This is a genomic window from Arsenicicoccus sp. oral taxon 190, assembly GCF_001189535.1.
Classification (GTDB): domain Bacteria; phylum Actinomycetota; class Actinomycetes; order Actinomycetales; family Dermatophilaceae; genus Arsenicicoccus.
In genome coordinates this window covers 1,911,026-2,137,030 of record NZ_CP012070.1, presented here as the reverse complement: position 1 = coordinate 2,137,030, position 226,005 = coordinate 1,911,026, and the positions used below count along the sequence as shown (strand labels likewise).

The window sequence follows — 226,005 nt, the reverse complement described above, 5'->3', positions numbered from 1 at the left end:
CTCGTGGGTCGCCAGCACGACCGTCGTGCCGTGCGCCTCGAGCCGGGCGAGGGCGCTCAGCATCTCCTCGACCCCGCGGGGGTCGAGGCCGGCCGTCGGCTCGTCCAGCAGCAGCACGTCGGGCCGCATGGCGACCGCACCCGCGGTGGCGGCCCGCTTGCGCTCGCCGAAGGACAGCTGGTGGGTCGGCCGGTCGGCCAGGTGGCTGATGCCGAGCAGCCGCAGCGCCTCCTCCACCCGGTCGCGCACCTCCGCCTCGGGCAGCCCCAGGTTGAGCGGTCCGAAGGACACGTCCTGCGCCACGTCGGCGCTGAAGAGCTGGTCGTCGGGATCCTGCAGCACCAGCTGGACACGCTGTCGGTGGACACGAAGTCCCTTGCGGGAGTGGTCGACCCGCTCGCCATCCACGAAGATCCCGCCCGCCGACGGCCGGTGACCACCGGAGAGGCACCGCAGCAGCGTGGTCTTGCCGGAGCCGTTGGCCCCCAGCAGCGCGACCCGGCGCCCCCCGGCCACCTGCAGGTCGGCTCCCCTGAGCACCTCCTCGCCGCCCGGGTAGCCGGCGCGGACCCCGGAAGCCACGAGCCGGTAGACCCCCGGCGCCAGGTCCCCGTGGTCGCAGCCCGGGCCGCGGTGGGTCACCGGAGCACCCCTGCGGGAGCGTGGGCACCGACCCCCAGGGACGCGACCACGATCGAGGCGAGCAGCACCACGCTCAGACCGACGAAGACCGGCGAGTGGTGCTGGGGCCGCGGCAGGGTCCGCAGCGCGGACTCGTAACCGCGCCCGGCCAGCCCCTCCTCCAGGCGGCGGGCGCGCTCCCAGGAGCGGGTCAGTACGGCCGCGGTGAGCATCCCTGCCGACCGCAGCGACGAGCGCCAGCCCTGGTAGCCCAGCCGCCCGCGCTGGCTCTCCCGGATGGCGTGCACCGCCTCCATCAGCACGAAGAGCAGCCGGTAGGTCAGGGAGGCCACCTCCACGCAGGCGTCCGGCACCCGCAGCCGCCGCATGGCGGTGAGCAGGTCCACCATCGGGGTGGTGCTGGCGAGGACCAGCACGGCCAGGGTCCCGGCGACGGCGTGGGCGGTGAGCCCGAGCGCCGCGGCGGCGCTGTCGGGGGTCACGACGAGCGGACCCAACCGGGCCCAGCCGGCGGTGGGGCCTGCCGAGCCGCCCTCCACCGAGACCGCCACCGACAGCCCGCTGACGACGATGAAGGCGAGCGGTGCCCGCAGCGCCTTGGCCACCAGCGGCGGCGGCACCCGCGCCGGGCCCACCAGCACGGCGACGCTGGCCGCGGCGACCAGCACCGAGGCGGGCCACGGCGGCAGGACCAGCGCGACGAGGACCAGGCCCAGGCTAAGCAGCGCCTTGTCCGCCACGGCGCGGGTGCGCCAGGACCCCGCCCAGGCGGCGTCGTCGATCGCCAGCCCACCGGCCATCTCAGCCGCGGTCCCGGCGGCGCCCGCGGCCACGGTAGTAGCCGATGGCATAGCCGAAGACGCCGGCGCCGAGCGCCGCCTGCATCGCGAAGAGCCCGGACTCGACCTCGCCGCCGGAGGGCGCGAAGAAGCTCGTGAACCACGGCTGGTAGCCCGGGTCGGACTCCCGGATCATCTCGGTGGCCCGCGCATCGGTGCCGCCGAACCGCTCCTCCGGGCCGGAGCGTCGGGCGTCCAGCCACAGCGGCAGCGCGAAGAGCGCCACGAGGGCCAGGACGCACAGCGCGGTGACGAGGCGACCCCGCAGCCGGGAGGTGGGACGTGGGTGGGTCGTGGTCGTCGCCATGGTGCTCACGCCTCCGTCACGATCGTCGACTCGTCCCGGTGGCCGCCGGCGGACGCCGCCGCCGGAGGCTCCGCCTGCGCCGCCGCAGCCGGAGCGCTCGGCGCGCTTGGGGCACTGGGTGCGCTCGGGGCGAGCACCCCCAGACGCTCCAGCTCGGGCCGCGCCACGTCGCTCAGCACCCGGAAGACCAGCACCCCAAGGAAGCCCTCGGCGAGCGCCAGCGGGACCTGGGTCAGGGCGAAGACCCCGAGGAACTTCGCGAGCGCGCCCGGCACCCCGCTCGCCGGGTCCGGGTGGGCCAGGGCCAGCTGCACCGACGTGAGGCAGTAGGTGGACAGGTCGGCCAGCGACATCGCGAGGAACACGCCGACGAGCAGCGGTGCGCCGAGGCGGCGGGCGGCGGCATACGCCGCATATCCGACCCAGGGGCCGACGACGGCCATGCTCATGACGTTGGCGCCCCAGGTCGTCAGGCCCCCGTGGGCCAGCAGCAGCGCCTGGAAGACGAGCACGATCCCGCCGAGGAAGGCCATGACCGGCGGCCGGAAGAGCACCGCCCCGAGGCCGGTGCCGGTCGGGTGGCTGGAGGACCCGGTCACCGACGGCAGCTTGATCGCGGACAGGACGAAGGTGAACGCTCCCGCGGCGCCCAGCAGCAGCCTGCTCTCGGGGTGCTCGCGGACCTCACGGACGACCGCGCGGGCCCCGTGGATGACGAACGGTGCGGCCGCGGCCGTCCAGGCGGCGGCGTGCCAGGGGGGCAGGTAGCCCTCGGCGATGTGCATCGCTGCACTCCTTACTCGGGGATGACGCGTCCCCGTCAAAGCGATCCCCGGGGTGGCAGTTCCTGGCTGACGGACCCTGAAGGATCCGCATCACAGTGGCGCGACCGCGCCGGACTCTCACCGGCTTCCTGCCTGCCCACGGGGTGGGTGCTTGGAGTATGGCACAGCCTCCGTTGTTGCAAGACATGAGCATCAGGGTGCCGGAGCGAGGGCGGCCGCTCCCGTCTCAGGCCCCCGGGACCGCCGCGATCTGGTCGGTGGGAGGGGGCACGACCGGGGGCACCTCGCTCCACTGGCTGAAGGCGATCGTCCCCGTGTCCTGGCCCGCGGAGGCGTCCAGCTGCAGCAGCCGGCCCGAGCCGTCCCCCGCGACGACCAGCCGCGCCGAGCCGGAGGTGAGCTCCGTGGCCTCCTGCCCCTCGTAGGTGACCGGCCGGATCCCGCCGCCGCGCGAGGACGCGACGACCCGGTGGACCGTGCCGACGATCTGGGCGAGGTCCAGCGCCCCCAGCTGGTCGGAGGTGGCGTCGGAGAGGCGGACATATCTGCCCCGCGCGGACCCGGTCGCCCCGGGCGAGCGGACATAGCTGCGCCCGTCGACCCGCACCAGGTCGAAGACCTCGCTCGACCCCACCGACACCTTGCCGCGCGCGTTGAGCCCGTAGAGGGCGCCGGCGAGGTCGAAGGTCATCGGGGTCCCGCCCTGGTTGAGCGTGCCGACGGCCCGGACGCTGGACGCCCGCTCGAGGAAGTCGCGCACCGGCCCCGCCACCCGCTGCCAGCTGGGGTCGCCCTGGCCGGTCGCGTCGCCCTCCCCCGACCCGGTGGGCCACCCGCGGCTCGGGGGGCTCCCCGGCGTGGTCGTCACGGCAGGGGTGGGAGCGCTAGTCGCCTCGGCGGGAGACGCGGACGTCGTGGTGCTCACCACCTCGTATGGCGCCCCCGTGCACCCCGCCAGAAGGCCCGCCGTCGCTACGAGTGGCACCGCGACCCGCGCCACCGCAGCCCGCGCCCCCCGGACCCCCGCGGCCGGCGCCGGGCGGCCGGGCCGGGAGCGGTCAGGCATCGTAGTCGAGGCGCACCGTCTCGGTCAGCGGGTGGGACTGGCAGGCGAGGACGATCCCGTCGGCGACCTCGTCCGGCTCGAGGGCGTAGTTGCGGTCCATCCGCACCTCGCCCTCCACCAGCCGGGCCCGGCAGGTGCCGCAGACGCCGCCGGTGCAGGAGTAGGGGGCGTCCGGGCGGGCCCGCAGCGTGGCGGCCAGGATCGTCTCCGCCGGGTCGGTCATGGCGATCTCGGTGGTGCGGCCGTCGAGGTTGACCGTGACGGTGGCCAGCACCCCGGTCGGCCCCTCGTCGGCCCCCACCCCGGGGTCGTGCACCGCGCGCGGTTCGTCGTCGACGTGGAAGACCTCGAAGTGCACGTGCGCCGGGTCGACGCCCTCCGCCGCGAGGACCTCGCGGGCGTTCTCGACCAGGGAGAAGGGCCCGCAGAGGTACCACTCATCGACGGAGTCCACGGGCACCAGGCCCTCGAAGATCGACCGGAGCCGGTCCTCGTCGAGCCGGCCGCTGAAGAGCTCGACATCGCGGGCCTCCCGCGAGAGCACGTGCATCAGCTGGAAGCGGCCGCGGTAGCGGTTCTTGAGGTCCTCGAGCTCCTCGAGGAACATGATGGAGCTGGTCGAGCGGTTGCCGAACATCAGCGTGACCCGGCTCTGCGGCTCCTCCTCGAGCACCGTCGTGAGCAGCGACAGCACCGGGGTGATGCCGGAACCAGCGACGATGGCGCAGTGGTGGCGGGCCTTCGTGGGGTCGGTGGGCACCACGAACGAGCCGAGCGGCGGCATGACCTCCAGCGTGTCGCCGGGCCGCACCTCGTCCACGAGCCAGGGCGAGACGGCGCCCCCGCGCACCCGCCCGGCGGCCACCCGCAGCACGCCACGCTCGTGGGCTGCGTTGCGGGACAGGCAGATCGAGTAGGAGCGCCGCTGCTCCTGGCCGTCCCGGTCGACCTTCAGCGTGAGGTGCTGGCCGGGGGCGAAGGTGAACTCCTCGCGCAGCGCCTCGGGGACGGTGAAGGTGAGGGCCGCCGCGTCGTCGGTCAGCCGCTCCACGGCGGCCACCGTCAGCGGGTGGAACTGCGGGCGGTGGCGGGTGGGCTTGTTGAGCAGGGCCATCTAGATCACCTTGAACTCGTCGAAGGGCTCGCGGCAGGCGTCGCAGCGGCGCAGCGCCTTGCACGCGGTGGACCCGAACCGGGCCACCTCGGTCGTCTGGTCGCTGCCGCAGTGGGGGCAGCGGACCTGGTGGCGGGTCAGCGGCACGGGCACGGGGCCCGGCGCGCCGGCCGCGCCCGCGGTCGGCGGGGCGATCCCGAACTCCCGGAGCCGCTCGCGGCCGGCCTCGCTCATCCAGTCGGTCGTCCACGCGGGCGACAGCTGGGTCGTGACCTCGGCAGCGAGCCCGGCGCGGGTCGCCTCCCGCCGGACCAGGTCCTCGATGAGGCCCATGGCCGGGCAGCCGCTGTAGGTCGGGCTGATCACGACGCGCGCAATCCCGGCCTCCTCGTCGACCTCGACGGAGCGGACGATCCCGAGGTCGTCGATGCTGATCACCGGGATCTCCGGGTCCGGGATGGCCCGTATGGCGTCCGCCACCGCCTGCGCGCGGGAGGGCTCGCCCGCGGCAGGTCCCGTCGGGGCGGCGGCCACGGCGGTCACCAGGTGGCGCCGGGGTGCGAGCGCGCGATGTGCTGCATCTCGGCGAGCAGGTAGCCCATGGCTTCGGCGTGGACGCCCTCGCGGCCACCGCGGGCGTGCCAGCGCGAGGGCTCGGCCGGCGTCAGCGTGGCCTCGGCGAGCACCTCGGAGACGTATCCGCGGACCTCGTCCTCGACCTCGCTGGGCCGCACCCCGGCGCCGGACTCCGCGGCCGCCTCGGCGGCCACGTCGTCGGTGAAGAGCTCGGCCACGTAGGGCTCGACGGTCGCGAGCGCCTGCTGCATCCGGCGGTGGGACTCCTCGGTGCCGTCCCCGAGCCGCAGCACCCAGTTGCGCGCGTGGTCGCGGTGGTAGGACAGCTCCTTGACCGCCTTCTCCGCGACGCCGCGCAGGGTGTCGTCGTCGGACCGCGTCAGCCGCTGCATGATCGCGAGGCGGGTCGCCGCGAACCACAGCAGCCGCGCCATCTCCACCGCGAAGTCGCCGCGCTCGACCTCCACGAGGTGCACGCTGCGGAACTCCCGCTCGTCGCGCAGGTAGGCGAGGTCGTCCTCGCTGCGCCCGGTGCCGTCGAGGCGGCCGACGTAGGTCAGCAGGCTGCGGGCCTGCCCGAGCAGGTCCAGCGCGATGTTGCCGAAGGCCATGTCCTCCTCGATGGCGGGCGCCTTGGCGACCCACTCCCCGAGGCGCTGGGTGTAGACGAGGGCGTCGTCGGCGAGCCCGAGGACGTAGGCCGACAGGTCGCTCGCGACGGGCTGGGGCGCGGCCCCTGGCCGGGATCCGTTGACGCTCACAGGTACTCCACGTCCTCCGGCACGTCGTAGAAGGTCGGGTGACGGTAGACCTTGTCCGCGCTCGGGTCGAAGAGGGGGCCGCGCTCGTCCGGGCTGGAGGCGGTGATGTGGTCGGCCTCGACCACCCAGATGGAGACCCCCTCCTGCCGGCGGGTGTAGAGGTCGCGGGCGTTGTGCAGCGCCATGGCGGCGTCCGGCGCGTGGATCGAGCCCACGTGCACGTGGGACAGACCCCGCTTGGCGCGGACGAACACCTCGAACAGCGGCCAGCTGGCCTCGGTCATGCGGCACTCTCCTTCGAGCGCGAGGCCTGCTTGGCGGCATACGCGTTGGCGGCCTCACGCACCCACGCACCGTCCTCGTGAGCCTGGATGCGGTTGCTCATGCGCGCGGCGTTGCACGGCCCGTCGCCCTTGAGCACCCGCCAGAACTCCGCCCAGTCGATCGGGCCGAAGTCCCAGTGGCCGCGCTCCTCGTTCCAGCGCAGGTCCGGGTCGGGCAGGGTGATGCCGAGCTTCTGCGCCTGCGGCACCGTCATGTCGACGAACTTCTGCCGCAGGTCGTCGTTGCTGAACCGCTTGATGCCCCACGCCATGTTCTGCGCGGTGTGGCCCTGCTGCGCGGCCTCGCCGGAGTCCTCCGGGCCGAACATCATCAGCGCCGGCCACCACCAGCGGTTGGCGGCGTCCTGGGCCATGGCCTTCTGCTCGTCGGTGCCGCGGGCGAGCACCCACAGGATCTCGAAGCCCTGCCGCTGGTGGAAGGACTCCTCCTTGCAGACGCGCATCATCGCGCGGCTGTAGGGGCCGTAGGAGCAGCGGCACAGCGGCACCTGGTTCATGATCGCGGCGCCGTCGACCAGCCAGCCGATGGCCCCCACGTCCGCCCAGGTCAGCGTCGGGTAGTTGAAGATCGAGGAGTACTTCTGCTTGCCGGCGTGCAGCTTGTCGAGCAGCTCGGCCTTGTCGACGCCGAGCGTCTCGGCGGCGGAGTAGAGGTAGAGCCCGTGGCCCGCCTCGTCCTGCACCTTGGCGATGAGGATCGCCTTGCGCCGCAGGCTGGGCGCCCGGGTGATCCAGTTGCCCTCCGGCTGCATCCCGATGATCTCGGAGTGCGCGTGCTGCGCGATCTGGCGGATCAGCGTCTGGCGGTAGCCCTCGGGCATGTCGTCGCGGGGCTCGATGCGCAGGTCACGGGCGATCAGGTCGTCGAACGACGCGGTGTCGCCCGGCGCGCGATCCGCCCCGGCCGCGAACTCCCGGGCCGTCGCGTAGTCGTCGGTCTCGGCCGCGTTGAGCGGCTCGTCCGGGTCGATGACGTCGTTGCCATACATGCCAGCCAGTATCCCCGCTGCCGACGGGTCCTGCAAAAGGCCCCGGGCCCCGCCCGGCGTGGTCCTGGTCGCGCTACCGACCGGTAGCCGCCGGGCCGGTCTGAGAGGATCGGGCGGTGAGCGAGCATCCCGGCCATCAGCACGCCAGCCACCACGACAGCCAGCACGGCAGCCACGACGGTCATCCGCACCCGCACCCGCACCCGCAGTCCGCCACCACGGGGCCGCAGGCGGACGCCAGCGTGCGGGAGGCCCGCGTCACCGACGCGCCCGCGGTGGGCACGGTGCAGTCGGCCGTATGGCGCGACGCCTTCGCGGGGCTGCTGCCGGCCGACGTGCTGGCCGCCTTCGAACCGCTGCCCTTCGCGCGGGCGTGGCGGGCGTCGCTGCAGCAGCCGCCCTCGCCGCGGCACCGCCTGGTGGTGTCGTGCGCGGGCGCCCAGGTGGTCGGCTACGCCGCGATCGGGCCGTGCGAGGACCCGGACGCCGAGGAGGCGGACGGCGAGATCCTGACGCTCGGCGTCCACCCCGACGGGCGCCACCAGGGGCACGGCTCGCGGCTGCTCAACGCCACCGTCGACCTGCTGCGGGACGCCGGCTTCGGCCAGGTCAGCGCGTGGCTGCCGGCGCAGGACGCCGGGACGCGGGCCTTCCTGGAGGCGGCTGGGTTCCACCCGGACAGCGCGTGGCGCGACCGTGTGGTGAGCGAGACCGCCGACGCCGACCCCGTCCTGCTGCGCGAGATCCGCCTCACCGCCACCCTCTAGCCCCCTCACCCCCCTCTCCCGCTCTCCCCCGATCGTGGTCCCTTTGCGCCACTGGACGACCAAAACCGACCACGATCGCGGGAGAGGATGGACCACGATCGCGGGAGAGTTATCGCAGGGGGAGTGCGGGTCGCGGGGGGAATGCGGGTCAGGTCTGGGGGTCGGCGCCGAGCGTGATCGGCAGGATCGCGTAGGCCGCGCGGATGTGGGCGTCAACGAGGTCCGCGGCCCGCCCCTCGTCCTTCGCCACCACGGCCTCGTAGATCGCCTCGTGGTGCTGCTGCAGCTCGGCCCGGAAGGCCGCCCAGTCCGCCAACGAGCGCTCGGCGTCGAGGATCGGTCGCCGCAGCGACTCGCGCACCGCCACGGTCATGTCGGTCATCAGGTCGTTGCGGCCGACCTCGGCCATCACGACGTGGAAGGCGGTGTCCAGCTCGTTGAACTCGTCCTGGGAGACGGCGGGGTCCGCCATACGGTCCAGGATCTCGCGCAGGCGCGCCTGCTGGTCGGCGTGCAGGTGGCGGGCCGCGAGCACCACGCTGGAGCGCTCGAGGGCGACGCGCGCCTCGACCACCTCGTCGACGGGGTACTTGGCCAGGGCGACGTGCAGCCGCAGCAGCCGGCTGAGCGCCCGGGTGCGGCGGTCGGTGATGCGGGTGCCGGCGTCCTTGCCGGCGCCGACGGCGGACGCGACGACGCCCTGGGCCTCGAGCGCGCGGATGGCCTCGCGGACGGCGGAGCGGCTCACGCCCAGCTGCATCGCCAGGTCGCGCTCCGGCGGGAGGTGGCTCCCGACCTTCAGGGACCCGTCGAGGATGCCGCTCTCGACGTGGTGGATCACCGATTCGTAGGCCTTCATGGGGTCATTCTCGCAGCCACGGGGCACCGCTCCCGGCACGGCCACCCGCCTCACCAGCGGCGCAGTCCCGCTCGAGCTCGCGAGGCCGACCTCTTGCCAAAGCTCCGACCACACCTCATAGTGGGCGCAGTGGTCGGACCAAAGGGCCCGACCGACCCTGAGCCCCCGAGAACGACGGAGTTCCCGATGACCTTCCGCCCCGACCTCGCCCCGCTCGGTGGCAGCCTGGCGCTGTCCTCCGTCGTGGCGATGCTGCCCCTCCTGACGATCTTCGTGACCCTCGGCGCGCTGCGCTGGAAGGCCCACGTCGCCGGCCTGACCGCCCTCGCCGTCGCCGTCCTGGTCGCCGTCCTCGCCTGCCACATGCCGGTGTCGCTGGCGCTGCTGTCGGCCACGCAGGGCGCGGTCTACGGCCTCTTCCCCATCGTCTGGATCGTGTTCACCGCGATCGTGCTCTACCAGGTGACGGTGGCGAGCGGCAGGTTCGAGGACCTGCGGGCCGTCTTCAACCTCATCAGCGACGACCCCCGGGTGCAGGCGATGCTCATCGCGTTCTGCTTCGGCGGCCTGCTCGAGGCGCTCGCCGGCTTCGGCGCCCCGGTCGCGATCACCGGCGTGATGCTCATGGCCGTCGGCTTCTCCGCGCTGCGCGCCGCCACGGTCGTGCTGCTCGCCAACACCGCGCCGGTCGCCTTCGGCGCCATCGCGATCCCGATCATCACCGCCGGCAACCTCACCAAGATCCCCTACACCGAGATCGGGGCGTATGTCGGCCACCAGACGCCCCTCCTGGCGGCCTTCGTCCCGCTCTTCCTGTGCCTGCTCGCCGACGGCCGCCGCGGCGTCCGCCAGCTGTGGCCGGTCGCGCTCGTCACCGGCCTGTCCTTCGCCGTCGCGCAGTGGGTCTCGGCCACCTGGCTGTCCGTGGAGCTGACCGACATCATCGCCTCGCTGGTGGGCCTCGGCGCGGCGGTCCTCATGCTCCGGGTGTGGCGTCCCGTCGGGGGCGCCGAGGCCCTCGCGGACCTGCACGCCGACCGGGACGCGGAGCGGGCGAGCCTGTCCGAGGAGGCCCGGGCCGCCCTGCCGGCGGACAAGGCCGTCGCCTCCCACCTGCCGAGCGGGCGCATCTGGATGGCGCTGTTCCCCTACCTGCTGGTGGTCGTCGTCTTCTCCCTGTCCAAGCTGTGGACCCCGCTGAAGACCTGGCTGGCGGGCACCGACGTCAAGATCCGCTGGCCCGGCCTGGACGGCCACGTCCTGACGGCGGCCGGCAAGCCGTCGACCTCCACGGTCTACACCTTCCAGTGGCTGTCCTCCCCCGGCACCATGCTGCTGATCTGCATGGTGATCGTGGCGCTGGTCTACCGCGTCGCCCCGCGCGACGTGCTGCGCGAGATCACCGGCACCGCCCACAAGCTGCGCTACTCGATGCTCACCATCGCCAGCGTGCTGTCCCTCGCCTACGTCATGAACCAGTCCGGGCAGACGATCACCATCGGCACCTGGATCGCCGGGACCGGCGCGGCGTTCGCCTTCCTCTCCCCCGTCCTCGGGTGGCTCGGCACCGCCGTCACCGGGTCCGACACCAGCGCCAACGCCCTCTTCGCCACGCTGCAGCAGACCGCGGGCAAGCACGCCGGCATCGACCCGACGCTGCTCGTGGCCGCCAACACCTCCGGCGGCGTCGTCGGCAAGATGGTCAGCCCGCAGAACCTCACCATCGCCGCCACGGCCGTCGGTCTGCTCGGGCGCGAGTCCGAGATCCTGCGCCGCGTGATCTGGTGGAGTCTCGGCCTACTCGTCGTGCTCTGCCTGCTCGTCGGCCTGCAGTCCACGCCCGTTCTTGCTTGGATGCTGCCATGAGCCCCGAGCGCCCCGGTGAGGGCAAGACCGTCGCGTTGTTCGCCACCTGCGTCAACGACACCATGTATCCCGGCACCCCCCAGGCCGTCGTGCGGCTCCTGGAGCGGTTGGGCTGTGAGGTCGCGTTCCCGCCCGAGCAGACCTGCTGCGGGCAGATGTTCACCAACACGGGCTACCTCGACGAGGCCCTGCCGACGGTCCGGACCTACCTCGCCGCGTTCGAGCGCTTCGACTACGTGGTGGGACCGTCGGGGTCCTGCATCGGGTCCGTCCGCGAGCAGCACCCGATGCTGGCGGAGCGGTCGGGCAGCACCGAGCTCCAGCGGCGGGTCGCCGACGTCGTGGCCAAGACCTACGACCTGCCCGAGCTGCTCGTGGACGTCCTCGGGGTCACCGACGTGGGGGCCTACTTCCCGCACCGGGTGACCTACCACCCGACCTGCCACTCGCTGCGCATCACCAAGGTCGGGGACCGCCCCTACCAGCTGCTGCGCGCGGTCCGCGGCATCGACCTGGTCGAGCTGCCGGACGCGGACCGCTGCTGCGGCTTCGGCGGGACCTTCGCGCTCAAGAACTCCGACGTCTCGGTCGCCATGACCGCCGACAAGGCCCGCCACATCGCCGACACCGGCGCGGAGTACGTCGTGGCCGGAGACAACAGCTGCCTGATGAGCATCGGCGGCGTGCTCGCCCGCCAGCGCACCGGCATCCGCACCATCCATCTGGCCGAGGTGCTCGCCAGCACCGAGGAGACCTTGGAGGAGCCCGTATGACCCAGCCCGCCCACCGCCTCACCCCCGCGCCGCCCTCGGGGGAGCTCGCCGACTCGCCGCCCTTCCCGGCCGCCGCGCGCCGTGAGCTGGCGAACCCCGTGCAGCGCAAGAACCTCCACCACGCCATGACCACCATCCGCGACAAGCGCGCCCGCGTGGTGGCCGAGCGGCCCGACTGGGAGCAGATGCGGGTGGCCGGCGAGGAGATCAAGGACCGCACCCTGCGGCACCTCGACCACTACCTGCTGCAGCTCGAGGAGTCCCTCACCCGGGCCGGCACGACCGTCCACTGGGCGAGCGACGCCGAGGAGGCCAACCGGATCATCGTGGGCCTGGTGCGGGACGCGCTGCGCGACCAGCCGCGCCAGGTGGATCCCACGGGGCGCGAGGTCCCCCCGGAGGTGGTCAAGGTCAAGTCGATGGCCACCCAGGAGATCGAGATGAACGAGGCCCTCGAGGCCGCGGGCATCGCCGCGTGGGAGACCGACCTGGCCGAGCTCATCGTGCAGCTGGGCCACGACCGCCCCTCGCACTTCCTGGTCCCGGCGATCCACCGCAACCGCGCCGAGGTCCGCGAGATCTTCCTCGACGAGATGGGCGACTACGGCCGCCCCGCGCCGGACGACCTGGACGCCGAGCCCGCGCACCTCGCAGGGGCCGCCCGCCTGCACCTGCGCGAGAAGTTCCTGCGCGCCTCGGTGGCGATCTCGGGGGCGAACTTCGCGGTGGCCGAGACCGGCACGCTGTGCGTCGTCGAGTCCGAGGGCAACGGTCGCATGTGCCTGACCCTTCCCGAGACGCTGATCTCGGTGGTCGGGATCGAGAAGGTCGTGCCGACCTTTGCCGACCTCGAGGTCTTCCTGCAGCTGCTCCCCCGGTCCTCCACCGCCGAGCGGATGAACCCGTACACCTCGTTGTGGACGGGTCCGACGCCGGGTGACGGGCCGCAGCAGATGCACGTGGTCCTGCTCGACAACGGCCGCACCAAGGTGCTCGCCGACGACTTCGGCCGCACCGCGCTGCGCTGCATCCGGTGCTCTGCGTGCCTCAACGTGTGCCCGGTCTACGAGAAGGTCGGGGGCCACGCCTACGGCTCGGTCTACCCCGGGCCGATCGGTGCCGTGCTCACGCCGCAGCTGCGCGGCACCGCCTCCGCGGTCGACCGCTCGCTCCCCTACGCCTCCTCCCTGTGCGGGGCGTGCTTCGACGTGTGCCCGGTGCGCATCGACATCCCCAGGATGCTCGTCCACATGCGCGGCAAGGTCGTCGAGGCCAAGAAGGCCGACCGGATGCCGCACTCCGAGGCGGGGGTGATGCGCGCCACCTCGTGGATGATGGCCGATCACCGGCGCTGGGGTGCCGCCATGAAGGGCTCCGGCCTGGCGGGGCGCCTGCTGGGGTCGCGGTTCGACCACTTCGGGACGCTGCCGTGGCCGGCGTCGAAGTGGACGAACGCGCGCGACGTGCAGATGCTGCCCACGGAGTCCTTCCGCGACTGGTGGGCCCGCGAGCGCGCAGATCGACCCGGCACGCCGGGGCATGGCGGGCCTGCCGGTCCTCGGCACGACGCGTCCACCGAGGCGCACCGGGCGTCCGACCAGCGCGCGCACGGCAGCACCGAGCAGCCCGAGGCAGAGCAGCGATGAGCCGGGAGCAGATCCTCGGACGGGTCCGGGCCGCGCTGGCGGACGTGCCGCGCTCCACGCCCGAGGCGGACGTCCCCGTCGCCTGGGAGTACGCCCGCCCCACGCCGGTGGACGACCTGCTTGGTCGGTTCGTCGAGCGGGTCGAGGACTACCGGGCCGTGGTGGAGCGGTGCGCCCCGGACGACGTCGGGGCCCGCGTGACGGCGGCCCTGCAGAGCCACGGTGTCGACACGGTCGTGCTCCCCGACGGGCTCGACGAGGGGTGGCGCGCCACCATCGCGGCCGCCGGGCTGTCGCTCCTCGAGGACGCGGACCTCACGGCCGCCCAGCTCAACGCGGTCGACGCCGTGGTCACGGGGGCGTCCGTGGGGGTGGCCGAGACGGGCACGATCGTGCTGGACCACGGCCCCGACCAGGGTCGTCGCGCCCTCTCGCTGGTGCCTGACGTGCACGTGTGCGTCGTGCGGGCCGACCAGGTCGTGTCGGACGTCCCCGAGGCGGTGGCCCGGCTCACCGGTGTGGCCCGCACAGGTCGCCCGCTCACCTGGATCAGCGGGCCGAGTGCCACCAGCGATATCGAGCTGTCCCGCGTGGAGGGCGTCCACGGCCCCCGGACCCTCCACGTCATCCTCACCCACTGACCCGCCGCCGGTAGGCGGATCGACCGGCCTTAGCACCCCAGGCTGATCGAGCCGCCGCCGGTAGGCGGATCGACCGGCCTTGGACGGGAGGGGCTCAGAGGCCCAGGTAGTGCTCGAGGCCCACGGTCACGCCGGGGTGCTCGACCACCCGGCGCACCCCCTCGACCACCCCGGGCATGAACGAGATCCGGTCGAAGGAGTCGTGCCGGATCGTCAGCTGCTCGCCCTCCGCCCCGAAGAGCACCTCCTGGTGCGCGACCAGCCCACGCAGCCGGACCGAGTGGACCGGCACACCGTGCACCCGGGCGCCGCGCGCGCCGTCCGGGTCCTGCTCCGTCGCGTCCGGCACGTCGCCCAGCCCGGCCTCAGCGCGCGCCGCCCCGATCAGGTCGGCGGTGCGGGCGGCCGTCCCGGAGGGGGCGTCCACCTTGCGGGGGTGGTGCAGCTCGATCACCTCGACCGACTCGTAGAAGCGGGCGGCCCGCTCGGCGAAGGCCATCATGAGGATCGCGCCGATGGCGAAGTTGGGGGCGATGAGCACACCGGTCCCCTCGGGCGCCGCCGCCACCTGGTCGCGCAGCGTCTCCAGCCGCGACTCGCTCCAGCCCGTGGTCCCGACGACGACGTGCACCCCCTGCGCGACGCAGTGGGCGACGTTGGTCGGCGAGGCGCCCGGCACGGAGAACTCCACGACCACGTCCGCGCCGGCCAGGTCGCCCAGCTCGTCCCCCACGTCGAAGCGCCCGACAAGCTCGAGGCCCTCGGCCGCGTCGACCGCGTCGCAGACGGTGGAGCCCATGCGCCCGGAGGCGCCGATGACAGAGACCTTGATGTTGTCGCTCACGGGTCCACCCTAGGGCCGCGTCGCCGCGCGAGGCAGCCGTCGGGCGGTGCGGCGGGCGTTCGGCATACAGTGGCCAGACCATCTCGTGGAGGAGCTCGTCGATGACCGTCACCACCCTGGACCCCTCGCTGGCCGCCATCACCTCCCGTCGGCTGGTGGACCGGGTCTCCATGGCCCACGACGCGTCCCACTACCTCCTCACCCCCCAGGCGGTCGTGACCGCGCGGACCGTCGACGACGTGGTCCGCACCGTGCGCGCCGCCCACGCGGACGGCCTGCCCGTGACCTTCCGCTCGGGGGGCACCAGCCTGTCGGGGCAGGCGCTGTCCGACGGCATCCTGCTCGACACGCGCACCCACTTCCGCGGCGTGGAGGTGCTCGACGGGGGCGAGCGGGTGCGCTGCCAGCCGGGCGCCACGCTGCGCTCGGTCAACGCCCACCTGGCCCGCTACCGGCGACGTCTGGGGCCGGACCCGGCCAGCGAGATCGCCTGCACCGTGGGCGGGGTCGTGGCCAACAACTCCTCGGGCATGCAGTGCGGCACCGAGCTCAACACCTATCGCACCCTCGACTCCCTGGTCCTGGTCCTGCCGAGCGGCACCGTCGTCGACACCAGCCTCCCGGACGCCGACGAGCTCCTCCGCCGCGCCGAGCCGGAGCTGTGGGAGGGGCTCGCCGGGCTGCGCGACCGGGTGCGCGCCGACCCGGACTCGACGGCGCGCATCGCGCACCAGTACTCGATGAAGAACACCATGGGCTACGGCGTCAACGCGTTCGTCGACTTCGACGAGCCGGTGCGCATCCTCGAGCACCTGGTCGTCGGGTCCGAGGGGACCCTGGGCTGGGTGGCCGAGGTCACCTTCCGCACCGTGCCCATCAGCCCCTATGCCGCCACCGCCCTGCTCGTGGTCGACGAGATCGGCCAGGCCACCGACGCCCTCGGTGATCTCGTCGGGGCCGGCGCCAAGGCCCTCGAGCTGCTCGACGCCGCGTCGCTGCGCGTCGTGCAGCGCTACCGCGAGGCGAGCCCCGAGCTGGCCGGCCTCGACGTCGACCGGCACGCGGCCCTGCTCGTCGAGGCGACCACCGACGACAGCGCGGAGCTCGACCGCCGCATCGGCGTGCTCGACGACGTCGTCGCCTCCCTCGGCCTCCCCCATCGCGCGACCTTCACCCGCGACGCGCGCGAGCGGGCGGACCTGTGGCACCTGCGCAGGGGGCTCTACACCTCGGTGGCCGGGGCCCGGCCGCAGGGCACGACCAACCTGCTCGAGGACATCGCCGTCCCGCTGGCCTCGCTCAGCGCCACGGTCGCGGACCTGACGGAGTCCTTCCGGCGCCACGGCTACGACGACGCCGTCACCTTCGGTCACGCCAAGGACGGCAACCTGCACTTCATGATCAACCCGCGCCTGGACGACCCGGCCGCGCTCGAGACCTACGAGGCGTTCACCGAGGAGATGGTGTCCCTGGTGCTCGGGCACGAGGGCACCCTCAAGGCCGAGCACGGCACCGGGCGGATCATGGCGCCCTACGTGCGCCGGCAGTTCGGGGACGAGCTCTACGCCGTGATGCAGGAGGTCAAGCGCCTCGCCGACCCGTCCGGGGTGCTCAACCCCGGCACCCTGCTCGACGACGACCCCGGCGCTCACCTGCGGCACCTCAAGACGATGCCCGCCGTCGACCCGGCGGTGGACCGCTGCGTGGAGTGCGGCTACTGCGAGCCCGTCTGCCCCTCACGGGATCTCACCACCACGCCGCGGCGCCGCATCACGCTCCTGCGCGACCTCGGCCGGCTCCCCGAGGACCAGGCCGCGGAGCTCCGCGCGGCCTACGACTACGAGGCCGTGGACACCTGCGCGGTGGACTCGCTGTGCGTCAAGGCGTGCCCGGTCGGCATCGACACCGGCCTGTTCATGAAGTCCTTCCGCGCCGACCGTCACTCGGCGAGGGCCCAGCGGGCCGGCATACGGCTGGCCGAGGGCTGGGGCACCACCATGACGATGCTGCGCACGGCCTTGGCGGTCGCCGACACGGTGCCCGGGCCGCTCAAGACCGGCGCAACCAGCGCTCTGCGGCGGGTGATCTCGCCGGACGTGGTGCCGCTGGTCGGCGACGACCTGCCGGGTCGCGGACCGCGCCGCCCAGCCCCCCAGCACCCGACGGGCGCGGCGTTCGTCTACTTCTCCTCCTGCCTCGGCTCGCTCTTCGCCCCCTCCGCGGACTCGACCGGCGCGGGGGTGGTCGACGCGTTCTTCTCCCTGACCCGCCGCGCCGGGCTGGAAGCGGTCGTGCCCGACGAGCTGCAGGGCCTGTGCTGCGGCACCCCCTGGGTCTCCAAGGGCCTCACGCAGGGAGCAGATGCGATGTCCCGCAAGGTCTTCCGGGCGCTGTGGCGCGCCACGGAGCAGGGGCGGCTGCCCGTCGTGTGCGACGCCGCGTCATGCACCCACGGTTTGGCCGACCTCGCGCACCACCTTCCGGACGAGCACGCCGAGCGCTGGAGCCAGGTGCGCGTCATCGACGCGGTCACGTATGTCGCCCAGCAGGTCCTGCCCCACGTCGAGGTCCCCGACCCCCTCGGGACGGTGGCCGTGCACCCGACCTGCTCGACCGTCCACCTCGGGGTCGTGGACGACCTGGTGGCCTGCGCCCGGGCCGCGGCCCGGGAGGTCGTGGTGCCGGTCGACTGGGGCTGCTGCGGTTTCGCCGGGGACCGCGGCATGCTGCACCCCGAGCTGACCGCCTCGGCGACCCGGCTGGAGGCGCGGGAGCTGGAGGCGCGGGAGCTGGCGGACCGCCCGTTCGACGCCTACGTCTCGGCCAACCGTGCGTGCGAGCTCGGGATGTCCCGCGCCACCGGACACCCCTACCGCCACGTCCTGGAGGTGCTCGCCGAGCGCGTCCCTGGCTGCCGCTGACGCGGGGCGACCTGCCCGCCTCGGCGCGCGGCTACTCCGAGCCGTAGTACTCGTCCTGGAGGTCCTTCAGCGAGCGCTCGAAGGACACGTCGACCTGCTGAAAACCCTTGAGACGGTTGGCATTGACCAGACCCTCGTAGTACTTCTTGTCGGCGTCGGTGAGGTCGACGTCGTCGGTGAAGACGGTCAGCAGCGCCCGGGGGTACAACCGCTTGGCGAGCACGACGTTGAGCTCGATGGACATCACGACGCCGCACGCCGCCAGGAAGCCCCAGCCGAGGAGCCCCAGGACGAGCGCGAAGACGCCATACGCATCGCTGGAGCCCTTGACGACGAAGGAGACGTAGGCGGTCCCCACCGACTGCAGCGCCTGCCACCACGCGGCCGCCGCCAGCGCGCCCGGGATGGAGCGGCGCCAGCGCATCGGGTGCGCGGTCGCGATGCGGAAGATCAGCAGGAAGATCCCTGCGTTGAGCACGACGGCCAACCCGGTCAGCAGGTAGGCACCCGCGGCGCCGAGGTCCAGGCCGTATGCCGAGGCCGAGCTGGCGACGCCGGACAGGACGGTCGTGACGATCAGGAACAACCCGGCGGTGACGATCAGCAGCAGCGACCGCCCACGGGACACCAACGGGTTGGGTCGCTGGTTGCGTGGGACCGCCCAGCAGACGTTGAGGGCGTTCTGGAGGGCCTGCCCGACGCCGAGGGCACCGTAGACGGCCACCAGCAGGCCGATCGCGATGGCCTTCCAGTCCCCTTGCAGCCCCTGGGTGCTCAGCTGGGTCCCGATCACCGGGAACTGCCGCAGCGCCGACTCGAGCAGCCGGTGCTCCACCTCGGGGCGACCCTGCAGCACGAACCCCAGCACCGAGGACAGCAGCAGGAGCAGCGGGAAGGAGGACAGGAAGCCGTAGTAGGTGATCAGCGCACCGAGGTAGGGCCCCTGGTCGTCGAAGAACTTGTAGACGACCGCCAGCGGGAAGCCCACGCTGCGGTGGCGTCGCTGGAACCGGTCCACCCTGTCCACGAACGACATCCGCGCTCCCTTCCTCGGGGCCATTGTGCCCCGGGACGCGTGCGTCCTCCTGGCGTGGCGACGGTCGTCTCAGCCCGTGGTGCCCGATGCCCGGGCGCAGGCTGGTCGACCCGGCCGGGAGGGTCGACCCGGCCGGGACTGGCCCACCCGGCCGGGTCTGCCGGTGGTCAGCCCTGCTGGCCCTGCTGGCCCTGCTGGTCGCGGCCGGTGGCCGCCTGCAGGCGGTCGATGTGCTCGGACGCCTCGGCCTTGGTCAGGTCGGCCGGGATCTGCTCCCCCGCCTGCCGCGCCAACGAGTCGAGGTAGAACTTCTGGGCATCCGTGGCCGGCTGGTCACCGGTCACCCAGTCCTCGGGGTCCTTGACCGGGCCGTCCGTCGGGCCGGTGCCGGCGCCCAGCATCTCGGCGTCGCCGGACGCCTGCTGGTTGCCCGCAGCCTGCTGGTTGCCCTGGGCCGCGAAGCCCTCGCGGGCGACCGTGGGGTCCCCGGACGGCCGGGACGGGTCCTGGACACCGGTCTGCTCGGGCCCGGTCTGCTCGGAGCCGGGGCCGCGCTGGCCGCGCTCGGCGTCAGTCGGCACCTCCGCGGCGGGCGGTGCCTCCTCCAGCGGAGGCTCGTCGAGCGGCGGGATCTGGGGGGTGGGGTCCTGTGTCGTCATGGGTACCCCATACCCCGCCAGGCCCCGGTCAAGCGCCGACCGTGCCGCCCACCGCAGCCACGTCGACCCGCGTCGGGCGGAACCGGAGCGCAGGGGCACGGTGCAGGGCATGGCGCAGGGGCACGGCGCAGGGGCACGGCATACGCCGAGGGCCGGCCACCCTGACAGGTGACCGGCCCTCTGAGGTGCGACGAGGCTCAGGCGTCCTCGGACGAGGCCGTGGCCTCGCCGGTGGGCTCGCTGGCCTGCGCGAGCTGGTCGGACTCGGCCGACCCGGCGCCCTCCTCGACCTTGTCGTTGCGACGCCGACGGGTGCGCGACCGGCCACGGCGCTCGCCGTCGCCGTCACCCTCACCCTCGCCCGTGCTGTCGCTGCGCTCACGGCGCGGGCCGCGGTCGTTGTTGCGGTCGCCACGGTCGTTGCTGCGCTCGCCACGGTCGTTGCTGCGCTCGCCACGGTCGCCACGGGACGCCTTGGCCTCCTCGGCAGCGGCCGCGTTAGCGGCCTCCTGCTCCTCGGTGAGGACGGCCGCGAGGGACAGCTTGCCGCGCGGGTCGATCTCCTTGAGCTCGACCTGGACCTTCTGACCGACGCCGAGGACGTCCTCGACCGCATCGATCCGCTTGCCGCCGACGAGCTTGCGCACCTCGGAGATGTGCAGCAGGCCGTCCTTGCCGGGCAGCAGGGAGACGAACGCGCCGAAGGTCGTGGTCTTGACGACCGTCCCGAGGAAACGCTCGCCCACCTCGGGCATCTGCGGGTTGGCGATGGCGTTGACCGCGGCGCGAGCCGCCTCCGCCGACGGGCCGTCGGTGGCGCCGATGTAGACCGTGCCGTCGTCCTCGATGGAGATGTCGGCTCCGGTGTCCTCCTGGATCTGGTTGATCATCTTGCCCTTGGGCCCGATGACCTCACCGATCTTGTCGACCGGGACCTGGACGGCGATGACGCGCGGAGCGTGCGGGCTCATCTCGTCCGGCACGTCGATGGCCTCGGCCATGACGTCCAGGATGTGCAGCCGGGCGTCGCGGGCCTGGGTCAGCGCGCCGGCCAGCACCGAGGCGGGGATGCCGTCGAGCTTGGTGTCGAGCTGGATGGCGGTGACGAACTCCTTGGTCCCGGCGACCTTGAAGTCCATGTCGCCGAAGGCGTCCTCGGCCCCGAGGATGTCGGTGAGCGCGGCGTACTGGGTCTGGCCGTCGATCTCCGCGGAGACCAGGCCCATCGCGATGCCCGCGACCGGGGCGCGCAGCGGCACACCGGCGTTGAGCAGCGACAGGGTGGACGCGCAGACCGAGCCCATCGAGGTCGAGCCGTTGGAGCCCAGCGCCTCGGAGACCTGACGGATCGCGTAGGGGAACTCCTCGCGGGTCGGCAGCACCGGCATGAGCGCGCGCTCCGCGAGCGCCCCGTGGCCGATCTCGCGCCGCTTGGGCGAGCCCACGCGGCCGGTCTCGCCGGTGGAGAACGGCGGGAAGTTGTAGTTGTGCATGTAGCGCTTGCGCGTCACCGGGGACAGCGAGTCGATCTGCTGCTCCATGCGGAGCATGTTGAGCGTGGTGACGCCCATGATCTGGGTCTCGCCGCGCTCGAAGATCGCGGAGCCGTGGACCCGCGGCAGCACCTCGACCTCGGCCGACAGGGCGCGGATGTCCGCCAGGCCACGGCCGTCGATGCGCACCTTGTCGCGCAGGATGCGCTCGCGGACGAGCTTCTTCTGCACGGCGCGGTAGGCGGCGGAGATCTCCTTGTCACGCCCGTGCAGCGGCTGGTGCTCGGCACCCAGCTCGGCCTTGAGGCGCTCCTTGAGCGCGTCGAGCTTGTCCTCGCGCTCCTGCTTGCCGGCGATGGCCAGCAGGTCCTTGAGCTCGCCCTCGGCGGCCTTGGCGACGGCCTCGTAGGCGTCGTCCTCGTAGTCGAGGAAGATCGGGAACTCCTGGACCGGCTTGGCGGCCTGCGCCGCCAGCTCCTCCTGCGCGGTGCACAGGACGGCGATGAACTTCTTGGCGGCCTCGAGGCCCTCGGCGACGACCTCCTCGGTCGGCGCCTGCTTGCCCTCGGACTTCACGAGCTCCCAGGTGGAGTCGGTGGACTCGGCCTCAACCATCATGATGGCGACGTCGTCCTGGCCCTGCTCGTCCTTGACCTTGCGACCGGCGACGACCATGTCGAAGACCGAGCGCTCGATGTCGGAGAAGTTGGGGAACGCGACCCACTGGCCGTCGATCAGGGAGACGCGGACGCCACCGATCGGGCCCGAGAAGGGCAGCCCGGAGATCTGGGTGGACGCGGAGGCGGCGTTGATGGCCAGCACGTCGTACTGGTGGTCCGGGTGGATCGACAGGACGGTGATGACGACCTGGACCTCGTTGCGCAGACCCTTCTTGAAGGTCGGGCGCAGCGGGCGGTCGATCAGCCGGCAGGTCAGGATCGCGTCGGTGCCGGGGCGGCCCTCACGACGGAAGAACGAGCCGGGGATGCGGCCCGCGGCATACATGCGCTCCTCGACGTCGACCGTGAGCGGGAAGAAGTCGAACTGGTCCTTGGGAGACTTGCCGGCGACCGTGGTCGACAGCAGCGTGGTCTCCTCGTCGAGGTAGGCGGTGACGGAGCCGGCGGCCTGCTTGGCCAGCCGCCCGGTCTCGAACCGCACCGTGCGGGTGCCGAAGCTCCCGTTGTCGATGACGGCCTCGGTGAACGTGATATCTGGACCCTCCATGGGCCCTCCATTTCTGTTGCTCTGTGCGCACCACATCGTCGTTGTGCGGTGGCGTACTTTCCTCAGGGCAGCGAGTCAGCTCGCTGCACCAAGCCTAGGGGGTGGATGACGGTCTACTCGCCCTGGCATGCCGAAGGGAGCGGCCTCGTCGAACGAAGCCGCTCCCTCCAGAACGAGCCGATGCTTATCGGCGCAGACCCAGACGCTTGATCAGCGAACGGTAGCGCTCGATGTCCGTGGCCTCGAGGTAGCGCAGCATGCGCTTGCGCCGACCCACGAGGAGCAGCAGACCGCGACGCGAGTGGTGGTCGTGCTTGTGCGCGCGGGCGTGCTCGGTGAGGTCCTTGATGCGCTGCGTCAGCATCGCGATCTGCACCTCGGGCGAGCCGGTGTCACCCTCGTGGGTGGCGTACTCGGTCATGATGTTCTTCTTGACGTCAGCATCCAGCGGCACTGGGCGACTCCTCGTCTCGTTGCAGCGCGGTGCCCTCGGTCGGTGTCCGAGGGCGCTCTCCATCCGCGGCCGGTCCACGGCAAGGATCAAGGTTACCAGCCTGCCTTCAGGGCCCCTAATCGTCGACCGGCTGCCCGCAGGCGCGTCTCACCCACCTGGATCAGCGGAAGATAACCGCATTCGGTACACAAAGCACGCTCGGTGACGCCTATAGTGCATCTTGACACGGAATGTAACCACGGGGCCGCTGACGAGCGTCGGCTCGTTCCCACAAACTCCCAGCAGGCTGACATGAGCCCTTCGGCAGACGACATCGGCAGCGCCGTGCAGCGGCGCGCCGCCGATGCCCGCTCCCCTGGTGGAGCCACCGCCGTCGTGCCGCCGCCCTGGGTCAACACCACTGCCTACCGCGTCTTCGCGTCCCTGGTCGCGGTGGCGGGGGTCGCCTCCCTGGTGGCACTCGTGCTGGACGCCCCCTGGTACATCGCCGTCACCACCTCCCTGCTCTACGTGCTCGGCGTCGGGCTGCTGCTGCTCGGGGTGCCGCTCGTGCACTCGCGCGTCGTGCGCCTCCTCGGGACGCCGGTCGGCGAGATCCCCGAGTCGCTGCTCACGGTGCCCCTGCTGGTCGTGGCACCGCACTGGGCCTACGTCCTCGCGGTCCTGTGGGTGACGCTGTCGGCCTGCCTGCGCCTGCGGGTGCGCTGGCTGGACACCGTCTTCAACCTGGGGGGCGCAGCGGTCAGCTCGGTCGCCGCGTCGGTGGTGCTGCACCTCGTCACCAGCCCGCGCGGCGGCGTCGGCGTGCGCGTCGTCGTGGGCACCGTCGCCGCCGTGCTCCTGTCCTACGCGATCACCGAGTGCCTCGTGTGGCTGGGGTGCGTGCTCGACGGCAAGCGGCAGCACGCCCCGACCCCGGTCAGCTCGCTGGTCCGCCTGGCCCCGCAGCTGACGAGCGTGGGCCTCGCGCTGTGCTCGGTCACCCTCGCCGCCAACGGCTCGGTGCTCGGGGCGCTGCTCGGGCACGCGCTGCTCGTCATCGTCCTCAGCCACGTGACCGCGCAGGGCCGCGCCGCCAACCAGCGCTGGCTCGCCGAGCAGCTCTACATCAGCAGCGAGCGCATCCGCTCCCAGACCCACCCCGACGACGTCCCGACCGCGCTCGGCCAGGAGCTCGCGACGCTGTGGCAGGCCCACCGGTGGACGGTCACCGACCATCCCTCCCGCGGCGACGAGTCCTACTGGCTCGGGCCGGACTGCTACGTCACCGTGGTGCCCGGGCGGGCGGTCGCCACCACCCTCACGCGCCAGGCGGCCACCTCGCTGGTCAACACCGCGGTCCAGGCCAGGCGCGCCCTGGAGTTCGAGGACGAGCTCAAGCAGCGCGCCACCCGGGACGCGCTCACCGGCCTTGGCAACCGGCATCGGTTGTGGGAGACCCTCGACGAGCAGCTCCCCGCCGCCGGCCGCGGCGCCCCCCTCGTGGTCATGTCCCTGGACCTGGACAGCTTCAAGGCGATCAACGACACCTACGGCCACGCGGTGGGCGACCAGCTGCTCGTCGCGGTCGCGGAGCGGCTGCTGGAGCAAACCGGGACCGGCGACGTCGTGTGCCGCATCGCCAGCGACGAGTTCGTGCTGGTGGGACCCGGCGAGCAGGGGGTCGGCGAGGCGCTGCGGCGGGCGCACCGCGTGCAGCAGGCGCTGTCGGTGCCCTTCACCCTGGACCAGAGCGTCATCAACGTGACCTGCTCGGTCGGGGTGCACTTCATCGACCAGGCGACCACCCGCACCACGGCGCTCACCTCCGCGGACGCCGCGCTGATGCGCGCCAAGCGCTCCGGGCGCGGCACCGTCACGCTGGCGACGACGGAGGTCGTGCTGCAGGCCCGGCGGCTGCTGCGGCTGGACGCCGAGCTGCGCGCCGCCATGCACCAGGGCGAGTTCACGCTGCACTACCAGCCGATGGTGGACGCGGTGCGGGGCGAGGCCTTCGCGGTCGAGGCGCTGCTGCGCTGGGAGCGCGACGGGGTCGTGCAGATGGGGCCGGACGACTTCATCCCCTACGCCGAGGAGTCCGGCCTGATCTCGACGATCGGGCTCTGGGTCCTGCGGCGCGCCTGCGAGCAGGTCCACGCGTGGAACCAGCAGCACCGGCTCGACCACCCCCTGCGGGTCAGCGTCAACATCTCCACGGTCCACATCGCGCAGCCCACCTTCGTGGAGGACGTGCAGCAGATCCTGCTCGACACCGGGCTCGCGCCGGAGCTGCTCATCCTCGAGGTCACCGAGACCTTCGCCACCCTGGACCTCGCGGCCTCGGTCGCGACCGGGCGGGCGCTGCGCGAGATCGGGGTGTCGCTCTGGCTCGACGACTTCGGGACCGGCTACTCCTCGCTGGAGTACCTCCGCCAGCTGCCCGTCGAGGTCGTCAAGCTCGACCGGTCCTTCCTGACCGACATCGTCTCCGACGCGTCCGCGCGCGGCTTCATCGAGTCGATCGTGCACCTGTGCCGCTCGATCGGCCGCGAACCCCTGGCCGAGGGCGTCGAGGTGCCCGAGCAGCGGTCGATCCTGGTCGACCTCGGCTGCCCCGCCATGCAGGGCTACCTCTTCGCGCGCCCGCTGCCGCTCGACCAGCTCGCGCCCACGCTGGCCCCCTCCACGGCCGGCCCGCGCGGACCGGTCGCCTGAGCGCGGCCCGCTCGCCCGCCCCGACCCTCACCCGCCACGACCAGCCCGTATGCCGACAGCGGGTCACCGTCTCCCAGTGACCCGCTGTCGCGGCATACGGCTCCCGGCCCGTGCGGGCCGGCCCGTCAGAGGTTGATCATGTGGCCGGCGATGCCGTGCAGGGCCTCCTTGACGGCCTCGCCGAGGGTGGGGTGCGCGAAGACGACGCGCGACACCTCGTCGGCGGTGAGGTCCCAGGTCTGGGCGACGTTGAGCGCGGGGAGCAGCTCGGTGACGTCCGGGCCGATCATGTGCGCGCCGAGGATCTCGTTGTACTTGGCGTCGGCGACGATCTTGACGAAGCCGACACCGTCCCCGAGGCCCATCGCCTTGCCGTTGGCCGAGAACGGGAACGACGCGGTCTTGACCTCGTGGCCGGCGTCCTTGGCCTGCTGCTCGGACAGCCCCATGGACCCGATCTGCGGGTGGCAGTAGGTCGCTCGCGGGATGAAGCGGTAGTCGATCGGCATCGTCTCGGCGCCGGCGATGGTCTCGGCGGCGACGATCCCCTGGGCCTCGGCGACGTGGGCGAGCATCAGCTTGGCGGTGACGTCACCGATGGCGTAGACGCCGTCGACGTTGGTGCGCATGTAGTCGTCGATCTCGATGGCGCCGCGCTCGGTGAGCTGCACCCCGGCGGCCTCCAGGCCGTAGCCCTCGGTGCGGGGGGCGAAGCCGATGGCGGACAGGAGCTTGTCGGCCTCGAGGACCTGCTGGTCGCCACCCTTGGCCGGGGTGACGGTGACCTTGACGCCGGAGCCGGTGTCCTCGACGGCCTCGACCTTGGTGCCGGTCATGACCTTGACGCCGAGCTTCTTGTAGTGCTTGAGGAGCTCCTTGGAGACGTCGGCGTCCTCGGTCGGGACCATGCGGTCCAGGAACTCCACGATGGTCACGTCGACGCCGAAGTTCTTCATGACGTAGGCGAACTCGACGCCGATGGCGCCGGAGCCGGCGATGATGATCGAGCCGGGGAGCTCGTCGTCGAGGATCTGCTCCTCGTAGGTCACGACGTTCTTGGAGACCTCGACGCCGGGCAGCATCCGGGTCACGGCGCCGGCCGCGATGATGAGGTTGTCGAAGGTGATGCTCCTGGTGTCGCCGCCCTCGACCGCCACGTCCATGGACTTCGGGCCGGTGAGGGTGCCCCAGCCGTCGATCTCCGTGATCTTGTTCTTCTTCATCAGGAAGTGGACACCCTTGACGATGCCCGCGGAGACCTGGCGGCTGCGCGCGTGGGTCGGGCCGTAGGACATCGTGGCGTCGCCCTCGATGCCGTACTTCTTCTTGTCGTGGGTGAGGGTGTGCGCCAGCTCGGCGTTCTTCAGCAGCGCCTTGGACGGGATGCACCCGACGTTGAGGCAGACACCGCCCCAGTACTTCTTCTCGACGACCGCGACCTTTTTGCCGAGCTGGGAGGCTCGGATCGCCGCGACATACCCACCCGGGCCGGCGCCCAGGACCACCACATCGAAGTCAGCCATGGCTCCTACCCTACCTGCGCGCGTCCGCACCGCCGCGCGGTGCATAACGATCCATGACCAATCCTAGGGATGCACCTGCGCGGTCCTACCTCCGGCCTCTCGACCAGTCCTACAGTCGCGGCGGGCACACCCGCCCTGCGGCACCTCGTGCCGCCACCGACTCGAGAGTAGGAAACCCCGGATGAGCGTCACCGACGACCGCGTCCGTGTGCTGCGCACGGATCCAGACCTGCCCCCCGTGGCAGTCGAGGAGCCGCCCAGCAGCTCCCCCGTCCGCAAGGGCATCTTCGTGCTCATCGCCCTCGTGGCGGCCGTCGCCTGGGCGATGGTCGCGGTCGTGCGGGGCGAGCACGTCAACGCGGTGTGGCTCGTCCTGGCCGCGGTCGGCAGCTATGTCATCGCCCTGAGCTTCTACGCCCGGCTCATCGAGTACAAGGTGCTCAAGCCCCGCGACACCCGCGCCACCCCCGCCGAGGAGTTCAGCAACGGCAAGGACTTCATGCCGACCGACCGGCGGGTCCTCTTCGGCCACCACTTCGCCGCCATCGCGGGCGCCGGGCCGCTGGTCGGGCCGGTCCTGGCCTCCCAGATGGGCTACCTGCCCGGCACGCTGTGGATCATCCTCGGCGTCGTCTTCGCCGGCGCGGTCCAGGACTACATGGTCCTGCACATCTCCATCCGCCGCCGGGGCCGCTCGCTCGGCCAGATGGCCCGGGACGAGCTGGGCCCGGTCGGTGGCTGGGCGGCGATCCTCGGGGTCCTCTCGATCATGATCATCCTGATCGCGGTGCTCGGCATCGTGGTCATCGGCGCGCTCGCCGAGTCCCCCTGGGGCGTCTTCTCCATCGCGATGACCATCCCGATCGCCCTCTTCATGGGGGTGTACCTGCGCTACCTGCGCCCGGGCAAGGTCAACGAGGTCTCGATCATCGGTGTGGCGCTGCTGCTGCTGGCCGTGATCTCCGGCCGCTGGGTCGCCGAGTCCGGCTGGGGGGCCTCGCTCTTCACGCTGTCCCCGAAGGCCCTGGCGTTGTGGCTGTGCCTCTACGGCCTCGCCGCGTCGGTGCTGCCCGTGTGGCTGCTCCTCGCGCCGCGCGACTACCTCTCCACCTTCATGAAGGTCGGGACCATCGTCGTGCTGGCCCTCGGCATCGTCTTCACCGCCCCGCAGATCCAGATGCCCGCGGTGACCACCTTCGCCCAGACGGGGACCGGGCCGGCCTTCGCCGGCAGCCTCTTCCCCTTCTTGTTCATCACCATCGCGTGCGGCTCCATCTCGGGCTTCCACGCCCTGATCAGCTCGGGCACCACCCCCAAGCTCATCGAGAAGGAGTCGCAGGCCCGCATCATCGGCTACGGCGGCATGCTGACCGAGTCGTTCGTCGCGATCATGGCCCTGATCACGGCCTGCATCCTGGACCAGCACCTCTACTTCGTCATGAACGCCCCCAAGGGCATCACCGGGGGCACCCCCCAGACGGCCGCCACGTGGGTCAACTCGCTGCCGCTGCACTCCCCCGGCGGAGGCACGCTCGAGCCGGCCACCGCCGACAAGATCGCCCAGGCCGCCGCGGACGTCCACGAGAAGACGATCGTGTCCCGCACCGGTGGCGCACCCACCCTGGCCTTCGGGATGTCCCAGGTCATGTCCTTCTTCGGCGGCGCCGGCATGAAGGCCTTCTGGTACCACTTCGCCGTCATGTTCGAGGCGCTCTTCATCCTCACCACCATCGACGCCGGCACCCGGGTCGCCCGCTTCATGTTCTCCGACGCGATCGGCAACATTCCCGGCCTGGGCAAGTTCAAGGACCCCTCCTGGCGCGTCGGCGCCTGGGTGTGCTCCGCGATCGTCGTGCTCGGCTGGGGCTCGATCCTGGTCATGGGCGTCACCGACCCCCTGGGCGGGATCAACACGCTCTTCCCGCTCTTCGGGATCGCCAACCAGCTCCTCGCGTGCATCGCGCTGTGCCTGGTCTTCGGCGTGGTCATGAAGAAGGGGATGTTCCGGTGGGCCTGGATCCCCGGCGTGCCGCTGGTGTGGCTGCTGACCGTGACGCTGACCGCGTCGTGGCAGAAGATCTTCAGCAGCAACCCGGCCATCGGCTACTGGGCCAACCACGACAAGTACGTCAAGGCGCACGCCGCCGGCAAGGTCGTCGCGCCCGCCAAGTCCGGGGCCGACATGGAGGCGGTCATCCGCAACACGGTCGTGCAGGAGGTCCTCTCGGTCCTCTTCGCGGTGCTCGTCGTCGTCGTCGTGCTCGCGACCGTCTGGACCGCGATCAAGGCGCTGCGCGCCGGCGGGCTGCCGACCGCCGAGGAGGAGGACGTCCCGTCCCGGATCTTCGCCCCCAAGGGCTTCCTGCCGACCCGCGCGGAGAAGGAGGTCTACGCTGAGTGGAAGGCCGCCGGCCTGGACCCGTCGCCGCAAGGCGTGCACCACTGAGGGGAGGTCCCAGCATGGAGACCCTCGGCAAGGCACTCAGCACGGCCCGGTGGTACTGGCGGGGCGTGACCGGCGCGGACGCCTACGAGCGCTACGTCGCCCACCTGCAGCGCGTCCACCCCGACGCCCCCGTGCCCACCGAGCGTGACTTCTGGCGGCAGAAGTACGCCGACCAGGAGCGCAACCCCACCACACGCTGCTGTTAGCCGGTCAGGCCCGCAGCCGCGGCGGACGGCCCGCCACCCTCGGGGGTGGCGGGCCGTCCGGCATACGGGGAGGGCTGTGGGAGACTGCCGCCATGCCCGACCCGAGCCGTGCCCCAGCGTCCCGCCGGCGGTCGGAGCAGCGGCGGCGCAAGGTCGCGGAGCAGTATGCCGCCGACGTGGCCGCCTACGTCGCAGCCGGCGGCGACGAGCAGGTGCAGCGCGTGACGACCGCGGTCAACCGGGTGGGGCGTCAGCTGGACCGGTGGTATGCCACCCAGCTCGCCGGCGTCGGGCTCACCGCCGACGAGTGGGCGGTCCTGACCCGGCTCGCCCGGGCCGGCGGGGAGACCCTCACACCCAGCCAGCTGGCCGAGCAGACCAGCGTGGCCCCGTCCTCCATGACGCACCGGCTGGACAAGCTCGTCGACAAGGGACTGGTGAGCCGAGGCCCGGACCCGGACAGCCGGGCGCGCGTCCTGGTGACGCTCTCTCGCGAGGGCTGGGAGAGCTTCCGGGAGGCGATGCACGCCCTGGATCGCGTCGAGCGTGACGTGCTCGCGGTGCTCGACAGCGCCCAGCGCGACCAGCTCGCGGCGCTGCTCGACCTGGTCATCGGCGGGATCGACGACCTGGTCGAGCCCGCGACCCTCCCCCGCTGAGCCGCCCCCCCCTCCTCCCCTCCTCCCCTCTCCCCGCGATCGTGGACCGTCGTGGCGCGTCAGCGACCACGACAGACCACGATCCTGCGTGGAGGGGAGTCGGATCAGGCCTCGGGGAACCAGATGCCGATCTCGCGCTCGGCCGACTCCGGGGAGTCCGAGCCGTGGACGATGTTCTTCTGGACGCCGGGGCCCCAGTCACGGCCGAGGTCGCCGCGGATCGTGCCGGGCGCGGCCTTGGTCGGGTCGGTCGCACCGGCCAGGGAGCGGAAGCCCTCGATGACCCGGTCGCCCTCGACCACGGCGGCGCAGACCGGGCCGGAGGACATGAAGTCGAGCAGCGGCTCGTAGAACGGCTTGCCCTCGTGCTCGGCGTAGTGGCGCTCCAGGCGGGCCCGGTCGGGGGTGAGGATCTGCAGCTGGGCGAGGGTGTAGCCCTTGGCCTCGATCCGGCGCAGCACCTCGCCGGTCAGGCCGCGCCCGAACCCGTCCGGCTTGACGAGGACGAGGGAGCGCTCGGTGGTGGTCTCAGTCATGTGCCTCACCCTATCCACCGGGTCACGGGCCGTATGCCGGAGTCCGGGGCTCAGGCGTTCAGGAACTCCTGCGGCCGTAGCGGCCGCTCGACGATGCGGACGTCACCGATGCCGCCGCGGAAGACCTTGTCCAGGGTGTCGGCGTACTCGTAGCCGCCGAGCAGCCCTCGACGTACATCGTGGTGCGGCGTCCGTCGCCCACCAGCACGACCTGGTCGTACGCCGCCCGGGTGACCGCCTCGGCAGGGTTCCGGTCAGGCACCGTCCGGCACACCGTGCTCGGCGTCGTAGCGGCGCTGCGCCTCGTCGGACAGGTCGTCGATCTTGGCGCCCTGGACCATCGAGACGACCCAGAGCCCACCGAAGATCAGGAAGACCCAGATCATCATCGGCACGACGAGGGCGGCAGCGAGGGTGGCGAGGTGGATGAGCCAGCCGAGCGTGACACCCCACGGGCGCCGCAGCACCCCGGCGGCCACGATGCACAGCACGGCGAGGACCGACCCGGCGATGAGCCAGGTGGTGCCGTTGCCCCCGCCGGACTTGTCCAGCGCCATGGCCACCAGCCCCCCGAAGAGGACGATGCAGGCCTCGGAGCCGATCACCGTCGCCAGCAACCGCCGGGTCAGACGCCGTGGGACGCCGTAGAGGACAAGGGACTTCACGCGGTCGTCACCCCTAGGAGCATGCGGGCGTCAGCGGCGGTGGTCACCGACCCGGTCGCGACGACGCCGGCGCCGGCACCGCCAGCCATCGCGTCGGTCTCCGCGAGCGCCGCAGCCTGCTCGAGCGCGTCGGGCAGGTTGTCCACGACCGTCACGCGGTCCTCGCCGAAGACCTCCCGCGCCAGTCGGCCGAGCGCGCGGGGCGACATGGCGCGCGGCGACGTGGACCGCGTCACCACCACCTCGTCGAAGGCCGGCTCGAGCTCCTCGAGGATGCCGAGCACGTCCTTGTCCTCCAGGATCGCGAGCACCCCGACCAGCCGGGTGAAGGTGAACGAGTCGGACAGCGCCAGCCGCAGCGACCGTGCACCGTCGGGGTTGTGGGCGGCGTCGACGATGACGGTGGGGCTGCGACGCACGATCTCCAGGCGACCGGGCGAGGTCACCCGGGCCAGGCCGGCGCGCAGCACGTCGGCGTCGAGCCGCTGCTCGCCGCCACCCAGGAAGGCCTCGACGGCGGCGATCGCGAGCGCGGCGTTGGCCCCTTGGTGCTCGCCGTGCAGCGGCAGCAGGAGGTCGTCGTATTCACCGGCCAGCCCGCGGACCGCCAGCAGCTGCCCGCCGACCGCCTGGTCCCGCTGGGTCACCTCGAAGCCGGCTCCCGCCCAAGCGATCTGGGCGCCCACCTCCTCCGCCCGATCGGCCAGTATGGCGGCCACCTCCGGCTCCTGGTCGGCGCTGACGACGATGGCGCCGGCCTTGATGATCCCGGCCTTCTCGGCGGCGATCTCCTCGGTCGTGCTGCCGAGGAAGCGCTGGTGGTCCAGGCCGATCGGGGTGATGACGCTGACCTGGGCGTCGATGACGTTGGTGGCGTCCCAGCTGCCGCCGAGCCCGACCTCGACCACGGCGACGTCGACGGGGGCGTCGGCGAAGGCGGCATACGCCACCGCGACGAGGACCTCGAAGTAGCCCATCGGCCGCCCGCCCGCCGCGACGCTGCGCGCGTCCACCATCTGCACGAAGGGCAGCACGTCCTCGTAGGCGGCGACGAACCGCTCCTCGCTGATCGGCTCGCCGCCGATGGCGATGCGCTCCCGGATGTCGTGCAGGTGGGGCGACACGAAACGGCCTGTCGTGAGGCCGTGCTCGCGCAGCAGCGCCTCCACGATGCGGGTCGTGGAGGTCTTGCCGTTGGTGCCGGTCAGGTGGACCGACGGGAAGGTCCGCTGCGGGTCGCCGAGCAGCTCCATGACCGCCTGGATGCGGTCCAGGGAGGGGGTGACGTCGTTCTCCGGGACGCGGGCGAGGATCTCCTGCTCGACCTCCCGCATCCGCCGGGTGGTGGCGAGGCGCTGCTCGGCGTCCCGCTGCGCCGCGTCGGGACGACCGCTGCGTGCGAGCCGGCGACCGTCGCGGCCGGTGTCGTCGTCCTCCCCGGGCGTCCCGAGCCCGAGCAGCCCGTCGAGCTCCTCATGACCGAAGGTGTCGTCGTTCACGCGAGCCTCCGCACCATCACGCGGGCGTGGTAGCCGTCGCCGACCTCGACCTCGGTGACCTCGTCGCCGTCGATCGCGAGCAGGTTGGGCGCCGACCCGAACTGGCTGGCCAGGGTCTCCTCGACGAGGAGGTCCTGGTGGTGGATCGTGGCGTCGTAGACCTCCTGAGCGCCGGTGATGGTCAACGAGATCCGGTCAGAGATGTCGAGCCCGGCGTCGCGCCGGGCCTGCTGCACCGCGCGCACGAGGTCGCGGGCCACGCCCTCGCGGGCCAGCTCCGGGGTGACCTCGGTGTCCAGCACCACGAACCCGCCCCCGGGCAGCATCGCGGTGGCGTGGTGGGTGTCCTGCCCGTCGGCGACGATCGTCTCCAGGGAGTACTCCCCCTCGTGCAGCTCGATGCCGCCGGTGGTGACGACGCCGTCCGGGGACACCGACCAGTCGCCGGACTTCGAGCCCTTGATCGCGGCCTGCACGTCCTTGCCGATGCGGGGTCCGGCGGCGCGGGCGTTGACGGTGAGCCGCTGGCTGATCCCGAAGTCGCTCTCGCTGACGTCCGCCACGTCCCGCAGGGTGACGGTCCGGACGTTGACCTCGTCGCGGACGATGTCGGCGAAGGCCGCCAGGCCCGCGGCGTCGCGGGTGACCACGGTCAGCTCGGACAGCGGCAGCCGGACCCGGAGGTTCTGGGCCTTGCGCAGCGACGACGCGACCGAGCAGATGTCCCGGGCCCGGTCCATCCGCGCCACCAGCTCGTGGTCGCTCGGCAGCGCCTCGACGTCCGGCCAGTCCTCCAGGTGGACCGAGCGGCCGCCCGTCAGGCCGCGCCAGATCTCCTCGGTCACCAGCGGCAACAGCGGGGCGCAGGTGCGGGTGACCACCTCGAGGCAGGTGTAGAGCGTGTCGAACGCCTGGGTGGCGACGCGCTCGTCACCGGACCCGGTGTCCCAGAAGCGCTCTCGCGAGCGCCGGACGTACCAGTTGGTCAGCACGTCGAGGAAGCCGCGCATCGTGTCGCAGGCCCCGGCGACGTCATACGCATCCATCTGGGCCTGCATGGACTCGACGAACTCGCGCAGCTTGGCGAGCAGGTAACGGTCGAGGACGTCCGTCGACTCCGTGGACCAGCGCGCCTCGTAGCCGCGCCCGCCGTCGAAGGCGTTGGCGTAGAGGCTGAAGAAGTACCAGGTGTTCCACAGCGGGATGAGGACCTGGCGCACGCCGTCGCGGATCCCCCGCTCGGTGACGATCAGGTTGCCGCCGCGCAGGATCGGGCTGGACATCAGGAACCAGCGCATCGCGTCGGCGCCGTCGCGGTCGAAGACCTCGGACACGTCGGGGTAGTTGCGCAGCGACTTGCTCATCTTGGCCCCGTCGGAGCCGAGCACGATGCCGTGGGACACGCACGAGGAGAAGGCAGGCCGGTCGAACAGCGCCGTCGCGAGGATGTGCAGCGTGTAGAACCAGCCGCGGGTCTGCCCGATGTACTCCACGATGAAGTCGCCCGGGAAGTGGTGCTCGAACCACTCGGCGTTGTCGAAGGGGTAGTGCACCTGGGCGAAGCTCATCGACCCCGAGTCGAACCACACGTCCAGGACGTCCTCGACGCGGCGCATCGTGCTCTGTCCGGTCGGGTCGTCGGGGTTGGGCCGGGTCAGCTCGTCGACGAACGGACGGTGTAGGTCACGCTCGCCGTCGTGGTTGCGCGGCAGCCGGCCGAAGTCCCGCTCGATCTCCTCCAAGGAGCCGTAGACGTCGATCCGTGGGTACTCCGGGTTGTCGGAGCGCCATACGGGGACCGGGCTGCCCCAGAACCGGTTTCGCGTGATCGACCAGTCGCGGGCGTTCTCCAGCCACTTGCCGAACTGGCCGTGCTTGATGTGCTCGGGGGTCCAGGAGATCTGCTCGTTGAGCTCGAGCATGCGGTCCTTGAACTTCGTCACCTCGACGAACCAGCTGGACACGCCCTTGTAGATCAGGGGCTCCCGGCAGCGCCAGCAGTGGGGGTAGGAGTGGTCGTAGGTCTCGCGGCGCACGAGGACGGTCCCGTCGGTCACCGACCCGGTCTCCCCCTCGCCGCGCGTGGCGGCCTTGAGGTGGTCGATGACGTGCGGGTTGGCGTCGAAGACGAGCATTCCCGCGTAGTCGACGACGGGGTGGGTGAACTGGCCGTCGGCACCGACCGGCATGACCGCCTCGATGCCCTCGCGGTCGGTCACGACCTTGTCGTCCTCGCCGAAGGCTCCGGCGGTGTGCACGAGCCCCGAGCCGTCGGTGGTGGTCACGAACTCCGCCTCGACGATGCGGAAGGCGTTGTCGTGCCCGAGGTAGTAGGAGAACGGCGGCTGGTAGTGGTGGCCGGCGAGCTCGGACCCCTTGAGCCGCTTGACGATCCGCGACTCGACGTCACCCTTGGGGTCGCCGGTCAGCTCGCGGGCGTAGGACCGCGCCCGCGCCTCGGCGAAGACATAGCGCTCGGTCCGCCCGGTCGGCACGTCGGACTCGACGACGACGTAGTCGATGTCGCCGCCGACCATGATCGCGAGGTTGGACGGGAGGGTCCACGGCGTGGTGGTCCAGATGACGGCGAGGGCGCCGTCGAGGTCGTCGTCGGGCCCGTCGCCCACGATCCGCAGGCCCACCGTGACGGCCGGGTCCTGGCGCATCTGGTAGACGTCGTCGTCCATGCGCAGCTCGTGGTTGGACAGCGGGGTCTGGTCGTTCCAGCAGTAGGGCAGCACCCGGAAGCCCTCGTAGATCAACCCCTTGTCGTACAAGGTCTTGAAGGCCCACAGGACGCTCTCCATGTAGTCCGGGTTGAGCGTCTTGTAGTCGTTGTCGAAGTCGACCCAGCGGGCCTGGCGGGTGACGTAGTCCTGCCACTCGTCGGTGAAGGTCAGCACCGACTCGCGGCACTTGGCGTTGAAGGCGTCGATGCCCAGCTCGAGGATCTCGTCCTTGGTCTTGATGCCGAGCTGGCGCATCGCCTCGAGCTCGGCGGGCAGGCCGTGGGTGTCCCAGCCGAAGCGGCGCTCGACGTGCCTGCCGCGCATGGTCTGGTAGCGGGGGACGATGTCCTTGACGTAGCCGGTCAGCAGGTGACCGTAGTGGGGCAGGCCGTTGGCGAAGGGCGGCCCGTCGTAGAAGACGAACTCGTTGGCCCCGTCCTCCCCCGCGGGTCGGTTGGCCACGGACGCCTGGAAGGTGCCGTCCTCGGCCCAGTAGCGCAGGATGCGCTCCTCGATCTCCGGGAAGCGCGGGCTCGCCACGACACCGCTCGGGGCGGCGGGCTGGTGCGGGTCGGTGGAGACCTGGGGATAGGTCATGGGCGGGGCTCCCTGGTGCTGTGGGTGTGCTCGTCTCGGTCGACTCACGAGGACGAGCACGCCGTATGCCGCGCCCGCGGTGCCACCTCGCTTGCCGGTCACCGGGCCCGTGGTCACCGTGGTGCCGGGGTCCTGCGCGACCGACCGCTCTGGTCGAAGGCTGTGACGGGCCCGCCCGTCCGGGTCTACTGGGCCCCCACGGGAGGCTGTTCTTCCGGAGACTCGCCGGTGATAGCGGCTCAGACGTCTGTGCGCCCAGTCTATCCCCTCGCGCCCCATCCCCTCGCGCCGGCGCCGTGGCCCCGGACATGACTCTGGCCGACGCCCTGGTGACGCCCTGGCCGATGCTCAGGGACGCCAGGTCGGGCGCAGCGGGTAGGCGGTGGAGCCGTCCTCGCCGACCTTGGACGCGAGGACCTGGTGCAGCTGCAGCCAGTTGGCCTCGAAGGCCATCCGTGACCCGGCCATGTAGAGCCCCCAGACCCGGGCGGTGGCGAGGCCCGCCTCCCGCACGCAGAGGTCCCAGCTGTCCTCGAGGTTGCGGCACCAGCGGGCGAGCGTGAGGGCGTAGTGCATCCGGAGGTTCTCCTCGTGGTGGACCTCGAAGCCTGCGTCGTGGCACTCGCCGATGATGCGTCCGGGGGGCGCGAGCTCGCCGTCGGGGAAGACGTAGCGGTCGGTGAACGGCTCGGGCCGGAAGCCGGCTCGCCCGTCGGCCCGGGTGATGCAGTGGTTGAGCAGCCGCCCGCCCTCGCGCAGCCGCGCGTGCAGGAAGCGGAAGTAGCTGCCGTAGTTGCGCACCCCGACGTGCTCGGTGAGCCCGATCGAGCTGACCGCGTCGAAGTCGCGCTCGGTGACGTCGCGGTAGTCGCCGTGCCGGATCTCCACGAGGTCGGACAGCCCCGCGCGCGCGGCGGCCTCCCGACCCCACTGGGCCTGCTCGCGCGACAGCGTCACCGCCAGCACGGACACGCCGCGCTCGCGGGCGGCGTGCATCGCCATACCGCCCCAGCCGCACCCGACGTCGAGCAGCCGCTGCCCGGGCTGGAGGTCGAGCTTGTCGGCGACGAGCGCGAACTTGCGCTCCTGGGCCTCCTCCAGCGTCGCGTCGGGAGACTCGAAGACCGCGCACGTGTAGGCCATGGAGGGGCCGAGGACCTTCTCGTAGAAGGCGTTGGAGACGTCGTAGTGCGTGGCGATGGAGTCGGCGGCGCGGCGGCGCGGGTCGACGGACCGGACGGCACGGCGCCAGCGCGGCAACGCCTCCATCGCGGGCGGGGGTGGCGGGACCAGCAGCCGGGGCCCGAATCCCCGCAGCAGCGCGGCCAGCTCGCTCGCGGACGGGCGACGCACCATGACCTCGCGCTTGATCCGGCGGAAGAGCTCGTAGGGGTCGCCCTCGGGGATCCCGCGCAGGGTCAGCCCGCCGGTCAGGTAGGCGCGGGCCAGCCCGAGGTCGCCGGGGGCGGTGGCGATGTAGCGCAGCCCCTCCTCGGAGGCGACGTGCACCTCGATGTCGCTGTCCCGCGGCCCGAGGTCGGTGCCGTCGTAGGCCGTGAGCCGGAACGGCAGCGGCCCGGCCAGCACCGCCTCGACCAGCTCGCCCACCCGGGGAGTCCCTGCAGCCATCAGCATCATCGACCAACCACCTTGTCGTACATCTCGGGGAGCCGACCGCTCGGGTCGTACCGGTCCTTGACCGCGCGATAGACCTGGCCGCCGTAGAGGCGGTCGAAGGTGGGGCGGTCGTAGCAGACGTCGGAGTAGAGGGACTTGTGGCCGTCGAGGGCGCTGACCTGGTCCTCGATCTGCCGGTTGACGTCGCCGTCGCGCCGGCCCGGCTCGATGGGCACGGTCCCCCAGAAGCCCACGTTGACGTAGGTGCGCCCCGGCTGGAGCGGGTAGAGCGGCCAGGACCGGGCGGCGCGGGCGCCCCCGGCGCCGTCGGTCTCGCGAAGACGCAACGGGCACAACCAGATCGGGCGCATCGGCACGTGCTCGAGGAACCAGTCGACGAACTCCTCGAGCCGCTCCAGCGGCACCTCGACGTCCTGTACCACCCGCTCCCGCTCGGGCAGGCCGCGGCGGCGGTCGATCGCCGCGGCGACGCCGAGACGCTGCTCCAGCCCCACGATCCGGTGGTAGACGTCGCTGCGCCGCCAGCGGCGCGGCCACAGCCGGCGCACGGTGGGGTGCTGCACCCCGAAGGCCTGGGAGCACCAGAACCAGTCGGTGTCCCAGCGCCACAGGTAGTCCACCCCGCCGAGCCGGTCGCGGTCGTAGCGCTGCAGCGACCGGTAGTAGATCTCCTGACGCGTGTAATCGCTCGCCGGGCTGACGGTGTCGCTGTCGAAGGTCGCAAGCGTCAGCACCGCCTCACCCGGACCGAAGACGACGCCGTCCATCGCGTCCACGGGTCGCCGCTCGAAGGTCCGCTCCTCGGTCACCTGGGCCACGAGTCGCACCAGCTCGCCGAGGTCGCGCAGGTGCAGGTGCCGCAGCGCGACCTGGCGGCCCAGCGGCTGCAGCTCGATCCGCAGCCGGGTGGCGTACCCGAGGCTGCCGTAGGAGTTGGGGAAGGCGGCGAAGAGGTCGGCGTGGCTGCCCTCGGGGCGAGCCGTCGCCACCTCCCCGGACCCGGTCAGGACGTCGAGCTCCAGGACCGACTCGTGCGGCAGACCGTTGCGGAAGGACGTGGACTCGATGCCGAGGCCGCTGACGGCCCCGCCCAGGGTGATGGTCCGTAGCTGCGGCACCACGAGCGGCATGAGGTCGTGCGCGGCGGTCGCCGCGACGAGGTGCTCGTAGGTGCACATCCCTTGCACCTCAGCGGTCCTCGCGTCGGGATCGACCTCCAGCACGCCGGTGAGGCCGGAGACGTCGAGGCCGTGCGCGGCTCGACCCCGGGGGCGGAAGAGGTTGGAGGTGCGCTTGGCCAGCCGGACCGGGCGGCCGGGCGGGATCGCCGTCCAGGACCGCTGCAGCCTCTCCATGGCTGCTCGGTGCTGGTCGAGGGTGGTCTCCGGCACGAGCGAGGACATGTCTCGACCGTACGCCTCGGCGGCCCGGCCCGACACCCCCCCGCCTCAGGCCAGCCCGAGCCCCCGCGCTCCCTCCCACAGCGACGCCCGCACGTCGGGGTGGGCGGCCTGCTCGATGATGTTGCGGGCCTGCACCTTCTCGGAGTGGCCGAAGACCTCGGCGACCCCCTGCTCGGTGATCACCGCCGAGTGCTGGAAGCTGGTCGTCGGCTCGGTCAGCATCGGCACGATGGTCGACACGTTGGCCTTGGGGTGCCAGGACCGCAGCGCGAGCATCGCCTGCCCGCCGCGCGAGTGCAGCGCGCCCACGATGAAGTCGGTCTGGCCGCCGAATCCCGAGTGGATCCGCGCCCGGATGCGGGAGGCGTTCGCCTGCGAGAGCAGGTCGACCTGCAGCGCCGTGTTGATGGAGGTCATCTGGGGCTGCTTGGCGATCTGGCCGGGGTCGTTGGTGATCTCGGTGCGCCGCATGATGACGCGGCTGTTGAGGTGGCACCAGTCGTAGAGCTCCTGCCCGCCGAACGCGAACGACGCGACGATCGGCCGCATCTCGTCCAGGGCGCCGGCCCGGTCGAGCACCAGGACGCCGTCGGAGAACATCTCGGTCCAGATGCCGAGGTTGTGGCGGCGGGCGAGCCCGGGGAGGGTGGCGTCCGGGACGGCACCGATGCCGAGCTGCAGGGTGGCGCCGTTGCCGACCCGCCCCGAGACGAGCTCGCCGATGTGCGCGGTGGCGTCGTCGGGCTTGGCGGGGCCGTGCTCGGAGGCGATGGACGCGTCGGCCTCGAGGACCGCGTCGAAGAGGTCGACCGGGAACTCGCCGTCCCCGTAGGTGTAGGGCATGTGCCTGTTGACCTGCGCGACCAGGAGCCCGCCGTTCTCCTTGACGGCCTCGATGGCGGCCACCATGACGTTGATCTCCACGCCGAGGGAGACCTTGCCGCCCACGGGCGCCGAGACGTGCACGGCGACGATGTCGGGGCGCTGGGTGGTGCGGTAGAGGGTGGGCACCAACGACAGCCGCGCCGGCGTGTAGTGCAGGGTGGGCAGCTTGCGCATGCCGACCCCGACGAAGCAGGACTCGTGCTCGACGCCCTCCCGCGTCGAGATCCCCGCGGGCGCGTTGAGCATGTTGAGCCGGTAGGTCGGCAGCGCCTCGTCGATGACCTGCAGCAGGGCCCAGGGCGGCACGTGGTTGCCGGTGGCGACGACGCGGGGGTTGGCGGGGGCCTGCTCGAGGAGGGCCTTCATCTGGGAGGCGCTGACGACGTTCATGGCACCAGCCTGCCGGAACCCTCCCGGCGCCTCGGCACCCACCCCCCTCCTTAGGATCATTCGTATGACGACAACAGCCCACCGCCTCGTGCCCCCGCTGCTCGACCCGGTGACCGCCACCGACAGCGCGACGCTGGCGGCGCACGCCCTGGACGCGGCGCTCGGCATCGACGCGCCCGCCGACTTCACGCTGGTGCGGGCGCGGGACGTGGACGACGTGGTGGAGACGCTGCGGTGGGCGGCGGCCGAACGCATCCCGGTGGTGCCCCAGGGTGCTCGCACGGGACTGGCCGGCGGGGCGGTGCCGCTCGAGGGCGGGGTCGCGCTCAACCTCGAGGCGATGCGCGACATCGAGGACGTCGACGAGGTCGAGGGGCTGGCGTGCGTGCAGGCGGGCGTCATCACCGCCGACCTCAAGGAGGCGGCCGCGGCGGTGGGCCTGCACTACGGCCCGGACCCCGCCTCGGTGGCGATCTCCACCGTCGGCGGCAACGTGGCGACCAACGCCGGTGGGCTCTGCTGCCTCAAGTACGGCGCCACGAGCGACGCCATACGGGCCCTGGAGGTGGTGCTCCCCGGGGGTGAGGTGATCCGCACCGGGCACCGGACCGCCAAGGGGGTCGCGGGGTTCGACCTGACCGGGCTCTTCGTGGGCTCGGAGGGCTGCCTGGGCGTCGTGACGCGGGCGTGGGCGCGGCTCGGTCCGCGCCCGGACGAACCCGCGACGGTGCTGGCGACCTTCCCGACGCTGCGGTCGGGGTGCGACGCGATCGTCGCGCTGCGCCGTGAGCGGCACCGGCCCAACCTCGTGGAGATCATGGACGGCCCCACCGTCGAGGCGATCCGGGCGTATGGCGACTACGGCTTCCCGGCCGGGGTGGAGGCGGCGCTGCTGGTGCAGTCCGACCGCCCGGAGCACGCCGCGCAGGACGCCACCCGCTACGCCGAGGTGTGCGCGAGCGCCGGGGCGACCTCGGTGACGGTCTCGGGGTCCCGGGAGGAGTCCACCGCCCTGATGGCGGGGCGCCGGGTCATCTCCCCCGCGCTGGATCGCCTGGGGCACAACCTGACCGAGGACATGTGCGTGCCGGTGCGACACCTGGCCGAGTTCATCGAGCGGGGCTACGCGATCGGCGAGCGTCACGGCACCCGGATCATCACGGCCGGCCACGGCGGCGACGGCAACCTGCACCCCACGGTCTACTTCGACCCCGAGGACCCCGAGCAGGTGCGGCGCGCGCACGAGGCGATCACCGATCTGGTCGACGCGGCGCTGCGCCTCGGGGGCACCATCACCGGCGAGCACGGCGTGGGGATCCTCAAGAGCGAGTGGCTGCCTCGCGAGCTCGGGGCCGCCGAGATCGAGCGGCAGCGCGGCCTCAAGGCCTTCTTCGACCCGCTCGGGATCATGAACCCCGGTCGCGTCCTCTGGCCCCCGACGCGCCCGTAGCGGCGGCGTCCCGTCGGAGCCACCTCGTCACGCGCCGTGGGTCGTGGCGAGGTGGGACCCCGTCCGCCGGGACGGGCACTCGTGGTGGAATGGCGCCATGAACCTCCCCGACGTCGATGCCTCGGCCGCCTGGCTCAGCCACGAGACGCTGGAGCAGGCCCGCGAGCGCTTGCCCATCCTCTACGTCGACATCGTGCCCGTCCGGGCGGACGACCGCGGCGAGGTGACCCACGTCGGGACGCTGCTGCGGGTCACCGGGCAGGGCAAGGTGGCCCGCGAGCTGGTGAGCGGCCGGGTGCTCTACCACGAGCGGTTGCGGGACGCCCTGATCCGCCACCTGGAGAAGGACCTCGGCCCCCTCGCGATGCCGCGGATCCCGTTGAGCCCGCAGCCCTTTGCCGTGTCCGAGTACTTCCCGACGCCGGGCGTGACGCCCTTCCACGATCCCCGGCAGCACGCGGTGGCCCTTGGTTACGTCGTGCCGGTGGTCGGCGACTGCGCGCCCTCGCAGGACGCGCTGGACCTGGCCTGGCTCACCCCGGCCGAGGTCTGCAGCGCTGGCGTCGCCGAGGAGATGGGCCGGGGCCACGGCACCCTGCTCAAGCAGGCGCTGGCCCACCTCGGCTTCCCCGTCTGACCTACCGGCGGTAGGCGGATCGACCGGCCTTCGTTCACCAGGCTGATCGAGCCGCCGCCGGTAGGTCTGCGCTCAGGAGTAGTCCGCGCTCAGGAGTCCGCGCTCAGGAGTAGTCCGCCCAGACGCGCTGCTGCTCCCCGTCCACGGTGACCAGGCCACCGTGCGGCAGGATCCACTGAGGCCTGGTGTGCCCGAAGGGGATCCCTACGCACACCACCGCGTCCGGGTTGTAGCGTCCGATCACCTCCACGGCAGCGTCCCGCTGCTCGGCGCGCAGCCGCGCCCGCTCCTCCGGCCCGGGCCGCCGCTCGAAGCTCGACACCGGCGGCCGGGCCACCAGCACCGCGTCGACCGCCGCGAGCAGGCCCCGCTCCCCCATCGAGCGCAGGATCCACGCCACCTCCCGGGCGGGCGGCAGCTCCTCGGACGTCTCCACCAGCAGCACCCCACCCGCCAGCACCCCCGGGTCCGCAGCGAACCGCCCGGCCGCGAGGATCCACTGCAGCACCTCCAGGCAGCCACCCCACGTGGGGCCGGTGACCACGCGGCGCGGCCCGTGCCAGGTCCACGGCCCGGTCGCCTCCCGCTCGCCAAAGCTGCTGAGCGCCAGGGGGTCTGCCCAGTCCTTGCCGAGGTCCTCCGACTCCCCCGGGTCCGTGATCTCCAGCCGCTCACCGGTCAGCAGCGCGGCCCGCAGCGACGCCGCGTGCACCTCGTCGACGCCCGGGCCCGGGCCGAGGTGCACCTGCGACGACCCGCCATAGAAGCTCGCCACGCCCGCGCCCCACAACCACGCGTGCAGGTTGGTGTTGTCGCTCGTCCCCAGGAACGGCTTCGGGTCGCGCCGCACCACCTCGGGATCCAGGTGCGGGATCACCGTGATCTGGTCCTCGCCGCCCACGACGCTCAGCACCGCCCGCACCGCCGGGTCCGCGAACGCCGCCATCAGGTCCCGCGCCCGGTCCTGCGGCGACGCACCCACCTCGCGCGTCGTGGGGTACTCCACCGGCACCAGACCCGTCACCTCCGCCAGCCGCCGCATGGCCTGCTCGTGCACCTGCGGGAAGGCACCGGCCGCCGCGAACGACGGTGAGACCACGGCGATCTGGTCCCCCGGTGCGGCCTTGGGAGGGTGGGCGAGAGGGGGCGGCATACGGAGAGTGAAGCACGGGTGCGGTATCACTGACGCATGCTTTCCCGCCTGCGCCTCGACCCCTTCCTGCTCGCGATCATCTGCGCGGCCCTGGTCGCGAGCGTCCTGCCCGCGCGGGGCAGCGCCGTGCCCGTCGTGGATGCGGTCGTCGCGGCGGCGATCTTCCTCCTTTTCTTCCTGTATGGCGCCCGCCTGGCTCCCCACGAGGCCGTCGCCGGCCTGAAGCACTGGCGGCTGCACGGGGTGATCCTGGCCTTCACGTTCGTCGTGTTCCCGCTGGTCGGGATGCTCGCGCTGCCGGGTCTGCGCGCCGCCCTGGGGGGCGACCTGGCCTCGGGGCTGCTCTACGTGTGCCTGGTGCCGTCGACGGTGCAGAGCTCGATCGCGTTCACCTCCATCGCGCGGGGCAACGTGGCCGGCGCGATCGTGTCCGCGTCCGTGTCCAACCTGGTGGGCGTGGTCCTCACGCCGCTGCTGGTGGTGGCGCTGATGACCACGACGGGGACGGTCGAGGTGACGGGGTCCGCGTTCGTCGACATCCTGGTGCAGCTGCTGCTGCCCTTCGTGCTCGGCCAGGTGGCGGGGCACTGGATCCGGGGGTGGGTGAAGGCGCACGCCGCGCCGCTCAAGCTCGTCGACCGTGGATCGATCGTGCTGGTCGTCTACTCGGCCTTCTCGGCCGGGATGCGCGAGGGGATCTGGTCGCGGGTGACGCTGCCGCAGCTGGGTGGGGTGCTCGTGGTGTGCCTGCTGCTGCTCGCCGCGCTGCTGTGGCTGACGCGAGCCGTGGCTCAGCGGCTCGGTTTCGGGCGCGGCGACGTGATCGCCATCCAGTTCTGCGGGACCAAGAAGTCGCTGGCGTCCGGCCTGCCGATGGCGATGGTGCTCTTCGCCGGGCAACCGGTGGGGTTGATGGTGCTCCCGCTGATGGTCTTCCACCAGGCGCAGCTGATGGCGTGCTCGGCGCTGGCGGCCCGCTACGGGCGAGAGGCCGACGCGGTGGGCGACGCGGCCGATGGGGTCGGCAGGGTCGCCTGAGGAGGACCGGGTCGCCGCGGCGCCCCGGACCAAGGCCGGCTGATAGAAATACCGGCGGCCGTTCGATCGGCCTGGTGAACGAAGGCCGGTCGATCCGTCTACCCCCGGTAGGGCGTCAGGGGTGGTGGATGCGGCGGCGGGCCTCCAGGACGGCGGCCTCCTCCGGCGTCGGCGCCGTCCCGCCGAGGCGCACCGGCATCAGGTGCCGCTCGGCCTCGGGCACCGGCGGGTAGGCGTCCTGCAGCGCGTGCAGCATCCGCGTGATCGTCTCGCGCACGCGGGCGGTCACCTCGGCGATGTCGTCGTCGGGCCCCACCGGGATCGGCTCGCCCACGGTGATCCCGATCGGCACCCTGGTCCGGCCCAGCCGCTTGGGGTGCCCCTTGGTCCACACCCGCTGCGAGCCCCAGATCGCCACCGGCAGGATCGGCGCGCCCGTCGCCTGCGCCATCCGCACCCCGCCCGTCTTGAACGCCTTGGGCTCGAAGGACATCGAGATGGTCGCCTCCGGGAAGACCCCCACGATCTCCCCCGCGCGCAGCGCCTCCAGGGCGTGCCCGTATGACGCCGCCCCCGCCGCCCGATCCACCGAGATGTGCCGCATGCCGCGCAGGAGCGGCCCGCTCACCGGGTGCCGGAAGACGCTCTCCTTGGCCATGAACCGCACGAGGCGACGCGACGGGAGAGCCGCCAGACCGGCATACGTGAAGTCGAAGTAGCCGGTGTGGTTGATCATCATCACCGCCGGCCCGGACTCGGGCACGTTGTGCTCCCCGGTGATCCTGAAGCGCAGTCCCTGCAGCGCGAAGATCCCCTTGAACGCCTCGACCACGGGGGTGTAGACGGGGTCGTGCCGCAGCATCTGCCAGAAGCTCGCCATGGGGCAGACCCTACCGGCGGGTCACCCTGGTCGGGAGGTGACCCGGGCGACGGCATACGGATTGGCGACGCGGTCTCGCGGTCTGGGAGAATCCGCGCATGACCACTGACACGCCACGCACCCACGTCCCGGACAAGCCGTCGCTCGACGGCCTGGAGGACAAGTGGCTGCAGGTATGGCGTGACCAGGGCACCTACCGCTTCGACCGGGCACGGGCGATGGACCTGCCCCGCGAGCAGGTCTGGGCGATCGACACGCCCCCGCCCACCGCGTCGGGGTCGCTGCACATCGGGCACGTCTTCGGCTACACGCAGGCCGACTGCATCGCGCGCTACAAGCGGATGACGGGGCACGAGGTGTTCTACCCGATCGGGTGGGACGACAACGGCCTGCCGACCGAGCGGCGCGTCCAGAACTACTACGGCGTGCGCGGCGACGCGACCCTGCCCTACGTGGAGGGTTTCCGGCCGCCGCAGGAGGGCGCCGACGGGAAGTCCGTCAAGGCGGCCGACCAGGTGCCGATCAGCCGGCAGAACTTCATCGAGCTGTGCGACATCCTCACCGTCAAGGACGAGGTGACCTTCGAGGACACCTTCCGCTACCTGGGGCTGTCCCTCGACTGGGACGTGCAGTACCGCACCATCGACGACCACTCCCGCGCCACCGCGCAGCAGGCCTTCCTGCGCAACCTGGCCCGCGGCGAGGCCTACCAGGCGGAGGCGCCGGGGCTCTGGGACGTGACCTTCCAGTCCGCGGTCGCGCAGGCCGAGCTGGAGGCGCGCGACTACCCGGGCGCCTACCACCGGGTCGCCTTCCACGCCGGCGAGGAGGGCTCTGGCGAGCCGGTCTACATCGAGACCACCCGTCCCGAGCTGCTCCCCGCGTGCGTCGCGCTGATCGCGCACCCGGACGACGAGCGCTACCAGGGCCTTCTCGGTATGTCGGTCCGGTCGCCGCTCTTCGGGGTCGAGGTGCCCGTGCTCGCCCACCCGGCCGCCGAGATGGACAAGGGTGCCGGTATCGCCATGTGCTGCACCTTCGGCGACCTGACGGACGTGCAGTGGTGGCGCGAGCTGCAGCTGCCGACGCGTTCGATCATCACCCGCAACGGTCGCATCCAGGCCGAGACGCCCGAGTGGATCACGACGGAGGGCGGGCGCAGCATCTTCGCCGAGATGGCGACCAAGACGACGCACTCGGCGCGCGAGGCCGTCGTCGCGGCGCTGCGCGAGTCGGGTGACCTGGACGGCGAGCCGAAGAAGACCCAGCGCAAGGCCAACTTCTTCGAGAAGGGCGACAAGCCGCTGGAGATCGTCACGTCGCGCCAGTGGTACATCCGCAACGGCGGGCGCGACGAGGAGCTGCGCGAGGCGATGCGGGCCCGAGGTCGCGAGCTCGACTTCCACCCGTCCTACATGCGCTCCCGCTACGACAACTGGGTCGGCGGGCTCAACGGCGACTGGCTGATCTCCCGGCAGCGGTTCTTCGGCGTGCCGATCCCCGTGTGGTACCACGTGGACGAGCAGGGCGAGGTCCTCTGGGACGAGCGGATCGTGCCGTCCGAGGACCAGCTGCCGGTGGACCCGGCGTCGCAGGCCGCTCCCGGGTATGACGAGTCCCAGCGCGGGCAGGCCGGGGGCTTCGTCGGCGACGCGGACGTCATGGACACCTGGGCCACGTCCTCCCTGACGCCGCAGATCGCGGCGGGCTGGCGCGCGGGCGGGCAGGGCTCGGACCCCGAGCTCTTCGCCAAGATCTTCCCCTTCGACCAGCGTCCGCAGGGCCACGACATCATCCGCACCTGGCTCTTCGCCACGGTGGTGCGGGCCCACCTGGAGCACGGGTCGCTGCCCTGGACCGACGCCACGATCAACGGCTGGATCCTGGACCCCGACCGCAAGAAGATGTCCAAGTCCAAGGGCAACGCGACCACGCCCAAGGAGATGCTGCAGCAGCACGGCACCGACGCGATCCGCTACTGGGCCGCGGCCGCTCGCCTCGGCACCGACACCGCCCTCGACGAGGCGCAGATGAAGGTCGGGCGTCGCCTCGCGATCAAGCTGCTCAACGCCTCGAAGTTCGCGCTGGGCTTCGGCGAGGTGTCTGGCGACCTCGCGGAGCAGGTGACCGAGCCGCTGGACCGGGCGATGCTCGCGTCCCTCGCCGAGGTCGTCGACGCCGCGGGCAAGGGCTACGAGGCCATGGACTACACCCGCGCCCTCGAGGTCACCGAGACCTTCTTCTGGACCTTCTGCGACGACTACATCGAGCTGGTCAAGGACCGGGCGCACGGCGGGCGCGGCGACGCTGCCGCGGCGTCGGCCCGGGCGGCGCTGCGGATCGCGCTCGACGTGCTGCTGCGGCTCTTCGCCCCGGTGCTGGTCTACGCCACCGAGGAGGTGTGGAGCTGGTTCCGGGAGGGGACGGTACACCGTCAGCCCTGGCCGACCCGCGACGAGCTGGGATTGGTTGCAGCCGAGGGCGACCCGTCCCTGCTCGACACCGTCTCGGCGGCGCTGATCGGGGTGCGCAAGGCCAAGTCCGAGGCCAAGGTCGGCATGCGCAGCGAGATCACCGCGATGACCCTGACGGCGCCTGCCGCCCAGGTCGAGCAGCTGCAGCAGGCCGAGGCCGACCTGCGCGCGACCGGCAACATCAGCGGGCTGACCTATGCCGAGGGCGAGGCTCTGGGCGTCTCCGAGGTCGAGCTGATCCCCGCGGAGAAGCGCGTCAAGGCCTGACCCGGGACCGAGACGTCAGGCCGCCTGGCATTGCGGACAGGTGAGGGCGCGTCGACCACCGACGGGCAGCCGGACCAGCGCCGCGCCGCAGCGCGGGCACACCGGCGCCTCGCTCGCGCGCTGGCTCGCGAGCCACCCTCGGGTGCGCGGGATGTGGCCTGCCCGGACGCTCTTGCGCAGGATCTCGCGCAACCGGTCGCCCAGCTCGGCCACCTCGTCGTCGGTCAGCGTACTGCCGCGCCGCCGGGGGTCCAGGCGGGCGGCCCAGAGCAGCTCGTCGCTGAGCGTGTTGCCGAGCCCGGCGAGCACGGCCTGGTCCACGAGCAGCGTCTTGAGCGGGCGGCGCCCCGAGCGCAGCAGGTCACCCAGCACCGCGTCCCGGATCCCCAGGGCGTCGGGACCGAGCGGCCCGGTGACCTGCTCGGCGTCCTGCCCCGGCACGACCCAGGCACCCCCGAGGCGCCGTCGGTCGTGCAGGGCCACCGTGCCTCCGGGCGCGTGGATCCGCAGCCGCTCGAACCGGACCGGGGCGGCGTCCGCCACCAGCACGAGGCCGCCCGTCATCCCCAGGTGCAGCAGCACCACCTCCGGCCCGGGGAGCCGGATCGTGAGCCACTTGCCGTGCCGGAGCACGTCGGTCACGGTGCGGCCGACAAGTGTGGCGGCGAAATCACCGCCGTGCACCACGCGGGGGTCGGCGACCGTCACCCCGGTCACCGGGCCACCGGTCAGCGTGCGCGCGAGCAGCCGGCGGTACCCCTCGAGGTCGGCAGCTCGGGCATGCGCGCATCCTCCCACCCGCCGACGCCACGCGGGTCACTGCGCAGCGCCCAGCTCCGCCAGCACGTCGGGGTCGTCGGTGCGCCTGAGCGACCGCGCGCCGGCGGCGTCCCGCTCGACCAGCGTGGCCCGGCGCGAGCCGTCCCTGGCGTGGGTGATCGTCCACGTCACCAACCGATCTCGTATGCCGCCGCCCCGGCCCCCGGCCGAGCCACCGCTCCCGGCGGCCACCGGCACGCCGGGCACGGCGTCGAGCCGTCGCTGCACCAGCGCGGACTCCCCCGGGCGCCAGGCGCGGGGCACGGTGGACCACACCCCGACCGAGTACTTCGACAGGACACCGCCGTTGCCGGTCGTCAGCGCGAAGTCGCCGGGGGTGCATCGCAGCCGGCGCACGGCGCTGGCGATCGCGTGCATGGCGTAGTCGTTGCCGGGACCGCCGAAGTAGGGGAGCCCGCCGGTCAGCGTGAGGCCCCGCGGGTCGTCCGGCGCCAGGCCGAGACCGTCGCAGACCGCAGACACCGCGATCGGGAAGCAGGAGTAGAGGTCGAGGTGGCGCACCTCGTCCAGCCCGGCGCCCGCCACCTCCAGGGCGGACCGGGCGGCGGCGACGCCGGCGGGGTAGGCACCGAGGTCGGGGTGCGAGCAGCGCCTTCTCCACGGTGTCGCAATGCCCGTGCAGGAAGACCCAACGATCTTGCGGCACACCGAGACTCATGGCTCGCTCGAGGGAGCACACGACGACCGCGGCGCCCTGGTTGACGAAGTCACGCGCCACGAGCAGCTTCGGATAGGGCTCCGCCACCAGGCGATTGCGCTCCGTGACCGCGAGCAGGTCTGCGGCGGAAAGGATCTCGCGCAGCGCGGCGTGCGGGTTGGCGGCGGCCACCGGCGTGAACGGCGCGAACAGCTCACTCATCGACCGCCGGTAGTCGGCGTCGTCGACGCCCTCGTCGCGCGCGAGACGCTGCTGGCGCGCCCGCTCGAGCAGCGCGTAGGTGGTGGGGGCGTCCAGGTGCCCGGAGGCGTCGACCTCGACCAGCCCCTCCAGCCCGTAGCCACGGAACTCCCGCTGCCCACCGACGGATTCGGACCAGTCGGGCCGCTGCGCGGCCGGCCGGGTCAGCAGGTGCCGGACCGTCGAGAGAGCCTCGGCCCCGCAGGCCACCACGGCGTCCGCGTCACCACGGGCCACGGTGGCGCACAGCTCGGTCACGAGCTGCTGCGGCCCCTGCCCGCCCGCGAGGGCGGTGACCGCCCGGCGGGGCGACAGGCCCGTCCGCGCGGCGACCGAGCGCGGGACGTTGTCCGAGCGTCCCAGCGGGGCAACGGCATCCGGGGTGGACACCTCGAACTGCGGGACGTCGGCCACGACCTGCACCGCGCGGCGCAGCGCCGCGAGCCCGGCGCGGGGCGCGCAGTCCGCCAGCGCCGCCTCCACGGCGCGGGCGGCCAGGCCCACCGGGGACAGCGCGGCGTAGCCCGGCTCCGCGAGCCGCTCGGACCACTCCCCCACGCCGATCACCACCGGCGTGCGCGGGTCCAGCCCGAGACCGGCGCCCGTCACCCGATCACCTCACGCGGGCCGACGACGAGCCACGGCGTGCGCCAGCCACCCAGGTCCACCCGCCCGGCCACCAGCCCGGCCAGGTCCAGCTGCTCGACGACCCCCGCGGACGGCTCGTAGACGTCGAGCCCGTCGCCGTCGGCCGCCGGGAGGAGCAGCGTCACGTGGCGAGGCAGGAGCCGGCTCCCGACATACAGCAGGACCGGGCTCGCGGAGGTGACCTGCGAGGACAAGCGCTCCACGAGCGCGGCACGGGCCGCGCGCGAGGACCAGCGCACCACCCGCCAGCCCACCGACCGGCGCGGCAGCCGCAGCCCCCGCGCCAGCTCCAGGGCGGCTCCCCACGGCGGCGTGCCGAGGGCGCGCGGCCAGGGCAGCTGCAGCCGCAGCGCGGAGGGGTGCAACCGGTTGGTGCGGGCGCGGACCGCGAGCTCCTCGACGCCGAACCCGCGCTCGTGCACCTGCCCGGCGTAGCGCGGGTCCGCGAGCATCCGGGCGACGACCAGGCACGAGGAGCCGCAGGTGGTGGTCGTGGACTGCTGCGGCGCCGGGCCACCACGGCGCAGGACGAAGCGGACCGTCATGGGACCACCTCACCACGGGGCGGCGTCCCCCACCACACCAGAGCCATGACAGGATGCGGCCAGGTCGACGACGTCCGGGGAGGTGGACCATGACCGTGCGCCGCCGCAGCCTCGTGGCCGGGGCCGCCCTCGCGCTGCTGGCCGTGCTGCTGGTGTGGGGTGCCGTGGCGGGTCCCGGATTCGTCGGCAGCCGGCCGACGCGCGCGGGAGACCGAGACATCGTGCCGCCGATGCCCGACCCCCTGGAGTCGATGCGCGGGGCGGCTCACCGCTCCGCTCCCCCGCAGCCGCAGCCCGACCTGTTCTGGCTCACCACCGTGCTCACCTGGGTCGGGACGCTCGCGGCCGTGCTCGTGGCGCTGCTGGTGGGCTGGGCCGTCCTGCGGTGGTGGCGGCAGCGGGAGCCCGCCCCCGGGCCGGCGCCCGAGCTCGGCGTCGAGGTGGGCGCCGCCCCAGTCCTGGACGAGCAGCAGGCCGTCGACCACCGCGCCCTGCTCGGTCAGGGCAGCCCGCGCAACGGCATCGTCGCCTGCTGGGTCGAGCTGGAGCGACTCGTCGCCGCGTCCGGCGTGGCCCGCCGGCCCGCCGAGACACCGGCGGAGCTCGCCCGCCGGGTCCTCACCCAGCTCGCCGTCCCCGCCCCCGCCGTCGACGCCCTCGCCGAGGCCTACCGGGAGGCGAGGTTCTCCCGCCACCCGCTCACCGAGGTTGACCGGGACCGGGCAGCGGCCGCGCTCGACCAGGTCCACGCCGCGCTGCTCTCCCCCCGCCGCGCCGCCGGCTCCTCGCGATCGGCGGAGACCGTATGACGACCAGGACGCTGCTGCGGCCCGTGCTGACCACGGTGCTCGTCGGGGCCCTGGTGCTCGTGGGCGCCGACCTGATCGGGAGGCCGCTGCACCCGGTCCTCGCCCCCGTCGCCATCGCCCTCGTGGCCGTCACCACCTGGCTCGCGCGCCACCGGGTCGTCGTCTCGCCCACGCCGTGGGCCCGCACGACGGGCACCAGCGGACCACTGACCCACGACCGTCGGCTGTCGTCGCTGTCCTGGGCGGTCCACGGCCTCGCGGACGGCCGCACCTGGGAGCGCACGCTGGCGCCGCTGCTGCTCGACCAGGTCCGCCACCGGCTGCGCACCCGTCACGACGTCGACCTCGACACCGAGCCCGAGCTCGCGACCGCCCGGCTGCCCGCCGAGCTGCGGGCCTTCGTCGACGACCCCACCACAGCGCCCCGCAGCCTCTCTGCCCTGCGCACCATCGTCTCGAGGATCGAGGAGATATGAGCGACACCACCTGGAGCCCCACCCAGGTCACCGCCGTCACGGGGCGACTGCTGGACGCCGTCGAGACGGCCGTCGTCGGCAAGCGGGATGCCCTCGAGCTGGTGCTCGCGGGCATCCTCGCCGGCGGTCACGTCCTGCTCGAGGACTACCCCGGGCTCGGCAAGACCCTCGCAGCCCGCTCCTTCGCGCAGGCGCTGGGGCTGCAGTTCACGCGGGCGCAGTTCACCCCGGACCTGCTCCCCTCCGACCTGACCGGGTCCTTCCTCTACAACCAGAGCACGCACGAGTTCGAGTTCCGCGAGGGCCCGCTCTTCACCGGGCTGCTCCTCGCCGACGAGATCAACCGCACCCCGCCGAAGACCCAGGCGGCGCTGCTCGAGGCGATGCAGGAGCGCCAGATCACCGTCGAGGGACGCACCTTCGTGCTGCCGGCGCCGTTCCACGTCCTCGCGACCGCCAACCCGGTCGAGCACGAGGGGACCTACCCGCTCCCGGAGGCCCAGCTGGACCGGTTCCTGCTGCGCGTGTCCTTCGGCTACCCCACGGGCGAGCAGGAGGCCGAGGTCGTCACCCGCCGGCTGCAGCGCCGGCGGGAGGAGCAGGCGGTCGAGCACGTGCTCGGCGACGGCGAGCTGCTCGCCGCCCAGCGGGCCGTGGAGACCGTCGACGTCGACCCCAGCATCGTCGACTACTGCGTCGCGCTGACCGCCGCCACCCGCAGCCACGGGTCCGTGCAGATCGGCAGCTCGCCCCGCGGCTCGCTGGCCCTGGTCACGGTGGCCCGCGCCCACGCCGTCGTGCGGGGCCGCGACTACGTCACCCCCGAGGACGTCAAGGCCGTGGCGGTCGCCGCGCTCGGGCACCGCCTCACGATCCGCCCCGAGCTGTGGATGACCAACGTCTCGGGTGACTCGGTGGTGGCGTCGCTGCTCACGACGGTGCCCGCGCCGGCGGCCCTCGAGCCGTCGGCAGGGGGCGACCGGGGGGCGTGGTGAGCAGCGGTCCACGGCATACGGGCTGGGCCCTCACCCCCACCCAGGTGACGGTCACGACCGTCGGTGTCCTGCTGGCCGGGCTCGCCGTGGTCGCGCACCGGCCGGACCTGCTGGTCGTGGCGCTCCCGCTGCTCGTCGTGGCGACGTGGGCGCGGCTGCGGCGGCCGGCCGCCGACACACGGGTGGTCACCGCGCTCACCACGCCCACGGTGGGCGAGGGCAACGAGACCGCCGTGGTGGTGACGCTGGACCACGACCCGGCCGCCGACGTGTGCGGCCTGGACGTGGACCCCGGCCGACGGGTGGAGGCCGGGGTCCGCCACGGCGCCCTGGTGCGGGCGCTCACCGGCCGCCGCACGACGCTCTCCGTGCCGGTCCGCCCCCTGATCTGGGGACGGCACCAGCTCGGTGGCGGGGAGCTGCGGCTGACGTCCACCTGGGGTGGTTACGTCAGCCGCCTCCTCCCGCTGGGCGAGCACGAGCTCGTGGGGCTGCCGTCGCCGCGTCGCCTGCCGGTGCGGTCGGACGCGCTGCGCCCCGCGCACCTCATCGGCCGACACGTGTCCCGCCGCCCCGGGGAGGGCGCCGAGTTCGCCGAGATCCGGGCCTTCCGGCCCGGCGACCGCATCCGGCGGGTCCACTGGCCCACCTCGGCCCGCACCGGCGCCCTCCACGTCCGGACCACGTATGCCGAGCAGGACAGCCAGGTGGTGCTGCTGCTCGACGTGCTGAGCGACATCCCGCACCGCGACCCGCGTCGGCCGAGCAGCGTGGAGGCCGCCGTGCAGGCGGCGGCGCACGTGGCGGGGCACTTCACCACGGCCGGCGACCGGGTGGGGCTCCGGGTGCTCGGTGACGACTCCCAGCCGGTCCCGGGCGGCTCCGGGCGCCGCCACCTGCAACGCCTGCTCGGGGCGCTGGCCCGGGTCGCGCCGGCGACCGACCGCCAGCCCGACCTGCAGCGGCTGCGCCTGGGGCTGCAACCCGGGTCGCTGCTGCTCGTCCTGACCCCGCTCACGTCCACCGTCGTCGTGGACGCGGTGGCCGCGCTGGCGAGGCAGCGCCTCGACGTCGCCGTCATCGACGTCGCCCCCACCGAGATGCGGTGCCAGGACGACTCCGAGGCGACCGCCTGGCGGCTGCTCACCCTGGAGCGGGACCGCACCCGCGACCTGCTGGAGCGGGCCGGCGTCCCCGTCGTCGGGTGGCAGGACGCGGCCAGCGTGGAGGACCTGCTGCGACGGCTGCAGCGTCGACGGCAGCAGGCGGCCCAGCGATGAATGAGGCGCGTCGCAGCCTGGCGCGGTTGCTCCAGCTCTCCCCCTCCCAGCTGGCGGTCCGGGCCCTCGGCCTCGCGTGCTGCCTGCTGGTCCCCGTGCTCGCCCCCTCCACGCACGAGCTGGCCGGCGCCGCGACGACGCTGCTGGTCGTCGCGGCCGGCTGGAGCGCGCTGCGGCCCGAGCCCGGTGGGGTGGCGTCACTGGTGTCGCTCGGGGTCTACCTGACGCTGGCCCCGATGGGCGCCGGTACGCCGCTGGCGGTCCTCGTCGCCGCGCTGGTGCTGGCGCAGCTGTCCTGCCTCGTGCTCGCCGCGAGCGCACCACCCGAGGCCGACCTCGACCCCGCGATGGTGCGCCGTCAGCTGCGCCGCTGGGCGACGGTGGTCGCGGTGGCGGCCGTCACCTGGCTGCTCGCGCGGGCCGCCGTGGCGCTGGCCGAGCCGGGCGGCACCGACCTGACGCCGCTGGTCGCGGGCGTGGCAGGGCTGGTGGGGGCGATCCTGCTGGCCCTGGCGCTGCTCGGGCCCGACGGGCCCCGCGAGGGCTGACCGCCCACTCGACCGCCGTCACCCCAGCTGGTCAGGCGGACGCCTTGCGACGCTTGTCCGACGCCCGGATGACCTCCGGCTCGGCGCCCGTCTCAACGGTCTCCCGCGTCACCGACACCTCCATGATGGTGTCGTCGGAGGGCACGTCGAACATCACCGGCAGGAGGATCTCCTCCATGATCGCGCGCAGCCCGCGCGCCCCGATGCCGCGCTCGATGGCGCGATCGGCGATCGCGTCGATCGCGTCGTCGGTGAAGGTCAGCGAGACGCCGTCCAGGTCGAACATCTTGGTGTACTGCTTGACCAGGGCGTTGCGGGGCTCGGTGAGGATGCGCACCAGCGCAGCGCGGTCCAGCTCGTCCACGGTCGCGACGACGGGCAGTCGTCCGATGAACTCCGGGATGAGCCCGAACTTCATGAGGTCGTCCGGCTGCAGCTCGGCGAACCGGGGCGCCCCGGCCTCGCGGGTCGCCTGCAGCTCGGCCCCGAAGCCGAGGCCCCGCTTGCCGGCGCGGGCGGAGATGATCTGCTCCAGCCCGGCGAAGGCGCCACCGACGATGAACAGCACGTTGGTGGTGTCGATCTGGATGAACTCCTGGTGGGGGTGCTTGCGGCCCCCCTGCGGCGGCACCGAGGCCGTCGTGCCCTCGAGGATCTTCAGCAGCGCCTGCTGGACCCCCTCGCCGGACACGTCGCGGGTGATCGAGGGGTTCTCGCTCTTGCGGGCGATCTTGTCGATCTCGTCGATGTAGATGATGCCGGTCTCGGCCTTCTTGACATCGTAGTCGGCGGCCTGGATCAGCTTGAGCAGGATGTTCTCGACGTCCTCGCCGACGTATCCCGCCTCCGTCAGGGCGGTGGCGTCGGCGATCGCGAAGGGCACGTTGAGCATCCGGGCCAGGGTCTGCGCGAGATAGGTTTTGCCGCAGCCGGTGGGGCCGATCATCAAGATGTTGGACTTGGCGATGTCGACGTGCTCGTCGCTGCGCTTGGTGGACGCCGGCCCCGTCGAGGCCACGGCCGCGTTGATGCGCTTGTAGTGGTTGTAGACCGCCACGGCGAGGGCCTTCTTGGCGTCGTCCTGGCCGATCACGTAGGACTCGAGGAAGGCGAAGATGTCCCGCGGCTTGGGCAGCTCGTCCAGGCCCGACTCGGGGGCCTCGGACAGCTCCTCCTCGATGATCTCGTTGCACAGGTCGATGCACTCGTCGCAGATGTAGACCCCGGGCCCGGCGATGAGCTTCTTGACCTGCTTCTGCGACTTGCCGCAGAAGGAGCACTTCAGCAGGTCCCCACCGTCTCCGATGCGCGCCATGTGCCACCCTCCTGTTCCTGCGGCGGGCGCGGTGGCCCTGCCGTCCAGGCTTCGTCTGCGTGTGTGTCCCTACCCAGGACGGTACCCGGGCCGACCGGGGCGGACACCTCTTTGCCGATCGCTCCCTGCGGCGTGCCGCGGGAGTTCAGCCGACAGCGGAACGCCGCGGCCATGACGTCGGGGCCCGTCCCCGCAGGGACGGGCCCCGACGCGGGGTCACTCGGCCGACGCCTTGCGGCTGGTCAGGACCTGGTCGATGAGGCCGTACTCCCGCGCGGCCTCCGAGGACAGGATCTTGTCCCGCTCGATGTCCTCGCGGATCTGCTCCGGGGTGCGCCCGGAGTGGTGCGCCAGCGTCTCCTCCAGCCAGGTGCGCATCCGGAAGATCTCGTTGGCCTGGATCTCGATGTCCGACGCCTGACCGCCGCCGCCCTCGACGGCCGGCTGGTGGATCAGGACGCGCGAGTTGGGCAGCGCGAGGCGCTTGCCCGGGGCTCCGGCCGCGAGCAGCACCGCGGCCGCCGAGGCAGCCTGCCCGATGCAGAAGGTCTGCACGTCGGGCCGGATGTACTGCATCGTGTCGTAGATCGCCGTCATGGCGGTGAACGAGCCGCCCGGGCTGTTGATGTACATCAGGATGTCGCGGTCGGGGTCCTGGGACTCCAGGACGATCAGCTGGGCGATGATGTCGTCCGCCGACGCGTCGTCCACCTGCACGCCGAGGAAGATGATGCGGTCCTCGAAGAGCTTGGTGTAGGGGTCGGTGCGCTTCATCCCGTAGGACGTGCGCTCCTCGAACTGCGGCAGGATGTAACGGCTGCTGGGCACGGCGAGGCCGGACGGAGCAGCGGCATACGGGGTCTGGGACTGGGGGTTCATCGGAGTCTCTCCACGAAGGGGTAGGTCGAAACGGCCGCTCAGGCCTCGGTGCCGCCGCTGCCGGGCGTCTGGGTGGCGCGCTCGAAGACGTGGTCGACGAAGCCGTAGTCCTTGGCCTCGGCCGCCGTGAACCAGCGGTCGCGGTCGGAGTCGGCCGTGATCTTCTCCACCGGCTGACCGGTGTGCTCGGCGATCAGCTCGGCCATCTCCTTCTTCATGGCGAGCAGCAGCTCGGCCTGGATCTTGACGTCGGTGGCGGTGCCGCCGATGCCGCCGAGCGGCTGGTGCATCAGGATCCGCGCGTGCGGCGTCGCGTAGCGCTTGCCCTTGGCACCCGCCGACAGCAGGAACTGGCCCATGGAGGCGGCCATGCCCATGGCGACGGTGCAGACGTCGTTGGGGATCCACTGCATCGTGTCGAAGATCGCCATGCCCGCGGTGACCGAGCCGCCGGGGCTGTTGATGTAGAGCCAGATGTCCTTCTGCGGGTCCTCCGCCGACAGCAGCAGCAGCTGCGCGCAGATGGCGTTGGCGTTGTCGTCACGGACGTCGGAGCCGAGGAAGACGATGCGGTCCCGAAGGAGCCGCTGGAAGATGTGGTCGTCGAGACCGCCCTGGGACGCAGCCTCGGCGACCGGGGTCGCGGGGACGTTGCTCTGGCTCACCGTGAGTCTCATCTCTCTCTAGCGCTGGGGTGTGCGTCCCGTCGAGGCGGGACGCCGCGTGCTGATGACACTAACGCCCGGCACGGACACACCCTTCCCGGGTCGGGGGTTGTTCGCCCTGAGCGCACACGGCCCACCCGGGCCCAGGCCGCATGCCGCAGGGCCCGCCGCTCCCACGGGTGGGAGCGGCGGGCCCTGTCACCGTCAGGCGATCTGGCGATCTGGTGATCAGGCCGTGGCGTCGGCGTCGGCGGCGTCGTCCTTCGCGGCCTTCTTGGCCGGAGCCTTCTTGGCCGGGGCCTTCTTGGCGGGCGCCTTCTTCGCGGGCTTGGCCTCGTCGGCGGCGGCGTCGTCAGCGTCAGCAGCCTCGGCGTCGTCCTTCGCGGCCTTCTTGGCCGGGGCCTTCTTGCCGGGCGACTTCTTGGCCGGAGCCTTCTTGGCGGGCTTGGCCTCGTCGGCGTCGTCGGCGGCATCCGTCGCCGCGGTGTCCGACGCGGGCTCCTCGGCGGCACCCTTGGCAGGCGCCTTCTTGGCCGGAGCCTTCTTGGCGGGGGCCTTCTTGGCGGGGGCCTTCGTGGCCGGCGCGGCGTCCGCCTCGTCGGCGTCACCCTCGCCGTCCTCGCCGTCCTCGACCTCGACGTCCAGGTCAGACAGGTTGACGACGTTGCCGGAGGCGTCCTTGATGGTGATCTCCTCGAGGACCGTGGCAAGGCCCTTGCGGCGGGCGACCTCGCCGACCATGGCGCCGACCTGCCCGTTGGAGTCCATGATCTGCGCGAACTGGTTGGGGTCCATGCCGTACTGCTGGGCCTGCATGACGAGGTACTCGATCAGCTCCTGCTGACCGACCTGCACCTCACGGGCCTCGGCGATCGCGTCGAGGAGGAACTGGCCCTTCATCGACTCGCGGACGTTCTTGTCGACCTCGGCGCGGTGCTCGTCGTTGTCGTGCCCCTCCTCGCCGCCCTCGGTGAAGTGGGCCTCGACCTGCTCGGTCACCAGGGACTCCGGCAGCGGGATCTCGACGGTCTCCAGGAGGTGGGCCAGGACCTTGTCGCGGGCCTGCGCGCCCTGCTCGAACTTCTTGGCCCGCTCGGTCTGGGAGGTGACGTCGGCGCGGAGCTCCTCGATGGTGTCGAACTCCGAGGCGAGCTGGGCGAACTCGTCGTCCAGCTCGGGCAGCTGACGCTCCTTGACGGACAGCACGGTAACGGTGATCTCGGCGTCCTGACCGGCGCGGTCGCCACCGGCGAGGGGCGCCGTGAAGGTCTTGGTCTCCTCGGCCTTGGCGCCCTCGAGCTGGGCGTCCATGCCCTCGAGCATGTTGCCCGAGCCGATCTCGTAGGAGACGCCGGAGACCGAGTCGATCTCCTCGCCGTCGATGGCGGCGGTCAGGTCGATGGAGACGAAGTCGCCGGTCCGGGCCGCGCGGTCGACCCCGACGAGGGTGCCGAAGCGCTCCTGCAGCTGGGTGAGGTTGGCCTGGACGTCCTCGTCGGAGACGACGACGTCGTCCACGTCGACCGTGATGGTGGAGAAATCGGGCAGGTCGATGGCGGGCACCACGTCGATCTCGGCGGTGAACGCGAACTGCTGGCCGTCCTCGAGCGGGATGTCGGTGACGTCGACCTCCGGCTGGGAGAGCGGCTTGAGGCCGGCCTCCTCGATGGCGTTGCCGTAGAACTGCGGCAGGGCCTCGTTGACGGCCTCCTGCAGCACGGCGCCCTTGCCGAAGCGCTGGTCGATCAGCCGGGCCGGAACCTTGCCGCGACGGAAGCCGGGGATCTGGACCTGCTGGCCGATCGTCTTGTAGGCCGCGTCGATGCTGGGCTTCAGCTCCTCGAAGGGGACCTCGACGGTCAGCTTGACCCGGGTGGGGCTGAGGTTCTCGACGGCACTCTTCACTGGGGTTGCTCCAAGGGTTGAATAGGTCTGTAGCCCCCGTCGGCGCGGGCCGCCGCACCGTCGAGCACCCGAGGGGCACTCCGGCGGCGGCCGGCGGCATCGACGAGGGGCCTGGTAGTCACCAGGGCTCAGGTCATGCTATCGGCTCGCCTGCGTGATCCCTAACGGTCCGCGTCGGCGCCGACGGCCCGCGGGCCCCCTGCGGGTCGCGGGCCGCCGGTGCCCTCGATGCCTGTCGACGCGCTCAGTGCAGGTCGACGGTGAAGCCGCACCCGGTCTTGGCCCGCAGCTCCTCCTCGGTGACGCCGTCGAACATCTCCCGGAGCACCAGGCCGTCCGGGGTGACGTCGAAGACGCACAGGTCGGTGATGATGCGCTGCACCACGCCCTTGCCGGTGTAGGGCAGGGTGCACTCGGCGAGGATCTTGTGGGCGTCGCCCTTGGCCACGTGCTCCATCAGCACGATGACCTTCTTGGCGCCGTGGACCAGGTCCATGGCGCCACCCATGCCCTTGACCATCTTGCCGGGGATCATCCAGTTGCTGATGTCGCCGCGCTCGGAGACCTGCATGGCGCCGAGGATCGCGGCGTCGACCTTGCCGGAGCGGATCATGCCGAAGGACAGCGCCGAGTCGAAGAAGCTCGCGCCCTTGCGGACGGTCACGGTCTCCTTGCCGGCGTTGATCAGGTCGGGGTCGACCTGGTCCTCGGTGGGGTAGGCGCCGGTGCCGAGGATGCCGTTCTCGGACTGGAGCACCAGCTCGACGTCGTCGGGGACGTAGTTGGGCACCAGCGTCGGCAGCCCGATGCCGAGGTTGACGTAGTCGCCGTCCTGCAGCTCACGGGCTGCGCGCTCGGCCATCTGCTCGCGGGTCAGCGGCATGGCTCAGGCTCCCTTCTCGGTGCTGGTGGTGTCGCCGGCGGTGGTGGGCTCGGCGGCGGGTCGCACGGTCCGGCGCTCGATGCGCTTCTCGGCGGCCTGCTCGGCGGTGAGCCCGACGACGCGCTGGACGAAGATGCCCGGCAGCTGCACGTCGTTGGGGTCGATCTCGCCGGGCTCGACGAGTTCCTCGACCTCGGCGATGGTGACGCGCCCGGCCATCGCGGCGGGCGGGTTGAAGTTGCGGGCCGCCTCGCGGAAGACCAGGTTGCCGTGGCGGTCACCCTTCCAGGCGCGCACGAGCGCGAAGTCGCAGCGGATCGCCTCCTCCAGGACGTAGGTCCGCTCCTCCCCGTCCACGGTGAACACCTTGGTGTCCTTGGGGGCGGAGGTCTTCACGACGTTGCCCTCCGCGTCATACATCAGGGGCAGGCCGCCCTCGGCGACCTGGGTCCCCGAGCCGGTCAGCGTGTAGAACCCGGCGATGCCGGCGCCGCCGCAGCGCATCTTCTCCGCGAGCGTGCCCTGGGGGGTGAGCTCCACCTCGAGCTCGCCGTGGAGGTACTGCCGCTCGAACTCCTTGTTCTCGCCCACGTAGGACGCCTGGATCCGGCGGATCTTCTTGTCCTGCAGCAGGACCCCGAGGCCCCAGTCGTCGACGCCGCAGTTGTTGGACACGACCTCGAGGTCCTTCACCCCGGAGTCGTCGAGCGCGCGGATCAGCACGCTGGGGATGCCGCAGAGCCCGAAGCCACCGACGGCGAGCGATGCCCCGTCGGTGATGTCGGCTATGGCCTCCTGCGCGGAGGACACCACCTTGTCCATGTCTGTCCCTTCCTTCACCTCGTCGTGATCAGTCGTATGCCGTCCGCCGCCGGCCTCGTCGCCGACGGCCGGGCCGGTCAGGGGCGCGAGAGCAGCATCGCGACGCCCTGCCCGACGCCGACGCACATGGTGGCGAGGGCGTGGTCCGCGTCGCGGTCGCGCATGGTCATCGCGGCGGTCAGCGCCAGCCGCGCGCCGCTCATGCCGAGCGGGTGCCCGAGGGCGATGGCGCCGCCGTGGGGGTTGACGTGCTCGGCGTCGTCGGGCAGCCCGAGGTCGCGCAGCACGGCCAGGGACTGCGAGGCGAAGGCCTCGTTGAGCTCGACGACCCCGACGTCGGCGAGCTCGACCCCGCGACGCGCCAGGAGCTTGCGGACCGCGGGGACGGGGCCGTAGCCCATGACCCGCGGCTCGAGTCCCGCGGCGGCCGCCCCGTCGACGCGGGCCAGCGGCTCCAGGCCGAGCTCCTCCAGGGCCTCCCCGCTCACCACCAGCACCGCCGCGGCGCCGTCGTTGACCCCGCTCGCGTTGCCCGCGGTCACCGAGCCCTCGGGGAAGAGAGGCTTGAGCGAGGCGAGCTTGTCCAGGCTGGTCAGGCGCGGGTGCTCGTCCGTGTCGACCACGATCGGCTCCCCCTTGCGCTGCGGGATCGTCACGGGCACGATCTCGCGCGCCAGGCGTCCGCTCGCGATCGCGGCGGCGGCCCGCTCCTGCGAGCGCATCGCGAAGGCGTCCTGGTCCTCGCGGCTGACCTGCCAGTCGTCGGCGACGTTCTGGGCGGTCTCCGGCATGGAGTCGACGCCGTACTCCCCCTTCAGGGCAGGGTTGACGAAGCGCCAGCCGATCGTCGTGTCGTATACCGCGTTGCTGCGGCTGTAGGCGCTCTCGGCCTTGGGCATCACGAACGGCGCCCGGCTCATCGACTCCACGCCCCCCGCCACGTAGACGTCGCCGTCCCCGGCGAGGATCGCGCGCGCGGCCATGGCCACCGCGTCCAGACCGGACGCGCACAGGCGGTTGACGGTGATCCCCGGCACCGTCGGCGGCAACCCCGCGAGCAGGGCCGCCATGCGGGCGACGTTGCGGTTGTCCTCACCGGCCTGGTTGGCGCAGCCGAGGACCACGTCGTCGATGCGCTGAGGGTCCAGGGCGGCGTGCCGCTCCACGAGGGTGCGGATGACGTGGGCCGCGAGGTCGTCGGGCCGGACCGGGGCCAGCGCGCCGCCATACCGTCCGATGGGGGTGCGCACGCCGTCGACGATGTATGCCGTCCTCGCTGCCGCCATGCCCATAGCGTGCCATGCCCCGCCGACAGCCTCGACCGGGGTGCTCGCGAGGTCGGTCACACGCCGACGAACGGCGCCGTGGCACAGGGGCGCTCGGACGCCACGAGGGGCCGCCGACGTCTCGGCGGCCCCTCGTGAGCAACGGTCGGGCTGACAGGATTTGAACCTGCGACATCGTGCTCCCAAAGCACGCGCGCTACCAAGCTGCGCCACAGCCCGTGAAGCCCCCAGCCTATCGGCTCCGCCGCGGTGCGGGCGCCAGCCGCTCGGCGGCGGCTGGGGTGATGGGCGGAGCGGCGGGCGGGGTGGTGGATTTCGTCGAGTCCGGGTCGACCACTACCCTGGACCCTGCACGTCGTGGCCCACGTGGGCCCAGCGGCGGCTGCGGGTGTAGCTCAATGGTAGAGCCCTAGTCTTCCAAACTAGCTACGCGAGTTCGATTCTCGTCACCCGCTCCAGCACGAGGCCCCGTCCGGACGATCCGGGCGGGGCCTTCGTCATGTCCTGGCGGCGGGTGCCGCCCGCGACCTCAGGAGCGGCGGTCCAGGAAGGTCCAGAAGCCGACCACCGAGCCCACGAGTGCCGTGAGCGAGGCGAGGGCGAAGGGCGCCATGTCCATCATCAGGGTGACAACGGCGGCCAGCGCCAGCAGGAGGCACAGCGCCACCAGGGTCGGGGCGACGAGCCACGCGACGACGGCGCCGGGGCCGAGCACGGGGCGACGGACGGAGTGACGGACGGGGTGACCGGTGGGCGCGGCCATGGGTGGGGTTTCCTTCTGCTGGGGCCGGGAGGACGTGCACCTCCACTACAGCACGCGCCCACCACGCTTGGTGGCCGAACCACCCGAACGTGATGCTCCACGCGGATGACCTTCACCCGGACGGACCGGTGCAACCGGGACAGCGGGCACATCGTGGGCACACGCTGCGTGAAATCCCAGGAGTCACAGGAGTCACAGGCGTCTAGCCGGGCCACGGCCGGCGGGCCCAGCGGGGGCTCAGCGGGCCCTGTCCGGCAGCTCGGGCAGCTCTCCGGTCTGCTCGTAGCGCTCCAGCATCGCGATCCGGCGGGCGTGGCGCTCCTCGCCGGTGAACGGCGTCGCGACGAAGGCGTCGGCGATCGTCAGGGACTCCTCCGGGGTGGTGAAGCGGCCGCCGATGGAGCAGACCCGGGCGTCGTTGTGCTCCCGTGCGAGCTGCGCCAGCTCGGGGGTGTAGGCCAGGGCGGCGCGCACGCCCTTGACCTTGTTGGCGGCGATCTGCTCGCCGTTGCCAGACCCGCCGAGGACGAAGCCGAGGGACTCCGGCTCCGCGGCGACCGCCTCGGCGGCCCGCAGGCAGAAGACGGGGTAGTCGTCGACCGGGTCGTAGACGAACGGGCCGTGGTCCACGACGTCGTGGCCCTGCCCGCGCAGGTGCTCGATCATGGCCTGCTTGGCCTCGAGGGCGGCGTGGTCGGCGCCGATGTGGATGCGCATGGTGGGACTTTCTGGTCGATGGTTCGTGCTGGTGAGGGCTGAACGACCGGCGGCCGCGCGATCAGCCTGGTGAAGGAAGGCCGGTCAATCGCGCTACCGCCGGTAGGTCAGTCGAAGATGGGGCCGACGTCGCGGGACCGCTTCAGCTCGAAGAAGCCCGGCGTGCCCGCCACCAGCACGCAGCCGTCGAAGAGGCGGACGGCGTCCTCGCCCTTGGGGGCCGGCGACACGACCGGGCCGAAGAACGCGACGCCGTCGACGCTGACGACCGGGGTGCCGACCTCGTCGCCGACGAGGTCCATGGCGCGCTGGTGCGAGGCCCGCAGCGCCCGGTCCAGGTCGTCGCCGGCCACCGGCTCCGCGGCGTCGGCCAGCTCGGCCGGCAGACCCGCCGCCGCGAGCGCCTCGCGGATCACCACGGGGAAGTCCTTGTTGCCGCCCGGGTGGATGCGGGTGCCCATCTCGTCATACAGCCGCTTGACGGCGTCGGGGCCGTGGTCGCGGGCGGCCGCCATGATGACCCGCACCGGGCCCCACGCGCGGTCCATCAGGTCGCGGTAGTCGTCGGGCAGGTCCCGACCCTCGTTGAGCACGGACAGGCTCATCACCGACCAGGTGACGGCGAGTCCGCGCTCGCGCTCCACCTCCATCAGCCAGCGGGAGGTCATCCAGGCCCAGGGGCAGGCCGGGTCGAAGAACATCTCGACGGACGGGGTGGGGGGATTCGTCTGCTCGCTCACCGGGCCCATCCTGCCAGCATCGGGGCAGCCGCACCCGTCCGCGCCCACGAACCTGCAAGGATGGGCGGGCCATCGGCCCCTCTCCCCCGCGAGGGGCCTGCTCAGCACCACCCGAAAGGCTCCGCCCGTGCCTGGCACCAATCTCACGCGCGACGAGGCGCGTCACCGGTCCCAGGTCGTCTCCGACGTCAGCTACGACGTCGAGCTCGACCTGATGACCGGCCCCACGACCTTCACGACGACCACGACGGCGCGGTTCCGCGCGACGCCGGGCGCCGAGACCTTCCTGGACCTGGTCGGCGACTCCGTGCAGGAGATCGTCCTCAACGGCCGCCACCTCGACCCGGCCGAGGCGTATGCCGACAGCCGCATCCACCTGCCCGACCTCGCCGCCGACAACGAGGTGCTGGTCCGCGCCACCGGCATCTACATGAACACCGGCGAGGGGCTGCACCGGTTCGTCGACCCGGCGGACGGGGAGGTCTACCTCTACACGCAGTTCGAGGTGCCGGACTCCCGGCGGATGTTCGCGGTCTTCGAGCAGCCGGACGTGAAGGCGACGTTCGCGTTCACGGTGACGGCGCCGGCCCACTGGCAGGTCATCAGCGCCTCCCCCACGCCGGAGCCGACCGACGCCGGCGAGCGCGACGGGGTGGCCGCCGGCCGCTGGGAGTTCGCGCCGACGCCGCGGCTGTCGTCATACGTGACCTCGTTGATCGCCGGGCCCTATGACCGGGTGACGAGCTCGGTGAGCACGCGCGCCGGGGAGATCCCGCTCGGCATCTTCAGCCGCCGGTCGCTGACCCCCTTCGTGGACCACGACGAGCTCTTCGACATCACCCGGCGCGGGTTCGGCTTCTTCGAGGAGGAGTTCGACCTGGCGTTCCCCTTCGCGAAGTACGACCAGATCTTCACGCCGGAGTACAACATGGGCGCGATGGAGAACGTCGGCGCCGTCACCTTCCACGAGATGTACGTCTTCCGCGCCAAGGTCTCCGAGGCGACCGTCGAGCGTCGCGCGCTGACGATCCTGCACGAGCTGGCGCACATGTGGTTCGGCAACCTCGTGACGATGACCTGGTGGGACGACCTGTGGCTCAACGAGTCCTTCGCCGAGTGGGCGTCGACCACCGCTCAGGCCGAGGCGACCCGCTGGACGTCGGCGTGGACCACCTTCGGCACCGCCGAGAAGGCCTGGGCCTACCGCCAGGACCAGCTCTCCTCGACCCACCCGATCGCCGCGGACATCCGTGACCTCGCCGACGTGGAGACCAACTTCGACGGGATCACCTACGCCAAGGGCGCGTCGGTGCTCAAGCAGCTCGTGGCCTACGTCGGGCGGGACGCCTTCCGCGACGGGCTGCGCGCCTACTTCGTCAAGCACGCGTGGGGCAACACCGAGATCGGCGACCTGATGCGCGAGCTCGAGGCGACCTCCGGGCGCGACCTCGGCCGGTGGCAGGAGCTGTGGCTGGAGCAGGCGGGGGTCACCACCCTCTCCCCCGAGCTCGAGGTGACGGACGGCGTGATCCGCTCGGCGGCGATCGTCCAGACGGCGCCGAGCGGGTCCCCGGTGCTGCGACCGCACCGCCTCGCCGTGGGCTGCTATGCCCTGCAAGGGGACTCGCTCCACCGCACCGACCGCTACGAGGTCGACGTGGACGGCGCCCGCACCGAGCTGCCGATGCTGGTGGGCCGGCCGGCGCCCGACGTGCTGCTCGTCAACGACGACGACCTCGCCTATGCCAAGCTGCGCCTCGACCCTGCGTCGCTGGCGTGCGTGGTGGCGCAGCCGCGGGCGTTCACGGACTCGCTGCCGCGCTCCCTGGCGCTCGCCGCCGCGTGGGACATGACCCGCGACGCCGAGATGCGCGCGTCGGACTACGTCGCGCTGGCGCTGCGCGCCGTCGACGGCGAGGAGGACGCGACGCTGCTGCGGGTGCTGCTCGCCCAGCTGGCGACGGCGCTCGGTGCCTACGTCGCGCCCGAGCACCGCGACACGCTGCGCGACCAGGTGGCCGCCGAGCTGCGCCGGCTCGCCGAGGCCTCCGCCCCCGGGTCGGACGCCCAGCTGCAGCTGGTGTCGGCGCTGCTCGCCGTCTCCACCCGGGAGACCGACCTGGACCTCGCCCAGGGTCTGCTCGAGGGCTCCCTGGCGCTGGACGGCCTCGCCGTCGACGCCGACATGCGCTGGACCCTGCTGGTGGCCCTGGCCGCCGGGGGCCGCGCGGACGCCGCGACGATCGAGTCGGAGAAGACCCGCGACAACACCGCCTCCGGCCACGAGCGCGCCGCCGTCGCCCTCGCCGCCCGCCCGACCGCCGCGGCCAAGGCCGAGGCCTGGCGCCGCGGCGTGGAGGACGCCAGCGAGTCCAACACCATCGTCGGGTCCACCGCCGCGGGCTTCGGCCGGGTGCACGACCTCGCCCTGCTCGAGCCGTATGTCGACCGCTACTTCGCGATGCTGCTCGGCATGTGGGAGCGGCACTCGTTCGCGCTGGGCGAGGTGGTGGCGCGGTCGTTCTACCCGATGCCGCTGGCCGACGCCCGGCTGCTGGCCGGGACTGAGGCCTGGCTGGAGGCCCACGGCGACGCCCCCGCCGGGCTGGTGCGCGTGGTGCAGGAGCACCGCGACACGGTGGCCCGGGCGCTGCGGGTGCAGGCACGCGACGCCGCCTGACCGGCGAGGGCCGGGCGCCTCGAGGGCGCCGACCCCTCATGGGTCGGGGCGCCTCGCGGGTCGGGGCGCCTCGCGGGTCGGGGCGCCTCGCGGGTCGGGGCGCCCTCAGCCGGACGGATCGGGGAACCTGGCGTGGCCCTGGGGCCATCCAGGTTCCCCGATCACGGCAGCGATGTGGCGGGGGTGGTGCGGGGTTGCGGCATACGGGCGTGTCACAGCACCCGGGAGAGGAACCTCCGCAGCCGGTCCGTCTGCGGCGCACCGAACACCGCCTCGGGCGCGCCGTGCTCGGCCACCACGCCGCCATCCATGAACGCCACCTCGTCGGCGGCCTCGCGCGCGAAGCCCATCTCGTGGGTCACGACGAGCATCGTCATGCCGCTCGCGCCCAGGTCGCGCATGATCGCGAGCACGCCCTTGACGAGCTCCGGGTCGAGCGCGGACGTGGCCTCGTCGAAGAGCATCACCCGGGGCTCCATCGCGAGCGCCCGCGCGATCGCGACCCGCTGCTGCTGGCCGCCGGACAGCGCGGCCGGGCGCACGTCGGCCTTGTGCGCCAGACCCACCGCGTCGAGGTGCTCGATCGCCCGGGCGCGGGCTTCGTCGGCGGACAGGCCGAGCAGCCGGCGTGGCCCGAGCGCGACGTTGTCCGCGACGGTCTTGTGCGGGAAGAGGTTGAAGTGCTGGAAGACCATCCCCACCCGACGGCGCAGCCGGTCCGGGTCCTCCCGGAGCACGGACCGCCCGTCGAGCAGCACGTCCCCGGAGGCGGGCTCGAGGAGCCGGTTGACGACCCGCAGCAGGGTGGACTTGCCCGACCCGGACGGCCCGATCACGCAGGTCGTCGTGCCGGCGGGCACGAGCAGGTCGACGCCGCGCAGGACCCGGTTGCGCCCGAAGGCCAGGTGGACGTCCCGCAGCTCCACGCTCGTCGCGTCGGCGGTCATCAGTGGGCCTCCTGGGTCAGCGCGAGGGCACCCTCGTCGGGGGCGTCGGGCGCGTCGGGGTCCTCGCCGTCCGCGCGGCGGCCATGGCGCAGCCGGTGGTCGATGGCGTTGACCACGTGAGTCAGCGGCACGGTGATCACCAGGTAGAACAGGCCGGCCAGCAGCAGCGCGGACTGGTTGCCGGTGTTGGCGGCGTAGTCCTGACCGATCCGGAAGAGCTCGCGCTGGGAGGCCAGCAGCCCGAGGAAGTAGACGAGCGACGACTCCTTGATCAGCGAGATGAGCTGGTTGACCAGGGCGGGCAGCACGCGACGCACCCCGAGCGGGATGACGACCAGGCGCATCGCGGCGGCGTGCGAGAAGCCCAGCGCGCGGGAGGCCTCCAGCTGGCCGGCCTCGACCGACTGGATGCCGGACCGGAAGATCTCCCCGATGTAGGCCGAGGCGATGAGGGACAGCGCGAGGATGCCGAGCGGATAGGGGTTGGAGCCCCACAGCTGCAGCCCGACCGGCGACAGCCCCACCCCGATCAGCAGGATCGTCACGGCCGCGGGCAGCCCGCGGAAGACGTCGGTCCACACCCGGGCGGGCCACCGCAGCCAGCGGCGGCGGGACAGCCCCGCGACCGCGAGGACCATGCCGACGACCGTCCCGATCAGCCCGGCGGAGATCGCCAGGAGCAGGGTGTTGGGCAGGCCGACGGTCAGCAGGTCCGGGAAGGCCTCCCGCATCGCGTCGAGGTCGAAGAAGGTGTCCCGGATCGTCGAGAGGACGTCCATGGGTCAGCGCGTGATCTGGACCGCACCGCTGCCCGGCGTGAAGCTCGCCGGCGTCTTGCGGCCCGGGTAGTACTGGGCCACGAGGCGGTTCCACGTCCCGTCCTTGATGACCTCGTCGAGCGACTGGTCGAGCTTGGCCTTGAGCGCCGTCTTGTCCTTGGCGACCGCGAACGCCATCGGCGTGGGGCTCAGCTCCTTGGCGGCGAGGACGACCTTGCCGCTGGACTGGCCGGCGAGCTTCTCCCCGATCTCGGCGGGGCTGACCCACGCGTCGACGGTGCCGGCCTTGAGCTGGTTGAGCGCCGAGTTGTAGTCGGGGACGCGGACCGGGTTGAGGCCCTTGCCCGTGGCGTAGTCGTCCTGGACCGTGCCCTGGACCACGACGACGCGCTTGCCGGTGAGCTGGTCGAAGCCCTTGATCGCGGACCCGGCGGGGACGTCCAGCCCGAGGTAGCCGAAGTCGTAGCCGTGGGTGAAGTCCACGGTCTGCTTGCGCTTCTCGGTGATGGTGATCGAGGACGAGCCGACGTCGTACTTGCCGGACTTCACCTGCGCCAGCAGGCCGGAGAAATCGGTGCCCGCGAACTCGACCTTGAGGCCGGCCTTGGCCGCGACGGCCTTGAGCAGGTCGTTGTCGAAGCCGGTGAACTGCCCGTCCTTGAGGAAGACGTTGGGCGGCGCGTCGGTCAGCGTGCCGACGTGCAGCACGCCCGGCTGCTGCAGCCCGAGGGGGTTGTCGGCGGAGGAGCCGCCGGACCCGGACCCGCACGCCGCGAGGCCCAGCATCATGGCCACGCCGGCGGTGGCGAGGACGGTGCGGCGGGCGGGCGGGTAGGCAGGCATGGGTGATCCTTCGGGAGAGGGTGGTGGGTAACCGGCATACGGCTCGGTCGCGTCAGAAACTTATCCAACGCAAAACGTCGCGTTTTGCATGTCCGTATGCCGGACCTCCACCGTCCCACCCACGCACCCCCTCGGGGGCCGAGCCGCGTCAGGCCAGGGTGCGGGCGAGCCGACGCGCCCACGGCGAGCGCATCAGCTCCTCGAGCAGCACCGGCCGGCCGTCGGGCCCGGCGAGCGGCATGCGCCAGTTGGGGTACTCCTCGTCGGTCCCGGGCTGGTTGATGATCCGCACGTCCAGCGCCAGGTCGGACACCGAGATGCCGCGCAGCAGCGCCGGGGTCCAGGACAGCAGCTTGTGCAGCGCCTCGATGGTGTCCTCGTGGGAGGCGCCCTCGCGCAGCAGCCCGCGCGAGCGGAGCAGCGCCATGATCCCCTCCTGCTCGTGGACCTCGCTGGCCCGCTCCTCCTCGATCGGGCGGGTCAGCAGCCCGAGCTCGTGGCGCAGGTCGATGTGCACCTGCTGGAGGTAGCCGGCGGTGGGCGGCAGGTCGTGGGTGGTCACGGTGGCGAGGCACAGCCGGCGGTAGGACTCCGGCTGGATCGGCTCCCCGCCGTGCTCGTAGTCGCGCTCGAACCACAGGATCGAGGTGCCCATGACGCCGCGGTCGGCCAGGTAGTCGCGCACCCACGGCTCGACGGTGCCGAGGTCCTCGCCGATGACGACCGCGCCGGCGCGGTGCGCCTCCAGCGCCAGGATCCCGATCAGCGCGTCGTGGTCGTAGCGCACGTAGGTGCCCTCGAAAGGCTTGCAGCCCTGCGGGATCCACCACAGCCGGAAGAGCCCGATGATGTGGTCGACGCGCAGGCCGCCGGCCGAGCGCAGCACGGTGCGCAGCATGTCGCGGTAGGGCGCGTAGCCCAGCTCGGCGAGCTGGTCGGGGCGCCACGGCGGCTGGCTCCAGTCCTGGCCGAGCTGGTTGTACTGGTCGGCGGGGGCGCCGACGGTGACGCCGCGGGCCAGCGCGTCGCGCAGCCCCCAGGCGTCGGCGCCGCTCGGGTGGACACCCACCGCGAGGTCGTGGATCAGGCCGAGCCGCATGCCGGACTCCAGCGCCACGCGCTGGGCCGTGCCGAGCTGGTCCTCGACGATCCACTGCAGCCAGCAGAAGTAGTCGACCTCGTCGGCGAGCTCCTGCCGCTTGGCCTCGACGGCCTCGCTGGCGGAGTCCTGCAGCTCGGTGGGCCAGGTGTCCTCGTCCTCGCCGTAGGCCACGGACAGCGCGCACCACGTCGCGAAGTCCACCAGCCCCTGGCCCTCACGCTCGCGAAAGGCCGCGAAGTCACGCTCGCGACGGGGTGACCGGGTCACGCGGTGGACCAGCCGCAGCGCGGCGTCCTTGAGGCGCCACGAGGCGTCCCGGTCCACCAGGTCGACCTCGTCGAGGCGCAGCGCGTCGTCGGCGTGCCACTGCAGCAGCGAGCGGTCCTGGCCCGAGAGGTAGCCGGTCTCGGGGATCTCCTCGACCCGGATGTAGAGCGGGCTCACGAAGCGGCGCGTCGTCGGCAGGTAGGGCGACGGCTCGACCGGCGCGACGGGCTCGGCCGCGTGCAGCGGGTTGACCAGCACGAAGTCGGAGCCGAGCTCCGACCCGGCCCAGGCGGCCAGCTCGGCCAGGTCGGCGGCGTCGCCCATCCCCCACGAGCGGGACGACCGGGTGGCGTAGAGCTGGGTCATGACGCCCGAGGCGGGCCGGTCGGCCAGCGACGCCGGCACCTCGAGACGGTCGGGCGTGACCACGAGCGGGCAGGTGACGTCGGTGCCGGCGACGGTGGCGACGACCTCGTGCCACCCGAGCGGCAGCCCGGCGGGCAGGGCGAAGGTCGCCTCCCCCACCTGCTCCCCGTCCACGACGCGCGGGTCCACCCACCGGTCGACCTGGTCCAGGGCCAGCGCCGCGCCGCCCTCCTCCAGCCGCACGGAGACGGCGACCTGGGAGCCGTGGGGGACGTGCACCGCCAGCGACGCCGGCTCGCCGGCCCGCATCACGACCACCGGGGGCAGCGTCCGCCGCCACTCGCGGTCCTGGACCCCGGTCAGAGCGGCTCGCACCGCGTCGTCGGTGCTCGCGTCCTCGCCGAGGGCGGCCAGCACCGCGACGATGGTGCGGACCGGCACGGTGACGTGCTGCCCCTGCCAGTCCCAGTACTCCGTGGCCACGCCGTGGGCGCGGGCGAGCTCGATCAGGTCGGTCGAGGGTGCGTCAGTCACGGGGTGAAGTGTGTCATGTCACTGCCAGCGACGACCAAGGTCGACCCGCCATGATGGGGCCATGAGCTCAGCCGTCACGTCCTCCCTGCTCGAACCCCTCGCCGTCACCTGGGACCAGGCGTGGCACTGGGCGGAGGGGGCGCCGCTGTCGATCGTCGGGATCATCCTCGGGGCGGTCGTGCTGCGCTGGCTGATCCACCGCGCCATCAACGGCTTCGTGCACACCCTGCTGGCCCGCTCCGAGCGGCAGGACACGGCGACGACCACCGGGACCCGGGTCGACACCGCGGAGCTGCCGGTCATCCGCCGGCAGGCGCGGCGGGCGGCCAAGATCTTCGGCGACCCGACGGTGATCAACGCGGCCCGCCAGGAGCAGCGCGTGCGGACCCTCGGGGCGGTGCTGCGCTCCATCACCACCGTGACCGTGGCCTTCATCGCGGTGCTGATGATCTGCGACGAGCTGTCCCTCAACATCGCGCCGCTGCTGGCCTCGGCGTCCGTCGGCGGCGTCGCGCTGGGCTTCGGCGCGCAGAGCCTGGTCAAGGACTACCTGTCCGGGATGTTCATGATCATCGAGGACCAGTACGGCGTCGGCGACGTCGTCGACACCGGCGAGGTCATCGGGACCGTCGAGGACATCTCGTTGCGGCTCACCACGATCCGCGACTTCAACGGGGTCATCTGGTACATCCGCAACGGCGAGATCCTGCGCATCGCCAACCGCTCCCAGGGCTGGTCCACCGCCCTCGTCGACATCCCCGTCCCCGTCACCGAGTCCATGGAGAAGGTCATGCCGATCATCTCCCGCGCGATCCGCGGCATGGACAAGGAGGAGGACTGGGTCGGCAAGGTCATCGAGCAGCCCGAGGTCGGGGGCGTCGAGTCCATCATCGGCGGCGTCGCGACGGTCCGCATCATTGTCAAGTGCGCGCCCAACGAGAACGTCCCCGTCGGCCGCGAGGTGCGCTCCCGCGTCATGGCGGCCCTCGCCGACAAGGGGGTCTCCCTGCCGGTCATGCCCGGGTTCGGGCCGGGGGTGCTGCCGTATGGCGGCACCGGGGCCGCCAAGTAGCGCGGCCGGCGGCCACCCCACCCCTTCGCCATTGGTCACCAATGACGTTCATGATCGTTCAAAACGGGGCGATCTCCGTCATTGGTGACCAATGGTGGCAGCGGGGGCGGGGCGGGCGCGGCATACGCTGGGCGTCCACCAACGGGACCGGGAGACGACGTGACGTTCTACGACGAGGTCGGCGGGGCGCCGACCTTCGAGCGGCTGGTGCGGGAGTTCTACCGCGGGGTGGCCGCGGACCCCGAGCTGCGGGCGATGTACCCCGAGGCGGACCTGGGCCCGGCCGAGGTGCGGCTGCGGATGTTCCTGGAGCAGTACTGGGGCGGCCCGACGACCTACTCCGAGCAGCGCGGCCACCCGCGGCTGCGGATGCGGCACGTGCCCTTCGCGGTGACGCCGACGATGCGGGACCACTGGCTGCAGCACATGATGACGGCCGTCGACACGCTGGGGCTGGACGACGACCACGACCGGATGCTGCGGCTCTACCTGACCAACGCCGCGCACTCGCTGGTCAACACCCCCGAGGCCTGACCCCCTGCAAGACCTTGCAGACCGTGGCAGGGATTTCGTCGGGCGCGCGGGATGCCGCAGCATGGTGGTGTGACCTCCGACACCGCCGTCCTCCTCGCCGACGCAGCCGACCGCACCGAGGCAGCCGATCCAGCAACCGCCGAGGCGTGGTGGCGCCACGCCGTGATCTACCAGGTCTACCCCCGGTCCTTCGCCGACGGCGACGGTGACGGGATGGGCGACCTGCCCGGCGTGATCGGCAAGCTGCCCTACCTGCAGCAGCTGGGTGTCGACGCGGTCTGGCTGTCGCCGTTCTACCCCTCGCCGCAGGCCGACGCCGGCTACGACGTCAGCGACTACCGCGACGTGGACCCCCGCTTCGGCACCCTCGCGGACGCCGAGGAGCTGGTGCGGCGCGCCCACGAGCTGGGGATGCGGGTGCTGGTCGACCTCGTGCCCAACCACACGAGCGACGAGCACGCGTGGTTCCGGGCGGCGCTGGCCGACCCGCAGGCCCCCGAGCGGGACCGCTACATCCTCAAGGCCGGTCGCGGCGTCGACGGCGAGCTCCCGCCCACCGACTGGCGATCCGTCTTCGGCGGCCCGGCCTGGACCCGCGTGACCGAGGCCGACGGCACCCCGGGGCCGTGGTACCTCAACCTCTTCGACTCCAAGCAGCCCGACCTCGACTGGGAGCACCCCGCGGTGCGTGCGGAGTTCGAGGCGATCCTGCGCTTCTGGCTGGACCGGGGCGTCGACGGCTTCCGCGTCGACGTCGCGCACGGCCTGGTCAAGGACCAGTCCTTCCCCGACTGGGACGCGCACACCGACATGATCACGGGCGACGGCGAACGCCGCCCCACCAACGCCAGCCCCTACTGGGACCAGGACGGCGTCCACGAGATCTACCGCTCCTGGCGGCGGGTGCTGGACTCCTACAACCCCGAGGGCGACCCGCAGGCCGACCGGATCCTGTGCGCCGAGGCCTGGGTGACGCCCGTGGACCGCGCCGTGCTCTACACCCGCGATGACGAGATGCACCAGGCGTTCAACTTCGACTTCCTCGAGTCCCCTTGGCGGGCAACGGATCTGCGCGACCGCATCACGCGGTCGCTGGACGCGGCGGCGAGCGTCGGCGCCCCCACCACGTGGGTGCTGTCCAACCACGACGTGGTGCGGCACGCGACGCGCCTCGGCTACCCCGTCGGCTCCGGCCGGCGCCGCGGCATCGACGCGCGGTCGCCGCAGCCCGACGCCGCGCTGGGGCTGCGGCGGGCCCGGGCGGCCACGGCGCTGATGCTGGCGCTGCCCGGGTCGGCATACGTGTATCAGGGCGAGGAGCTGGGCCTGCCCGACCACACCACCCTGCCGGACGAGCTGCGCGAGGACCCGGCCTACCACCGCACCAAGGGCACCCCCGAGGCCGAGATCGGGCGGGACGGCTGCCGGATCCCGCTGCCCTGGGTGGGCGGGGCGCCCGGCAACGGGTTCTCCCCCACCGGCCGCACCTGGCTCCCCCAGCCCGAGGCGTATGCCGACCTGGCCGCCGACCGGCAGGAGGGGCAGCCGGGGTCCACCCTCGAGCTCTACCGCACGCTGCTCGCCGAGCGCCGCCGTCACGGCCTCGGGACCGGGCCGCTCACGTGGTCGACCGAGGCCGGCCCGGACGTCGTGGCGTTCACCCGCCCGGGTCCGCGCGGGGACGTCGTCGTGCTGGCCAACCTCGGCGAGGAGCCGGTCGCGCTGCCCGCGGGCGCCGAGGTCCTGGTGGCGAGCGGTCCGCTCACCCCCGAGGGCCTGGTCCCGACCGACACGACCGTGTGGGCGCGCACGGCCTGACGTCCTTCGCACGCGTCGCAGATCTTCGGGTTCGAACCCAAAGATCTGCGACCTGCGTGAACCGGCACGCCACTGGCCCTAGGTTGGCCTGGTGAAGGCTGCCCAGTTCCCCTACTTCGACGCGCCGCGACCGCTGGCGCTCGCCCACCGCGGCGGCGCGCTCTACGGCCCCAACGTCGGCAAGGAGAACACCCTCGCCGCCTTCCGCGCGGCGCACGACCTCGGCTACCGCTACCTGGAGACCGACGTCCACGCCACCGCGGACGGGCAGGTCGTGGCCTTCCACGACAGCCAGCTGGACCGGGTCACCGACCGGGCGGGCGCCATCGCCGAGCTGCCGTGGGCCGCGGTCCGGGAGGCCCGGGTCGCCGGGGAGCCCGTGCCGCTGCTCGCCGAGCTCCTCGAGGCACTCCCGGACGCCCGCTTCAACATCGACATCAAGGCGCCCTCCGCCGTCGTCCCGACCGCGCAGGCGGTGCTGCAGGCCGGGGCCCTGGACCGGGTCTGCGTGGGCTCGTTCTCGCAGCGGCGGCTGCGGCACGTGCGCGAGCTGCTCGGGCCGCGCCTCGCGACGGCCGCGGGCGGGGCCGGCGTGGCCTCGCTGCGCTTCCTGCCCCGGCTCGTGACGCAGTGGCTGCGGACGCCGGCGCCGGTGCTGCAGATCCCGCGCACCTACACCCTCGCCGGTCGCGTCGTCGAGCTCGTGACGCCGGCGCTGGTCGAGGCGGCCCACCGGCGGGGCAAGCAGATCCACGTGTGGACCATCGACGACGCCGCCGAGATGCACGAGCTGCTCGACCTCGGGGTGGACGGCCTCGTCAGCGACGCCATCGACACGCTGCGCGGCGTCCTGCTCGAGCGCGGCGCGTGGCAGGGGCCACCGCCGGACCCGGCTACCGTGGAGCGGTGAGCCCCGCCGAGACACCCGCCCCGCAGGGACCGATGGGGCCGGCATACCGGCTGGTCACGGTCATGATGCTCGCCCAGGTGACGCTGGTCGCCTTCGAGTCCATGGCGGTCACGACGGCGATGCCGACGGTGGCGCGCGAGCTCGACGCCGTCCGCTCCTACGGGCTCGCCTTCTCGCTCTTCCTGTCCGCGCAGCTGCTCGGGACGGTGCTCGCGGGCTCGTGGTGCGACGCCCGGGGCACCCTGCCACCGCTGCTGACCGGGCAGCTCGGGCTCGCGGCCGGGTCGCTGCTCGCGGGGGCCGCCCCGACCTTCCCGCTGCTGCTGCTGGGGCGGGTCGTGGCCGGGCTCGGCGGTGGCTTGCTGGTGGTGGCGCTCTACGTCATGATCGGCCGCGCCTACCCGGACGCGTTGCGCCCCAAGGTCTTCGGCTGGCTGTCGGCCGCGTGGGTGCTCCCCTCGATCGTGGGCCCGCTGCTCGCCGCCTGGCTGACCGAGGCGTGGTCCTGGCGCGGCGTCTTCCTGGTGTGCGTGGCCCCGATCCTGCTGACCGGGGTCGCCACCTGGGTCAAGCGCGCCACCGTCGACCCGCCCGGCCACGAGTCCTCCGGCCGGGAGCGCCACGAGCACGCGCGGGCCGCCGTCGCCGGCACCGCCGTCGCGCTGGGCGCCGGTGCGCTGCAGTGGGGTTCGCAGTATGTCGAGCCGCCCCGGCCGCTGCCCCTCGTGGTCGCCGGGATCGGGGTCGCCGTGGTCGCCCTGGTGGCGCCGCGGCTCGTGCCGCGCGGCACGGTGCGGATGGGCCGCGGCCTGCCCTCGGTCATGCTCGCGAGGTTCCTGCTCACGGCGAGCTTCAACGGGGCCATCACCTTCGTGCCCCTGATGCTCGTCAACGAACGCTCCCGCTCCAGCACCACCGCCGGCGTGATGCTGACGCTGGGCTCCCTCGGCTGGTCCCTCGGCGCCGCGCTGCAGGGGCGCGAGTCGCTGTCGAGCCGACCGTCGCGGCTGCTGGCGGGCGGCGGCGCGCTGGTCGCGACCGGGATGCTCGCGCTGGTGGCCGTGATGGGGCTCGGGCTGAGCGAGTGGCTGGTGCCGCTCGCGGTGCTGCTGCTCGGGTCCGGGATGGGCCTGGCCATGTCGACGACCTCCGTGCTCGCGCTCGACCTCACGCCCGTCGAGCAGCACGGCCAGGCCTCCTCGTCGCTGCAGCTCGCCGACGCGCTCGGGTCGGCGCTGGGGGTCGCGCTCACCGGCGCGGTCTTCGCCGCGCTGCACCGGGCACCCGGCGAGGACACCGGCGCCTACCTGCTCATCTGGGCCTGCTGCGCGGCCAGCGGGGCGCTCGTGGTGCTGGCCGGACGGCGCTCGCGACCCGTCGGCCCCTGAGCGCGGCGGCGCGTCAGGACGCAAAGGGTTAGGACTCACGGGGTGGGGACCGGGTGAGTGAGGACTCCTGGGTGAGGAATGCGTGGGTGAGGGCTCAGTGGGTGAGGACGTGGCCGCCCCGGGTCGTGAGCCGCAGCCAGCGACCGCAGCGGTAGACCGTGCCCGGGTCCTCCCCCACGAAGCCGAGCACCTGAGCGGCGAACGCCAGCCCCGACGGGACGCCCTCGGCCTCCCTGGCCTCCATCGGCCGGGCCCAGGTGCGCCGCCGCAGCTCGGCGACGGCCAGCGCGCCCGCGCGACCGTCGGTGCCGCGCGCGACCTCGGCGATGCCCTGCTGGGCCGCGGCCCGCAGCTCGTCCGCGCTGACCCGCCCGAACGGCACCCACCCGACGCGCGGCGGGGCCACCCCGGCCCACGACACCGACAGCTCCGTCGGGGGCACCGGGAGCGCCTCCCCCTCGGACCGGGCGAAACGGTCGAGCAGCCCGGAGACGGGGACCGTCACGTCCAGGTCGGCGGGGACGGCCAGGCGCATCGTGCGCAGCCCCAGCACCAGTCCGTCGGCGCTGAGCCCCGCGCCCGGCAGGACGGCGGCATACGCCGCGAGGACGGTCCCCTGCGCCTGCAGGCGCACCGCGCCGTCGCGGTCCACCGAGGCGGCCCGGGAGACGAAGGTGCGCAGGTCGGTCGCCGTCCCGGCGTCCAGGAGCCGCAGCTCGGCGGTCACCGGCGCCTCCGCAGGGGGACCGGCTCGCCCAGGTAGCCGCGCATGACGGCGCGGTGCTCCTCGGCGATGCGGGTGGGGCGGGCCTCCGCGAAGTCGTACATCACCATGGTGGACTCGGCGCGTGCGTAGACCCGGTCGCCGACCCGCTCGGGGTCCCGGATCACGTAGCCGAGGTCGTAGGACGCGCCCGCCAGCCGGCTCACCCACATGTCCACGGCGATCGGGGCGTGGCGGAACTCCAGCGGCAGGAGGTACTCGATCTCGCTGCGGGCGACGAGCACGCCGCGCCCGAGCACCGGGTCGTGCTCGCCGAACCAGTCGCGGAAGCCCTCGACGCGCGCCTCCTCCAGGAGCCGGAGGTACTGCACGTTGTTGACGTGGCCGTAGGCGTCCATGTCGCTCCAGCGGAGCGGCACCTCGACGCTGTAGGCGCTCGTGGCATCGGGCATGGGGCCATCATGGCGCACCGGAGGGTGTGTCGGTGGGGGCGTCTAGCGTGGTGGGCATGACCTTGCCGACCCAGCAGCCCGTGACCGCTCGCGACCCGGTGCCCGACGACGTGCTCGACTACGGGGCCGACGACGTGCCCGACGAGGTGCGCGGGGCGGCGTTGGCCGCGCTGCGACGGCTGGTCGGGCGCGACGACGTCGACTTCCGGGAGGGGCAGCTCGAGGCCGTGTCCGCGCTGGTGTCGGCGCGCCAGCGGGTGCTCGTGGTGCAGCGGACCGGGTGGGGCAAGTCGGCGGTCTACTTCGTGGCGACGGCGCTGCGGCGCGCGGCCGGGGCGGGCCCGACGATCATCGTGTCGCCGCTGCTCGCGCTGATGCGCGACCAGATCGCGGCGGCGCAGCGCGCCGGGGTGCGCGCGGTGACGATGAACTCCGCCAACGCCGACGCGTGGGGCGAGGTCGCCGCGGCTCTTGCGGCCGACGAGGTCGACGTGCTGCTCGTGAGCCCGGAGCGGCTCAACAACCCGCGGTTCCGCGACGAGCAGCTGCCCGGGCTGGCTGCCCGGTGCGGGCTGCTCGTGGTGGACGAGGCGCACTGCGTCAGCGACTGGGGCCACGACTTCCGGCCCGACTACCGCCGGATCAAGGACCTGCTGGGCGAGCTTCCGAGCGACGTGCCGGTGCTCGCGACGACGGCGACCGCTAACGCGCGCGTGGTGTCCGACGTCGCCGAGCAGCTCGAGGTCGGGGGCCACGAGGTCCTCACGGTGCGCGGGTCGCTGGCGCGCGACTCGCTGCGCCTCGGGGTGCTGCGGCTGCGGTCGGCCGAGGAGCAGCTGGGCTGGCTCACGGCCCACCTCGCGGAGCTCCCGGGCAGCGGCATCGTCTACGCCCTGACGGTGTCCGCGGCCGAGGACGTGGCGGAGGCGCTGCGGGCGGCCGGCCACGAGGTGCGCGCCTACACCGGGCGCACCGACCCCGCCGACCGCGAGCAGCTGGAGGGGATGCTGCGGGACAACCAGGTCAAGGCGCTGGTCGCGACCAGCGCGCTCGGGATGGGCTTCGACAAGCCCGACCTGGGCTTCGTGGTGCACCTGGGCTCCCCCAGCTCGCCGGTCGCCTACTACCAGCAGGTCGGCCGCGCCGGTCGAGGGGTCGCACGCGCCGACGTGCTGCTGCTGCCCTCGCCGTCCGACCGCGACATCTGGGCTTACTTCGCGAGCGCCTCGATGCCCCGGCCCGAGCAGGCCGAGGCCGTCATCGCCGCGCTCGGGCAGGCCGAGCGTCCGCTGTCGACCGCCGCGCTGGAGACCGTGGTCGACGTGCGGCGGACCCGCCTGGAGCTGCTGCTCAAGGTCCTCGACGTCGACGGCGCCGTGCGGCGGGTCCAGGGCGGCTGGACCGCGACCGGCCGGCCATGGAGCTACGACGCCGACCGCTACGCCCGGGTCGCCGAGGCCCGGGAGCGCGAGCAGGAGCTCATGCTGACCTACCAGCGCGGGGACGAGTGCCGGATGTCCTTCCTGCAGCGCGTCCTCGACGACCCCACCGCCGCCCCGTGCGGGCGCTGCGACGTCTGCGCGGGAGCGTGGTTCGCGACCGAGGTGCCCCAGGGCGCGGTGGCCCAGGCCCGCACCCGCCTGGACCGGCCCGGCGTGCTCGTGGAGCCCCGCGCCCAGTGGCCGTCCGGCATGCCGCGGCTCGGGGTCGAGGTCAAGGGCCGCATCAGCCCCGGCGAGCAGGTGCTGCCGGGCCGCGCCCTCGCCCGCCTCACCGACCTGGGGTGGGGCCAGCGGGTGCGGGCGCTGCTGGCCGGGCCGGACGCCCCGGTCGACGAGGCGCTGCTGCGGGCGTGCGTGCCGGTGCTGGCCGAGTGGGACTGGGAGCAGCGGCCGTTCGCGGTGAGCTGGGTGCCCTCACGGTCCCGGCCGCAGCTGGTCGAGTCGCTGGCCCGGGGCCTGGCCACGATGGGCCGCATGGTCGACCTCGGTCCGATGGAGCTGCGCGACGGCGGACCGGTCGGCGAGCGCGGCGGCAACAGCGCCTACCGCCTCGCCGGCGTCTGGGACCGGGTGGCCGCCGGACCCCTGGTCCGCGACAACCTCGAGCTGTCCCCGGGGGCCGTGCTCCTCGTCGACGACCTCGTCGACTCCCGCTGGACCATGACCGTCGCGGGCCGGGCGCTGCGCGCCGCCGGAGCGACCCACGTGCTGCCCTTCGCCCTGGGGGCGGCGGGCTGACCGCGGCGCGGCATACGGCTGCGGCCGCCACCCGGGTGAGGTCCCGGGAGGCGGCCGCGGCGGTCGGTCAGGTGCGGTCACCAGCGGTGGGCGACGTCCACGACGATGCGGTTGTGGCTGCCCGGGCCCTTGACGACGAAGATCCGGTAGGGCAGCCGCGCCCGGGTCACGATGCCGACGGCGTCCAGGCCGTCGACCTTGCCGGCGTAGACGACGCCGCGGACGGTCGTGAAGCTCGTCGGGAGGGCCTGGCCGGGCTTGACGCCGACGGGCACCAGGCGGGTGCGCGACCCGACGGCGATGACCTGCGGGCTCTTCGCCGTGCCGACGTAGCCGGCGATGGTGGCGCCGGTGCGGCCGTTGAGCTCGAAGACCACGCGGTCGTAGCACGCGTGGTGGCCCGTGCGCAGCGCGGTGGCCGGGGTGCCGGTGACGGGGCTGGACAGGTTGATGGCCTTCTCCTGCGAGCCCCAGGCCACCCGGCAGCTCGTGGCCGCGCCGGCCGTGGGCAGAGAGGCGAGGGAGACGCCCCCGACGGCGGCCGCGGCGACGGCGGCAGCAGTGAGGCCGCGAGCGAGTGCTGGCATGGAATCCCCTTGTGTGACAACGATGTCGGGTCGGCGAGCAGCCGACGCGGTCACTCTGGCCCCGGGGTGGGCGCGGCGTCTGCGGCGACGGCGCCGACTAGTCACCCAAGTCATCCGGTCGGCCCTGAGGGACTAGTCTTCGAGGCGTGACCCAGACACCCCAGGACCCGTTCGCCGAGCTGCTCGACATCCTCGACCTGCGCCACCTCGGGACCGCGCGCATGACCGTGAGCGCCCGCAAGGACGCCGGGCCGGAGTCCTTCCTGACCGAGCAGATCCTCGGCGACCCCGACCGCGAGATCTTCGAGGGCGGCAGCCAGTGGCAGCCGCACGGTCGCGTCTTCGGGGGGCAGGTGCTGGCGCAGACCATCATCGCGGCGGGCCGCACCGTCACCCCGCCGGACGGGGCGCCCGCGCGCCCGATCCACTCGCTGCACGGCTACTTCGTGCGGCCCGGGGACGTGCGCAAGCCGATCAGGTTCTCGGTCGAGCGGATGCGCGACGGCCGGTCCTTCTCCACGCGGCGGGTCCACGCGATGCAGGACGGCGACGTCATCCTGTCGATGACGGCGTCCTTCCAGGAGCCGGCCGGGGGGCTGGAGCACCAGGACCGTATGCCGCAGGTGCCTGCGCCCGAGACGCTCGCCAGCGTCGCCGAGAAGTACGGCCACGTGGACCATCCCGCCGCGAAGCACCTCGCCTACGGCCGACCCATCGACCTGCGGCACGTCCGCGACGACCTGTGGTCGCAGCCGGCCGAGCAGCGCGAGGTGCGCCAGGAGCTGTGGCTTCGGGCGGTGGGCACCCTGCCCGACGACCCGCTGGTGCACGCCGCGGTGATGGCCTACGCCAGCGACTACGCGCTGCTGGAGCCCGTGATCCGGGCCCACGGCGTCGCGTGGATCGACTCGCGGCTGCGCGCGGCCAGCCTGGACCATGCCATGTGGTTCCACCGGCCGGCGCGGGTCGACGAGTGGATGCTCTACACGCAGTACTCCCCCAGCGCGCAGGGCGGCCGCGGCCTCGGGATGGGCCGGATGTTCACGCGCGACGGCGTGCTCGCGGCGACCGTCGCCCAGGAGGGCATGGTCCGCCTCAAGGGCTGAGCCACGGCGGCTCGGCCCGTCCTGCCGTCGAGCACCCTCCCCGTATGCCGAGCGCCCACCGCCCCGTGGGGCAGCGGGCGCTCGCGCGGCCCACCGTCAGTCGCGGGTGAGCTTGCGGTAGGTGACGCGGTGCGGGCGGGCGGCGTCCTCGCCGAGCCGCTCGATCTTGTTCTTCTCGTAGGCCTCGAAGTTGCCCTCGAACCAGTACCACGCCGCGGGGTCCTCCTCGGTGCCCTCGTAGGCGAGGATGTGCGTGGCGACCCGGTCCAGGAACCACCGGTCGTGGCTGATGACGACGGCGCAGCCGGGGAAGTCCAGCAGGGCGTTCTCCAGCGACCCGAGGGTCTCGACGTCGAGGTCGTTGGTGGGCTCGTCGAGGAGCAGCAGGTTGCCGCCCTGCTTGAGGGTCAGCGCCAGGTTGAGCCGGTTGCGCTCGCCGCCGGAGAGGATGCCGGCCTTCTTCTGCTGGTCCGGGCCCTTGAAGCCGAACTGCGAGACGTAGGCGCGCGAGGGGATCTCGACCTTGCCGACCTGGATGAAGTCCAGGCCGTCGGACACGACCTCCCAGAGGTTCTTCTCGGCGTCGATGCCGGCGCGGGACTGGTCGACGTAGGAGATGTCGACGGTGTCGCCGATCCTGACCGAGCCGGAGTCCGGCTCCTCCAGACCGACGATGGTCTTGAAGAGCGTGGTCTTGCCGACGCCGTTGGGGCCGATGACACCGACGATGCCGTTGCGCGGCAGCGTGAACGACAGTCCGTCGATGAGGACCCGGTCGCCGAAGCCCTTCTTGAGGTCCTTGACCTCGATGACGGTGCTGCCGAGGCGCGGCCCCGGCGGGATCGTGATCTCCTCGAAGTCGAGCTTGCGGGTGCGGTCGGCCTCGGCCGCCATCTCCTCGTAGCGCTGGAGGCGGGCCTTGGACTTGGCCTGGCGACCCTTGGCGTTGGAGCGGACCCACTCCAGCTCGCTCTTGAGCCGCTTCTGGAGCTTCTGGTCCTTCTTGCCCTGGACCTCCAGGCGGGCGGCCTTGGACTCGAGGTACTTCGAGTAGTTGCCCTCGTAGCCGTAGAGCCGCCCCCGGTCGACCTCGCAGATCCACTCGGCGACGTTGTCCAGGAAGTAGCGGTCGTGGGTGACGGCGAGGACGGCGCCGGGGTAGGCGGCCAGGTGCTGCTCGAGCCACAGCACCGACTCGGCGTCGAGGTGGTTGGTGGGCTCGTCGAGCAGGAGGAGGTCGGGCTTGGACAGCAGCAGCTTGCACAGCGCCACCCGGCGGCGCTCACCACCGGACAGGACGGTGACGTCCGCGTCGCCGGGCGGGCAGCGCAGCGCGTCCATGGCCTGCTCCAGCTGGGAGTCCAGGTCCCACGCGTCGGCGTGGTCGATCTCCTCCTGGAGCTTGCCCATCTCCTCCATGAGGGCGTCGAAGTCCGCGCCCTCCTCGGCCATCTCGGCGGAGATCTCGTTGAACCGGTCGACCTTGGCCTTGATCTCGCCGAGGCCCTCCTCGACGTTGCCGAGCACCGTCTTGGCCTCGTTGAGCGGGGGCTCCTGCAGCAGGATCCCGACGCTGTAGCCCGGAGAGAGCCGGGCCTCGCCGTTGGACGGCTGGTCCAGGCCGGCCATGATCTTGAGGATCGTGGACTTGCCGGCGCCGTTGGGGCCGACCACCCCGATCTTGGCACCGGGGAAGAACGACATCGTCACGTCGTCGAGGATGACCTTGTCGCCGACCGCCTTGCGGGCCTTGGACATGGTGTAGATGAACTCCGCCATGCTGCTCAGGCTATCCGGCGGCCGGGGGAGCCACCCAATCCGCGACGCCGGCGCGACACCGACTCGACACCGCCGCGACGACGCCGCCGCCTCGTCCGCTACGCGTAGGCCGACACGCGGCTCTCGCTGTCGGCGTAGTCGGTCCCCTGCGGCTCCTGCGACTGCTCCGACCCCTCCGGCTCCCCGTCGAAGTCGGCAGCCCGGTCCTCGACGTCGGCGAAGGGCGCCTCGTCGGGCTCCGGCAGGCCGGCGTCCTGGGCGTGGACCTGCTGCACGGCGGTGTCCGTCAGCCGGTCCGGCACCGCCGACCAGGTGCCCCGGGTCACGTCGGCGTAGGCGAAGGTCAGGTCCGGGCCCACCGCGTGGGCGTCGATCTCGACGCTGGTGCCGCGGCGCTCGCCCGACTCCCAGTCGGCGACGCGCAGCCGCCCCTGGACGATGCACCGGTTGCCGCGCTTGAGCGTGCCCATGACGTTCTGCGCGAGGGACCGGAAGGTCGTCACGCGCACGAAGTTGGTGTGCCCGTCCGTCCAGACGCCGTTGGCGTCGCGGCGCCGCTCGGTGCACGCGAGCCGGAAGGTGGCGAAGCCCTCCCCCTTGGACGTGATCCGCAGCTCGGGGTCGGCGACAAGGTTGCCGGTGATGGTGACGATGGTCTCGTGCATGACTGGTCCTCCTGGGTCCACGGCCCCGTCCGGGCCTCGTGGTCCCCAGCCTGCGGGCTCCGGCGCAGCCGGCCCAGGGGGTGTTGCCCGGCTGTGGACAGCGTCGCGGAAATCCGCGTCCGCCCCACCGGCCTGTGGACAACGAGCCGGTTGGTGGGCGGTGCGGCCCGGGCACGGTGGTCGAGCGCTCACCGGCCTCTGTGGACGCTCCCCGTCACGCGCAGGCGGCCAGGACCGGTCCTGTGTCGATCGGCCGCTCAGGGGTGGACGCGCCGGCTTCGCAGGGACCGGGCATCTGCGTACCCCACGGCGCGAGCTGCCGCGTCCCACGTCCAGCCCTGTCCATGCAGCAGCGCGGCGTGCTCGCGCCTGACGGCGGTGGCGTAGGCCTGTGGCGTGAGTCCCGTGGCGCGGGTGAAGTGACGGGTCAGGGTGCGTCCGCTGACCTCGAGCCGACCGGCGAGCTGCGCCAAGGACAGGGGTCGTCCGGTCGGGTCGTCGAGGATGTCCTGGGCGCGGTGGACGAGGTCGTCCATGTGGTCGCGGTGGACGAGCAGCACCGAGGCCTGGGTGGCGTTGCCGCTGCGCCATGCGGGGACGACCAGGGTGCGCGCGACACGGGCGGCGAGGGCCGGGCCGTGGTCGTGAGCGACCAGGTGGAGGCAGAGGTCGATGCCGCTGGCGATGCCGGCCGAGGTGTGGAGGCGTTCGGCACAGGTGAACAGGACGTCCTGGGCCACGGTGACACCCGGGCACTGGGCCAGGGTGCTGACGAGGTCGTGGTGGGTCGTCGCGGCCTGCTCGCGCAGGATGCCGGCCTCGGCCAGGGCCAGGGCCCCGGCGCAGATGCTGGCGATCTGGCCGCCTCGCTCCCAGTGGGCGCGGATGCGCTCGAGCAGAGCGCCGTCGAGGCCACCCACGGGGTGCTCCACGGAGTTCTCGGAGTTCTCGGTCTTCCAACCCGGCACGAGCACCAGGTCGCCGGGCTGGAGCTCCGGCCACCGGGTCGGGGCGACCAGTCCCAGCCCTTGGTGCGCCGTGGTGAGCGGTGCCGCGGCGACGTAGCTGATGTCGTAGGAGCTGTCGGTGATCTCGGCGGCGTTGGTGAAGACCTGCGCCGGGCCGGCGACGTCCATCACGTGTGCCCTCTCGGGCAGCACGATCAGGACACGGCGAGCGGCCCGGCGGGTGGTCACCCGCTCACCCTCCCACGACCTGCTCAACCGTGGTGATCGTCGCGAATCGCCCCGCCAGGGCCGCTGCGGTGCGTTCGGTGACCTGCTCGACCGTCAGCACGCCGGAGCCATCGGCCAGTGCGAGAGGGTGCGTGCCGCAGGCATCAATGACCACCTCCACGTCGTAGCCCATGTCTGAGCCGAGGCGGGCCGTGGTCTCGACGCACTGCTCGACGCGGATCCCGCTGATCCGCAGCCGGCGTGTGTCGTGGCGGGTCAGGTGCTGCGTGAGGTTGGTCGTGGTGAACGCGTTGTGGCTGGTCTTGACCACGGTCAGGTCGCCCTGGCGTGCTCGAAGGTCGGGCTGCAGCCGGACCAGCCCGTTGACGGGGTCGAAGGGTCCGCCGGAGCCCGGCGACTCGTGCAGCACCCACACGACCAGGTCCCCTGCCGCGTGCGCGGCGTCGACCAGCCGGTTGGTCCGCTCCACGATGTCGGGTGCGGAGATGTCGGCCCAGGACGCCTGGCGGCGGAAGGACTCCTGGACGTCGATGACGACGAGTGCAGTGGTCATGTCAGCCACGCTGTCACCGACGCGTTGCTCCGGCGAGGTGCAGGGAGGTCCCGGACCGGAACGATCCAGACATGGCCGGGGGTCAGGGCGCGACGCGTGCCTGGTCCAGCAGCTGCCGGGTGCGGGCGTGCCGCTCGAGCACGTCACGCACCTCGGCGACGAGTCGCTCCTGCGCCACGTCGTAGATCGCGGCGTGGAACCGTCGGCCGATCCCGTCACGCCGCCGCCGGGCGCCGGCTCGGGCGATCGGCCGCCCGAGGGCAGCCAGCAGCAGCCCCAGCAGGACGCCTCCCACCAGCATGATCAGCGGGTAGGGCAGGATGCCGAGGCGGGGCGAGTCCGGGACGGGCAGCTGAGCCCAGCCGAGGCCCATCAGCACCAGCAGCCACACCAGGCCGGCCACCGCCGTGATGGCGAGCAGCCACTGCAGCGCGTTGAAGACCGACCACCACATCGGGCGCCGCGCCCGCAGCGGCACGGCGAGCACGGTCTGGTCCAGGGAGTCCACGAGGTCGTTGTCCTCGGGCGCGGCAGCCCGCTGCACGGCCTCCGCCCACGGCGTCGGCAGCCCCTGGGAGGACTCGTCGGCGAGCCGCCGGGTCGCGAGGTCCACCGCCGCGCGGGCCGCCGGCGTGGGCGGCGGCAGCGACGAGCGGCCGATGGTCCGACGCACGTCCGTGGCCTCGATGCCGAGGTCGTTGTCCTCCTTGAGCCGCAGCCGCTTCAGCGGGTCGGGGCGCAGCGCGTGGCCCCAGCGCGTGAACGGCCACCCGGTCATCTGCGCCGCCTCGCGGCGGTAGTCACGCTCCACGGCCTCGAGCACGACCGGCACCCCGGCGGCCCGCCCGAGCGCCGAGACCAGCTCGTCCCCCGGCTCGGCGGGGATCTGCGGGTCGACGGACCCGACCTGCTCACGCAGCGCTTCCGCGGAGGTGCGCAGGTCGCCGGTGAGGCGACGCTCGGCGGCGGTCCGGGAGGCGACGGCCTCGGCGAGCCGCGCCCGCAGCCGGTCGAGCCCGGCGCCGGTCCGGGCGGAGGTGGCGATCACCTGGGTGCGCTCGGGCAGCCCGTCGGCCACGAGCAGCCGGTGCAGGTCGGCGAGGCACTGGTCCACGCCCTCGGGCGTGAGGCGGTCGGCGTGGTTGAGCACGACGACCGTCTCGGCGTCGTGCGCGGCGAGCGCCCGGATGTAGTCGTCGTGCAGCCGGGCGTCGGCATACTTCTGCGGGTCGGTGACCCAGACGAAGACGTCGGCGAGCTGCAGCACCCGGTCGGCCTCCTGCCGGTGGGCCTCGGCGCGGGAGTCGAAGTCGGGCAGGTCGAGCAGCACCAGGCCGTCCAGCGCACCCGGGCCCGCGAGCCCCTCCTCGGTCGCGGCGGCGCCCACCTGCGGCGCCGCCTGCTGCGCCACCTGCCGACCGACCTGGTGGCGGTCGCCGACGCCGAGCCAGTCGAGCAGCGGCGTCGCCGGCTCGTCGCCCCAGACGGCCGCCGTGGCGGTGGCGGTGGTGGGGCGACGCGCCCCGACCCGCGAGACGTCCTCGCCCACCAGGGCGTTGAAGGTGGACGACTTGCCCGACCCGGTCGCGCCGGCGAGGGCGACCACGGTGTGCCCCCCGACGAGGGCGGTGCGCTCGCGGGTCTGGTTGATGGCGCGGCGGGCGTGGGCGACGGCGTCGTCGCTCAGCTCGGCGCCACCGGTCTGCAGGGCCTCGGCGAGGACCCGGGCGCGCTCGGTGGCGGACAGGGCGTGCTGGTCGGCGTGCTTGCGCCGCAGGAGGGTGCTCATCGTGCCGCCTTCACTCGGACCGCCGCCTCGGCCAGCTCGGTCGCCTGGTCCGGCGGCACCGACGCCGCGTCCACGGCCTGCAGGTAGCGGTCGGCCTCGTCGACATACAGCTCACCCACCCGGTCCATGAGGTCGCGGCGGGCGCGGCGGGCCAAGGTGCGCACCGCCTGGTCGCCGAAGATCGCCTCGAGGATCCGCTGCGCGAGGACCGCGGAGCCGGCGGCGATCCCGCCCTCGGCGCCGGTCAGGCCACCGGTCTGGGTGAAGACCACGAGCATCAGGACGACGGCGAGCGCGTTGACGCCGTAGGCGAGCACCCGCGCGGTGGTGCGCTTGTCCTGCCCTTGGCTGCGGATCAGGTCGAGCAGGTCGCCCTGCCAGTCCCGCACGAGCCGGTCCACGCGGTCCGGCAGGTCCGGCGAGGAGGAGCCCAGGCCCGTATGCCGCGCCAGCAGCGCCTCGCCGCCGGGGTCGTGGCGCCACTGGCGGCGCACGTCGGAGGCGGCCCGGTCGGCCTGCGACACCACCAGGGTGGCGACGCCGGACTGCAGCACCTCGCCGAGCTGCTCGGCCGGCTGGGGCGTGCCCTTGATGGCCGCGGTGAGGCGGTCGCGCAGCCGCCCGATGCCGGACTCGATGGTCCGCAGGAACTCTCCGGTCCCGACGAACTCCTGCCACCGGGCCAGCACCTCCCCGCGGAGCAGGGTGCCGTCGCTGACCCCGGCCTCGACGCCGTCACCGGCATCGGCATACGCACTCTCGGCGGCGCGGCGCAGGTCGCGGGCCGCGTCCTGCTGCTCCTCGCTGGCCGTCACGAGCTGCCCGACCCGGTCGCCGAGGGAGTCCAGGGCTCCGGACAGGGTGCGCCGCACCACGGTCTGGCGCGCCACCGCGTCCTGGGCGAGGGTGACCAGCCAGCGGCGCAGCGGCGCGACCTCGTCCTCGGGGAGCAGCCCGTCCTCGCTCAGCCGCACCTCGCGCACCGCGAAGATCGGGGCGCCGGCCAGGCCCTGCTCGGCCAGCATCCGGGTCAGGTCGTCGCGGACCTCGCCCATCGCCTCGTCGGGCACCCGGTCGAGCACGATCGCGACGGAGGTGCCGCGGTCCCCCGCCTGGCGCAGCAGCTCCCACGGCACGGCGTCGGCGTATCGGGCCGCCGTGGTGACGAAGAGCCACAGGTCGGCGGCGTTGAGCAGCTGGCGGGACAGCTCGCGGTTGGCCGCGACGACGGAGTCGATGTCGGGCGCGTCCAGCAGCGCGAGCCCGGCGGGCAGCGTCGCGCTGGTCACCAGCCGCACCGAGCCCATGTCCTCGTCGACCGCGCCCTGGGTGTCGCTGCGCCCCGTCAGCCGCCCGAACCGCGGCAGCACCTTGCGGGTGAACCACTCACGGTCCGCCTCGTGGTGCACCAGGACGGGCGCCCGGGTCGTGGGCCGCAGCACCCCGCTGCGCGAGACCGCCTCCCGCACCACGGAGTTGACCAGGGTGGACTTGCCGGAGCCGGTCGAGCCGCCGACGACCACGAGCAGCGGGGCGTCCAGCGCCGCGAGCCGCGGCAGGATGTAGTCGTCGAGCTGCGCCACCAGCGTGGCGCGGCCCTCGCGGGCGGTGGTGCTGGACGCGAGCTCGATGGGGAAGGTCGCACGCTCCGCGGTCACCTTGAGGTGCTCGACGGCGTCGACGAGCAGGTCGCCTCGCGCCGCCGCTTGCGTGCTCTCCACCATGTGCTCCTCGCGCCCGGGGTCGGTCACGGATCGTCACGCCGACCCGGTGCGGGGCAGTCGACGGCCCGCGGCACATTCTGTCAGGTGGAGCCCAGCCAGGGGGCGCTTCCGCAGCGGCGAGCCGCGGCCGTCGCCACGGCTGCGGCCCCGGTCCCGGGACGGTACGGTCGCCCTCGCTAGACTCCCCCGGACGGTCCTCGTCATGGACGCACCGTGACGGGACGGCAGCCATCGTGCTGCCCATGCAGCCCCCAGGAGACCAGGAGACCCCCTTGGCCACGTCCCGCGCCTCCAAGCAGGCCGCCCGCGAGCGCGCCGCCGCCCTGCGGGCCCAGCAGCAGGCGGCCGAGCGCCGCCGCCGGGTCCTGCTCGCCGCCGTCACCTCCCTGGTGGTCCTCGCGATCGTCGGGGCGGTCGTGGCCGTGGCGCTGCTCAACCGGGGCAAGCCCTCCCCCGCGGCAGCTTCGGCCGCCCGGCTCGACGCCGCCTCGCTGGCGGCTCTCAACGACGTCCCGGAGCAGACCCTGCAGTCGGCGGGCGCGGGTGACACGACCAACGGCCCCACCCGCGCCAAGGACGCGACGGCGGTGACCAAGGATGGCAAGCCGCAGGTGCTCTACGTGGGCGCGGAGTACTGCCCCTACTGCGCCGGCCTGCGCTGGTCGACCGCCGTGGCCCTCGGCCGCTTCGGGCAGTGGACCTCGCTGACCGAGGGCCGGTCCGTCAAGGAGCCCGGCCTCGAGCCGCTCGCCACGGTGTCCTTCAGCCAGCAGAACCACGGCGCCGCCTACACCAGCGACACCGTCGCGTTCACCGGCTACGAGACCACCACCTCGGAGAGCAAGAACGGCCGCTACGTCCCGCTGGACACCCTCGACGGCGCCGACAAGAAGCTCTTCGAGACCTACGACTTCCCGCCCTACACCGACGAGCGCAGCAAGGGTGCGATCCCCTTCGTCTCCATCGGGGGCAAGACCTTCCAGCACGGCGGCCTCATGGACATCAAGCTGCTGGAGGGCAAGTCGGCGCAGCAGATCGCGGGCTCCCTCAAGGCGGGCACCGACCCGGCGGCCAAGGCGATCCTCGAGGGCGCCAACGTGCTGACCGCTGCGATCTGCGAGCAGACCGGCGGCAAGCCGGCCGACGTGTGCTCCAGCAAGGCCGTCAAGGACGCCGCCGGCAAGATCAAGGACAAGTGAGCGGCGCATGACCCGGACCACGCGCAAGGGCGGCGTCCCACGGGACGGCTACGTCCGCCCGCCGGTCGCCCGCCCGGAGCGCCGCGCCCCCGGCTGGCTGGTCGGCAGCAGCCTCGGGCTCTCGGTGGTCGGCCTGCTGACCTCGGCCTACCTCAGCTACGAGCACCGCACCGGGGGGCAGACGCTCGCGTGCCCCGAGGGTCAGGTCGTCAGCTGCGCCACGGTGACCCGGTCGGCATACGCGACGGTGCTGGGGATGCCGGTGGCCTACCTCGGGCTGCTCTACTTCGTCGCCCTGGTCCTCCTGTGCCTGCCCGCCGTATGGCGCCGCCCCCGCCTGGACCTGCCCCGGCTCGCGATGGCCGCCGTCGGCCTCGTGGCGGTCTGCTACCTGGTGTGGGCCGAGGTCCAGCTGGGCGCGATCTGCCTGTGGTGCACGCTGGTGCACGTCGTGACGCTGCTGCTCCTCCTCGTGCTCGTCTTCGGGCGCGCGCTGCTGCCGTCCGAGCCGGCATAGCCGTCGTCGCCGACCCTTCCGACCCTTCCGCCCCTTCCGACCAGGCCGGCCCGCCGGCCCACCGGTAGCGCGCGGCGCCCCCGCCCCGGCAGGTCCGGGTCGGGGGCGCCGTCGGCATACGGCCTGGGCGTCAGCTCACTTGAGCACGATCCGGTCCAGCGGGCCGGGCGTGTAGGGCGAGTGCGCGGACAGGTAGGCGGCGAAGCCGTCGATGTCCAGGCCACCGATCAGCTTGTTGGTGCCCTCCTTGAAGACCGGGAAGCCGTCACCACCGTCGGACAGGAAGTTGTTGGTGACGATCCGGTAGGTCTTGCCGGCGTCGTTGGCGACGGGCTGGCCGTCGATGGTGATGTTGCTGATCGCGCCGGCAGCGGTCCGCTCGTAGCGGAAGCCCTTGCTGACCTGCAGCACCTTGGGGAAGGCCGCGTTGGTGCCGGTGAACTGCTGGCCGAGCAGCGTGTAGAGCTGCGCGCCCGTCAGGTCCATGGACACCAGGTAGTTGTTGAACGGCTGGACCTGGAAGGCCTCCTCGTAGGTGACCACGCCGTCGCCCTCGCTGCCGGACGCCTTGTAGGTGAGGTCGGTGCGGATGCCGCCCGGGTTCATGAACGCCGCGACCGGCTTGACGCCGCCCGACACGACCGAGGGGTCGGCGAGCTGCGCGTCGGCGATCAGGTCACCGAGGGTGGACTCGCCGGCGGGGTTCTGGGTCTTGGTGACGTCCGTCGTGATCTGGCCGAGCACCTTGGTCGCGATCGGCTTGACGAGCTCCTTGTACTTCGCGACCAGCGCGGACACCGCCGGGTCCGGGGTGACGTCCCGCGAGACGATCCGGTTGGTCACCTGCACCGAGCTGCGCACGATGTCCCGCGAGCGGGTGTCGTACTTCATCCGGGCGTCGGTGACGAGCCGGCCGAAGGACAGCGCGGACGTGACGTAACGGGGCTGCCCGTCGGGGTCGGGCACGTCGCAGACATAGCTCTGGTGGGTGTGACCGGTCATCACCAGGTCGAACTTCGGGGACAGGTTGCGCGCGATCGGCAGGATCTCGCTGTTGGGGTCGAGCTCGCCTCCCTTGCCGCACACCGAGTCGTAGGTGGGGTTGACCCCGTAGGTCTTGCCGTCGGGGGCCTGCCACTGCTGCTGCCGCAACGAGCCGCCCTGGTGGACCATCGCGACGATCGCCTTGACCCCCTGGCGCTGCAGCTGGTTGGCGGCGGCGTTCATGGTCGCGACCTCGTCGCGGAAGTCCAGCCCGGCCACCCCGGCCTGCGTGACGATGTTGGGGGTGTCCTTCAGGACCGCGCCGACGAAACCGACCTTGACGCCGCCGACCTCCTTGACGACGTAGGGAGGCAGCACCGTCTTGTTGGTGCCCTTGTAGAACACGTTGGCCGCGACCATGGGGTAGGCCGTGCCCTGGTAGGTGCCGCTCGCGCAGGAGTTCTGGTTGTCCTTGCCGTCGCCGTCGTCGAGGCAGCCGCCCTGCACGATGCGCAGCAGCTCGCGGTAGCCCTCGTCGAACTCGTGGTTGCCGATGGTCCCGACGCCGACACCCATGAGGTTGAGCGCCTCGATGGTGGGCTCGTCGTGGAACGCCGCGGACAGCAGCGGCGAGGCCCCCACCTGGTCACCCATCACCGCGGTGATGGAGCGCGCCTGGCCCTGGCGCAGGGTCTTCAGGTGGGTGGCGAGGTTGGCGGCGCCGCCCGCGTCGACGGTCACGTCGACCGGCTTGCCGGTCGTCGGGTCGAGCCGGTGGTCGACGACGACCCGGCCGCTCGAGCCGGCCGGCGCCTCGAGGTTGCCGTGGAAGTCGTTGAAGCCCAGGATCTGCAGGTCCACGAGCTTGTCGCCCGGCTTGCCAGGCTTGTCGGGCTTGCCAGGCTTGCCGGGGTGACCGGGCTTGTGAGGCTTGGTGTGGCCCTTGCCGCGGCCCTGGTCGCCCTGGTCGGCGGCGAGGGCGGGGGCGGCGGACGCCGTGATCATGACGAGGCCGGCGAGGACGGCGGCCGCGCGCGTGGTGCGCACTCGAGACATGTCTCTCCCTGAGGACGGCACGCCGTCGTCGGCGTGCTGACGGTCCGGGCTCGGGGGCGGGCCCGGAGGCGTCGGCCGCGGCCGGCACGTCGGCGTGCGGGCCGTGGGCGGCGCCTGCTGAACTGGACGTTAACCTGCGCCACGCGCCGAGCGTCAAGGCCACCTGGGAGTGTCCGCGAGGTGTCGGGGGCGGGAAGTTTGTCCGACCCCTCACCCGTATGCCGCACCGGCGCCCCGCCTCAGCGCCGCCGGCGGTGGGCAGGCGGCATACGGGACGTCCCCCCGTCCCAGGCATGGACCCGGCGCCACCGGATCTCACCGAGAGTCACGCTCCCCAGCCGTCCGGGCGGAGTTCGTCGGACAAATCCCCCGGCCTCTCCCAGCCGCCTGAGACGGGCGGGGCAGCCGTTCTACCGTCGTCGTCGGACCGGCCCGCTCACGACGCGCGACCCGAGACGACACGAGACCAGACGACGCCAGACCCGAAGGAGGCGGCATGACCGGCACCCCCGTCAGCGACGGCTACCGCCGTCGGGACGTCCCCCACCCCGACCACGTCGCCGAGCTGAGCTGGATGCGCGAGCACCGCCGCAGCCCCGAGTGGATCGAGACGGCCCTGGACCGCGACCTCGAGCTGCGCGGCCAGGCGGGGGCGGTCCTGTGCCACGTGATCGGCGAGCACCTGGCGCCGGAGCCCGAGAGCCCGCTCGGGGAGTTCGTCGTCTACGACATCCTGCGCCCGGACGCCGTGCTGGACCAGCTCGACGTGCTCGCCGACGACTGCGAGCACCCGCGGTGGGTCCAGGCGCTGCGGGAGTTCTGCGAGGCCGCCCGGCGCGCGGGCTGGACCGGGTGGGGCCGCACCGACGAGCCCCGGCCGATGCTCTACGTCGCCCGGTCCCGCTGCGAGGTCGGCCGCTGGGTCGACATGACCCGCCCGGAGCGCGCCGTCGAGCTGGCCCTGGCGTCGCTGCCCGGCGACCCGCGCGACCTGGAGTGGCAGGTGCACGGGCGGATGGGCTTCTACGAGGTCTACCCCCTCGTGCAGCCCGAGCTGTGGGTGATGCACGCGCTCGGGCAGGGCATCGACCGTCACGGCGAGGCCTACGCCGCCTACGCCGAGCACACCTTCCAGCAGGCGATGTCCGAGCACGACTTCGAGGCCCGCTACCGCGGCCACGTGGCGAGCCTGGAGGAGTTCGTGCACCGGCAGGCCGACGAGCGCGGCTGGTTGCGGGCCCTGACGACCATCAACGCGGTGCCCGGGCTGCGCGGCGCGGTGCTGCTGGACATGGACGCGCTGACCCGTGAGGTCTTCTCCACCGGCTACTCCTACGAGCCGGCCCGGCAGGGCTTCCACGTCTTCGGCCCCCCGGTCCTCTGACCTGGGCGACGGGCCGATGCGATCGGCCCACGCGACCGATGCGATCGGCCGACGCGGCGGGCGCCCGGCCTCGATCGGGTCCCGCGTGGCGCCCACTAGACTGGCGGCCCTTGCCTCCATAGCTCAATGGATAGAGCATCGGCCTTCTAATCCGACGGTTGCAGGTTCGAGTCCTGCTGGAGGCGCCATGATCACCGGGGACGTCGAGGTCCACGTGGCGCGCGTCGTCGACACCCCGGGGCTGCGTGGCCTGCTGGACGACGACGAGCTGCTCCGGCTCGAGGGCCTGCACCGGCCCGCGGACCGCGCCCGCCTCGTCGCCTCCCACGCGTTGCTGCGGCTCGCCCTGGCCGTCCGCTGCGGGGTCGACCCGCACGACGTGGTGCTCGAGCGCCGTTGCCCCACCTGCGGGTCCACCGAGCACGGCCGCCTCGTCGCGCCCGACCTGGACCAGCACCTGAGCCTCGGGCACGCCGGTGGGCTCGCCGTCGTCGCGCTCTCCCCCACCGCTCCCGTCGGGGTGGACGTGGAGGTCGAGTCGGCTTGCGCCTTCGAGGGATTCGACGAGGTGTCGCTGCACCCGGAGGAGATCGCGGAGCTCGCCGAGCTCGACGACCGCGACGCGGCGTGGGCCCGCGCGACGTGGTGGGTGCGCAAGGAGGCGGTGCTCAAGGCCACGGGCCACGGCATGACGCTGGACCCCCCGACGGTGCGCCTCACCGCCCCCACCGAGGCCCCGGCGCTGCTGGCGTGGCCCGAGCCGCCCGCGCCGGTCGTGCACGTCGAGGACCTGCGGGCCCCGCAGGGCTACGTCGCGGCGGTGGCGCTGCACGACCTCGACGACCGGGTCGCGGCCATCGAGGTGGTGCAGCGAGACGGGGACGAGCTGCTCGACCTGCCCTGAGGATCGCCGTGAGCGCCGCGGGCCGGCGGCGGCTCCGCGGGTCAGCGGCGTGCGGGCAGCTTGGGGAGGGTCGGCTGCTCGAGCCACGCCTTGAGGAGGGTGCGGGCGGGCGCACCGCCATACGTCCTCGCGTGCTCGACGAACATCTCCGTCGTCACGACCGACTGCAGGTGCTCGGCCACCCAGGCCTGCACCAGCTCGCCGAAGACCTGGTCCCCCAGCAGCCGGCGCAGCGCGTGCAGGGTGAGCGCGCCACGCTTGTAGACGCGGTCGTCGAACATGTCGGCCGCGCCCGGGTCGGCGATCACCAGGTCCTGCGGCTGGCGCTTGAGGGCGGCGTGCCAGCGGCGAGCGGCGGCGTCGGTGCTCTCGCCACCGCCGTAGGGCGCCCACAGCCACTCCGCGTAGCACGCGAAACCCTCGTTGAGCCAGATGTGCTGCCAGCTCGCGACCCCGACGGCGTTGCCGAACCACTGGTGGGCGAGCTCGTGCGCCACCAGGCGCTCGTCGTGGCGGCGTCCGCCGCAGTGGTTGGCGCCGAAGGTCGAGAAGCCCTGCGACTCCAGCGGGATCTCCAGCGGGTCGTCGGTGACGACGACGTCGTAGCCCGCCGCGAACGGGTAGGGCCCGAACGCCGCGGTGAACAGCTCCATCATCTGGGGCTGCCGCGCGAAGTCGTGCAGCGCGGTGCGCCGCAGCCGGGCGGGCAGGTGGAGCCGCTGCGGCACCGGCCCGGCCGCGAGCTCCTCGGTCACGTAGGCGCCGATCTGCACGCTCGCGAGGTAGGGCGACATCGGCTCGCGCTGCTCGTAGCGCCAGGTGGTGCGCGAGCCCCGCACGGTCCGCCCCACCAGGGCGCCGTTGGTGACCAGCACGTATGGCGAGTCCGTGGTCGCCTCGATCGCGTAGGTCGCCTTGAGCGCCGGGTGGTCGTTGCAGGGGAACCACGTGGGCGCGCCGTCGGGCTGACCGGCGACCAGGACGCCCTCGGTGAGCTCCTCCCAGCCGACCTCGCCCCAGGGGCCGCGGGTGGGGCGGGGGTTGCCCGACCACTGCACCTCGACCGTGACGTCGGCGCCGGTCGGCAGGGGGCGGGCCGGGGTGATCGTGAGGCGGTCACCGCGGTGGGCGTAGCGGACCCGCGCCCCGTCGACCAGGACCTTGCCGACGGACAAGGTCCCGGCCAGGTCCAGGGCGAAGCGGTCCAGCCGCTGCAGCGGGCTGATCGCGATGCGGGCGCGACCGGCGAGACGGTTGCTCGGGACCCGGTAGTCCAGCGCGAGGTCGTAGTGGCGCACGGCATACGTGAGGTCGCCGTGGTGGGGGACGTAGGGGTCCGGGCCGATCACGACGTTGCGGGGCTTGCGGGGCAGGGCCGGGGGCTTCATGCGCCGGCGGTCCACGGCGCGACGGGGTTGCCGATCCAGCGGGTGCCGTCGGGGACCTGCTCGCCGCGCAGCACCAGGGAGGCGGGCCCGACGGTGGTGGCGCGGCCGAGCCCGGCAGCGGGCAGGATCACGCCGTGGGGCCCCATGGTGGAGCCGTGCTCGAGGGTGACGGTGTCCATCTGCATGATCCGATCATGGAAGAGGTGGGTCTGCAGGACGCATCCGCGGTTGACGCTCACCCCGTCTCGCAGGGTGACCAGGTCGGCCTCGGGCAGCCAGTAGCTCTCGCACCACACTCCCCTGCCGATGGTGGCGCCGAGCAGCCGCAGCCACACGTTGAGCACCGGCGTGCCGGTCGCCGCCCACGCGAACCACGGCGCCGCCACCATCTCCACGAAGGTGTCGACGACCTCGTTGCGCCATACGAAGCTGCTCCACAACGGGTGCTCGGTGACCGCGAGGCGTCCGACCAGGGCCCACTTGACCGCGGCCGTCACGAGGCCGGCCACGACACCGGCCACCAGCAGCACGACACCGCCGAGCAGCGCGGCGGCCCACAGCCCGACCTGCGCCCACAGCAGCAGCAGCGTGGCGACGACCAGCAGCGCCAGCGCGACCGTGCACATGACGGGCACGAGGCGGCACAGCTCGACCAGACCCCGGGCCACCTTGAGGCGGCGGCTGGGGTGGTAGGTGCGGGACACGTCGTGGTCGGTGGCCTGCCGCTGCAGCTTGACCGGCGGCGAGCCGAGCCAGGACGAGCCGGACTTGGACTTGGCGGGGGCGGCGGAGAGCACCGCGACCAGGCCGTTCTTGGGGACCGCGCGACCGGGGGCGGCCATCCCCGAGTTGCCGAGGAAGGCCCGCTTGCCGACCTTGGCGCGCTCGATGTGCACCCAGCCGCCGCCCAGCTCGTAGGACGCGATCATCGTGTCGTCCGCGAGGAAGGAGCCCTCCCCGATGCGGGTCATCGCGGGCAGCAGCAGCACCGTCGAGGCCTCCACGTTGCGCCCCACCCGCGCCCCGAGCAGCCTCAGCCACACGGGGGTGAGGAGGCTGGCGTAGAGGGGGAACAGCAGCGTCCGGGCGCTGTCCAGCAGCCGCTCGGTCGCCCAGACCTGCCAGCCGATCCGCGACCGCACCGGGTGGTAGCCCGGCTGCAGCCCGAGCCCGAGCAGGCGGACCGCGACGAGGGTGAGCAGCGCCAGGGTCAGCATCCCGAGGACCGTCGCCGCCGGCGTCCACGCCAGGGCCCGACCGAGGGCCGCGCCGAGGGTGGTGGTGCCCCGGACCGCCCAGAGCAGCAGCGCCACGGCGGGCAGCGCCGCGAGGGTGGGGACGAGGCCGAGCAGCACCGCGCTGGCGGCATACATGATGAGCCACGCGCGGGACTGGACCGGGCGGTCGGCCGGCCACGCGGGCCGCGCCCGACCGACCTTGACCGCGGGAGAGCCGGCCCAGAGCTCGCCGTCCGGGACCTCCCCCGTGACGTAGGAGCCGGCCAGCACCTCGGCGTCGCGCCCGACGACGGTGCCCGGACCGAGCGTGGACCGGCCGCCGACGACCGCGCCGGCGCGCACCGTCACGTGCCCCACGTGCAGCAGGTCCCCGTCGAGCCAGTGCCCGGCGAGGTCGACCTCCGGCTCGACCGAGCAGCCGCGGCCGAGGGTGAGCATGCCGGTGACCGGCGGCAGCGTGTGCAGGTCGGCGTCGCGCCCGACCTTGGCGCCGAGGGCCCTGGCGTAGTAGACGATCCACGGCGCGCCCGCCATGGTGACCGCGCCGACGGCCTCGGCGAGACGCTCGGCGGCCCACAGGCGCAGGTGGACCGACCCGCCGCGCGGGTAGGTGCCGGGCCGGAGCCCGGCGAGCAGGAGGCGGGCCCCGACGACGGTCAGGCTCATCCGGCCGAGCGGCGTCAGCAGCAGGAACCACCCGAGCCCGACCAGCCACCACGGCGTGACCGGCGCCCACGGCAGGTCGATCACCAGGTGGGCGAGGTTGCCGGCCAGCGCGACGCCCACCAGCCACTGCAGCGCCGTGAGCGTCGACAGCGGGACGCCGATCAGCAGCTGCGCCAGCTGGGAGCGTCGCGGGACCGGGGTGATCGTGCGCGGCGGTGCCTGGTCGGTGCGCTGCCGGGCGGCCATGACGTCAAGGAAGGACGCCTGGTCCGCGAGCCGGGAGTGCGCGTATGCCGCCGCCACCGTCATCTCGGGGTGGGTCCGCCGCAGCACCGACACGAGCTGCGCGCTGGTCAGGCTGGAGCCGCCGAGCCCGAAGAAGTCGTCGTCCGGGCTGGTGACCGGCGAGCCCAGCACCGCCGACCACTGCTCGGCGAGCCACGCGCTGGTCCCCGTGAGGGTCGGCCCATCGCCGCCGGCGCTGGGCGCGAGGTCCGGCAGCGGCCAGGGCAGGGCCGCGCGGTCCACCTTGCCGGAGGTCTTGGTGGGCAGGGTGTCCGTGACGGCGATGAGCGGGACCAGCGCGGCGGGCAGCACCGTCGCGAGCTCCTGACGCGCCTGGGCACGGTCGAAGGAGTCGGGGTCCTGCGGCACGACGTAGCCCACGAGGACCTGGCCGCCCGCGTCGGTGGCCTTGACCGCGGCCGCGGCCCCGGCGACCTCGGGCAGCGCCTGCAGCGCGGCGTCGACCTCGCCGAGCTCGATGCGCCGGCCGCCGAGCTTGACCTGCTCGTCCGCCCGGCCCATGAAGATCAGCCCATCCGGCTCGTAGCGCACCAGGTCCCCCGACCGGTAGGCGCGGTCCCAGCCGAGCAGCGGCAGCGGGGCGTACTTCTCGGCGTCCTTCGCGGGGTCGAGGTAGCGGGCCAGCCCGACGCCGCCGATGATCAGCTCCCCCACCTCGCCCTGGCTCACCAGCTGGTCGTCCTTGATGACCGCGAGCTCCCAGCCGTCGAGCGGCAGCCCGATCGAGACGGGACCCTCGCCGGTCATGCGGGCGCCGCAGGCGACGACGGTGGCCTCGGTGGGGCCGTAGGTGTTCCAGACCTCCCGGCCGGGCTGGACCAGCCGCTCCGCGAGCTCGGGCGGGCAGGCCTCGCCGCCGAAGATCAGCAGCCGGACCGCGTCCAGGCTGTCCGGCGGCCACAGGGCGGCGAGCGTCGGGACGGTGGAGACGATGGTGATGCCGCGCTCGACGAGCCACGGGCCGAGGTCCATGCCGGTGCGGACCAGGGCGCGGGGGGCGGGCACGAGGCAGGCTCCGTGGCCCCAGGCCAGCCACATCTCCTCGCAGCTGGCGTCGAAGGCGACCGAGAGGCCGGCGAGGACCCGGTCACCGGGCCCCTGCGGCGCGTCCTGCAGGAACATCCGGGACTCGGCGTCGACGAAGGCCGCCGCGCTGCGGTGCGTCACCGCCACCCCCTTGGGGGTCCCGGTCGAGCCGGAGGTGAAGATCACCCAGGCGTCGTCGTCCGGGGAGGGGCGCCGGTCGAGGTTGCCGGGACGGTCGGCGTCCAGGTCGAGCAGGTGCAGCCGCAGGCCCGCGGTGACGACGAGCACGGCTCCCGCCTCGGAGAAGACCAGCTCGGCGCGCTCGCGGGGGTCGTCGGCGTCGACCGGGACGTAGGCGGCCCCGGCGAGCAGCACCGCCACGATGGCGACGTAGAGGTCGCACGTGCCCGACGGCACCCGGATCCCGACCGTGTCGCCGCGGCGCACGCCCTCGGCGTGGAGCCGGTCGGCGAGCGCACCGGCGCGGGACAGCAGCTCGGTGTAGTCCAGGACCGTGGTGCCGTCGTCGATCGCCGCGGCCGTCGGGTGCCGGCGTGCCACCTCCTCCAGGAGGTCCACCAGGGTGCGGGGCGCCGGGGTCTCGCCACCGATCAGCTGTGCTCGTGCCACGTCGTTCGTCGTCCCTGTCGTCGATGCCTGGAGCAGGTGCCCCGCCGTCGTCGACGCGGGCCCACCTCACGGTGGCAGGCGCAGCCGCCGGGTCCGCCGGTCGCCACGTCGCACGACGGGTTGTTAACCAGCCGTTAACCTTACAGTGCCCGCGACCCCACGAACTGGGCACGACACTCCATCATCGCGGTGAGCAGCCGTCGCTCCTCGGCGAGGACGTGGTCGTCCACGTCGCCCAGCTGCATCCGGTGGCGCAGCATGGCCAGGTCGCTCGCCGCGTCCTGGAAGGTGACCATCGCCGACTGCAGCCGCAGGCCGCCGGCCCCGCGCGCCCACGACCGGGCGGCGCGGCGCGCCGCCACCGACCCCAGCATCGCGACGTCGACGTCGGTGAGCCAGCCCGCCCTGGCGTAGCGCCCCAGCTCGGTGACGACGATGCGCGCCTCCCGGCGACGCGCCCAGGTCGCCAGCCCGACGAAGACGGCGAAGATCGGCACCTGCATGAAGAGGTAGCCGGTGACGAAACCCTCGAGCCCGGCGACGGCCGAGAGGTTCCAGGCGGCGTGGAGGGCCACCGCGACGAGCCAGCCGAGCAGCGGCGCGAGGACCCGCAGGACCCGGCTGCGCGTGAACGCCGCGACCCCGAGCCCGATGCCGGTGCAGCAGGTGAAGATCGGGTGGGCGAACGGCCCGACCACCCCCCGCAGCACCAGCGTCGCGACCAGACCCTCGGCGCCGGCCTCGTTGAAGGCGCGGCCGAGGTAGAGGATGTTCTCCCCGAAGGCGAACCCGGCGGCGCACAGCCCGGCGTAGACCAGCCCGTCGACGACCCCGTCGAACTCGCGCCGGTGCCGCCGCAGGACCAGCAGCACCCCGGTCCCCTTGGCCGTCTCCTCCACGACGGGCGCGACGAGGACGGCCCCGAGCGAGGTGGGGTCGGCCCCGGTGGTGCCCGCGATGATCGCCATGGTGCCGGTGTTGGCGACGAGGGCGACGGCGGTGGCCACCACCGCGCCCCAGACGAAGGCGAGCAGCAGCAGCCGCCGCGGCTCGCTCTCGAGCCGGTCGACCCACAGGAAGGCCGGGACGACGATGCCGAGCGGCAGCACCGCGAAGGCGAGCCCGAGCAGCCCGGCTCCCGGCCCGGTGGACACGCCCACCGCGCCGAGCAGCACCAGGCCGCACAGGCTCAGGCCGAGCAGCGCCAGCCCGCCGGAGACCCACCGCCGCAGCGTCAGCCGGCGCGGCGGCACGGCCGCCCCGGCCAGGCGTGCGGTGACCCCCGGCCCTCGATCCATGGCTGCAGGCTAGCCGCTCGCGCCCGGCCCGGCGGGCCCGGTGACGCCCTCGCCGGCGGCCGACGAGCCCGGACGGCGCGAGGGCGGTGGCTAAGGTGGTGTCCGTGACTGGCGCAACCACCGACCGAGCCCTGACCGACCGCATCGTCTGGATCGACTGCGAGATGACCGGGCTGTCGCTCACCGACGACGCCCTGATCGAGGTCGCCGCGCTGGTCACCGACTTCGAGCTCAACCAGCTCGGGGAGGGCGTGGACGTGGTCATCCGCCCGGAGCAGGCGGCCCTGGACCAGATGAACGACTTCGTGCGCGAGATGCACACCACCAGCGGCCTCCTCGCCGAGCTGGAGTCAGGCCTCTCGCTCGCCGACGCGCAGGCCACGGTGCTGGACTACGTCCGCCAGTGGGTCCCCGAGGCCGGCAAGGCCCCCCTCGGCGGCAACACCGTCGGCACGGACCGCGGCTTCCTGGCCCGGGACATGCCCGAGCTGGAGTCCCACCTGCACTACCGGGTTATCGACGTGTCGTCGGTCAAGGAGCTCTCCCGGCGGTGGTACCCCCGCGCCTACTTCAACTCGCCCAAGAAGTTCGGCGGGCACCGGGCCCTCGCCGACATCACCGAGTCGATCGCCGAGCTGCGCTACTACCGCGAGGCGGTCTTCGTGCCCCAGCCGGGGCCGACCAGCGACCAGGCCAAGGCCATCGCGGCGCGTCACGGGTCGGTGGCTCCCGCCGCCGACTGAGGTGGTCATGAGCACCTCCGATCCGGGGTAATATGGTCCGCGCTGATCGGCACGGCTTCCGTGCCCGGCGCCATGGTGGGTGTAGCTCAGCTGGTAGAGCACCTGGTTGTGGTCCAGGTGGCCGCGGGTTCAAGTCCCGTCACTCACCCCACGTGATCGCCCCCGACCGGTTCGCCGGTCGGGGGCGATCCTCGTCTCCGCCCCCTCTCACCCCCCGGTCCCGGGCGTGAGCCGTATGCCGCCCCGCCCGCCCGCTCCCGGACCCGACTCACGGACCTGGCTCACGGACCCGGCTCACGGACCCGGTCGTGGGCGGGCCCGGCTCACCCGGACGTGCACCACCTCGGCGCGGGACGGCTCGCCCGCCGCGACGATGGCACCGTCCCGCCGCAACGAGGACAGGACGGGCGCCAGCGACGCCTCGCGGTCGCCCTGGTCGTCGACCAGCGCTGCGGCGGCGGCATACGTCTCGAGGTCGTGGTTGACCTCCACCCCGGAGCGGCCGCTGTCGAAGCGGACCGTCACGCGGTGCGCCTGATCGCCGTTGGGGCGGCCGTCGGCCTTGGTCACGAGGTCGCGGTCGCCGTCGAGGGCGAGCGTGGTGACCCCCGCCGGCTGGCGCAGGTTGGCGATGGGGGCGGCGACGGCGACCACGTGGGTGACCCGGTATCCGCGGCGCTGCAGCCGCTCGGCCGCCATCGTCGCCGCCATGCCGCCCTGGGAGTGACCGACGAGCGTGATCGGGACGTCCCGGGGCACGCCGCTCGTCACGACCGCCTCCTCCACCCCACGGGCGTACGCGCTGGCCTCGCCCGCCGACGCGGTGACGTTGCCGGAAAGGTCGCGCACCTGGTCGGTCTGCTCTCCCGGGAGCGACCACGCGTCGGTCCCCGGGACGTCGACGACCACGGCGTGCCGCTCCCGGCCGCCCGCCCCGGAGGTGATGGTCCGCACCGCCACGGTGCCGTCGGGCTCGCGGTTGGTCTCGGCGAGCCCGCGGACCAGGTCCTGCGTCGATCGGGGCGCCGTCGTCGCCACCGGGGGACCGACCGCGGCCACCTCGGGGTCGCCGTCCTGCCAGAGCGGCGCCAGCTCGTGGGCGACGACCGCCACCGGAGCCACCTCGGCGTGCTCCCCCACCACCGCCCGACCGCCGACCGAGGCCGCCAGCGGGAGCACCGAGCCGAGCACGGCCACCCCCTCGACCCGCTGCTCGAGGTCGAGGGCGTGGTCGCTGGCCCACCGGCTGCCCGCCTCCTCGGCACCGAGGGGCCGCCCGGCCTCGACGACCTCGCCGAGGTACGCCTGACCGGCGTCGGTCATCACCCGCTGCGGGCACGCCGCCGCCGTGGCGACGTCCCCGACGACGGCCGCCACCCCCGCCGCCTCCCACAGCGCGGTGTTGGCGACCTCGACCGCGTCGTAGGCGTGCGCCGCGGCCGTCAGCCCGAGCCCCAGCGTCCCGGCGCCCCCGGCGACCACGACGGGCGAGTCCGGGCCGAAGGTGGCTCGCTGCAGCAGCATGCCGGCGTGCGCCGCGGTCACCGGGGACAGCGCGGCCGTGCCCTCGACCAGCAGGGCCGCCCGGGCCAACGACAGGGCCACCGCGCCGTCGTGCACCTCGCTGCCGGCGGCCCGGCACAGTCCCGCGAGCCGGACCACGTCCTCCACCACCACCCGCGTGCCCCCGGCGCCACCGTCGATCCCGGTGATGCGCGGCCCGGTGACGCGCGGCCCGGTGATGCCCGGCCCGGCGCCCGGGCCGGCGTCGGTCATGGCCGACCCGCGGAGACGAGCCCGCCAGGAGACTCCAGCTCCATCGCCCGACGCAGCCCCGCGACCCCTGCCGCCGCGACCGCCCCCACCTCCGCGGACGCCCGCGCGAGCTCTGCCCACGCCGCCGACGCGGCGATCCCGTGGGCGCGCACCGACGCCGCGGCCTCGCGCACCTGCTCGGCGCCCGACCGCAGCCGGTCGGTCAGCAGCGTCACCTGGCGCCGAGCGGCCTCGGCCGCCGGGGACTCCCAGTCCATCGCGGCCGCCGTCGCCTCGATCCGCACGGCCGCCTCCTCCATGTCGCGCGCGTGCCGCTCCAGCTGCGCCGCGCACGCCGCCACCTCACGTCCGTCCACCGTCACCTCCCTGCCCCACCGCCCTCCCATGGGCGATCCTGGGGAGGATGCTAGGAAGGACCGGACCGCACCGGCCCGGGCGACCGCTCGCCTGGGGACGACCCCGACCGGAGCGCGACGGGCTGTGGACAACCACGGCGCCCGACGCGTTCCCGCCCCGAGAGGAACCATGCGCACCCTGCCCGCTCGCCGACCGTCAGCCCGCTCGCTGCCCGACCGCCCCCGCCTGACCGCGCTGCTCACGCTGGCGTTCACCGCCCTGGTCAGCGTTGTGCTGGCGACCGTGGCGACGACCGCGTCCGCCCACTCGACCCTGGTCTCCTCCGACCCCGCCGACGGCAGCACCGTGACGACCGCGCCGCGGGCGGTGACGCTGACCTTCAACGAGGACATCAAGGGTGAGTTCAGCAAGGTGCTGGTGACCGGCCCCGCCGGCGACCAGCTGAGCACGTCCGTCACGGCCGCGGGCCCGACGGTCCGGGCGACCCTGCCGGCGCAGCTGCAGCCGGGCGCCTACCGCGTCGTCTACAGCGTGGTCAGTGCCGACACCCACCGCATCGCGGGCGAGCTCCGCTTCACGCTGACGAGCACGTCCGGCACCTCCAGCACCTCCAGCACCTCCAGCACCTCCAGCACGTCCAGCACGACACCCGGCGCCACCAGCCTCACCTCCGACGCCGCCACGTCCGGCGCGCAGCGCACCTCGGCAGCCACCTCGGGCGCCGCGGCCCCGTCCAGCAGCCAGGGCACCGGCCAGGGCACGAGCGAGCGCACCGGCCAGGAGTCGACCGGTGCTCCGGCCTGGCTGGTCCCGCTCCTGCTGACCGCCGTGGCCGTGCTGGTGCTCGGCCTCCTCGTGCGGGCACGCAACCGGCGCAGCCGCTGACGCAGCGTGCCCCTGGGCACCCGCCCGGGGGGCGATCGGCCTCTGCCTCGTGCCAGGGCCTCCCCCGGGGCCGCGGGTTGGGGGCATGGTCGGTCCAACGCTGCCAGACCGGTCCGACCGGCCCGGTGACGGTGGCGGGACCCGAGGCGGTGAGGCATGTCCGGTCTGGTGCTGGCCGTGCTGGTCGTGGGCGTCACCACGACGGCGTGGTCGCTGGTGGGCCTGTGCCGGCTCGCGGCCGCGGCATACGGCTCGGTGACCCCCGCCCACCCGGGCACCCACCGGCGCACCCCGCACCCGCCGACGCCGGAGCAGGTCGCGATCCTCGTGGCCGCGCACGACGAGGAGCTCGTGGTAGAGCAGACGGTCCGCAGCGCCACCCGGCTCGTGGCCCCCACGCAGGTCTACATCGTCAGCGACGGGTCGCAGGACCGGACCGTCGAGCTCGCCCGCAGGAGCGGCGCGCACGTCCTGGACCTGCAGCCCAACCGCGGCAAGGCGGGCGCCCTCGCCGCCGGCATCGAGCACTTCGGGCTCTGCGACCGTTACGAGGTCGTCATGCTGCTGGACGCCGACACCCAGCCCGCGGACGACTACCTCACGACCGCGCTGCCGCTCTTCGCGGACCCCGAGGTGGTGGCCGTCGCCGGGCGCGCGCGCACCATCTTCGAGCCCGCCTCCCCCACGCTGCTGGGACGCTTCCTCGTCGCCTACCGCGAGCGCCTCTACGTCGTGGTCCAGCTGCTCCTGAAGTACGGCCAGGCCGCCCGGCCCGCCAACGCCGTCCCCATCGTCCCCGGCTTCGCGAGCCTCTACCGCTCCCGGGCGCTGCGCGAGATCGACGTCGCGGCACCCGGGTTGGTCATCGAGGACTTCAACATGACCTTCGAGGTGCACCGCAAGCGCCTCGGCCGCATCGCCTTCCACCCCGCGGCCGCCACCGCCTACACGCAGGACCCGGACCGGTTCCGCGACTACCGCCTCCAGGTGCGGCGGTGGCTGCTGGGCTTCTGGCAGACCGTCCGGCTGCACGGTGTGCACCGGGGGGTGTTCTGGGCGGCCCTGTGGCTCTTCGTCGTCGAGCTGGTCGGCTCGTGCCTGGTGTGGCTGCTGGTGCTGCCCCTCCTCGCCTGCAGCCTGGTGGCCTCGGCCCTGGTCGCCTCGACCGCGGCCGCCCCGGGTTGGCTGGTGTGGCTCGCCGGCCTCCTCTCGGTCCGCGACGTCCTGCTCGGCGTCCTGCTGCCCGACCTCCTCATGACGCTGCTGGCCGCGATCAGCACGCGGCGAGCGGCATACCTGCTGTATGCCGTGGGCTTCCCGGCGCTGCGGGTCGTCGACGCCGCGCTGTGCCTCGCGGCGCTGGCCCGGGCGTGGGCGGGACCGTCCACCGGTCGCTGGGTGAGCCCGGCCCGGCGCCGGGCCACCGTGACCTCCAGCAGCCCCAGCACCCCAGCGCCCCCAGCCGATGGTCTACCGAGCGCGACCGGTGATCATCCGTGAGTCGCCTGGCGGACCCGCAGGAGGGACGGCGACCCCGGATTCGTTGACCGGTTGACGACTCCTTCCTAGCCTGCCTGATGGGGGAATTGTGATGAAGATCACTGTCTTCCATCGTCCTCCCCATGAGGTGATCGAGACGGATCGAGGTGCTCGCCATGAGCCTGGTCGAAGTCAGAAGCGAGACGTCGCCGAGCCTCGCGGTGGAGCCGGCCCCCGTCGCCGTGGCGAGCCCCAGCTCCTCCGTGGCACCGGTGGCGCCGGACCTGGGCGCCGTCGAGCCGCCCGGCACCCATGACGTCGCCCTCGTGGGGCTCGGCTACGTGGGGCTGCCGACGGCGCTCGCCTTCGCGGCGGCCGGCCGGACCGTGCTCGGGCTGGACGCCAGCCGGGCCCGCCTCGCCGCCATCGCCGGCGGCCAGGCGGACCTGCTCGAGCGCGACCGTGGCCGGCTCGCGGACGTCACGCGGCACCCGGCCCGGCTGACCACCACCGACGACCCCACCCTGCTGCGCGAGGCCGAGGCGGTCATCGTCTGCGTGCCCACCCCAATCGACGACCACCTGGTGCCGGACCTGGCGCCGCTGCGGGCGGCGTGCCGGACCGTCGTCGAGCAGGCGCGCCCCGGCCAGCTGCTGGTGCTCACCTCCACCACCTACGTCGGCTGCACCCGCGACCTGCTCGTCGAGCCGCTGCGCGCCCGAGGCCTCGACGTGGGGACGGACGTGTTCGTGGCCTTCAGCCCCGAGCGGATCGACCCGGGCAACGAGGCCCACCTCATCGAGGACGTGCCGCGCGTCGTGGGCGGCGTGACGGCCGAGTGCACCCGTCGCGCCTGCGCCCTGCTCGGCACCTACGGCGCCAGCACCCACGCCGTCGCCTCCCCCGCCGCCGCCGAGATGGTCAAGCTGGTCGAGAACACCTTCCGGGCCGTCAACATCGCCCTGGCCAACGAGTTCGCCGACGCGTGCCGCGTCCTCGGGCTGTCCGTCATGGACGTCATCGCGGGCGCCGCCACCAAGCCCTACGGCTTCATGCCCTTCTACCCCGGCCCCGGCGTCGGCGGCCACTGCATCCCCTGCGACCCCCACTACCTGCTCTGGCAGCTGCGGCGGCACCGGGTGCGGATCCCGGTGACGGAGCAGGCCATGGCGAGCATCGCGGCCCGCCCCCGCGACGTGGTCGACCGGGCGCGCACGGTCCTGTCGGACCACGGCCGCGGCCTGCCGGGCACCCGGGTCCTGGTCAGCGGGGTCGCCTACAAGCCCGACGTCCAGGACGTCCGGGAGTCGCCCGCCCTGGAGATCTACGCCGAGCTGCGCGACCACGGTGCCGACGTGGCCTTCTACGACCCGCTGGTGCCGAGCATCCGGCTGGCGGACGGCACCACGGCATACGGCCTGGACTCGCCGACCGCCCACGACCCCGAGCTGGCCGTCCTCGTGTGCCACCACGCGGGCGAGGACCTGACCTGGGCCACCCACGTCCCGCTCGTGCTCGACGCGACCTTCCGGCTCGCGTCCGAGCACGGCTGGGACACCCTCTGAGCGCACCCGAAGGAGCACCCCACCATGCGCACCGTCGTCACCGGGGGCGCCGGATTCATCGGCAGCCACCTCACCGACCACCTGCTGGCCCGCGGCGACGAGGTGGTCGTGCTCGACGACCTGTCGACCGGGTCCCTCGCCAACCTCGCGGCCGCCACCGCCTCCGACCGGTTCACCTTCCAACCGGGCAGCGTCCTGGACCAGGCCCTGGTGCGCGACACCGTCCGCGGCGCCGACCGCATCTTCCACCTGGCCGCCGCGGTGGGGGTGCACCGCATCGTCGACGACCCGCTGACGAGCCTGCGCACCAACATCCACGGCACGGAGACGGTGCTGGAGGCGGCGCTCGCCGAGGGGGCCGAGGTGCTCATTACCTCCACCAGCGAGATCTACGGCAAGAACACCGCCGACTCGCTCGGTGAGGAGTCCGACATGACGCTCGGTTCCCCGTTGCTGTCGCGGTGGAGCTACGCCGCCGCCAAGGGCCTGGACGAGGCGATGGGGCACGCCTACTGGACCGAGCTCGGCCTGCCGGTGTCGATCGTGCGGCTCTTCAACACCGTCGGGCCGCGCCAGACCGGCCGTTACGGGATGGTCGTGCCCAACCTGGTGGGGCAGGCGCTGCGGGACGAGCCGGTGACGGTCTACGGCGACGGCCGCCAGACACGGTGCTTCTCCTACGTCGGGGACGTGGTGCCCGCCGTGGTGGCGATCCAGGAGGCCCCGGAGTCGCGGTGCGACGCCTTCAACCTCGGTGGGGCCCTGGAGATCTCGATCCTGGACCTGGCGCGACGCATCATCCACCGGCTCGGCAGCCGCAGCGAGGTCGTGCTGATCCCCTACGAGCAGGCCTACGGCCCCGGATACGAGGACATGCGCCGGCGGGTGCCCAACAACGCCAAGTCGAAGGCGCTGGTGGGCTTCGAGGCGAGGACCGGGATCGACGAGATCATCGACCTGGTCGCGGCCGACCTCCGCGCTCGCGCAACGGCAGCGGCGGGGCCGGCACCGACGGCGCCCTCCCCCGCGGCGCACCCCGTCCCGGCGCACCCCGTCCCGGCGCACCCCGTCCCGGCGGGGCACATCCCGGCCGGTCAGGCTGCCCTGGCGGGAGCCGTGGACGCGACCCGGTCGTTCTGAGCCCGGATGGCGGACGGCGGCGAGGGCCGTGGCCCAGGCCGGTCCCGGCGGCGCCCGCGGCTGCCGCTGCCGGCGGCACTGCTGCTCGTCGCGCTGGTCGTCGCCGCCCTGGTCGCGGCCGTGAGGCCGTGGAGCGCCCGGGGGTGGTTCGCGCCGCGGGGTCCCACGGTGCTTGGCGCGATCCCGCACTGGGACCAGGAGGACGCCGTCGCGAGCCTCCGAGCCCACCCCGGGACCGTCACGGTCGCGTCGCCGTGGTCCTACGGCGTGGCCGAGGACGGCAGACCGACCCTGCAGCCCGGCCTCACGACGGAGTCGGAGCGGCGGCTGGTCACGCAGCTGCGTGAGCTGGGGCTGCGCGTCATCCCCACGGTCGCCAGCACCACGGACGGGCTGTGGGACAAGACGACCGTCCCGGCGATCATGGCGGACCCGACCCGCCGTCGCGCCCACGTCGAGGCGCTCGCCCGGCTGGTGCAGGACGAGGGCTACGACGGGTTGCAGCTGGACTACGAGGACGTCCCCCCGCACCGCCGCGACGACTACCTGACGACCGTCCGCGAGCTCGCCGACCAGCTCCACGACCACCGTCACGAGCTGTGGGTGACGGTGCACGCCAAGGAGACCGACGCCGGCTACGACCAGCGCAACGTGGCCCAGGACTACCGCGCGATCGGCGAGTCGGCCGACCAGGTGGTCCTGATGGCCTACGACTGGCACTGGGAGACCGGCCCGGCAGGGCCCATCGGGCCCGCCGACTGGGTCGAGCGGGTCATCCGGTATGCCGTCACCCAGGTCCCGCGGGACAAGCTGGTGCTCGGCGTCGGGTTGTTCGGGTACGACTGGGGCGGCCCCAGGACGCAGGTGCTGACGTGGCGGCAGATCTCCGAGCAGGCGCAGGTGCGGCACAGCGACGAGCTGTGGGACCTGGCGAGCCAGTCCCCGCACCTGACCTACGAGGAGGGCGGCGCGCGGCACGAGGTGTGGTACGAGAACGCCCGCAGCGTCCGGGAGAAGTTGCGCCTCGCCGCCACCCACCGGCTCGGCGGAGTCGCGCTGTGGCGGCTGGGACGGGAGGACCCTGCCATCTGGGACCTGCCGGAGGAGGTGTGGCGGACCACCGACCCACCGTGAGCCGAGCGTCAGTCCGTGGTCACCGGGGTGGTCGTCACGAGCCGGGTCCAGGGGCCGGGCGGCACCTCGGACGCCTCCGCCCACTGCCACCGCACGCGGTCGTCGGACCCGTCCAGGTCGCGAAAGCCCAGGCAGCCGTTGAGCGCCGGCGACACGTCCATCCCCGCCCCGCCGTAGCGGCGGTTGACGGGGCGTTGGTCGGCGTGGCCGAAGACGTAGTCCGCGTTGTGGTACTCCCCCGGCCCGGCGTCCTGCACCTGCCCGTAGCAGGTGGCGCCGTGGGGGCCCACGACGCGCACCCACCGGTTCTTGAGGTAGGAGAACGCACGGTCGGTGCACCGCCCGGCATAGCCCGGGTCCCCGGCCCACGGGACGACCCGGCACCGGGTCGCGAACCCGGTCGGGTCGTTGAGGTCGTCGAACGGCACGTCCAGGTAGAACGGGTTCTCCCGTGGGGTCATGGCGGTGGGGAACCACCCGTTGGCCGCGGTGCGCCGCTCGGTCCGGCAGTCCCCGGCGACGACGACGCCGTCGCAGCCGCCGTAGTGGGCGAGCCAGCGGGCGTCATACGTCGAGATCCGCTGCGACCCGTCGGGCGCGGTGGGGTCGAAGATCTCGCCCACCCAGAAGGTCGTCGCCACCACCCCCGTGTGCCAGGGGTAGCTGCGTCGTGGCCGCGGCGTGACCACGCGGGGCGCGACGGGCCGTGACGAGGGGGCCGTCAGCCGGGGCGAGGGACCTGGCGGCGGCACCCCGGGCAAGCCCGTGGTCGGAGGCCCCGCTGCCGACGTCCCGCGCCCGGTCGAGGTGGCGCTGCCGCCCGGCTGCGGCTGGTCGCAGGCCCCGACCAGGGCCGTGGCGAGCCCCAGGCACAGCGCGCCGGTGAGCAGGGTCGCCCGCGAGGTGGTCGCGCGCCCCGTCATCCGCGCGACGGGCCCATCGACGGCGGCGGCGCGACCCGCACCCCGGCGACCGCGGACGAGCCGCCCGGGACGTATGCCGTGCCCCGCACGCCCTGCCGCCGCGCCGCGCCGTGGCCGGCTGCGCCCTGGCCTGCGCTGGTGCCCGACGAGGTGACCGCCGTGGGCGCGGTGCGCGCGGTGGCTGCGGCCGTCGCGGCTGTCGGGGCCGTCACCTCGGTCACCGCGTAGTCGTCCGTCGTGAGGGTCCCGTCGGCGATGAGCGCGAGTCCGAAGCTGAGGCCCGTCGCGTCGGCCGGTGCGGGCGGGGTCGTCATGACGGCCTGCTGCCACGTGGGGCTCGCGGCGATCCAGGGCCCGGAGGTCCAGTACCGCCAGGCACCGGACGCGTCCCGGTAGTAGAGCGCGAGCTGGGTGACGGCCGTCGACGTGTACCAGGCGCTGACCTGGTAGACGTGCCCGGGCACCACGGTCGGCGAGCAGGTCCCGAGGTCGAGGGTGGGCAGCAGCTTGGCGTCGCCGTCCTGGTAGCCGGTCACCGACAGCCGCTGCGCCGCGGCTCCGGTGTGGCTGGAGCCGACCCGGGCCCAGCTCGGGGTGTTGGTGCCCCAGCCGCCGGGCTGGAAGCAGGCCGGGAACCCGGTCGCGCCGTCGAGGCTCTCCAGCGACGGGTTGAGCACCGCGTTGGTGCCGGCGGGGGCCGGTGGCCTCGGGGGCACCGCCGTCGGCGGCGCGTAGGGCGGGTAGCTGCCGGCCAGGTAGGTCCGCACCTGCTGGTCGATGGTGCGGACGCTGGTGTTGTTGGCGGCCGTGCGGGCGTAGGAGGCGAGCCACGTGACGAAGGCCCGGAAGACCTCCGGCGTCACGGACCGGTCGGCCGGGCAGCTCGCGCTGCCGATCGGGGCGCACACGCGGTGGAAGGTCAGGATCACCCAGCCGCCGGAGCGGGTGCTCGCCGAGGTGACCTGGCTCTTGAGGTTGGCCAGCGTCCACCGGCCGTCGACCTGGTCGGGGGCGCGCAGGTAGAAGGGGTCGGGCGGCGGGGACGTCTCGGCGCGCACGCACGTGAGGCAGCCGAAGGCGCTGCGGACGTCGCCCAGCCCGCGGGCCGTGGTGTAGCCGCAGTCGCGGGCGGCGGTCTCCACGGCGGGGTTGGCGTCGCTGAAGGGGTAGGCGAAGCTCACCGGGCGGAAGCCCCAGCCGTGCAGCGTCGCCCGGTCGTTGCAGATCTGGCGGCGGACCTCGTCAGGAGAGATCTGCACGAGGTCGGGGTGGGTCACCGTGTGGCCCGCGATCTCGTTGCCGTCGGCCGCCATCGCGCTGAGGTCCGAGCGGGTGAGGTATCCGGGCGCCCCCACCCAGCCGGTCACCACGTAGAAGGTGCCGGCGAGGCCGGACGCGCGCATCGTCCCCGCAGCGGCCAGCTGGTCCGCGTCCCCGTCGTCGAAGGTGAGGGAGACGACCGTCGGGGTGGTCGCGGCGGCGGCGGGTGGGGCGGGGGCCTGCACCAGCAGGCAGGCCGCGAGCACGGCGGCGACGAGGGCGGCGCTGAGCGTCGAACCGAGCGTGGTGCGGACCATGGCGGCCTCCCCGCATTCATGTGTGACCTACATCACACAGCAGCATAGGCCGACGGGTCCCGCGACGGAAGGCCCTGCCGCAACGCACCGCGCCGCCGCCGGCGGCGGGTTAGGACAGCGGCCCGACCACGACGAAGCGGCCCGATCCGGATGGATCGGGCCGCTCACGTCACGTCTGGTGCGCCGCCAGGGATTCGAACCCCGAACCCAGTGATTAAGAGTCACTTGCTCTGCCATTGAGCTAGCGGCGCAACGAGTGAAGACTTTACCAGCCGGGGTGCCGATGGCGAAATCGGCGGCGCCGGGCGCTCAGCCGCGGTTGCGGCGGGCCACACCCAGGCTGACCAGGACCGCACCGGCCACGGCGAGCCCGGTGGCGACGCGGTCGGCACGCAGCTCGCCATCCGCGTCGTGGGTGGCCTCGTCGAGCTTGAGTCGGGCCTGGTCGGCCTTGACCTGGGCGCGGGTGCGCAGGTCCGCGAAGGACGTCTGCCCGGTCGTGTCGGCGTGCTGGCCGTGGGACTCGGTGCGCGCCTTCAGCTCGTCGAGCTTGTCCGCAGCGGTCGCCTTGAGCTCCTCCGCCTTGGCCTTGGCCTGGTCCACGGTGGAGGGCTGGCCGTAGGTCGTCGTCCGCTCGCCCCGGTAGATCGTGGTGCTCGGCTCGGTCGTGCTCTCCGAGGAGGTGCCCATGAAGGAGTTGTACTTGGCGCGCAGGGTGTCGCGCAGCTGGCGCTTCTGCGCGGCCACGATGTTCTTGGGCTGGGCGCGGTAGGCGAGCTCGTCGATGGTCGCGGCCAGGCGCTCACGGCTCTTGGCGATGTCGGACTCGAGGTCGGACAGGGACTTCTCCTGCGCGGCCTTCTGCTGCTCGGTCACGGTGATCTCCTCGCTGTCGGGAAGCGCGTTGCACGCTGGACCTGATGCTGACGATAACGCAGACGCCAGCTGCCGCGGAGCAGCTTGCGCTGGTCGTGCTGCGCGACTGAGCAGCGACATACCCCGTAGGCTCCTGGTGCAACCGCCCCTGCCCTGGAAGGACCCCGACATGGCACGCCTCGAGCCCGGCGACCAGGCCCCCGACTTCACCCTCCCGAGCGACACCGGCGAGCAGGTGTCGCTGCGCGACCTCCGCGGCCGCAAGCTCGTGCTGTTCTTCTACCCGGCCGCCATGACCCCGGGCTGCACGACCGAGGCCTGCGACTTCCGCGACTCCCTGGGTGCGCTGCAGGCCGCGGGCTACGAGGTCGTCGGGATCAGCAAGGACGAGCCGGCCAGGCTCGCCCGCTTCCGCGAGAAGGAGGGGCTCACCTACCCGCTGCTCGGCGACCCGAGCCTGGAGGTCCTGAAGGCCTACGGCGCCTACGGCGAGAAGCAGAACTACGGCAAGACCGTGCAGGGGGTCATCCGGTCCACGATCGTCCTCGACGAGGACGGCACGGTCACGCTCGCGAGGTACAACATCAAGGCCAAGGGCCACGTCGCGTCGCTGTCGAAGGCGCTGGGGCTCGGCGCCTGACCGGTAGCCTGGCAGCCCGCCCGGCCGCCTCCTCGGCCGGGCTCGCGCACGTGGTGGAACTGGCAGACACGCAGGATTTAGGTTCCTGTGCCCCGGCGTGCGGGTTCGAGTCCCGCCGTGCGCACCCTCACCGCCCGGCTCACCCTGGTGAGCCGGGCGCCTCTGTCACAGTGGTCGTATGCCGACCGCCGACCTCACCGTCCCGCCGGGACCGGGGATCCCCCGCGGCGTGGTGGTGCCGGCGGCGGAGCTGACCGAGCGCTTCTCGCGCAGCTCCGGCCCGGGGGGTCAGGGCGTCAACACCACCGACTCGCGGGTGCAGCTGTCCTGGGAGCCCGCGGCGTCGGCCGCCCTGACGGAGCAGCAGCGCGACCGGGTGGTGGCGGCGCTCGCCGGCCGCCTGGTCGACGGGGTCGTCACCATCGACGCGTCGCAGCACCGGTCGCAGCGGCACAACAGACGTGCCGCCCGGGAGCGGCTGGCGTCCGTCATCCGCGAGGCCCTCGCTCCCCCGCCGCCGGCGCGACGGGCGACCAGGCCCACCAAGGGATCTCAGCGCCGCCGTCTCGCCGCCAAGGCGCGCCGCTCGGAGCTCAAGTCCACGCGCTCCCGCCCGCCCCGCGACGCCTGAGGACGGGCGCCCCCAGACCACGGCTCTGCGTCACGTGCCGCTAGTGGCCGAGCAGGCGGGCGATCTCGGGGGCGAGCGCGCGAAACGCCTTGCCGCGGTGGGAGATCGCGTTCTTCTCCTCGGGGGTGAGCTCGGCGGCGGTGCGGGCGTCGCCCTCGACCTGCAGGACCGGGTCGTAGCCGAACCCGCCCGTGCCCCGCGGCTCACGCGTCAGGGTCCCCGGGAAGTCGCCCTCCCGGGCCACGGTGGTGCCGTCCGGCAGCGCCAGCACCGCCGCGCACCGGAACCGCGCCGCCCGGTGCTCGTCCGGCACGTCGGCGAGCTGGTCCAGCAGGAGCCGCAGGTTGGCCGCGTCGTCGCCGTGCCGCCCGGACCAGCGGGCGGAGAAGACCCCGGGAGCGCCGCCCAGGACGTCCACCGACAGGCCCGAGTCGTCCGCCACGGCGGGGAGATTCGTCATACGGGCCGCGTAGGTGGCCTTGAGGGTGGCGTTGTCGATGAAGGTGACCCCGGACTCCACGACGTCCTCGAGCTCGGGGAACGCGCCGAGCCCCACGACCTCGACGTCGGGCAGGGTCTCGCGCAGGATCGTCTCGAGCTCGCGGATCTTGCCGGCGTTGCGGGTGGCGAGGACGACGCGGGTCACCGGACCCGCTCCCGCGGCGTCTCGGCGAGCGCGGCCTGCTGCAGGCGCGTCAGCTCGGCGCAGCCTCTCTCGGCGAGCTCGAGCAGGGAGTTGAGCAGCGCCCGGTCGAAGGGCTCCGCCTCGGCCGTGCCCTGCACCTCGACGTAGCGGCCGTCGCCGGTCATGACGACGTTCATGTCGGTGTCGGCGGTCGAGTCCTCCGGGTAGTCCAGGTCGAGCACCGGGACTCCCCTGACGATGCCGACCGACACGGCCGCGACCGACCCGGTCAGGGGGGTCGCGGTCCGGGCGATGGCGCCGCTCGCGACACCCCCGGCGACGGCGTCGGCCAGGGCGACATAGGCCCCCGTGATCGCGGCGGTCCGCGTGCCGCCGTCGGCCTGCAGGACGTCGCAGTCGAGGACGATGGTGTTCTCCCCCAGCTGCCTGGTGTCGACGACCGCGCGCAGCGACCGCCCCACCAGGCGGGAGATCTCGTGGGTGCGACCGCCGATCCTGCCCTTGACGGACTCCCGGTCCGAGCGGGTGTTGGTGGAGCGGGGCAGCATGGCGTACTCCGCCGTCACCCACCCCGTGCCCTGCCCCTTGAGCCAGCGCGGCACGCCCTCGGTGAAGCTCGCGGCGCACAGCACCCGGGTCCGCCCGAACTCCACGAGCACCGACCCCTCGGCGTGGTCCAGCCAGTTGCGGGTGATGCGGATGTCGCGGAGCTGGTCGGGGGCGCGGCCGTCGTGTCGAGCAGTCATGCCCGTCACCCTATCCAGCCCGTATGACGAACCCCCCGCCGCGCCGGACGCGCGCAGCCGCTGCGCCGTGTCTCACGTGCTTTGTTTCAATGGTGGAATGAACCAGCAGGGAGCCCCCGGTCGACACCGCCCCGACGAGTCGGGCGACGGGCCGACGGGCCGCCGACCCTGGCGCCGTCTGCTGGTGGCCCTGCTGGTGCTCGTGGCGTGGCTCGCCGTGGGCGGCGTCGGCGGGCCCCGGATCGGGTCGCTGTCCAGCGTCCAGAAGAACGACCAGGCGTCCTTCCTGCCCGAGAGCGCCGAGTCCACCCGGGCGCGGGAGGTGGCGGCGAGGTTCAGCGACCAGGCGACCCTGCCCTACTTCGTGGTGGTCACGCGGGACTCCGGTCTCACGCCGGGCGACCTCGCCGCGGTCAAGACGTATGCCGAAGCCGTGCCGGGGCTGCGGGTCCCCGGCACCCGGGACGTGACGGTGGGTTCGCTGCTGGCGGCGCCCCCCGTCGTGATCCCCTCCCCCGACCGCAAGGCGGTGCTGGTCCCCGTCACCGTGGACACGACGAAGACCGATCACGAGATCGAAGGGGTCAAGCCCGTCGGCGCCGTCGCCGACGCGCTGCGCAGCCAGCGGGACGCCGCGCTGGCGAGCGCCGGGCTGACGGCCTACGTCGCGGGGCCCGGGGGCTTCACGGCCGACCTGGTCAAGGCCTTCGGCGGCATCGACGGCATCCTCCTGCTGGTCGCGCTCGGGGTGGTGCTCGTCATCCTGCTGATCGTCTACCGCAGCCCCGTGCTGCCCTTCGCCGTGCTCGCCACGGCGATCTTCGGCCTCGCCGCCGCCGGCCTCGTCATCTACCCCCTCGCCCAGGGCGGCCACCTCACCCTGTCGGGGCAGAGCCAGGGCATCCTGTCCATCCTCGTCGTCGGCGCCGCCACCGACTACGCGCTGCTGCTCGTCGCCCGCTACAAGGAGGAGCTGCACGACCACCCGAGCCACTGGACCGCGATGGCGCGGGCCTGGCGCGGCTCGGTCGAGCCGATCCTCGCCTCCGGCGGCACCGTGATCCTCGGGCTGCTGTGCCTGCTGCTGTCCGACCTCGGCAACAACCGCAGCCTCGGCCCGATCGGGGCGCTCGGGATCGCCGGCGCCATGCTCGCCGCCCTCACCTTCCTGCCCGCGGTGCTCCTCCTCGCCGGACGACGCATCTTCTGGCCGGCCATCCCCCGCGTGGACCACGTGCACGCCCAGGACAAGATCGGCGGCCGCGGGGTCTGGGGCCGCGTCGCCCGCCTGGTCGGGCAGCACCCCCGCCGCGCCTGGGTGCTGTCCACCCTGGCCCTCGCGGCCTGCGCCGCCTTCGTGCCCGTGCTCAACGCCGACGGCGCCCCGCAGTCCTCCTACTTCACGACCGAGGTCGAGTCGGTGACCGGGGGCAAGGCCCTCGCCCAGCACTTCCCCGGCGGCTCGGGGTCGCCGGTGCAGGTCATCGTCGACCAGGCCAGGGCCGGGCAGGTCACCAGCGCGCTGCAGGGCGTCGACGGGGTGGCCTCGGTGGTCCCGCTGACCGACCAGGCGGGCAGCGCGGGCGGCGGCCGGCCGGACCCCGCGACGCCACCCAAGGTCGTGGACGGACGCGTGCTGCTCCAGGCCACGACGACACCACCGGCGGACACCCCGGCCGCGCAGGCGCTCGTCCGCGGCATACGGGCTGCGGTGCACCCCATCGACCAGGGTGCGCTGGTGGGAGGGGTGGCCGCGCAGGGGCTCGACGCCCGCGACGCCGGCGTCCACGACCTCAAGGTGGTCGCTCCCGCCATCCTCGCCGTCGTCTTCGTCGTGCTCGTGCTGCTGCTGCGCTCGCTCGTCGCCCCGATCGTGCTGACGCTGGCCAACGTGCTGTCCTTCGCGGCGACCATGGGGGTCTTCGCGGCGCTCTTCACGTGGGGGCTGGACTACCCGGGCGTGGACCCGACCGTGCCGCTCTACGGGTTCGTCTTCCTCGTGGCGCTCGGGATCGACTACTCGATCTTCCTGATGACGCGGGTGCGCGAGGAGTCGCAGCGGCGGGGCACCCGCGAGGGCGTCCTGGTGGGGCTGGCGGTGACCGGAGGCGTGATCACCAGCGCGGGGATCGTGCTGGCCGCGACGTTCTCGGCGCTGGGGGTGCTGCCGCTGAGCTTCCTGGTGCAGATCGCGTTCATCGTGGCCTTCGGCGTGCTGCTCGACACGTTCGTGGTGCGGTCGCTGCTGGTGCCGGCGGTGGTGCGCGAGCTCGGCGACCGCACCTGGTGGCCGTCGCCCCTGTCGCGCCGCTGAGGGAGGTCAGCCGCCGTTCGCGGTGGCATACATCGCCGCCACCCGGTCCTGGAAGGCCGCGAGCCGCGCCGCGAGAGCGGCACTGTCCCACTGGATCTCGGGGTCCGGCTCAAGGTGGGCCAGCACCATCCCGACGAGGTGCCGCTCCGGCTCCGACCAGCTCGCCGCGGCAGCGTCGAAGAGGCTCTCCCGGGCGCGCCGGTCCAGCCACCCGGGGTCGACGGTCGCGCGCAGCACGATGCCCGTCATGAGGGCGCCGGTGGCGCTGGCGAGCGTCGCGAAGCTCCCGGCCCCCGTCAGCCGATAGCCGATCAGCTCCGCCAGCCCGGCGTAGACCTCCGAGCGGCGCCGCACGAACTCGTCCTCGGTCTGCCGCAGCGCCTGCGCCACCGCGTCGCGCACCTCCCCCTCGGGCAGCCCGGGCAGGGTCGCCGACAGGGACAGGAAGGTCCGCCACCGGGGGCTCGCGACCAGACGCCGCACGTCGAGGTCGGTGGCCAGCCGCAGCGCCTCGACGACCAGCCCGCGGCGCCCCCGGTCGGTGGCCAGCTCGTCCCACCGGTCGGCGACGAGGGCCGAGATCTGGGCGACGTCGCGCTCGGTCTCCGGGATGAGGGAGGTATGCCGCACCGTGGTCACCAGCACGTCCCGAAGGAATGCCTCGCGCGTCGGCCACCTGCGGTAAGCACTGGCCCGCGAGACGCCCGCGGTCTTGATGACCTGCTCCATCCGGATCTGGTCGAGGCCGACGGCCATGCCCTCGCGCTCGATCTGCGCCACCGCGGCCGCGAGGACTCGGTCGGCGGCTCCGGGCTGACTCAGGGACCCCCCTGATGCCGCGTCTCCACTCATGCGACATAGTGTCTCACATCGGAATGAGACATGGTGTCTCAGCGAGAGGGAGTGATGAAGACCTGGATGTGGATCGCCGTCGCCGTCATCGTCGTGATCGCGGCCGTGTCGGCGTACTACCTGCTCACGCCCGACCCGAATGCCGGTGACCGCACCAAGCTGGAGCGGACCTTCAGCACGCAGGAGCAGCACCGGCTGGACACGGTCACCATCTCGGGCGACCAGCTCGCCGCGGCCACGTGTCGCGACGGGGCTGCGTGCTACGTCGCGGTGAGCGGCGTGGTCTACGACATGACCGGCTTCCCGACGTGGGTGCAGCGCGGGGCGCACCACGGGGTCAGGGCCGGCAGCGACGCGACCGAGGCCTTCGTCAGGAGCAGCCACGCCCGCGACAAGCTCCAGTCGATGCCGGTGGTGGGCCGCCTCGCCCCCTGACCCCGCCGACCCGACAGACCTACCGGCGGCGGCGCGATCAGCCTGGGCAAGCAAGGCCGGTCGATCCGCCTACCGGCGGCAGGTCAGAGCGGGTAGGTGCGGTCGGGCTCGGCCAGCTCGACCTCGCCGGGCCACACCTCGGCGGCCTGCGCCCGGCACACCTGGGGGTCGTTCCAGGCCGGGATGTGGGTCAGCATCAGCCGCTGCACCCCCGCCGCGACCGCGGCCTGCGCACACCGCCGCCCCGTCATGTGGATCCCCCGCAGCGGGTCCCGACCCTCGACGAACGCCGAGTCGGCCAGCAGCAGCGTCGCCCCCTGCGCCAGCCCCACCAGCCCGTCGCACAGGTCGGTGTCACCGCTGTAGACCAGCGCCGCCCCATCAGCCTCGACACGGATCGCGTAGGCCTGCACCGGGTGCCACACCTCGGCCACGGTGACCGTGAACGGTCCGACCTGCACCCGCTCGGCGTCGGACCAGTCGTGGAAGTCGAAGGCGGAGTACATGCCGTCGCCCTCGCCGCCGCCGTAGGCCATGGCCAGCCGCTCCCCGGTCCCCGTCGGCCCCCACACCGGGATGCGGTCGGTGGTCCCGCCCGGGCGGTACTTCTGGGTGACGTAGAGCCCGCACATGTCCAGGCAGTGGTCGGGGTGCAGGTGCGAGAGCAGCACCGCGTCGAGCGCCCCGAGCGGCAGGTGCCGCTGCAGCGCCCCCAGCGCGCCGTTGCCGAGGTCGAGGGCCACCGACCAGGTGCGACCGTCGGCGTCGTCGGCCTGCACGAGGTAGCAGGACGCCGGCGACTGCGGCCCGGGGAAGGACCCTGAGCACCCGATCACGGTGAGTCTCACGGAGCACCCCTGTCGTCGGCGAACACGGTGTCCACCTCGGGCCCCAGGAAGCGCCGGGCCAGCCGCCGGAACTCCGCCGGGTCACCCGTCGTCGTGAAGGAGTGCGACGGCGCGCCCTCGAGGGGCGGTCGCAGCGCGTCGCTGTCGGCGAGCACTCGGTAGACGTCCTTGGCAGTCTCCTCGGCCGACGACACCAGTGTCACCGTGTCTCCCATCACATAGGAGATGACGCCGGTGAGCAGCGGGTAGTGCGTGCACCCGAGGATCAGCGTGTCGACGCCCTGCGCGATCACGGGGTCGAGGTACTCGTGCGCGACCGCCACGACCTCCTTGCCGCCGGTCACCCCCGACTCCACGAACTCCACGAACCGCGGGCACGGCTGGCTCACGACCCGGATCTGCGGCGCGGCGGCGAAGGCGTCGGGGTAGGCCCGCGACTGGTGGGTGCCCCGCGTCGAGATCACCCCGACCACGTCGTTGCGGGTGGCGGCGGCGGCGCGGCGCACGGCCGGCCGGATCACCTCCACGACGGGCACGGCATACCGCTCCCGCGCGTCGTGCAGGACGGCCGCGCTGGCGGTGTTGCAGGCGATGACCAGGCACTTGACGCCGTGGTCGACGAGCCGGTCGAGGCACTCGAGCGCGAACCGGCGGGTCTCCGCGATCGGCCGCGGGCCGTACGGCGCCCGCGCGGTGTCACCCAGGTAGGCGATGGACTCCCCGGGCAGCTGGTCGAGCACGGCCCGGGCCACGGTGAGGCCGCCGTAGCCGGAGTCGAAGATGCCGATGGGTGCGTCACTCACCCGTCGAGGATAGAGGCCGTATGCCGCCTCCCCGGTCACCTCGGCGCCGCCGCGCCCGGCCCGCGACCGGTCGCCTCGGCGGCCCCCCGCCCGATCCCCTCAGCGGCCCCCGCCCGATCGCCTCAGCGGCCGCCCGCCTGGACGTACGCGGCGGCCGCGAGGGGCAGCCGGCGCACCGGGGCGTCGGGCGCGGCGAGGCCGCCGGTCGCGGTGAGTCGCCCGGTCGCGACGGCCCACCGGATGGCCGCGGCGCGCAGGTCGGAGGCCGCGACGTCGGTGATGGTCGGGGCGGGCGGGGACGTGGGCGAGCTCGCCGTGGTGGCAGCCGGGCGTCCGGCCATGACGTAGAGCGCGCCCGCGAGCTCGCCCCGGTTGGCGGTGGCGGCGGGGGTCCGGGCGGCGGCCGGGGGCAGCACCCCGGCGCAGGTCGCCCAGGCGATCGCCCGGTCGGACAGCACGCGGCCGCTCCGCGCCGGCGCCACCCCGCAGGGGCGCACCGGGGCCGCGGGCGACCCCGCGGTGACGTAGAGCGCGCGAGCCAGCTGCTGGCGGCTGACGACGGCGTCCGGGGCGAAGCTGCCGTCGGTCACCGGCGGCAGGACGCGACGGGCGAGGCTCCAGGCGGCCTGGGTCGGCGCGGCACCCGTCGCGGGCAGGTCGGCGAAGACCGGCGCCCCGACCTCGACGGAGCTCGGTGCCAGCGCCCCGGGGTAGGCGGTGCCGTCTCTGCCGACCCACCCGGGGGTGACCCGCAGCGTGCCCGTGGCGGCCGGGGTGGCCGTGACGACGCAGTCCAGCGACCCCGCCGGCGGCAGCGAGACCGCCGCCCGCTGGCAGGTCGCGGTCGTGTCGAGCCCCGCGCCGAGGAGCCGCAGCGACACCTGGCTCAGGTCGAGACGACCGTCGGTCGCGTTGCTCAGCCGGACCCGGACGGTCGTCGGCCGGCCCACGGTCGGGGCGTCCGACCAGCCTGCCGCCAGCGGCGTCGAGGTCGCCGTGGCGGGGCCCGCGACCAGGCCGGGCGGGGTGTCGGCGATGTGCAGGTAACCCGAGGGCCGGATCCCGGTGCGCGTGCCGTAGACGCCCGGCGCGGCCACGTTGTACTCCTCGATGGACACGGTCCCGTCCGGGGCGATCGCCGTCACGATCGCGACGTGCCCGAAGCGCCCGGCGCCGGGCGAGTAGGCGGCGAACCACGCGACCGCTCCCACGGCCGGCACCTGGTCGACGCGCCAGCCGCCCGCGACCGCCGCGTCGCGCCAGGCCCCCGCGTTGCCGAAGTGCACGCTGGTCCCGTTGGGTCCCCGCATGGTGTTGCTGAAGGCGTAGGGGGCCGCCGGGGTGCCGAGCTGCTGGTTGAGCCGCCAGGCGGTGAAGGAGGTGCACTCGCGGTTGTAGAACAGCCACGGGTCGACGACCGCGTCGCGGGCCGGGGTCCGCAGCGCCGTCGGGTAGTCGTCGCCGGTGCCGGCGGCCGCGGCGGCGGGCGGCCGGACCGGCGACAGGCCCACGGGCACGGCGGCGAGCAGGGCGCCGGCGACCACGGCCAGCACCAGCAGGAGCCGCGACAGCGCGGCAGGGAGGGTGGGCGTGGCCGGGCAGGGGGACGCCGGCCGCGCGGAACGGAGCACCACGGTGATACCTCTCGGGCAGGGCCCGCGAGGATGCAGGCTCGCACACCCTAAGTAACGAATTGGTTACTCAAGGTGTGTCGAGGTGTGTTTTCACCCGGATGTCCTACTCACCGGTCCGGCGCGTCGCCGCAGGTCAGGAGTCGTGCGCGTCCGCCCGCATCCGGGACAGGAAGGCCTGGGTCCGCTCGTGCTGCGGGTTGCCGATGACCTCCCGCGGCGGGCCCTGCTCGACGACCACGCCGGCGTCCATGAAGACGATGTGGTCGGCGACGTCCCGGGCGAAGGCCATCTCGTGCGTGACGACGATCATCGTCATGCCCGTGGCGGCCAGCTCCCGCATCACCTGCAGCACCTCCCCCACCAGCTCGGGGTCCAGCGCCGAGGTCGGCTCGTCGAAGAGCATCAGCTTGGGCTGCATCGCCAGCGCCCGCGCGATCGCGACCCGCTGCTGCTGACCGCCGGACAGCTGACCGGGGTAGGCCGCGGCCTTGTCGGCCAGCCCCACCCGGTCGAGCAGGTGCAGCGCGCGCTCCTTGGCCGCCGCCTTCTTCTCCCGCTTGACCTGGACCGGGGCCTCGATGACGTTGTCCAGCACCGTCATGTGCGGGAAGAGGTTGAACCGCTGGAAGACCATCCCGATCTCGCGCCGCTGCGCCGCGACCTGCTTGTCGGTCAGGTGGTGCAGCCGGTCGCCGACCTGCCGGTAGCCCATGAGCTCCCCATCGACCCAGATCCGGCCGCCGTCGATCGACTCCAGCTGGTTGATGCAGCGCAGGAAGGTCGTCTTGCCGGACCCCGACGGGCCCAGCAGGCACACGACCTGCCCCTCGCGGACGTCCATGTCGACGCCCTTGAGCACCTCGTTGCCGTGGAACGCCTTGTGCACGTTGACCGCGTGCACGAGCGGTATGCCGCCCCGCCCGCCGTCTCGCGCAGCGCCGTCTCGCGCGCCGCCGTCAGGCCCGGTGGCGGCGGGCTCCGGCATACGACTGCTCATCAGTGGCTCCCCGTGGTCCCCAGCAGGCGCTTGACCTGCTGGTCCTTCTTGCTGGAGCGGGTGCCGAAGCCCCGACCGAAGTAGCGCTCCAGGTAGAGCTGGCCGACCATGAGGATCGAGCAGACGACGAGGTACCAGCACACGGCCGCCATCATCGTCGGCATGATCTGCAGGGTCCGCTGGCCGATGACCTGGGTCTGGTAGAACAGCTCGGCGCTGATCGGCACGGCCGACAGCAGCGAGGTGTCCTTGACCATCGCGAGGGTCTCGTTGCCGGTGGGCGGCACGATCACCCGCATCGCCTGCGGCAGCACCACGCGACGCATGGTCGTGCCGGCGGGCATGCCCAGGGCCTGCGCGGCCTCGGTCTGACCCTGGTCGACGGAGAGGATCCCGGCGCGCGCGATCTCGGCCATGTAGGCGGCCTCGGACAGGCCGAGGCCGATCACACCGGCCCAGAGCGTGGACGAGAAGGCGTTGATGTCGATGTGGGCGACCGTCAGGTCCGTCCCCAGCCCGAGCAGCTTGGCCAGCTGCTCCCCGAAGGGCACGCCGAGCGACAGGTTGGGGTAGAGGTAGCCGATGCCCGTGCCCAGCATGACCAGGAGCACCAGCCGCGGGATCGAGCGGAAGAACCACGTGTAGAGCGCCGCCGTGAAGGTCAGCACCGGGTTGCTGGACAGTCGCATGACCGCGAGGACGACACCCAGGGTGACGCCGAGGATCATCGCCCCGATGGTGCCGAGGATGGTGCCCATGAGCAGGCCGTTGAGGACCGGCTTGTAGTTCATCACCCGGAGCATGTAGCCGAGGTCCCACCGGGGGTTGGTGAGGAACGAGCTGATCATCATGGCGAAGATGACCGCGATGACGGCGACCGCGACCCACCGCCAGGGGTGGCGCACCGGCCGGGCGTCGATGGCGCCCGGCCGGTCGTCGCGGTCGGGGTGCTGCTGCGTGACCGACTCAGCCATGGTCAGGGGTTGACCGGGAACTCGGTGACGGCGCCGTCGGTGTTGTTCCACTTCTCGAGGATCTTCTTGTAGTCCCCGGACTTCTCGAGCGACGCGAAGGCCTCACCGATCGCCTTGGCGAAGTCCTGCTGGTCCTTCGGCACGACGATGCCGTAGGGGGCGGAGTCGTACATCTCCCCGATCTTCTCCAGCTGGCCGCCGGTCTGCTTGACGGCGTAGTTGGTGACGGGCGAGTCGGCGGCCATCGCGTCGACCTTGCCCGAGACCAGGTCGGCGGTGACCTTGGACTGCTCGGTCTCGACGACCTGGGTGATGGCGGGCTGGCCGCCGTCGGTGCACTTCTTGGAGCGGGCGGTGAGGTCGTCGATCTGGACGGTGCCCTTCTGGACACCGACCTTGAGCCCGCACGCCTTGGCCGGGTCGACCTGCTTGGGGTTGCCCTTCTTCACCGCCCACAGGGTGCCGGCGTTGAAGTACTGCACCATGTTGACCTTCTTCTTGCGGTCGTCGTTGATGGTGAAGGACGAGACGCCGACGTCGAACTTGCCGGAGGTGACGCCGAGGATGATCGAGGGGAACTCGGCGTTCTGGAACTCCGCCTTGAGGCCGAGCTTCTGCGCGGCGGCGGTGAAGAGGTCGACGTCCATGCCGGTGACGGTCTTGCCGTCCTCGCCGGTGAACTCGTTGGGCGCGTAGGACGCGTCCGAGCCGACCTTGAGCACGCCCGCCGACTTGATCTTGGCCGGCACCTTGGCGGCCAGGGCCTGGTCGGCGGTCTGGCTGGGCGCGGCGGAGGCGGACCCGCCCCCGCCGGAGGTCTTGCTGCCACCGGAGTCGAGCGAGTCCGAGCCGCAGGCGGCGAGGGACAGGGCTGCGGTGACGGCGAGCGCGGTGGCGACGACGGTGGGGCGGCTGGGGCGGATGGGCACGGCTGACCTCCTGGGATGTCCGGTGAGTGAACCTTGCCATGCATGGTCATGCAGGACAACGACTGCCGCCCAGGCTGCCACCCCTGCGGCCGAATCGTGACGTGGACCGGGCCGCTCCGCTCAGCTGCCGCGCTCAGCCCCTCCGCTCAGCCGACGCGCTCAGCTGCCGCACTCAGCCGCTCCTCAGCGGACCAGGGTCGACGCGAGGGTCTCCTGCAACCAGGTCAGGAAGTCGTAGAGCGCGGCGGTCTGCACGGTGGGGTGGTCCTCGCCGTACGCCTCGACGAGGTCCTCCAGGGCGTCGGCGTCCTCGTCGGTGCGCAGCCCGAGCCGCTCCCCCAGCACGAGCCGCACGTCGGTGAGCGCTACCGTCAGCTGCCCGGCCTGGGTGGTGGTGAGGGTGACGACCTGCGGGTCGGTCGCGTGCTGCAGCAGGCCCGCGGCCGCCTCGAGGGTGGCCACCTTGCGCTGCCGCAGCCCCATCTCGGTGAGCCGCCGGAACTCCGCGCCCTCGGCCTGCGCCTGCTCCCCCTCGTCGCGGCGGGCGTCCGGGAAGAGCCGCCGCACCGCCGGGTCGACCTGCTGCCGCGGCGCCTGGCCGAGGCCCGCCATCGCGTCGGCCAGCGGGTCGCCGGTGACCTCCGGCATCTCCGGGCCCATGCCCCGGATGAGGCCCGCCACCTGCGTCAGCAGGCTCGCGACCAGGTCCCGCTCGTCCTCGTCGAGGTGACCGACGACCGCGTCGCCGTGCCGCCGGAAGGCCTGCGCCATCTACTCGTCCTTCTGGTAGGTCGCCCACAGGCCGTAGCCCTGCAGCGCCTCGGTGTCGCGCTCCATCTCGTCGCGGCTGCCTTTGCTGACGGCGGCGCGCCCCTTGACGTGGACGTCCATCATCAGCCGCTCGGCCTTGGCCTGGTCGTAGCCGAAGTACTCCTGGAAGACGTAGGTCACGTAGGACATGAGGTTGACCGGGTCGTTCCAGACGAGGGTCACCCAGGGCACGTCCAGGCTGACCAGCGCGTCGGACTGCGGCTGGTCCAGCTCCACGGGTGCGACGGACATGCCAGCCACTCTATCGAGCGCGTCAGGGCAACGGCGTCGCCCGCTCCTGCTCGGTCAGCAGCCGCGAGCGCGTCAGGAAGCGCAACCCCTCCGGGGCCTCCAGCGAGAAGCCCGCACCTCTCCCGGGCACCGCGTCGATGGTCAGGTGGGTGTGCGCCCACGCCGCGTGCTGCGCCCGCGAGATCCAGACCGGTATGCCGGGGAGCCCGGCCGCCTCGAGCCGTCCCAGCAGCACGTCGGCGTCTCCCGTCAGGAACTCGCCCTGGGGGTAGCACATCGGCGCCGACCCGTCGCAGCAGCCGCCGGACTGGTGGAACATGACGGGCCCGTGGCGGTCCACGAGGCGACGCAGCAGGTCCGCCGCAGCCTCGGTCAGCCCGACCCGGGAGGGGCCGGGCTGCGGGAGCTCGGCATACGAGCGGTCCTGCGGAGCCGGGCACACCTCGGGGGTGACCGGCTCCGCAGGCTGGTGCTCGCTCATGGCCTAGAAGAACCCGAGCTTGTCGGGGCTGTAGGAGACCAGGAGGTTCTTGGTCTGCTGGTAGTGGTCGAGCATCATCTTGTGGTTCTCGCGCCCGATGCCCGACTGCTTGTAGCCACCGAACGCGGCGTGCGCCGGGTAGTGGTGGTAACAGTTGGTCCACACGCGGCCCGCCTGGATCGCGCGGCCCATCGTGTAGGCGCGGTGCATGTGCCGGGTCCACACGCCCGCGCCGAGGCCGTAGAGCGTGTCGTTGGCGGTCGCGAGCGCCTCCGCGTCGTCCTCGAAGGAGGTCAGCGCCACGACGGGGCCGAAGATCTCCTCCTGGAAGATCCGCATGTCGTTGCGCCCCTCGAAGATCGTGGGCTGGATGTAGAACCCGCCCGCGAGGTCGCCCTCCAGCTCGGCCTTGTCGCCGCCGGTGAGGACCTTGGCGCCCTCCTCGCGCCCGATGGCGAGGTAGCTCATGATCTTCTCGAACTGGTCGTTGGACGCCTGCGCGCCCATCATCGTGTCGGTGTCGAGCGGGTTGGCCTGGACGATCGCCTCGACGCGCTTGATGCCGTCGGCGACGAAGCCGTCGTAGATCGAGCGCTGCACCAGGGCGCGCGAGGGGCAGGTGCAGACCTCGCCCTGGTTGAGCGCGAACATCGCGAAGCCCTCGAGGGCCTTGTCGTAGAACGCGTCCTTGGTCTCGGCGACGTCCTCGAAGAAGATGTTGGGGCTCTTGCCGCCGAGCTCGAGCGTCACCGGGATGATGTTCTGGCTGGCGTACTGCATGATCAGGCGCCCGGTGGTGGTCTCGCCCGTGAACGCGATCTTGGCGATCCGGGGGGACGAGGCCAGCGGCTTGCCCGCCTCGACGCCGAAGCCGTTGACGATGTTGACGACGCCCTCGGGGATCAGGTCGCCGATGATCTCGACGAGCTTGAGGATAGACCACGGCGTCTGCTCGGCGGGCTTGAGGACGACGGCGTTGCCTGCCGCGAGCGCCGGCGCGAGCTTCCAGACCGCCATGAGGATCGGGAAGTTCCACGGGATGATCTGCCCGACCACGCCGAGCGGCTCGTGGAAGTGGTAGGCGACCGTCGTCTCGTCGATCTGGGAGATGCCGCCCTCCTGCGCCCGCAGCGCGCCGGCGAAGTAGCGGAAGTGGTCGATCGCCAGGGGGATGTCGGCGTTGAGGGTCTCGCGGACCGCCTTGCCGTTGTCCCAGGTCTCGATGACCGCGATCTCCTCGAGGTGCTCCTCCATGCGGTCGGCGATCTTGAGCAGGACGTTGGCGCGGTCGGCAGCGGCGGTCCGGCCCCACGCGGGGGCGGCCTTGTGCGCCGCGTCCAGGGCGGCGTCGATGTCCTCGGCCGTGCCCCGCGCCACGCGGGTGAAGACCTGGCCGGTCACCGGCGTCGGGTTGTCGAAGTAGTCGCCCTTGACCGGGTCGACCCAGGCACCCCCGATCCAGTGGCCGTAGCGCTCCTTGATCTCGATCGGCGACTCGCTGCTGCCGGGCTGCGGGTAGACGGTCATGGCACTCCCATCGACGGTGGTGGGCGCGGCCCTGGCGGGCCACGGTGATCGGGGTCACACGTGCACCGAACGGTAGGCGGTGCGTCGGCGGGCCGCCACCCCAGGACCGCGTCGCGGCGGCCAGCCTCGGGTGAAGGGCGCGGCAGGGCGCGGCATACGGATGAAGAATCGTGTCACCCCCTTGTCACCCATTGGCACCAACCGTCCAGGTGCCCTACAACCACTTGAGCAAGACCCGCTGCCACCGCTCACGGCAGCCGCTCGCTCCGTCCCCCCTCACCTCGGCCCCGTCGGGGCTGATAGGAGTCGTCCTGCGTCATCCCCTCCGGCTGGTCGCGCCCGCCGCCGTCGCCCTCTGCCTCGGGTCGCTCGGCACGGCCCAGGCCGCGACCGGCACCGCCACCGACCCGCTCGCCCCCCTCTACCTCACCGGCAACCGGGCCCCCGCCACCGCGGCACCCGCCGGCGACACCCCGCGCGACTACGTCGTCGTGCTCAAGGACCACCCCTCGGCCGTGCGCACCACGGCCGACGGCCGGGCAGCGGTCGCCGCCCGCACGACCGCTGCCGCCGAGCGGGGCCGCGGCTCCGGCGCCGGTCGCGTCAAGGCCCTCACCGCGCTCGGCGCCTACACCGCGAGCTTCGACACCGCCTCGCTCGCCGCGGTCCGCAAGGACCCCGAGGTGCTCTTCGTCTCCGAGCCGGCCCGGGCCTCCGCCACCGAGACCTGGGGCCTGGACCGGGTCGACCAACGCTCGCTGCCGCTGTCCAACTCCTACTCGCCGCTGCTCACCGGGCAGGGCGTCCACGCCTACGTCATCGACAGCGGCATCAACCTCGGCCACACGGAGTTCAGCGGGCGGATCGAGTCCGGCTACTCCCCCCTCGGCGGCAGCGCCAACGACTGCAACGGCCACGGCACCCACGTGGCGGGCACCATCGCCGGCCGCACCTGGGGCGTCGCCAAGGGCGCCGTGGTCGTCCCGGTCCGCGCTCTCGGCTGCGACGGCAACTCGGTCGGCTCCAGCATCGAGGACGGCATCGACTGGGTGATCAGCAACGCCACGAAGCCCGCCGTCGCCAACATGAGCCTGCGGGGGCCCGCCAACGCCAGCCTCGACTACGCGGTCCGGTGTCTCGCCCAGTCCGGCGTGCTCACGGCGGTGGCCTCCGGCAACGACGGCGGGAGCTGCTACGACTGGTCGCCGGGGCGCGAGCCCGTCGCGATCACCGTGGGTGCCAGCAACAGCAACGACCAGCAGACCAGCTTCACCAACGCCGGTGGCTGCGTCGACGTCGTCGCCCCCGGCCAGGCCATCACCTCCGCGTGGACCGGCAGCAGCACCGCCAGCGCGACCATCTCCGGGACCTCCATGGCCACGCCGCACGTCGTCGGCGCCCTCGCGATGTACGCCCAGGCCAACCCGTCCGCGACCCAGGCGATGGCCGAGCAGGCGATCATCAGCACCTCGACCAAGGGCGCGCTGGACAGCGGCAGCCTGCGCGGCTCGCCCAACCGGCTGCTCTTCGTCAACGGCTTCGGCGGCACCACCCCGACCCCGACCCCGACGCCCACCCCGGGCAACGCCGTCGTCAACGGCGGCTTCGAGTCCGGCAGCACCGGCTGGAGCACCAGCACCGGTCCGATCACCGACCGCACCTCCCGGCCCGCGCACACGGGCAGCTGGAAGCTCTGGCTCGGCGGCAACGGCTTCGCCGCCGACGAGTTCGCCCAGCAGACGATGACCGTCCCCAGCAACGGCCGGCTCACCTACTGGATCGCCATCGACACCTCCGAGACCGACCCCTGCACGGCCTACGACCGGGCCACCGTCAGCGTCGGCGGCACCACCGTCGCCAGCTACAGCAACCGGTCGCGCACCAACGGCTACGTCCAGCAGAGCGTCGACCTGTCCCGGTGGGCGGGCCAGACCGTGACGCTGCGCTTCGCCTCCAGCGAGGACGCCAACCTGCAGACGAGCTTCGTCATCGACGACGTGGCCGTGCAGTGACCCACCCCTAGCGCGCGCCGCGCCCACCCTGCGAGGCCGTATGCCGGTGACACCGTTCCCGGCATACGGCCTCTCCCGGCATACGGCCTCGCGCTCTGCTGGGGTCCGGCCGCTCGCCCGCTCGCCCGCGCCCGTGCGGACCGGCGGCTAGAGTGCCCCTCGTGACTAGCGACGTGGCCAGCACGGCCCTCCTCACCGATCACTACGAGCTGACGATGCTGCAGGCTGCGCTGCGCAGCGGCGCCGCCCACCGCGACTGCGTCTTCGAGGTGTTCGCGCGGCGGCTGCCCGACGGTCGCCGCTACGGCGTGGTCGCGGGGACCGGCCGCGTGGTCGAGGCGATCCGCGACTTCCGCTTCGGCGAGGCCACGCTGGACTTCCTGCGCACCCACCACGTCGTGGACGACGCCACCCTGGGCTACCTGGCCGACTACCGGTTCACGGGCGACGTCTGGGGATACGCGGAGGGCGAGGTCTACTTCCCGGGGTCGCCGCTGCTGATCGTCGAGGGCACCTTCGCCGAGGCGTGCATCCTCGAGACGCTGATCCTGTCGATCCTCAACCACGACAGCGCCATCGCCGGTGCCGGATCGCGCATGGTCACCGCCGCCGAGGAGCGCCCGCTCATCGAGATGGGCTCGCGGCGCACCCACGAGGAGGCGGCGGTGGCGGCGGCCCGTGCGGCCTACATCGTCGGCTTCGGCAAGACCTCCAACCTGGAGGCCGGGCGGCGCTACGGCGTGCCGACGGCCGGGACCAGCGCCCACTCCTTCACGCTGCTGCACGACTCGGAGTCGGCGGCGTTCGAGGCGCAGCTGGCGTCGCTCGGGACGGACACCACGCTGCTGGTCGACACCTACGACGTGCGGGCCGCGGTGGCGGAAGCGGTGCGCCTGGCCGGGCCCCGGCTCGGGGGCGTGCGCCTCGACTCCGGCGACCTCGTCGCCCAGGCCCGCGAGGTGCGCCAGCAGCTCGACGAGCTCGGTGCCACCTCGACCCGCATCACCGTGACCTCGGACCTGGACGAGTACGCCATCGCCGCGCTCGCCGCCGCCCCCGTCGACGGCTACGGCGTCGGGACGTCGCTGGTCACCGGGTCCGGCGCGCCGACCGCCGGGCTCGTCTACAAGCTCGTCGCCCGCAAGGACGACGACGGGCAGTGGGTGTCGGTGGCCAAGGCGTCGACGTCCAAGACCTCGGTCGGCGGCCGCAAGTACGCCCTGCGCCGCCTCGACGAGCGCGGCGCCGCCGAGGCCGAGGTGATCGGCATCGGCGAGCGCCCCGAGGGCGACGACAACGACCGCGAGCTGCTGGTCCAGCTGGTGCGCGGCGGCGAGATCGTCGGCGACCTGTCGCTGGAGGCCGCCCGGGCGCGGCACGAGGCGTCCGTCGCCGAGCTGCCCGCCCGCGCGCGGCGGCTGTCCCGGGGCGAGCCGGCGATCCCCACCTCCTACCAGGACGACGAGCGATGACCGGCGAGCGTCGCGCCCTCGTCGTCGTGGACGTCCAGCGGGACTTCTGCGAGGGCGGGTCGCTGGCCGTCGCCGGCGGGTCCGCCGTCGCCGCGGACGTCGCCGAGCTGGTGACCACCCACGGCGACACGTATGCCGAGATCGTCGCCACCGCCGACTGGCACGGCGACCCGGGGAGCCACTGGTCGGCCACGCCCGACTACGTGGACACCTGGCCGGTCCACTGCGCCGCCGGGTCCGAGGGCGCCGACTTCCACCCCGACCTGGCGCCCGCGATGGGCCAGGTCGACGAGGTCTTCCGCAAGGGGCGGTCCGCGGCGGCCTACTCGGGCTTCGAGGGCGTGTCCGACGACGGCGAGTCGTTGGCCTCCTGGCTGCGCGGGCGCTCCGTCGACGCGGTGGACTGCGTGGGCATCGCGACCGACCACTGCGTGCGGGCGACCGCGCTGGACGCGGCGCGGGCCGGTTTCGCCACGCGCGTGCTGCTGTCGCTGACGGCCGGTGTCGCCGCGGAGACCACGGCGGCGGCCCTGGACGAGCTGCGGGCGGCCGGGGTCGAGCTGGTCGGGGCACCACGCCTGCCCTGACGAGCGGGTCCGGGTTCGCCATACGGGCGGGGACCGCTGCGGGACACCGCCGGCGGCCCGGGGCTCAGGCAGGCAGGACCATGGCGACCTCGTCCGGCGCCTGCGCCGCGAGCCAGGACGGACGGGCGCGCCCGACCTCGACCCAGCCGAGGCGGGGGTAGAGGGCGTAGGCCCGCTCGTGGGTGGGCAGCACGTCGAGGCAGGGCAGGAGGCCCTGCCTCCGGATCTCGGCGACAGCCGTGTCGTGCAGCGCCCGCCCCGCCCCGGTCCCCCGGGCCGCGAGCGTGGTGAAGAAGGACCCGATCACCGCGAGCTCGGGCCACGGCCGGCCGTGGCCCCGCTCCCAGGCTCGCTCGACGTCGCCGGCGGGGCCGGGCTCCGGCTCCCGCGCGCGGGTGACCGCGACGTGGCCGAGCAGCTCGCCGTCGCGCTCGGCGACGAAGGACGCCAGCTCCCCGCCGCGGCGGACGAAATCCTCGGGCGGGAAGGGCAACGGGTTGCGGTAGGGATAGCCGGACGTGGGCTGCTGCTCCAGCAGCAGCCGCGCGAGCTCGGGGACGTCGGCGTCGCGACGCGGCCGGACGTCGCAGGGTGGGTGGGGCACCGGGTCAACCGCGCCGGGGAAGCTTGCCGACCACCACGCAGGTCCGCCCGGCCTTGTCGTGCAGCGCCTGGCGCATCGGCCGGTCCCACAGCGGGAACAACCCGTCGAGCAGGGTGAAGGCGATGCCCAGCACGGAGGGGATGAGGTCGCCCACCCGCTTGACGATCGTGCGCAGCATGAGCCGCCCCACCGGCGCCGGCGTCGGCGACTCGAGCGCCCGGACGCTGATGCCGGTGACCACCCGACCGAGGGTGCGGCCCCACCGGCTCAGGCAGAAGACCTCGTAGATCAGGAAGGCCAGGACCATGACCGCGGCGACCTGCAGCTGGATGCCGAGCGGGATCTGCGGGGCGGGGGGCACCGTCGAGCTGCCCGCGTCGACGGCGGCACCGACCTCGTCCCACCAGCCCTGCCACCGGTCGATCGTCGGCCCGAGCAGCCGGACGTAGAGCGGTGACAGCAGCAGGTTGAGCAGGAAGCCGTCGATGAGCAGCGCCCCGAGACGCCGCCACCACCCGGAGAGCCGGTGCCCGTCGGGGGTCATGGCCGGCGCCGGGCCGTAGCCCTGCGGCTGGTAGCCGTGCTGGTAACCCCGCTGCTGGTAGCCCTGCTGCTGGTAGCCGTGCTGGTGGTAGCCCTGCTGCTGGTGGCCCTTCGGCCCTCCCCCGGGCCGGTCCGTGCCGTCTCGCGGGGCGTCACCTGGCCGGGCGGTGGGGACGACATACGGGCTCTGACCGCCGGACCGGTCGTCGTGGTGGGACTGCTGACCCGGGCGCCGGAAGTCCTCCACGTGGGCCCCCTCGCCGATGTGCGACTGCGCGACCTGCGACGCCTGCTTCGGCGCCCGGTGGTCGGTCCACGTCACACCGTCGAAGTACCGGAGGTAGGCGGGGTCCTGGGGGTCGTCGTACCACCCTGAAGGCTGGGTCATGAGGCTAGCCTCGCACGCCGGCCTGGGGGCCTCTGACGCCCGGTGGGGCATGTCGGCGCCAGGCAGTAGCGTAGCGGCGTGCTCTCAGCGATTCTTCGACGACACCTGGTGCGCCACCGCGGTCCGATCGCCCTGGTCCTGCTCTTCCAGACCCTGCAGGTCCTGGCCAACCTCTACCTGCCCACCCTCAACGCCGACGTGATCGACGAGGGCGTCGCCAAGGGCGACACCGGCTACGTGCTGCGCGTCGGCGCGATCATGCTGCTCGTCACGCTCGCCCAGATCGTCGCCAACGTCGTCGCCATCTACTACGGCGCCCGCACCGCCATGCGGTTCGGGCGCGACCTGCGCGCCGAGATCTTCGAGACCGTGGAGCGCTTCGCGGCCGAGGAGCTCGGCAGGTTCGGCGCCCCCACCCTGATCACCCGCACCACCAACGACGTCCAGCAGATCCAGATGCTCGTCTTCCTCACCCTCGTCATGGTGGCGTCGACGCCGATCACCGCCGTGGGCTCGGTGATCCTGGCGCTGCAGCACGACGTGGCGCTGTCCGGCCTGCTGCTCGTCGTCGTCCCGGTGCTGGTGGCCTGCCTGGCCTTCATCATCTGGCGGCTGCACCCGCTCTTCCGGCGGATGCAGGGGCAGGTGGACACCGTCAACCAGATCCTGCGCGAGCAGATCAGCGGCGTCCGCGTGATCCGGGCCTTCGTCAAGGACCACGCCGAGCAGGAGCGCTTCGGCGTCGCCAACGACCAGCTGCGCGACGTCTCGCTGGCCGCGGGCCGGCTCATGACCTCGATGTTCCCGCTGATCATGCTGATCATGAACCTCTCGACCGTGGCGATCGTGTGGTTCGGGGGGTTGCGGATCGCGAGCGGTGACATGCAGGTCGGTGACCTCGTCGCGATGATGACCTACCTCATGAACATCCTGATGTCCGTGCTCATGGCCTCGATGATGTTCATGATCCTGCCGCGGGCCCAGGTGTCCGCAGAGCGCATCACCGAGGTGCTCGACACCGAGCCGACCATCGCGGCCCCGCTGGAGCCGGTGCGCGGCGGGCACCACCGTGGCGTCGTGGGGCTGAGCGACGTGTCGTTCACGTTCCCCGGGGCCGACGACCCGGTGCTGCACGGCATCACGCTGGAGGCCACGCCGGGCCGCACCACCGCCATCATCGGCTCGACGGGCGCGGGCAAGACCACGCTCCTCAACCTGGTGCCCCGGCTCATCGACGCCACCGCCGGGCGGGTCACCTTGGACGGCGTCGACGTCCGCGACCTCGACCCCGAGGAGCTGTGGCGCTGCTTCGGGCTGGTGCCGCAGCGCCCCTACCTCTTCAGCGGCACGGTCGCGAGCAACCTGCGGCTCGGGCGCGCGGACGCGACCGACGACGAGCTGTGGCAGGCGCTGGAGATCGCCCAGGCCCGCGACTTCGTCGAGGCCATGCCGGAGGGTCTGGACGCCCCCATCACCCAGGGCGGCACCAACGTCTCGGGCGGGCAGCGCCAGCGGCTGGCCATCGCCCGGGCCGTGGTCCGCCGGCCGCTCGTCTACCTCTTCGACGACTCCTTCTCGGCGCTCGACTACGCCACGGACGCCGCGCTGCGGGCGGCGCTGCGCCCGATCACCCGGGAGGCCACCGTCCTGGTCGTCGCCCAGCGGGTCAACACGATCCGCGACGCGGACGAGATCGTCGTGCTGGACGAGGGTGCCGTCGTCGGGCGCGGGCGACACCACGAGCTCATGGCCGACTGCCCGACCTACCGCGAGATCGTGCTGTCGCAGCTGAGCGCCGAGGAGGCGGCATGAGCACGGCCACCTCGGGGTCCACCGGTCGGGGCCGGGTCGGGGTCCATGACGAGAGCACGGCCGCCGGCGGGGGCCCACGGGCGGGCGGGCCGCGCGGTGGCCGCCTGGCGATGGGCGCCCCGGTCGCCAAGGCCGAGGACTTCGGGGCCGCGGCCCGCCGGCTCGTCCGCGAGCTGACCTCCCACCGCGCCCACGTCGGCGCGATCGTCGTCCTCGGCGTGATCGGCATCGCGCTCTCGGTCATCGGCCCCAAGATCCTGGGCCGGGCCACCGACCTCATCTTCTCCGGCGCGATCGGTCACCAGCTGCCCGCCGGGCTGACCCGGGACCAGGTCCTGGCCGGCCTGCGCGCCCGCGGCGACAGCCGCCTGGCGGACCTCCTGTCCGGTATGCCGGACCTGGTGCCGGGCCGCGGGGTCGACACCACCGCGGTGGCGCACGTGCTGGCGTGGGCCCTCGTGCTCTACGCCCTCTCCTCGCTCTTCACCTGGGTGCAGGTCTGGCTCACCACCACGGTGGTCCAGCGCACCGTCCACCGGATGCGTCACGACGTCGAGGCCAAGCTGGAGCGGCTCCCGCTGCGCTACTTCGACACCGAGGCCCGCGGCGACATCCTCTCCAAGGCGACCAACGACGTCGACAACGTCGGCCAGTCGCTGCAGCAGACGATGACCCAGCTGCTCAACTCCGCGCTCACGGTCCTCGGCGTGATCGTCATGATGCTCACGATCTCCCCGCTCCTGACGGTCATCGCGGTCGTGAGCGTGCCGGTGATGGCCGCCATCACCCTGGTCATCGCCCGCCGCAGCCAGCCGCAGTTCCGCGAGCAGTGGGCCGCCACCGGGCGCCTCAACGGCCACGTCGAGGAGATGTACAGCGGGCAGCTGCTGGTCAAGGTCTTCGGGCAGCAGCGCACCTCGCAGGAGACCTTCGCCCGCCACAACGACGCGCTCTACGAGGCGGCGTTCAAGGCGCAGTTCGTGTCCGGGATCATCCAGCCGGCCATGTGGTTCGTGTCCAACCTCAACTTCGTGCTGGTCGCGGTGATCGGCGGGCTGCGGGTCGCCTCCGGCGCGATGTCCATCGGCGGGGTGCAGGCCTTTATCCAGTACTCCCGCCAGTTCAGCCAGCCCCTGGGGCAGCTCGCTGCCATGGCCAACCTGCTGCAGTCGGGAGTGGCGTCGGCCGAGCGGGTCTACCAGCTCCTGGACGCCGCGGAGGAGACCCCCGACCCCGTCCCCGACCCCACCACCGGCCGAGACCGCCCTGCCGTGCGGGGACGGGTGGCCTTCGAGGACGTCTCCTTCTCCTACTCCCCCGACGAGCCGCTCATCGAGCACCTCGACCTCGTCGCCGAGCCCGGCCGCACCATCGCCATCGTCGGCCCGACCGGGGCCGGCAAGACCACGCTGACCAACCTCCTGCTGCGCTACTACGACGTGGACGCGGGGCGGATCACCTTGGACGGCACGGACATCCGCGACCTCCCGCGGGGCGCCCTGCGCGGCGCCTTCGGCGTGGTGCTGCAGGACACCTGGCTGTTCACCGGCACGATCCGGGACAACATCGCCTACGGCGCGCAGGACCCCACCGAGGACCAGGTGGTGGCCGCCGCGACCGCGGCCCACGCGGACCACTTCATCCGCACCCTGCCCGACGGCTACGACACGGTCCTGGACGACGACGGGTCCTCGCTGTCCTCCGGGCAGCGGCAGCTGCTGACCATCGCGCGAGCCTTCCTGTCCGACCCCGAGATCCTGATCCTCGACGAGGCGACCAGCTCGGTCGACACCCGCACCGAGGCCCTCGTCCAGGAAGCCATGGACCGGCTGCGTCGGGACCGCACGAGCTTCGTGATCGCCCACCGACTGTCCACGATCCGCCACGCCGACGTGATCGTCGTGATGGAGCACGGGTCCATCGTCGAGCTGGGCTCGCACGACGACCTGCTGACCGCCGAGGGCGCCTACGCGCGGCTCTACCAGGCGCAGTTCGCCGGGGCAGCGGTCGAGGACGCTCCATCCCCTCGTTGAGAGGCGACAAACGGGGCTCATCCCCGCCCCACAACCCCGATCTGTCGCCTCTCAACGAGAGAGGCGGGACGCAAGAGGCGCGGCGGAGAGCCGCCGACACGTCCCGGCCGCCGCCTCGGGTCGAGGCGGCGGCCGGGGACGGCATACGGCAGCGGTCAGAGGTTGCCGCGGATGTCCTGCTCGCGCTCCAGGGCCACGAAGAGGGCCTTGAAGTTGCCCTTGCCGAAGCCCAGCGACCCGTGCCGCTCGATCAGCTCGAAGAACACGGTCGGGCGGTCACCGAGCGGGCGGGTGAAGATCTGCAGCAGGTAGCCGTCCTCGTCGCGGTCGACGAGGATCCCGCGCTGCTGCAGCTCCTCGATCGGGACCCGCACCTCACCGATGCGCTTCCGCAGCTCGGGGTCCTCGTAGTAGGAGTCCGGGGTGTCCAGGAACTCGATGCCGTTGGCGCGCAGCTCGTCGACGGTGCGGATGATGTCGTTGGTCGCCAGCGCGAGGTGCTGGGCGCCGGGGCCGCGGTAGAAGTCGAGGTACTCGTCGATCTGCGAGCGCTTCTTGGCGATCGCCGGCTCGTTGAGGGGGAACTTCACCCGGTGGTTGCCGTTGGCGACGACCTTGGACATGAGGGCGGAGTAGTCGGTGGCGATGTCGTCGCCGATGAACTCCGCCATGTTCACGAAGCCCATGACCTTGTTGTAGAAGGCCACCCACTCGTCCATCTTGCCGAGCTCGACGTTGCCGACGATGTGGTCCAGGGCCTGGAAGAGCCGCTTGGGGGAGCCCTCGCGCCGGACCAGCGTCGAGGTCCGGGTGACGTAGCCGGGCCAGTAGGGCCCCGAGTAGCGGGAGCGGTCGACGAGCGTGTGCCGGGTCTCGCCATACGTCGCGATGGAGGCGAAGCGCAGCGTGCCGTGCTCGTCGGTGACGTCCTGCGGCTCCTCGAGGACGGTGGCGCCCATCTTCTTGGCCTGCGCCACGCAGCGGTCCACGTCGGGGACCTCGAGGGCGATGTCGACGACGCCGTCACCGTGCTTGGCGTGGTGCTCGATCAGGGGGCTGTCGGGGTCGACCGCGCCCTTGACGACGAAACGGATCGAGCCGGACCGCAGCACGAACGCCTTGTGGTCCCGGTTGCCGTTCTCCGGACCGGAGTAGGCCTCCAGCGTCATGCCCCAGGCGGACTCGTAGTAGTGGGCGGTCTGCGTCGCGTTGCCGACGACGAAGACGATGGCATCCCAGCCGGTGACGGGGAAGGGGTCGGTCGCCTCGTCGTACTCCACGAGGCCGACAAGCTGCTTGAGCTGGTTGAGGTCCAGATCGGCATCGCGCTCTTGCGGCGTGAGGTCAAGGGTGGTGTCGGTCATGCTGCCCAACTGTGAGGCGAGCCAGGCAACCTGGCAACCATGTGCAGCCCCTCTGGGCAAAATGCCCGTGCCGTATGGCGCCTACCCCCTCCCCGGTGGACAATCTGTCCCATGAGCATCGACGACCTCGACCGCCGGATCCTGCGCGCGTTCACGACCGACCCGCACGTCGGCGTGCTCGGGGCGTCGCGGGCGCTGGGCGTGGCGCGGGGCACCGTCCAGGCCCGGCTCGACCGGATGCAGGAGCGGGGCGTGATCCGGTCGTTCGCGCCGCAGGTGGATGCGGCGGCCCTGGGCTACCCGGTGATCGCGTTCGCGACGCTGGAGATCCGGCAGGACCACGGGCACGAGCACGTCGTGGAGCACCTGCTGGCGATCCCCGAGGTGCTCGAGGCGCACACGATCACCGGCAGCGGCGACATCTGGATCCGGCTGGTGGGGCGGGACAACGCCGACCTGCAGCGCGTCATCGACGACGTCGTGGCGGGCGGGTCGGTGATCCGGACCACGACGGTGATCTCGTTGGCCACCCGGATCAGCCACCGGACCGCCCCGCTGGTGGACGCCGCGGCGCGGCACCACGACGGGCAGCCCCGCCCGCCGCGGTCAGCCACCGGCGGCGACACGCCGTGAGGCGCCTCCACGCGCCGCCCCTGGCGGCGACGTGGGTCAGCGACGGCGACGTGGGTCAGCGGCCGTGACGTGGGTCAGCGGCCACGACGTGCGTCGATGGCCTCGAGGGGTCAGCGGCGGCCGACGAACCAGTTGCGGATCTTGTCGATCCGCGCCCCGACCTGCTCCTGGGACGCCTGGTCCAGCGCGGGTCCGCCACACACCTGCCGCAGCTCGGAGTGCACGATGGCGTGCTTGGTCCCGGTCTTGCGGGCGTAGGCCGACACCAGCTTGTTGAGCTCCTTGCGCTGGGCCTGCAGGGCCCGGTGGGCCGAGACCTCCTCGTGGCGCTCGCGGGCCCGCGCGTTGGGCTTCTGCCGGCTCTGGCGCTCCCGCAGCAGGTGCGCCATCTGGTCGGGCTCGAGCAGCCCGGGCAGCCCGAGATAACCGTCCTCCTCCTCGGAGCCGACGTCGGCGACCAGGCCGAACTGCTCGGCGTCGAAGAGCACGTGGTCGAACTCCGCGTCGGACTCGAGGGCCTCGAACTTCGCGTCCAGCTCGTCGCTGGCCTGCTCGGAGCGGTTGGCGGCCTCGACCAGGCCGTCCTCCTCGGACCACAGCGACTCCTCCTCGCCGGCCTTCTTGGGGCGGTCGAGGGCGTGGTCGCGCTCGTCCTCCAGCCGGGCGGCGTGCTCGAGGAGCAGCGGGACGGAGGGCAGGAAGACCGACGCCACCTCGCCGCGCTTGCGGGCCCGCACGAAGCGGCCGACGGCCTGCGCGAAGAACAGCGGCGTCGACGTCGAGGTCGCGTAGACGCCGACGGCGAGCCGTGGCACGTCCACCCCCTCGGAGACCATGCGCACGGCCACGAGCCAGCGGTCGGTGGACCCGGAGTAGGTCTCGATGCGCTTGGAGGCGCCGGCGTCGTCGGAGAGCACGACGGTGGGCTTCTCGCCGGTCAGCTCGTGCAGGATCTTTGCGTAGGCGCGGGCGTTGGTCTGGTTGGTGGCGATGACCAGGCCGCCGGCATCGGGCACGTGGCGGCGCACCTCGGTCAGGCGCTTGTCGGCGGCGCGCAGCACCGCCGGGATCCACTCCCCCTGGGGGGACAGCGCGGTGCGCCAGGCGTGGGCCGTGAGGTCCTTGGTGAGCGGCTCCCCGAGGCGGGCCGCCAGCTCGTCACCGGCGCGGGTCCGCCAGCGCATCGCCCCGCCATACGCCATGAACAGCACGGGCCGCACCACGCCGTCGCGCAGCGCCTCGGCGTAGCCGTAGGAGTAGTCGGAGGCGGAGCGCCGGATGCCGTCGGCGCCCTCCTCGTAGCGCACGAACGGGATTGGGTTGGTGTCGGAGCGGAAGGGGGTGCCGGTCAGGGCGAGTCGCCGCGCCGCCGGCTCGAAGGCGTCCCGGATCGCCTCGCCCCAGGACTTGTTGTCGCCGCCGTGGTGGATCTCGTCGAGGATCACCAGGGTCGGTGCGGCCTCGGTGCGGGCGCGGTGCAGCAGCGGCTTGGAGGCCACCTGCGCGTAGGTCAGCGCCACGCCGTCGAACGCCTTGTTGTGCGTGCCGGCCGCGTTGGTGAAGGTCGGGTCCAGCTGGATGCCGACCCGGGCCGCGGCGTCGGCCCACTGGACCTTGAGGTGCTCGGTCGGCGCCACGACGGTCACCCGGCGCACCGCTCCCCGCCGCAGCAGCTCGGTCGCCACGCGCAGCGCGTATGTCGTCTTGCCTGCCCCCGGCGTGGCCACCGCCAGGAAGTCGCGCGGCCGGTCCTCGAGGTATCGCTGCAGCGCCTCGGCCTGCCAGGCCCGGAGCTTGCCGGCAGTCCCCCACGCTGCTCGCTCGGGGAAGGCTGGTGACAGGTGCTCGGCAGCGGAGGTACTCATGGCGACTAGCAGGGTAGACGGTTTCGGCGGTCAACATGCCGGGGCGCAGTGCTTGACAGCCTGGGCAGCCAGGTGGCCCGCCTCCCGGACGGGAGACGGGCCAGCCGGCTGCTCGGGCTGGGGTCGTCAGTCGAGCTTGATCGTGTCGGCCCCAGCCGACTCGATCTTGATGGTGCGGTCGGCCTGCAGCGACTCGATCTTGATCGTGCGGTCGGCCTGCAGCGACTCGATCTTGATCGTGCGGTCCGGCGTCGCCGACTCCAGCTTGATGGTGCGGTCGGCCTGCAGCGACTCGATCTTGATCGTGCGGTCGGCCTGCAGCGACTCGATCTTGATCGTGCGGTCGGCCTGCAGCGACTCGATCTTGATGGTGCGGTCCGGCGTCGCCGACTCCAGCTTGATGGTGCCACCCTTGGTGACGGCGTGTGCAGAGCCACCGGCCAGGACAGCGACGGCGGAGAGAGCGACCGCAGCAGCGGCGCGGGTCACGTGGCGCATGAGGAGGATCCCTTTCAGGTTGTGAGGAGTGCCCCGTGCACTCCCTATCACTCAGGGTACGGGCATCCCCGCCAGAAATATCACGCGCTGTGACTTAAACCAGTCATTCGGGTGAAATCTACTGCTAGTCCTGGCCGTCCTGGGGGGCGCGCAGCCCCTCGTAGATCTCCTTGCAGATCGGGCAGACAGGGAAGCGCTGCGGGTCGCGCCCCGGCACCCAGATCTTGCCGCAGAGCGCGACGACGGGCTCGCCGGTCATCGCGCTCTCCAGGATCTTCTCCTTGCGCACGTAGTGGGAGAACCGCTCCTTGTCGCCCGGCTCCTGCAGCCGCTCCTCGACCTGCTCCCGCTCGAGCACCGCGGTCTGGGTGCCCGGGCCCCCCGGCTCGGCGAACGGGTCCGGCGGCATCTCGGGGTATCCCTGGCTCATGCGCGCCAGTCTAGGCACCCGCGCCGCGCCCTGCCGACGCCTGCACCGCCTCAGTTGTAGTCCTCGTCGTCGGGGTAGTAGGCCGCCAGCGCGAGCCGCCCCGGCTGGCGGCGCAGCACGCGGTGCCACAGCGTGTCGGGCTCGTCGGTGAAGAGGTCCGTCGGCTCCAGGTCGAGGGTGTACCACGTGTGCTCCCGCAGCTCGGCCTCGAGCTGACCGGCGCTCCAGCCGGAATAGCCCGCGAAGATGCGCACCCCGCTGGCCTCGCTCATCACCAGCTCCGCCGGGGTGTCCAGGTCGACGACCCCCACGCCCCGGAAGAGCCGCTGCACGCCGCGCACCTCGGTCGGCACCCCGGGCAGCCCCACGACCCCGAGCGCGGAGTCCAGGCCCACCGGGCCACCCTGGAAGAGGACCGACGGGGCGCTCACGTGCTCCTGCCACCCGTCCAGGACCGTGTCGACCGTGGCGTCGACGGGCTTGTTGAGCACGACGGCCTGCGCGCCGTCCTCCCCGTGGTGCAGCACCAGCAGGACCGCCCGCTCGAAGACACCCTCGGTGATGGCTGGGGTGGCCGCGAGGAGCCGTCCGGTCAGGTCCGTGGTCTGCACCCTGCCATTGTGCCCGAGCGACCTGCCCGTATGCCGAGAGCGGGCGCCCTCTCTCGACGAGAGGACGCCCGCTCCTGCCGGGTGTCGACCGGCGCTGCGGCTGAGGGTCAGCCGTCGCGGCGGCGGCCGCCGCCGTAGGAACGCTCGCCGCGGTCGCCACGGGGGCTCCGGTCGCCACGGGGGCTCCGGTCGCCGCGGAAGCTGCGGTCCCCACGGTGGCCGTGCGGCTGGTGCCGCGGTCCGCCGCGCCGGAAGGTGCGGGCCGGGCGCGGCTCACCCTCGACGAGGCGGCGGTAGCGCCCCTCCTCGACGGGCTCGCCGGAGGGGGTCCGGGCGCCGACGCCGTCGTAGAGCACGGGGTCGCCGGGGGCCGTCCGGATCGGCTTGACGTCGACCCCGGCCTGCTCGACGAGTCGCTCCATCTGGCGGCGCTGGTGCGGCAGGGCGAGGGTGACGACGGTGCCCCGCTCGCCGGCGCGGGCGGTGCGGCCCGACCGGTGCAGGTAGTCCTTGTGGTCGGCCGGCGGGTCGACCTGCAGGACCACGGAGACGTCGTCGACGTGGATGCCGCGGGCGGCGACGTCGGTGGCGACCAGGACGGGCAGGGTGCCCTCCTTGAAGCCGGTGAGGACGCGGTTGCGCTGGACCTGGGACAGGCCGCCGTGCAGCGCCGCGGCGAAGACGCCCTGCTCGCGCAGCTGCAGCGCCACGCGGTCGGCGCCCAGCTTGGTGCGGACGAAGACCACGGTGCGGCCGCTGCGGTTGGCGACCTCGGCGGTGATGACCTTCTTGTGCATCGGCTCGACGAGGAGCACGTGGTGGTCCATCGTGTCGACGCTGGCGGTGCCCGGGTCGGTCTCGTGCGTGACGGGGTCGACGAGGTATCGCTCGACCACCGTGTCGATCCCGCGGTCCAGCGTCGCGGAGAAGAGCAGCCGCTGGCCGCCGGCCGGGATCAGGTCGAGGATCTCGGTGATGGCCTCGAGGAAGCCCATCTCGGCCATGTGGTCGGCCTCGTCCAGCACGGCCACCTCGACCTGGGACAGGTCGGCGGCACCGCGATCGATCAGGTCCTTGAGGCGCCCGGGGGTCGCGACGAGGACGTCCAGGCCCTTCTCCAGCGCCATGATCTGCGGCGGGTAGGGCATGCCGCCTGCGACCAGCTTGTGGCGCAGCCCCATCACGTGGACCAGGGGCTGCAGCGCGTCGCTGACCTGCTGCGCCAGCTCACGGGTGGGCACCAGGATGATCGAGCGCACCACGCCGGCCTCGGCCTTGCCGCCGTCCGCGAGGCGGGCGATCAGCGGCAGCCCGAAGCTCAGGGTCTTGCCCGAGCCGGTCTGGCCTCGGCCGAGCACGTCCCGCCCGGCCAGGGCGTCGGGGATGGTCGCCGCCTGGATCGGGAAGGGGTCGGTGATGCCGTCGCGAGCGAGCCGCTCCACGACGGGGGCCGGCAGGCCCAGCGCGGCGAAGCCGTTGTCCGCGGCCACCTCGACCGGCGCGTGCTCGGGGGCGCCTCCGGTCGACAGGCCCATAGCCTCGCGCTCGTCGCGGTCGGTCCAGGTGCGGCGACGGTCGTCGCGCTCGAAGCCGGTGCGGCCGTCGCGGTAGCCACCTCGACGGTCGTCCCGACGGAACTCACCGCGCGGGCGGTCGAAGTCGCGACGCGGACGGTCGCTGCGGTCGAAGTCGCGACGCGGACGGTCGCTGCGGTCGAAGTCCCGACGCGGGCGGTCGTCGCGCTCGAAACGCGGACGCTCGTCACGACGGAACTCCCCACGCGGACGGTCGCTGCGGTCGAAGTCCCGACGCGGGCGGTCGTCGCGCTCGAAACGCGGACGCTCGTCACGACGGAACTCCCCGCGCGGACGGTCGCTGCGGTCGAAGTCCCGACGCGGGCGGTCGTCGCGCTCGAAACGCGGACGCTCGTCACGACGGAACTCCCCACGCGGACGGTCGCTGCGGTCGAAGTCCCGACGCGGGCGGTCGTCGCGCTCGAAACGCGGACGCTCGTCACGACGGAACTCCCCACGCGGACGGTCGAACTCACGACGCGGGCGATCGTCCCGCTCGAAACGCAGCCGGTCGTAGCCGCCGCGGTTGTCCTCGCGACGGGGGCCGCGGGGCGCGTCATACGCACGCTCGTCGCGACGCGGGCGGGAGGGGCCGTCGGAGCCGCGGACCGACTGGCCGCGGTGGGGCTTGGTCGGGCCGCGACGGGCCTCGACCTTCTTGGCGGTGCTCCAGCGGGCCTTCTTGGGCGCGCCGGAGGAGGAGGTGTTCTTCATGTTTAGATGTCCCTGCTGGTGGTAGGCACGCTTCGAGCCACCTGGCGAGGGCAACGGAGAAGGCGAGCCTCAGGCTCGCACGTGGAGCCCGGTCGGGCCGGTCGACGGTTTGCCGCCGGCGTCGTCTCGCCTCTCGTGGGCCGCTCCTGCTGAGCGGCCGGGAAAAACTCTCGGGGACCTTCATGCCCCTGCGGCTCCTCCGGACCTTGCCGGGACCGCGCGCCGCAGCACCGGCGACGCGGGCTGCTCATGGCGAGACTGTGCGACCAGTCTACCAGGCGTCCGGACCCCCTCGGTCCCCCTCGCGCCGCTCGGGAATCCTCGTCCGGCCCGCCTCGTTGCACGAGTCATGACCACTCGTCAGATCACGGAAGCGACCTTCGAGTCGACCATCCAGGACAACGACATCGTCCTCTACGACTTCTGGGCCGACTGGTGCGGCCCGTGCAAGCAGTTCGCGCCGGTCTTCGAGGCCGCGTCCGAGAAGCACCCCGACGTGGTCTTCGGCAAGATCGACACCGAGGCCGAGCAGCAGCTCGCCGGGATGCTGCAGATCACCTCGATCCCCACCGTCATGGCCTTCCGCGAGGGCATCCCGCTGCTCATGCAGCCGGGCGCGCTCCCGGCCAACGCGCTGGAGGACCTGATCACCCAGATCAAGGGCTTGGACATGGAGCAGGTCAAGGTGGAGTACGCCCAGCAGCTCGCCGCGGCCGAGGCCCAGGCCCAGCAGCCGCAGCAAGGCCAGACCGGCACCGGGCCGGCGGACATCCCCTCGGTCTGACCGCAGGGCCCGTCGGCATACGAGCCCGTATGACGCCCGCGACCCCCGCCTCGACGCACGAGGCGGGGGTCGCGGACCGTTGACGGGCCACAGCGTGACGTGCTGCTGATCTGGTGGAGGTGGCGGGAATCGAACCCGCGTCCGCTGACGACGCACCAGGGCTTCTCCGGGCGCAGTGCGCAAAGGATTTTCTCGGCCCCAGAGCTCGCGCGCACACGTCCCCTGACAGGCCCAGTCGAGAAGGAGTCCCACGCGCCGTCCCGACACCGGCGCGCAGCCAGATCTCTAGCTGATGCCGAGCACTAGGACGAGATCAGGCCTAGGTCGACAGACTTCGAGCTCGCTCAGGCGGCGAGGGCGAAGTCGGTGCGCTTGGAATTGGCACCTATTGGCTTGCTGAGGGCGTTAACGAGACAACTCAGCATCCTCGGCCCGCTTCCCCTGGTAGATCGACCAACGTCGAAACCGATCACCCCCATGGAGCGAGCACGTCACGCTGTGGACTTGTCAAAGGACGACCTGCGCCGGGGCCCAGGTCAGACTCGGGAGTCTACCTGGCTCAACGCGGCGGGCTCCACCGGGATTCCCGGCGTCAGCCGGCCCGCAGGTAGGCGGCGAGGCCGGGCAGGTCGTCGCTGTTGAGCCAGCGGACGCCGGCGGCGAGCTCGGCGTCCCAGACCCGGCGCCGCTTGGCGAGGGTCACGGGGTCGGTCAGGTCCGGCGTGCCGTAGAACCGCAGCGTGTGGCCCCCGGCGCGCGCCTGGTCGGCGTAGCCCTGCAGCTTGGCGCGCTGGTCGGCAGGGATCGGGTAGCCGCCGCGCCAGTAGAACGTGGCCCACCAGTCGCCGCTGACCATGGGCATCAGCTCGGGCGAGAGGCCCTTGCCGAGGTCGGTGAGGTCCCCGTCGTAGGCCGACCAGCGCGTCGGCGCCGCGGCGATCTGGGTGAGGCTGCGCTTGCCGGAGATGACCGCCATCACGGCGCCCGGCGTGCGGGTGCCGCCGCTCCAGTGCGTCATGAGCCGGGGGTGCGCGGCGAGGGCCTGCTCGATGACGGGCCAGGTGGTCGGGCCGTCCGACTTCACGTCGATCAGCAGCTGGAAGGGGCCGCGCCACCCGCGGTAGACCGACCCGCCGCGCGCGGCCACCCGCTGCTCCAGCGGCGCGAGGTAGGCGCTCTCCAGGGTGCGCCGGCAGTCCGGGTAGTCGTGGCCGAGGCACAGCCGGCCATCGACGAGCCACACGTCCGCCTCGACGCTGGTGAAGCCCTGGTCGAGTGCGTCCAGCAGCGGGCGTTGGTGGAGGTAGTCGTTGTGGGCGTGGGCGTTGTCGAGCGGCGTCGCGTCCGTGCTGGTCGGGCGGGCGACGGCAGCGCTGGCGGCGGGGGCCAGGACCGCGACACCCGTCAGGAGGGCGGTGACCAGGGCGAGGGTGGCGGCGGACAGCCGGGTGCGGTGGCGCATGACCGCGGACGCTAGCCGCCTCGCGTGAACGCTGCGTGGCCAGGCGGTGGCAAGTTCTTGCGGTGGCGAGACCTCGTGGGGGCGGCGGTGTCGTCATACGACAATGGCCGTATGACGCCGCAGCCTCCTGTCCAGCTCACCCACCTGCCGGCCGGCGACGGACCGGCCATCGCGATCCACGGGGGCGCCGGCGTCGACCCCGCGTCCCTGTCCCCCGAGCAGGCGGCGGCCGCCACCGCCGCGCTCGAGGAGGCGGTCCGAGCCGGACGGCGCGTGCTCGACGCGGGGGGCGCGGCCCTCGACGCAGTGTGCGCGAGCGTGCGGGTGCTGGAGGACAGCGAGTGCTTCAACGCGGGGCGGGGCGCAGCACTGACGGTGGAGGGGACGGCCGAGCTGGACGCCTGCGTGATGACGGGCGACTCCCGCGCCGGAGCGGTGACCTGCGCCAACGGTCCGCGCAACCCCGTCATGGCGGCGCGCGCGGTCATGGAGCAGACCGACCACGTGCTGATGGCGGCGCCCTCGCGCTCGCTGCTGGAGCGGTGGGGGCTGGACGTGGTCGACACCGACTACTACGTCACCGAGGCGCGGCTGCGGATGCTGCGCGAGACCGACTCGTTCCTGGAGTACAAGCACGGCACGGTCGGGGCGGTCGCCCGCGATGCGACCGGTCGGGTCGCCGCCGCGACGTCGACCGGCGGGATCACCGCGCAGCTGCCGGGACGGGTCGGGGACACGCCGCTGGTGGGCTGCGGGACGTGGGCCGACGACACGACGGTGGCGGTGTCGTGCACGGGGCAGGGCGAGCTCTTCGTGCGGGGGGCCGTCGCCCACGAGATCCACAGCCGGATCCGTTGGGGCGCAAAGGATCTCGCGACGTCGGTGCGCGAGACCATCGATGAGCTCGTGGGGGCGCGCGGCGCTGACGGTGGGCTGATCGCCGTGACGCCGGCGGGCGAGGTGGTCCTCGCCTTCAACTCGCCGGGGATGTACCGCGGCCACGACGTCGGCGCGGGCGCGGTCACCGCGATCGGCTGAGGCGGGCGGCCCTCGGCGGTCGAGAGGCGCTCACCCGCCGCTGGATCCGCCGCCGACCAATCCGTGCCCCCGCCGGGCAAGGCCGAAGAGGACGGCGACGGCGATCCAGGCCGCCGGCGAGACCGCCCCGGCCGTCGCTGCGACGCCGACGGCCGATGCCAGCATGATGACGAATCCTGCTGCGACCCACGAGAGCACGACGCGTTGACCGTGGCGGTCGGCGAGGCGCGCCTGCAGCGGCATGACCATCGTGGTCGAGCCGAAGACCGCCATCGCGGTGGCCGCCGCCGCGAAGCTGCCGGTGGACTGGCGGACGGTGAAGAGGAAGGTGAGCGGGAGCACGGCATACCCCAGTCGCCCGACCAGGGCGAGCGCGAAGGTGCGGGCGACGACCGGGTCGGCGAGGAGGGTGCGGTAGCTCCCGGCACGGGTGGTGCCGGACATGAGGTGACTCCGATGGGGCGGGCCGCGCAGCGGCCGAGGGCAGTGGGCGCGACGGGCCGCCCACCCCGGGGGGCGGGTGGCGCTGGGGCCTCTATGCCGGTCGGATCACGCCGTCAACCTAGCAGGGTCATCGCACGAACATGCTCTGCACGACGTCGTGGGGGACGTCCTCGACGTGATCCCAGAGCCACTGCGGCGGCGCGCCCTTGCCCTTGTCGACGAGGACGACCCGCACGCCCTCGGGCATGTCGGAACGCTCCCAGAAGTGACGCCCCAGCACGCGGTCCTGCTGCAGCACCTCCCGGACGCTGCGCATCCGGGAGGCCCGGCGCACCGCCTCCAGCGCGACGGCGACGGACAGCGGGGACTTCGTGCGTATGACGGCCGCGCACTCGCGGGCCTCGTCACCGTCGTGCCGCTCGAGCCGCGCGAGGATGATGGCGGCGTCGTCCCCGGCGAAGCACGGGTCGATCCAGTCTCGTTGCGCCATCAGCGGACTCGCGGGAGCCGTGTCGCCGACCGTGGGGTCGAGCCGCTCCCCCGCCGCGAGCCGGTCCAGGAGCGAGGGGATCTCGTCGGAGGAGATCAGGGCGTCGGCGAATCCCGTTGCCACGGCGTCCGCCCCGGTGATGGACGTCCCGCTCATGGCCAGGTAGGGGCCGATCTCGCCCGGCGCCTTGGCCAGCCACCAGCACCCCGCCACGTCGGGGAAGAACCCGATCGCGGTCTCCGGCATGGCGAGCCGCGTCCGCTCGGTGGCCAGCCGCAGCGACCCGTGCGCCGACACCCCGACTCCCCCGCCCATGACGATGCCGTCCATGAACGCGACGTAGGGCTTGGGGTAGGCCGCGATCGCGGCGTCGAGGCGGTACTCGTGATCCCAGAAGACGATCGCGTCGTCGCGGCCCTGCAGCGTGGCCTCGCGCGCCGCCCGCATGTCGCCGCCGGCGCACAGCCCCTTGGGGCCGACCCCCTCGATGCTGACGCTGACGACCTCGTCGTCCTCGGCCCAGTCCTGCAGCTGCTCCAGCGCGGAGTCGACCATCGGGGTGGTGAGCGAGTTGATCGCCCTGGGGCGGTTGAGCAGGATCCGGCCGAGGGTGCCGCGGCGCTCGTAGAGCACCTCGTCGGTGTGACCGGGGCGCGGCAGGGCGGTGGTGGGGGCTTCCAGCGGCATACGAACCCTCCTGCGCAGGGGTGGTGATCGACGGTGAGTCCTCCCCGAACCTATCGCGCCTCCGCTAGCGTCGGGAGGGAGGCCACCGCATCGGTGCGGGGACCCGGCGAGAGGACCCGGCGAGGGGACTCACGAGAGGACCGGACCATCACATGAGCGACCAACCGGCAGCCGACCCACGGGCCGAGGACACCATCGTCGACCTGCTCGTCGTCGGGTCCGGGACGGGGATGGCGGCAGCCCTGGCCGCGGCCGAGCGGGGCCTGGACGTGCTCGTCGTGGAGAAGACGGCGTACGTCGGCGGCTCCACGGCCCGGTCCGGCGGCGCGTTCTGGGTGCCGGACAACCCGGTGCTCGAGCGCGAGGGCGCCCAGCGGGACCCGCAGGGCGCGGCGACCTACCTGGACGCGCTGGTGGGCGACGACGCCGCGCCCGAGCGGCGTCGGACCTACCTGCAGGAGGGGCCGTCCGCCGTCGCGATGCTCGAGCGGACCACCCCGCTGCGGTTCTTCTGGGCCAAGGGTTACGCCGACTACCACCCGGAGGAGCCGGGGGGCTCGGCGGTCGGGCGCACCTGCGAGGCACGGCCGTTCGACCTGCGCAGCCTCGGCGAGGACCGCTCCCGGTTCCGTCCCGCGCCGCTGGAGGCGCCCATCCCCATGCCGGTGACGGGTGCGGACTACAAGTGGTTCAACCTCATGACGCGGGTACCCACCAAGGCCGCGCCGCGGATCGCGCGTCGCCTGGTCGAGGGCCTCGGCGGCCTCGCCGTGGGTCGTGAGTATGCCGCCGGCGGCCAGGCCCTCGCGGCCGGCATGCTTGCGGGGCTGCGGAGGGCCGGTGTGCCGGTGTGGACGCGCACCGAGGTGGTCGAGCTGCTGGCCGGGCCGGAGGCCGACGGCTCGGCGGACGGCGCGGCGGGCGCCGATGGCGGGAGCGCCAGCCGGGTCACCGGCGCGCTGGTCGAGCAGGACGGCCGACAGGTGCGGGTCACCGCGCGCGCCGGCGTGGTGCTCGCGACCGGCGGCTTCGACCACGCGGTGGCGTGGCGCCGGGAGCACATCTCCGAGACGCTCACCGACGACCACTCGCTCGGCAGCGAGGGCAACCTCGGCGACGGCATCGAGCTCGGCCGCGCCCTGGGCGCGGACACGGCGCTCATGGACCAGGCCTGGTGGTTCCCCGCCGGGGCGCCGCTGCCCGGCGGCGAGCCGCAGATCCTGCTCGCCGAGCGCTCCCTGCCCGGCTCCCTGATCGTGGACCAGACCGGCGACCGGTTCATCGACGAGGCGACGGACTACATGACCTTCGGCCAGCGCGTCCTCGAGCTGCGGGCCTCGCACGGCCGCGCCCAGGAGATGTGGCTGGTCATGGACCAGACCTACCGCAACAGCTATGTCCTCGCGGGCGTGGCCTTCCCCCGGATACCCCTGCCTGCCGCGTGGCTGGACGCGGGCATCGCCGTGCAGGCCGACGACCCGCGCGGCCTGGCCCGCGCCATGGGCGTGCCGGAGGACGGGTTCGAGCAGGCGCTGTCCCGCTTCAACCAGCAGGCCGGCCTCGGGGTCGACAGCGACTTCGGCCGGGGCAACAGCGCCTACGACCGCTACTACGGCGACCCGACGGTCACCCCCAACCCCTGCCTGCGGCCCCTCGCCGGGCGGCTCTACGCCCTGCGGATGGTGCTGTCCGACCTCGGCACCTGCGGCGGACTGGTCGCCGACGGCCAGGGGCGGGTGCTGCGCGCGGACGGCTCGGTGGTCGCCGGGCTCTACGCCATCGGCAACACGGCGGCCAACGTCTTCGGGCGCTGCTACCCCGGGGCCGGCGCGACCATCGGGCAGGGCCTCGTCTACGGCTACGTGATCGGCAGCCGCGTGGCGCGTCGCACCAGCAGCGCGCACACCCCCACGACCGCGGCGGCCGGCAGGCAGGACAGCGCCAGCGCCGGGTAGCCGTGCCACCCCACGATCAGCCCGGCCAGGCCGCCGCCAGCCGCTGCGGTGAAGCCCATCACGAGGTCCGACAGGCCCTGCACGGGGGCCCGGGCGGGCAGCGGGGTCGCGCCGACCAGCGCCGAGGACGCCCCGATCAGGGCGAAGGACCACCCCAGCCCGAGGCCGAAGAGGGCCGCGCCGAGCAGCCACGACGCCCCGGCGTGGGAGGTCGCCGCCACCACGATCGAGGCCGCCTCGACGGCCGCGCCCAGCAGCATGACCGCCCAGGCCCCCAGCCGGTCGGCGAGCCGGCCGACCAGCGGGGAGAAGGCGTACATGCCGAGGATGTGGCCGCTGATCGTGAGGCCGATGAGGCGCACGCTGGCGTCGCCGTGCCGCATGTGGATGGGCGTCATGATCATCACCGACACCATGACCGTGTGCGCGAGCGCGATGGCGACCACGCACGCGGCGACGGTGGGGTGCGTGCGCAGCACCTGCCACGCGCTGACGTCGTCGTGCCGGGTGCCCCCGGGCGGGGCGGTCCGGCGCTGGTGCTCGGCAGCGGCGCGGGCGACGAGCAGCGGGTCGGGGCGCAGCAGCAGCTGGACGAGGGCGATGGTGACGGCGAGCGCCAGCGCCGTGATGAGGAAGGCGCCGGTGAGCGCCGGCAGCCCCAGCGCCGTCGCCAGGGTCCCGCCCACGTCGGCGAGGTTGGGGCCGAGCACCGCGCCGATGGTCGTGGCCCACACGACCATCGACAGGTCCCGACCCCGGTGCTCGTCCAGCGCGAGATCGGTTGCTGCAAAACGGGACTGGGAGTTGGACGCGCTGCCCGAGCCGAAGAGCGCGGCGGCCACCAGCAGCAGCGGGAAGCTGCGCAGGACACCGGCCAGCACGCACAGCAGCGCGCCCACACCCCCGACCAGGTAGCCGATCGCGAGGCCCACGCGCCGGCCGCGCGCGCCCATGATCCGCGACAGCACGTATGCCGCCACCGCCGTCCCCGCGACCTGGGCGGTCTGGCTCAGCCCGGCCAGGGACTCCCGGCCCGAGACGTCGGCGGCCAGCAGCGTGGCCACCGTGATGCCCGTCGTCACGCCGACGCCGCCGACGGCGTTGGTCACGGCGAGGGTCCGGACGGTGCGGCGCTGCAGGTCGCTGCGCTCACCCTGCCCCGGCTGGTAGCGCTCGGCGTCGATCGTCACCCCCCGAACCTACCCGGCTACCGGCATACGGACTCAGCGCGCGAACCGGCCGGGGGCTCCCTAGCCTGGGATCCCTCGAGCCTGCCGCCCGATCGGAGTCCCTCATGTTCCGCAAGGTCCTCGTCGCCAACCGTGGAGAGATCGCCGTTCGCGCGTTCCGCGCCGCCACGGAGCTCGGCATCACGACCGTCGCCGTGTTCCCCTACGAGGACCGCAAGGCGGAGTACCGCCTCAAGGCCGACGAGTCCTACCAGATCGGCGAGGAGGGGCACCCGGTGCGGGCCTACCTCGACGTGGAGGGCATCATCACCGCCGCCAGGGAGGCGGGGGCCGACGCGATCTACCCGGGCTACGGCTTCCTGTCGGAGAACCCCGACCTCGCCCAGCGCTGCGAGGAGGAGGGCATCACCTTCGTCGGCCCGGCGCACACCGTGCTGGAGCTGACGGGCAACAAGGCGCGCGCCATCCACGCGGCGCAGGACGCCGGGCTGCCCACGCTGCGGGACTCCGAGCCCAGCAACGACGTGGACACCCTGGTCGCGGCGTCGGAGGAGATCGGGTTCCCGCTCTTCGTCAAGGCGGTGAGCGGCGGCGGTGGCCGCGGGATGCGGCGCGTGGCCTCGGCCGACCGGTTGCGGGCCGCGATCGAGGAGGCGCAGCGGGAGGCGGCGAGCGCCTTCGGCGACGACCGGATGTACCTCGAGGAGGCCGTGGTCGACCCGCGGCACATCGAGGTCCAGATCCTCGCCGACAAGACCGGGGAGGTCATGCACCTCTTCGAGCGGGACTGCTCGGTGCAGCGCCGTCACCAGAAGGTCGTCGAGGTCGCCCCCGCCCCCAACCTCGACCCCGAGCTGCGCGACCGGATGTGCGCGGACGCGGTGCGGTTCGCGCGGCAGATCGGCTACGTCAACGCCGGGACGGTGGAGTTCCTGCTCGGGCCGGACGGGCGCTACGTCTTCATCGAGATGAACCCCCGCATCCAGGTCGAGCACACCGTCACCGAGGAGGTCACCGACGTCGACCTCGTCTCCAGCCAGCTGCGGATCGCGGCCGGGGAGACCCTGGCCGAGCTGGGGCTGTCGCAGGACACCGTCCGGCTGCGCGGGGCGGCGCTGCAGTGCCGCATCACCACGGAGGACCCCGCCAACGGCTTCCGGCCCGACACCGGGCGGATCATGGTCTACCGCTCCCCCGGCGGTGCGGGCGTGCGCCTCGACGGCGGCACGGTCTTCGACGGCGCCGAGGTCGGCGCCCACTTCGACTCGATGCTGGTCAAGCTGACCTGCCGCGGCCGGGACTTCCGCACCGCGGTGCAGCGGGCGCAGCGGGCGCTGCAGGAGTTCCGGATCCGCGGGATCTCCACCAACATCACCTTCCTCGAGTCGCTGATCAGCGACCCCGACTTCATCGCGGGGCGGATCACGACGAGCTTCATCGACGAGCGGCCCTCGCTCTTCGACAACCGGATGCCCGCCGACCGCGGCACCAAGCTGCTCACCTACCTGGCCGGCATCACCGTCAACCAGCCCCACGGACCGCAGCGCACCGAGCGCTCGGCCCGCGAGAAGCTCCCGCACCTCTCCGAGGACGTATGGCGCGCCGACCCGCCCGCCGGGTCCCGGCAGCGCCTCCTGGACCTGGGCCCCGAGGGCTGGGCCCGGGCGTTGCGCGACCAGGAGCCGGTGGCCGTGACGGACACGACCTTCCGGGACGCCCACCAGTCGCTGCTCGCCACGCGGGTGCGGACGCGAGACATGCTGCACGTGGCGCCATACGTGGCCCGCATGCTGCCCCAGCTGATCTCGGTCGAGGCGTGGGGCGGCGCGACCTACGACGTGGCGCTGCGCTTCCTGCACGAGGACCCGTGGGAGCGGCTCGGGCAGCTGCACGAGGCGATGCCCAACCTGCCGATCCAGATGCTGCTGCGCGGCCGCAACACGGTGGGGTACACGCCCTACCCGCTGTCGGTGACCAACGCCTTCGTCGCCGAGGCGGCGCGCACCGGCGTGGACGTCTTCCGGATCTTCGACGCGCTCAACAACGTGGACCAGATGCGTCCCGCCATCGAGGCGGTCCGCGGGACCGACCACGCCGTCGCCGAGGCCGCGCTCTGCTACACCGGCAACATGCTCGACCCGCGCGAGGAGCTCTACACCCTCGACTACTACCTGCGGCTCGCCGAGCAGCTGGTAGACGCCGGGGCGCACGTGCTCGGCATCAAGGACATGGCGGGCCTCCTGCGGGCCCCGGCCGCCGCCCGGCTGGTGCAGGCGCTGCGGGAGCGATTCGACCTGCCGGTGCACCTGCACACCCACGACACCGCGGGCGGCCAGCTCGCGACGCTGCTCGCGGCCATCTCCGCCGGGGTCGACGCGGTCGACGTCGCGGCCGCCTCGATGGCGGGCACCACCTCCCAGGTGTCGATGTCCGCGCTGGTCGCGGCCACCGACGGCACCGACCGCGCGACGGGCCTCGACCTGGACGCCGTCATGGACCTCGAGCCCTACTGGGAGGCCATCCGGCGGCTCTACGGCCCCTTCGAGTCCGGGCTCGCCGGCCCGACCGGTCGCGTCTACACCCACGAGATCCCCGGCGGGCAGCTGTCCAACCTGCGCCAGCAGGCCATCGCGCTCGGCCTCGGCGACCGGTTCGAGGCCATCGAGGACATGTATGCCGCCGCCAACGACATCCTCGGCAACATCGTCAAGGTGACGCCGTCGTCCAAGGTGGTCGGGGACCTGGCGCTGGCGCTGGTGGGAGCCGGGGCCGACCCGGCGGCGTTCGAGGCCGACCCGCAGCGGTTCGACATCCCCGACTCGGTGATCGGCTTCCTCAACGGCGACCTCGGCACCCCGCCCGGCGGCTGGCCGGAGCCGTTCCGGACCAAGGCGCTGGAAGGCCGGCGCACCCGGCCCGTGGAGACCGAGCTGTCGGCCGACGACGAGCAGGCCCTGGCGGACGAGCCGCGGATGACGCTCAACCGGCTGCTCTTCCCCGGCCCGACCAAGGAGTTCCTCGCCGCGCGGGACGCCTTCAGCGACCTGTCCGTGCTCAACACCCGGGAGTTCCTGCACGGCCTCGCGGTCGGCGAGGAGCACGAGGTGCAGATGGAGCGCGGCAAGACGCTGCTGCTCGGGCTCACCGCCATCGGCGACGCCGACGCCCGCGGGATGCGCAACGTCATGTGCACCATCAACGGCCAGATGCGCACCATCGAGGTCCGGGACGAGTCGGTGAGGTCCAACGTCGCCCAGGCGGAGCGGGCCGACACCTCGGTGCCCGGGCAGGTCCCCGCGCCCTTCGCCGGGGTGGTGACGCTGGCGGTCGCCGAGGGCGACGAGGTGGCCGCCGGGGACCAGGTCGCCACGATCGAGGCCATGAAGATGGAGGCCGCCATCACGACCCCCGTCGGCGGCCGCGTCGCGCGCCTGGCGATCGGCGCGACCCAGGCGGTGGAGGGCGGCGACCTCCTCCTCGTCGTCGAGTGACCTACCCGAGGTAGGTCACCAGGTCACCAGGAGCCGCCGCCGCCGTCCCCGACCCCGCCGCCGGAGAAGCCGCCCCCGCCCCCGAAGCCGCCCCCGCCGAAGCCGCTGCCTCCCGAGGATCCCGGCGTCGAGGTGAAGGTCCCCGCCGCCGAGGACGAGAACGAGTCCACGGCGTGGCCGAAGTCCCCGAACCCACCGAAGCCGCCGCCGTACCAGACGTAGAAGGTCGGGACGCCCACGTCGTAGCCGTCCGCCCGCGCCATCTCGGCGACCCGGGCGAAGATCCTGGCCCACCGGTCGGCGACGCCGAAGACCACGGCGTAGGGCAGGTAGCGGCTGAAGATGTCCAGGGCCTCGTCGTACTTGATCTGCTCGGCCTCGGCCGTGAGGAGGTACTCCCGGAAGCCCTTCGTCTGCTCGAGCACGGCCGACCCGTCGGCGGTGCGCGCGGGGAGCTTCTTGACGAGCCAGCGCATGATGAACGGCACCGACAGCAGACCCGCGGCGGCCACCATGAGCGACGGCACCGGCAGGTCGAACCCGGCGACGCCGTCGCTGGCCAGCGCCCCGGCGAAGGACCCGGCGCCGAAGAACATCCACGCGAAGATCAGCGCGAAGGGCAGCCAGGTCAGGCAGCCGAAGCCCTGCCGGACGCGCTCCGGCGACTGGCGGAACCACCCGCGCCGCACGGTCTCGGCATACATCTCCTGCTTGGCAATGGCCAGCGTGCCGGCGAAGTGGTTCTTGAGCTCGGACATCATCACGGGGGTGCCGAGGCTGAAGATGCCGTCGAGCACGGTCCGCTCGTAGGTGAGGAGCCCGCGGTCGCCCGGCTTGGGGGTGCCGAGGTACTCCAGCTTCCAGTCGGAGGTCTGGAAGACCCCTGCATCCTGGGTCTGCTCGATCCGCAGGTAGCCGCGCACGGCCAGGTCGATCACGGTCGCCGACACGTCGATGGTGTCGGCGCTCTCGTCGTAGATCGTGCCGATCAGACCCGGCGTCGCGTCGTCCGGCGGGTTGAAGCGGACCGCGGTCACCGGCGCCTTGCCGCCCCGGCGCGTGGCCACCTGCTGGCCGGGGGCGGGCAGGGTGTCGGGGGCCAGCCCGACATACCGCTCGTCGCGGCCGCGGCGCCAGACCAGGGCGCCCATGCCGGCGAGCGCGAGCAGCGGCGCGCCGACCCCGATCCCCAGCTGGCTGAGGGTGCGCACGCGAGCGGACTCCGGCGAGATGTAGGGCCCGCCCGACCCGGCGGACCCGGCGTCGCGGACGTCCTTGCTGACGTCCGTGAACGCGCTGCGGGGCAGCGCCGCCACCACCGACATGTTCTGCATGACCGCCAGGTCGCGGGCGCTGAACCGCGCGGGGTTTCCCGGCGTGGCCTCGCACTTCTCGCTGCTCTTGAAGGCGCCGTAGTAGCAGGCGGCCTTGGTGACGGCGGCCGATCCCGGCCCGCGGACCGTCACCTCGACGGCGTCGAAGGGCACCCGCCAGGAGTTGCCGAGCACGTTGTAGTAGAACTCCACGTCGCTCGGCTGCTCGTTGACGACGTGGGCGAGGTGGTACTTCAGGACGTACTGCTGGTCGCCCTGGACGGTGCGGCTCGGCGAGCCGACGCGCAGCACGGTCGCGTCGCCCTGGTCCCGGACGCTGAGCTGGGCGGGGGCGCCGCTGGGGCTGCTGGCCGAGATGTCGCTGATCTCGTAGTGGCGCTCCTGCGAGGTGGCGCCGCTGGAGCCGTCGGACCCGGCGGGGTTGTCCTCGGTGGGGGTGTAGCCCTGGGCGGTCGCGATGGTCCGCTCCATGCCGTGCCGGCCGCTGGTGGTGAACCGGTAGTCGTAGGTCTCCGTCACCGAGACCCCGCCCTGGGCGTCGAGGACGTAGTCGACGACGAGCCGCGTGACCCGGTCACCGCCCGACGCGGCCCCCGCGGGCGCCAGCCCGAGCAGCATCAGCCACAGCGTGACGGCCAGCACGGCCAGCGCTCGTGCGGTCCGCAGGTGCGGGCGTGGATCGGTGGTCACGGGCTACCCCCTGGTCGTCGGTGCGCCACTCTGACGGCGAATCTATCCGACCCGCTCCCCCTGGACCGACCTCGGCGCACACCTCCGCCCCTGCCTGGGCCCCATGCCTCGGCCTCCCACCTCGGCCGTGGGTCAGCTGCGACCTCGCTTGAAGGCGTTGGACATCGCCCGCTGCGCCTCCCGGGTGTCCTGCCGCTCGCGCAGGGTCTGCCGCTTGTCGTAGAGCTTCTTGCCCTTGGCGAGCGCGATCTCGACCTTGGCCTTGCCGTCCTTGAAGTAGAGCTCGAGCGGGACGATGGTGTGCCCGCTCTCCTGCGACTCGGCGAAGATCTTGCGCAGCTCGTCGCGGTGCAGCAGCAGCTTGCGGCGGCGGCGGGCGGCGTGGTTGGTCCAGGTGCCCTGGGAGTACTCCGGGATGTGGACGCCCTCGAGGTAGAGCTCGCCGCGGTACTCCTGCGCGAACCCGTCGACGAGGCTGGCCCGGCCCTGGCGCAGCGACTTGACCTCGGTGCCGGACAGGACGATGCCTGCCTCCCACGTGTCGAGGATGTGGTAGTCGTGGCGCGCCTTCTTGTTGCGCGCGATCACCTTCGTGCCCTGCTCCCTGGCCATAGCTGTCCAGTCTACCTGCGGGTCACCTGGGTGGTCGTGCCGGTTTCAGGCCCGGGCCGTATGCCGTGCCCCCGCCGTCACAGCCACCGCATCGGGTCCTGGAACCGCCCGTCCACCAGCGTCTCGAAGTGCAGGTGGCAGCCGGTGGAGAAGCCGGTGGTCCCGGAGTAGCCGAGGAGCTGGCCGCGGCTGACGTGGCCGCCGTAGACCGAGATCGACGTGAGGTGGTTGTAGGTGGTGGCGAGGTCGGCGCCGTCGACGGTGCCGTGGTCGATGACCACGCGGTTGCCGTAGGCGACGTTGAACCCGGCGGAGATGATCGACCCGTCGGCGGCGGCGTAGACGGGGGTGCCGCACGGGATGCCGAAGTCGGTGCCGGTGTGCAGCTTGGTGTAGTGCAGCACGGGGTGGAAGCGCATCCCGTAGGGGGAGGTGATGGGCCCGACGGCCGGCCGGGAAAGGCGGCCCCCGCCGAGGTCGGGTGCGGGCGCGGGGGGTGCCGGGTCCGGTGCGGGCGCGGCCGGGGCAGGGGCGGGGGCCTGCGGGGCGGGTGCCTGCCCCCGCTGGGTCCGCTGCGCGTCGGCGGCAGCCTTGCGGCGGGCGGCCTCCCGGGCCTCCTGGGCCTCCTGGGCCTGCTGGGCGGCGCGCGCCTGACGGGCCCGCTCGGCGGCGGCCGCCGCCTCGGCGGCCTTGCGGCGGCGCTCCCGGTCGGCGAGCTCGGCGGACAGGGCGGAGGCCTCGGCGTCCAGCTGGGTGAGGCGCTGCTGCTCGGCGGCCTTGCGGGACTCGACGGCGGCCTTGGCCTGGGCGCTCTGGGCGACGAGCTGCTCCACCTGAGCCCGGGCGGCCTGGGCCTGGGCCTGGGCCTCGGAGCGGGCGGTGACGTTGGCGGCGGACTCGGCCTTGAGCCGCGCGACCTCGTCGCGGACGGCCTGCAGCCGGGCCTCCTTGGCGGTGGCGTCGGCGCGGACGGTGGCGAGGTCGCGGGCGTCGCGTGCCTGCAGCGACCCCACGGTCTCCAGCAGCGAGTAGCGCGAGTAGAGCTCGTCGGGGGTCTTGGCGTCGACCAGCATGCCGATCTGGTCGAGCTGGCCGCCGGTGGGGTCCTGCATCTCGGCGGCGACCTGACCCATGCGCCCGGACGCCTTGGCCAGCGACTCCTGGCTGCGCTCGAGGGCGGCTGCGGCGTCGGTCTCGTCGGCGGTGGCCTGACGCAGCCGGCCGGCGAGCTCGGTGTCCCTGCGCTGCGCCTCGGCGAGCGCGGCGACGGCGGTGGCCTCGCGGGAGCGGGCTCCCGGCAGCTGGGCCTGGGCCTGCGTGAGGGCGGTGTAGGCCTGGGCGAGGTCGGCGGAGGTGATCGTCAGCTGGCCGCGCAGCGACGCGAGGTCGTCCTGCACCTGGGCCTGGCGGTCACGCAGGGTGTCGTCGTCGCCGCGGAGCTGGAAGGCTGAGGCGGTGGTGGGTGCGGCGAGGGTCAGGGCGCAGGCGAGGGCGAGCGATCCACGCAGCGCGCGGGCTCGAAGGCGATGGCTCATGACGGACGTCCTGGAGGTTCAAGGCCGGCGGTGCCGGGCGGACGCCGAGCGACTCCGCCGAGACAAGTTGGTACCACCCGCACCAGTAGTCCCACCACCCCCAGAGGCAACATCGCACCCTTCCGAGCACGCTTGTTCACCCGTCTGCGACCTTCGCATCCCCTGAACGGGCTAAGGCGTGACAGCGGAGCGTCATACGCGCAAGTGGCGCCGCAGGGACACCCACGAGGTCACGAGGGCGATGAGGACGGCCACCCCCACGAGCCACGGGACCACCCGCCACAGGTCGCTCGGCCCGACGACGGAGACCCCGCCGAAGATCACGAGCTGGCCGGCCTGCTGCCGGGCCAGCCAACCGAGCAGCCCCCACAGCAGGGCGGTCGCGAGGGCGGCCCCGAGGAGCGAGGCGACTACCGTCTCGATGACGAAGGGTGCCCGGATCGTGGCCGAGCTCGCGCCGACGAGCCGCATGATCCCGGTCTCGCGCCGTCGCGTGTAGGCCGACTGACGGATGGTCGTGGCGACGAGGAGCACGGCGCACACGAGCATCACCGCGGCGAGCGCGACGGTGGCGAGGGTCAGTGTGGAGAGCAGGTCGATGAGCGGCTCGACGACCTTGCGCTGGTCCTCGACCTTCTCCACGCCCGGGGAGCCCTGGAAGGTGCTGGTGATCTGGGAGTACTGCTGGGGGTCGCGCAGCTTGAGCCGGTAGGACGCCTTGAGCTGCTCGGGCTTGGTCCCAGCGACGATCGGGTTGTCGCGGAACTCCTGCCGGAACCTCTCGTAGGCCTCCTGCTGGCTCTCGAAGTAGCGCTGCTCCACGATCGGCATGGCGTCGAGCTGCTTCTCGATGGCCTTGCGGTCGGCGTCGGTCGCCGCCCCCTTGGCGCACGCCGCCTGCCCGCTCGTGGCGTTGCAGAGCACGATCGAGACCTGGATCTTGTCGTACCAGTAGCCCTTCATCGTCTGGACCTGCTGATAGCTCAGCAGCCCGACGCCGAGGAAGAGCAGGCTGACCATGGTCACCAGGGCGACCGACACGGTCATGGACAGGTTGCGGCGCAGGTTGGTCCCGGCCTCGGCGAGCACGAAGCCCAGTCTCATCGGGCCTGCTCCTCTCGCGTGGCGCCCCGGGGCGTGCGCCCCTCGGCCGTATGCCGCCCGCCCCGCCCCCCCGGGTCGCCGTCACCCGGCCGGCCCTGGTCGTCCCGGACGCCGGCGCGGCCCGCGCCCAGCGTCTCGTCGGGGGCCTCGCCCCGCGCCTCGCCGCGCGCCTCGCTGCGGGCGCCGCGCAGGCCGACCGGGCGGGTCAGGCTGTAGCTCCCCGAGGCGTCGTCACGGACCAGCCGGCCCTCGTCGAGCTCGATGACGCGCTTGCGCATCGCGTCGACGATCTCGTCGTCGTGGGTGGCCATGAGCACCGTCGTGCCGCGCTGGTTGATCTGGTGGAGCAGGTCCACGATGTCCAGGCTGGTCGCGGGGTCGAGGTTGCCGGTGGGCTCGTCGGCCAGCAGGATCTTGGGGCGGTTGACGAGGGCTCGCGCGATGGCGACCCGCTGCTGCTCGCCGCCGGAGAGCTGGTGCGGGAAGCGACGGCCGAGTCCCTCGAGCCCGACCAGCTCCAGCGACTCGTCCACGGCCCGGCGCACCTCGCGGCCCCGCGCGCCGAGGACCTGCAGGGCGAAGGCGATGTTGGCGGCCACGGTCTTGCCAGGCAGCAGCCGGAAGTCCTGGAAGACGCACCCGATCTCGCGGCGCAGCGCCGGCACCTCCCGCCGGGAGATGCGGTCCAGCTCGCGGCCGGCCACCTGGACCCGCCCGCTGGTGGCCGCCTCCTCCTTGAGGATCAGCCGCAGCATGGTCGACTTGCCCGACCCGGAGGACCCGACGACGAACGTGAACTGGCCTCGCTCGATGCTCGCGCTGACGTCGTCCAGCGCGGGACGCGTCGAGCGCGGGTAGACCATGGAGACGTGGTCGAACCTGATCATCGGGGGGTGTGCCTCATCCTCGTGCCGGAGCGGCCGGGGCTGGTCGGTGCCACCGGCAGCACGAGCCTAGGGGGCGAGGCTGACAGACCCGGGGATTGCGGGAGCGCGTCGGCGTTGCGCATCGTGACGTCCCGTCACCCAGCGGCGTGCACGACCGCCGACCGGCTGGGTGCTAGACGCGCTCGTGCTGGGCCAGGAAGGCCTCGACGTCCCGCGTGGCGGTCACGAGGTCGGCGCCGCTGTCCTCGCGGTGCGACTTGATGGCGGCGATCTTGTGACCCTCGATCGCCAGCCGTTGTGCCTCGGCGCCCAGCACCTCCTGCTCCTGGGGCAGGTGGTTGGCGTCCATGCCGGTGAAGCGCGCGAGCACGCGCACCTGCTCCTCGAGCAGGCTCACCCGGCGCCGGAGGAGCGCGATCTCGCGATCCTTGCCGGAGTCCCCCCACATCAGAGCCATGGCCCCAGCGTAGGTCACGGCATGATCACGGCGAAGTGAAGTCTCGGCGAGCCACCCGGATGCCACCGGACGAGCGACGGACGGGTGACGTAGCCGCCACCACCGGTCACTCAGCGTCGACCCGGCTGCGCCGCCAGCGGATCCCCGCCTCGATGAAGCCGTCGATGTCCCCGTCGAGGACGCCCGAGGTGTTGCCGACCTCGTGCTCGGTCCGCAGGTCCTTGACCATCTGGTAGGGGTGCAGCACGTAGGACCGCATCTGGTCGCCCCAGCTCGCCTTGACGTCGCCGGCGAGCTCCTTCTTCTTGGCGTCCTCCTCCTGCTTCTTCTGCAGCAGCAGGCGGGACTGCAGGACGCGCAGCGCGGCGGCGCGGTTCTGGATCTGGGACTTCTCGTTCTGCATCGACACGACGATGCCGGTGGGGATGTGCGTCATCCGGACCGCGGAGTCGGTGGTGTTGACCGACTGGCCGCCGGGGCCCGAGGAGCGGAAGACGTCGATCTTCAGCTCGTTGTCGGGGATCTCGATGGTGTCGGTGGTCTCGATGAGCGGGATCACCTCGACCGCGGCGAAGCTGGTCTGACGCCGGCCCTGGTTGTCGAAGGGGCTGATCCGCACCAGGCGGTGCGTGCCGGCCTCGACGGACAGGTTGCCGAAGGCGTAGGGCACGTTGACCTCGAAGGTCGCGGACTTCAGGCCCGCCTCCTCGGCGTAGGACGTGTCCATCACCTTGGTCGGGTAGCCGTGCCGCTCGGCCCACCGGAGGTACATCCGCATCAGCATCTCGGCGAAGTCGGCGGCGTCCACGCCACCCGCGCCCGAGCGGATCGTGACGACGGCCTCGCGCTCGTCATACTCCCCCGACAGCAGGGTGCGGACCTCGAGCTCGCCGACCGCCTTGTGGATCGACGCCAGCTCGGTCTCGGCCTCGGCGAGGGTCGCCGCGTCGGACTCCTCCTGGCCCATCTCGACGAGCACCTCGAGGTCGTCGATGCGCTGGTCCATCTCCACGATCCGGTCGCGCTCGGAGTTGGCGCGGGACAGGGCGCTGGTGACCTGCTGCGCGGCGTCCGGGTCGTCCCACAGGTCGGGCGCGCTGGCCTGCTTCTCGAGGTCGGCGATCTGGGTCGCGAGAGCGTCCAGGTTGGTCACCTCGCGCACGTACGTCATGGTCGCGCGGAGGTTCTTGATCTCTTCGGAGAAGTCGGCAGCCACAAAGCAACAGCCTACCGCCCGGGCGCAAACCGCCGGCTCAGCGCAGGTGCCGCAGGTAGCGCTCGGGGTTGTCCAGGAACCGGCGGTAGTGGTCGACGAGGTCCAGGTCCTCCCACGCGGCCGGGCGGTAGCCCTCGTCGTCAAGCTGCAGGAGGGTCGCGCCGGGCAGGGCCGCCAGCACCGGCGAGTGGGTCGCCATGAGCACCTGGCTGTCGCCGCGCTCCATCAGCTCCCGCAGCGTCCCGAGCAGGTGCAGCTGGCTCGTGAAGGACAGCGCCGACTCCGGCTCGTCGAACACGTAGAGGCCGAACCTCTCGGTGAACCGGTGGCCCGTGAACAGGTCCCGGAAGCCCTCGCCGTGCGAGCGCGCGTGGAAGTCCTCGCCGAACATCCCGTCGACGTAGGTGTAGAAGGAGTGCATCGTCTCGGCCCGCAGGAAGAAGCCCCACCGGGTCGCCGACCCCGCGTGCCGCACCACCTGCAGGTGCTCGTGCAGCGGCGACTCGCTCACGCGCGTGACGTGCTGCGCCCCGGTCGAGCCGCCCTCGGCGTTGAGGCCGTAGGCCATCGCGATCCCCTCGACCAGGGTCGACTTGCCGGCGCCGTTCTCCCCCACCAGCACGGTGGCCGGCCCGAGGTCCAGCCCCTCCCGCAGCAGCTGCGCCACAGCCGGTATGGCGAACGGCCAGGCGTCGTCGCGGCGCTGCGGCACCTCGCCGGCCGTCCGCGCCTCGATGCGTCGCACGGGCAGCCGGACGTCGTGCCAGGACCGGGCTGTCGGGCGGCGGGGCGTCATACGTCCATGCTCTCCCACCGGCAGCGGGCGCCGGGGCCCGGACATGCGTGTGGCGTGGCCGCCTCAGGGGAGCAGCCACGCCACACGGGTCGTGATGGTCTGCCGCGGCAGACCGGGTCAGCTGGTCAGACGAACAGCGAGGCGACCAGGACCGAGAGCAGACCGACGACGGAGATGATCGTCTCCATGATCGACCAGGTCTTGATGGTCTCGGAGACCTTGAGGCCGAAGTACTCCTTGACGAGCCAGAAGCCGGCGTCGTTGACGTGGGAGAAGAACAGGGAGCCGGACCCGATCGCCAGGACGAGCAGCGAGGTCTCCCCCGTGCTCATGCCGGCCACCAGCGGCGCGACGATGCCCGACGTGGTGACCGTGGCGACGGTCGCGGAGCCGGTGGCGAGGCGGATGACCACGGCGACGAGCCAGGCGAGCAGCAGCACGGACAGGCCCGAGCTGGCCATCCAGTCGGCCATGAGCTTGCCGATGCCGGTGTCGACCAGGACCTGCTTGAAGCCACCACCGGCGGCGACGATCAGGATGATGCCCGCGATGGGGGGCAGCGAGGACTCGATGCTCTTGGTCAGCTCGGCGCGGGTCCAGCCGGCACCGCGGGAGAAGGTCCACATGGCGACGAGGGCGGCGATCAGCAACGCGATGAGCGGGGTGCCGAGGAAGTCCAGGCTGGTGCGCAGGAGGTTCTTCTTGTCGCTGATGAGGATGTCGGCGAGCGCCTTGCCCATCATCAGGACGACGGGCAGCAGCACGGTGAACAGCGTGATCCCGAAGGCCGGGCGGCGGCCGGTGGTGTCCTCGCGACCCTCGAACAGGTCGGGGGCGGGCACGTCGACCCAGCGACCGGCGATGGTGCCGAAGACGGGACCGGCGATGATCAGCGCGGGGATGGCCAGCAGGACACCGAGGGCCAGCGTGACGCCGAGGTCGGCCTTGAGGACGCCGATGGCCGCCAGCGGGCCGGGGTGCGGGGGCACGAAGCCGTGCATGACGGACAGGCCGGCCAGGGTCGGGATGCCGATGCGGATGAGCGACTGACCGGAGCGGCGAGCCACCAGGTAGATCACCGGCATCAGCAGGACCAGGCCGATCTCGAAGAACATCGGCAGACCGATGAGGGCACCGACGCCGGCCATCGCCCACGGCAGCGCGGCCGGGGACGCCTTGCCGACGATGGTGTCGACGATCTCGTCGGCGGCCCCCGAGTCGGCCATCAGCTTGCCGAAGATCGCGCCGAGGGCGATCAGCGTGCCGACGCTGGCGGCGGTCGAGCCGAAGCCCTTGGTGAAGGACTCGACCGCGGTGTTCATGTTGAGCCCGGCGATGGCGGCCACGGTGAGCGAGCCGATGGTCAGGCCCAGGAAGGGGTGCATCTTGAACCTGGTGATCAGCAGCACGATGAGTGCCATGCCGAGGAGCGCGGCCGGGATGAGCCGAGCCGCGGGGATCGCGGCGGCCGCGTCACCGGCCGAGGCCAGCGAGAGCAGGGAGGTGATCATGGACTTCCTTGTCGTTTGTGCGAGTTCGCGTAGTGCAGAGAGGGGCCGTATGGCGCGGGGGCGCCGGGCCCGAGGTCGGTGGCTAGAGGCCGGCCGCCGCGACGGCCGGGTCGCCGGGCAGGGACTGCTCGGGGAAGGCGGTGACGTAGTCGTCGACGATGCTGTCGACGGGCAGGGCGAAGTCGATGGTCACGCCCGCCTCGTCGTGCTGCAGCGCCTCGAGGGTGGAGTACTGCGAGTCGACCAGGCTCGCCGGCATGAAGTGGCCGGGGCGCCCCTCGACCCGCGCGGTGACGACCTCGCGGTCGCCGTGCAGGTGCAGGAAGGTCAGGTCGGGCGCGCCGCTGCGCAGGATGTCGCGGTAGGACCGCTTGAGGGCGGAGCAGCCGATGACCGCACCGGTCTCCTCGTGGTCGCGCAGCCACTGCGCGAGCGTGAAGAGCCAGGGGGCCCGGTCGTCGTCGTCGAGCGGGATGCCGGCGGACATCTTGCGGATGTTGGCGGGCGGGTGGAAGTCGTCGGCGTCCGCGAAGGGGACCCGCAGCCGTTGGCCGAGGGCGGCGCCGACCGTCGTCTTGCCGCACCCGGTGACACCCATGACCACGACGCGCGGAGCTGCTGCCCGCCCGGTGGCGCTGGTGGTGCCGAAGGAGCTCATCGTCGATGCCCTCCGTGTCAGGGACGCGCCTCTTCGCACGTCGGGGGCACCAGCATGCAACCGCTTGACAGACGATTTCAACCCCACACCCAAAATTAGTATGACGATTAGCCCGTCTGGCCGCCCTAAGATCAACCTGTGGCACCATCGAGACATGGTCGAAGCCACGCCCCCCTCCCCCCGTCCCGCCCGGCGTGACCAGGCCGGGGGCAGCCTGCACGACACCGTGGTGGACCGGCTCGGCCGCGCCATCGTCTCCGGCGAGCTGCCGGCCGGCTCGGTGCTGCGCTCGGAGCTCATCGAGGAGGACTACGGCACCTCGCGGTCCGTGGTGCGGGAGGCGGCCCGGGTGCTGGAGGCGATGGGCCTGATCGCCACCCGGCGCCGGGTCGGCATCACGGTGCAGCCGCGCTCGGAGTGGCAGGTCTTCGACCCCCGGATCATCCGGTGGCGCCTCGACGGCTCCGAGGCCGAGCGCGCGGACCAGCTGCGCTCCCTCAACCAGCTGCGCGCCGGGATCGAGCCGGTCTCGGCCGGCCTCGCCGCCGCCCACGCCACCCCCGAGCAGGCCGCCACCATGGTCGGGTCCGTGATGGAGATGGCCCGGTGGGCCAAGGCCCAGGACCTGGAGGCCTACCTGGAGGCGGACATCGTCTTCCACACGACGCTGCTGCAGGCCTCCGGCAACGAGATGCTCGCGGCCCTCGACGGCGTGGTCGCCGAGGTCCTCGCGGGACGGACCCACCACGACCTGATGCCCGTCGACCCCAACCCGGAGGCGATCCGGCTGCACGGCGACGTGGCGCAGGCCATCCAGGCCGGCGACCCCGCCGGAGCGACGCGCGCCATGCAGGAGATCATCGACGAGGCCGCCGCGGCGGTCGCCGCCGTGGTGGGGTCCTGACCGTCCGGACGAGGAGTGCAGGGCCGGCGGGGGCGGCGGCATACGGCGAAGGGCCCCGGCCCGACCAGGATCTGGTCGGGCCGGGGCCCTCGTGGGACCGGGGTCAGCTGAGGTGCTGGGTGACGACGGTGGGCCAGCTGCCGCCGACGGTGGGCCAGCTGCCGCCCACGTTGGGGACGACAGCAGCCGCGCCGATGGAAGCGGCAACGGCGAGACCGGCGATGGCGCGGGTAACCTTCTTGAGCATGATGATCGACTCCTTCGGTGGCATCTGCCTGGGGGTAGCCGGTATGTTACGCCCACAGTCAACACCAGCGGAAGACCCATGACCGAAGACAATGGATTTGGTGGCGCCCTGCGCGCCGCGCGCCTCGCAGCCGGCATGTCGCAGTCCGAGCTGGGAGAGCCGACCTTCTCGCGCAGCTATATCTCGCTGGTCGAGTCCGGCAACCGCGCGCCGAGCCGCGAGATCGTCGAGCACGTGGCCGACAAGCTCGGCATGTCGGTCGACGACGTGCAGGCCTGGGCGCTGGCGTCCGGCAAGCGGGGTGACGCCCGGGCCGCGGTGCTGCAGTCCGAGGCGCTGAGCCTGCTGACGACGCACACCTTCGAGGGAGCGGTCAAGGCGGCCTCCGACCTGCGCGACTTCGCGCTCGAGGCGGACCGGCTCGACCTGTGGTGGACCGCCGCGCTGATGGACCTGACGCTGCGGATCGAGAACGACCAGGCCGAGGACGTCATCGAGCAGGTCCGCGCGCTCGCGGGGCACTGGTTCACCCGGCAGTCGGCGGTGCTGACCGGCCGGGTCCGCACCGTGCTGGCCGTGGCGCTGCGGGTGTCCGGCGACCTCGACGCCTCCGCCAAGGAGGCCCACGCGGCGGTACTGGCCTTCCAGGCGCACCCGACGTGGCGCGCGACCGGCATCGCGGGGCTGACTGCGCTGGTGTCGGCGCTCGGGCAGCAGCACCGCTACAGCGACGCGTCGAGCTGGGCGCAGGACCTCGCCAAGGGCGCGGCCGACGCGCCCAACCGGCTCGAGGCGGGCAACGCCTACTGGGCGCTCGCCAACCTGGCCCTGGCCACCGGCGACCCGCACGCGGGGCTCAGCTACTACGACCAGGCCATCGCGGCGATCGACCCTGACGGGCATCTGCGCAGGTGGGGGCGGGTGCACCGGGCTGCTGCGGACTTCCGGCTCAAGGCGGGGGTGGACCTGGAGGCCGTCCCGTCGCTGCTCGACAAGGCCGCGACGGCGTTCTCGCTGAGCTCGGCGGCGAGCGACCACGTGGAGCTGGCGCTGGTGCGCGGCAAGCACGCCTGCGCCGTGGAGGACTGGGCGACCGCCCGCACCCAGCTGGAGCAGGTGGTGCGCGACGGGCACCTGCTGGCGGCGAGCGAGCAGGCGGACGCCCACCACCACCTGGGCGCGGCGCTGAGCGAGCTCGGCGAGCACAAGGAGGCCGCCGAGCACCTGCAGGAGTCGGTCCGGCTGCTGGTCCGCATCGGCCAGGCGGCCCCCAGCACGCAGCCCTGACCTGGGCCAGGACCTCCGCCACCCCGTGACACCACCAGTGACGGTGGCGGCGCGGGCGTGTGACGGCCAGCCCCTCGCCGGAAGCCCTGTCCGCTTGAGGCGGGGGCTCTCGGGTGGCGTCTCATCGGACCTGCGAGCGCGCCCGCGACACCACGGTGACGGTCACTCCCCCGCCGAACGCCTCGGCCACCCCACCCACGATCGGCAGGTCCACCCGACCGACCACCTCCACCACCGCCGACTCGCCGTCGGGGCTGCCGGTGCGCGACCCGAGGGACCAGGACCGCACCAGGTGGGGGCGGCGCTCCTCGGCGAGGTGGCGGCCCGCGATCTCCGCCACGCCGGCGCGCGCGACGGGGACCCGCTCGTGCAGGCCCTCGGCGTAGACGCGGTCCTCGTCGACGCGGTCGGCGGCGTCCAGGGCGGCGGAGTCGGCGGCGTCCCACAGCTGGGTGCGGGCCAGCTGCACCGCGGTCACGTCGATCCCGACCACGACGAGCATCCCGGCCACCACGGTGAGGCCCAACGACAGCAGCGAGATCGAGCCCCGCTCCCGCTCCGGCCGTGCGCCTGTATGCCGCTCCCGCTCCGGCCGTGCGCCTGTATGCCGCTCCCGCTCCGGCCGTGCGCCTGTATGCCGCTCCCGTCCCGGCCGCGCGCCGGGTCCCCGCTCCCGTCCCGGCCGCGCGCCGGGTCCACGCCTCACGGCTCGCCCCGGAAGCGCTCGACCGTGGCCAGGTGCTCCCCGGTCACGCTGACCTCGGAGGGCACGACGCCGCGGACGACGTCCGGCACCAGGGGCAGCGGGATCCGCAGGGTCGAGGAGGCGCGCACCCGGGCGTCCGGCCCCAGGCACGGGTCGTCGAGGCAGGTGAGCGCCACCTCGCCGCCGTTGAAGCCGTAGCTCTGGTAGATCACCCTGGCCGCCGACCGGGCGCGCGCCCGGCCGATGCCCGCCTCGCGGGACTCGGCGAAGACGCGGGCCGCGTCCCTGGCCGCCCCCGACACGGCATACGAACCGGCCTGCAGCTGGGACAACGTCATCACGAGGTAGCACAGCGGCACCAGCAGCAGCACCGCGACGCCGATGAACTCCAGGCTCGCCGAACCGCGCTCCCCGCACCGCCGGCTCGCGGTCCTGGCCACGAGCCCGGTCGTGGCCCTGGTCAGGGCTCTGGTCGCGGCTCTGGGCATGGTTCCGGTCACGACGGATCCTGGCCCTCGCGGTAGGCCCGCCCGGACACCGTGAGGGCGTGGGTCGGTCCGAGAGTGCCGATCACCGGCAGCGGGGCGCGGACGGTGACCTCCACGACCGCGACCCCGTCGACGCTGGACAGGCGCGAGGACACGTCAGCGGCGTAGGCGTCGCCGGCGAAACCGCGCAGCAGCTGCTGCGCCCGACCCACCGATGCCCCAGGATCCACGTCGGCGCGGGCGCCGTAGCGGGCACCCTCGACGGCGCACTGGGCCACGGTGTTGCGGACGTGCAGCGCGATGGCCACCTGGACCACCCCGAGGAAGAGGACCATGAGCAGCACCGTGACCATGGCGTACTCCGCCACGGCGGAGCCCCGCTCGCCCTCTCGCTCGCCGCCGCGCGGCCGTCTCACCGGCACCTCAGCCGCCGATCGTGGCCATGGCCTTCTCGAAGAGGCCGGTCAGGGCCGGCTTGGCCACGAGCGCCAGCGCCGCCACGAGACCGGCGGTCATCAGGGTGATCATCACCCAGCCCGGCACGTCGCCGCGCTCGCGGTCCTCGCGCAGCTGGGCCGGCAGGGCGCCGAGCACATGGAGCATCGCGGTGGTGCGGGCAGAGATCGCCAGGCACGCGGTCTGGATGTGGGTCATCTTGTCCTCCTGTGGTTCTGGGGGTGTGGGGTCTTGGGTTCTGAGGTCTTGGGGTCTGGGGGACGGGCGGTCTCGGGGCGGTCAGACGGTGAGGGTGAGGAGCTGCAGCCCCGGGAACACCGCGAAGAGCACGGTCACCGGGAGGATGAGGAAGACGACCGGGATCATCATCGCGATCTCCCGACGACCGCCCTCCTCCATCACGGCCCGGCGCCCCTGCTCACGGACGTCCTGGGCCTGCGCACGCATCACCTCGGCCAGCGGCGTGCCGCGCTCGACGGCGATCACGATCCCGTCGACGAACCTCGCCAGCCCGGGGAGGCCCGTCCGGTCCGCCAGGGTCTGCAGCGCGGCCGGCAGGCTCAGGCCGGCGCGCGCCTCGGCGAGGCAGAGCCGCAGCTCGTGGGCCAGGTCGCCACCGGACAACCGGCAGACGCGGTCCAGCGCGCCCGCGGCCCCCTCCCCCGCGGTCACCGACAGCGCCAGCAGCTCGGCGACCGTGGGGAACTCCTGCAGGATCCGCTGCTCGCGTCGCCGCACGCCGCGGGTGAGCCAGTGGTCGCGCAGCACCACGCCGCTCATCGCGGCGACGGCGACCAGCACCACGGCGGGCATGACGGCCCCGCGGTCCCGGGCCACGGCCACCACCGCCAGGGCTCCGCCCAGGGCGGCCCCGCCGGCGCCCCACAGGACCTGCTCGGCGCGGAAGCCCTCCACGTCCGCAGGAGCCCCTGCCCGGAGCAGCCGGCGACGCACCGACTCCTGGCCCCCCAGGGCCCGGTCCAGCCGGGAGCCCAGCCGCACGAGCAGCGGCCGGAGCAGGTCCGCGAGGCCCGAGTCCGACGGTGTGACGGCGCGGGCGGTGGACGGCAGCTGCACGTCCTGGAGGTAGGGAGAGATGCGATCGGCCAGGGTGGGGCGCCGTCGCACCGGCAACCGGTGCCAGACGAGCAGCAGGCCGCAGGCCCACGCGAGCCCGAGGACCGCCCCGGGCCAGGACCAGGAGGACGCGAGGTTCATCGCAGCACCCGCTGCTCCTCGGGCAGCCGCCCGATCCGGGTCATGGCCCAGTAGGCCAGGGAGGACATCAGGGCACCGCTGCCCAGCACCAGGGCACCGAGCGGGGTGCCGTAGGGCTGCAGCGAAGCAGGCCGGGTGGCCATCGTCGCGAGCACGACCCACGGGGAGGCGACGGCCAGCCGGGCGGCGTTGACGGTCCAGCTCTGGCGGCTCTCCATCTCGGCGCGCGTGCGGGCGTCCTCGCGCAGGAAGGTCGACAGGGTCCGCAGCAGCCGACCCAGGTCGCTGCCTCCCACCTCTCGGGCGATGCGCAGCGACTCGACGAGCCGGTCGCCGACGGGATCGGCGAGCTCGCCCTTGAGGCGGTCGAGGCAGTCGCTGAACCGACCGGTCACCCGGTAGTCGTCGGCGAACCTGGCGAAGGCCGGTCGCAGCGGCTCGGGGCCACGGACGGCGAGCTGGGCGAGAGCCTCGGGGAGCGCGAGCCCGGCCCGGACCCCGGAGGCCACGTTGTCCACGGCGTCCGGCCACAGGTCGCGCAGCATGAGGCGCCGGCGCCTGGCCCGGCTGCGGACGTAGGTGACGGGAGCGAGCGCCGCCAGGGCGGCGAAGCAGGCGGCCACGGGCACCACGGCGATGGTGGCCCAGGCGAGCACGAAGGTCAGGCCGCCGAGGAGCAGCGACCCGGTCACGAGCTGGGAGACGGTGACGGTCCGCAGGTCCGCCTGGACGAGCGCGTCGGCCAGGCCGCCGCCGCGGCGGGGGCGCGGGTCCGGAGGCGCGGACTCGTCGGGGGCCCAGCAGGACCACCACACGCAGAAGAGACCCACCCCGAGCAGGAGGCCGACGGCCAGGCCGCTCATGCACCCCTCCCGAGGATCTCGGAGACGTCGTAGCCAGCACGCTCGAAGCGGTCGAGGTGGGGTGGGAAGCCGTCGGCCCGCACCAGCTCCCCGCCGCGTCGCACGAAGAGATCCGCGACCTCCACCACGTCGTCCTCCACGCGGCCCGGGACGGCGACGATCTCGCGCACCCGGCGCGTGCCGTCTCGCTCCAGCGCCACCTGCACCACGAGGTCGATGCTCCCGGCGACCGTCGGGACGACGAAGCGGCTGCCGACGTTCTCCCCGGCCAGCAGCGGCAACGTGCACATCTTGGTGATCGCCTCGCGGGCGGAGTTGGCGTGGATGGTGGCCATGCCCGGCAGCCCGCTGTTGAGCGCGATCAGCAGGTCCAGGCTCTCCTCCTGGCGCACCTCGCCCACGATGATCCGCGACGGGCGCATCCGCAGGGCCTCCTTGACGAGGCGCCGCAGCGGGATCTCCCCGGTGCCCTCGAGGCTGGACTGGCGGCACTGCATGCCCGCGACGTCGCGCAGCGGGATCTGCAGCTCGAAGACCTCCTCGCAGGTGACGACCCGCTCGCGGGGCGGGATCGCGGACGCGAGGCAGTTGAGCATGGTGGTCTTGCCGGCCTGGGTGCCCCCGCTCACCAGGACGTTGAGCCCGGCCGCCACGGAGGCCGCGAGGAGCTCGGCGGCGTGCGGGGTCAGCGTCCCCAGGCGGACGAGGTCGTCGAGGTGGCTCGCCCGAGCCACGAAGCGGCGGACGTTGACCTGCCAGTGCTGCCGCGAGACGTCCGGGATCACGACGTGCAGGCGTGACCCGTCGGGCAGCGAGGCGTCGACGAAGGGCGAGCTGAGGTCGACCCGCCGGCCGGACGTCTTGAGCATCCGCTCCACGAGGTCTCGGACCCCGTCGTGCGTGAGGATCGTCGGCGTGAGCTCGCTGACGCCGTCCCTGGCCACGAAGACCTTGCCGGGCTCGTTGATCCACAGCTCTTCGACCCGAGGGTCGTCGAAGTAGGGCTGCAAGGGGCCGAAGCCGGCCACCTCGTCGAGGATCTCCTTGGCGGTCCGGGCCGGGTCGTCGAGTGGGGGCAGCCCGGCCGTGACGGAGCGCTCGTCGAAGTCCTCCACGGCGCGGGTCACGAGGGCGGCCACGCGGGCACGGTCGAGCACGGGGTCGACTCCGTCACGCCGGATCAGGTCCTTGATCTCGGCCTCGAGGGTGGCGCTGGTCATGTGGAGCTCCTTCGTCGGGCCTCGCCAATCTAGGGAGGAAAGCCGCGCTCCCGGGCAGATCCACCTGAATGGCTGTGGACGACACGGACTGCCACGACCACTCGCCGCGACCTGTGGATAACCGGCGGGGTCGCCGGTTCCGGCAGCGCATCCTGGCCCTTCGGACGGAGGACGGGGTGAGGCATGCGGCTGGACCTGGTGCTGCGCCGGAGCGGCAACGACGCGCTGGTCACGATCACGTGTGCCCCGGGCACGCCTTGGGTGCTCGTGCGGGACGAGCTGTGCGCCGAGCAGGCCCTTCCCGCCGGTGCCGTATGCCGCATCGACGGCCGCCGGCTCCCGGACGACGCGGTCGTGGGGGTGCCCCCGCTCCTTCGCGGCGCGGTGGTGACCACCGACGGCGCGACCGCGCCGGCGGCGCCCAGCCCCCTGCTGCTCGCCGTGCTGGGAGGCCCGGCCGCCGGGCTGGTGCTCCCCCTCGCGTCCGGTCACCTGGCGCTCGGCCGGCACCCGGACTGCGACCTCACGATCCCGGACCCAGCTCTGTCCCGGCACCACGCCGTGCTGTCGGTGGACGACGCCGGCGTGGCCCTCGTCGACGCCGGGTCGACCAACGGCTCCGAGGTGGACGACGAGGTGGCCCAGGGGCCACGAGCTCTCACGGTGGGGGTCCCGCTGCGGCTGGGCCGCTCCACCGTGGCCGTCGTGCGGGCACCCCGGACGCGCCCCGTCGAGCCCGACGGCGAGGGGCGGCTGGGCGTCCGGCCCGCACCGGCGCCCCGGCGGGTCGTGGAGCAGACCACCCTCGAGCGCCCCCGGCCCCCCGCGCCGGACGGGCCACGCCCGTTCCCCTGGCTGACCCTGGCTCTCCCGCTGCTCGCGGCCGGCGTCCTGGCGGCGGTGGTGCGGGCGCCGTACCTGCTGGCATTCGGGCTGCTCGGGCCGGTCATGGTCCTGGCGACCTTCCTGACCGACCGACGGGCACGCCGCCGCAGCCACTCTCGCGACGCCGAGCAGCATCGTGAGGCCCTGCGCGAGCTCGACCGGGCCGTGGAGCAGGCAGCCCGCCGGGAGCTCGCCACCCTAGAGGCCCGGACCCTCGACCCCGCCTCGGCGTTGCTGGTCGCGCGCTCCCGCGGGCCGCGGCTGTGGCAACCGAGCGCCCCCGACGGGTCCCTGCCGCTACGGCTGGGCCGCGCCGACATCCCCTCGCACGTGCTCGTCCGGTCCTGCGGACCCGAAGGTGACGGCGTCGAGGGGGTCGCGCTGCGCAACGCGCCCGTCGAGCTGGACCTGGCGGCCGCGGGCTCCCTCGGCGTCGGAGGACCCGGTGCCGGGCGGGCCGTCTCGGCGGCCCTGGGCTCCCTGGCTGCGGGGATGCCCCCGGGCACGATCCGGCTGCACGTGCTGTGCCCGTCCGAGCGGGGGTGCCGTCGCTGGTCATGGGTCCGCTGGTTGCCGCACGCCGGACCCCCGATGGTGATCGGCAGCAGCGACGCCGAGGCCCTGTGCGCACGGCTGGTGGGGACGGCCGGCGACCCACCGGCCGGCCCCGGGCTCGGCGCCCCGGAGGCCACCACCGCGCGGGAGATCGTCGTGGTCACCGACGCCGACCACCCCGCGGCCGGGGCGCTGGTGCGCCGCCTGGCCCCGTCACCCGCGCAGCGTGGCGGCCCCCTGGTCGTCGCGGTGTCCGAGCGTGAGGACGGGGTGCCCGCCACCGTGGGTGCCTGGATGCGCCTGGCGCCGGACGGCACCGCGACGGTCGGTCGTCCTGACGGCACGATGCACACCGCCGTCGTGCCGGACCTCGCCGCCGACGGCTGGACCAGCGAGATCGCGGGCCACCTCGCCCCGCTCACCAGCGCGGCGCCCGCAGCGGGCTGGTCACCACCGCCGGACCGTGTCGTCCTGTCCGACGTCTCGCCGCTGGACCTGTCCGACCCGGACGGCATACGAGCTGCTTGGCAGGCACCGACGCGGGGGCCCGTCGCCCCGCTCGGACACACCGGGTCAGGGCCGGTGCTGCTGGACCTCGTCGCCGACGGACCCCACGTCCTGGTCGGCGGCACCACCGGGTCAGGCAAGTCCGAGCTGCTGCAGACCCTCGTCGCCGGGCTCGCGCTGGCGCTGCCTCCGGACGAGCTCACCTTCCTGCTGGTCGACTACAAGGGCGGCGCGGCGTTCGCCGAGTGCTCGGAGCTGCCCCACACGTGCGGCCTCATCACCGACCTGGACCCGCACCTCGCACGCCGAGCCTTGGCGTCGCTGCGGGCCGAGCTGACCTACCGCGAGCGCGTCCTGCGCGACGCGGGGGCGGCCGACCTCGCGGCCTACGACCACCGCCGAGGACCCCACGACCCACCGCTGCCCCGGCTCGTCATCGTCATCGACGAGTTCCGGATGCTGGCGGCAGAGCTGCCCGAGTTCGTGACGGGCGTGCTCGCCGTGGCCGCCGTGGGGCGGTCGTTGGGCGTGCACCTGGTGCTGGCCACACAGCGCCCCGCCGGCGTGGTGACGGCCGACATCCGGGCCAACGTCAACGCCCGGATCGCGCTGCGCATGCGCGACCGGGCCGACTCCGAGGATGTCCTGGAGGCGCCCGACGCGGCACGGATCAGCGACCGCGCCCCCGGGCGGGCGCTGTGGCGCGCCGGCGACCAGGGCCTGCAGACCTTCCAGACGGCCTGGGCCGGCGCTCCTGCCCCGACCGGCGCGGTCCCTCCCGTCCTGGTGGAGGTGGACGGGCGCCCCACGGTCAGCCCCGCGCCAGGACCCGACGCGGACCGACCCACCGAGCTGAGCGTCCTCGTCCGCAGCGTCCGCACCGCCGCGGCCGGGCGCCCCACCCCCCGCAGCCCGTGGCTCCCGCCGCTCCCCGACCAGGTCGTGGCAGCCGACCTGCCGGTCTCGTCCTCGACGCGGATCCCCTTGGGCCTGGCCGATCTTCCGGACCAGCAGAGCCGCGCCGTCCACGTCCTGGACCTGGCCGCAGGGCGGCACCTCGCCGTCGTGGGCACCCACCGCACGGGCCGGACGACGGCGTTGCGGGCGCTCGCCACCGCGGCCGCCGCCACGCCGGGCGTGGCCGAGCAGCTGCACGTCCACGTGGTCGACGGCGGCAACAGCCTGGACGACCTCCCCCTGCTGCCCCACTGCGGGACCCGGGTGACCCGTGACGACCCGCAGCGGACGGTGCAGCTGTTGCGGCGGCTCGCGGCCTCCTGCCACGACCGCGCACCGGACGCTCCCCGGGTGCTGCTGCTCGTCGACCGGTGGGACGCCGTGCTCGCCGGAGCCGACCCGCTGCTCGCCGCGACCCTCCAGGACGCGATGGTCGCGCTGCTGCGCGACGGACCCGCGGGTGGGCTCGTCACAGCGATCGCGGGCGACCGGTCGCTCCTCACCTCCTCCCTGGCGGCCCACCTGGGCGAACGGCTCGTGCTGCAGCTCACCGACGCGGCGGACCTCGCCCTGTGCGGCATCCCCGCCCAGGCCCGCCCGGACCACCAGCCCCCTGGACGCGCGCTGCGCAGCGGTGACCACGCCGAGGTGCAGCTGGTGCAGGCGCAGCGCGTCACGCCGGCGCTGGCCGCCACCCTGGCGCCGCCGGCCCGCCCGCCGCTGCGGCTCGTCCCCCTGCCGGCCCGCGCGGACCTCGACGAGCTCTCGCGAGCGTGCCCCGGAGCCGTCGGGCTCGGTGGTGACGAGGCCACCCCGGTGCGTATGCCGCTCCCCTCACCCGGCGTCGTCGCCGTGCTCGGGCCCCCGGGGAGCGGGCGTTCGACCGCGCTCGCCGTCCTGGCCCGGGCACACCTCGACCGGCCGGCCGAGCCTGGGACGGCGTCCGCCCAGCCTCCGACGGCGCCCGCCGAGCGGCTCGTGGTGGTCACCCCGGGACGTTCTCCGTTGGCGGACTGGGCCCGCGAAGCCGGGGCGACCGTTGCCGGGCCGCACGACGCCGACCTGCTGCGTGCCCACCTGGACCGGCATCCCGGAGCGGTGCTCCTCGTCGACGGCGTCGACCTGCTCGTGGACAGCCCCGTCGAGGCGGTCTGCGTCGAGGCCGCCCGCCGTGCCACCGCCGTCGTCGGTCGTCTACGCGGGTCCAACCCGCCGCAGCCGGTCGTGGTCGCCGCCGGCACCACCGCGCAGCTCGCCACCACCTACCGGGGCCTGCCCGCGGAGCTGCGGCGTGCCACCACCGGCATCGTCCTGCAGCCCCGCCACGCCTCCGACGGCGACCTGCTCGGGGTGCCCGTGCCGCGCCTGCACAACCCTCCCCCCGGCCGGGGCGTGCTCGTCCACGCGGGGCGGACCCTGGTGGTCCAGGTCGGGCACCTCGACCTGGCGCCGCGCGGCGGTCCGCCCGCCCACCTCGGGCCAACAGCGGGCACAATCGTCGGGTGAGCCCACCACCGACCCCCGCGACGCGCTTCGCCGTGGTCGCCGTCGGGGCCGTCGGAGGCGCCCTCCTGCGGGCCGGGATCAGCGAGCTCATCCCCCTGGACGACTCCCACTTCCCCACCGCGCTGCTGCTCACCCAGGCCATCGGGTGCGGGCTCGCGGGACTGCTCACCCCCACCCTGCTGCGCCGCGGACCGCTCTGGTCGTTGGGCTTCCTCACCGGCGCGCTCGGCTCCTTCACCACCTTCGGGCTCTTCACCGGCGAGATCCTGCTGCTCGCGCCCGAGCACCTCGTCACGGCCATCGTCTACCTGCTCGCCGCCGTGCTCGTCGGCGTCTCCGCCGCGTGGGCCGGTGTGGCCGTCGCCATGGGCGACCTGCCCTCGCGCGAGCACCTCACCCGACTCTCCCGACCCGGCAGCGGCGACGGCCGGGACGCCCGCCAGGGCCCGAGCGGCTACCAGCACCCCATCCGCTCCCGCGACCGCGGCCAGGCCGCCTCCCCCGTGCAGCACGAGCGCCGGCGGTGGCGCCGGTGAGGCTCGTCGACACCCTGTGCCTGGCCGTCGGCGCCGGCATCGGCGCGATGGCGCGCTACGCCATCGCGCTGCGCGCCCCGTCGCGCGACGAGCTGCCCCGCGGCGCCATCGCCACCACCATCAGCGACGTCCTCGCGTCGCTGCTCATCGGGCTGATGCTGCACTGGTACGCCACCGGCCGACTCGCCCAACCCGCCTACGCCCTGCTCGGCATGGGTCTCGCCGGCAGCCTCGGCAGCTGGTCGGCACTCGCCGTCGGCTGCGCCGAGCTCGCCCACCGGCGCGACTGGCCGATGCTCGCGACCTACCTCGGCGGCAACGTGCTCGGCGGCGTGCTCGCCGCCGCCATCGGGTGGGCCCTCGCCGGCGGCTGAGCCCACCCCCGGCACCTGAGCGCACCGTCACTGACCGGGCCCGCCCGCCCCGGCAGCCGCAGAGCGGGAGCCGCAGAGCGCAGCCCCGACGGCCCTCTCTCAGCCTCGGCCGTCGGTCGGCGCCGGGCGCGACAGCAGGATCCCCAGCACCGCCACCGTGATCCCCAGGGTCACCAGCGCCGCCACGACCACCTCGCCGCTCTGCCACAGGCTCACCGCGACCGGCGCGAGCAGGCCGTGCCACACCACCGTCGGGGTCCGGGGCCACCGGGCGCCGCGCAGCAGGCCCCCGGCGAGGGCCACGAACCCCGCAGCCGCCAGCAGGAAGAGCACCAGCTCCACCACCGACCGGGCCACCTCGCGGGTGTGACCCTGCGCGATCTCCCAGCCCCACCAGGCCGCCGCGACCACCGCGACCACCGCCTCGACCCCGAGGACCAGCGCGGCCCACACCTGGCTGCCCGCGGCACCAGCGACGGACGGCTGCCGACGATCACTCACAGTTAGCTATCCTCCGGGAGGTCTAGACCGACCGTGGCTCGGCGTCGCACGTTCGGCCCTGATCTTGCGCCCACATCTAGTCAAATGGTGGACGCAGTCCCTAGACTAATGAGTCGGTGTGCATCCGGCCTTGCTCGATCAAACAGCCCGTCGCCGCAGGGTGACGACGACGACAGGCGTCACCTCTTGTGCGTCCGTCGGGCGATCTGTGAGGCTGGACGACACGGTGTCGGAACACACCGGAGCCGTCCCACGTTGGACGACACATGGCGACTGCCCACAAGGGTACCGCCGCCCTGGATGCCCCCTCGCACCCAGGCCGCTTCGTCAATGCAAGGAGCAGGATCAAGATGGACTGGCGCGACCGCGCGGCCTGCCTTGAAGAGGACCCGGAGCTGTTCTTCCCGATCGGCAACACCGGACCGGCCATCATGCAGATCGAGGAAGCCAAGGCCGTGTGCCGGCGCTGCCCCGTGATGGACACCTGCCTCAAGTGGGCCATCGAGTCCGGCCAGGACGCCGGCGTCTGGGGTGGCATGTCCGAGGACGAGCGTCGCGCTCTCAAGCGCCGCAACGCCCGGGCCCGCCGAGCCAGCTGACCGCGTCCCCCGGGACCACCCGCACAGACTCCGACGGCGCCGTCACCCGACCAGGGGTGGCGGCGCCGTCGGCGTCCGTCCGCTCACCTCGACCACCGACGGCAGCGACCCAGCGACCGCCGCGACCCGAGCGACCGCCGCGACCCCAAGCGACCCCAGCGACGGCTCAGGCGGGTGCCTTGCGCAGCCGCGCCGTGAACCTCACCTCGGTGCCCCGCGGCTCGCGGCCGCTCCACGTGATGCGGCCCCGCAGGTCCTGCACCAGGCTCGAGACGATCTGGGTGCCGAGGCTGTCGCCATTCGGCGTGAAGTCGGCGGGCAGACCGGCACCGTCGTCCGAGACCGTGACCGTCAGCAGGTCGCCGTCGTCCTCGGTCCCCCGCGGGTCCGGGCCCCGCCGCGCCTCGATGACCAGGTCCCCGCCGACGGGCGACAGGCCGTGCTCCACGGCGTTGGACACCAGCTCGGCCATCACCATCGACAGCGACGTGGCGTCCTCGGCGCGCAGCCGCCCGAAGGAGCCCTCGAGCCGCGCCCGCACCGGCTCCTCCGTGCGGGCGACCTCCACGACGGCGTTGATCGAGCGCTTGACCACCTCGTCGAAGTCCACCTGCTCGTCGAAGCCCTTGCTCAGCGTCTCGTGCACCATCGCGATGGTCCCCACCCGCCGCACTGCCTCGTCGAGCGCGACCCGCGCGTCGCCCGGGGGCAGCCGGCGCGCCTGCAGCCGCAGCACCGCCGCGACGGTCTGCAGGTTGTTCTTGACGCGGTGGTGGATCTCCCGGATCGTCGCGTCCTTGGTCATGAGCTCCCGCTCGCGGCGCCGCAGCTCGCTGACGTCGCGCATCACGATGAGGGCGCCGACCCGCTCGCCCCGCTCGGTCAGCGGGATGGCCCGCATCGTCAGGTGCCCCGCCCGGGTCTCCACCTCGGTGCGCCAGGGCGCGCGCCCCGTCACGACGAGGGCGAGCGTCTCGTCCACCGGCGCGTGGTCGCGCAGCGCCTCGGTCGTGATCTCCGCGAGCACCGCCCCGATGACCGGACCGACGTGCCCGATGCGGTGCAGCCCGGACACGGCGTTGGGGCTGGCGTAGGTGATGACCCCGTCCACGTCCAGCCGCAGCATGCCGTCGCCGATGCGCGGGGCGCCGCGGCGCTGACCGGTCGGCACCTCGCTGCTCGGGAACGCCCCCGACGCCGTCATCCGGCACAGCGCGTCCCCGGTGGACATGTAGCTGAGCTCCAGCCGGCTCGGCACCCGCAGGTAGGCCGGGTTGGTGCACCGGCTCATCACGGCGATCGCGCGCCCCTCGTGCACCACCGGGATCGCGTCGATGCGAACCCCGTCGTCGTCGATCCACCCCGGGTCGCGGTCGCGCACGATCCGCGCCGAGGCGTAGGCCTCGTTGAGCGCCGGGCGGCGCCGCCGCGGCATCCGGGTGCCGACGATGTCCTCCGCGAAGACCATCCGCCCCGTCGTCGGGCGGGCGTGCGCGACGATCAGCCACTCCCCCGCCGCCGTCGGCACCCACAGCACCATGTCCGCGAAGGTCAGGTCGGACAGGATCTGCCAGTCCCCGACCAGGAGGCGCAGCCAGTTGATGTCGGAGGCGTCGAGCTCGGTGTCGGCGCGCAGGATGTCGGTGAGGGTCGCCACCGGCCCACCCTAGGCCACGGGTGGGGGCGGCATACGCACCAGCACGTATGCCGCGCCCCCGCACGACGGGGCCGCCGTCAGTCGCTGCTGCCGCTGCGGATCACGCTGCGCAGCGTGCGCAGGGCGACCGAGAGCGGGGCGATGCCCGGACGCTCCAGCCGGGTGATGCCCGACAGGGAGGTCTGCGCCCGCGCCAGCTGGTCGGCGTGCAGCTCCTCCCAGCGGGCGATCTGCTCGCCGGGGTCGGTGCGGTCGCCCGCGGTCCGGAGCACGGCGACCGTCAGGGCGCTCAGCGCGCCGTAGAGGTCGTCGCGCATCGAGCCGCGCGCCAGGGCGTCCCAGCGGTCGTCGCGCGGCAGCGCGGACACCCGGGTGAGCAGCGTGTCGACGCCGAAGTGCTCCGACAGCTGGAAGTACAGCCGGGCCACGTCGTCGACGTCCCGGTCGCAGGAGCGGGCGATCTCGACGATGTCGAGCACCGAGTAGAGGTCCAGCACGCCGGCGGCGCTGACGGCCAGGTCCTGCGGCACCCCTTCGTCCTGCAGCCGCCGCGCCTGCTCCAGCAGCCGCTCGTGCTCGCTACCCTTGAGCAGGTCGGCGATGCGCGGCTGCAGCCGACGGGCCGCCTCCGCGAAGCGGTCGATCTCGGCCTGGACGTCCAGCGTCGCCGCGCGGTTCTGCAGGAACCACCGGGTCGCGCGGTCCATCAGCCGCCGGAACTCGAGGTACATCCACGTCTGGGTGTCCGTGGAGACGACGTTGTCCAGCGCCTCGACCCGCGTGACGAAACCTCGCAGGTCGAAGACCTCGCGGGCCACCACGAAGGCCTTGGTGATCTGCTCGGGGCTCGCCGCCGTCTCCTCGATCGCGCGGAAGGCGAAGGTCATGCCGCCGCGGTTGATGAGGGAGTTGACGACCGAGTTGATGATGATCTCCCGCCGCAGCGGGTGCGCCTGCAGCTCCTCGGCGTAACGCTCCCGGACCGGCTCGGGGAAGTACTCGGCCAGGGTGCTGCGGAAGAACGGCTCGTCGGGCAGCCCGCTGTCCTGCAGGTCGGCCTTGAGCGCCAGCTTGGAGTAGGCCACCAGCACCGACGCCTCCGGGGAGGTCAGGCCCGCGCCGTCGGCGTTGCGCTGGTCGATCTCGGCGTCCGAGGGCAGGAACTCCAGCGACCGGTCGAGCTCGCCGCGCTCCTCCAGCCAGCCGATGAGCCGCTTGTGGGCGGGCAGCATCAGGTGCTCCTGGTGGCGGGCGTTGCCGAGCAGGACGTTCTGCTCGTAGTTGTCCCGCAGCACCTGGTAGGCCACCTCGTCGGTCATCGAGGCGAGCAGCTCGTTGCGCTGCTTGAGGGTGAGGTCGCCCTCCTTCATCAGCCCGGTCAGCAGGATCTTGATGTTGACCTCGTGGTCGGAGGTGTCCACCCCGGCGGAGTTGTCGATCGCGTCGGTGTTGACGTGGATCCCGGCCCGGGCGGCCTCGATGCGTCCCAGCTGGGTGGCGCCGAGGTTGCCGCCCTCCCCGACGACGCGGCAGCGCAGGTCCCGCCCGTCGACCCGGATCGGGTCGTTGGCGCGGTCACCGACCGACGCGTTGGTCTCGGGGGAGGCCTTGATGTAGGTGCCGATGCCGCCGTTCCAGACCAGGTCGACCGGCGCCTGCAGGATCGCCTTCATCAGCTCGGCCGGCGTCATCGTCGCCGGGGCGTTCTCGATGCCGAGCGCCTCGGCCATCTGGGGCGACACGGGCACCGACTTGGCGGAGCGGGGGAAGACCCCGCCGCCCTCGCTGATCAGCGCCTCGTCGTAGTCGGCCCACGAGGATCGCGGCAGGTCGAAGAGGCGGCGGCGCTCGGCATACGAGCTGTCGGCCACCGGCGAGGGGTCGACGAAGATGTGCCGGTGGTCGAAGGCCGCGACCAGGCGGATGTGCTCGGACAGCAGCATGCCGTTGCCGAAGACGTCACCGCTCATGTCGCCGACGCCGACGACCGTGAAGTCCTCGGTCTGGGTGTCCAGCCCGAGCTCGCGGAAGTGCCGCTTGACCGACTCCCAGGCACCGCGCGCGGTGATGCCCATGCCCTTGTGGTCGTAGCCCGCCGACCCGCCGGACGCGAACGCGTCGTCGAGCCAGAAGCCGTAGGACTGCGCCACGCCGTTGGCGATGTCGCTGAACTTCGCGGTCCCCTTGTCGGCCGCGACGACCAGGTAGGGGTCGTCGGGGTCGTGCCGCACGACGTCCCGAGGCGGCACGATGTCCTGCCCGACGCGGTTGTCGGTCAGGTCGAGCAGCCCGGAGATGAAGAGCTTGTAGGCCTCCACGCCCTCCGCGAGCCAGGCGTCCCGGTCCACCGCCGGGTCCGGCAGCTGCTTGGCGAAGAAGCCGCCCTTGGAGCCGGTGGGCACGATGACGGCGTTCTTGACCATCTGCGCCTTGACCAGCCCGAGGACCTCGGTGCGGAAGTCCTCGCGGCGGTCGCTCCACCGCAGGCCACCCCGGGCGACGTTGCCGAACCGCAGGTGCACGCCCTCGACGCGGGGCCCGTAGACCCACACCTCGAACCTCGGCCTGGGCGCCGGCAGCCCGGGCACGGCGTGCGGGTCGAGCTTCATCGCAAGGTAGGGCTTCCAGGAGCCGTCCTCGGCACGCTGGTAGTAGTTGGTGCGCAGCACCGCCTGGATCGTGCCGAGGAAGGCGCGGATGATCCGGTCCGCGTCCAGCGACGCGACGTCCTCCAGCGCCTCGAGGATCTGGTCCACGACCTCCTGCTCAGCCGTATGCCGCTCCCCCAGCCCCGCCTCGTCGGAGAAGCGGTCCAGCCCGAACCGCGTCTCGAACAGCTCCACCAGCATCCGCGCGATCCGGGGGTTGGTGACCAGGACGTCCTGGATGTAGCTGGCGGTGAAGGTGGTGCCGGCCTGGCGGAGGTACTTGGCGATGGAGCGCAGGATCACGACCTGGCGGGCGGTCAGCCCGGCGCCGAGGACCAGCGCGTTGAGCCGGTCCGACTCGATCTCCCCGCTCCACGCCTGCGCGAAGACCTCCTGCACGTGGCCGCGCACGTCGCCGCCGTGGTCGTCCCACGCCTGCGCGCTCGGGGCCTTGAGCCCGAAGTCGTAGACGAAGGCGGGACCCCGGCCGTCCCGCTCCACGGCATACGGCCGCTCGTCGGTGACCTCGACGCCCAGGTTGGTGAAGATCGGCAGCACCCGGGACAGCGACAGCTCACGGTCGGTGTAGACCTTCATCCGCCGCTCCTCGGCGGGGGCGCCGAGCGGCTGGTAGAGGTTGAGGCCGAGCCGGCCGTCGCCGAGCGCCTCGAGGTGCTCGAGGTCGACGACCGCGACGCGGGCCGTGAAGTCCTCCTTGTAGGCCTGGGAGAACCCCTCGCCGTAGGTCTTCAGCAGCCGAGCGGCCTCCTCCTCGCCGTGCTCGTTGGTCACCGCCTCGCCCAGGTCGTCCCCCCAGGCGCGCGTGATGTCGATCATCTTCTTCTCCAAGGCTTGTCGGTCGACGTCGGGCAGGGCGACGCCGCGGGGCGTCCGGACCACGAAGTGCAGGCGGGCCAGCGTGGACTCGTTGACGCGGGTGGTGTACTCGATCTCGTCGCTGGCGAAGGCCTCGCGCAGCAGGGCCTCGATGCGCAGCCGCGAGTAGGTGTTGTAGCGGTCGCGGGGCAGGTAGACGAGGCAGGACGTGAACCGGCCGTAGACGTCCTGCCGCAGGAAGACCCGCAGCTGGCGACGCACCTTGGCGTGGATGATCGCCATGGCGGTCTCGGCGAGCTCGGCCGGCTCGGACTGGAAGATCTCGTCGCGGGGGAAGGTCTGCAGCACCCCGACGAGGTCGCGGCCGTCGTGGCTGTCGGGGCTGTAGCCGGACAGCCGCAGCGCCTCCTGGACCTTGTCGGCGACGACGGGGATGCGCAGCACGGAGTCGGTGTAGGCGCCAGACGTGAACAGCCCGAGGAAGCGGCGCTCGCCCACGACGACGCCCTCGTCGTCGAAGGTCTTCACGCCGATGTAGTCCAGGTAGGCGGAGCGGTGCACCGTCGAGCGGGAGTTGGCCTTGGTGATGATCAGCACGTGCGGCTCACGGGCCTTGGCCCGCACCTCGCCCTCGAGGTGGGGCACCGAGGCCTGCCGCTCGTCGTAGCGCAGGATCCCGAGGCCGGTGCCCTGCACGGCCCGCAGGGCCAGCTCGTCGTCGCCGCCCTCCAGCTGGTAGTCGCGGCACCCGACGAAGGTGAAGTTGTCGTCGGCGAGCCACTCGAGCAGCCGCACCGCCTGGTCGACCTCCTCGTCGGGGACGTGCGGCGGGCGGTGGTCCTGCAAGTGGGCCGCCGTCGCGGCGGCGCGGTCGCGCATCTTGGGCCAGTCCTCGACGGCCTCGCGGACGTCCCCGAGGACCCGCCGGACCCGGGCCTCCAGGTCGCGCAGGTCCTGCGGGTCGGACTCGCGGTCGATCTCGACGTGCATCCAGGACTCCACCACCACGTCGAACTCCCCGGCCGGGGCGTCCTCGGGGTCCACGTCCAGGACCTCGACCAGCCGGCCCTCCAGGTCGCGGCGCACGACCAGCCGCGGGTGGACGATGTGGTGGATGGTGCGGCCGTCGAGCATGATCGCGGCGTTGACCGAGTCCACCAGGAAGGGCATGTCGTCGGTCACGACCTGGACGACGGTGTGGCCGCAGGACCACTTGTTCTCCGCGACGGTGGGGGTGAAGACCCGCACGTTGGCGGTGCCCTGGTCCCGTTGGCGGGCGAGGTCGCGGTGGGACAGCGCGGCGCCGAGCAGGTCCTCCGGCGCTCGGGCGGCGAGGTCCTCTGACGCGGTGTGCCAGTAGTAGCGGGACAGGAGCTGGGCGGTGGTGCCGTCCCGGGAGCGTCCTGCCACCTGCGCGGCCGCGGTCAGCAGCTCGTCGCGGGACTGGTCGAAGGATGCAGACATGGCCTGTGACTACCTCATCGATCTCGACGGGTGCACGACGGTGTGCACTGGGTCCGAGACTAGCCGCTCGGCGCGGCCGCCACGGGCCGCCCCCTGCCTTCGCGACGGGGGTCTCACCGCAGGATGATGCGTCGAACCACGACCCCGGCGTGTTTTCTCCTGCGGCCATGCGCACGGACGCGTGGACATGCACCGACGTCGAGAGGCGACACATCGGGGTCATGACCCGCGGATGACCCCGATCTGTCGCCTCTCGACGGGAAGGGCGCGGCGGGCTGTGGACGAACCGCGTCACCCCGGGGCGCGCCGCTAGAGTCGACGGGTGCTCTCCCGCCCTCGCCCCCTCACCCGTGCGGGTGACCCAGCGGCGGCCCGGCGTTCCCTCGCGGCGGCCGTCGACGACGCGGCCGCCGAGATCGCGTGGGCCGCTCGCGCGGTCGAGCCGGCGCCGCAGGTCCGCGGTGAGCTCGTCGCCTGCCTCGACCAGCTCGAGCAGTGCCTGGCGCAGGTCGCGGCCGAGCTCGACGGCGCCCCGGCTCAACCGGCTCGCCCATCGTCCCCCTCGGGCGCACGATGAGCCCGTATGCCGCCGCCGGCGCCGACCCGGCCTCGGTCTCGGCGCTGGCTGCGACGCTGCGCCGGCAGGAGCAGGGGCTGCGCTCCGCCCTGGCGGGGGCGGCGCCGGTGAGCGGCGAGGCGCCGGTGAGCGGCGAGGCGCTCGCCCGGCTCGACGCCGTCGTGACCGCCCTGGGGCTGCTCGCGGAGGCGACCCAGCGTCACGCGGTGGTGCTCGCCGACGTGGGTGCCCTGGGTGCCGACCCGACGGAGCAGCAGCTGGCGCAGGCGCGGCTCCGGGCCGATGTCGTCCGCCTCGGTCGCACGTTGGCGCGTGTCCGCGAGAGTCTCGCCGACGTCTCCGGCTGAGACCAGACGACGCTGCGAGCCGCGGCGCGCTGCGGCGCGCTGCGGCGCTAGGGCCCGGCTGCGGGCTGCGGCGCGCTGCGGGCTACGGCGGGCTGCGGGCTACCGCGTCAGGGCTGCTCGAGCAGGCGCAGCACGTCGCCGAGCTCGGTCACGTCGTACCACAGCAGGTCGGCGTCCTCGTGCGCGACGGTCTCGTCGACGTGGAACGCGACGACCCGCTCCCCCGACACCGGGCCGGTGACCCGCACCTCGGCATAACCCCCCGGGAGGTCCTCCACGGCGGCGGTCGGCAGGTCCGCCGCCGCGACCACCCGGCGTCGGCCGGTGGCGCCCACGCCGGCCTGTGCCGCGGCCTCGAGGAGGGCGTCATACTCGCGCTCCTCCTCGTCGGCGTTGGCGAGCTCGGCGACGACGGCGGCGGTGACGGCGTAGCCGGTCGCGGCCGCCCCCTCCGCGAGGACGGTGCCCTCGCGCTGCAGCAGGCGCAGGGCCTCCGGGTCGAGGGGCAGGTAGGTGCGTCGCAGCGACATGGTGGCTCCTGGGCGGCTTCGGGGCGTGCGTGGCTCGGGCGGACGGGGACGGGCGGGGCGAGCGGTCAGGTGCGGTCGGCCAGCTCGGCGAGCGACTCCGTCAGCGCGTCGGCCAGGGTGTCCAGGTCGGGGACGAGGTCCCGGTCGGCGTTGATGCCGAAGTGCACCCCACCGGCGTAGGACGTGACGCCCACCGCGATGGCCTGCCCCTCGGCCACCGGCATCACAGGATAGGTCGCCGTCATCGGCGCGGTGCCGAGGTAGCGCAGCTGCTGCGGGCCGGGCACGTTGGTGACGACGAGGTTGAAGAGTCGCCGCGAGGCGAGGCTGCCGAGCCGGGCGCCGAGCGAGTGCAGCGTCGGCGAGGAGAACCCGGCGAGACCGGCCAGCGTGCCCGCCCCGATGGCCCGGCCGCGGTCGACCTGGCGCCACATGGCGTAGGCGATCTGGTGCAGCCGCACGAGGGGGGTGGGCTCCCCCACCGGCAGGTCCACGAAGCAGGCCGAGAGCCGGCTCGCCGAGGCGCCCTCCCCGTCGGTGTCGTAGACGCTTACGGGCACGAGGGCCCGCACCGCCGTGGTGCGGGTGACCGGCAACCCGCGAGCCTCCAGCCACGAGCGCAGCGCGCCGGTGAGGACGGACAGGATCACGTCGTTGACGTCCGGGACCAGACCCACGTCCCCCCGGTCGGCGTCCGCCCGGACCCGCCGGTAGTCCTCCAGGCTGGTGGTGACGGTGGTGAACCGGCGCGCCTGCCCCGTGGGGCCGTTGAGCGGGCTCTCCGCCGCAGGTCGCGCCGCGCTGCTCAGGACGGCCGACGCCACCTCCCCGACGCCCGACAGGATCCGGGTCCCGGCGGTGCGCAGCTCCGCGACGCCGTGGCCCGCCACCTCGACCACGCGGCCCGGGCTGCGCGCCGCCCCGACCAGGGCCCCCAGCACCAGCTGGAGGTCGCTCGGCTCCCGCGCGGGACGCCAGTCGGTCGCCTCCGGGGTGTCGGCGGTCGGCTCGTCGTCCAGCAGCAGCTGCCCGAGGTCGACGGTGTCCACGCCGTCCACGAGCGCCTGGTGGGTCTTGGTGACCAGGGCGAACCCGCCGCTCGCCAGACCCTCGACCAGGTAGAGCTCCCACAGCGGACGCGCCCGGTCCAACGGCCGCGCGAGCACCCGGGCCACGAACTCGTCCAGCTGGTCGGCTGTGCCGGGCCGCGGCAGGGCCGCCCGCCGGACGTGGTAGGTGATGTCGAAGGCCTCGTCCGTCACCCACACCGGGTTGGCGACGCCTCCGGGGACGGACCGCACGCGGTGCCGGTAGCGGGGTGCCTGGGCGATGCGGGCGCTCACCCGCGCGAGCAGCTCGGCGTGGGTGGGGGCGGTGTCGGGCTCGTCGAAGACGAGGACGGCCCCCACGTGCATCACGGCGTGGGGCCGCTCCAGGTAGAGGAACGAGGCGTCCAGCGGGCTGAGTCGAGCGCTCACCTCGCCATGCTCCCATCCCGTCGCCGGGTCGTCTCCCCGGGTGGTCGGTGGTCGCGCCCGGTCAGTAGGCGCCGTCGCCCTTGATGACGGCGCGGGCGGTCTTGAGCAGGATCTGCATGTCCATGCCCACCGACCAGTTGTCGACGTAGCGCAGGTCGAGGTTGACCGACTGGTCCCAGTCGAGGTCCGAGCGCCCACTGACCTGCCACAGGCCGGTCAGGCCCGGCTTGACGCGCAGGCGGCGGTTGTCCTTGTCGTGGTACTTCTCCGCCTCCTCCGCCAGCGGGGGCCGCGGGCCGATGAGGGCCATGTCGCCGCGGAGCACGTTGATCAGCTGGGGCAGCTCGTCGATGCTGTAGCGCCGGATGATCTTGCCGACCTTGGTCACCCGCGGGTCGTCGGCCATCTTGAAGAGCACGGTGTTGCCCTCGCCGGTGGTCGCCTGGTGCTGCTTGACGAGCTGGGCGCGGAGCTGGTCGGAGTCGACCACCATGCTGCGGAACTTCAGCATCGTGAAGGGCTCGGCATCCTGACCCAGTCGCTGCTGCGTGTAGAAGACCGGACCCTTGCTGGTCAGCTTGATGGCGATCGCCGTGGCGATCAGGATCGGCGAGACGGCGAGCAACGCGAGCAGCGCGATCGAGCGGTCCTGGATGTTCTTGACCAGACCTCGCCCGAACTTGTCGGACGGCCGCTCCCAGTGGAGCAGCTGCAGCCCGGACGTCGGCTGCATCGTGACCAGCGACGGCGTGGTGTCGACCATGCCCGGGGACACGACCAGGTCGGCCCCGGTGCGCTCGAGGGCCCACGACAACCGCCGCAGCGAGGTCCCGGACAGGCCGCCACCGGTGACCACGACCACGTCGACGTCGTGGTCGACGACCATCTGCGGGATCTCCGAGAGCACGCCCCACACGGGGACCTGGACGCCTCGGGTCATGGGGACGACGTCGAGGCTGGACAGCGCCATGCCGACGACCTCCATCCCGTGGTCGCGGGTGGTCGCGAGCTCGCGGGCGAAGGCTCCGGCCGTCAGGCCGTCGCCCACGACCAGCGTGCGCAGCATCGCAGAGCCGGCGGTGCGCTGGCGCTTGAGCGAGTGGCGCACCATGAGCCGGTGCACGATCGTCAGGAAGGCGATGGCCGGCACGCCGACGAGGACGTAGCGCCGGGGCAGCTCGACCTTCATCGCGTAGGCCATGAAGCCGAGGACCGCCATGGCGCCGAAGGCCGCGCCCACCACGGCCTGCAGCGCCGCCGTGACCTCGCTCATGCGGCGCAGGTCGTAGCCCCGCCGCACCAGCAGCAGGACGGCCCACAGGACCCCGGTGGCCAGTGCGACGCCGAGGGACTCCCCGAGCGAGCGCCAGTCGTTGATCATCAGGACGAAGGTCATGCCGACCGCGATCAGCACGTCGCCGGCGATCGCGTGCGCCATGACGGGCCGCTCCCACCGCGCCCTGCGCCGGTGGGCGCGGGCGACCGGGTCGAAGTCCTGGGGGACGTCAGCGGTCCCGGCCGGCTCGGGCGCTGCCGGCACGACATACGGCCTGTCGGCCGCCCACGAGATCCGGGTGCGAGTCGTCGGCTCCCGGCGCTCGTCCCCCTGGACCGGCTCGCCCTCCGTCCGCTCCTGCTGGACCGTCATCTACCCCCCTGCCCTCGACCTGTCGTCTGGGTCACGTCCGGACCAACACTACGGGCGGCGGAGAGCGTGTCGCCTGCCGTTGCGTCATCTACGCACGAGCGGCGGTCGGTGCACACTCTCGGTGAGACCTACTCACTGGATGTGAGATCGCGCTGGTCATCGGCCAGCTCGGACACCAGCCGCGCCGCCAGCGTGGCGAACGCCTGGCGCACCGGAGCCCCGTCCGCGGACTCGTGCAGTGCCCGACCGGACAGCAGCGCGGCATCGACCTGGTCCGGCTCGAACGGGACCAGGCAGGGGTCCTCGAGACCCACGAAGCGCGCCAGCACGCCCTCGATCTGACGGGCTGGGCGCGGACCGACGGCGCTCGCCCGGACCTTGTTGACCACGACGTGCGCGGGCGTAAGACCGCGCTCGGACAGCTCCTGGGCACCACGCACCAGGCGCTGCAGACCCACCGGGTCGGCGGCCCCCACGAGCACCACCGCGTCGGCGAGCTCGAGGGCCGCCAGGGTCGCCATGTTGCGGCGGGGCGCCACCGTGTCGTAGCTCAGCTCCTCGTCGTCCTCCAGGCTCGCGGCACAGTCGACGACCACCACGTCGGTGTCGAGGCGGGCCACCTCGAGGAGCCGCTCCACGGCCCCGCCCCGCAACTCGGGCCAGCGCTCCGCGGCCGGCAGCCCCGTGAGCACCCGCAGCCGCGGCAGCGCGACCGGCGCCAGCCGCGTCAGGGCGGCCACGTCGAGCGTGCCGTGCTCCGCCGCCCGGCAGGCCGCGGCCACCCCCGGGGCCTCGTCGAGGACGGCCAGGTGCTGCGCCACCGAGGCCGCGTGGGTGTCGAGGTCGACCAGCAGCACCTCGCGCCCCAGCACCGCCAGCTCGGCCGCGAGGTTGACCGCCGTCGTGGTGCGCCCCGGGGCGCCGTGCGGCCCCCAGACCACGACGACCTGCCCGGTGGCCGGCGCGGGCGGGGCGGCGGCCTCGTCCTCGGCGGCGGTGGGTGCGGGCGGTGACGTGGCGAGCGCGGCCACGACCGCGCCATACAGGTCCGCGGGGGCCGCGTCGGGCCGCACGAAGTGCCGCACCCCGATCTGCCGCAGCCGTGCCTCCCCCGCCTCGTCCTCGGCGCCGACCAGCCCCAGCACCCCGACCGACTGCAGCCGCAGGTCGCGGACGGCGCTGAGATCCAGGCCCCGCAGCGCCGGGGAGACCACCGCCACCTGGCCGAGCCCGGCCTGGGCGGCGGCGAGCAGGTCCGCGAGGTCGACGCAGCGACGCTCGACCTCGACGCGCCCGCCGAGGGCACCCACCACCGCGGCGTCCCACGCGTCCGGGAGCGCTGTCAGCACCACGGGACGGCGCGAGCCGCTCACGACGCGCTCCGCAGCACGGCTCCGGGCAGCGGCACGGCGGTGACCCGGTCCTTGGCGTCGACGGCGGCCAGCAGCTGCGGCACCACCCCCGAGGGGACCCAGAGCTGCAGCGTGACCACGGACCCGCCGCCCATCAGGCTCGCCGCCTGCTCGGGGTCCCGGGCGACCGTGGCGCCCTCGACGACCCGGACCGGGGCGGCATACACGTCGGAGCCGCCCACGGAGCTGTGCTTGCTCACCCACACCTCCACGGCGGTCCCGCGCACCAGCGGCCCGGCCGACCCGGACGGGACCGTCACCGACACCTGCCGCTGGCCGACCTGCTCGCGGGTGCCGAGCGCGGCGACCGGGACCAGCTCGCCGGAGCGGACCGGGTGGACGACGTACGACCCGTCGCGAGGCGGCGCGGCGGCCCGCAGGTAGTCCTGCTCGAGCTGGCCGAGGCGCACCTCGACCGCGCGCAGGTCGGCCGGTGCCAGGGCCTCCCCCGGGCTCAGGTCGCGGGCCGCGACGTAGACCCGGGTCGTGTCCTGGGCCGCCGCGACCACCCGGGAGCCCAGCAGGATGCTGCCCAGGACCAGCAGCACCCCGACGACCAGCCGGGCGTCGCGCCAGGACGGGGCGCGCAACCGTCGCGCGACGGGCCGCTCCACGGCGGTGGCACCGGCGTCCCGCGACGCACCTCGGACTCCCATGACTGCCTCCTCACGTGCCCGCTCGCGTCGGCGGGCTCCTCCCATGGTGACGAAGGACGACGACGGGCGTCGTTCGTCATCCACAGGCTCCTGCGGCCCCCGTCCCGGTTGTCCACAGGGCACGGCGAGAGCCGGGGCGGCGGCCCTACACTCGTGCACGCCGAAGCCCCGCCGGACCTCCGCCCGGGTGCCGCACCCCCTGAGGAGCACCATGCCCAAGCGATTCATCCAGCTCGCCGACGTGGCCGAGATCCTGGACATCTCGGCCGCCCAGGCCTACGCCCTGGTGCGGTCCGGCGAGCTGCCGGCCATCAAGGTGGGCGGCCGGGGTCAGTGGCGGGTGGAGACCTCCGAGCTGGAGGACTACATCCAGCGGATGTACACCGAGACCCGGGACTTCGTGGCCAAGCACCCCTTCGGGCAGACCGACGCCGAGGGCTGAGCCCGCCTCACCCCTGGCGCACCGACCCGAGGGCGGCCAGCGGCACCGTGACGACGCGCGCCCGGCTCGAGCGGCGCGGCGCCACGTCCACCGGCAGCAGCGCCAGGTCGACGTGGTCGGCGCCCACGGCCATGAGCACCCCCTCGTGCACGCAGCCGTCCACGTCGGACAGCCGGACCGGGCGCCGATCCCGTGCCAGGTCCCGCAGCGCGGCCGCGACCGGGCTTCGGGACGCGACGGTGCCGGGGCGGACGGCCCGGCCCAGGCCGACCAGGGTGGTCACCGCCGCCAGTCGTATGACGCACGCCCCGCCCTCCTCCGTCAGCCGCACCCAGCCGTCGCCGACCTCGTCGACCAGTCCGCTGACGTCCACGCCCCCGGGCAGCCGCACCTCGACGGGCTGCCCGAGGCAACCGGTGAGCCGCGCGGCGAGGTCGATCGACGCCCGGTCGCGCCGGACCCGGTCCGGCACCGACCCCAGCTCCTCGGCCCGGGCGGCCTCGGCCCACCGACCCTCCAGGTCGTCGAACAGCTCGTCCCACCGTGACATGACGCCTCCTCGCATCCTCAGGGGCAGCGTAGGCACAGATGACGTGACGTGACGGCGCGGTAGAGCCGATGGCCCAGGGTGGGACACGGCGCGTGGACACTGTCTCACCGAGGGCTACCAAGCCGCCTCTTTCGGACACAGGCATAGGCAAACCAACGCAAACTGCCTAGGTTTCTTCCCATGCCAGCCCCCGCCACTGATCTCGTCACCGATGACGCAACCTCGGTGATGGCAGCCGCACGACCCTCCCGCGCCCGCGCCGTCATGACCGTCCTGTCGCTCGCCGTCGCGGGGGTCGCCGTCGGCGCGGTCGGCGTCCACCTGCTGCCGCAGATCCTGCGCGGCTCCTCGGGGTCCGGCCCGGCCTCCGCTGCGGGGACTGCGGGCGCTCCGGGTGCCACGGACCTGTCGGGCGCACTCGAGGCGGCCGTCGCGGCGGCCCTGCTGCTCGCCGCCGGGTGCTGGCTCCTGCTGCTGGCCCGTGACACCGCCGTGCTCGCGCGACGGGGCCGCACCACGGCCGTGACCGGTCCGGCGCGGCCCGCCGCGCGGGCCCGGCTCCGCCTCGCCGGCCTGCTGCTGGGCGCCGGGGTGAGCGCCACCACCGTCCCGGCGCAGGCCGCCGGCGGGACGTCCGTGGTCGCGACGTCACCCCGCGAGGCCGGGCCGGTCTCGCCCGAGCTGTCCACGGTCACCGGCCCGGGGCCGGTGTCCCCGGAGCTGCGGGGCGAGCCGCAAGCCCCCACCCTGCGGGACGAGCCGCCGGGACCGACCACCCACCCCACGGCCCCCGCTCGACCGCTCCCTTCTCGACCGCTCCCCGCCCCCGCGCAGCGCACCCTCCCGGGCGCTGGCTCCGAGCACGTGGTCCGTCGCGGGGAGACGCTCTGGTCCATCGCCGCCGCCTCGCTCCCGCAGGGAGCCTCTCCCGCCGCGGTGGCGCGGTCCTGCCGGGCCTGGCACCAGCACAACCGCGCCGTCATCGGGGACGACCCGGACCTCATCCTGCCCGGCCAGGTGCTGCACGCACCCGGCCACCATGCGGCCACCGGTGGCCGGTCATGACCGCCCCCACCCCCGCAGCCGCGCAGCTGTGGGCCCGCCCCGCGCCCGTCATCGCGCCGCGGCCGGTCCACCGCCTCGCCGACGTCATCGACCTGCGCGGTCCCGACGCGGTGGCGGCCCAGCCGGCGCTGGCCCTGGACTTCCGCGGCGCCGACGACGGCTTCGGGCCGAGCCCGACCTCCAGCTCGGACCTGCCGTGCCCCCGTGCCTGGGGGCAGCAGGTGAGCCAGGCCCTGGTCGAGGTGCTCGGCGCGCACCGGCCCGTCACGCAGCTGGTGCGGTGGACCACGACCGACGTCTACGCCCGGCTGGCCCGCGGCGCCCAGGCCGTCCCCAGCCGCCACCCCGGCCGAGGGCGGCGGCCCGTGGTGCGGCGGGTGCGCGTCGACGACTGCCGCGACGGCGTCGCCGAGGTCGCAGCGGTGGTCGTGGTGGGCGAGCGGGTCCGGGCCCTCGCCTTCCGGATGGTGGGGCGGGACGGCCGGTGGGTGATCGACCAGCTGACCGTCGGGTGAGGGCCCCGCGAGACGGGGGCGGCGGCATACGGACGCGGGGCCGGGAGCAGACAGCTCCCGGCCCCGTCATCGTGCGGTCGGACGTCAGCGGGCCTTGCGACGGCCCTTCTTGGCGGCGCGCCGCTCCTTGCGGCTGCCCTCGGCGTCGCGCGGCGTCCCGCCCTCGTCGTGCTCCTCGACCGAGCCGTCCTCGCCCGGGGCGCTGTAGTGCAGCTGCTGCCGGGCGTGCTCCTGCTCCAGGCCCTTGGCCTTGAAGGCGGCCTTCTGCTCGGCGGCGTCGGCGAGGCGCTGCGCCTCCTCCTCCCCGATCTCGACGTCGAGGTTGAAGAGGTAGGCGACAGACTCCTCCTTGATCCCCTCCATCATCGCCTCGAAGAGCAGGTAGCCCTCGCGCTGGTACTCCACGAGGGGGTCCCGCTGGGCCATGGCGCGCAGGCCGATGCCCTCCTGCAGGTAGTCCATCTCGTAGAGGTGCTCGCGCCACTTGCGGTCCAGCACCGACAGGACCACGCGGCGCTCGACCTCGCGCATGACGTGCTCGCCGAGCTCGGCCTCCCGCCGGTCGTAGGCGTGCTGGGCGTCGGACTTCAGCTCGAGCGCGAGGTCCTCGGACCGCAGCGCCGACCGGCCACCCGCCTCGGCCTCCAGCTCCTGCCAGGTGACCCCGACCGGCCAGACCTGGCGCAGCGCGGTCCACAGCCGCTCCAGGTCCCACTGCTCGGGGAAGGCCTCGCCGGTCTCGGCGGAGACGTAGGCGTCCACGACGTCGTTGAGGAAGGCCCGGATCTGCCCCTGCAGGTCCTCGCCGTCGAGCACCTTGCGCCGCTCGTCGTAGATGACGGTCCGCTGCCGGTTGAGGACGTCGTCGTACTTCAGGACGTTCTTGCGGATCTCGAAGTTGCGGCCCTCGACCTGGGTCTGGGCGCTCTGGATCGAGCGGGAGACCATCTTGGACTCGATCGGCACCGACTCCTCGATGTTGGCCCGCGCCATGAAGGTCTCGACCATCTGGCCGTTGAACATGCGCATCAGGTCGTCCTGCAGGGAGAGGTAGAAGCGGCTCTCCCCCGGGTCACCCTGGCGTCCCGAGCGGCCGCGGAGCTGGTTGTCGATGCGGCGCGACTCGTGGCGCTCGGTGCCGAGGACGTAGAGCCCGCCGAGGCTCACGACCTCCTCGTGCGCGGACTGCGCACCACGCTCGGCGTCCGCGAGCGCCTCGTCCCACGCGGCTTCGTACTCCTCCGGCGTCTCGTCGGGGTCCAGCCCGCGCGCCCTGAGCGCCTGCATCGCCCGGAACTCGGGGTTGCCGCCCAGGATGATGTCGGTGCCGCGGCCGGCCATGTTGGTGGCGACGGTGACCGCGCCCTTGCGCCCGGCCTCCGCGACGATCCCGGCCTCCGACGCGTGGTGCTTGGCGTTGAGGACCTCGTGCGGGACGCCCCGACGACGCAGCAGCTCGGAGAGGTACTCCGACTTCTCCACCGACGTGGTGCCGACCAGGACCGGCTGACCCACGCGGTGCCGCTCGACCAGGTCGTCCGCGACGGCCTCGAACTTCGCGACCTCGGTGCGGTAGACGAGGTCCGGCTGGTCCTTGCGGATCATCGGCATGTTGGTGGGGATCGGCACGACGCCCACCTTGTAGATCTGGTGCAGCTCGGCGGCCTCGGTCTGCGCGGTGCCGGTCATGCCGGACAGCTTGGTGTAGAGCCGGAAGTAGTTCTGCAGCGTGATCGTGGCGAGGGTCTGGTTCTCGTTCTGGATCTCGACCCCCTCCTTGGCCTCGATCGCCTGGTGCATGCCCTCGTTGTAGCGGCGGCCGGGCAGCATGCGACCGGTGTGCTCGTCGACGATCAGGACCTCGCCGTCGATCACGACGTAGTCCTTGTCGCGCTTGAACAGCTCCTTGGCCTTGATCGCGTTGTTGATGTAGCCGATCAGCGGGGTGTTGACGGACTCGTAGAGGTTGTCGATGCCGAGGTAGTCCTCCACCTTGGCGATGCCGGACTCGAGGATCCCGACGGTCTTCTTCTTCTCGTCGACCTCGTAGTCGCCGCGGCCGTCCTCGCCGCGCTGCAGCCGCGTCACGAGCCGCGCGAACTCGACGTACCACTTCGTGGCCTGGTCGGCGGGCCCGGAGATGATGAGCGGGGTGCGGGCCTCGTCGATGAGGATCGAGTCGACCTCGTCGACGATCGCGAAGTGGTGCGGCCGCTGCACGAGCTCCTCGGTCGACCAGGCCATGTTGTCGCGCAGGTAGTCGAAGCCGAACTCGTTGTTGGTGCCGTAGGTGATGTCCTTGGCGTACTCCACCCGGCGCTGCTCGGGCGTCATCGACGCCAGGATGCACCCGGTCTCCAGGCCGAGGAAGCGGTGGACGCGCCCCATCTGCTCGGCCTGCGTCGAGGCGAGGTAGTCGTTGGTGGTGACGATGTGGACGCCCTTACCCGTGAGCGCGTTGAGATAGCTCGGCAGCGTCGCGACCAGGGTCTTGCCCTCACCGGTCTTCATCTCGGCGACGTTGCCCTGGTGCAGCGCGGCGCCGCCCATGAGCTGCACGTCGAAGTGCCGCTTGCCGAGCGTGCGCTTGCTGGCCTCGCGCACCACCGCGAAGGCCTCGGGGAGGATGTCGTCCAGGGTCTCGCCGTCGGCGAGGCGCTGCCGGAAGGTGTCGGTCTCGGCCCGCAGCTCGGCGTCGGAGAGCTTCTCGAAGTCCTCCTCGATGGCGTTGACCTGGGCGGCGATGCCCTGCAGGCGACGCAGGGTCTTGCCCTCGCCGGCCCGCAGCAGGCGCTCGATGACTGACACGTGGTGCTCCCTCGGTGCGTGGTGGCTCGTGGGCCCGGCGGGGCCGGGCACACCCTGCCCAGACTAGTGCGTCACCTGGGTCGACGCGCTCACCTCGGGCGGCCGGCTCTCGTGGACGACGTCGGGCACGCCGAGCCAGCGCCCCAGGGCGGCCAGCTCGCGCTGCAGCGCGTCCCACGTGTCGGCGTCGCCGACGGCGTGCTCCTCCAGGTGCGTGCTGCGCACCAGCAGCCGCCCGGTGGGCCGGTCCGCCTTGAGGTCGACCCGCGCCGCGAGGCGCTCGCGGTGCAGGAACGGCAGCACGTAGTAGCCGTGCACCCGCAGGTGCGCCGGCACGTAGATCTCCAGCCGGAAGTCGAACCCGAACAGCGCCCGGGTGCGGTCCCGCTGCCACACCAGCGAGTCGAAGGGGCTGAGCAGCGCGCTCGCCTCGACCCGCCGCGGCACCCGGGCGAGGTGGTGCACGTATGCCGTCCGCCGCCACCCCTCGACCTGCGCCGGCTCCAGCACCCCCCGCTCGACCAGGGTCGCGATCGCCGACCGCGCCTGCTCGGGGCGCAGCCGGAAGTAGTCGCGCAGGCACTGCTCCGACCCGACCCCGAGGGCCCGCGCGGAGCGCTCCACCAGCCCCACGAACCGCTCCGGGTCCCGCTCAGGGGTCGTCGGGGCGGTGACGGCGTCCGCCAGCACCTCGCGGGGCAGCACCCGGTCGAGCGCGGCATACCGGCGCTCGAAGCCGGGCGTCCGCCCGGCGCTGGTGACCTGGCCGGCCCAGAAGAGGTGCTCGAGGGCGCTCTTGACCAGGGACCAGTTCCACCCCCAGTCCTCGCGGGAGCGGGGCACGTCGTGGGCGAGCGCCGCCTCGACCTCGCGGCTGGTGAGGGGTCCGCGCGCGGTGACCTCGGCCAGGACGGACGCCACCAGCTCGGGATGGTCGGCCGCGACCCGCCGCATCCCGCCCCAGCCGTCCTCCAGTGCCCGGTGCATCCGGAAGCCCAGCAGCGGCCAGGTCGACGGCGGCACCAGCGAGGCCTCGTGGGCCCAGTACTCCACCATGCGCCGCGGCGCGCGGTCCCGCAGCCGGTCCAGCGACGCGGGGTCGTAGCCGCCGAGCCGGGACCAGAACGGCAGGTAGTGGCTGCGGGTGAGGACGTTGACCGAGTCGATCTGCACCACCTGGACGGTCTGCAGCACCCGGGTCAGGTCCCGGCTGCCCACCTCCGCGGGCCGCGGCCGGGCGAAGCCCTGCGCCGCCAGCGCCATGCGGCGGGCCTGCGGCAGCGTCAGCCGGCGGGTCCCGGTCATTCGGGCAGGTCGAGGATCTTCTCGCGGACCGCGAAGACGACGGCCTCCATCCGCGAGTGCAGCTGGAGCTTCTCGAGGATGTTGCGCACGTGGTTCTTGACGGTGTTCTCGGAGATGAACAGCTCGGTGGCGATGTCCTTGTTGGCCATCCCGCGCGCGACGAGCTTGAGGACCTGCAGCTCGCGCTCGGTCAGGCGCGGGACCGGCATCGCGGGCCGCTCCTCCTCGCGCTTGATCAGCTGCGCGAACTCCTGCAGCAGCTTGGACGCCATCGGCGGGGAGATGAGCGACTGCCCGGCCGCCACCTGACGGATGCCGGCGGCGATCTCCTCCCCCGGCACGTCCTTGAGCAGGTAGCCCGTGGCGCCGGCGCGGACGGCGGCATACAGGTCCTGCTCCTCGTCGGAGATGGTGAGCATGACGACCTTGGCGGAGGGGACGACCTCGCGCAGCCGCGCCGTGGCGTCGGGGCCGGACAGCCGTGGCATCCGCACGTCCATCAGCACGATGTCGGGGACGAGCTCCTCGGACCGGGCGACCGCCTCGGCGCCGTCGCCGGCCTCGCCGACGATCTCGATGTCGGGCTCCTGCCCCAGCACCATCTCCAGGCCGCGGCGGTAGAGCACGTGGTCGTCGGCCACGAGGACCCGGATGCGCTCGGTCGCGGGGACCCGGCGCGGCCCGGCGGGACGCTGCGGGTGGCCGCCGGGGCGAAGGTGGGGGGCCGTCATGGGCAGCATCTAAGCACGCGGACCAGTCGTCGGCAGGCCCTGGGGTGCGCGCGCCGACGATTGGCCGGGAGCGCCAGGGGTGGCCGAGCTCGTTGCTCGACCACCCCTGGGGCACAACGTCGGTCAGGCGGTGCGGCTCTCGAGGTCCGGGACGGCCGGCTCGGTCTGCAGGTGCAGCACGCCGTAGGACCACCCGCGGCGGCGGTAGAGCACGCTCGGGCTGCCGCTCTCGGCGTCCGTGAAGAGGAAGAAGTCGTGCCCGACCATCTCCATCTCGTAGAGCGCCTGCTCGAGGTTCATCGGCGCGGAGCGGTGGTGCTTGACCCGGACCTCGATGGGCGAGTCGGCCACCTCGACCACCTCGGGGCCGTCGTCGACGGGCTCGGGCGCGGGCGTGGCCCGGGGCGCCGCGGCCTCACCGGAGGCGGCGGCCGGGGGCGCGGCCAGCAGCTCGGCGGGCGCGTCGGTATCGGTGGAGGTGGTGATCCTGCGGCGCTTGCCCCGGCGCCGGTCGTTGGCCCTCTTCAACCGGTCGAGCAGCTTGTCCGCGGCGACGTCGAAGGCGGCGTACTTGTCGTCGGCGGCGGCCTCCGCGCGGATCACCGGGCCCTTGATGCGGCAGGTGATCTCGACGGTGGTGGCGCTGCTGCCGGGGCCGCCGTGCTTGCTGACGACGATGTCCAGCCGCGGATCACGGTTGGCCAGGAGCTCGATCTTGCCGAGCTTGTCACTGGCGTGCTCGCGGAACCGGTCGGAGATGGGGACGTGACGGCCGGTGATCTGGATGTCCATGTGGATTGCCTCCTGGAAGGGGTGGACCTGCTCGACGTGCTCAGGCTGGGCAGCCTGCGCGGGTGTCGCACCACCTCCCTCCCACCTGGAGGACCTCGCTCGACTTCGAGCCGTCCGACGACGTTAGCGCAGCCACCCGAGAAATCCCAGGGTGCGCGCCGCACGCTCCCTGACCGGAGCAGGCGCCCGCCGGGATCCGCGGGGGCGCAGCGACTCTCCTCCACGGACCGGGTCACCGGGTGGGGGGAGCGGCGCGGCGCGCGGTGGCCGCCACGACGACGGCGCAGGCCACCTCGAGCCCGCACTCCTGCAGCACGCGGGTCGTCTCCACGAGGGTGGCGCCGGTGGTGAGCAGGTCGTCGACCACCACCACCGGGGTCCCCCCGAGACCTCGGGCCTTGACCCGGTCCCGGTCCCGGGGTCGCATGCTCCCCCGCAGGTTGAGCGCGCGGGCGCGGTCGCCGAGGGTGGCCTGGTCGGCGGGCACGCCGCGGGTCGCGAGCAGGGGGCGGCTCGTGCAGCCGGGCACCTGGCGGCAGGCGGCGGCTGCGAGCGCCTCGAGCGGCCGGTCCCCGCGGCGCCGCCGAGCGGCCGCCGACGTGGGTACCGGGACCACCGTGACCTCCCCCATGCCCGCGAGCTCGCCCAGCGCCCCGATCCGGCCGGACCCCGCCTCCCGTGCCACGCCGGTCCGCAGGCTGCGCACCGCGAGCGCCAGGCCCGGGGCGAGCAGCTCCGCCAGCGCCGGGCGCAGGTCGCGCCGCCCCTCGTCCTTGTAGGCGTGGAGCAGCCGCCGCACCACCCCGTCGTTGACCGCCGTCGCCAGCACCGGGGGCAGCCCCGGCGGCCGCGGGTCGGGCGACACCAGCCGCGGGCCCGCGGGATAGCACCAGCCCCAGGCGCCCTCGCGGCAGGGCGGGCAGACGCTCCCGCCGGGGCGTCCGCAGGCGCCGCACATCACGGGCAGCGCGAGGTCGACCAGGGCGCTGCCCAACCCACCCAGCACGACCCCTCCCGACCCAGCCGCCACGTCCCCTCCGACCCCTCCGAGCCCGTGCCCGTATGCCGCCCGCACCCTCCCACGGCGCGGGCGGGGTCGGGGCGCCCGCGGCACCGGCCTGTGGACGGCGGCGCGACGACGTGCGGCTCGTCCACAGGCCCCGGGGCGCCGGAACGGATCGAGGAGCGCCCTGCGGGGTCGGCGCCGACGGTCGGCCTCAGTGCCCGGGCACGACGAAGTCGCTGGTGGCGACCAGCGGCACGAACTGGTTGCCGGCACGGACCAGCGCCACGCCTCGGCGGGTGGTGACGACGATGTTGCGGGTCCCGGCATACGTGGTGATGCCGGTCGCGCCCGGCACCGGTCCGAGGGTCTGGCTCGGTCCGCTGATGGGGGCGACGACGACCCGGTGGTCCGCGGCCGGGTCGCTGCGGCCGACGACGCCGAGGGTCTCGGTATCGAGCCAGGCTGCGTCGACGACCTCGGTCAGGCCGCCCGCGACCGCGATCGGGGCGGCCAGCCCGACCGGGTGACCGTCCTTGCGCAGGACCCCGGCGACGCCGACCGAGGTGCGGCCGTCCTTCGCCCCCTGGGAGACGACCAGGACCCGCTGCCCGTCGGGCGAGGGGCGCAGCGCCACCACGGTGCGGTCGGCGAGCCAGGGCACGTTGATGGCAGCGGGCGGTCGCCCGGACAGGTCCGCCGTCGGTTGGACCAGGACCCGGGTCCCTCCGGCGGTGCGGCCGGACAGCCACAGGTGGCCCGAGCCGTCGTAGGCGGGCCGGGTCAGGTCGGTGCCCACGTCGGGCACCTCGACCAGCCGGCCGTCGCGCCACCGCGCCAGGGCGCTGCGGTCCCCGTCGATCCCCGCGACCTCGTGGCCGTCGGGGGACACCGCGAGCCGGAACCACCGGGCGCCGACCTGGGGCAGCGGCGGGCCGGCGACGTCACGCTGCGGCAGTCGCTCCTGCCGGACCTCGGGGTCGGCCAGCCGGGCCGGGTCGGCGCGCTCCAGCCCTGCCCGGCTGCGCAGCAGCACCGGCCCGGACGGCTGGGTCGGCGGGTGCAGGCTGACGTCGGCGGCGGTCAACGGCCGGTCCGGCAGCCCCGGGACCGTGAGGCGCGAGCCGTCGGCCTCGAGCTGGACGGCGTCGACCCCGGTCAGCGCCGTCAGGGTCGTCGTGAGCTGCTGCCACATCAGCCGGCGGTTGCGGTCGTCGGCGTTGATGGCGCGCCCGCTCAGGGCGACGTGCGCCACCTGCGACTCCACGGAGACCGCACCCATGGACAGGTCGGTGTACTCCGGGATGCCGGTCACGACCGCACCCTGCAGGTAGCTCGGGGGCGGGGACAGCTGCGCCCGGGTCAGCCGGGTGATGAGGCCGGGCCCCTGCAGGAACCAGCGCCGGTCCGTGACGGCCACGTCGTCCTGCGGGGCGGCATACGTGAGGGCGAAGCTGGAGTAGCGGCCGAAGTCCGCGCGGCTGATCCAGGCCGCGGTGAGGCGGTCCAGCCCCCCGTCGATGCGCCACTGGTCGTCGACGCGCGCCAGCGTGAGGGTGGCGGTGCGGACCTGCCCGGGGGGCAGCTCGACGTAGTGCCCCTCCTTGTCCAGCTCCGCCGAGGCGGTCCCCGTGACGGTGACGGTGCCGGGGCGCACGACCGCCACCCGCAGCGCCTGCGGGTTCTCGTAGATCCAGGCCGACCCGTCCGGGTGCCACTGGGCGGAGGCGCTGGCGGTGAGGTACTCCCGGGCCACGCCGCTGTCGTCGTCGGCGCCGACCCCGGCCCGCAGGAAGTCCAGGACCAGCGCGTCGGCGTCCGACCCGGGGACCGGGCCCCGCGGGATGATCCGGACCCCCTCGGGCTGGGCCCGGCCGACGACCTGGCCCTGCTCCACGGGGGTGGACCCGGGCAGGCCGTGGCACGCCCCGAGCAGCACCGCGACCAGGCCGGCCAGCGCGGCCGCCCCGGCACCGCGCAACGCAGGACCCGCCCCCCGACCGCGCGCGGGACCCTCGGCCCTGCCTCGCGCGTGCCGCGTCATGGCTGGTTGACCCCGCTCTCGTCCTTGTGCGGCGGCTGCGCCCGCAGCTCCTCCGGCACCATCGCCAACGTCCCGGCGCCGAGCGAGGTGCCCGGCACCGGGTCGAGCACGTCGGCCTCGGAGGGGTGCCGCTGCACCGGCGGGTTGACCCGCATCCCCGGCGGCTGCATGGCCAGCGGGGACTCCGTGAAGTCGGTCCCGAAGACGATCGGCACCGTGAGGCGGAAGCACGAGCCGAGCCCGGGCTGGCCCCAGGCCTCGAGCCAGCCGTGGTGCAGGTGGGCGTCCTCCAGGGAGATCGACAACCCCAGCCCGGTGCCCCCCGTGGTGCGCGCCCGCGCCGGGTCGGCCCGCCAGAAGCGGGTGAACACCATCGACGCCTCGCCCGGCCGCAGCCCCACGCCGTTGTCGCGCACCGCGACCGCGGCGGCATCGGCGTTGCGGGCGATGTCCACGACGATCGGCCGGCCCTCGCCGTGCTCGATCGCGTTGACCACGAGGTTGCGCAGGATCCGGGTGAGTCGGCGCCGGTCGGCCCCGACGACGACCGCGTGCCCCGGGCCCCGCACCGTGACCTCGCTGCCGCGGCGGTCGGCGAGCGCCGCCGCGTCGTCGACGACGCCCTCGGCCAGCTCCACCAGGTCCACCGGCACGGCCTCCAGGCTCGCCGCCCCCGCGTCGATGCGGCTGATCTCGAGCAGGTCGGTCAGGAGATTCTCGAACCTCTCGAGCTGCCCGGTCAGCAGCTCCGCGCTGCGGGCGGCGGCCGGGGAGGCGAAGCCGTCGCGGGCGTCATACAGCACGTCGGCGGCCATGCGGACGGTGGTGAGCGGGGTCCGCAGCTCGTGGGACACGTCGGAGACGAACTGCTGCTGCACCTTGGACAGCCCCTCGAGCTGCACGATCTGGGTCTGCAGGCTGGAGGCCATCCGGTTGAAGGACCGCCCGAGGACCGCGATGTCGTCGGTGCCGCGCACGCTCATCCGCTGGTCCAGCCGGCCCGAGGCGAGCCGCTCGGCGACCTGGGCGGCACGCCGCACCGGCTCCACGACCAGCCGGGTCACCACGAAGGCGACACCGCCGATGAGGACCACGAGCAGCACCCCGGCCAGCAGCAGGTTGCGGGTGACGATGTCCAGCGCCTTGGCCTCGGCGCGCATCGGGTAGGCGTAGTAGAGGTCGTAGTCGCCGACGCCCGGCGGCAGCTTGACCTGGGCGCCGACGAGCACGGTGGGCAGCTCCCCGCCGTCCCGGCGCAGCGTCACGACCTGCAGCTGCTGGTGCTTGGCGTCGGCCTTGACCTGCTCGCGCAGCCCCGACGGCACCTCCCCCAGCGCGAGGTCGCCGGACGCCACCGTCGGCAGCGGGGCGCGGGTGTTGCCGACCGTCGGGGTGAGCAGCACGTCGCGGGAGCGGTCCGGGGCCATGTCCTGCTGCACCACGTCCGAGGCCATGACCCGCAGGTTGGTGTCGTCGGTCTTGTCGGCGTGGTCGAACCTCGTCTGCGCCGCGCTGACCCGCACCGCCGCGTCGTTGGCGGCGGTCGAGAGCTTCTCGTCGGTGAGGCCGTCGGCGACCCGGCCGTGCAGGTAGGACCCGACGATGAGCATCATCGCCGTCGACAGCAGCATCGTGCTGGTGACGGTGCGCAGCATGAGCGAGCGCCGCCACAGCTCGACGACCCGGGTGACCGAGCTGCGCAGCCAGGGCCACGACCGGGCCAGCACCCGGCCCCCGAGACGAGCGGTCCGACCTCGCAGGGCGACGAGGTCGGACTTGAGGGTGCGGGCCATCGGCTAGGCCGAGCCGCCGGCCTTGTAGCCCACGCCGCGCACGGTCACCACGATCTCCGGGTGCTCCGGGTCGTGCTCGATCTTGGAGCGCAGGCGCTGGACGTGGACGTTGACCAGGCGCGTGTCCCCGGCGTGGCGGTAGCCCCACACCTGCTCCAGCAGCACCTCGCGGGTGAAGACCTGCCAGGGCTTGCGGGCGAGCGCCACGAGCAGGTCGAACTCCAGCGGCGTCAGCGACAGCGACTGCTCGCCCCGCTTGACCGAGTGACCCGCGACGTCGATGGACAGGTCACCGATCGTCAGGTGCTCCTGCTCCACCTCGTCGCCGCGGCGCAGCCGCACCCGCATGCGGGCGATCAGCTCGGCCGGCTTGAAGGGCTTGACGATGTAGTCGTCGGCCCCGGACTCCAGCCCCACCACGACGTCGGTGGTGTCGGTGCGGGCCGACAGCATGACGATCGGGACGCCGGACTCCGCGCGCAGCCGCCGGCACACCTCGACCCCGTCGACCCCAGGCAGCATGACGTCGAGCAGCACCAGGTCCGGCTTGATCTCCCGGAAGGCCGGCAGCGCGGCGGTCCCGGTGGCCACGTGCGTCACGTCGAAGCCCTCGTTGGTCAGCACGATGCCGAGCATCTCGGCGAGCGCGAGGTCGTCGTCGACCACCAGGATCCGGTGCTTCACGGGGGTGCTCCTCACTGCGGGACGTCCTGCGTCATCTTCACACAACGAAGCCCGCGGTAACGGAAGGGTCACGGCCGGGCGGCGTGTCCGGCTCGCGGCTCGCCTGCGCCTCTCCTGCCCCGGGCGGCGCGGCGCGCCACGGCCGTATGCCGCAGCCAGGGCCCGCCGCCTCCCGGTGGGGAGGCGGCGGGCCCTGCGGCATACGGCTCGGGGACCGGTCCGGACGCGGCGCCGGACGGGCCGGGCTCTCAGTAGCGGTAGTGGTCGGACTTGTAGGGGCCGGCAACGTCGACGCCGAGGTACTCCGCCTGGCCCTTGGTGAGCTCGGTCAGGCGCACGCCGAGGGCGTCGAGGTGCAGCCGGGCCACCTTCTCGTCGAGGTGCTTGGGCAGCACGAAGACGCTCTTGGAGTACTCCCCCGGCTTGGTGAAGAGCTCGATCTGGGCGATCGTCTGGTTGGCGAAGGAGTTGGACATCACGAAGGACGGGTGGCCCGTCGCGTTGCCCAGGTTGAGCAGCCGCCCCTCGGACAGCACGATGATCGACCGGCCCGCCGGCTGGCCGTCCTCGCCGGCCTCGGCGAAGGTCCACTCGTGCACCTGCGGCTTGATCTCGGTCTTGGTGACGCCGGGGACCTTGGCCAGCCCGGCCATGTCGATCTCGTTGTCGAAGTGGCCGATGTTGCCGACGATCGCCTTGTCCTTCATCGCGACCATGTGCTCGGTGCGGATCACGTCGAAGCAGCCGGTGGTGGTGATGAAGATGTCGGCCTCGCGGACGACGTCCTCGAGGGTGGCCACCTGGTAGCCCTCCATCGCGGCCTGCAGCGCGCAGATCGGATCGACCTCGGTGACGATGACGCGGGCGCCCTGGCCGCGCAGCGAGTCCGCGCAGCCCTTGCCGACGTCGCCGTAGCCGCAGACGACCGCGACCTTGCCGCCGATGAGCGTGTCGGTGGCGCGGTTGATCCCGTCGATGAGCGAGTGGCGGCAGCCGTACTTGTTGTCGAACTTGCTCTTGGTGACCGAGTCGTTGACGTTGATCGCCGGGAAGAGCAGCTCGCCGGCCCGCGCGAGCTCGTAGAGCCGGTGGACGCCGGTCGTGGTCTCCTCGGTGACGCCCTGGATCTGCTCGGCCACCCGGGTCCACTTCTGCGGGTCCTCGGCCATGGTGCGGCGCACCAGCGCCTTGAAGACGCCGAGCTCCTCCGAGTCGTCCTCGGTGGTGGGCGGCACCTGGCCGGCCTGCTCCCACTCGCGGCCCTTGTGGACCAGCATGGTCGCGTCGCCGCCGTCGTCGAGGATCATGTTGGCCTGCTCGTCCCCCGGCCAGGTCAGGATCTGGTTGGTGCAGTCCCAGTACTCCTCCAGCGTCTCGCCCTTCCAGGCGAAGACGGGGACGCCCTGGGGGTCCTCGGGGGTGCCCTGGCCGACGACGACCGCGGCGGCCGCCTCGTCCTGGGTCGAGTAGATGTTGCAGCTGGCCCAGCGCACCTCGGCGCCGAGCGCGGTGAGGGTCTCGATGAGGACGGCGGTCTGCACGGTCATGTGCAGCGACCCGGCGATGCGGGCGCCCTTGAGGGGCTGTGCCTCGGCGTACTCCTCGCGCAGGGACATCAGACCCGGCATCTCGTGCTCGGCGAGCCGGATCTGGTGGCGGCCGGCCTCGGCCAGGGAGAGGTCGCGGACCTTGTGGTCGATGGTCACGGTGTCGTGCCTTTCGGTGTCGTATGGCGAAGAAGCCCGCCCGCCAGTCTAGGTGACCGGCAGCGACCTGCCCCTCGGGGCGGGCCCCGGGGGGACGTGCCCTCAGGGGCGGTCGGCCGCCCGGAGGTTGGCGACGTGGGGGTTGGTGGAGGGGTCGAGCCCCAGGCCGAGCGCGGCGTAGGCGGCGAGGTAGTCCGTGAGCGCCATGACCTCCGCGAGCCGCAGCACCGGGTGGTCCTGCTCGCTGGTCACCTCGTGCACCCGGACCCCGGCCTCGCGCGCCTCGACCAGGACGGTGTCGGCGAGGACGCCCTGGCCGGGTGGCACCCCGGGGCCCTGCTCGCGGAGCACGAGGAGCCCGAGCGGCGGGGTCTCGGGCGCGTCCAGGAAGGGGTCGGCGAAGATGTCCCGGCCGCCACCGCCCACGCCGCCCACGCCGCGCACGCCGTGGCCCACGCTGCCCACGCCGCGGCCTGCGGCCGCGGTGTAGGGGCCACCGAAGGTGGCGACGACCTGGGAGGCGTTGTCGGGCAGCGCCCCCGGCATGGCGGGGATCCGCGCGGTGCGGGCGAGGGCGGACGCGGCGCGCCGGGCGGCGGCGCCCATCAGCGGCCCGTCGCCGAGGACCAGCGGCACGGTCTCCACCAGCTGGGCTGCGGCGACCTTGGCAGGGTTGACGAAGCTCTCCGAGGAGGGGCGGCAGGCCTCGGCCTGGGCGTCGAGGACGTCGGCCAGCCGGGCGACGACCGGCGGCTCGAGGTCGACCACCCCGACGGACGCGCAGGCCCGCAGCACCGGGGTCAGCATCGCCCACGTGGAGGTGCGGGACGCGACCACGCCCGCCGGCACGGGGACGTGCACGCCGCGGGCGCGCAGCGTCACCTCGGCCAGCGGTGACTCCGCCGCACCGACCGTCACCAGCTGCGCCCCGCGCCGCGCAGCCTCGGCCGCCAGCATCACGGGGCCGGGGGCCCGACCGGACAGGGACACCGCGACCACGAGGTCGAGCGGGCCCACCCACGCGGGCAGCGGGCCGGTCGCCCGGTGGGTGACCGGGACGGGGCCGTGGGCCTCCGCGAGCACGGCGAGGACGTCACCGACGACCGCGGACCCACCGAGGGCGCACACCAGGACGGCACGCGGCCGGTCCTCGCGCTCGAGCCGGGACAACCCGGCCTCGTCGGCCAGGGTCACCGACTCGCGCACCTGCGCGCCCGCCGTGGCGAGCGCGCGCAGGTAGTCCCGGGAGTCGAGCCGGCGGATCTCCTCACCGTCGTCGAGGAGCCGCTCGTCGATCTGGGGCATCAGGGCCTCCTCGGTCAGCGCCGGCACCCGGCGGGGTCGCGCGGGTGCCACCTCGTCACAGGGGGCGCGCCTCGTCCATGAGCAGCACGGGGATGCCGTCGACGACGGGGAAGGCGACGCCGAGCTCGGGGCACTGCAGCTCGGGGCCGTCGGGGCCCTCGGCGTCGACGAGGCGGTGCTCGCCTCCCGGGGAGCGCAGGATCTCGCGCAGCCAGGGCTGGATCTGGGACGGCTGGGTGGTCTCGGACATGCTCATGCCTCTCCTCGGATGATGGCCAGGACCTCGTCCCGGACCTGCTCCATGGTCTCCTGGTCGGACGCCTCCACGTTGAGGCGCAGCAGCGGCTCGGTGTTGCTGGGCCGCACGTTGACCCACCAGGTGCGGCCGTCGCCGTCGGCCTCGTGGGTCGCCGTGAGGCCGTCCAGCTCGTCGACCCGCAGGCCCCGCTCGCCGGCCCAGCGGCGGACCTGGTCGGTGCGCCCGGCCTGGTCGGCGACGGTGGAGTTGATCTCGCCGCTGGCCCGGTAGCGGTCGTAGCGCGCGACGAGCGCCGAGACGACGTCGTCCTGCTCGCCCAGCGCCGCCAGCAGGTACATCGCGGCGAGCATCCCGGTGTCGGCGAACCAGAAGTCCTGGAAGTAGTAGTGGGCCGAGTGCTCACCCCCGAAGACCGCGCCGTGCTCGGCCATCTGCGCCTTGATGTAGGAGTGACCCACCCGGGTGCGCACCGCCCTCGCCCCCAGCTCGGCGATCAGCTCGGGGACGGCGCGGGAGGTGATGACGTTGTGGACGAAGGTCAGCTCGGCGGGCTCGGCGCCGGCGGCGACGGCGCGGCGGGTCTCGCGCTCCACGATGAGGCCGGTGACCGCCGACGGGCTGATCGCCCGCCCCTGCTCGTCGACCGCGAAGCAACGATCAGCGTCCCCGTCGAAGGCCAGCCCCAGGTCGGCGCCCTGCTCGACCACGGCGCGCTGCAGGTCGACGAGGTTGGCCGGCTCCAGCGGGTTGGCCTCGTGGTTGGGGAAGGTCCCGTCCAGCTCGAAGTAGAGCGGGACCACCTCGAGCGGCAGCGCCGGCAGCCCGGCGGCGTCGCCGAGGACCGCGGGGACCGTGAGGCCGCCCATGCCGTTGCCGGCGTCGACGACGACCCGGATCGGGCGGGAGCGCCGCGGCCGGGAGAGGTCGACCAGCCCGCGCAGGAAGGCGGCGTAGTCGCGCAGCAGGTCCTGCTCGCGGACGGTGCCGGTGGCGGTGGGCGCGGCCTCGGTCCGGGTGTCGTGGGCCTCCCCGTCGAGGTCGGCCTGTGCGAGGTCCCGGATCTCGGCGAGCCCGGAGTCCTGGCCGACCGGTCGGGCGCCCGCGCGGCACAGCTTGATGCCGTTGTATGCCGCCGGGTTGTGGCTCGCCGTGAACATCGCTCCGGGCAGCCCGAGGTGGCCGGACGCGAAGTAGAGACCGTCGGTGGAGCACAGCCCGATCAGCGTCACGTCCAGCCCGTGCTGAGCCGCGCCGTCCGCGAACGCGCGGGACAGCTCGGGCGAGGACGGCCGCATGTCGTGACCCACGACGATGCCGTCGGCGCCGTCCGGGAGCGCCACGACGCGGGCGAAGGCCGAGCCGATCGCCCGCGCCACCCGGGCGTCGAGCTGCTGCGGCACGAGGCCGCGCACGTCATACGCCTTGACGAACTGGGACAGGTCGGTGCGAGAGGTCACGCGGGGAGCCTACCGGGCGGGACGGGGCCGGGAGCGGTGCTCAGCGGGACTCGTCGGCGACGGCGCCCTGGCGGGGCGGGGCGTCGGGCGCGGTCCGAGTCGCGGTCCGGGTCTCGGTCCGGGTCTCGGCCTCGGTCCTGGGCTCGGCGCCAGTGCCGGGGTCCGTGTCGGCATCGCTGCCGGCATCGCTGCCGGCAGCGGTGTCGGCGTCGCGCAGCACCCGCAGGTGACCTCGGCGCCCCACCTCGACCGCCGACACCTCGCCGACGGGCCGCTGCACCCGGGCGGACAGCTCGCGGGCGGCCGGGGAGACCTCCCGCGAGGCCACGACGGTGCGGCGGGCGGTGGCCGGCGGGTCGGCAGGGTCGTCCGCGGGCCGCGCGGTCTGCCGGGGCCGTCGCACCGCCTCGGCGATCGCCACGAGCTCGTCGGGCGCGGCCTCCGGCTCGGCGAACTCCGGCACCAGCCGCACGACCTCCCACCCGCGGGGCGCGGTCAGGCGCCGCGCGTGGTCGGCGCACAGGTCATAGGAGTGCGGCTCGGCGTGGGTCGCCAGCGCACCGAGGACGATCTGCGAGTCCGCGTAGACGTAGGTCAGCGTCGCGACGGCGGGCCGGCCGCAGGGCGTCTTGGAGCACAGGCGGGGGACGGTCACGGAAGGGCACCTTAGTCCGCGTCGCGGGTGGCTGCCATCGGCGCGCCGTAGGGTGATGTCGTGAGCACCAACCCGTTGGAGCGTCCCCGCCCGTCCGGCGCCCGGCGCGTCGCGCGCGACCGTCGCGGCCGAGGCCGTCGCGGGCCGCTCGCCTGGCCCCCGGTGCCCGAGATGCTGTCGCGCGAGGACCGGTTCGACCAGCTGGTCCTCGACGCCGTGGAGCGCGTCGCCCCCCGCGCCTCGGGCCGGCTCGACGACGTGGAGGTGGCGGTCGAGCTGGTGCCCGGCGGCGACGTGCTGGTCTCGGCCGAGCAGCAGGGCACGATCCCGCTCGGGCACGCCCGGGCCGCGCAGGGCCGTGGCCGCTCGCGCATCGTCGTCTACCGCCGGCCCGTGGAGAGCCGCGCCCAGGGCACGGCCGAGCTCGGCGCCCTGATCGACATGGTGGTCGTGGAGCAGGCCGCTGCGCTGCTCATGATGGCGCCGGAGGACCTGGACCCCGACTACGACCCAGGGCCGGCCTGAGCAGCGCCGGAGGGGGCGGGGTCAGCGGTCGGGCGTGACGGCATACGGGACCGTCGCCTGCGGGCGCGTCACCAGGGGGGCGATCGTCACCAGGCCGCCCGGCGCCTCCGTGACGACCGCGGCCCGGACGCCGCCGGGGCCCGGGGTGACCCAGACCGACCGGGCGTCGCCGAGGTCGATGCTCACGGCGCTGCGGGAGGGCAGCGGCACGGGCCGCGGGGCCGCGCGGCCCGCGGCGTCGACCAGGGTGACCGTGGCCGTCGTGGGCGAGGCGCCCGGGTTGCTCAGCGCGAGCCGGTGGGTCAGGGCCCCCTGGGCCGGGCGCGCGAGCGGCAGGCCGGTGAGTCCGTCGAGGGGTGCGGTGGCCGGGACCCACGCGAGGTCGTGCACCGGCGCCGCCACGGAGCCGCCGCCCGCGGGCCGCTGGCCGTCGGCCCGCCCCACATATCCCGCTGCCGCGACCGGCACCGAGGCCTCGACCTGCACCGCATAGCTGCCCGCGGGCAGGGCCGGCAGCCCGAGGTCGGCGGTCGCGCCACCGCGCACGCGTCGGCGCAAGACCTCGACGGGGGCCGGGCCGGTCGGTCCGAGGACGGTCACCCGCAGGTCCGCGTCGCGGTCGCCGGGGACGGCCACGCGGACGACGGCCGGGTCGGCCTCCCCCGCGACGGCAAGACCCGGCACGACGAGCAGGCGGTCCGGCGCGACCGCCACCATCACGTCGTCACCGCCCCGGGGCACGATGCCGTCGAGCCACCCGTCGTGCATCACGGCATGGACCGTGCCGCCGCGGGCCACGAGGTGCGCCGCGGGGGCGGGTTCGGACCCGTCGAGCGCGTCCAGCAGCACGACGGTCCGGCCGCGCGGCTGCACCACGATCCCCTGCCCGGCGACGCCGATCACCGGCCCGCGAGTGCCGTGGAGGGTCACGTCGACCGTGACCGCCGTGTCGTGCGGGTTGGTGAGGACGAGGTGCTCCTGGCGCCCCGCCTGCCCAGACCCGCCGAGCAGCCAGGCGTCCGCGACGGGTTCGCTGCAGGGCACCGAGCTGAGGCCGGCGTGCTCGCCGGTCGGCACCAGGGTCTGCTGGACGGCGGTCACGGTGGGGGCGAGTCGACCGTCGGCCCGCACCAGCGCCGAGGCGGCGCCGGCGACGGTCGCGGGCACCACGTCCCCGGGGGCCGTGGTGCGGCCGAGCTCCTGCCCGCCGGCGCTCGCGGTGATCGCGATCGTGCCGGTCGGCCGGGTGGCGGGCACGGCCCCGGCGACCCCGGCCGGGGCGGCGGTGGCCGCCAGCGTCGCAGGCGCCACGTCGGTCACGGGGAGCCCCGGGACCCCGAGCGTCTCCGGGCCGGGGCAGACGAGGGTGCGGCTGGTGATGGGCACGCTGCGGCCCTGCTCGGCGGAGCCGCCGACCTGGGGCGACCCCGCGACGAGCCACCGGGTGTCGGTGGTGGTGGCGCCGGCGACGAGCGCCGCGCCCACCACCGTGACCCCGAGGACCCGCAGCACCCCGCCGCCCCTCATCGGACGACCTCCCCGCCGGGCCGTCGCCGCACCCCGAAGGGCAGCGCCAGCACCACCGTCAGCAGCAGGGACACGGCCTGCGCCAGGCTCCACAGCCGGTGGGCGGGGTGGGGCGTGATCGTCACGTGTCGCGCTCCCTCCGGGAGGTCGTATGCCGCCAGCCCCGCCGCCTCGCGGACCGCCGTCTCGCGGCCGTCCACGCGGACGGTGGCGGTGTCGCCCCAGCCGGGGGCCTGGGCGACGACGATGCGCCGGGCGCCGGCGGGCAGGTCGGCGTCGACGCGGGGTCCGCTGCCGCGGACGGGCACGGTGCCGACGGGGGCACCGTCGGCGTCGACGGCCCGGACCAGGGAGACGGGGACGGAGACGGGAGCGCCGGCGGTCGCGCCTGGGGTCGTCCCGCCGGCGGCAGTCGTCCCACTGGCGGCAGTCGTCCCACTGGCGGCGGTGGCGCCGCGGCGGGGGGTGACGCGCCACAGCGGCGGCCCCTGGGCATCTCCCACCCGCGAGAGTCCCGGCGTGGTGTCCAGGCGCGAGGCGATCGCCGTCGGTGCGGGGTCCAGCCCGACGAAGGCGATCCCCATGCTCGCCAGCCGGTCCGCCACCGGGACGGCCGCGCCGTCGTCACCGGTCACGAGCGACGCGGCCACCTGGGTCACCGGCGTGAGGTCGACGACGGCCGGCAGCTCCCGGGCGATGGCCCCTGGGTCCCCGGGGGTGAGGTCGTGGACGACGACGCGCCCGTCGGGCCGCAGCGCCAGGTATCGCCCGGCGAAGGCGCTCTCCGCGGCGTCCTTCGCCACGGCGGGGACCCGCAGCGGCGCCACGTCCAGGTGGTCATCGAGGCGTTGCAGCCCCAGCCAAAGGCCCTGGGCGAGGACGCTGACGACGACGAGTGCGGCGAGGACGCCGGCACCGACCCGCAGCGCGCGCGACCGGCCGGGGGCTCGGGCGGCGTCGACGCCGACGAGGGCGGCGGCGACGAGCGCGAGCGTGAGGGCCAGCAGCGGGGTCCCGGCCCAGGCCGTGACGTCGTGCGGCACGCCGTGGGCGTCGGTCAGCCGGGCCAGGGTGAGGCGCGGGGCCAGCAGCGCCCACGCCAGGGCCGCGACGGCGAGGGTGGCGAGGGCGCCGGCGCCCGCACCGCGACGACCGGAGACACCGAGGCCCCACAGCCCCGCGAGCACCACCGGCACCATGAGCAGCGAGAGCACCAGCGCCGCCTGCGAGGGCAGGGTCAGGTCGGCCGGCAGCGTCACGGACCCCAGCCCGGGGCCCGGGTCGCGCGGCCACAGGACGGCGGACAGCCACGGACGCGCCGGGGGGCCGTCCGAGGTGAGGCCGGGGCCGACCAGCGTGGAGAGGGGCTCGCGCCAGGGCCGGGCGAGGGCCGGGCCGAGCAGCAGCGGAGGCACCGTGGCGAGGAGGAGCCCCACGAGGCGGCGGCGCCGCGGGCCGGTGGCGAGCAGCCACAGCCCGGCGACCGCGGTGACGAGCAGCGCGACGGGGGCGACGGCGCCGACGACAGCGGCCACGAGCAGCGTGCCGCCCACGACCGGCCACCATGCCTGCGGGCGGCTGCTGGCGGCGATGCCGGCGGCCAGCAGGGGCAGCGCGACCGCGAGCACCGCGACGCCGAGCCGCCCCTCGTCGAGCCCGACGAGGACGGCCGGTGAGAAGGACCAGGCCAGGGCGGCCAGGGCCCGCGGCCAGGGGCGCCGGGTCGCGGCCCGTCCCGAGACGTAGGCGCTCAGCGCGGCCAGCGGGATGGTGGCGAGCAGCAGGGCGGCACCCGCCACGGCGATGGAGGAGGTCGGCTCGCGTCCGGGCAGGTGCTCGACCAACCAGGCCGGCCCGGCGAGCAGCGGCAGCCAGGCGGGCGGAGGCGCCGCGTGGCCCAGCCCCGACGGGACCCACTCGGTGAGGTACCTCGTCCACGCGCCCGCCGCGTCCCCGGTCGCCGGGGCGAGCTCTCCGCCGGCGAGACCGCGGTCCGCCAGCGCGGCGGCCCCGCGGCGCACCACCGGCCACCAGGCGACGGCCGCCAGGGCCGTGGCCAGGACGACGGCGATCACGCCGGGGTGCCGCGCGACGCGGGCTCCGACGTCCTCCCCCGGCAGGTCGACGGCCTCGTCGCTCACCGGGCCGGGCTCGACCACCTCGTCCTCGGGTGCCACGGCGGTCGGCACCTGCGGCAGCCCGAGGTACACCTCGTCCTGCACACCCCGCAGCGCGCGGCCGTGGGACGCCAGCAGGCTCCCCAGGGCGGCGTTGGACACGACGGCCGTGCGGCGTCCTCGCAGGTGGGCACCCACCCAGCGCCACGGCGTGAGCACGGCACCGGCGTCGCTCACCTCGGTCAGCGCGGCCCGAGGCCGCTTGAGCAGGAGCAGCAGCAGGGCGAGCAGCAGCGACCCCACCACGATGCGTATGGCGTACCACGGGGCCAGCCACCCGGGGCAGCGGGCCAGGGCCACCGTCCGGGCCGCCCGACGGTCCCGGCGGCGGGCTCGACCCACCGCGCGTCGGCGCTCGCGCTCCCAGGCGCGACGCTCCCGCTGCACCTGCTCGCGGGAGTAGTCCCGGTCGTCGATCTCCTCCAGCCGCAGGCCGGCGAAGGGCAGGCGCTCGCGCGAGCGCAGGCCGGACGCCGAGGCGCGCACGTCGCGGACCCGGGCCTGAGGGACGACGATGACGCGCATCCCCGCCTGGCGGGCGCGCCAGCACAGGTCCAGGTCACCTCCGACGGGGAGGGCGGGGTCGAGGCCTCCGAGCTGCGCCAGCGCGTCGGCGCGCACCGCCAGGGCACCGCCGGAGACGGCGAGCACGTCGCTGCGGTGGTCGTGCTGGCCCTGGTCGAGCTCCCCGTGCCAGGGCGACGCCACGCGGCGGCCGGTGCGGGAGACGGTCTGACCGACCTCCACGAGCCGGTGCGGGAGGGTGGCGTCGACGTGCTTGGGCCCGGCGACCGTGACGGTGGCCGAGAGCGTGGCCTCCGCGAGCAGGGTGTGCAGGCAGTCGGGCTCGGGGAAGCAGTCGTCCTCGAGGAGCCACACCCACTCGTCGGTGGCCTGCGGGTCGAGGGCGCCCACGTCGCGCAGCGCGGCCATGGCGGCGGAGACGGCCTGCGGCTGCCGGGCACCGCGGGCGACCACGACGTACAGCGTGGGCCCGGGGGTGTCGTCGTCCCCACGCTCCAGCTCGTCGTCCTGGCCGGTGAGGACGACGACGAGGTGACGCAGGGGCAGGGTCTGGGCGCGGACCGCGGCGAGGCACCGGTCGAGCCAGGGGTCGCCGTCGTGGACCACGAGGATGCCGTCGACGGCGACGACTCCCGGGATGCGGGCAGTGCCGGGACGGAGGGGAGAGGTTCCGGTCACCAGTGCTCCGGGGTGGGACGGCAAGGCGTGGCGGGTGCGACGGCGGGCCCGGCGGGCCTCAGACGGCGCGCTTCTTGAGCTTGCGGCGCTCCCGCTCGGACAGGCCGCCCCAGATGCCGAATCGCTCGTCGTGGGCGAGGGCGTACTCCAGGCACTCGGCGCGGACCTCGCACCCGGTGCAGACCTTCTTGGCCTCGCGGGTCGAGCCGCCCTTCTCGGGGAAGAACGCCTCGGGGTCGGTCTGGGCGCACAGCGCCCGCTCCTGCCAGGACAGCTCGCTGTCCTCGGCGGCGTCCATGACTGGCACCAGCTGAAGTTCTCGCACGGCCCCTCCTCGAACCTCGCGCGCCCACCGCCGGGATCGGTCGGACGCTCTGGGTAGCTTTCCGTCACATCGAGTAGCCGAGGTCCGAGCCGACGTGCCGGTTCTCGTCGAGTGCAACGATGAAATTACATGCGTGTCATACGGCCGCCGTCAAGCGGCCGAGTGATAGAACCACCGCTTCGGACGCACGAAGATGCAGGCCTGAGAGGCCCTCAGAGCCGGCACCGCGAGACATCCGCGCACGTCACAGCGTCACCCCGGAGGCGTGAGCACGACTGCGCTCCGCTCGGTGGCATTAGCCCTAAAGAGTGTATGAAAGAATCTTGCCATGCGGATCACCACCCTGGCCGGCGGCGTCGGCGGAGCACGCTTCCTGCGCGGTCTCGTGCACCACGGGCAGCAGTCGGCGACCGACGGCCACCGCGCCGGAGGACCCGGCACCGAGCCGGGCGAGGACGTGACCGTCACCGTCATCGGCAACACCGGCGACGACATCACGCTCTACGGCCTGCGGGTGTGCCCCGACCTGGACACGGTGATGTACACCCTCGGCGGCGGGGTGCACGAGGGCCAGGGCTGGGGGCGAGCCGACGAGACGCACGCCGTGCAGGCCGAGCTCGCCGCCTACGACGTCCAGCCGCAGTGGTTCGGCCTCGGGGACCGCGACCTCGCCACCCACGTCGCCCGCACCCAGATGCTCGCCCAGGGGCAGACCCTCTCGACGGTCACGACCCGGCTGGCCGAGCGTTGGGGGCTGCCGCAGCAGGGCGTCCGGCTGCTGCCGATGACCGACACGCCCGTGGAGACCCACGTCGTCGTGGACGACGAGGCCGACCCGGGGGCGCAGCGCGCCCTGCACTTCCAGGAATGGTGGGTGCGCCACCAGGCGGCGCTGCCGGCACGACGCTTCGTCGTCGCCGGCATGGACCGGGCCACGGCCGCGCCCGGCGTGCTGGACGCCATCCGCACCGCCGACCTCGTGATCCTGCCGCCCTCCAACCCGGTGGTCTCCATCGGGATCATCCTCACCGTGCCGGGGGTCCGGGACGCGCTCCGGGGCACCGCGGCGCCGGTGGTCGGCGTCTCCCCCGTCGTCGGCGGCCGCCCGGTCCGCGGGCACGCCGACGCCTGCCTGGCCGCGCTCGACCTGCCGACGACGACCGAGGCGGTCGTCGGGCTGTATGCCGACTTCCTCGACGGCTGGCTCGTCGACGACTCGGACGCCGCGTCGGTGACGACGCTCGAGCGGCGCCACCCCGGGCTGCGCGTCCGGTCGCGTCCGCTGCTCATGACCGACGTGCCGGCGGCCGCCGAGATCGCCGGGGCCGCCGTCGACCTCGCCCGCTCGCTGCGGTCCGCGTGACCCCCACCCCCGCGCCGCTGCACCTCCTCCCGGTCCCCGGCCTCCCGGAGGTCGGGGACGGCACGGACCTGGCGGCACTGCTCGCCGCGGCCACCGCCCACCCCCCGGTCGGCGGCCTGGCCGACGGGGACGTGCTGGCCGTCTCGAGCAAGCTCGTGTCCAAGGCGCTCGGGCACCGACGCCCCTGGGACGGCGACCCCCGCGCGAAGGCGCAGGTCGTGGCCGCGCAGACCCGTCGCGTCGTCGCCGAGCGCGCGACCCCGGGCGGGGTCACCCGCATCGTGGAGTCGGCGGCCGGCCCCGTCATGGCGGCCGCCGGCGTCGACGCGTCCAACACCGGCCCCGACGGTGGCCTGCTGCTGCTGCCGGACGACCCGGACGCCGAGGTCGGCCGGCTGCGGGCCGCGCTGCTGGCCCGGCTCCCCCACGTGACCCGGCTCGGCGTGCTGCTCACCGACACGGCGGGTCGGCCCTGGCGCGGCGGTCAGACCGACTTCGCGCTCGGCAGCGCCGGGCTCGCGGTGACCGACGACCTGCGTGGTGGCCACGACGCGGACGGTCGCGCCCTCTCGGTGACCGCGCGGGCCGTCGCCGACGAGCTCGCGGCGGCCGCCGACCTGGTCAAGGGCAAGGCCACCGGCGTCGGCGCGGTCGTGGTGCGGGGCCTGGACCCCGCGGTCACCGCCCCGGGCGCCGGGGCCGGCGCCGGCTCGCTGGTGCGCACCGGCCCGGGCGACTGGTTCGCCGTGGGCCACGTGGAGGCCGTCCGCGCGGCGCTCGGCGTGCCGCCGGGGACCCCGCGGGCGGTGGCGGTCGGCATACGGCCCGTCGGGGAGGACAGCGTCGCGGCGCGCTGCGGGCGTGCCGTCCGCCTCGCCGCGAGCGGTCTCCCGGACGTGAGCTGGCAGCAGCTCGACCACGCCCCCGACCAGCACGTATGGCGCGTCGCGTGCCCCGACGAGTTGAGCCTCGGGATGGCCACCGCACGCCTCGAGGTCGCCTGCGCGGCCGAGGACCTCGCGCTGCGGTGGCGCCGGGAGGCCGGAGCCGTGAGGGCGGTCCTCAGCCCGCGGTGACCGCGGCGGTCACGACGGGTCGGCCGCGATGCGTGCCGCGGCCTCGCGCACCCGGGCCACGCGCTCCACGGTGCGCTGCGACTGGTCGGACACCTCTCCGACGAGCTCCTCGAGCACGTCCTCGAGGAAGACGA

196 protein-coding genes, 6 tRNA genes, 1 other RNA gene and 1 riboswitch (2 of these 204 only partly in view) are annotated in these 226,005 nt (G+C 73.3%); of the genes, 70 read left to right on the top strand and 133 right to left on the bottom strand.

All coding sequences use genetic code 11. The features are described 5' to 3' along the window. The 10 genes from ADJ73_RS09960 to paaA form a co-directional block, all read right to left on the bottom strand. Window positions 1-642 carry the 5' portion of an energy-coupling factor ABC transporter ATP-binding protein gene (locus ADJ73_RS09960; RefSeq protein WP_367379582.1) on the bottom strand. The gene continues 261 nt to the left of window position 1, outside the view, so the window shows 642 of its 903 coding nt (coding positions 1-642); it begins with the start codon at window positions 640-642; its stop codon lies off the left edge, out of view. Continuing rightward, a complete protein-coding gene (gene cbiQ / locus ADJ73_RS09955; protein ID WP_253272536.1) occupies window positions 639-1,475 on the bottom strand; it encodes a cobalt ECF transporter T component CbiQ in 837 nt (278 codons plus the stop codon). Before cbiQ ends, ADJ73_RS09960 begins: the two co-directional genes overlap by 4 nt. After that, entirely contained in the window at window positions 1,444-1,788 is a 345-nt protein-coding gene (locus ADJ73_RS09950; RefSeq protein ID WP_050349371.1) for an energy-coupling factor ABC transporter substrate-binding protein, read from the bottom strand. The genes cbiQ and ADJ73_RS09950 overlap by 32 nt, the downstream gene beginning before the upstream one ends. A 5-nt stretch (window positions 1,789-1,793) precedes the next feature. Further along, window positions 1,794-2,573, bottom strand: coding sequence for an energy-coupling factor ABC transporter permease (locus ADJ73_RS09945; protein ID WP_082176897.1), 780 nt, complete (start codon window positions 2,571-2,573; stop codon window positions 1,794-1,796). Between the two features lie 56 nt (window positions 2,574-2,629). Continuing rightward, window positions 2,630-2,704: riboswitch (cobalamin riboswitch) on the bottom strand. A gap of 95 nt (window positions 2,705-2,799) precedes the next feature. After that, entirely contained in the window at window positions 2,800-3,441 is a 642-nt protein-coding gene (locus ADJ73_RS09940; RefSeq protein ID WP_050348141.1) for a hypothetical protein, read from the bottom strand. Window positions 3,442-3,631: 190 nt separating this feature from the next. After that, window positions 3,632-4,753: a 1,2-phenylacetyl-CoA epoxidase subunit PaaE gene (gene paaE / locus ADJ73_RS09935; protein WP_050348140.1), complete on the bottom strand. Its 1,122-nt coding sequence runs from the start codon at window positions 4,751-4,753 to the stop codon at window positions 3,632-3,634. Then, window positions 4,754-5,287, bottom strand: coding sequence for a 1,2-phenylacetyl-CoA epoxidase subunit PaaD (gene paaD, locus ADJ73_RS09930; RefSeq protein ID WP_253272535.1), 534 nt, complete (start codon window positions 5,285-5,287; stop codon window positions 4,754-4,756). It abuts the gene before it with no gap. Window positions 5,288-5,292: 5 nt separating this feature from the next. Then, window positions 5,293-6,090: a 1,2-phenylacetyl-CoA epoxidase subunit PaaC gene (paaC, locus tag ADJ73_RS09925; RefSeq protein WP_082176896.1), complete on the bottom strand. Its 798-nt coding sequence runs from the start codon at window positions 6,088-6,090 to the stop codon at window positions 5,293-5,295. Then, window positions 6,087-6,374 carry a 1,2-phenylacetyl-CoA epoxidase subunit PaaB gene (gene paaB, locus ADJ73_RS09920; RefSeq protein ID WP_050348139.1) on the bottom strand — a complete coding sequence of 96 codons (288 nt, stop codon included), beginning with the start codon at window positions 6,372-6,374 and terminating at the stop codon, window positions 6,087-6,089. The genes paaC and paaB overlap by 4 nt, the downstream gene beginning before the upstream one ends. Beyond that, complete coding sequence (gene paaA, locus ADJ73_RS09915) at window positions 6,371-7,423, bottom strand: 1,2-phenylacetyl-CoA epoxidase subunit PaaA (RefSeq protein ID WP_082176895.1); 1,053 nt, start codon at window positions 7,421-7,423, stop codon at window positions 6,371-6,373. The genes paaB and paaA overlap by 4 nt, the downstream gene beginning before the upstream one ends. Window positions 7,424-7,539: 116 nt before the next feature. On the opposite strand from paaA, the gene ADJ73_RS09910 reads away from it, so the two are divergent. After that, on the top strand, window positions 7,540-8,190 hold the full coding sequence (locus ADJ73_RS09910; protein ID WP_082176894.1) for a GNAT family N-acetyltransferase: 651 nt from the start codon (window positions 7,540-7,542) through the stop codon (window positions 8,188-8,190). A 148-nt stretch (window positions 8,191-8,338) separates the two neighbouring features. Here the strand turns inward: ADJ73_RS09910 and ADJ73_RS09905 are convergent, their stop codons facing one another. Beyond that, entirely contained in the window at window positions 8,339-9,049 is a 711-nt protein-coding gene (locus ADJ73_RS09905; protein WP_050348138.1) for a FadR/GntR family transcriptional regulator, read from the bottom strand. Window positions 9,050-9,235: 186 nt separating this feature from the next. Here ADJ73_RS09905 and ADJ73_RS09900 point away from each other — a divergent pair, with 186 nt between their 5' ends. Genes ADJ73_RS09900 through ADJ73_RS09885 form a run of 4 tightly spaced genes read left to right on the top strand, consistent with a single transcriptional unit; the run spans window position 9,236 to window position 13,975 of the window. Next, entirely contained in the window at window positions 9,236-10,915 is a 1,680-nt protein-coding gene (locus ADJ73_RS09900) for an L-lactate permease (protein ID WP_050348137.1), read from the top strand. After that, entirely contained in the window at window positions 10,912-11,688 is a 777-nt protein-coding gene (locus tag ADJ73_RS09895) for a (Fe-S)-binding protein (protein WP_050348136.1), read from the top strand. The genes ADJ73_RS09900 and ADJ73_RS09895 overlap by 4 nt, the downstream gene beginning before the upstream one ends. After that, the gene (locus ADJ73_RS09890) at window positions 11,685-13,334 is read left to right on the top strand and encodes a lactate utilization protein B (RefSeq protein WP_082176893.1); all 1,650 of its coding nucleotides are present in this window, start codon (window positions 11,685-11,687) and stop codon (window positions 13,332-13,334) included. Before ADJ73_RS09895 ends, ADJ73_RS09890 begins: the two co-directional genes overlap by 4 nt. Then, entirely contained in the window at window positions 13,331-13,975 is a 645-nt protein-coding gene (locus tag ADJ73_RS09885; RefSeq protein ID WP_050348135.1) for a LutC/YkgG family protein, read from the top strand. Before ADJ73_RS09890 ends, ADJ73_RS09885 begins: the two co-directional genes overlap by 4 nt. Before the next feature lie 94 nt (window positions 13,976-14,069). Here the strand turns inward: ADJ73_RS09885 and dapB are convergent, their stop codons facing one another. Then, window positions 14,070-14,774 carry a 4-hydroxy-tetrahydrodipicolinate reductase gene (dapB, locus tag ADJ73_RS09880; protein ID WP_050349366.1) on the bottom strand — a complete coding sequence of 235 codons (705 nt, stop codon included), beginning with the start codon at window positions 14,772-14,774 and terminating at the stop codon, window positions 14,070-14,072. A 146-nt stretch (window positions 14,775-14,920) separates the two neighbouring features. Here dapB and ADJ73_RS09875 point away from each other — a divergent pair, with 146 nt between their 5' ends. Next, on the top strand, window positions 14,921-17,740 hold the full coding sequence (locus ADJ73_RS09875) for an FAD-binding and (Fe-S)-binding domain-containing protein (RefSeq protein ID WP_050348134.1): 2,820 nt from the start codon (window positions 14,921-14,923) through the stop codon (window positions 17,738-17,740). A gap of 31 nt (window positions 17,741-17,771) precedes the next feature. On the opposite strand, the gene ADJ73_RS09870 is transcribed toward ADJ73_RS09875, so the two are convergent. The 4 genes from ADJ73_RS09870 to rpsO all read right to left on the bottom strand — a co-directional run bounded on the left by ADJ73_RS09870 (window position 17,772) and on the right by rpsO (window position 22,609). Then, window positions 17,772-18,776: a YihY/virulence factor BrkB family protein gene (locus ADJ73_RS09870; RefSeq protein WP_050348133.1), complete on the bottom strand. Its 1,005-nt coding sequence runs from the start codon at window positions 18,774-18,776 to the stop codon at window positions 17,772-17,774. A 167-nt stretch (window positions 18,777-18,943) separates the two neighbouring features. Continuing rightward, window positions 18,944-19,435 (bottom strand): DUF3072 domain-containing protein, encoded by a 492-nt coding sequence (locus ADJ73_RS17915; RefSeq protein ID WP_441293931.1) that lies wholly within the window; start codon window positions 19,433-19,435, stop codon window positions 18,944-18,946. A gap of 197 nt (window positions 19,436-19,632) precedes the next feature. Further along, window positions 19,633-22,155: a polyribonucleotide nucleotidyltransferase gene (locus tag ADJ73_RS09860; protein WP_050348132.1), complete on the bottom strand. Its 2,523-nt coding sequence runs from the start codon at window positions 22,153-22,155 to the stop codon at window positions 19,633-19,635. Between the two features lie 184 nt (window positions 22,156-22,339). Beyond that, window positions 22,340-22,609, bottom strand: a complete 270-nt coding sequence (gene rpsO / locus ADJ73_RS09855) for a 30S ribosomal protein S15 (RefSeq protein ID WP_050348131.1) — start codon at window positions 22,607-22,609, stop codon at window positions 22,340-22,342. 291 nt (window positions 22,610-22,900) lie between these two features. Here rpsO and ADJ73_RS09850 point away from each other — a divergent pair, with 291 nt between their 5' ends. After that, entirely contained in the window at window positions 22,901-25,303 is a 2,403-nt protein-coding gene (locus tag ADJ73_RS09850; protein WP_050348130.1) for a putative bifunctional diguanylate cyclase/phosphodiesterase, read from the top strand. Between the two features lie 125 nt (window positions 25,304-25,428). Here the strand turns inward: ADJ73_RS09850 and lpdA are convergent, their stop codons facing one another. After that, window positions 25,429-26,826 (bottom strand): dihydrolipoyl dehydrogenase, encoded by a 1,398-nt coding sequence (gene lpdA / locus ADJ73_RS09845; protein WP_050348129.1) that lies wholly within the window; start codon window positions 26,824-26,826, stop codon window positions 25,429-25,431. Between the two features lie 181 nt (window positions 26,827-27,007). On the opposite strand from lpdA, the gene ADJ73_RS09840 reads away from it, so the two are divergent. The 3 genes from ADJ73_RS09840 to ADJ73_RS09830 all read left to right on the top strand — a co-directional run bounded on the left by ADJ73_RS09840 (window position 27,008) and on the right by ADJ73_RS09830 (window position 30,137). Next, window positions 27,008-29,272, top strand: a complete 2,265-nt coding sequence (locus tag ADJ73_RS09840) for a carbon starvation CstA family protein (protein ID WP_050348128.1) — start codon at window positions 27,008-27,010, stop codon at window positions 29,270-29,272. 14 nt (window positions 29,273-29,286) lie between these two features. Beyond that, on the top strand, window positions 29,287-29,478 hold the full coding sequence (locus ADJ73_RS09835; RefSeq protein ID WP_050348127.1) for a YbdD/YjiX family protein: 192 nt from the start codon (window positions 29,287-29,289) through the stop codon (window positions 29,476-29,478). A gap of 92 nt (window positions 29,479-29,570) precedes the next feature. Then, complete coding sequence (locus tag ADJ73_RS09830) at window positions 29,571-30,137, top strand: MarR family winged helix-turn-helix transcriptional regulator (protein WP_172669715.1); 567 nt, start codon at window positions 29,571-29,573, stop codon at window positions 30,135-30,137. A gap of 104 nt (window positions 30,138-30,241) precedes the next feature. Here the strand turns inward: ADJ73_RS09830 and ndk are convergent, their stop codons facing one another. The 7 genes from ndk to ADJ73_RS09795 all read right to left on the bottom strand — a co-directional run bounded on the left by ndk (window position 30,242) and on the right by ADJ73_RS09795 (window position 40,479). Continuing rightward, a complete protein-coding gene (ndk, locus tag ADJ73_RS09825; RefSeq protein WP_050348126.1) occupies window positions 30,242-30,673 on the bottom strand; it encodes a nucleoside-diphosphate kinase in 432 nt (143 codons plus the stop codon). A 254-nt stretch (window positions 30,674-30,927) separates the two neighbouring features. Next, complete coding sequence (locus ADJ73_RS09820) at window positions 30,928-31,338, bottom strand: DUF4233 domain-containing protein (RefSeq protein WP_050348125.1); 411 nt, start codon at window positions 31,336-31,338, stop codon at window positions 30,928-30,930. Further along, entirely contained in the window at window positions 31,335-32,672 is a 1,338-nt protein-coding gene (locus ADJ73_RS09815; RefSeq protein ID WP_050349363.1) for a bifunctional folylpolyglutamate synthase/dihydrofolate synthase, read from the bottom strand. Before ADJ73_RS09815 ends, ADJ73_RS09820 begins: the two co-directional genes overlap by 4 nt. Window positions 32,673-32,833: 161 nt before the next feature. Continuing rightward, a complete protein-coding gene (ileS, locus tag ADJ73_RS09810; protein ID WP_050348124.1) occupies window positions 32,834-36,163 on the bottom strand; it encodes an isoleucine--tRNA ligase in 3,330 nt (1,109 codons plus the stop codon). A 348-nt stretch (window positions 36,164-36,511) separates the two neighbouring features. Further along, on the bottom strand, window positions 36,512-37,792 hold the full coding sequence (locus tag ADJ73_RS09805; protein WP_253272534.1) for an SAM-dependent methyltransferase: 1,281 nt from the start codon (window positions 37,790-37,792) through the stop codon (window positions 36,512-36,514). 5 nt (window positions 37,793-37,797) lie between these two features. After that, window positions 37,798-39,204 carry an FAD-binding oxidoreductase gene (locus ADJ73_RS09800; protein ID WP_253272533.1) on the bottom strand — a complete coding sequence of 469 codons (1,407 nt, stop codon included), beginning with the start codon at window positions 39,202-39,204 and terminating at the stop codon, window positions 37,798-37,800. A 45-nt stretch (window positions 39,205-39,249) separates the two neighbouring features. Beyond that, entirely contained in the window at window positions 39,250-40,479 is a 1,230-nt protein-coding gene (locus ADJ73_RS09795) for an acetyl-CoA hydrolase/transferase family protein (RefSeq protein ID WP_050349361.1), read from the bottom strand. A gap of 64 nt (window positions 40,480-40,543) precedes the next feature. Here ADJ73_RS09795 and ADJ73_RS09790 point away from each other — a divergent pair, with 64 nt between their 5' ends. Both ADJ73_RS09790 and ADJ73_RS09785 read left to right on the top strand, forming a co-directional pair. Beyond that, window positions 40,544-41,929: an FAD-binding oxidoreductase gene (locus tag ADJ73_RS09790; RefSeq protein WP_050348122.1), complete on the top strand. Its 1,386-nt coding sequence runs from the start codon at window positions 40,544-40,546 to the stop codon at window positions 41,927-41,929. 97 nt (window positions 41,930-42,026) lie between these two features. After that, window positions 42,027-42,566, top strand: a complete 540-nt coding sequence (locus ADJ73_RS09785) for an NUDIX hydrolase family protein (RefSeq protein ID WP_050348121.1) — start codon at window positions 42,027-42,029, stop codon at window positions 42,564-42,566. A gap of 103 nt (window positions 42,567-42,669) precedes the next feature. On the opposite strand, the gene ADJ73_RS09780 is transcribed toward ADJ73_RS09785, so the two are convergent. Next, window positions 42,670-43,719 (bottom strand): S66 family peptidase, encoded by a 1,050-nt coding sequence (locus ADJ73_RS09780; RefSeq protein WP_050348120.1) that lies wholly within the window; start codon window positions 43,717-43,719, stop codon window positions 42,670-42,672. 36 nt (window positions 43,720-43,755) lie between these two features. Here ADJ73_RS09780 and ADJ73_RS09775 point away from each other — a divergent pair, with 36 nt between their 5' ends. Then, complete coding sequence (locus tag ADJ73_RS09775; RefSeq protein ID WP_050348119.1) at window positions 43,756-44,757, top strand: bile acid:sodium symporter family protein; 1,002 nt, start codon at window positions 43,756-43,758, stop codon at window positions 44,755-44,757. 115 nt (window positions 44,758-44,872) lie between these two features. Here the strand turns inward: ADJ73_RS09775 and ADJ73_RS09770 are convergent, their stop codons facing one another. Then, window positions 44,873-45,637 carry a lysophospholipid acyltransferase family protein gene (locus ADJ73_RS09770; protein WP_253272532.1) on the bottom strand — a complete coding sequence of 255 codons (765 nt, stop codon included), beginning with the start codon at window positions 45,635-45,637 and terminating at the stop codon, window positions 44,873-44,875. Window positions 45,638-45,735: 98 nt separating this feature from the next. On the opposite strand from ADJ73_RS09770, the gene valS reads away from it, so the two are divergent. Beyond that, window positions 45,736-48,378 (top strand): valine--tRNA ligase, encoded by a 2,643-nt coding sequence (gene valS / locus ADJ73_RS09765; RefSeq protein WP_050348118.1) that lies wholly within the window; start codon window positions 45,736-45,738, stop codon window positions 48,376-48,378. A gap of 15 nt (window positions 48,379-48,393) precedes the next feature. On the opposite strand, the gene ADJ73_RS09760 is transcribed toward valS, so the two are convergent. From ADJ73_RS09760 to ADJ73_RS09745, 3 genes are all read right to left on the bottom strand, one after another. Then, complete coding sequence (locus tag ADJ73_RS09760; RefSeq protein ID WP_253272723.1) at window positions 48,394-49,086, bottom strand: DNA-formamidopyrimidine glycosylase family protein; 693 nt, start codon at window positions 49,084-49,086, stop codon at window positions 48,394-48,396. Window positions 49,087-49,194: 108 nt separating this feature from the next. Continuing rightward, window positions 49,195-49,866: a hypothetical protein gene (locus tag ADJ73_RS09755; protein WP_156188197.1), complete on the bottom strand. Its 672-nt coding sequence runs from the start codon at window positions 49,864-49,866 to the stop codon at window positions 49,195-49,197. An 855-nt stretch (window positions 49,867-50,721) separates the two neighbouring features. Then, window positions 50,722-51,309 (bottom strand): hypothetical protein, encoded by a 588-nt coding sequence (locus ADJ73_RS09745; protein ID WP_050348114.1) that lies wholly within the window; start codon window positions 51,307-51,309, stop codon window positions 50,722-50,724. An 89-nt stretch (window positions 51,310-51,398) separates the two neighbouring features. Between ADJ73_RS09745 and ADJ73_RS09740 the strand changes: the two genes are divergently transcribed. The 5 genes from ADJ73_RS09740 to ADJ73_RS09720 are packed head-to-tail and all read left to right on the top strand — an operon-like array spanning window position 51,399 to window position 55,417. Next, window positions 51,399-52,118 carry a DUF4129 domain-containing protein gene (locus ADJ73_RS09740; RefSeq protein ID WP_050348113.1) on the top strand — a complete coding sequence of 240 codons (720 nt, stop codon included), beginning with the start codon at window positions 51,399-51,401 and terminating at the stop codon, window positions 52,116-52,118. Next, window positions 52,115-52,594, top strand: coding sequence for a hypothetical protein (locus tag ADJ73_RS09735; RefSeq protein ID WP_050348112.1), 480 nt, complete (start codon window positions 52,115-52,117; stop codon window positions 52,592-52,594). Before ADJ73_RS09740 ends, ADJ73_RS09735 begins: the two co-directional genes overlap by 4 nt. Next, on the top strand, window positions 52,591-53,589 hold the full coding sequence (locus tag ADJ73_RS09730) for an AAA family ATPase (RefSeq protein ID WP_050348111.1): 999 nt from the start codon (window positions 52,591-52,593) through the stop codon (window positions 53,587-53,589). The genes ADJ73_RS09735 and ADJ73_RS09730 overlap by 4 nt, the downstream gene beginning before the upstream one ends. Beyond that, window positions 53,586-54,869, top strand: a complete 1,284-nt coding sequence (locus ADJ73_RS09725) for a DUF58 domain-containing protein (RefSeq protein ID WP_156188196.1) — start codon at window positions 53,586-53,588, stop codon at window positions 54,867-54,869. Before ADJ73_RS09730 ends, ADJ73_RS09725 begins: the two co-directional genes overlap by 4 nt. Beyond that, the gene (locus ADJ73_RS09720; RefSeq protein WP_156188195.1) at window positions 54,866-55,417 is read left to right on the top strand and encodes a hypothetical protein; all 552 of its coding nucleotides are present in this window, start codon (window positions 54,866-54,868) and stop codon (window positions 55,415-55,417) included. The genes ADJ73_RS09725 and ADJ73_RS09720 overlap by 4 nt, the downstream gene beginning before the upstream one ends. Window positions 55,418-55,448: 31 nt before the next feature. Here ADJ73_RS09720 and clpX read toward each other — a convergent pair whose 3' ends face one another. The 8 genes from clpX to ADJ73_RS09680 form a co-directional block, all read right to left on the bottom strand. Next, complete coding sequence (gene clpX / locus ADJ73_RS09715) at window positions 55,449-56,732, bottom strand: ATP-dependent Clp protease ATP-binding subunit ClpX (protein ID WP_050348108.1); 1,284 nt, start codon at window positions 56,730-56,732, stop codon at window positions 55,449-55,451. Between the two features lie 216 nt (window positions 56,733-56,948). Further along, window positions 56,949-57,611 (bottom strand): ATP-dependent Clp protease proteolytic subunit, encoded by a 663-nt coding sequence (locus ADJ73_RS09710; RefSeq protein WP_050348107.1) that lies wholly within the window; start codon window positions 57,609-57,611, stop codon window positions 56,949-56,951. A 38-nt stretch (window positions 57,612-57,649) separates the two neighbouring features. Next, window positions 57,650-58,276, bottom strand: a complete 627-nt coding sequence (locus tag ADJ73_RS09705; RefSeq protein WP_301280689.1) for an ATP-dependent Clp protease proteolytic subunit — start codon at window positions 58,274-58,276, stop codon at window positions 57,650-57,652. A gap of 228 nt (window positions 58,277-58,504) precedes the next feature. Further along, window positions 58,505-60,181 carry a trigger factor gene (tig, locus tag ADJ73_RS09700; protein ID WP_050348105.1) on the bottom strand — a complete coding sequence of 559 codons (1,677 nt, stop codon included), beginning with the start codon at window positions 60,179-60,181 and terminating at the stop codon, window positions 58,505-58,507. 244 nt (window positions 60,182-60,425) lie between these two features. Next, window positions 60,426-61,064, bottom strand: a complete 639-nt coding sequence (locus ADJ73_RS09695; RefSeq protein ID WP_050348104.1) for a CoA transferase subunit B — start codon at window positions 61,062-61,064, stop codon at window positions 60,426-60,428. A gap of 3 nt (window positions 61,065-61,067) precedes the next feature. Then, window positions 61,068-61,886: a CoA transferase subunit A gene (locus ADJ73_RS09690; RefSeq protein ID WP_050348103.1), complete on the bottom strand. Its 819-nt coding sequence runs from the start codon at window positions 61,884-61,886 to the stop codon at window positions 61,068-61,070. A 77-nt stretch (window positions 61,887-61,963) separates the two neighbouring features. Further along, complete coding sequence (pcaF, locus tag ADJ73_RS09685) at window positions 61,964-63,172, bottom strand: 3-oxoadipyl-CoA thiolase (protein WP_172669714.1); 1,209 nt, start codon at window positions 63,170-63,172, stop codon at window positions 61,964-61,966. A gap of 145 nt (window positions 63,173-63,317) precedes the next feature. Then, window positions 63,318-63,391: transfer RNA gene (locus ADJ73_RS09680), tRNA-Pro, on the bottom strand. A gap of 165 nt (window positions 63,392-63,556) precedes the next feature. Here ADJ73_RS09680 and ADJ73_RS09675 point away from each other — a divergent pair. Next, window positions 63,557-63,630: transfer RNA gene (locus ADJ73_RS09675), tRNA-Gly, on the top strand. A gap of 71 nt (window positions 63,631-63,701) precedes the next feature. Here the strand turns inward: ADJ73_RS09675 and ADJ73_RS09670 are convergent. From ADJ73_RS09670 to ADJ73_RS09660, 3 genes are all read right to left on the bottom strand, one after another. Beyond that, window positions 63,702-63,935 carry a hypothetical protein gene (locus ADJ73_RS09670; protein ID WP_050348101.1) on the bottom strand — a complete coding sequence of 78 codons (234 nt, stop codon included), beginning with the start codon at window positions 63,933-63,935 and terminating at the stop codon, window positions 63,702-63,704. A 237-nt stretch (window positions 63,936-64,172) separates the two neighbouring features. Then, entirely contained in the window at window positions 64,173-64,652 is a 480-nt protein-coding gene (locus ADJ73_RS09665) for a ribose-5-phosphate isomerase (protein ID WP_050348100.1), read from the bottom strand. Window positions 64,653-64,759: 107 nt separating this feature from the next. Next, entirely contained in the window at window positions 64,760-65,401 is a 642-nt protein-coding gene (locus tag ADJ73_RS09660) for a mycothiol-dependent nitroreductase Rv2466c family protein (RefSeq protein ID WP_172669713.1), read from the bottom strand. Window positions 65,402-65,519: 118 nt separating this feature from the next. Between ADJ73_RS09660 and pepN the strand changes: the two genes are divergently transcribed. Then, window positions 65,520-68,072, top strand: coding sequence for an aminopeptidase N (pepN, locus tag ADJ73_RS09655; protein WP_050348099.1), 2,553 nt, complete (start codon window positions 65,520-65,522; stop codon window positions 68,070-68,072). 212 nt (window positions 68,073-68,284) lie between these two features. Here the strand turns inward: pepN and ADJ73_RS09650 are convergent, their stop codons facing one another. From ADJ73_RS09650 to malQ, 4 genes are all read right to left on the bottom strand, one after another. Further along, the gene (locus tag ADJ73_RS09650) at window positions 68,285-69,019 is read right to left on the bottom strand and encodes an amino acid ABC transporter ATP-binding protein (RefSeq protein WP_050348098.1); all 735 of its coding nucleotides are present in this window, start codon (window positions 69,017-69,019) and stop codon (window positions 68,285-68,287) included. Further along, window positions 69,019-69,798: an amino acid ABC transporter permease gene (locus ADJ73_RS09645; RefSeq protein ID WP_050348097.1), complete on the bottom strand. Its 780-nt coding sequence runs from the start codon at window positions 69,796-69,798 to the stop codon at window positions 69,019-69,021. Before ADJ73_RS09645 ends, ADJ73_RS09650 begins: the two co-directional genes overlap by 1 nt. A gap of 3 nt (window positions 69,799-69,801) precedes the next feature. Next, entirely contained in the window at window positions 69,802-70,641 is an 840-nt protein-coding gene (locus tag ADJ73_RS09640) for an ABC transporter substrate-binding protein (RefSeq protein ID WP_050348096.1), read from the bottom strand. 148 nt (window positions 70,642-70,789) lie between these two features. Beyond that, window positions 70,790-72,910 (bottom strand): 4-alpha-glucanotransferase, encoded by a 2,121-nt coding sequence (gene malQ / locus ADJ73_RS09635; protein WP_050348095.1) that lies wholly within the window; start codon window positions 72,908-72,910, stop codon window positions 70,790-70,792. Window positions 72,911-72,971: 61 nt separating this feature from the next. Between malQ and ADJ73_RS09630 the strand changes: the two genes are divergently transcribed. The 5 genes from ADJ73_RS09630 to ADJ73_RS09610 all read left to right on the top strand — a co-directional run bounded on the left by ADJ73_RS09630 (window position 72,972) and on the right by ADJ73_RS09610 (window position 78,632). Then, the gene (locus ADJ73_RS09630; protein WP_050348094.1) at window positions 72,972-73,982 is read left to right on the top strand and encodes a mechanosensitive ion channel family protein; all 1,011 of its coding nucleotides are present in this window, start codon (window positions 72,972-72,974) and stop codon (window positions 73,980-73,982) included. A gap of 159 nt (window positions 73,983-74,141) precedes the next feature. After that, window positions 74,142-74,516, top strand: coding sequence for a globin (locus ADJ73_RS09625; protein ID WP_050348093.1), 375 nt, complete (start codon window positions 74,142-74,144; stop codon window positions 74,514-74,516). A 51-nt stretch (window positions 74,517-74,567) separates the two neighbouring features. After that, on the top strand, window positions 74,568-76,334 hold the full coding sequence (locus ADJ73_RS09620; protein WP_082176889.1) for a glycoside hydrolase family 13 protein: 1,767 nt from the start codon (window positions 74,568-74,570) through the stop codon (window positions 76,332-76,334). Between the two features lie 91 nt (window positions 76,335-76,425). Further along, window positions 76,426-77,244 (top strand): glycerophosphodiester phosphodiesterase family protein, encoded by an 819-nt coding sequence (locus tag ADJ73_RS09615; protein WP_050348091.1) that lies wholly within the window; start codon window positions 76,426-76,428, stop codon window positions 77,242-77,244. Next, a complete protein-coding gene (locus ADJ73_RS09610) occupies window positions 77,241-78,632 on the top strand; it encodes an MFS transporter (protein ID WP_156188194.1) in 1,392 nt (463 codons plus the stop codon). Before ADJ73_RS09615 ends, ADJ73_RS09610 begins: the two co-directional genes overlap by 4 nt. 94 nt (window positions 78,633-78,726) lie before the next feature. Here ADJ73_RS09610 and ADJ73_RS09605 read toward each other — a convergent pair whose 3' ends face one another. Both ADJ73_RS09605 and ADJ73_RS09600 read right to left on the bottom strand, forming a co-directional pair. Continuing rightward, the gene (locus ADJ73_RS09605) at window positions 78,727-79,359 is read right to left on the bottom strand and encodes a hypothetical protein (RefSeq protein WP_050348089.1); all 633 of its coding nucleotides are present in this window, start codon (window positions 79,357-79,359) and stop codon (window positions 78,727-78,729) included. Beyond that, window positions 79,356-79,808 carry an acyl-CoA thioesterase gene (locus ADJ73_RS09600; RefSeq protein ID WP_050348088.1) on the bottom strand — a complete coding sequence of 151 codons (453 nt, stop codon included), beginning with the start codon at window positions 79,806-79,808 and terminating at the stop codon, window positions 79,356-79,358. The genes ADJ73_RS09605 and ADJ73_RS09600 overlap by 4 nt, the downstream gene beginning before the upstream one ends. A gap of 56 nt (window positions 79,809-79,864) precedes the next feature. Between ADJ73_RS09600 and ADJ73_RS09595 the strand changes: the two genes are divergently transcribed. Continuing rightward, a complete protein-coding gene (locus ADJ73_RS09595) occupies window positions 79,865-82,048 on the top strand; it encodes a RecQ family ATP-dependent DNA helicase (RefSeq protein WP_082176888.1) in 2,184 nt (727 codons plus the stop codon). Window positions 82,049-82,125: 77 nt separating this feature from the next. Here the strand turns inward: ADJ73_RS09595 and ADJ73_RS09590 are convergent, their stop codons facing one another. Next, window positions 82,126-82,635 carry an AMIN-like domain-containing (lipo)protein gene (locus ADJ73_RS09590; RefSeq protein ID WP_156188193.1) on the bottom strand — a complete coding sequence of 170 codons (510 nt, stop codon included), beginning with the start codon at window positions 82,633-82,635 and terminating at the stop codon, window positions 82,126-82,128. A gap of 146 nt (window positions 82,636-82,781) precedes the next feature. Here ADJ73_RS09590 and ADJ73_RS09585 point away from each other — a divergent pair, with 146 nt between their 5' ends. Beyond that, window positions 82,782-83,741 (top strand): acyl-CoA thioesterase, encoded by a 960-nt coding sequence (locus tag ADJ73_RS09585; RefSeq protein ID WP_050348086.1) that lies wholly within the window; start codon window positions 82,782-82,784, stop codon window positions 83,739-83,741. A gap of 96 nt (window positions 83,742-83,837) precedes the next feature. On the opposite strand, the gene ettA is transcribed toward ADJ73_RS09585, so the two are convergent. The 6 genes from ettA to ADJ73_RS09555 all read right to left on the bottom strand — a co-directional run bounded on the left by ettA (window position 83,838) and on the right by ADJ73_RS09555 (window position 91,447). Next, window positions 83,838-85,520: an energy-dependent translational throttle protein EttA gene (gene ettA / locus ADJ73_RS09580; RefSeq protein WP_050348085.1), complete on the bottom strand. Its 1,683-nt coding sequence runs from the start codon at window positions 85,518-85,520 to the stop codon at window positions 83,838-83,840. A 98-nt stretch (window positions 85,521-85,618) separates the two neighbouring features. Then, window positions 85,619-86,185, bottom strand: a complete 567-nt coding sequence (gene ssb / locus ADJ73_RS09575; RefSeq protein ID WP_050348084.1) for a single-stranded DNA-binding protein — start codon at window positions 86,183-86,185, stop codon at window positions 85,619-85,621. A 257-nt stretch (window positions 86,186-86,442) separates the two neighbouring features. After that, on the bottom strand, window positions 86,443-87,381 hold the full coding sequence (locus tag ADJ73_RS09570) for a GlxA family transcriptional regulator (RefSeq protein WP_253272531.1): 939 nt from the start codon (window positions 87,379-87,381) through the stop codon (window positions 86,443-86,445). Window positions 87,382-87,385: 4 nt separating this feature from the next. Then, window positions 87,386-87,934 carry an isochorismatase family protein gene (locus ADJ73_RS09565; protein ID WP_050348083.1) on the bottom strand — a complete coding sequence of 183 codons (549 nt, stop codon included), beginning with the start codon at window positions 87,932-87,934 and terminating at the stop codon, window positions 87,386-87,388. Window positions 87,935-88,016: 82 nt separating this feature from the next. After that, window positions 88,017-89,723, bottom strand: coding sequence for a GTPase (locus tag ADJ73_RS09560; protein WP_050348082.1), 1,707 nt, complete (start codon window positions 89,721-89,723; stop codon window positions 88,017-88,019). Continuing rightward, window positions 89,720-91,447: a dynamin family protein gene (locus ADJ73_RS09555; protein WP_050349356.1), complete on the bottom strand. Its 1,728-nt coding sequence runs from the start codon at window positions 91,445-91,447 to the stop codon at window positions 89,720-89,722. The genes ADJ73_RS09560 and ADJ73_RS09555 overlap by 4 nt, the downstream gene beginning before the upstream one ends. Window positions 91,448-91,689: 242 nt before the next feature. Between ADJ73_RS09555 and ADJ73_RS09550 the strand changes: the two genes are divergently transcribed. Both ADJ73_RS09550 and ADJ73_RS09545 read left to right on the top strand, forming a co-directional pair. Then, the gene (locus ADJ73_RS09550; protein ID WP_156188192.1) at window positions 91,690-92,646 is read left to right on the top strand and encodes a DUF929 family protein; all 957 of its coding nucleotides are present in this window, start codon (window positions 91,690-91,692) and stop codon (window positions 92,644-92,646) included. A 7-nt stretch (window positions 92,647-92,653) separates the two neighbouring features. Then, complete coding sequence (locus ADJ73_RS09545; RefSeq protein WP_082176887.1) at window positions 92,654-93,163, top strand: vitamin K epoxide reductase family protein; 510 nt, start codon at window positions 92,654-92,656, stop codon at window positions 93,161-93,163. A gap of 135 nt (window positions 93,164-93,298) precedes the next feature. On the opposite strand, the gene ADJ73_RS09540 is transcribed toward ADJ73_RS09545, so the two are convergent. After that, entirely contained in the window at window positions 93,299-95,203 is a 1,905-nt protein-coding gene (locus ADJ73_RS09540) for a bifunctional metallophosphatase/5'-nucleotidase (protein WP_082176886.1), read from the bottom strand. A 496-nt stretch (window positions 95,204-95,699) separates the two neighbouring features. Here ADJ73_RS09540 and ADJ73_RS09535 point away from each other — a divergent pair, with 496 nt between their 5' ends. The 3 genes from ADJ73_RS09535 (at window position 95,700) to ADJ73_RS09525 (ending at window position 97,491) form a co-directional block, all read left to right on the top strand. Further along, window positions 95,700-96,587 carry an antirestriction protein ArdA gene (locus ADJ73_RS09535; RefSeq protein WP_050348079.1) on the top strand — a complete coding sequence of 296 codons (888 nt, stop codon included), beginning with the start codon at window positions 95,700-95,702 and terminating at the stop codon, window positions 96,585-96,587. A gap of 112 nt (window positions 96,588-96,699) precedes the next feature. Beyond that, window positions 96,700-96,775, top strand: a tRNA-Arg gene (locus ADJ73_RS09530). After that, entirely contained in the window at window positions 96,775-97,491 is a 717-nt protein-coding gene (locus ADJ73_RS09525) for a 4'-phosphopantetheinyl transferase family protein (RefSeq protein WP_050348078.1), read from the top strand. Before ADJ73_RS09530 ends, ADJ73_RS09525 begins: the two co-directional genes overlap by 1 nt. 41 nt (window positions 97,492-97,532) lie before the next feature. Here the strand turns inward: ADJ73_RS09525 and ADJ73_RS09520 are convergent, their stop codons facing one another. The 3 genes from ADJ73_RS09520 to ADJ73_RS09510 form a co-directional block, all read right to left on the bottom strand. Beyond that, window positions 97,533-98,879, bottom strand: a complete 1,347-nt coding sequence (locus ADJ73_RS09520) for a M1 family metallopeptidase (protein ID WP_050349354.1) — start codon at window positions 98,877-98,879, stop codon at window positions 97,533-97,535. After that, window positions 98,876-102,745 carry a Pls/PosA family non-ribosomal peptide synthetase gene (locus ADJ73_RS09515; RefSeq protein WP_050348077.1) on the bottom strand — a complete coding sequence of 1,290 codons (3,870 nt, stop codon included), beginning with the start codon at window positions 102,743-102,745 and terminating at the stop codon, window positions 98,876-98,878. Before ADJ73_RS09515 ends, ADJ73_RS09520 begins: the two co-directional genes overlap by 4 nt. 140 nt (window positions 102,746-102,885) lie before the next feature. Beyond that, window positions 102,886-104,043: a PrsW family intramembrane metalloprotease gene (locus ADJ73_RS09510; RefSeq protein ID WP_050348076.1), complete on the bottom strand. Its 1,158-nt coding sequence runs from the start codon at window positions 104,041-104,043 to the stop codon at window positions 102,886-102,888. Between the two features lie 164 nt (window positions 104,044-104,207). Here ADJ73_RS09510 and orn point away from each other — a divergent pair, with 164 nt between their 5' ends. Together orn and ADJ73_RS09500 are read left to right on the top strand one after the other, a co-directional pair. After that, on the top strand, window positions 104,208-104,786 hold the full coding sequence (gene orn, locus ADJ73_RS09505; protein WP_253272720.1) for an oligoribonuclease: 579 nt from the start codon (window positions 104,208-104,210) through the stop codon (window positions 104,784-104,786). 75 nt (window positions 104,787-104,861) lie between these two features. Further along, window positions 104,862-104,937: transfer RNA gene (locus ADJ73_RS09500), tRNA-His, on the top strand. A 143-nt stretch (window positions 104,938-105,080) separates the two neighbouring features. Here ADJ73_RS09500 and ADJ73_RS17710 read toward each other — a convergent pair. Both ADJ73_RS17710 and ADJ73_RS09490 read right to left on the bottom strand, forming a co-directional pair. After that, window positions 105,081-106,562, bottom strand: coding sequence for a thioesterase domain-containing protein (locus ADJ73_RS17710; protein WP_050348075.1), 1,482 nt, complete (start codon window positions 106,560-106,562; stop codon window positions 105,081-105,083). After that, window positions 106,559-106,918, bottom strand: a complete 360-nt coding sequence (locus ADJ73_RS09490) for a hypothetical protein (RefSeq protein WP_172669712.1) — start codon at window positions 106,916-106,918, stop codon at window positions 106,559-106,561. Before ADJ73_RS09490 ends, ADJ73_RS17710 begins: the two co-directional genes overlap by 4 nt. Window positions 106,919-107,087: 169 nt before the next feature. On the opposite strand from ADJ73_RS09490, the gene ADJ73_RS09485 reads away from it, so the two are divergent. The 5 genes from ADJ73_RS09485 to ADJ73_RS09465 all read left to right on the top strand — a co-directional run bounded on the left by ADJ73_RS09485 (window position 107,088) and on the right by ADJ73_RS09465 (window position 113,122). Beyond that, complete coding sequence (locus ADJ73_RS09485) at window positions 107,088-107,804, top strand: copper resistance CopC family protein (protein ID WP_050348073.1); 717 nt, start codon at window positions 107,088-107,090, stop codon at window positions 107,802-107,804. 156 nt (window positions 107,805-107,960) lie between these two features. Beyond that, a complete protein-coding gene (locus ADJ73_RS09480; RefSeq protein ID WP_082176883.1) occupies window positions 107,961-109,304 on the top strand; it encodes a glycosyltransferase family 2 protein in 1,344 nt (447 codons plus the stop codon). Between the two features lie 155 nt (window positions 109,305-109,459). Further along, window positions 109,460-110,848 carry a nucleotide sugar dehydrogenase gene (locus ADJ73_RS09475; protein WP_082176882.1) on the top strand — a complete coding sequence of 463 codons (1,389 nt, stop codon included), beginning with the start codon at window positions 109,460-109,462 and terminating at the stop codon, window positions 110,846-110,848. A 24-nt stretch (window positions 110,849-110,872) separates the two neighbouring features. After that, window positions 110,873-111,988, top strand: a complete 1,116-nt coding sequence (locus ADJ73_RS09470; protein ID WP_082176881.1) for an NAD-dependent epimerase/dehydratase family protein — start codon at window positions 110,873-110,875, stop codon at window positions 111,986-111,988. Window positions 111,989-111,994: 6 nt separating this feature from the next. Continuing rightward, window positions 111,995-113,122 carry a glycosyl hydrolase family 18 protein gene (locus ADJ73_RS09465; protein ID WP_050348072.1) on the top strand — a complete coding sequence of 376 codons (1,128 nt, stop codon included), beginning with the start codon at window positions 111,995-111,997 and terminating at the stop codon, window positions 113,120-113,122. 8 nt (window positions 113,123-113,130) lie between these two features. On the opposite strand, the gene ADJ73_RS09460 is transcribed toward ADJ73_RS09465, so the two are convergent. The 4 genes from ADJ73_RS09460 to ADJ73_RS09445 form a co-directional block, all read right to left on the bottom strand. Next, on the bottom strand, window positions 113,131-114,045 hold the full coding sequence (locus ADJ73_RS09460; RefSeq protein WP_050348071.1) for a hypothetical protein: 915 nt from the start codon (window positions 114,043-114,045) through the stop codon (window positions 113,131-113,133). Further along, on the bottom strand, window positions 114,042-115,622 hold the full coding sequence (locus tag ADJ73_RS09455; RefSeq protein ID WP_050348070.1) for a polysaccharide deacetylase family protein: 1,581 nt from the start codon (window positions 115,620-115,622) through the stop codon (window positions 114,042-114,044). Before ADJ73_RS09455 ends, ADJ73_RS09460 begins: the two co-directional genes overlap by 4 nt. Before the next feature lie 176 nt (window positions 115,623-115,798). Then, window positions 115,799-115,873, bottom strand: a tRNA-Lys gene (locus ADJ73_RS09450). 58 nt (window positions 115,874-115,931) lie between these two features. Next, entirely contained in the window at window positions 115,932-116,498 is a 567-nt protein-coding gene (locus ADJ73_RS09445) for a DUF3618 domain-containing protein (protein WP_050348069.1), read from the bottom strand. A 169-nt stretch (window positions 116,499-116,667) separates the two neighbouring features. Between ADJ73_RS09445 and bcp the strand changes: the two genes are divergently transcribed. From bcp to arfB, 3 genes are all read left to right on the top strand, one after another. Next, on the top strand, window positions 116,668-117,138 hold the full coding sequence (gene bcp / locus ADJ73_RS09440; protein ID WP_050348068.1) for a thioredoxin-dependent thiol peroxidase: 471 nt from the start codon (window positions 116,668-116,670) through the stop codon (window positions 117,136-117,138). 44 nt (window positions 117,139-117,182) lie between these two features. Next, window positions 117,183-117,262, top strand: a tRNA-Leu gene (locus ADJ73_RS09435). Window positions 117,263-117,316: 54 nt separating this feature from the next. Beyond that, window positions 117,317-117,769: an alternative ribosome rescue aminoacyl-tRNA hydrolase ArfB gene (gene arfB / locus ADJ73_RS09430; protein ID WP_050348067.1), complete on the top strand. Its 453-nt coding sequence runs from the start codon at window positions 117,317-117,319 to the stop codon at window positions 117,767-117,769. A 40-nt stretch (window positions 117,770-117,809) separates the two neighbouring features. On the opposite strand, the gene rdgB is transcribed toward arfB, so the two are convergent. Both rdgB and rph read right to left on the bottom strand, forming a co-directional pair. Continuing rightward, window positions 117,810-118,415 carry an RdgB/HAM1 family non-canonical purine NTP pyrophosphatase gene (gene rdgB, locus ADJ73_RS09425; RefSeq protein ID WP_050348066.1) on the bottom strand — a complete coding sequence of 202 codons (606 nt, stop codon included), beginning with the start codon at window positions 118,413-118,415 and terminating at the stop codon, window positions 117,810-117,812. Beyond that, complete coding sequence (rph, locus tag ADJ73_RS09420) at window positions 118,412-119,161, bottom strand: ribonuclease PH (RefSeq protein ID WP_050348065.1); 750 nt, start codon at window positions 119,159-119,161, stop codon at window positions 118,412-118,414. The genes rdgB and rph overlap by 4 nt, the downstream gene beginning before the upstream one ends. A gap of 97 nt (window positions 119,162-119,258) precedes the next feature. Here rph and ADJ73_RS09415 point away from each other — a divergent pair, with 97 nt between their 5' ends. Next, complete coding sequence (locus ADJ73_RS09415; protein WP_050348064.1) at window positions 119,259-121,475, top strand: MMPL family transporter; 2,217 nt, start codon at window positions 119,259-119,261, stop codon at window positions 121,473-121,475. A gap of 6 nt (window positions 121,476-121,481) precedes the next feature. Here the strand turns inward: ADJ73_RS09415 and ADJ73_RS09410 are convergent, their stop codons facing one another. Continuing rightward, window positions 121,482-122,327 (bottom strand): TetR/AcrR family transcriptional regulator, encoded by an 846-nt coding sequence (locus ADJ73_RS09410; RefSeq protein ID WP_156188188.1) that lies wholly within the window; start codon window positions 122,325-122,327, stop codon window positions 121,482-121,484. A 54-nt stretch (window positions 122,328-122,381) separates the two neighbouring features. Here ADJ73_RS09410 and ADJ73_RS09405 point away from each other — a divergent pair, with 54 nt between their 5' ends. Next, complete coding sequence (locus ADJ73_RS09405; RefSeq protein ID WP_050348062.1) at window positions 122,382-122,762, top strand: cytochrome b5 domain-containing protein; 381 nt, start codon at window positions 122,382-122,384, stop codon at window positions 122,760-122,762. A gap of 83 nt (window positions 122,763-122,845) precedes the next feature. Here ADJ73_RS09405 and ADJ73_RS09400 read toward each other — a convergent pair whose 3' ends face one another. The 10 genes from ADJ73_RS09400 to exaC all read right to left on the bottom strand — a co-directional run bounded on the left by ADJ73_RS09400 (window position 122,846) and on the right by exaC (window position 132,017). Next, a complete protein-coding gene (locus ADJ73_RS09400) occupies window positions 122,846-123,610 on the bottom strand; it encodes an MBL fold metallo-hydrolase (RefSeq protein ID WP_050348061.1) in 765 nt (254 codons plus the stop codon). Further along, complete coding sequence (gene murI / locus ADJ73_RS09395; protein ID WP_050348060.1) at window positions 123,607-124,413, bottom strand: glutamate racemase; 807 nt, start codon at window positions 124,411-124,413, stop codon at window positions 123,607-123,609. The genes ADJ73_RS09400 and murI overlap by 4 nt, the downstream gene beginning before the upstream one ends. Window positions 124,414-124,535: 122 nt before the next feature. Beyond that, on the bottom strand, window positions 124,536-126,047 hold the full coding sequence (locus tag ADJ73_RS09390; RefSeq protein ID WP_050348059.1) for a CHAP domain-containing protein: 1,512 nt from the start codon (window positions 126,045-126,047) through the stop codon (window positions 124,536-124,538). Between the two features lie 133 nt (window positions 126,048-126,180). Beyond that, on the bottom strand, window positions 126,181-127,032 hold the full coding sequence (locus tag ADJ73_RS09385) for an amino acid ABC transporter ATP-binding protein (RefSeq protein WP_082176878.1): 852 nt from the start codon (window positions 127,030-127,032) through the stop codon (window positions 126,181-126,183). Window positions 127,033-127,043: 11 nt separating this feature from the next. Continuing rightward, window positions 127,044-128,018, bottom strand: coding sequence for an amino acid ABC transporter permease (locus ADJ73_RS09380; RefSeq protein ID WP_050348058.1), 975 nt, complete (start codon window positions 128,016-128,018; stop codon window positions 127,044-127,046). A 2-nt stretch (window positions 128,019-128,020) separates the two neighbouring features. Then, complete coding sequence (locus ADJ73_RS09375) at window positions 128,021-128,947, bottom strand: ABC transporter substrate-binding protein (RefSeq protein ID WP_253272529.1); 927 nt, start codon at window positions 128,945-128,947, stop codon at window positions 128,021-128,023. A 183-nt stretch (window positions 128,948-129,130) separates the two neighbouring features. After that, window positions 129,131-129,718, bottom strand: a complete 588-nt coding sequence (locus ADJ73_RS09370) for a DUF2017 family protein (protein ID WP_050348057.1) — start codon at window positions 129,716-129,718, stop codon at window positions 129,131-129,133. Continuing rightward, window positions 129,719-130,009: an ATP-dependent Clp protease adapter ClpS gene (gene clpS / locus ADJ73_RS09365; RefSeq protein WP_050348056.1), complete on the bottom strand. Its 291-nt coding sequence runs from the start codon at window positions 130,007-130,009 to the stop codon at window positions 129,719-129,721. A gap of 22 nt (window positions 130,010-130,031) precedes the next feature. Continuing rightward, window positions 130,032-130,490 carry a DUF779 domain-containing protein gene (locus ADJ73_RS09360; RefSeq protein WP_082176877.1) on the bottom strand — a complete coding sequence of 153 codons (459 nt, stop codon included), beginning with the start codon at window positions 130,488-130,490 and terminating at the stop codon, window positions 130,032-130,034. A 3-nt stretch (window positions 130,491-130,493) separates the two neighbouring features. Continuing rightward, window positions 130,494-132,017 carry an acetaldehyde dehydrogenase ExaC gene (exaC, locus tag ADJ73_RS09355; protein WP_050348055.1) on the bottom strand — a complete coding sequence of 508 codons (1,524 nt, stop codon included), beginning with the start codon at window positions 132,015-132,017 and terminating at the stop codon, window positions 130,494-130,496. Between the two features lie 209 nt (window positions 132,018-132,226). On the opposite strand from exaC, the gene ADJ73_RS09350 reads away from it, so the two are divergent. The 3 genes from ADJ73_RS09350 to ADJ73_RS09340 all read left to right on the top strand — a co-directional run bounded on the left by ADJ73_RS09350 (window position 132,227) and on the right by ADJ73_RS09340 (window position 136,088). Then, window positions 132,227-134,029 carry a S8 family serine peptidase gene (locus tag ADJ73_RS09350; RefSeq protein WP_216593621.1) on the top strand — a complete coding sequence of 601 codons (1,803 nt, stop codon included), beginning with the start codon at window positions 132,227-132,229 and terminating at the stop codon, window positions 134,027-134,029. Window positions 134,030-134,244: 215 nt separating this feature from the next. After that, window positions 134,245-135,501: a nicotinate phosphoribosyltransferase gene (locus ADJ73_RS09345; protein ID WP_253272718.1), complete on the top strand. Its 1,257-nt coding sequence runs from the start codon at window positions 134,245-134,247 to the stop codon at window positions 135,499-135,501. Then, window positions 135,498-136,088 (top strand): isochorismatase family protein, encoded by a 591-nt coding sequence (locus ADJ73_RS09340; RefSeq protein ID WP_050348053.1) that lies wholly within the window; start codon window positions 135,498-135,500, stop codon window positions 136,086-136,088. Before ADJ73_RS09345 ends, ADJ73_RS09340 begins: the two co-directional genes overlap by 4 nt. Before the next feature lie 64 nt (window positions 136,089-136,152). Here the strand turns inward: ADJ73_RS09340 and ADJ73_RS09335 are convergent, their stop codons facing one another. Both ADJ73_RS09335 and ADJ73_RS09330 read right to left on the bottom strand, forming a co-directional pair. Further along, on the bottom strand, window positions 136,153-136,692 hold the full coding sequence (locus ADJ73_RS09335; RefSeq protein ID WP_050348052.1) for a GNAT family N-acetyltransferase: 540 nt from the start codon (window positions 136,690-136,692) through the stop codon (window positions 136,153-136,155). Window positions 136,693-136,696: 4 nt separating this feature from the next. Further along, a complete protein-coding gene (locus ADJ73_RS09330; protein ID WP_050348051.1) occupies window positions 136,697-137,623 on the bottom strand; it encodes an RDD family protein in 927 nt (308 codons plus the stop codon). A gap of 78 nt (window positions 137,624-137,701) precedes the next feature. Between ADJ73_RS09330 and ADJ73_RS09325 the strand changes: the two genes are divergently transcribed. Both ADJ73_RS09325 and ADJ73_RS09320 read left to right on the top strand, forming a co-directional pair. After that, complete coding sequence (locus ADJ73_RS09325; protein ID WP_050348050.1) at window positions 137,702-139,435, top strand: ABC transporter ATP-binding protein; 1,734 nt, start codon at window positions 137,702-137,704, stop codon at window positions 139,433-139,435. Continuing rightward, on the top strand, window positions 139,432-141,468 hold the full coding sequence (locus ADJ73_RS09320; RefSeq protein ID WP_082176874.1) for an ABC transporter ATP-binding protein: 2,037 nt from the start codon (window positions 139,432-139,434) through the stop codon (window positions 141,466-141,468). The genes ADJ73_RS09325 and ADJ73_RS09320 overlap by 4 nt, the downstream gene beginning before the upstream one ends. Window positions 141,469-141,623: 155 nt before the next feature. Here ADJ73_RS09320 and hppD read toward each other — a convergent pair whose 3' ends face one another. Next, the gene (gene hppD / locus ADJ73_RS09315; RefSeq protein WP_050348049.1) at window positions 141,624-142,832 is read right to left on the bottom strand and encodes a 4-hydroxyphenylpyruvate dioxygenase; all 1,209 of its coding nucleotides are present in this window, start codon (window positions 142,830-142,832) and stop codon (window positions 141,624-141,626) included. A gap of 111 nt (window positions 142,833-142,943) precedes the next feature. On the opposite strand from hppD, the gene ADJ73_RS09310 reads away from it, so the two are divergent. Continuing rightward, complete coding sequence (locus ADJ73_RS09310) at window positions 142,944-143,465, top strand: Lrp/AsnC family transcriptional regulator (RefSeq protein ID WP_050348048.1); 522 nt, start codon at window positions 142,944-142,946, stop codon at window positions 143,463-143,465. Between the two features lie 110 nt (window positions 143,466-143,575). Here ADJ73_RS09310 and ADJ73_RS09305 read toward each other — a convergent pair whose 3' ends face one another. The 5 genes from ADJ73_RS09305 to ADJ73_RS09285 form a co-directional block, all read right to left on the bottom strand. Continuing rightward, window positions 143,576-145,330, bottom strand: a complete 1,755-nt coding sequence (locus ADJ73_RS09305) for a DEAD/DEAH box helicase (RefSeq protein WP_050348047.1) — start codon at window positions 145,328-145,330, stop codon at window positions 143,576-143,578. 126 nt (window positions 145,331-145,456) lie between these two features. Next, window positions 145,457-145,828 (bottom strand): hypothetical protein, encoded by a 372-nt coding sequence (locus ADJ73_RS09300; RefSeq protein ID WP_050348046.1) that lies wholly within the window; start codon window positions 145,826-145,828, stop codon window positions 145,457-145,459. Window positions 145,829-145,952: 124 nt separating this feature from the next. After that, complete coding sequence (locus tag ADJ73_RS09295) at window positions 145,953-146,258, bottom strand: DUF3039 domain-containing protein (RefSeq protein WP_050348045.1); 306 nt, start codon at window positions 146,256-146,258, stop codon at window positions 145,953-145,955. Window positions 146,259-146,308: 50 nt separating this feature from the next. Then, a complete protein-coding gene (locus tag ADJ73_RS09290) occupies window positions 146,309-146,869 on the bottom strand; it encodes a YqgE/AlgH family protein (protein ID WP_050348044.1) in 561 nt (186 codons plus the stop codon). A 107-nt stretch (window positions 146,870-146,976) separates the two neighbouring features. After that, a complete protein-coding gene (locus ADJ73_RS09285; RefSeq protein WP_367379581.1) occupies window positions 146,977-148,404 on the bottom strand; it encodes a DEAD/DEAH box helicase in 1,428 nt (475 codons plus the stop codon). On the opposite strand from ADJ73_RS09285, the gene ADJ73_RS17830 reads away from it, so the two are divergent. Continuing rightward, the gene (locus tag ADJ73_RS17830; RefSeq protein ID WP_367379580.1) at window positions 148,372-149,163 is read left to right on the top strand and encodes a hypothetical protein; all 792 of its coding nucleotides are present in this window, start codon (window positions 148,372-148,374) and stop codon (window positions 149,161-149,163) included. The genes ADJ73_RS09285 and ADJ73_RS17830 overlap by 33 nt on opposite strands. A 343-nt stretch (window positions 149,164-149,506) precedes the next feature. Further along, window positions 149,507-149,941, top strand: coding sequence for a thioredoxin (gene trxA / locus ADJ73_RS09280; RefSeq protein WP_050348042.1), 435 nt, complete (start codon window positions 149,507-149,509; stop codon window positions 149,939-149,941). 111 nt (window positions 149,942-150,052) lie between these two features. Here trxA and ssrA read toward each other — a convergent pair. After that, window positions 150,053-150,418, bottom strand: a transfer-messenger RNA (tmRNA) gene (gene ssrA / locus ADJ73_RS16655). A 115-nt stretch (window positions 150,419-150,533) separates the two neighbouring features. Continuing rightward, complete coding sequence (locus tag ADJ73_RS09275; RefSeq protein WP_050348041.1) at window positions 150,534-151,403, bottom strand: hypothetical protein; 870 nt, start codon at window positions 151,401-151,403, stop codon at window positions 150,534-150,536. 111 nt (window positions 151,404-151,514) lie between these two features. Here ADJ73_RS09275 and ADJ73_RS09270 point away from each other — a divergent pair, with 111 nt between their 5' ends. Further along, complete coding sequence (locus tag ADJ73_RS09270) at window positions 151,515-152,441, top strand: isoaspartyl peptidase/L-asparaginase family protein (RefSeq protein ID WP_050348040.1); 927 nt, start codon at window positions 151,515-151,517, stop codon at window positions 152,439-152,441. 30 nt (window positions 152,442-152,471) lie between these two features. Here the strand turns inward: ADJ73_RS09270 and ADJ73_RS09265 are convergent, their stop codons facing one another. Further along, window positions 152,472-152,885 (bottom strand): hypothetical protein, encoded by a 414-nt coding sequence (locus ADJ73_RS09265; RefSeq protein WP_050348039.1) that lies wholly within the window; start codon window positions 152,883-152,885, stop codon window positions 152,472-152,474. Window positions 152,886-153,012: 127 nt separating this feature from the next. Continuing rightward, window positions 153,013-154,062, bottom strand: a complete 1,050-nt coding sequence (locus ADJ73_RS09260) for a 3-hydroxyisobutyryl-CoA hydrolase (protein WP_050348038.1) — start codon at window positions 154,060-154,062, stop codon at window positions 153,013-153,015. Between the two features lie 152 nt (window positions 154,063-154,214). On the opposite strand from ADJ73_RS09260, the gene ADJ73_RS09255 reads away from it, so the two are divergent. Continuing rightward, the gene (locus tag ADJ73_RS09255; protein ID WP_082176873.1) at window positions 154,215-156,017 is read left to right on the top strand and encodes a 3-ketosteroid-delta-1-dehydrogenase; all 1,803 of its coding nucleotides are present in this window, start codon (window positions 154,215-154,217) and stop codon (window positions 156,015-156,017) included. On the opposite strand, the gene ADJ73_RS09250 is transcribed toward ADJ73_RS09255, so the two are convergent. Then, entirely contained in the window at window positions 155,921-157,207 is a 1,287-nt protein-coding gene (locus ADJ73_RS09250; RefSeq protein ID WP_050348037.1) for an MFS transporter, read from the bottom strand. The two genes, ADJ73_RS09255 and ADJ73_RS09250, sit on opposite strands and share 97 nt — an antisense overlap. Window positions 157,208-157,311: 104 nt before the next feature. On the opposite strand from ADJ73_RS09250, the gene ADJ73_RS09245 reads away from it, so the two are divergent. Further along, window positions 157,312-160,698: a pyruvate carboxylase gene (locus ADJ73_RS09245; protein ID WP_050348036.1), complete on the top strand. Its 3,387-nt coding sequence runs from the start codon at window positions 157,312-157,314 to the stop codon at window positions 160,696-160,698. Window positions 160,699-160,721: 23 nt separating this feature from the next. On the opposite strand, the gene ADJ73_RS09240 is transcribed toward ADJ73_RS09245, so the two are convergent. The 10 genes from ADJ73_RS09240 to ADJ73_RS09195 all read right to left on the bottom strand — a co-directional run bounded on the left by ADJ73_RS09240 (window position 160,722) and on the right by ADJ73_RS09195 (window position 171,498). Next, window positions 160,722-162,722, bottom strand: coding sequence for a DUF2207 domain-containing protein (locus ADJ73_RS09240; protein ID WP_156188187.1), 2,001 nt, complete (start codon window positions 162,720-162,722; stop codon window positions 160,722-160,724). Window positions 162,723-162,854: 132 nt separating this feature from the next. Continuing rightward, complete coding sequence (smpB, locus tag ADJ73_RS09235) at window positions 162,855-163,334, bottom strand: SsrA-binding protein SmpB (RefSeq protein ID WP_050348034.1); 480 nt, start codon at window positions 163,332-163,334, stop codon at window positions 162,855-162,857. A 77-nt stretch (window positions 163,335-163,411) separates the two neighbouring features. Then, a complete protein-coding gene (locus ADJ73_RS09230) occupies window positions 163,412-164,869 on the bottom strand; it encodes a M23 family metallopeptidase (RefSeq protein ID WP_050348033.1) in 1,458 nt (485 codons plus the stop codon). Between the two features lie 192 nt (window positions 164,870-165,061). Next, complete coding sequence (gene ftsX, locus ADJ73_RS09225; RefSeq protein ID WP_050348032.1) at window positions 165,062-165,973, bottom strand: permease-like cell division protein FtsX; 912 nt, start codon at window positions 165,971-165,973, stop codon at window positions 165,062-165,064. Continuing rightward, window positions 165,970-166,860, bottom strand: coding sequence for a cell division ATP-binding protein FtsE (gene ftsE, locus ADJ73_RS09220; RefSeq protein ID WP_082176872.1), 891 nt, complete (start codon window positions 166,858-166,860; stop codon window positions 165,970-165,972). Before ftsE ends, ftsX begins: the two co-directional genes overlap by 4 nt. A gap of 172 nt (window positions 166,861-167,032) precedes the next feature. After that, window positions 167,033-167,317, bottom strand: a complete 285-nt coding sequence (locus ADJ73_RS09215) for a hypothetical protein (protein ID WP_156188186.1) — start codon at window positions 167,315-167,317, stop codon at window positions 167,033-167,035. Between the two features lie 106 nt (window positions 167,318-167,423). Next, a complete protein-coding gene (gene prfB, locus ADJ73_RS09210; protein WP_050348030.1) occupies window positions 167,424-168,533 on the bottom strand; it encodes a peptide chain release factor 2 in 1,110 nt (369 codons plus the stop codon). Between the two features lie 37 nt (window positions 168,534-168,570). Continuing rightward, complete coding sequence (locus ADJ73_RS09205) at window positions 168,571-169,329, bottom strand: AAA family ATPase (RefSeq protein ID WP_050348029.1); 759 nt, start codon at window positions 169,327-169,329, stop codon at window positions 168,571-168,573. Window positions 169,330-169,454: 125 nt separating this feature from the next. After that, entirely contained in the window at window positions 169,455-170,840 is a 1,386-nt protein-coding gene (locus ADJ73_RS09200; RefSeq protein WP_050348028.1) for a GntP family permease, read from the bottom strand. Between the two features lie 82 nt (window positions 170,841-170,922). Then, the gene (locus ADJ73_RS09195; RefSeq protein ID WP_050348027.1) at window positions 170,923-171,498 is read right to left on the bottom strand and encodes a gluconokinase; all 576 of its coding nucleotides are present in this window, start codon (window positions 171,496-171,498) and stop codon (window positions 170,923-170,925) included. A gap of 154 nt (window positions 171,499-171,652) precedes the next feature. Between ADJ73_RS09195 and ADJ73_RS09190 the strand changes: the two genes are divergently transcribed. Beyond that, entirely contained in the window at window positions 171,653-172,402 is a 750-nt protein-coding gene (locus ADJ73_RS09190) for a FadR/GntR family transcriptional regulator (protein WP_050348026.1), read from the top strand. A 103-nt stretch (window positions 172,403-172,505) separates the two neighbouring features. Here the strand turns inward: ADJ73_RS09190 and ADJ73_RS16970 are convergent, their stop codons facing one another. Then, window positions 172,506-172,673, bottom strand: a complete 168-nt coding sequence (locus tag ADJ73_RS16970) for a hypothetical protein (protein ID WP_156188185.1) — start codon at window positions 172,671-172,673, stop codon at window positions 172,506-172,508. Between the two features lie 54 nt (window positions 172,674-172,727). Here ADJ73_RS16970 and ADJ73_RS09185 point away from each other — a divergent pair, with 54 nt between their 5' ends. Then, the gene (locus ADJ73_RS09185) at window positions 172,728-173,936 is read left to right on the top strand and encodes a helix-turn-helix domain-containing protein (protein ID WP_082176871.1); all 1,209 of its coding nucleotides are present in this window, start codon (window positions 172,728-172,730) and stop codon (window positions 173,934-173,936) included. A gap of 121 nt (window positions 173,937-174,057) precedes the next feature. Here ADJ73_RS09185 and ADJ73_RS09180 read toward each other — a convergent pair whose 3' ends face one another. The 7 genes from ADJ73_RS09180 to ADJ73_RS09150 form a co-directional block, all read right to left on the bottom strand. Further along, window positions 174,058-174,462 carry a pilus assembly protein TadG-related protein gene (locus ADJ73_RS09180; RefSeq protein ID WP_156188184.1) on the bottom strand — a complete coding sequence of 135 codons (405 nt, stop codon included), beginning with the start codon at window positions 174,460-174,462 and terminating at the stop codon, window positions 174,058-174,060. A gap of 176 nt (window positions 174,463-174,638) precedes the next feature. Further along, on the bottom strand, window positions 174,639-175,142 hold the full coding sequence (locus tag ADJ73_RS09175; protein WP_253272528.1) for a pilus assembly protein: 504 nt from the start codon (window positions 175,140-175,142) through the stop codon (window positions 174,639-174,641). Next, window positions 175,139-175,546: a TadE family protein gene (locus ADJ73_RS09170; RefSeq protein WP_253272527.1), complete on the bottom strand. Its 408-nt coding sequence runs from the start codon at window positions 175,544-175,546 to the stop codon at window positions 175,139-175,141. Before ADJ73_RS09170 ends, ADJ73_RS09175 begins: the two co-directional genes overlap by 4 nt. A 7-nt stretch (window positions 175,547-175,553) precedes the next feature. Then, a complete protein-coding gene (locus ADJ73_RS09165; protein WP_050349345.1) occupies window positions 175,554-175,733 on the bottom strand; it encodes a hypothetical protein in 180 nt (59 codons plus the stop codon). A gap of 132 nt (window positions 175,734-175,865) precedes the next feature. Continuing rightward, window positions 175,866-176,804, bottom strand: coding sequence for a type II secretion system F family protein (locus tag ADJ73_RS09160; protein ID WP_050348022.1), 939 nt, complete (start codon window positions 176,802-176,804; stop codon window positions 175,866-175,868). Then, window positions 176,801-177,667 (bottom strand): type II secretion system F family protein, encoded by an 867-nt coding sequence (locus ADJ73_RS09155; RefSeq protein WP_050348021.1) that lies wholly within the window; start codon window positions 177,665-177,667, stop codon window positions 176,801-176,803. The genes ADJ73_RS09160 and ADJ73_RS09155 overlap by 4 nt, the downstream gene beginning before the upstream one ends. Continuing rightward, window positions 177,664-178,887, bottom strand: coding sequence for a CpaF family protein (locus tag ADJ73_RS09150; protein ID WP_050348020.1), 1,224 nt, complete (start codon window positions 178,885-178,887; stop codon window positions 177,664-177,666). The genes ADJ73_RS09155 and ADJ73_RS09150 overlap by 4 nt, the downstream gene beginning before the upstream one ends. 183 nt (window positions 178,888-179,070) lie before the next feature. Between ADJ73_RS09150 and ADJ73_RS09145 the strand changes: the two genes are divergently transcribed. The 3 genes from ADJ73_RS09145 to ADJ73_RS09135 are packed head-to-tail and all read left to right on the top strand — an operon-like array spanning window position 179,071 to window position 184,207. Further along, window positions 179,071-183,297 (top strand): FtsK/SpoIIIE domain-containing protein, encoded by a 4,227-nt coding sequence (locus tag ADJ73_RS09145; RefSeq protein WP_050348019.1) that lies wholly within the window; start codon window positions 179,071-179,073, stop codon window positions 183,295-183,297. Next, the gene (locus tag ADJ73_RS16965; RefSeq protein ID WP_156188183.1) at window positions 183,294-183,833 is read left to right on the top strand and encodes a fluoride efflux transporter FluC; all 540 of its coding nucleotides are present in this window, start codon (window positions 183,294-183,296) and stop codon (window positions 183,831-183,833) included. The genes ADJ73_RS09145 and ADJ73_RS16965 overlap by 4 nt, the downstream gene beginning before the upstream one ends. Continuing rightward, a complete protein-coding gene (locus tag ADJ73_RS09135) occupies window positions 183,830-184,207 on the top strand; it encodes a fluoride efflux transporter FluC (RefSeq protein ID WP_156188182.1) in 378 nt (125 codons plus the stop codon). Before ADJ73_RS16965 ends, ADJ73_RS09135 begins: the two co-directional genes overlap by 4 nt. 99 nt (window positions 184,208-184,306) lie before the next feature. Here the strand turns inward: ADJ73_RS09135 and ADJ73_RS09130 are convergent, their stop codons facing one another. Further along, on the bottom strand, window positions 184,307-184,708 hold the full coding sequence (locus tag ADJ73_RS09130) for a hypothetical protein (protein ID WP_050348016.1): 402 nt from the start codon (window positions 184,706-184,708) through the stop codon (window positions 184,307-184,309). Window positions 184,709-185,058: 350 nt separating this feature from the next. Between ADJ73_RS09130 and ADJ73_RS09125 the strand changes: the two genes are divergently transcribed. Then, window positions 185,059-185,307: a WhiB family transcriptional regulator gene (locus ADJ73_RS09125; protein WP_029211567.1), complete on the top strand. Its 249-nt coding sequence runs from the start codon at window positions 185,059-185,061 to the stop codon at window positions 185,305-185,307. 166 nt (window positions 185,308-185,473) lie between these two features. Here ADJ73_RS09125 and ADJ73_RS09120 read toward each other — a convergent pair whose 3' ends face one another. Both ADJ73_RS09120 and ADJ73_RS09115 read right to left on the bottom strand, forming a co-directional pair. Then, window positions 185,474-186,964 carry a sensor histidine kinase gene (locus tag ADJ73_RS09120; protein WP_050348015.1) on the bottom strand — a complete coding sequence of 497 codons (1,491 nt, stop codon included), beginning with the start codon at window positions 186,962-186,964 and terminating at the stop codon, window positions 185,474-185,476. 77 nt (window positions 186,965-187,041) lie between these two features. Next, the gene (locus ADJ73_RS09115; RefSeq protein WP_050348014.1) at window positions 187,042-191,913 is read right to left on the bottom strand and encodes an NAD-glutamate dehydrogenase; all 4,872 of its coding nucleotides are present in this window, start codon (window positions 191,911-191,913) and stop codon (window positions 187,042-187,044) included. A 322-nt stretch (window positions 191,914-192,235) separates the two neighbouring features. Between ADJ73_RS09115 and ADJ73_RS09110 the strand changes: the two genes are divergently transcribed. Both ADJ73_RS09110 and ADJ73_RS09105 read left to right on the top strand, forming a co-directional pair. Further along, window positions 192,236-192,490, top strand: a complete 255-nt coding sequence (locus ADJ73_RS09110) for a hypothetical protein (protein WP_050348013.1) — start codon at window positions 192,236-192,238, stop codon at window positions 192,488-192,490. Next, window positions 192,487-192,837, top strand: a complete 351-nt coding sequence (locus ADJ73_RS09105) for a hypothetical protein (protein ID WP_050348012.1) — start codon at window positions 192,487-192,489, stop codon at window positions 192,835-192,837. The genes ADJ73_RS09110 and ADJ73_RS09105 overlap by 4 nt, the downstream gene beginning before the upstream one ends. A gap of 107 nt (window positions 192,838-192,944) precedes the next feature. Here the strand turns inward: ADJ73_RS09105 and ADJ73_RS16960 are convergent, their stop codons facing one another. The 5 genes from ADJ73_RS16960 to ADJ73_RS09080 form a co-directional block, all read right to left on the bottom strand. Beyond that, on the bottom strand, window positions 192,945-193,367 hold the full coding sequence (locus ADJ73_RS16960; protein ID WP_050348011.1) for a DUF6912 family protein: 423 nt from the start codon (window positions 193,365-193,367) through the stop codon (window positions 192,945-192,947). Window positions 193,368-193,432: 65 nt separating this feature from the next. Continuing rightward, a complete protein-coding gene (locus ADJ73_RS09095; RefSeq protein ID WP_050348010.1) occupies window positions 193,433-194,845 on the bottom strand; it encodes a WS/DGAT/MGAT family O-acyltransferase in 1,413 nt (470 codons plus the stop codon). Between the two features lie 61 nt (window positions 194,846-194,906). Next, complete coding sequence (locus ADJ73_RS09090) at window positions 194,907-196,493, bottom strand: sugar transferase (protein WP_050348009.1); 1,587 nt, start codon at window positions 196,491-196,493, stop codon at window positions 194,907-194,909. A gap of 128 nt (window positions 196,494-196,621) precedes the next feature. Further along, window positions 196,622-197,866: an AAA family ATPase gene (locus ADJ73_RS09085; RefSeq protein WP_082176866.1), complete on the bottom strand. Its 1,245-nt coding sequence runs from the start codon at window positions 197,864-197,866 to the stop codon at window positions 196,622-196,624. After that, the gene (locus ADJ73_RS09080) at window positions 197,863-198,561 is read right to left on the bottom strand and encodes an SAF domain-containing protein (protein WP_050348008.1); all 699 of its coding nucleotides are present in this window, start codon (window positions 198,559-198,561) and stop codon (window positions 197,863-197,865) included. Before ADJ73_RS09080 ends, ADJ73_RS09085 begins: the two co-directional genes overlap by 4 nt. A gap of 211 nt (window positions 198,562-198,772) precedes the next feature. On the opposite strand from ADJ73_RS09080, the gene ADJ73_RS09075 reads away from it, so the two are divergent. Continuing rightward, window positions 198,773-199,003, top strand: coding sequence for a helix-turn-helix domain-containing protein (locus ADJ73_RS09075; protein ID WP_050348007.1), 231 nt, complete (start codon window positions 198,773-198,775; stop codon window positions 199,001-199,003). A gap of 7 nt (window positions 199,004-199,010) precedes the next feature. Here ADJ73_RS09075 and ADJ73_RS09070 read toward each other — a convergent pair whose 3' ends face one another. Beyond that, the gene (locus tag ADJ73_RS09070; protein WP_050348006.1) at window positions 199,011-199,553 is read right to left on the bottom strand and encodes a hypothetical protein; all 543 of its coding nucleotides are present in this window, start codon (window positions 199,551-199,553) and stop codon (window positions 199,011-199,013) included. Between the two features lie 180 nt (window positions 199,554-199,733). Between ADJ73_RS09070 and ADJ73_RS09065 the strand changes: the two genes are divergently transcribed. Both ADJ73_RS09065 and ADJ73_RS09060 read left to right on the top strand, forming a co-directional pair. Continuing rightward, a complete protein-coding gene (locus ADJ73_RS09065) occupies window positions 199,734-200,618 on the top strand; it encodes a LysM peptidoglycan-binding domain-containing protein (RefSeq protein ID WP_216593619.1) in 885 nt (294 codons plus the stop codon). Then, on the top strand, window positions 200,615-201,133 hold the full coding sequence (locus tag ADJ73_RS09060; RefSeq protein WP_050348004.1) for an Rv3235 family protein: 519 nt from the start codon (window positions 200,615-200,617) through the stop codon (window positions 201,131-201,133). Before ADJ73_RS09065 ends, ADJ73_RS09060 begins: the two co-directional genes overlap by 4 nt. An 84-nt stretch (window positions 201,134-201,217) precedes the next feature. Here ADJ73_RS09060 and secA read toward each other — a convergent pair whose 3' ends face one another. The 13 genes from secA to ADJ73_RS16640 form a co-directional block, all read right to left on the bottom strand. Next, a complete protein-coding gene (gene secA / locus ADJ73_RS09055) occupies window positions 201,218-203,941 on the bottom strand; it encodes a preprotein translocase subunit SecA (protein ID WP_050348003.1) in 2,724 nt (907 codons plus the stop codon). Between the two features lie 63 nt (window positions 203,942-204,004). Then, window positions 204,005-205,246, bottom strand: coding sequence for a winged helix-turn-helix domain-containing protein (locus ADJ73_RS09050; protein WP_050348002.1), 1,242 nt, complete (start codon window positions 205,244-205,246; stop codon window positions 204,005-204,007). After that, the gene (locus ADJ73_RS09045; RefSeq protein ID WP_050349343.1) at window positions 205,243-205,977 is read right to left on the bottom strand and encodes a response regulator; all 735 of its coding nucleotides are present in this window, start codon (window positions 205,975-205,977) and stop codon (window positions 205,243-205,245) included. The genes ADJ73_RS09050 and ADJ73_RS09045 overlap by 4 nt, the downstream gene beginning before the upstream one ends. Window positions 205,978-206,100: 123 nt before the next feature. Beyond that, window positions 206,101-206,769 (bottom strand): ribosome hibernation-promoting factor, HPF/YfiA family, encoded by a 669-nt coding sequence (hpf, locus tag ADJ73_RS09040; protein WP_050348001.1) that lies wholly within the window; start codon window positions 206,767-206,769, stop codon window positions 206,101-206,103. A gap of 232 nt (window positions 206,770-207,001) precedes the next feature. Continuing rightward, the gene (locus ADJ73_RS09035; protein ID WP_156188179.1) at window positions 207,002-207,799 is read right to left on the bottom strand and encodes a ComF family protein; all 798 of its coding nucleotides are present in this window, start codon (window positions 207,797-207,799) and stop codon (window positions 207,002-207,004) included. 187 nt (window positions 207,800-207,986) lie between these two features. After that, complete coding sequence (locus ADJ73_RS09030; RefSeq protein WP_050347999.1) at window positions 207,987-209,753, bottom strand: LpqB family beta-propeller domain-containing protein; 1,767 nt, start codon at window positions 209,751-209,753, stop codon at window positions 207,987-207,989. A gap of 59 nt (window positions 209,754-209,812) precedes the next feature. After that, a complete protein-coding gene (gene mtrB, locus ADJ73_RS09025; RefSeq protein WP_082176863.1) occupies window positions 209,813-211,609 on the bottom strand; it encodes an MtrAB system histidine kinase MtrB in 1,797 nt (598 codons plus the stop codon). 3 nt (window positions 211,610-211,612) lie between these two features. Continuing rightward, window positions 211,613-212,293, bottom strand: a complete 681-nt coding sequence (gene mtrA / locus ADJ73_RS09020) for an MtrAB system response regulator MtrA (protein WP_082176862.1) — start codon at window positions 212,291-212,293, stop codon at window positions 211,613-211,615. Window positions 212,294-212,541: 248 nt separating this feature from the next. Then, on the bottom strand, window positions 212,542-213,999 hold the full coding sequence (gene ahcY / locus ADJ73_RS09015; protein ID WP_050347998.1) for an adenosylhomocysteinase: 1,458 nt from the start codon (window positions 213,997-213,999) through the stop codon (window positions 212,542-212,544). 102 nt (window positions 214,000-214,101) lie between these two features. Next, window positions 214,102-215,304 carry an SIS domain-containing protein gene (locus ADJ73_RS09010; RefSeq protein WP_050349341.1) on the bottom strand — a complete coding sequence of 401 codons (1,203 nt, stop codon included), beginning with the start codon at window positions 215,302-215,304 and terminating at the stop codon, window positions 214,102-214,104. Window positions 215,305-215,359: 55 nt separating this feature from the next. Beyond that, window positions 215,360-215,560: a Trm112 family protein gene (locus ADJ73_RS09005; RefSeq protein ID WP_050347997.1), complete on the bottom strand. Its 201-nt coding sequence runs from the start codon at window positions 215,558-215,560 to the stop codon at window positions 215,360-215,362. After that, window positions 215,557-217,020: a phosphomannomutase/phosphoglucomutase gene (locus tag ADJ73_RS09000; RefSeq protein ID WP_050347996.1), complete on the bottom strand. Its 1,464-nt coding sequence runs from the start codon at window positions 217,018-217,020 to the stop codon at window positions 215,557-215,559. Before ADJ73_RS09000 ends, ADJ73_RS09005 begins: the two co-directional genes overlap by 4 nt. A gap of 40 nt (window positions 217,021-217,060) precedes the next feature. Beyond that, window positions 217,061-217,675: a DUF3499 domain-containing protein gene (locus ADJ73_RS16640; protein WP_082176860.1), complete on the bottom strand. Its 615-nt coding sequence runs from the start codon at window positions 217,673-217,675 to the stop codon at window positions 217,061-217,063. A 60-nt stretch (window positions 217,676-217,735) separates the two neighbouring features. On the opposite strand from ADJ73_RS16640, the gene ADJ73_RS08990 reads away from it, so the two are divergent. After that, entirely contained in the window at window positions 217,736-218,200 is a 465-nt protein-coding gene (locus ADJ73_RS08990; protein ID WP_082176859.1) for a metallopeptidase family protein, read from the top strand. Between the two features lie 21 nt (window positions 218,201-218,221). Here ADJ73_RS08990 and ADJ73_RS08985 read toward each other — a convergent pair whose 3' ends face one another. The 3 genes from ADJ73_RS08985 to ADJ73_RS08975 are packed head-to-tail and all read right to left on the bottom strand — an operon-like array spanning window position 218,222 to window position 223,405. Next, window positions 218,222-219,727: a DUF5719 family protein gene (locus tag ADJ73_RS08985; RefSeq protein WP_050347995.1), complete on the bottom strand. Its 1,506-nt coding sequence runs from the start codon at window positions 219,725-219,727 to the stop codon at window positions 218,222-218,224. Further along, window positions 219,724-223,107 carry a glycosyltransferase gene (locus ADJ73_RS08980; RefSeq protein WP_172669711.1) on the bottom strand — a complete coding sequence of 1,128 codons (3,384 nt, stop codon included), beginning with the start codon at window positions 223,105-223,107 and terminating at the stop codon, window positions 219,724-219,726. Before ADJ73_RS08980 ends, ADJ73_RS08985 begins: the two co-directional genes overlap by 4 nt. Window positions 223,108-223,165: 58 nt before the next feature. Next, the gene (locus tag ADJ73_RS08975; protein ID WP_050347993.1) at window positions 223,166-223,405 is read right to left on the bottom strand and encodes a WhiB family transcriptional regulator; all 240 of its coding nucleotides are present in this window, start codon (window positions 223,403-223,405) and stop codon (window positions 223,166-223,168) included. A 355-nt stretch (window positions 223,406-223,760) separates the two neighbouring features. Between ADJ73_RS08975 and cofD the strand changes: the two genes are divergently transcribed. Beyond that, window positions 223,761-224,795: a 2-phospho-L-lactate transferase gene (cofD, locus tag ADJ73_RS08970; protein ID WP_050347992.1), complete on the top strand. Its 1,035-nt coding sequence runs from the start codon at window positions 223,761-223,763 to the stop codon at window positions 224,793-224,795. Continuing rightward, window positions 224,792-225,871: a coenzyme F420-0:L-glutamate ligase gene (cofE, locus tag ADJ73_RS08965; protein WP_082176856.1), complete on the top strand. Its 1,080-nt coding sequence runs from the start codon at window positions 224,792-224,794 to the stop codon at window positions 225,869-225,871. The genes cofD and cofE overlap by 4 nt, the downstream gene beginning before the upstream one ends. 9 nt (window positions 225,872-225,880) lie before the next feature. Here cofE and ADJ73_RS08960 read toward each other — a convergent pair whose 3' ends face one another. Beyond that, window positions 225,881-226,005: the final stretch of a hemolysin family protein gene (locus tag ADJ73_RS08960; RefSeq protein ID WP_050347991.1), read on the bottom strand. Its footprint extends 979 nt past the window's final position; only the last 125 of its 1,104 coding nucleotides appear in the window; the start codon falls outside the window, past its right edge; the stop codon is at window positions 225,881-225,883.

What these genes read in the sequence shown, in the direction of transcription:
- ADJ73_RS09950 (WP_050349371.1), bottom strand. Translation starts at nt 1,788, where the DNA reads ATGGCGACGACCACGACCCACCCACGTCCCACCTCCCGGCTGCGGGGT.
- ADJ73_RS09945 (WP_082176897.1), bottom strand. Translation starts at nt 2,573, where the DNA reads ATGCACATCGCCGAGGGCTACCTGCCCCCCTGGCACGCCGCCGCCTGG.
- paaE (WP_050348140.1), bottom strand. Translation starts at nt 4,753, where the DNA reads ATGGCCCTGCTCAACAAGCCCACCCGCCACCGCCCGCAGTTCCACCCG.
- paaB (WP_050348139.1), bottom strand. Translation starts at nt 6,374, where the DNA reads ATGACCGAGGCCAGCTGGCCGCTGTTCGAGGTGTTCGTCCGCGCCAAG.
- paaA (WP_082176895.1), bottom strand. Translation starts at nt 7,423, where the DNA reads ATGTATGGCAACGACGTCATCGACCCGGACGAGCCGCTCAACGCGGCC.
- ADJ73_RS09905 (WP_050348138.1), bottom strand. Translation starts at nt 9,049, where the DNA reads ATGAAGGCCTACGAATCGGTGATCCACCACGTCGAGAGCGGCATCCTC.
- ADJ73_RS09900 (WP_050348137.1), top strand. Translation starts at nt 9,236, where the DNA reads ATGACCTTCCGCCCCGACCTCGCCCCGCTCGGTGGCAGCCTGGCGCTG.
- ADJ73_RS09895 (WP_050348136.1), top strand. Translation starts at nt 10,912, where the DNA reads ATGAGCCCCGAGCGCCCCGGTGAGGGCAAGACCGTCGCGTTGTTCGCC.
- ADJ73_RS09890 (WP_082176893.1), top strand. Translation starts at nt 11,685, where the DNA reads ATGACCCAGCCCGCCCACCGCCTCACCCCCGCGCCGCCCTCGGGGGAG.
- ADJ73_RS09885 (WP_050348135.1), top strand. Translation starts at nt 13,331, where the DNA reads ATGAGCCGGGAGCAGATCCTCGGACGGGTCCGGGCCGCGCTGGCGGAC.
- dapB (WP_050349366.1), bottom strand. Translation starts at nt 14,774, where the DNA reads ATGGGCTCCACCGTCTGCGACGCGGTCGACGCGGCCGAGGGCCTCGAG.
- ADJ73_RS09875 (WP_050348134.1), top strand. Translation starts at nt 14,921, where the DNA reads ATGACCGTCACCACCCTGGACCCCTCGCTGGCCGCCATCACCTCCCGT.
- ADJ73_RS09870 (WP_050348133.1), bottom strand. Translation starts at nt 18,776, where the DNA reads ATGTCGTTCGTGGACAGGGTGGACCGGTTCCAGCGACGCCACCGCAGC.
- ADJ73_RS17915 (WP_441293931.1), bottom strand. Translation starts at nt 19,435, where the DNA reads ATGACGACACAGGACCCCACCCCCCAGATCCCGCCGCTCGACGAGCCT.
- ADJ73_RS09860 (WP_050348132.1), bottom strand. Translation starts at nt 22,155, where the DNA reads ATGGAGGGTCCAGATATCACGTTCACCGAGGCCGTCATCGACAACGGG.
- ADJ73_RS09850 (WP_050348130.1), top strand. Translation starts at nt 22,901, where the DNA reads ATGAGCCCTTCGGCAGACGACATCGGCAGCGCCGTGCAGCGGCGCGCC.
- lpdA (WP_050348129.1), bottom strand. Translation starts at nt 26,826, where the DNA reads ATGGCTGACTTCGATGTGGTGGTCCTGGGCGCCGGCCCGGGTGGGTAT.
- ADJ73_RS09840 (WP_050348128.1), top strand. Translation starts at nt 27,008, where the DNA reads ATGAGCGTCACCGACGACCGCGTCCGTGTGCTGCGCACGGATCCAGAC.
- ADJ73_RS09835 (WP_050348127.1), top strand. Translation starts at nt 29,287, where the DNA reads ATGGAGACCCTCGGCAAGGCACTCAGCACGGCCCGGTGGTACTGGCGG.
- ADJ73_RS09830 (WP_172669715.1), top strand. Translation starts at nt 29,571, where the DNA reads ATGCCCGACCCGAGCCGTGCCCCAGCGTCCCGCCGGCGGTCGGAGCAG.
- ndk (WP_050348126.1), bottom strand. Translation starts at nt 30,673, where the DNA reads ATGACTGAGACCACCACCGAGCGCTCCCTCGTCCTCGTCAAGCCGGAC.
- ADJ73_RS09815 (WP_050349363.1), bottom strand. Translation starts at nt 32,672, where the DNA reads ATGCGGGAGGTCGAGCAGGAGATCCTCGCCCGCGTCCCGGAGAACGAC.
- ileS (WP_050348124.1), bottom strand. Translation starts at nt 36,163, where the DNA reads ATGACCTATCCCCAGGTCTCCACCGACCCGCACCAGCCCGCCGCCCCG.
- ADJ73_RS09805 (WP_253272534.1), bottom strand. Translation starts at nt 37,792, where the DNA reads ATGGCTGCAGGGACTCCCCGGGTGGGCGAGCTGGTCGAGGCGGTGCTG.
- ADJ73_RS09800 (WP_253272533.1), bottom strand. Translation starts at nt 39,204, where the DNA reads ATGTCCTCGCTCGTGCCGGAGACCACCCTCGACCAGCACCGAGCAGCC.
- ADJ73_RS09795 (WP_050349361.1), bottom strand. Translation starts at nt 40,479, where the DNA reads ATGAACGTCGTCAGCGCCTCCCAGATGAAGGCCCTCCTCGAGCAGGCC.
- ADJ73_RS09790 (WP_050348122.1), top strand. Translation starts at nt 40,544, where the DNA reads ATGACGACAACAGCCCACCGCCTCGTGCCCCCGCTGCTCGACCCGGTG.
- ADJ73_RS09785 (WP_050348121.1), top strand. Translation starts at nt 42,027, where the DNA reads ATGAACCTCCCCGACGTCGATGCCTCGGCCGCCTGGCTCAGCCACGAG.
- ADJ73_RS09780 (WP_050348120.1), bottom strand. Translation starts at nt 43,719, where the DNA reads ATGCCGCCCCCTCTCGCCCACCCTCCCAAGGCCGCACCGGGGGACCAG.
- ADJ73_RS09775 (WP_050348119.1), top strand. Translation starts at nt 43,756, where the DNA reads ATGCTTTCCCGCCTGCGCCTCGACCCCTTCCTGCTCGCGATCATCTGC.
- ADJ73_RS09770 (WP_253272532.1), bottom strand. Translation starts at nt 45,637, where the DNA reads ATGGCGAGCTTCTGGCAGATGCTGCGGCACGACCCCGTCTACACCCCC.
- valS (WP_050348118.1), top strand. Translation starts at nt 45,736, where the DNA reads ATGACCACTGACACGCCACGCACCCACGTCCCGGACAAGCCGTCGCTC.
- ADJ73_RS09745 (WP_050348114.1), bottom strand. Translation starts at nt 51,309, where the DNA reads ATGACGGTCCGCTTCGTCCTGCGCCGTGGTGGCCCGGCGCCGCAGCAG.
- ADJ73_RS09740 (WP_050348113.1), top strand. Translation starts at nt 51,399, where the DNA reads ATGACCGTGCGCCGCCGCAGCCTCGTGGCCGGGGCCGCCCTCGCGCTG.
- ADJ73_RS09735 (WP_050348112.1), top strand. Translation starts at nt 52,115, where the DNA reads ATGACGACCAGGACGCTGCTGCGGCCCGTGCTGACCACGGTGCTCGTC.
- ADJ73_RS09730 (WP_050348111.1), top strand. Translation starts at nt 52,591, where the DNA reads ATGAGCGACACCACCTGGAGCCCCACCCAGGTCACCGCCGTCACGGGG.
- ADJ73_RS09720 (WP_156188195.1), top strand. Translation starts at nt 54,866, where the DNA reads ATGAATGAGGCGCGTCGCAGCCTGGCGCGGTTGCTCCAGCTCTCCCCC.
- clpX (WP_050348108.1), bottom strand. Translation starts at nt 56,732, where the DNA reads ATGGCGCGCATCGGAGACGGTGGGGACCTGCTGAAGTGCTCCTTCTGC.
- ADJ73_RS09710 (WP_050348107.1), bottom strand. Translation starts at nt 57,611, where the DNA reads ATGAACCCCCAGTCCCAGACCCCGTATGCCGCTGCTCCGTCCGGCCTC.
- ADJ73_RS09695 (WP_050348104.1), bottom strand. Translation starts at nt 61,064, where the DNA reads ATGCCGCTGACCCGCGAGCAGATGGCCGAGCGCGCAGCCCGTGAGCTG.
- ADJ73_RS09690 (WP_050348103.1), bottom strand. Translation starts at nt 61,886, where the DNA reads ATGGACAAGGTGGTGTCCTCCGCGCAGGAGGCCATAGCCGACATCACC.
- pcaF (WP_172669714.1), bottom strand. Translation starts at nt 63,172, where the DNA reads ATGGCGGCAGCGAGGACGGCATACATCGTCGACGGCGTGCGCACCCCC.
- ADJ73_RS09670 (WP_050348101.1), bottom strand. Translation starts at nt 63,935, where the DNA reads ATGGCCGCGCCCACCGGTCACCCCGTCCGTCACTCCGTCCGTCGCCCC.
- ADJ73_RS09665 (WP_050348100.1), bottom strand. Translation starts at nt 64,652, where the DNA reads ATGCGCATCCACATCGGCGCCGACCACGCCGCCCTCGAGGCCAAGCAG.
- ADJ73_RS09660 (WP_172669713.1), bottom strand. Translation starts at nt 65,401, where the DNA reads ATGGGCCCGGTGAGCGAGCAGACGAATCCCCCCACCCCGTCCGTCGAG.
- ADJ73_RS09650 (WP_050348098.1), bottom strand. Translation starts at nt 69,019, where the DNA reads ATGACCGCCGACGCGACGAGCGTGGAGCTGCGGGACGTCCACCTGGCC.
- ADJ73_RS09645 (WP_050348097.1), bottom strand. Translation starts at nt 69,798, where the DNA reads ATGGACGTCCTCTCGACGATCCGGGACACCTTCTTCGACCTCGACGCG.
- ADJ73_RS09640 (WP_050348096.1), bottom strand. Translation starts at nt 70,641, where the DNA reads ATGCCTGCCTACCCGCCCGCCCGCCGCACCGTCCTCGCCACCGCCGGC.
- ADJ73_RS09630 (WP_050348094.1), top strand. Translation starts at nt 72,972, where the DNA reads ATGAGCTCAGCCGTCACGTCCTCCCTGCTCGAACCCCTCGCCGTCACC.
- ADJ73_RS09620 (WP_082176889.1), top strand. Translation starts at nt 74,568, where the DNA reads ATGCCGCAGCATGGTGGTGTGACCTCCGACACCGCCGTCCTCCTCGCC.
- ADJ73_RS09600 (WP_050348088.1), bottom strand. Translation starts at nt 79,808, where the DNA reads ATGCCCGATGCCACGAGCGCCTACAGCGTCGAGGTGCCGCTCCGCTGG.
- ADJ73_RS09595 (WP_082176888.1), top strand. Translation starts at nt 79,865, where the DNA reads ATGACCTTGCCGACCCAGCAGCCCGTGACCGCTCGCGACCCGGTGCCC.
- ADJ73_RS09590 (WP_156188193.1), bottom strand. Translation starts at nt 82,635, where the DNA reads ATGCCAGCACTCGCTCGCGGCCTCACTGCTGCCGCCGTCGCCGCGGCC.
- ettA (WP_050348085.1), bottom strand. Translation starts at nt 85,520, where the DNA reads ATGGCGGAGTTCATCTACACCATGTCCAAGGCCCGCAAGGCGGTCGGC.
- ssb (WP_050348084.1), bottom strand. Translation starts at nt 86,185, where the DNA reads ATGCACGAGACCATCGTCACCATCACCGGCAACCTTGTCGCCGACCCC.
- ADJ73_RS09565 (WP_050348083.1), bottom strand. Translation starts at nt 87,934, where the DNA reads ATGACCACTGCACTCGTCGTCATCGACGTCCAGGAGTCCTTCCGCCGC.
- ADJ73_RS09560 (WP_050348082.1), bottom strand. Translation starts at nt 89,723, where the DNA reads ATGAGCACCCTCCTGCGGCGCAAGCACGCCGACCAGCACGCCCTGTCC.
- ADJ73_RS09555 (WP_050349356.1), bottom strand. Translation starts at nt 91,447, where the DNA reads ATGGTGGAGAGCACGCAAGCGGCGGCGCGAGGCGACCTGCTCGTCGAC.
- ADJ73_RS09550 (WP_156188192.1), top strand. Translation starts at nt 91,690, where the DNA reads ATGCAGCCCCCAGGAGACCAGGAGACCCCCTTGGCCACGTCCCGCGCC.
- ADJ73_RS09545 (WP_082176887.1), top strand. Translation starts at nt 92,654, where the DNA reads ATGACCCGGACCACGCGCAAGGGCGGCGTCCCACGGGACGGCTACGTC.
- ADJ73_RS09540 (WP_082176886.1), bottom strand. Translation starts at nt 95,203, where the DNA reads ATGTCTCGAGTGCGCACCACGCGCGCGGCCGCCGTCCTCGCCGGCCTC.
- ADJ73_RS09535 (WP_050348079.1), top strand. Translation starts at nt 95,700, where the DNA reads ATGACCGGCACCCCCGTCAGCGACGGCTACCGCCGTCGGGACGTCCCC.
- ADJ73_RS09525 (WP_050348078.1), top strand. Translation starts at nt 96,775, where the DNA reads ATGATCACCGGGGACGTCGAGGTCCACGTGGCGCGCGTCGTCGACACC.
- ADJ73_RS09520 (WP_050349354.1), bottom strand. Translation starts at nt 98,879, where the DNA reads ATGAAGCCCCCGGCCCTGCCCCGCAAGCCCCGCAACGTCGTGATCGGC.
- ADJ73_RS09510 (WP_050348076.1), bottom strand. Translation starts at nt 104,043, where the DNA reads ATGGATCGAGGGCCGGGGGTCACCGCACGCCTGGCCGGGGCGGCCGTG.
- orn (WP_253272720.1), top strand. Translation starts at nt 104,208, where the DNA reads ATGACCGGGCTGTCGCTCACCGACGACGCCCTGATCGAGGTCGCCGCG.
- ADJ73_RS17710 (WP_050348075.1), bottom strand. Translation starts at nt 106,562, where the DNA reads ATGACCGACGCCGGCCCGGGCGCCGGGCCGGGCATCACCGGGCCGCGC.
- ADJ73_RS09485 (WP_050348073.1), top strand. Translation starts at nt 107,088, where the DNA reads ATGCGCACCCTGCCCGCTCGCCGACCGTCAGCCCGCTCGCTGCCCGAC.
- ADJ73_RS09480 (WP_082176883.1), top strand. Translation starts at nt 107,961, where the DNA reads ATGTCCGGTCTGGTGCTGGCCGTGCTGGTCGTGGGCGTCACCACGACG.
- ADJ73_RS09475 (WP_082176882.1), top strand. Translation starts at nt 109,460, where the DNA reads ATGAGCCTGGTCGAAGTCAGAAGCGAGACGTCGCCGAGCCTCGCGGTG.
- ADJ73_RS09470 (WP_082176881.1), top strand. Translation starts at nt 110,873, where the DNA reads ATGCGCACCGTCGTCACCGGGGGCGCCGGATTCATCGGCAGCCACCTC.
- ADJ73_RS09465 (WP_050348072.1), top strand. Translation starts at nt 111,995, where the DNA reads ATGGCGGACGGCGGCGAGGGCCGTGGCCCAGGCCGGTCCCGGCGGCGC.
- ADJ73_RS09460 (WP_050348071.1), bottom strand. Translation starts at nt 114,045, where the DNA reads ATGACGGGGCGCGCGACCACCTCGCGGGCGACCCTGCTCACCGGCGCG.
- ADJ73_RS09455 (WP_050348070.1), bottom strand. Translation starts at nt 115,622, where the DNA reads ATGGTCCGCACCACGCTCGGTTCGACGCTCAGCGCCGCCCTCGTCGCC.
- bcp (WP_050348068.1), top strand. Translation starts at nt 116,668, where the DNA reads ATGGCACGCCTCGAGCCCGGCGACCAGGCCCCCGACTTCACCCTCCCG.
- arfB (WP_050348067.1), top strand. Translation starts at nt 117,317, where the DNA reads ATGCCGACCGCCGACCTCACCGTCCCGCCGGGACCGGGGATCCCCCGC.
- rph (WP_050348065.1), bottom strand. Translation starts at nt 119,161, where the DNA reads ATGACTGCTCGACACGACGGCCGCGCCCCCGACCAGCTCCGCGACATC.
- ADJ73_RS09415 (WP_050348064.1), top strand. Translation starts at nt 119,259, where the DNA reads ATGAACCAGCAGGGAGCCCCCGGTCGACACCGCCCCGACGAGTCGGGC.
- ADJ73_RS09410 (WP_156188188.1), bottom strand. Translation starts at nt 122,327, where the DNA reads ATGAGTGGAGACGCGGCATCAGGGGGGTCCCTGAGTCAGCCCGGAGCC.
- ADJ73_RS09405 (WP_050348062.1), top strand. Translation starts at nt 122,382, where the DNA reads ATGAAGACCTGGATGTGGATCGCCGTCGCCGTCATCGTCGTGATCGCG.
- ADJ73_RS09385 (WP_082176878.1), bottom strand. Translation starts at nt 127,032, where the DNA reads ATGCCGGAGCCCGCCGCCACCGGGCCTGACGGCGGCGCGCGAGACGGC.
- ADJ73_RS09380 (WP_050348058.1), bottom strand. Translation starts at nt 128,018, where the DNA reads ATGGCTGAGTCGGTCACGCAGCAGCACCCCGACCGCGACGACCGGCCG.
- ADJ73_RS09370 (WP_050348057.1), bottom strand. Translation starts at nt 129,718, where the DNA reads ATGGCGCAGGCCTTCCGGCGGCACGGCGACGCGGTCGTCGGTCACCTC.
- clpS (WP_050348056.1), bottom strand. Translation starts at nt 130,009, where the DNA reads ATGTCCGTCGCACCCGTGGAGCTGGACCAGCCGCAGTCCGACGCGCTG.
- ADJ73_RS09360 (WP_082176877.1), bottom strand. Translation starts at nt 130,490, where the DNA reads ATGAGCGAGCACCAGCCTGCGGAGCCGGTCACCCCCGAGGTGTGCCCG.
- exaC (WP_050348055.1), bottom strand. Translation starts at nt 132,017, where the DNA reads ATGACCGTCTACCCGCAGCCCGGCAGCAGCGAGTCGCCGATCGAGATC.
- ADJ73_RS09345 (WP_253272718.1), top strand. Translation starts at nt 134,245, where the DNA reads ATGCTGCAGGCTGCGCTGCGCAGCGGCGCCGCCCACCGCGACTGCGTC.
- ADJ73_RS09340 (WP_050348053.1), top strand. Translation starts at nt 135,498, where the DNA reads ATGACCGGCGAGCGTCGCGCCCTCGTCGTCGTGGACGTCCAGCGGGAC.
- ADJ73_RS09330 (WP_050348051.1), bottom strand. Translation starts at nt 137,623, where the DNA reads ATGACCCAGCCTTCAGGGTGGTACGACGACCCCCAGGACCCCGCCTAC.
- ADJ73_RS09320 (WP_082176874.1), top strand. Translation starts at nt 139,432, where the DNA reads ATGAGCACGGCCACCTCGGGGTCCACCGGTCGGGGCCGGGTCGGGGTC.
- hppD (WP_050348049.1), bottom strand. Translation starts at nt 142,832, where the DNA reads ATGACCGACACCACCCTTGACCTCACGCCGCAAGAGCGCGATGCCGAT.
- ADJ73_RS09310 (WP_050348048.1), top strand. Translation starts at nt 142,944, where the DNA reads ATGAGCATCGACGACCTCGACCGCCGGATCCTGCGCGCGTTCACGACC.
- ADJ73_RS09305 (WP_050348047.1), bottom strand. Translation starts at nt 145,330, where the DNA reads ATGAGTACCTCCGCTGCCGAGCACCTGTCACCAGCCTTCCCCGAGCGA.
- ADJ73_RS09300 (WP_050348046.1), bottom strand. Translation starts at nt 145,828, where the DNA reads ATGCGCCACGTGACCCGCGCCGCTGCTGCGGTCGCTCTCTCCGCCGTC.
- ADJ73_RS09295 (WP_050348045.1), bottom strand. Translation starts at nt 146,258, where the DNA reads ATGAGCCAGGGATACCCCGAGATGCCGCCGGACCCGTTCGCCGAGCCG.
- ADJ73_RS09285 (WP_367379581.1), bottom strand. Translation starts at nt 148,404, where the DNA reads ATGGGCCTGTCGACCGGAGGCGCCCCCGAGCACGCGCCGGTCGAGGTG.
- trxA (WP_050348042.1), top strand. Translation starts at nt 149,507, where the DNA reads ATGACCACTCGTCAGATCACGGAAGCGACCTTCGAGTCGACCATCCAG.
- ADJ73_RS09275 (WP_050348041.1), bottom strand. Translation starts at nt 151,403, where the DNA reads ATGCGCCACCGCACCCGGCTGTCCGCCGCCACCCTCGCCCTGGTCACC.
- ADJ73_RS09270 (WP_050348040.1), top strand. Translation starts at nt 151,515, where the DNA reads ATGACGCCGCAGCCTCCTGTCCAGCTCACCCACCTGCCGGCCGGCGAC.
- ADJ73_RS09265 (WP_050348039.1), bottom strand. Translation starts at nt 152,885, where the DNA reads ATGTCCGGCACCACCCGTGCCGGGAGCTACCGCACCCTCCTCGCCGAC.
- ADJ73_RS09260 (WP_050348038.1), bottom strand. Translation starts at nt 154,062, where the DNA reads ATGCCGCTGGAAGCCCCCACCACCGCCCTGCCGCGCCCCGGTCACACC.
- ADJ73_RS09255 (WP_082176873.1), top strand. Translation starts at nt 154,215, where the DNA reads ATGAGCGACCAACCGGCAGCCGACCCACGGGCCGAGGACACCATCGTC.
- ADJ73_RS09245 (WP_050348036.1), top strand. Translation starts at nt 157,312, where the DNA reads ATGTTCCGCAAGGTCCTCGTCGCCAACCGTGGAGAGATCGCCGTTCGC.
- smpB (WP_050348034.1), bottom strand. Translation starts at nt 163,334, where the DNA reads ATGGCCAGGGAGCAGGGCACGAAGGTGATCGCGCGCAACAAGAAGGCG.
- ADJ73_RS09230 (WP_050348033.1), bottom strand. Translation starts at nt 164,869, where the DNA reads ATGAGCCATCGCCTTCGAGCCCGCGCGCTGCGTGGATCGCTCGCCCTC.
- ftsX (WP_050348032.1), bottom strand. Translation starts at nt 165,973, where the DNA reads ATGAGACTGGGCTTCGTGCTCGCCGAGGCCGGGACCAACCTGCGCCGC.
- ftsE (WP_082176872.1), bottom strand. Translation starts at nt 166,860, where the DNA reads ATGATCAGGTTCGACCACGTCTCCATGGTCTACCCGCGCTCGACGCGT.
- ADJ73_RS09215 (WP_156188186.1), bottom strand. Translation starts at nt 167,317, where the DNA reads ATGGCTCTGATGTGGGGGGACTCCGGCAAGGATCGCGAGATCGCGCTC.
- ADJ73_RS09205 (WP_050348029.1), bottom strand. Translation starts at nt 169,329, where the DNA reads ATGACGCCCCGCCGCCCGACAGCCCGGTCCTGGCACGACGTCCGGCTG.
- ADJ73_RS09200 (WP_050348028.1), bottom strand. Translation starts at nt 170,840, where the DNA reads ATGATCACCTCCCTGCTCTCGCTGGCCTCGGCCGGTGACGCGGCCGCC.
- ADJ73_RS09195 (WP_050348027.1), bottom strand. Translation starts at nt 171,498, where the DNA reads ATGAGCTCCTTCGGCACCACCAGCGCCACCGGGCGGGCAGCAGCTCCG.
- ADJ73_RS09190 (WP_050348026.1), top strand. Translation starts at nt 171,653, where the DNA reads ATGGTCGAAGCCACGCCCCCCTCCCCCCGTCCCGCCCGGCGTGACCAG.
- ADJ73_RS16970 (WP_156188185.1), bottom strand. Translation starts at nt 172,673, where the DNA reads ATGCCACCGAAGGAGTCGATCATCATGCTCAAGAAGGTTACCCGCGCC.
- ADJ73_RS09185 (WP_082176871.1), top strand. Translation starts at nt 172,728, where the DNA reads ATGACCGAAGACAATGGATTTGGTGGCGCCCTGCGCGCCGCGCGCCTC.
- ADJ73_RS09165 (WP_050349345.1), bottom strand. Translation starts at nt 175,733, where the DNA reads ATGCTCCATGTGCTCGGCGCCCTGCCGGCCCAGCTGCGCGAGGACCGC.
- ADJ73_RS09160 (WP_050348022.1), bottom strand. Translation starts at nt 176,804, where the DNA reads ATGAACCTCGCGTCCTCCTGGTCCTGGCCCGGGGCGGTCCTCGGGCTC.
- ADJ73_RS09155 (WP_050348021.1), bottom strand. Translation starts at nt 177,667, where the DNA reads ATGAGCGGCCTGGCCGTCGGCCTCCTGCTCGGGGTGGGTCTCTTCTGC.
- ADJ73_RS09150 (WP_050348020.1), bottom strand. Translation starts at nt 178,887, where the DNA reads ATGACCAGCGCCACCCTCGAGGCCGAGATCAAGGACCTGATCCGGCGT.
- ADJ73_RS09145 (WP_050348019.1), top strand. Translation starts at nt 179,071, where the DNA reads ATGCGGCTGGACCTGGTGCTGCGCCGGAGCGGCAACGACGCGCTGGTC.
- ADJ73_RS09125 (WP_029211567.1), top strand. Translation starts at nt 185,059, where the DNA reads ATGGACTGGCGCGACCGCGCGGCCTGCCTTGAAGAGGACCCGGAGCTG.
- ADJ73_RS09115 (WP_050348014.1), bottom strand. Translation starts at nt 191,913, where the DNA reads ATGTCTGCATCCTTCGACCAGTCCCGCGACGAGCTGCTGACCGCGGCC.
- ADJ73_RS09105 (WP_050348012.1), top strand. Translation starts at nt 192,487, where the DNA reads ATGAGCCCGTATGCCGCCGCCGGCGCCGACCCGGCCTCGGTCTCGGCG.
- ADJ73_RS16960 (WP_050348011.1), bottom strand. Translation starts at nt 193,367, where the DNA reads ATGTCGCTGCGACGCACCTACCTGCCCCTCGACCCGGAGGCCCTGCGC.
- ADJ73_RS09090 (WP_050348009.1), bottom strand. Translation starts at nt 196,493, where the DNA reads ATGACGGTCCAGCAGGAGCGGACGGAGGGCGAGCCGGTCCAGGGGGAC.
- ADJ73_RS09080 (WP_050348008.1), bottom strand. Translation starts at nt 198,561, where the DNA reads ATGGGAGTCCGAGGTGCGTCGCGGGACGCCGGTGCCACCGCCGTGGAG.
- ADJ73_RS09075 (WP_050348007.1), top strand. Translation starts at nt 198,773, where the DNA reads ATGCCCAAGCGATTCATCCAGCTCGCCGACGTGGCCGAGATCCTGGAC.
- ADJ73_RS09070 (WP_050348006.1), bottom strand. Translation starts at nt 199,553, where the DNA reads ATGTCACGGTGGGACGAGCTGTTCGACGACCTGGAGGGTCGGTGGGCC.
- ADJ73_RS09065 (WP_216593619.1), top strand. Translation starts at nt 199,734, where the DNA reads ATGCCAGCCCCCGCCACTGATCTCGTCACCGATGACGCAACCTCGGTG.
- ADJ73_RS09060 (WP_050348004.1), top strand. Translation starts at nt 200,615, where the DNA reads ATGACCGCCCCCACCCCCGCAGCCGCGCAGCTGTGGGCCCGCCCCGCG.
- ADJ73_RS09050 (WP_050348002.1), bottom strand. Translation starts at nt 205,246, where the DNA reads ATGACCGGGACCCGCCGGCTGACGCTGCCGCAGGCCCGCCGCATGGCG.
- ADJ73_RS09045 (WP_050349343.1), bottom strand. Translation starts at nt 205,977, where the DNA reads ATGACGGCCCCCCACCTTCGCCCCGGCGGCCACCCGCAGCGTCCCGCC.
- hpf (WP_050348001.1), bottom strand. Translation starts at nt 206,769, where the DNA reads ATGGACATCCAGATCACCGGCCGTCACGTCCCCATCTCCGACCGGTTC.
- mtrB (WP_082176863.1), bottom strand. Translation starts at nt 211,609, where the DNA reads ATGGCCCGCACCCTCAAGTCCGACCTCGTCGCCCTGCGAGGTCGGACC.
- ADJ73_RS09010 (WP_050349341.1), bottom strand. Translation starts at nt 215,304, where the DNA reads ATGCCCCAGATCGACGAGCGGCTCCTCGACGACGGTGAGGAGATCCGC.
- ADJ73_RS09005 (WP_050347997.1), bottom strand. Translation starts at nt 215,560, where the DNA reads ATGAGCATGTCCGAGACCACCCAGCCGTCCCAGATCCAGCCCTGGCTG.
- ADJ73_RS08985 (WP_050347995.1), bottom strand. Translation starts at nt 219,727, where the DNA reads ATGAGGGGCGGCGGGGTGCTGCGGGTCCTCGGGGTCACGGTGGTGGGC.
- ADJ73_RS08975 (WP_050347993.1), bottom strand. Translation starts at nt 223,405, where the DNA reads ATGGACGCCGCCGAGGACAGCGAGCTGTCCTGGCAGGAGCGGGCGCTG.
- cofD (WP_050347992.1), top strand. Translation starts at nt 223,761, where the DNA reads ATGCGGATCACCACCCTGGCCGGCGGCGTCGGCGGAGCACGCTTCCTG.